Source organism: Nostoc sp. C96 (assembly GCF_059384975.1).
Genome location: NZ_CM182020.1, coordinates 5587501 through 5818186, shown reverse-complemented (window position 1 = coordinate 5818186; position 230686 = coordinate 5587501). Strand labels below are relative to the sequence as shown.

Annotated in this window: 200 protein-coding genes, 2 tRNA genes, 3 pseudogenes and 1 CRISPR repeat array (1 of these 206 cut by a window edge); of the genes and pseudogenes, 88 read left to right on the top strand and 117 right to left on the bottom strand. The window is 40.2% G+C overall.

From position 1 onward, the window contains the following. Positions 1 to 260: 260 nt before the first annotated feature. Positions 261 to 2927: a hypothetical protein gene (locus AC504W_RS24875; RefSeq protein ID WP_494874912.1), complete on the bottom strand. Its 2667-nt coding sequence runs from the start codon at positions 2925 to 2927 to the stop codon at positions 261 to 263. Positions 2928 to 3536: 609 nt separating this feature from the next. On the opposite strand from AC504W_RS24875, the gene AC504W_RS24870 reads away from it, so the two are divergent. After that, entirely contained in the window at positions 3537 to 3827 is a 291-nt protein-coding gene (locus AC504W_RS24870; protein ID WP_494874911.1) for a hypothetical protein, read from the top strand. A gap of 17 nt (positions 3828 to 3844) precedes the next feature. Here AC504W_RS24870 and AC504W_RS24865 read toward each other — a convergent pair whose 3' ends face one another. Together AC504W_RS24865 and AC504W_RS24860 are read right to left on the bottom strand one after the other, a co-directional pair. Next, positions 3845 to 4615 (bottom strand): SDR family NAD(P)-dependent oxidoreductase, encoded by a 771-nt coding sequence (locus tag AC504W_RS24865; RefSeq protein ID WP_494874910.1) that lies wholly within the window; start codon positions 4613 to 4615, stop codon positions 3845 to 3847. Positions 4616 to 4708: 93 nt separating this feature from the next. Further along, the gene (locus AC504W_RS24860; RefSeq protein WP_494879459.1) at positions 4709 to 5218 is read right to left on the bottom strand and encodes a GNAT family N-acetyltransferase; all 510 of its coding nucleotides are present in this window, start codon (positions 5216 to 5218) and stop codon (positions 4709 to 4711) included. Between the two features lie 192 nt (positions 5219 to 5410). Here AC504W_RS24860 and AC504W_RS24855 point away from each other — a divergent pair, with 192 nt between their 5' ends. Next, the gene (locus AC504W_RS24855) at positions 5411 to 6076 is read left to right on the top strand and encodes a class I SAM-dependent methyltransferase (protein ID WP_494874908.1); all 666 of its coding nucleotides are present in this window, start codon (positions 5411 to 5413) and stop codon (positions 6074 to 6076) included. 46 nt (positions 6077 to 6122) lie between these two features. On the opposite strand, the gene AC504W_RS24850 is transcribed toward AC504W_RS24855, so the two are convergent. Then, positions 6123 to 6668, bottom strand: coding sequence for a protein-tyrosine phosphatase family protein (locus tag AC504W_RS24850; RefSeq protein WP_494874907.1), 546 nt, complete (start codon positions 6666 to 6668; stop codon positions 6123 to 6125). 83 nt (positions 6669 to 6751) lie between these two features. After that, positions 6752 to 7111 (bottom strand): DOPA 4,5-dioxygenase family protein, encoded by a 360-nt coding sequence (locus AC504W_RS24845; protein WP_494874906.1) that lies wholly within the window; start codon positions 7109 to 7111, stop codon positions 6752 to 6754. 187 nt (positions 7112 to 7298) lie between these two features. Here AC504W_RS24845 and AC504W_RS24840 point away from each other — a divergent pair, with 187 nt between their 5' ends. Then, complete coding sequence (locus AC504W_RS24840) at positions 7299 to 7490, top strand: RNA-binding S4 domain-containing protein (RefSeq protein WP_494878756.1); 192 nt, start codon at positions 7299 to 7301, stop codon at positions 7488 to 7490. A gap of 332 nt (positions 7491 to 7822) precedes the next feature. Here AC504W_RS24840 and AC504W_RS24835 read toward each other — a convergent pair whose 3' ends face one another. The 7 genes from AC504W_RS24835 to AC504W_RS24805 form a co-directional block, all read right to left on the bottom strand. Further along, on the bottom strand, positions 7823 to 8074 hold the full coding sequence (locus AC504W_RS24835) for a TIGR03643 family protein (protein WP_494874905.1): 252 nt from the start codon (positions 8072 to 8074) through the stop codon (positions 7823 to 7825). Positions 8075 to 8289: 215 nt separating this feature from the next. Next, on the bottom strand, positions 8290 to 12003 hold the full coding sequence (locus AC504W_RS24830; RefSeq protein ID WP_494878755.1) for a HEAT repeat domain-containing protein: 3714 nt from the start codon (positions 12001 to 12003) through the stop codon (positions 8290 to 8292). Between the two features lie 1736 nt (positions 12004 to 13739). Next, a complete protein-coding gene (locus tag AC504W_RS24825) occupies positions 13740 to 14393 on the bottom strand; it encodes a hypothetical protein (RefSeq protein WP_245894823.1) in 654 nt (217 codons plus the stop codon). 144 nt (positions 14394 to 14537) lie between these two features. Then, entirely contained in the window at positions 14538 to 16250 is a 1713-nt protein-coding gene (locus AC504W_RS24820) for a putative bifunctional diguanylate cyclase/phosphodiesterase (protein ID WP_494874904.1), read from the bottom strand. Between the two features lie 964 nt (positions 16251 to 17214). Next, entirely contained in the window at positions 17215 to 17781 is a 567-nt protein-coding gene (locus tag AC504W_RS24815) for a 3'-5' exonuclease (protein ID WP_494874903.1), read from the bottom strand. Positions 17782 to 17911: 130 nt separating this feature from the next. Then, the gene (locus tag AC504W_RS24810) at positions 17912 to 18199 is read right to left on the bottom strand and encodes a Mo-dependent nitrogenase C-terminal domain-containing protein (RefSeq protein WP_494874902.1); all 288 of its coding nucleotides are present in this window, start codon (positions 18197 to 18199) and stop codon (positions 17912 to 17914) included. Between the two features lie 206 nt (positions 18200 to 18405). Then, positions 18406 to 18546, bottom strand: a complete 141-nt coding sequence (locus AC504W_RS24805; RefSeq protein ID WP_494874901.1) for a hypothetical protein — start codon at positions 18544 to 18546, stop codon at positions 18406 to 18408. Between the two features lie 83 nt (positions 18547 to 18629). Here AC504W_RS24805 and AC504W_RS24800 point away from each other — a divergent pair, with 83 nt between their 5' ends. After that, on the top strand, positions 18630 to 19514 hold the full coding sequence (locus AC504W_RS24800) for a pirin family protein (RefSeq protein ID WP_494874900.1): 885 nt from the start codon (positions 18630 to 18632) through the stop codon (positions 19512 to 19514). Between the two features lie 55 nt (positions 19515 to 19569). Here the strand turns inward: AC504W_RS24800 and AC504W_RS24795 are convergent, their stop codons facing one another. The 8 genes from AC504W_RS24795 to AC504W_RS24760 form a co-directional block, all read right to left on the bottom strand. Further along, positions 19570 to 20091: a hypothetical protein gene (locus AC504W_RS24795; protein WP_494874899.1), complete on the bottom strand. Its 522-nt coding sequence runs from the start codon at positions 20089 to 20091 to the stop codon at positions 19570 to 19572. Positions 20092 to 20162: 71 nt separating this feature from the next. After that, positions 20163 to 21062, bottom strand: a complete 900-nt coding sequence (locus tag AC504W_RS24790) for a hypothetical protein (protein WP_494874898.1) — start codon at positions 21060 to 21062, stop codon at positions 20163 to 20165. 355 nt (positions 21063 to 21417) lie between these two features. Beyond that, positions 21418 to 22134, bottom strand: coding sequence for a pirin family protein (locus AC504W_RS24785; protein WP_103123963.1), 717 nt, complete (start codon positions 22132 to 22134; stop codon positions 21418 to 21420). A 351-nt stretch (positions 22135 to 22485) separates the two neighbouring features. After that, a complete protein-coding gene (gene dps, locus AC504W_RS24780; RefSeq protein WP_494874897.1) occupies positions 22486 to 23046 on the bottom strand; it encodes a DNA starvation/stationary phase protection protein Dps in 561 nt (186 codons plus the stop codon). A gap of 179 nt (positions 23047 to 23225) precedes the next feature. Further along, positions 23226 to 24278, bottom strand: a complete 1053-nt coding sequence (locus AC504W_RS24775) for an aldo/keto reductase (protein ID WP_494874896.1) — start codon at positions 24276 to 24278, stop codon at positions 23226 to 23228. 89 nt (positions 24279 to 24367) lie between these two features. Then, the gene (locus AC504W_RS24770) at positions 24368 to 26206 is read right to left on the bottom strand and encodes an RluA family pseudouridine synthase (RefSeq protein WP_494874895.1); all 1839 of its coding nucleotides are present in this window, start codon (positions 26204 to 26206) and stop codon (positions 24368 to 24370) included. A 78-nt stretch (positions 26207 to 26284) separates the two neighbouring features. After that, on the bottom strand, positions 26285 to 27001 hold the full coding sequence (locus AC504W_RS24765) for an alternative oxidase (RefSeq protein WP_494874894.1): 717 nt from the start codon (positions 26999 to 27001) through the stop codon (positions 26285 to 26287). A gap of 388 nt (positions 27002 to 27389) precedes the next feature. Continuing rightward, positions 27390 to 28649: a glycoside hydrolase family 10-like protein gene (locus tag AC504W_RS24760; protein ID WP_494874893.1), complete on the bottom strand. Its 1260-nt coding sequence runs from the start codon at positions 28647 to 28649 to the stop codon at positions 27390 to 27392. Between the two features lie 485 nt (positions 28650 to 29134). On the opposite strand from AC504W_RS24760, the gene AC504W_RS24755 reads away from it, so the two are divergent. The 3 genes from AC504W_RS24755 to AC504W_RS24745 are packed head-to-tail and all read left to right on the top strand — an operon-like array spanning position 29135 to position 31165. Further along, positions 29135 to 30097, top strand: a complete 963-nt coding sequence (locus AC504W_RS24755; RefSeq protein ID WP_494874892.1) for a homogentisate phytyltransferase — start codon at positions 29135 to 29137, stop codon at positions 30095 to 30097. 4 nt (positions 30098 to 30101) lie between these two features. Next, complete coding sequence (locus tag AC504W_RS24750; RefSeq protein WP_494874891.1) at positions 30102 to 30566, top strand: tetratricopeptide repeat protein; 465 nt, start codon at positions 30102 to 30104, stop codon at positions 30564 to 30566. Positions 30567 to 30595: 29 nt separating this feature from the next. After that, a complete protein-coding gene (locus AC504W_RS24745; RefSeq protein ID WP_494874890.1) occupies positions 30596 to 31165 on the top strand; it encodes a Uma2 family endonuclease in 570 nt (189 codons plus the stop codon). A gap of 47 nt (positions 31166 to 31212) precedes the next feature. On the opposite strand, the gene AC504W_RS24740 is transcribed toward AC504W_RS24745, so the two are convergent. Continuing rightward, positions 31213 to 31809: a Uma2 family endonuclease gene (locus AC504W_RS24740; protein WP_494874889.1), complete on the bottom strand. Its 597-nt coding sequence runs from the start codon at positions 31807 to 31809 to the stop codon at positions 31213 to 31215. 209 nt (positions 31810 to 32018) lie between these two features. Between AC504W_RS24740 and cobA the strand changes: the two genes are divergently transcribed. The 3 genes from cobA to AC504W_RS24725 all read left to right on the top strand — a co-directional run bounded on the left by cobA (position 32019) and on the right by AC504W_RS24725 (position 35033). Further along, complete coding sequence (cobA, locus tag AC504W_RS24735; RefSeq protein ID WP_494874888.1) at positions 32019 to 33590, top strand: uroporphyrinogen-III C-methyltransferase; 1572 nt, start codon at positions 32019 to 32021, stop codon at positions 33588 to 33590. A gap of 56 nt (positions 33591 to 33646) precedes the next feature. Then, complete coding sequence (coaE, locus tag AC504W_RS24730; RefSeq protein WP_494874887.1) at positions 33647 to 34243, top strand: dephospho-CoA kinase; 597 nt, start codon at positions 33647 to 33649, stop codon at positions 34241 to 34243. A 481-nt stretch (positions 34244 to 34724) separates the two neighbouring features. After that, entirely contained in the window at positions 34725 to 35033 is a 309-nt protein-coding gene (locus AC504W_RS24725) for a hypothetical protein (RefSeq protein ID WP_494874886.1), read from the top strand. 157 nt (positions 35034 to 35190) lie between these two features. Here the strand turns inward: AC504W_RS24725 and AC504W_RS24720 are convergent, their stop codons facing one another. After that, positions 35191 to 36585, bottom strand: coding sequence for a TldD/PmbA family protein (locus AC504W_RS24720; RefSeq protein WP_494874885.1), 1395 nt, complete (start codon positions 36583 to 36585; stop codon positions 35191 to 35193). A 117-nt stretch (positions 36586 to 36702) separates the two neighbouring features. Then, positions 36703 to 37740: a GGDEF domain-containing response regulator gene (locus AC504W_RS24715; RefSeq protein WP_494874884.1), complete on the bottom strand. Its 1038-nt coding sequence runs from the start codon at positions 37738 to 37740 to the stop codon at positions 36703 to 36705. Positions 37741 to 38536: 796 nt separating this feature from the next. On the opposite strand from AC504W_RS24715, the gene nifJ reads away from it, so the two are divergent. The 3 genes from nifJ (at position 38537) to AC504W_RS24700 (ending at position 44412) form a co-directional block, all read left to right on the top strand. Continuing rightward, complete coding sequence (gene nifJ / locus AC504W_RS24710) at positions 38537 to 42085, top strand: pyruvate:ferredoxin (flavodoxin) oxidoreductase (RefSeq protein WP_494874883.1); 3549 nt, start codon at positions 38537 to 38539, stop codon at positions 42083 to 42085. Between the two features lie 143 nt (positions 42086 to 42228). Then, the gene (locus AC504W_RS24705) at positions 42229 to 43260 is read left to right on the top strand and encodes a dihydroorotate dehydrogenase-like protein (RefSeq protein WP_494874882.1); all 1032 of its coding nucleotides are present in this window, start codon (positions 42229 to 42231) and stop codon (positions 43258 to 43260) included. Positions 43261 to 43332: 72 nt separating this feature from the next. Continuing rightward, complete coding sequence (locus AC504W_RS24700) at positions 43333 to 44412, top strand: ATP-dependent 6-phosphofructokinase (protein ID WP_494874881.1); 1080 nt, start codon at positions 43333 to 43335, stop codon at positions 44410 to 44412. Positions 44413 to 44429: 17 nt separating this feature from the next. Here AC504W_RS24700 and AC504W_RS24695 read toward each other — a convergent pair whose 3' ends face one another. Together AC504W_RS24695 and AC504W_RS24690 are read right to left on the bottom strand one after the other, a co-directional pair. After that, positions 44430 to 44996 (bottom strand): hypothetical protein, encoded by a 567-nt coding sequence (locus AC504W_RS24695; protein WP_494874880.1) that lies wholly within the window; start codon positions 44994 to 44996, stop codon positions 44430 to 44432. 136 nt (positions 44997 to 45132) lie between these two features. Next, a complete protein-coding gene (locus AC504W_RS24690) occupies positions 45133 to 46257 on the bottom strand; it encodes a hypothetical protein (RefSeq protein ID WP_494874879.1) in 1125 nt (374 codons plus the stop codon). Positions 46258 to 46757: 500 nt separating this feature from the next. On the opposite strand from AC504W_RS24690, the gene AC504W_RS24685 reads away from it, so the two are divergent. Continuing rightward, the gene (locus AC504W_RS24685) at positions 46758 to 47387 is read left to right on the top strand and encodes an HAD-IB family phosphatase (protein ID WP_494874878.1); all 630 of its coding nucleotides are present in this window, start codon (positions 46758 to 46760) and stop codon (positions 47385 to 47387) included. A gap of 103 nt (positions 47388 to 47490) precedes the next feature. Here AC504W_RS24685 and AC504W_RS24680 read toward each other — a convergent pair whose 3' ends face one another. Together AC504W_RS24680 and glgA (AC504W_RS24675) are read right to left on the bottom strand one after the other, a co-directional pair. After that, positions 47491 to 47976, bottom strand: a complete 486-nt coding sequence (locus AC504W_RS24680) for a hypothetical protein (RefSeq protein ID WP_494874877.1) — start codon at positions 47974 to 47976, stop codon at positions 47491 to 47493. Between the two features lie 374 nt (positions 47977 to 48350). After that, positions 48351 to 49829, bottom strand: a complete 1479-nt coding sequence (glgA, locus tag AC504W_RS24675; protein WP_494874876.1) for a glycogen synthase GlgA — start codon at positions 49827 to 49829, stop codon at positions 48351 to 48353. Between the two features lie 390 nt (positions 49830 to 50219). Here glgA (AC504W_RS24675) and AC504W_RS24670 point away from each other — a divergent pair, with 390 nt between their 5' ends. From AC504W_RS24670 to pcrA, 3 genes are all read left to right on the top strand, one after another. Beyond that, complete coding sequence (locus tag AC504W_RS24670; protein WP_494874875.1) at positions 50220 to 50462, top strand: AbrB/MazE/SpoVT family DNA-binding domain-containing protein; 243 nt, start codon at positions 50220 to 50222, stop codon at positions 50460 to 50462. Further along, positions 50456 to 50803 (top strand): endoribonuclease MazF, encoded by a 348-nt coding sequence (gene mazF, locus AC504W_RS24665; RefSeq protein WP_494874874.1) that lies wholly within the window; start codon positions 50456 to 50458, stop codon positions 50801 to 50803. Before AC504W_RS24670 ends, mazF begins: the two co-directional genes overlap by 7 nt. Before the next feature lie 188 nt (positions 50804 to 50991). Beyond that, entirely contained in the window at positions 50992 to 53319 is a 2328-nt protein-coding gene (pcrA, locus tag AC504W_RS24660) for a DNA helicase PcrA (protein ID WP_494874873.1), read from the top strand. Between the two features lie 248 nt (positions 53320 to 53567). Here pcrA and AC504W_RS24655 read toward each other — a convergent pair whose 3' ends face one another. The 3 genes from AC504W_RS24655 to AC504W_RS24645 form a co-directional block, all read right to left on the bottom strand. Further along, positions 53568 to 55298: a diflavin flavoprotein gene (locus AC504W_RS24655; RefSeq protein ID WP_494874872.1), complete on the bottom strand. Its 1731-nt coding sequence runs from the start codon at positions 55296 to 55298 to the stop codon at positions 53568 to 53570. A gap of 163 nt (positions 55299 to 55461) precedes the next feature. Then, complete coding sequence (locus AC504W_RS24650; protein ID WP_096580811.1) at positions 55462 to 55953, bottom strand: phosphate-starvation-inducible PsiE family protein; 492 nt, start codon at positions 55951 to 55953, stop codon at positions 55462 to 55464. A 197-nt stretch (positions 55954 to 56150) separates the two neighbouring features. Further along, a complete protein-coding gene (locus tag AC504W_RS24645) occupies positions 56151 to 57881 on the bottom strand; it encodes a diflavin flavoprotein (protein ID WP_494874871.1) in 1731 nt (576 codons plus the stop codon). 237 nt (positions 57882 to 58118) lie between these two features. On the opposite strand from AC504W_RS24645, the gene AC504W_RS24640 reads away from it, so the two are divergent. Further along, positions 58119 to 59063: a 1-aminocyclopropane-1-carboxylate deaminase/D-cysteine desulfhydrase gene (locus AC504W_RS24640; protein WP_494874870.1), complete on the top strand. Its 945-nt coding sequence runs from the start codon at positions 58119 to 58121 to the stop codon at positions 59061 to 59063. A gap of 90 nt (positions 59064 to 59153) precedes the next feature. Here the strand turns inward: AC504W_RS24640 and AC504W_RS24635 are convergent, their stop codons facing one another. From AC504W_RS24635 to AC504W_RS24615, 5 genes are all read right to left on the bottom strand, one after another. After that, complete coding sequence (locus AC504W_RS24635) at positions 59154 to 59648, bottom strand: hypothetical protein (protein ID WP_096580805.1); 495 nt, start codon at positions 59646 to 59648, stop codon at positions 59154 to 59156. Between the two features lie 136 nt (positions 59649 to 59784). After that, positions 59785 to 60144 carry a hypothetical protein gene (locus AC504W_RS24630; RefSeq protein WP_494874869.1) on the bottom strand — a complete coding sequence of 120 codons (360 nt, stop codon included), beginning with the start codon at positions 60142 to 60144 and terminating at the stop codon, positions 59785 to 59787. A gap of 112 nt (positions 60145 to 60256) precedes the next feature. Next, on the bottom strand, positions 60257 to 60652 hold the full coding sequence (locus AC504W_RS24625) for a protein tyrosine phosphatase family protein (protein ID WP_494874868.1): 396 nt from the start codon (positions 60650 to 60652) through the stop codon (positions 60257 to 60259). A 50-nt stretch (positions 60653 to 60702) separates the two neighbouring features. After that, on the bottom strand, positions 60703 to 60870 hold the full coding sequence (locus AC504W_RS24620; RefSeq protein ID WP_187308058.1) for a hypothetical protein: 168 nt from the start codon (positions 60868 to 60870) through the stop codon (positions 60703 to 60705). Between the two features lie 178 nt (positions 60871 to 61048). Further along, complete coding sequence (locus AC504W_RS24615; RefSeq protein WP_494874867.1) at positions 61049 to 61666, bottom strand: metal-binding protein; 618 nt, start codon at positions 61664 to 61666, stop codon at positions 61049 to 61051. Between the two features lie 93 nt (positions 61667 to 61759). Between AC504W_RS24615 and AC504W_RS24610 the strand changes: the two genes are divergently transcribed. Then, a tRNA-Val gene (locus AC504W_RS24610) sits at positions 61760 to 61832 on the top strand. Positions 61833 to 61971: 139 nt separating this feature from the next. On the opposite strand, the gene AC504W_RS24605 is transcribed toward AC504W_RS24610, so the two are convergent. The 4 genes from AC504W_RS24605 to AC504W_RS24590 form a co-directional block, all read right to left on the bottom strand. Then, a complete protein-coding gene (locus AC504W_RS24605; RefSeq protein WP_494879456.1) occupies positions 61972 to 63360 on the bottom strand; it encodes a TniQ family protein in 1389 nt (462 codons plus the stop codon). Then, positions 63350 to 64501, bottom strand: coding sequence for an AAA family ATPase (locus AC504W_RS24600; protein ID WP_494874865.1), 1152 nt, complete (start codon positions 64499 to 64501; stop codon positions 63350 to 63352). The genes AC504W_RS24605 and AC504W_RS24600 overlap by 11 nt, the downstream gene beginning before the upstream one ends. Before the next feature lie 2 nt (positions 64502 to 64503). Beyond that, the gene (locus tag AC504W_RS24595) at positions 64504 to 65649 is read right to left on the bottom strand and encodes an integrase catalytic domain-containing protein (RefSeq protein ID WP_494879672.1); all 1146 of its coding nucleotides are present in this window, start codon (positions 65647 to 65649) and stop codon (positions 64504 to 64506) included. A 67-nt stretch (positions 65650 to 65716) separates the two neighbouring features. Then, complete coding sequence (locus AC504W_RS24590; protein WP_494879454.1) at positions 65717 to 67201, bottom strand: heteromeric transposase endonuclease subunit TnsA; 1485 nt, start codon at positions 67199 to 67201, stop codon at positions 65717 to 65719. 173 nt (positions 67202 to 67374) lie between these two features. On the opposite strand from AC504W_RS24590, the gene AC504W_RS24585 reads away from it, so the two are divergent. The 3 genes and pseudogenes from AC504W_RS24585 (at position 67375) to AC504W_RS24575 (ending at position 70191) form a co-directional block, all read left to right on the top strand. Continuing rightward, positions 67375 to 67620 (top strand): helix-turn-helix domain-containing protein, encoded by a 246-nt coding sequence (locus tag AC504W_RS24585; RefSeq protein ID WP_494874863.1) that lies wholly within the window; start codon positions 67375 to 67377, stop codon positions 67618 to 67620. A 65-nt stretch (positions 67621 to 67685) separates the two neighbouring features. After that, on the top strand, positions 67686 to 68675 hold the full coding sequence (locus AC504W_RS24580; RefSeq protein ID WP_494874862.1) for a TniQ family protein: 990 nt from the start codon (positions 67686 to 67688) through the stop codon (positions 68673 to 68675). Positions 68676 to 69057: 382 nt separating this feature from the next. Then, a pseudogene (locus tag AC504W_RS24575) lies at positions 69058 to 70191 on the top strand (ISAs1 family transposase). Positions 70192 to 70609: 418 nt separating this feature from the next. Here AC504W_RS24575 and AC504W_RS24570 read toward each other — a convergent pair. The 3 genes from AC504W_RS24570 to AC504W_RS24560 all read right to left on the bottom strand — a co-directional run bounded on the left by AC504W_RS24570 (position 70610) and on the right by AC504W_RS24560 (position 72631). Further along, a complete protein-coding gene (locus AC504W_RS24570; protein WP_494874861.1) occupies positions 70610 to 71035 on the bottom strand; it encodes a hypothetical protein in 426 nt (141 codons plus the stop codon). Continuing rightward, entirely contained in the window at positions 70989 to 71474 is a 486-nt protein-coding gene (locus AC504W_RS24565) for a hypothetical protein (protein WP_494874860.1), read from the bottom strand. The genes AC504W_RS24570 and AC504W_RS24565 overlap by 47 nt, the downstream gene beginning before the upstream one ends. A gap of 857 nt (positions 71475 to 72331) precedes the next feature. After that, a complete protein-coding gene (locus tag AC504W_RS24560) occupies positions 72332 to 72631 on the bottom strand; it encodes a TRADD-N-associated membrane domain-containing protein (protein WP_494879452.1) in 300 nt (99 codons plus the stop codon). Positions 72632 to 72738: 107 nt separating this feature from the next. Between AC504W_RS24560 and AC504W_RS24555 the strand changes: the two genes are divergently transcribed. Further along, positions 72739 to 75153: an NACHT domain-containing protein gene (locus tag AC504W_RS24555; protein WP_494874858.1), complete on the top strand. Its 2415-nt coding sequence runs from the start codon at positions 72739 to 72741 to the stop codon at positions 75151 to 75153. A 126-nt stretch (positions 75154 to 75279) separates the two neighbouring features. Here the strand turns inward: AC504W_RS24555 and AC504W_RS24550 are convergent, their stop codons facing one another. The 5 genes and pseudogenes from AC504W_RS24550 to AC504W_RS24530 all read right to left on the bottom strand — a co-directional run bounded on the left by AC504W_RS24550 (position 75280) and on the right by AC504W_RS24530 (position 78003). Beyond that, positions 75280 to 75720 (bottom strand): MAG6450 family protein, encoded by a 441-nt coding sequence (locus tag AC504W_RS24550; protein ID WP_494874857.1) that lies wholly within the window; start codon positions 75718 to 75720, stop codon positions 75280 to 75282. Further along, the gene (locus AC504W_RS24545; protein ID WP_494874856.1) at positions 75720 to 76181 is read right to left on the bottom strand and encodes a Panacea domain-containing protein; all 462 of its coding nucleotides are present in this window, start codon (positions 76179 to 76181) and stop codon (positions 75720 to 75722) included. Before AC504W_RS24545 ends, AC504W_RS24550 begins: the two co-directional genes overlap by 1 nt. Before the next feature lie 220 nt (positions 76182 to 76401). Beyond that, complete coding sequence (locus AC504W_RS24540) at positions 76402 to 77259, bottom strand: GIY-YIG nuclease family protein (RefSeq protein WP_494874855.1); 858 nt, start codon at positions 77257 to 77259, stop codon at positions 76402 to 76404. A gap of 201 nt (positions 77260 to 77460) precedes the next feature. Next, positions 77461 to 77559, bottom strand: a pseudogene (locus tag AC504W_RS24535) (DUF723 domain-containing protein); the annotation flags it as partial. Between the two features lie 90 nt (positions 77560 to 77649). Then, positions 77650 to 78003, bottom strand: coding sequence for a hypothetical protein (locus AC504W_RS24530; RefSeq protein ID WP_494874854.1), 354 nt, complete (start codon positions 78001 to 78003; stop codon positions 77650 to 77652). Positions 78004 to 78063: 60 nt separating this feature from the next. Between AC504W_RS24530 and AC504W_RS24525 the strand changes: the two genes are divergently transcribed. Further along, positions 78064 to 78717 (top strand): hypothetical protein, encoded by a 654-nt coding sequence (locus AC504W_RS24525; RefSeq protein WP_494874853.1) that lies wholly within the window; start codon positions 78064 to 78066, stop codon positions 78715 to 78717. A 122-nt stretch (positions 78718 to 78839) separates the two neighbouring features. Next, positions 78840 to 79133, top strand: a complete 294-nt coding sequence (locus AC504W_RS24520; protein WP_494874852.1) for a helix-turn-helix domain-containing protein — start codon at positions 78840 to 78842, stop codon at positions 79131 to 79133. 4 nt (positions 79134 to 79137) lie between these two features. On the opposite strand, the gene AC504W_RS24515 is transcribed toward AC504W_RS24520, so the two are convergent. Continuing rightward, entirely contained in the window at positions 79138 to 79263 is a 126-nt protein-coding gene (locus AC504W_RS24515; protein ID WP_494874851.1) for a hypothetical protein, read from the bottom strand. On the opposite strand from AC504W_RS24515, the gene AC504W_RS24510 reads away from it, so the two are divergent. Continuing rightward, positions 79262 to 79567 carry a hypothetical protein gene (locus AC504W_RS24510; protein ID WP_494874850.1) on the top strand — a complete coding sequence of 102 codons (306 nt, stop codon included), beginning with the start codon at positions 79262 to 79264 and terminating at the stop codon, positions 79565 to 79567. The genes AC504W_RS24515 and AC504W_RS24510 overlap by 2 nt on opposite strands. 111 nt (positions 79568 to 79678) lie before the next feature. Next, positions 79679 to 80073: direct repeats of the CRISPR family, unit length 36 nt; unit sequence GTGAGCAACGCCTAACGGCATTAAGCCACGAATCAC. A gap of 249 nt (positions 80074 to 80322) precedes the next feature. Here AC504W_RS24510 and cas5 read toward each other — a convergent pair. The 7 genes from cas5 to AC504W_RS24475 all read right to left on the bottom strand — a co-directional run bounded on the left by cas5 (position 80323) and on the right by AC504W_RS24475 (position 90229). Next, complete coding sequence (cas5, locus tag AC504W_RS24505) at positions 80323 to 80961, bottom strand: type I-MYXAN CRISPR-associated protein Cas5/Cmx5/DevS (protein WP_494874849.1); 639 nt, start codon at positions 80959 to 80961, stop codon at positions 80323 to 80325. Then, positions 80958 to 81929 carry a CRISPR-associated protein gene (locus tag AC504W_RS24500; protein ID WP_494874848.1) on the bottom strand — a complete coding sequence of 324 codons (972 nt, stop codon included), beginning with the start codon at positions 81927 to 81929 and terminating at the stop codon, positions 80958 to 80960. The genes cas5 and AC504W_RS24500 overlap by 4 nt, the downstream gene beginning before the upstream one ends. After that, positions 81907 to 83484, bottom strand: a complete 1578-nt coding sequence (gene cas8a1, locus AC504W_RS24495) for a type I-MYXAN CRISPR-associated Cas8a1/Cmx1 (RefSeq protein ID WP_494874847.1) — start codon at positions 83482 to 83484, stop codon at positions 81907 to 81909. Before cas8a1 ends, AC504W_RS24500 begins: the two co-directional genes overlap by 23 nt. Positions 83485 to 83486: 2 nt before the next feature. Further along, entirely contained in the window at positions 83487 to 84149 is a 663-nt protein-coding gene (cas6, locus tag AC504W_RS24490) for a type I-MYXAN CRISPR-associated protein Cas6/Cmx6 (RefSeq protein WP_494874846.1), read from the bottom strand. Positions 84150 to 84306: 157 nt separating this feature from the next. Further along, a complete protein-coding gene (locus AC504W_RS24485) occupies positions 84307 to 85680 on the bottom strand; it encodes a restriction endonuclease subunit S (protein WP_494874845.1) in 1374 nt (457 codons plus the stop codon). Position 85681: 1 nt separating this feature from the next. After that, positions 85682 to 87454, bottom strand: a complete 1773-nt coding sequence (locus AC504W_RS24480) for a type I restriction-modification system subunit M (protein WP_494874844.1) — start codon at positions 87452 to 87454, stop codon at positions 85682 to 85684. A gap of 42 nt (positions 87455 to 87496) precedes the next feature. Then, the gene (locus tag AC504W_RS24475; protein WP_494874843.1) at positions 87497 to 90229 is read right to left on the bottom strand and encodes a type I restriction endonuclease subunit R; all 2733 of its coding nucleotides are present in this window, start codon (positions 90227 to 90229) and stop codon (positions 87497 to 87499) included. 539 nt (positions 90230 to 90768) lie between these two features. On the opposite strand from AC504W_RS24475, the gene AC504W_RS24470 reads away from it, so the two are divergent. Continuing rightward, positions 90769 to 90918, top strand: coding sequence for a hypothetical protein (locus AC504W_RS24470; RefSeq protein ID WP_494879451.1), 150 nt, complete (start codon positions 90769 to 90771; stop codon positions 90916 to 90918). A 113-nt stretch (positions 90919 to 91031) separates the two neighbouring features. On the opposite strand, the gene AC504W_RS24465 is transcribed toward AC504W_RS24470, so the two are convergent. Then, positions 91032 to 91175, bottom strand: a complete 144-nt coding sequence (locus AC504W_RS24465; RefSeq protein WP_494874791.1) for a hypothetical protein — start codon at positions 91173 to 91175, stop codon at positions 91032 to 91034. Positions 91176 to 91228: 53 nt separating this feature from the next. Next, the gene (locus tag AC504W_RS24460; protein WP_494874790.1) at positions 91229 to 91852 is read right to left on the bottom strand and encodes a Uma2 family endonuclease; all 624 of its coding nucleotides are present in this window, start codon (positions 91850 to 91852) and stop codon (positions 91229 to 91231) included. Positions 91853 to 92136: 284 nt separating this feature from the next. Here AC504W_RS24460 and AC504W_RS24455 point away from each other — a divergent pair, with 284 nt between their 5' ends. From AC504W_RS24455 to AC504W_RS24445, 3 genes are all read left to right on the top strand, one after another. After that, positions 92137 to 93309: a sigma-70 family RNA polymerase sigma factor gene (locus tag AC504W_RS24455; protein WP_494874789.1), complete on the top strand. Its 1173-nt coding sequence runs from the start codon at positions 92137 to 92139 to the stop codon at positions 93307 to 93309. A 94-nt stretch (positions 93310 to 93403) separates the two neighbouring features. Next, positions 93404 to 94546, top strand: a complete 1143-nt coding sequence (locus AC504W_RS24450; RefSeq protein WP_494874788.1) for a DUF1822 family protein — start codon at positions 93404 to 93406, stop codon at positions 94544 to 94546. A gap of 74 nt (positions 94547 to 94620) precedes the next feature. Beyond that, complete coding sequence (locus AC504W_RS24445; RefSeq protein ID WP_494874787.1) at positions 94621 to 95088, top strand: DUF4870 domain-containing protein; 468 nt, start codon at positions 94621 to 94623, stop codon at positions 95086 to 95088. Positions 95089 to 95155: 67 nt separating this feature from the next. Here the strand turns inward: AC504W_RS24445 and AC504W_RS24440 are convergent, their stop codons facing one another. Then, on the bottom strand, positions 95156 to 96763 hold the full coding sequence (locus tag AC504W_RS24440) for a sensor histidine kinase (protein ID WP_494874786.1): 1608 nt from the start codon (positions 96761 to 96763) through the stop codon (positions 95156 to 95158). A gap of 525 nt (positions 96764 to 97288) precedes the next feature. Between AC504W_RS24440 and AC504W_RS24435 the strand changes: the two genes are divergently transcribed. The 4 genes from AC504W_RS24435 (at position 97289) to AC504W_RS24420 (ending at position 103730) form a co-directional block, all read left to right on the top strand. Continuing rightward, positions 97289 to 98398: a Gfo/Idh/MocA family protein gene (locus tag AC504W_RS24435; protein ID WP_494874785.1), complete on the top strand. Its 1110-nt coding sequence runs from the start codon at positions 97289 to 97291 to the stop codon at positions 98396 to 98398. Between the two features lie 197 nt (positions 98399 to 98595). Next, the gene (locus AC504W_RS24430; protein WP_494874784.1) at positions 98596 to 100542 is read left to right on the top strand and encodes a CHASE3 domain-containing protein; all 1947 of its coding nucleotides are present in this window, start codon (positions 98596 to 98598) and stop codon (positions 100540 to 100542) included. A 416-nt stretch (positions 100543 to 100958) separates the two neighbouring features. Further along, complete coding sequence (locus tag AC504W_RS24425; protein WP_494874783.1) at positions 100959 to 101417, top strand: response regulator; 459 nt, start codon at positions 100959 to 100961, stop codon at positions 101415 to 101417. Between the two features lie 21 nt (positions 101418 to 101438). After that, the gene (locus AC504W_RS24420) at positions 101439 to 103730 is read left to right on the top strand and encodes a PAS domain-containing hybrid sensor histidine kinase/response regulator (protein ID WP_494874782.1); all 2292 of its coding nucleotides are present in this window, start codon (positions 101439 to 101441) and stop codon (positions 103728 to 103730) included. A gap of 56 nt (positions 103731 to 103786) precedes the next feature. Here AC504W_RS24420 and AC504W_RS24415 read toward each other — a convergent pair whose 3' ends face one another. Continuing rightward, positions 103787 to 104356 (bottom strand): retropepsin-like aspartic protease family protein, encoded by a 570-nt coding sequence (locus tag AC504W_RS24415; protein WP_494874781.1) that lies wholly within the window; start codon positions 104354 to 104356, stop codon positions 103787 to 103789. 239 nt (positions 104357 to 104595) lie between these two features. Further along, positions 104596 to 105384 carry a nucleoside phosphorylase gene (locus AC504W_RS24410; RefSeq protein ID WP_494874780.1) on the bottom strand — a complete coding sequence of 263 codons (789 nt, stop codon included), beginning with the start codon at positions 105382 to 105384 and terminating at the stop codon, positions 104596 to 104598. A 44-nt stretch (positions 105385 to 105428) separates the two neighbouring features. Here AC504W_RS24410 and AC504W_RS24405 point away from each other — a divergent pair, with 44 nt between their 5' ends. The 3 genes from AC504W_RS24405 to AC504W_RS24395 all read left to right on the top strand — a co-directional run bounded on the left by AC504W_RS24405 (position 105429) and on the right by AC504W_RS24395 (position 109589). Then, positions 105429 to 105719, top strand: coding sequence for a nucleotidyltransferase family protein (locus tag AC504W_RS24405; protein WP_494874779.1), 291 nt, complete (start codon positions 105429 to 105431; stop codon positions 105717 to 105719). Continuing rightward, entirely contained in the window at positions 105716 to 106057 is a 342-nt protein-coding gene (locus AC504W_RS24400) for a HepT-like ribonuclease domain-containing protein (protein ID WP_494874778.1), read from the top strand. The genes AC504W_RS24405 and AC504W_RS24400 overlap by 4 nt, the downstream gene beginning before the upstream one ends. A gap of 325 nt (positions 106058 to 106382) precedes the next feature. Beyond that, positions 106383 to 109589 (top strand): two-partner secretion domain-containing protein, encoded by a 3207-nt coding sequence (locus AC504W_RS24395; protein WP_494874777.1) that lies wholly within the window; start codon positions 106383 to 106385, stop codon positions 109587 to 109589. 208 nt (positions 109590 to 109797) lie between these two features. Here the strand turns inward: AC504W_RS24395 and AC504W_RS24390 are convergent, their stop codons facing one another. The 11 genes from AC504W_RS24390 to AC504W_RS24340 all read right to left on the bottom strand — a co-directional run bounded on the left by AC504W_RS24390 (position 109798) and on the right by AC504W_RS24340 (position 119738). Then, the gene (locus AC504W_RS24390; RefSeq protein WP_096580773.1) at positions 109798 to 110718 is read right to left on the bottom strand and encodes an NAD(+) kinase; all 921 of its coding nucleotides are present in this window, start codon (positions 110716 to 110718) and stop codon (positions 109798 to 109800) included. Between the two features lie 6 nt (positions 110719 to 110724). Then, positions 110725 to 111030 (bottom strand): NADH-quinone oxidoreductase subunit NuoK, encoded by a 306-nt coding sequence (gene nuoK, locus AC504W_RS24385; protein WP_006199065.1) that lies wholly within the window; start codon positions 111028 to 111030, stop codon positions 110725 to 110727. Between the two features lie 217 nt (positions 111031 to 111247). Further along, complete coding sequence (locus tag AC504W_RS24380) at positions 111248 to 111847, bottom strand: NADH-quinone oxidoreductase subunit J (protein WP_494874776.1); 600 nt, start codon at positions 111845 to 111847, stop codon at positions 111248 to 111250. 112 nt (positions 111848 to 111959) lie between these two features. Then, complete coding sequence (gene ndhI, locus AC504W_RS24375) at positions 111960 to 112535, bottom strand: NAD(P)H-quinone oxidoreductase subunit I (protein WP_494874775.1); 576 nt, start codon at positions 112533 to 112535, stop codon at positions 111960 to 111962. A gap of 95 nt (positions 112536 to 112630) precedes the next feature. Continuing rightward, a complete protein-coding gene (nuoH, locus tag AC504W_RS24370; protein ID WP_096580766.1) occupies positions 112631 to 113749 on the bottom strand; it encodes an NADH-quinone oxidoreductase subunit NuoH in 1119 nt (372 codons plus the stop codon). A 441-nt stretch (positions 113750 to 114190) separates the two neighbouring features. Continuing rightward, positions 114191 to 115327 carry a citrate synthase gene (locus tag AC504W_RS24365; protein WP_494874774.1) on the bottom strand — a complete coding sequence of 379 codons (1137 nt, stop codon included), beginning with the start codon at positions 115325 to 115327 and terminating at the stop codon, positions 114191 to 114193. 112 nt (positions 115328 to 115439) lie between these two features. After that, positions 115440 to 115934 (bottom strand): phosphohistidine phosphatase SixA, encoded by a 495-nt coding sequence (gene sixA, locus AC504W_RS24360; RefSeq protein WP_494874773.1) that lies wholly within the window; start codon positions 115932 to 115934, stop codon positions 115440 to 115442. Between the two features lie 198 nt (positions 115935 to 116132). Continuing rightward, a complete protein-coding gene (locus tag AC504W_RS24355) occupies positions 116133 to 116810 on the bottom strand; it encodes a hypothetical protein (protein WP_494874772.1) in 678 nt (225 codons plus the stop codon). After that, positions 116807 to 117220 (bottom strand): RusA family crossover junction endodeoxyribonuclease, encoded by a 414-nt coding sequence (locus AC504W_RS24350; protein WP_494874771.1) that lies wholly within the window; start codon positions 117218 to 117220, stop codon positions 116807 to 116809. The genes AC504W_RS24355 and AC504W_RS24350 overlap by 4 nt, the downstream gene beginning before the upstream one ends. Positions 117221 to 117431: 211 nt before the next feature. Continuing rightward, entirely contained in the window at positions 117432 to 118718 is a 1287-nt protein-coding gene (locus AC504W_RS24345) for a DHH family phosphoesterase (RefSeq protein ID WP_494874770.1), read from the bottom strand. A 522-nt stretch (positions 118719 to 119240) separates the two neighbouring features. Beyond that, the gene (locus tag AC504W_RS24340; RefSeq protein WP_015115127.1) at positions 119241 to 119738 is read right to left on the bottom strand and encodes an HNH endonuclease; all 498 of its coding nucleotides are present in this window, start codon (positions 119736 to 119738) and stop codon (positions 119241 to 119243) included. A gap of 383 nt (positions 119739 to 120121) precedes the next feature. Between AC504W_RS24340 and alr the strand changes: the two genes are divergently transcribed. Next, positions 120122 to 121309: an alanine racemase gene (gene alr, locus AC504W_RS24335; RefSeq protein ID WP_494874769.1), complete on the top strand. Its 1188-nt coding sequence runs from the start codon at positions 120122 to 120124 to the stop codon at positions 121307 to 121309. Positions 121310 to 121419: 110 nt separating this feature from the next. After that, positions 121420 to 121501, top strand: a tRNA-Leu gene (locus tag AC504W_RS24330). Between the two features lie 237 nt (positions 121502 to 121738). Here AC504W_RS24330 and AC504W_RS24325 read toward each other — a convergent pair. After that, positions 121739 to 121876, bottom strand: coding sequence for a hypothetical protein (locus tag AC504W_RS24325; protein WP_494874768.1), 138 nt, complete (start codon positions 121874 to 121876; stop codon positions 121739 to 121741). Between the two features lie 232 nt (positions 121877 to 122108). On the opposite strand from AC504W_RS24325, the gene AC504W_RS24320 reads away from it, so the two are divergent. Continuing rightward, complete coding sequence (locus AC504W_RS24320) at positions 122109 to 125756, top strand: ATP-binding protein (protein ID WP_494874767.1); 3648 nt, start codon at positions 122109 to 122111, stop codon at positions 125754 to 125756. A gap of 53 nt (positions 125757 to 125809) precedes the next feature. Here the strand turns inward: AC504W_RS24320 and AC504W_RS24315 are convergent, their stop codons facing one another. Then, positions 125810 to 126100: a GAF domain-containing protein gene (locus tag AC504W_RS24315; protein WP_494878753.1), complete on the bottom strand. Its 291-nt coding sequence runs from the start codon at positions 126098 to 126100 to the stop codon at positions 125810 to 125812. 273 nt (positions 126101 to 126373) lie between these two features. Between AC504W_RS24315 and AC504W_RS24310 the strand changes: the two genes are divergently transcribed. Further along, on the top strand, positions 126374 to 127999 hold the full coding sequence (locus AC504W_RS24310) for a tetratricopeptide repeat protein (RefSeq protein ID WP_494874766.1): 1626 nt from the start codon (positions 126374 to 126376) through the stop codon (positions 127997 to 127999). A gap of 200 nt (positions 128000 to 128199) precedes the next feature. On the opposite strand, the gene AC504W_RS24305 is transcribed toward AC504W_RS24310, so the two are convergent. Continuing rightward, the gene (locus AC504W_RS24305) at positions 128200 to 129372 is read right to left on the bottom strand and encodes an FtsW/RodA/SpoVE family cell cycle protein (RefSeq protein ID WP_494874765.1); all 1173 of its coding nucleotides are present in this window, start codon (positions 129370 to 129372) and stop codon (positions 128200 to 128202) included. A gap of 271 nt (positions 129373 to 129643) precedes the next feature. Between AC504W_RS24305 and AC504W_RS24300 the strand changes: the two genes are divergently transcribed. Together AC504W_RS24300 and AC504W_RS24295 are read left to right on the top strand one after the other, a co-directional pair. Then, positions 129644 to 131656: a hypothetical protein gene (locus AC504W_RS24300; protein ID WP_494874764.1), complete on the top strand. Its 2013-nt coding sequence runs from the start codon at positions 129644 to 129646 to the stop codon at positions 131654 to 131656. Positions 131657 to 131749: 93 nt separating this feature from the next. Next, positions 131750 to 132490: a type I restriction enzyme HsdR N-terminal domain-containing protein gene (locus AC504W_RS24295; protein WP_494874763.1), complete on the top strand. Its 741-nt coding sequence runs from the start codon at positions 131750 to 131752 to the stop codon at positions 132488 to 132490. A 95-nt stretch (positions 132491 to 132585) separates the two neighbouring features. Here the strand turns inward: AC504W_RS24295 and AC504W_RS24290 are convergent, their stop codons facing one another. The 4 genes from AC504W_RS24290 to AC504W_RS24275 all read right to left on the bottom strand — a co-directional run bounded on the left by AC504W_RS24290 (position 132586) and on the right by AC504W_RS24275 (position 135923). After that, positions 132586 to 133551: a UDP-N-acetylglucosamine--LPS N-acetylglucosamine transferase gene (locus AC504W_RS24290; protein WP_494874762.1), complete on the bottom strand. Its 966-nt coding sequence runs from the start codon at positions 133549 to 133551 to the stop codon at positions 132586 to 132588. Positions 133552 to 133661: 110 nt separating this feature from the next. Further along, the gene (locus AC504W_RS24285; protein WP_494874761.1) at positions 133662 to 134267 is read right to left on the bottom strand and encodes an FHA domain-containing protein; all 606 of its coding nucleotides are present in this window, start codon (positions 134265 to 134267) and stop codon (positions 133662 to 133664) included. 3 nt (positions 134268 to 134270) lie between these two features. Continuing rightward, positions 134271 to 134945, bottom strand: coding sequence for a hypothetical protein (locus AC504W_RS24280; protein ID WP_494874760.1), 675 nt, complete (start codon positions 134943 to 134945; stop codon positions 134271 to 134273). Between the two features lie 75 nt (positions 134946 to 135020). Continuing rightward, positions 135021 to 135923: a hypothetical protein gene (locus AC504W_RS24275; protein WP_494874759.1), complete on the bottom strand. Its 903-nt coding sequence runs from the start codon at positions 135921 to 135923 to the stop codon at positions 135021 to 135023. Between the two features lie 245 nt (positions 135924 to 136168). On the opposite strand from AC504W_RS24275, the gene AC504W_RS24270 reads away from it, so the two are divergent. Next, positions 136169 to 137365 carry a glycosyltransferase family 4 protein gene (locus AC504W_RS24270; protein WP_494874758.1) on the top strand — a complete coding sequence of 399 codons (1197 nt, stop codon included), beginning with the start codon at positions 136169 to 136171 and terminating at the stop codon, positions 137363 to 137365. Here AC504W_RS24270 and AC504W_RS24265 read toward each other — a convergent pair. Then, a complete protein-coding gene (locus AC504W_RS24265; RefSeq protein ID WP_494874757.1) occupies positions 137326 to 138483 on the bottom strand; it encodes a glycosyltransferase family 4 protein in 1158 nt (385 codons plus the stop codon). The genes AC504W_RS24270 and AC504W_RS24265 overlap by 40 nt on opposite strands. Positions 138484 to 138655: 172 nt before the next feature. On the opposite strand from AC504W_RS24265, the gene AC504W_RS24260 reads away from it, so the two are divergent. The 3 genes from AC504W_RS24260 to AC504W_RS24250 all read left to right on the top strand — a co-directional run bounded on the left by AC504W_RS24260 (position 138656) and on the right by AC504W_RS24250 (position 142926). Continuing rightward, on the top strand, positions 138656 to 139624 hold the full coding sequence (locus tag AC504W_RS24260; protein WP_494874756.1) for a DUF1822 family protein: 969 nt from the start codon (positions 138656 to 138658) through the stop codon (positions 139622 to 139624). Between the two features lie 117 nt (positions 139625 to 139741). After that, complete coding sequence (locus AC504W_RS24255; protein WP_494874755.1) at positions 139742 to 142078, top strand: CHASE2 domain-containing protein; 2337 nt, start codon at positions 139742 to 139744, stop codon at positions 142076 to 142078. Positions 142079 to 142152: 74 nt separating this feature from the next. Next, on the top strand, positions 142153 to 142926 hold the full coding sequence (locus tag AC504W_RS24250) for a DUF928 domain-containing protein (RefSeq protein WP_494874754.1): 774 nt from the start codon (positions 142153 to 142155) through the stop codon (positions 142924 to 142926). A 120-nt stretch (positions 142927 to 143046) separates the two neighbouring features. Here AC504W_RS24250 and AC504W_RS24245 read toward each other — a convergent pair whose 3' ends face one another. After that, positions 143047 to 144018, bottom strand: a complete 972-nt coding sequence (locus AC504W_RS24245) for a CobW family GTP-binding protein (RefSeq protein ID WP_096580721.1) — start codon at positions 144016 to 144018, stop codon at positions 143047 to 143049. Between the two features lie 249 nt (positions 144019 to 144267). Between AC504W_RS24245 and AC504W_RS24240 the strand changes: the two genes are divergently transcribed. Further along, the gene (locus AC504W_RS24240; RefSeq protein ID WP_494874753.1) at positions 144268 to 145017 is read left to right on the top strand and encodes an SDR family oxidoreductase; all 750 of its coding nucleotides are present in this window, start codon (positions 144268 to 144270) and stop codon (positions 145015 to 145017) included. A 148-nt stretch (positions 145018 to 145165) separates the two neighbouring features. Here the strand turns inward: AC504W_RS24240 and AC504W_RS24235 are convergent, their stop codons facing one another. Then, the gene (locus AC504W_RS24235) at positions 145166 to 146074 is read right to left on the bottom strand and encodes an HNH endonuclease (RefSeq protein WP_494874752.1); all 909 of its coding nucleotides are present in this window, start codon (positions 146072 to 146074) and stop codon (positions 145166 to 145168) included. 125 nt (positions 146075 to 146199) lie between these two features. Here AC504W_RS24235 and AC504W_RS24230 point away from each other — a divergent pair, with 125 nt between their 5' ends. Further along, on the top strand, positions 146200 to 146820 hold the full coding sequence (locus AC504W_RS24230; protein ID WP_494874751.1) for a Uma2 family endonuclease: 621 nt from the start codon (positions 146200 to 146202) through the stop codon (positions 146818 to 146820). Positions 146821 to 146912: 92 nt separating this feature from the next. Here the strand turns inward: AC504W_RS24230 and AC504W_RS24225 are convergent, their stop codons facing one another. Beyond that, entirely contained in the window at positions 146913 to 148205 is a 1293-nt protein-coding gene (locus tag AC504W_RS24225) for an APC family permease (protein ID WP_494874750.1), read from the bottom strand. A gap of 344 nt (positions 148206 to 148549) precedes the next feature. Between AC504W_RS24225 and AC504W_RS24220 the strand changes: the two genes are divergently transcribed. Next, complete coding sequence (locus tag AC504W_RS24220) at positions 148550 to 150280, top strand: iron uptake porin (protein WP_494874749.1); 1731 nt, start codon at positions 148550 to 148552, stop codon at positions 150278 to 150280. A gap of 88 nt (positions 150281 to 150368) precedes the next feature. Here the strand turns inward: AC504W_RS24220 and AC504W_RS24215 are convergent, their stop codons facing one another. From AC504W_RS24215 to AC504W_RS24200, 4 genes are all read right to left on the bottom strand, one after another. After that, positions 150369 to 150962 carry a Uma2 family endonuclease gene (locus AC504W_RS24215; RefSeq protein ID WP_494874748.1) on the bottom strand — a complete coding sequence of 198 codons (594 nt, stop codon included), beginning with the start codon at positions 150960 to 150962 and terminating at the stop codon, positions 150369 to 150371. Between the two features lie 90 nt (positions 150963 to 151052). Continuing rightward, positions 151053 to 152822, bottom strand: a complete 1770-nt coding sequence (locus AC504W_RS24210) for a GTPase (protein ID WP_494874747.1) — start codon at positions 152820 to 152822, stop codon at positions 151053 to 151055. A gap of 10 nt (positions 152823 to 152832) precedes the next feature. Next, entirely contained in the window at positions 152833 to 155364 is a 2532-nt protein-coding gene (locus AC504W_RS24205; RefSeq protein ID WP_494879449.1) for a GTPase, read from the bottom strand. Between the two features lie 393 nt (positions 155365 to 155757). Further along, positions 155758 to 156351: a Uma2 family endonuclease gene (locus tag AC504W_RS24200; protein WP_494874745.1), complete on the bottom strand. Its 594-nt coding sequence runs from the start codon at positions 156349 to 156351 to the stop codon at positions 155758 to 155760. A gap of 101 nt (positions 156352 to 156452) precedes the next feature. On the opposite strand from AC504W_RS24200, the gene AC504W_RS24195 reads away from it, so the two are divergent. The 3 genes from AC504W_RS24195 to AC504W_RS24185 all read left to right on the top strand — a co-directional run bounded on the left by AC504W_RS24195 (position 156453) and on the right by AC504W_RS24185 (position 157812). Then, entirely contained in the window at positions 156453 to 156818 is a 366-nt protein-coding gene (locus AC504W_RS24195; protein ID WP_494874744.1) for a hypothetical protein, read from the top strand. A 95-nt stretch (positions 156819 to 156913) separates the two neighbouring features. Further along, positions 156914 to 157264, top strand: coding sequence for a YtxH domain-containing protein (locus AC504W_RS24190; protein WP_096585329.1), 351 nt, complete (start codon positions 156914 to 156916; stop codon positions 157262 to 157264). A gap of 11 nt (positions 157265 to 157275) precedes the next feature. Next, entirely contained in the window at positions 157276 to 157812 is a 537-nt protein-coding gene (locus AC504W_RS24185; protein ID WP_494874743.1) for a hypothetical protein, read from the top strand. Positions 157813 to 157976: 164 nt separating this feature from the next. Here the strand turns inward: AC504W_RS24185 and AC504W_RS24180 are convergent, their stop codons facing one another. Both AC504W_RS24180 and AC504W_RS24175 read right to left on the bottom strand, forming a co-directional pair. Further along, positions 157977 to 158324 (bottom strand): hypothetical protein, encoded by a 348-nt coding sequence (locus AC504W_RS24180; protein WP_103123904.1) that lies wholly within the window; start codon positions 158322 to 158324, stop codon positions 157977 to 157979. Positions 158325 to 158500: 176 nt separating this feature from the next. Next, on the bottom strand, positions 158501 to 159079 hold the full coding sequence (locus AC504W_RS24175; RefSeq protein ID WP_494874742.1) for a DUF3611 family protein: 579 nt from the start codon (positions 159077 to 159079) through the stop codon (positions 158501 to 158503). 461 nt (positions 159080 to 159540) lie between these two features. Here AC504W_RS24175 and AC504W_RS24170 point away from each other — a divergent pair, with 461 nt between their 5' ends. Together AC504W_RS24170 and AC504W_RS24165 are read left to right on the top strand one after the other, a co-directional pair. Then, positions 159541 to 159888, top strand: coding sequence for a PadR family transcriptional regulator (locus AC504W_RS24170; RefSeq protein WP_015115158.1), 348 nt, complete (start codon positions 159541 to 159543; stop codon positions 159886 to 159888). 52 nt (positions 159889 to 159940) lie between these two features. After that, the gene (locus AC504W_RS24165; protein ID WP_494874741.1) at positions 159941 to 160474 is read left to right on the top strand and encodes a cofactor assembly of complex C subunit B; all 534 of its coding nucleotides are present in this window, start codon (positions 159941 to 159943) and stop codon (positions 160472 to 160474) included. A gap of 409 nt (positions 160475 to 160883) precedes the next feature. Here AC504W_RS24165 and AC504W_RS24160 read toward each other — a convergent pair whose 3' ends face one another. Continuing rightward, positions 160884 to 161201 carry a DUF3155 domain-containing protein gene (locus tag AC504W_RS24160; protein ID WP_015115160.1) on the bottom strand — a complete coding sequence of 106 codons (318 nt, stop codon included), beginning with the start codon at positions 161199 to 161201 and terminating at the stop codon, positions 160884 to 160886. 283 nt (positions 161202 to 161484) lie between these two features. Between AC504W_RS24160 and AC504W_RS24155 the strand changes: the two genes are divergently transcribed. Continuing rightward, on the top strand, positions 161485 to 162837 hold the full coding sequence (locus AC504W_RS24155) for a sensor histidine kinase (protein WP_494874740.1): 1353 nt from the start codon (positions 161485 to 161487) through the stop codon (positions 162835 to 162837). A gap of 60 nt (positions 162838 to 162897) precedes the next feature. Here AC504W_RS24155 and AC504W_RS24150 read toward each other — a convergent pair whose 3' ends face one another. From AC504W_RS24150 to AC504W_RS24140, 3 genes are all read right to left on the bottom strand, one after another. Beyond that, a complete protein-coding gene (locus AC504W_RS24150) occupies positions 162898 to 164139 on the bottom strand; it encodes an S-layer homology domain-containing protein (RefSeq protein ID WP_494874739.1) in 1242 nt (413 codons plus the stop codon). A gap of 274 nt (positions 164140 to 164413) precedes the next feature. After that, positions 164414 to 165100 carry an Npun_F0296 family exosortase-dependent surface protein gene (locus AC504W_RS24145; RefSeq protein WP_494874738.1) on the bottom strand — a complete coding sequence of 229 codons (687 nt, stop codon included), beginning with the start codon at positions 165098 to 165100 and terminating at the stop codon, positions 164414 to 164416. A gap of 445 nt (positions 165101 to 165545) precedes the next feature. Then, entirely contained in the window at positions 165546 to 166253 is a 708-nt protein-coding gene (locus AC504W_RS24140) for a conjugal transfer protein TrbI (protein ID WP_494874737.1), read from the bottom strand. 425 nt (positions 166254 to 166678) lie between these two features. On the opposite strand from AC504W_RS24140, the gene AC504W_RS24135 reads away from it, so the two are divergent. The 9 genes from AC504W_RS24135 to AC504W_RS24095 all read left to right on the top strand — a co-directional run bounded on the left by AC504W_RS24135 (position 166679) and on the right by AC504W_RS24095 (position 178729). Then, complete coding sequence (locus tag AC504W_RS24135; protein WP_494874736.1) at positions 166679 to 167326, top strand: class I SAM-dependent methyltransferase; 648 nt, start codon at positions 166679 to 166681, stop codon at positions 167324 to 167326. Positions 167327 to 167792: 466 nt separating this feature from the next. Next, the gene (sbcC, locus tag AC504W_RS24130) at positions 167793 to 170819 is read left to right on the top strand and encodes an exonuclease subunit SbcC (RefSeq protein ID WP_494874735.1); all 3027 of its coding nucleotides are present in this window, start codon (positions 167793 to 167795) and stop codon (positions 170817 to 170819) included. Positions 170820 to 170833: 14 nt separating this feature from the next. Then, entirely contained in the window at positions 170834 to 171166 is a 333-nt protein-coding gene (locus AC504W_RS24125) for a DUF6883 domain-containing protein (protein ID WP_494874734.1), read from the top strand. Between the two features lie 17 nt (positions 171167 to 171183). Further along, positions 171184 to 171399, top strand: a complete 216-nt coding sequence (locus AC504W_RS24120) for a DUF4926 domain-containing protein (protein WP_494874733.1) — start codon at positions 171184 to 171186, stop codon at positions 171397 to 171399. Positions 171400 to 171772: 373 nt separating this feature from the next. Beyond that, positions 171773 to 174154: a phosphoketolase family protein gene (locus AC504W_RS24115; protein ID WP_494874732.1), complete on the top strand. Its 2382-nt coding sequence runs from the start codon at positions 171773 to 171775 to the stop codon at positions 174152 to 174154. 195 nt (positions 174155 to 174349) lie between these two features. Continuing rightward, the gene (gene gap, locus AC504W_RS24110) at positions 174350 to 175387 is read left to right on the top strand and encodes a type I glyceraldehyde-3-phosphate dehydrogenase (protein ID WP_494874730.1); all 1038 of its coding nucleotides are present in this window, start codon (positions 174350 to 174352) and stop codon (positions 175385 to 175387) included. Between the two features lie 177 nt (positions 175388 to 175564). After that, complete coding sequence (gene pyk / locus AC504W_RS24105) at positions 175565 to 176995, top strand: pyruvate kinase (protein ID WP_494874728.1); 1431 nt, start codon at positions 175565 to 175567, stop codon at positions 176993 to 176995. A gap of 149 nt (positions 176996 to 177144) precedes the next feature. After that, positions 177145 to 178137 (top strand): transaldolase, encoded by a 993-nt coding sequence (locus tag AC504W_RS24100; RefSeq protein ID WP_494874726.1) that lies wholly within the window; start codon positions 177145 to 177147, stop codon positions 178135 to 178137. Between the two features lie 463 nt (positions 178138 to 178600). Further along, a complete protein-coding gene (locus AC504W_RS24095; protein WP_494874725.1) occupies positions 178601 to 178729 on the top strand; it encodes a DUF4276 family protein in 129 nt (42 codons plus the stop codon). Between the two features lie 260 nt (positions 178730 to 178989). Here AC504W_RS24095 and AC504W_RS24090 read toward each other — a convergent pair whose 3' ends face one another. Then, on the bottom strand, positions 178990 to 180567 hold the full coding sequence (locus AC504W_RS24090; protein WP_494874724.1) for an adenosine deaminase: 1578 nt from the start codon (positions 180565 to 180567) through the stop codon (positions 178990 to 178992). A 307-nt stretch (positions 180568 to 180874) separates the two neighbouring features. On the opposite strand from AC504W_RS24090, the gene AC504W_RS24085 reads away from it, so the two are divergent. Next, positions 180875 to 182098 carry an acetate kinase gene (locus AC504W_RS24085; RefSeq protein WP_494878752.1) on the top strand — a complete coding sequence of 408 codons (1224 nt, stop codon included), beginning with the start codon at positions 180875 to 180877 and terminating at the stop codon, positions 182096 to 182098. 72 nt (positions 182099 to 182170) lie between these two features. After that, positions 182171 to 183823 carry a hypothetical protein gene (locus AC504W_RS24080; RefSeq protein ID WP_494874722.1) on the top strand — a complete coding sequence of 551 codons (1653 nt, stop codon included), beginning with the start codon at positions 182171 to 182173 and terminating at the stop codon, positions 183821 to 183823. 281 nt (positions 183824 to 184104) lie between these two features. Here the strand turns inward: AC504W_RS24080 and AC504W_RS24075 are convergent, their stop codons facing one another. The 5 genes and pseudogenes from AC504W_RS24075 to AC504W_RS24055 form a co-directional block, all read right to left on the bottom strand. Next, on the bottom strand, positions 184105 to 184779 hold the full coding sequence (locus AC504W_RS24075) for a Coq4 family protein (RefSeq protein WP_494874721.1): 675 nt from the start codon (positions 184777 to 184779) through the stop codon (positions 184105 to 184107). Positions 184780 to 185051: 272 nt separating this feature from the next. Then, positions 185052 to 187154 (bottom strand): SPFH domain-containing protein, encoded by a 2103-nt coding sequence (locus AC504W_RS24070; protein ID WP_494874720.1) that lies wholly within the window; start codon positions 187152 to 187154, stop codon positions 185052 to 185054. A gap of 162 nt (positions 187155 to 187316) precedes the next feature. Further along, a complete protein-coding gene (gene atpC, locus AC504W_RS24065; protein ID WP_103123889.1) occupies positions 187317 to 187730 on the bottom strand; it encodes an ATP synthase F1 subunit epsilon in 414 nt (137 codons plus the stop codon). Positions 187731 to 187820: 90 nt separating this feature from the next. Next, positions 187821 to 189270 (bottom strand): annotated as a pseudogene (gene atpD, locus AC504W_RS24060) (F0F1 ATP synthase subunit beta). 386 nt (positions 189271 to 189656) lie between these two features. After that, the gene (locus AC504W_RS24055; protein ID WP_494874717.1) at positions 189657 to 190721 is read right to left on the bottom strand and encodes a choice-of-anchor L domain-containing protein; all 1065 of its coding nucleotides are present in this window, start codon (positions 190719 to 190721) and stop codon (positions 189657 to 189659) included. Positions 190722 to 191522: 801 nt separating this feature from the next. Between AC504W_RS24055 and AC504W_RS24050 the strand changes: the two genes are divergently transcribed. From AC504W_RS24050 to AC504W_RS24040, 3 genes are all read left to right on the top strand, one after another. Further along, entirely contained in the window at positions 191523 to 192344 is an 822-nt protein-coding gene (locus tag AC504W_RS24050; RefSeq protein WP_494874715.1) for a SirB1 family protein, read from the top strand. Between the two features lie 217 nt (positions 192345 to 192561). Then, on the top strand, positions 192562 to 192780 hold the full coding sequence (locus AC504W_RS24045; RefSeq protein WP_494874714.1) for a hypothetical protein: 219 nt from the start codon (positions 192562 to 192564) through the stop codon (positions 192778 to 192780). A 171-nt stretch (positions 192781 to 192951) separates the two neighbouring features. Continuing rightward, positions 192952 to 193869, top strand: a complete 918-nt coding sequence (locus AC504W_RS24040; protein ID WP_494874713.1) for a histone deacetylase family protein — start codon at positions 192952 to 192954, stop codon at positions 193867 to 193869. A gap of 168 nt (positions 193870 to 194037) precedes the next feature. On the opposite strand, the gene pstB is transcribed toward AC504W_RS24040, so the two are convergent. The 7 genes from pstB to AC504W_RS24005 form a co-directional block, all read right to left on the bottom strand. Beyond that, a complete protein-coding gene (pstB, locus tag AC504W_RS24035) occupies positions 194038 to 194865 on the bottom strand; it encodes a phosphate ABC transporter ATP-binding protein PstB (protein WP_494874712.1) in 828 nt (275 codons plus the stop codon). A 67-nt stretch (positions 194866 to 194932) separates the two neighbouring features. Continuing rightward, positions 194933 to 195835, bottom strand: a complete 903-nt coding sequence (pstA, locus tag AC504W_RS24030; protein ID WP_096580651.1) for a phosphate ABC transporter permease PstA — start codon at positions 195833 to 195835, stop codon at positions 194933 to 194935. A 5-nt stretch (positions 195836 to 195840) separates the two neighbouring features. Further along, positions 195841 to 196782: a phosphate ABC transporter permease subunit PstC gene (pstC, locus tag AC504W_RS24025; RefSeq protein WP_494874711.1), complete on the bottom strand. Its 942-nt coding sequence runs from the start codon at positions 196780 to 196782 to the stop codon at positions 195841 to 195843. A gap of 11 nt (positions 196783 to 196793) precedes the next feature. Next, positions 196794 to 197795 (bottom strand): PstS family phosphate ABC transporter substrate-binding protein, encoded by a 1002-nt coding sequence (locus tag AC504W_RS24020; RefSeq protein ID WP_494874710.1) that lies wholly within the window; start codon positions 197793 to 197795, stop codon positions 196794 to 196796. A gap of 87 nt (positions 197796 to 197882) precedes the next feature. Next, the gene (locus tag AC504W_RS24015) at positions 197883 to 199040 is read right to left on the bottom strand and encodes a sulfate ABC transporter substrate-binding protein (protein ID WP_494874709.1); all 1158 of its coding nucleotides are present in this window, start codon (positions 199038 to 199040) and stop codon (positions 197883 to 197885) included. A 325-nt stretch (positions 199041 to 199365) separates the two neighbouring features. Then, positions 199366 to 200127: a circadian clock KaiB family protein gene (locus tag AC504W_RS24010; protein ID WP_494874708.1), complete on the bottom strand. Its 762-nt coding sequence runs from the start codon at positions 200125 to 200127 to the stop codon at positions 199366 to 199368. Positions 200128 to 200196: 69 nt separating this feature from the next. After that, complete coding sequence (locus tag AC504W_RS24005) at positions 200197 to 201471, bottom strand: type IV pilus twitching motility protein PilT (RefSeq protein WP_494874707.1); 1275 nt, start codon at positions 201469 to 201471, stop codon at positions 200197 to 200199. Between the two features lie 720 nt (positions 201472 to 202191). On the opposite strand from AC504W_RS24005, the gene AC504W_RS24000 reads away from it, so the two are divergent. Next, a complete protein-coding gene (locus tag AC504W_RS24000) occupies positions 202192 to 202566 on the top strand; it encodes a hypothetical protein (protein ID WP_494874706.1) in 375 nt (124 codons plus the stop codon). A 132-nt stretch (positions 202567 to 202698) separates the two neighbouring features. Next, on the top strand, positions 202699 to 203814 hold the full coding sequence (gene wecB, locus AC504W_RS23995; protein WP_494874704.1) for a non-hydrolyzing UDP-N-acetylglucosamine 2-epimerase: 1116 nt from the start codon (positions 202699 to 202701) through the stop codon (positions 203812 to 203814). An 80-nt stretch (positions 203815 to 203894) separates the two neighbouring features. On the opposite strand, the gene AC504W_RS23990 is transcribed toward wecB, so the two are convergent. The 4 genes from AC504W_RS23990 to AC504W_RS23975 all read right to left on the bottom strand — a co-directional run bounded on the left by AC504W_RS23990 (position 203895) and on the right by AC504W_RS23975 (position 208278). Further along, complete coding sequence (locus tag AC504W_RS23990) at positions 203895 to 204887, bottom strand: DUF4351 domain-containing protein (RefSeq protein WP_494874703.1); 993 nt, start codon at positions 204885 to 204887, stop codon at positions 203895 to 203897. 129 nt (positions 204888 to 205016) lie between these two features. Then, positions 205017 to 206438, bottom strand: coding sequence for a glycogen synthase GlgA (glgA, locus tag AC504W_RS23985; RefSeq protein WP_494874701.1), 1422 nt, complete (start codon positions 206436 to 206438; stop codon positions 205017 to 205019). Positions 206439 to 206667: 229 nt separating this feature from the next. After that, complete coding sequence (gene hemC, locus AC504W_RS23980; protein WP_494874700.1) at positions 206668 to 207639, bottom strand: hydroxymethylbilane synthase; 972 nt, start codon at positions 207637 to 207639, stop codon at positions 206668 to 206670. A 213-nt stretch (positions 207640 to 207852) separates the two neighbouring features. Continuing rightward, positions 207853 to 208278 carry a lysozyme inhibitor LprI family protein gene (locus tag AC504W_RS23975; RefSeq protein WP_494874698.1) on the bottom strand — a complete coding sequence of 142 codons (426 nt, stop codon included), beginning with the start codon at positions 208276 to 208278 and terminating at the stop codon, positions 207853 to 207855. Positions 208279 to 208798: 520 nt separating this feature from the next. Between AC504W_RS23975 and AC504W_RS23970 the strand changes: the two genes are divergently transcribed. The 4 genes from AC504W_RS23970 (at position 208799) to AC504W_RS23955 (ending at position 211961) form a co-directional block, all read left to right on the top strand. Then, positions 208799 to 209152, top strand: coding sequence for a hypothetical protein (locus AC504W_RS23970; RefSeq protein WP_494874697.1), 354 nt, complete (start codon positions 208799 to 208801; stop codon positions 209150 to 209152). A gap of 265 nt (positions 209153 to 209417) precedes the next feature. Further along, the gene (locus tag AC504W_RS23965) at positions 209418 to 210368 is read left to right on the top strand and encodes a class I SAM-dependent methyltransferase (RefSeq protein WP_494874696.1); all 951 of its coding nucleotides are present in this window, start codon (positions 209418 to 209420) and stop codon (positions 210366 to 210368) included. Positions 210369 to 210467: 99 nt separating this feature from the next. Next, positions 210468 to 210620 (top strand): hypothetical protein, encoded by a 153-nt coding sequence (locus AC504W_RS23960; RefSeq protein ID WP_494874695.1) that lies wholly within the window; start codon positions 210468 to 210470, stop codon positions 210618 to 210620. 171 nt (positions 210621 to 210791) lie between these two features. Continuing rightward, positions 210792 to 211961, top strand: coding sequence for a serine/threonine protein kinase (locus AC504W_RS23955; protein WP_494874694.1), 1170 nt, complete (start codon positions 210792 to 210794; stop codon positions 211959 to 211961). Between the two features lie 95 nt (positions 211962 to 212056). Here AC504W_RS23955 and msrA read toward each other — a convergent pair whose 3' ends face one another. Both msrA and AC504W_RS23945 read right to left on the bottom strand, forming a co-directional pair. Then, positions 212057 to 212734 carry a peptide-methionine (S)-S-oxide reductase MsrA gene (gene msrA / locus AC504W_RS23950; RefSeq protein WP_494879447.1) on the bottom strand — a complete coding sequence of 226 codons (678 nt, stop codon included), beginning with the start codon at positions 212732 to 212734 and terminating at the stop codon, positions 212057 to 212059. A gap of 147 nt (positions 212735 to 212881) precedes the next feature. Further along, positions 212882 to 214006, bottom strand: a complete 1125-nt coding sequence (locus tag AC504W_RS23945; protein ID WP_494874692.1) for a sensor histidine kinase — start codon at positions 214004 to 214006, stop codon at positions 212882 to 212884. 581 nt (positions 214007 to 214587) lie between these two features. Between AC504W_RS23945 and AC504W_RS23940 the strand changes: the two genes are divergently transcribed. Continuing rightward, positions 214588 to 215091 carry a hypothetical protein gene (locus AC504W_RS23940; protein WP_494874691.1) on the top strand — a complete coding sequence of 168 codons (504 nt, stop codon included), beginning with the start codon at positions 214588 to 214590 and terminating at the stop codon, positions 215089 to 215091. A 271-nt stretch (positions 215092 to 215362) separates the two neighbouring features. Here AC504W_RS23940 and AC504W_RS23935 read toward each other — a convergent pair whose 3' ends face one another. Continuing rightward, positions 215363 to 217345, bottom strand: a complete 1983-nt coding sequence (locus tag AC504W_RS23935; protein ID WP_494874690.1) for an amylo-alpha-1,6-glucosidase — start codon at positions 217343 to 217345, stop codon at positions 215363 to 215365. A 346-nt stretch (positions 217346 to 217691) separates the two neighbouring features. On the opposite strand from AC504W_RS23935, the gene AC504W_RS23930 reads away from it, so the two are divergent. Continuing rightward, positions 217692 to 217817, top strand: a complete 126-nt coding sequence (locus tag AC504W_RS23930; RefSeq protein ID WP_494874689.1) for a hypothetical protein — start codon at positions 217692 to 217694, stop codon at positions 217815 to 217817. Between the two features lie 334 nt (positions 217818 to 218151). Beyond that, positions 218152 to 218664, top strand: coding sequence for a hypothetical protein (locus AC504W_RS23925; RefSeq protein ID WP_494874688.1), 513 nt, complete (start codon positions 218152 to 218154; stop codon positions 218662 to 218664). A gap of 417 nt (positions 218665 to 219081) precedes the next feature. Here the strand turns inward: AC504W_RS23925 and AC504W_RS23920 are convergent, their stop codons facing one another. The 3 genes from AC504W_RS23920 to AC504W_RS23910 all read right to left on the bottom strand — a co-directional run bounded on the left by AC504W_RS23920 (position 219082) and on the right by AC504W_RS23910 (position 220738). Then, positions 219082 to 219453 carry a cupin domain-containing protein gene (locus AC504W_RS23920; RefSeq protein ID WP_494874687.1) on the bottom strand — a complete coding sequence of 124 codons (372 nt, stop codon included), beginning with the start codon at positions 219451 to 219453 and terminating at the stop codon, positions 219082 to 219084. A gap of 7 nt (positions 219454 to 219460) precedes the next feature. After that, positions 219461 to 219586 (bottom strand): hypothetical protein, encoded by a 126-nt coding sequence (locus AC504W_RS23915; RefSeq protein ID WP_494874686.1) that lies wholly within the window; start codon positions 219584 to 219586, stop codon positions 219461 to 219463. Between the two features lie 348 nt (positions 219587 to 219934). Further along, complete coding sequence (locus AC504W_RS23910) at positions 219935 to 220738, bottom strand: type 1 glutamine amidotransferase (RefSeq protein ID WP_494874685.1); 804 nt, start codon at positions 220736 to 220738, stop codon at positions 219935 to 219937. A 313-nt stretch (positions 220739 to 221051) separates the two neighbouring features. On the opposite strand from AC504W_RS23910, the gene AC504W_RS23905 reads away from it, so the two are divergent. Then, entirely contained in the window at positions 221052 to 221831 is a 780-nt protein-coding gene (locus tag AC504W_RS23905) for a hypothetical protein (RefSeq protein ID WP_494874684.1), read from the top strand. Between the two features lie 68 nt (positions 221832 to 221899). On the opposite strand, the gene AC504W_RS23900 is transcribed toward AC504W_RS23905, so the two are convergent. Then, on the bottom strand, positions 221900 to 223237 hold the full coding sequence (locus AC504W_RS23900) for a MurT ligase domain-containing protein (protein WP_494874683.1): 1338 nt from the start codon (positions 223235 to 223237) through the stop codon (positions 221900 to 221902). 211 nt (positions 223238 to 223448) lie between these two features. On the opposite strand from AC504W_RS23900, the gene AC504W_RS23895 reads away from it, so the two are divergent. The 4 genes from AC504W_RS23895 to AC504W_RS23880 all read left to right on the top strand — a co-directional run bounded on the left by AC504W_RS23895 (position 223449) and on the right by AC504W_RS23880 (position 225416). After that, positions 223449 to 224036: a thylakoid membrane photosystem I accumulation factor gene (locus AC504W_RS23895; RefSeq protein ID WP_494874682.1), complete on the top strand. Its 588-nt coding sequence runs from the start codon at positions 223449 to 223451 to the stop codon at positions 224034 to 224036. 174 nt (positions 224037 to 224210) lie between these two features. After that, positions 224211 to 224819, top strand: a complete 609-nt coding sequence (locus tag AC504W_RS23890) for a hypothetical protein (protein WP_494874681.1) — start codon at positions 224211 to 224213, stop codon at positions 224817 to 224819. Positions 224820 to 225012: 193 nt separating this feature from the next. Further along, positions 225013 to 225204, top strand: coding sequence for a type II toxin-antitoxin system HicA family toxin (locus tag AC504W_RS23885; RefSeq protein ID WP_494874680.1), 192 nt, complete (start codon positions 225013 to 225015; stop codon positions 225202 to 225204). Continuing rightward, entirely contained in the window at positions 225204 to 225416 is a 213-nt protein-coding gene (locus tag AC504W_RS23880) for a type II toxin-antitoxin system HicB family antitoxin (protein WP_494874679.1), read from the top strand. The genes AC504W_RS23885 and AC504W_RS23880 overlap by 1 nt, the downstream gene beginning before the upstream one ends. Before the next feature lie 157 nt (positions 225417 to 225573). On the opposite strand, the gene AC504W_RS23875 is transcribed toward AC504W_RS23880, so the two are convergent. Beyond that, complete coding sequence (locus AC504W_RS23875; protein WP_096585314.1) at positions 225574 to 225765, bottom strand: hypothetical protein; 192 nt, start codon at positions 225763 to 225765, stop codon at positions 225574 to 225576. A 514-nt stretch (positions 225766 to 226279) separates the two neighbouring features. On the opposite strand from AC504W_RS23875, the gene AC504W_RS23870 reads away from it, so the two are divergent. The 4 genes from AC504W_RS23870 to AC504W_RS23855 all read left to right on the top strand — a co-directional run. Continuing rightward, positions 226280 to 228808 carry a sugar phosphate nucleotidyltransferase gene (locus AC504W_RS23870; protein WP_494874678.1) on the top strand — a complete coding sequence of 843 codons (2529 nt, stop codon included), beginning with the start codon at positions 226280 to 226282 and terminating at the stop codon, positions 228806 to 228808. A gap of 204 nt (positions 228809 to 229012) precedes the next feature. Then, positions 229013 to 229222 carry a hypothetical protein gene (locus tag AC504W_RS23865; RefSeq protein WP_494874677.1) on the top strand — a complete coding sequence of 70 codons (210 nt, stop codon included), beginning with the start codon at positions 229013 to 229015 and terminating at the stop codon, positions 229220 to 229222. Positions 229223 to 229267: 45 nt separating this feature from the next. After that, positions 229268 to 230359: a redox-regulated ATPase YchF gene (ychF, locus tag AC504W_RS23860; protein ID WP_494874676.1), complete on the top strand. Its 1092-nt coding sequence runs from the start codon at positions 229268 to 229270 to the stop codon at positions 230357 to 230359. A 244-nt stretch (positions 230360 to 230603) separates the two neighbouring features. Continuing rightward, positions 230604 to 230686, top strand: the 5' end (the start) of a protein-coding gene (locus AC504W_RS23855; RefSeq protein WP_494874675.1) for a hypothetical protein. The gene runs 949 nt beyond the window's last position; the window shows 83 of its 1032 coding nt (coding positions 1-83); it begins with the start codon at positions 230604 to 230606; its stop codon lies off the right edge, out of view.

The following is a 230686-nucleotide window of genomic DNA, read 5'->3' as shown; positions in this document are numbered from 1 at the left end:
ACAGCGTGCGTTGGGGAGACAGTCCGATCTTCTCTCAAAGAGAGAGGCTAACGCCCGCGTAGGATGCCCAAAGGGCTGTAGGGGGTTTCCCCCAGCAAGAACTGTCGAGAGGGTTTCCTGACTTGAGGCGACTGTCGTCGGCTTTGTTGACTTGTACTCCTACGGGGAAGCAAGCTACGCGCAGCGTCTCCGATTAGGAGAAGCAACTGGCGTGCGACTTCAGTCGCTAAGTAGAAGATGTGAAATATTAGTAATCAGCTTTAAAACCGAAAACCCCCCTCAAAACGAGCTTCAAATGTACTCCCACTCATTCCTAAACGAGACTCCCAAAACATACCATTACTAGGAATCTCATGCTTAATTAATAATCCATAAGCAAAATCATTAATTCTACTTCTAATACCACGGCTAATATCTCGAAAATTTTGCACATAAGCTCCAAAATACCAATTAGAGTTTACTTTTTGAGTGCCTTCTAGAGTGTAGAAAAAATTTTCACTTATTTCTATACTAGTTTTCAACTCCAAACCTGTGCCAAGTTCCAATGCACCTTGAAAAAATCCGGCTTGTCTCAAACGACGGGTTTCGTCATAAAATACAATACCTGTAGCCAATGAATAGTTATTCCTATATTTATCTTGACGAATAAAGGAGTAACTCAAATTTATATAAGCAGGGTTTTGATAGTTAGCTCCACTATTCCAATGAAATCGTAAAACTGGAATATGGCTAGTAATAGCTTGAGTTTCCCCAGCAGCATTCAATTTTATATGAGTATTAATATAGTTTAATAAGCCATTAGTATAAACTCCAAATGTAGGCTCTGAGTTGCCAAGATTATTTACAATATTAAATCCATTATTTGCATTTAAGTTATACCAAATGCCTGAATTAATACTATAATTCCAATTGCCAGTAGAACCAGCCCATAAACCTTCTAAAGTAGGTAAAGATAAATATCCATTAAAAGTTTGCAAGTAAGTAATCAACCGCCCATTTTGACTTAATTCGATATTATCAAAAGCTAAATCAAAGGAACGGATATTTACCGGTACGCTTGTAGTATCAGATGAATTAAAATTCTGCACAAAATCTTGACCATCAGGGCCAATCAAAGTTACTTGTAAAGCTGATGAGCGATTATTTGGAAAAACAGATGTTTGTTTTCTAGGAATAGGCACATTAACAGATGACAAACGGCCAAAACTTCGATTTGAAACATGTATCTTAGAAAGATAAGTCTCACCTTCTTTCCAAGTACGTTGTCCATCTATAAATTGAACTGCTCGACGATAATTACCAGTGCGAATTTGTAAAATACTAGAACTATTTGGAGTAATCGTACTCGGCAAAGTGAAAGTTCCAGAAACTTGCTCTAAACTACTTGTTCGATTACCTAAAAAAAGTGTTCTATTGAGGATTTGATTAATTTTTCTTCTCTGTTCTGGTGTCGCTTTTGAGTTGATAGGTGCAAAATTTTCTTGCCGAGAAAATCTCTTTTGAGCTTCTTGCAAACTTTCTTCTAGTTCTGGAAGATGTATTAACTCAAAAAGTCCTCCTGCAAGCATTCCTAAAGAAGCATTAGCAGTTTGTATCTGATCTACATCTATTTGATCAGCAGAGAAAGATAAAGAAGCACCAGGGTTACTATAAATATTAGTATATGTTGCTTTGTTGACTAAAGAATCGTACTGCAATAAAGTCCGATTATGCGGACGACTGAAATAAAATCTCTGCCAGTTCTGATTTTCGGTTTTATCTCTAGTTCTGAGTATAGTTTGTCGTTGACCCAAAGTAACCCAAAATAATGAATTCAGGTAAGAAAAATTACGTTGTTTATCACTAATATCAGGATTTAGCAAAATGTTAAACAAATCAGAATTATCAAATTGTTTTTGATTCCCTAATTTAATTCCTGGTATAGATGTAGTTGGAGCTTGAAATCGCGTTTTTTCGCCAGTTAAAGGATTTCCCCAAATAAATCCAGCTTGTTTTAAATTATCTCTAGGGATGACCGTTCCTCGACGGAGGCTTACATCTCCTAATAATGGTTGTAAGTTATTAGTAGGGAAAGATTGTAAAATTAAAGGTGGGTTATTGGCATTCAATCTAGAAATATTAGGAATGAGCGCAGTTATATTTGAACTATTTGCTGTACTCGGATTATTAATCTGAACAGGAGGTGCAGGAATACCCTGTGGATTGACTAACTCGGCAGCAATTGATTGAATAGAAAATTGGCTTATATCAGTTCCTCCTACTAGTTCTTGAAAACCTTGAGGAAGGGAGGAAACGGCTTGCATTCCCCAGAGTCTTTGAGTTAATCGCACAACCTGTATACGTTCAAAGTCTGTGGTTTCTCCTTGATACAAAATCCCACTTTGCCATCCCTGAGTTTCTACTACAATTCGATTCCCCGGTAGTACCCAGTAGAATTGGTCTTCTTGAGGAAAGTGGGCAAAGTTAAATCGCTCAACGATGGGATCTTCTGCTGAAAATTTTATGGAAAAATCAATATAATTTGTACTTTGAAAGGGATTAAATGAAGATGTAGCAAAAGTTAAATTATCTCTGGGGTCAATTATCCAAGGATATCTGCTGGCGCTATTAGTCAGAGCATTCAATATAAATATTTGTAATTTTTTTTTATTTAAAATAGGATTTGGTTTGCTTACATCAGGCTCATGAGAATCAGCATCTGGTGCTAGAAATGGATTAAATATTTTTGGGATATTTGTATCATTAAAGTTAGGAAAAACTCTAACTGTTTCTGAGGTTAAAGTTTGTGATATATATATGTTTCTTAAATTATATACATTCTCCTTTGAGATATTTTTATTAGGCAATAATACTGGAGATTTATCGTCTAATTTATTAGAATTAATTAATTTTGGAAATTGAGTAGTTTTTGCTTCTGCTTTATCCATAATTAAATTAGTAAAAAATAATAATACAAGCAGCAATACATTACAATATTGCTGGACACAAAGTAATTGCTTCAACATGAGCAAACCCAATATATAGTTGGCATTAGTAAGACAAGTGAAATATTGGGAAAAGTACAAAAGAGTTAGTTACGAACTGACAGCCAGAAAAATATAAGTTTATATTTGAATATTTACTCAAATAAGCCAAGCATTACACACTTAATACCTGCGTCTTTAGTAATTAAACAGATTATGAGTTTTACAAATGTCTACACAGCCCTATACCTTGCTGAGAATTTTAAGGCAACTAAGTAATGAATTCTATTGAACCAGAGAATGAATTAAATATCGTGCTGAAAAGTTATATTGAATAGTTTTAGCGAGTTTTATCAATTAAATTGATTCAGGAATAATGTCTAAAAAAATATATTTTCTGCGAATAGTTAGGACTGAAATTTTGTACAATTAAATAAAATGATAGTATAAAGTTTTGTCTACTCTGTTGAGTATATAAGACATATTTAATTGAGTAAAAGTATATACGCATATATTGCGATCGCACTTATCTAGAATCCTTATCAAGGACATACGTATATAAGGCTCATAATTATGATATCTCATCAACAATTGTTCACTGAAATAACTCCACAAGTAGCAGCTAGTATATGCGGTGGTGATAATACTAAAGATGAACCTGATAAAAGGCTTACTAAAAGTCTGATTCGCAGAGGTCGTGCTAGAATCCGCTATTATGTTGGCGAAAAATTACCCGATCAAAATATCAGTACTGAAGATGGAGAATGTCGCCCATATTTTAATAATTTTACTGGTCAATTTACTTTTTCGTGCGTTTTACGCGACCCTGGTCTCTTTGGAGATAAAATGTTTCCTGACTTGTAAACCTATCTGAGATTCAGTTACCAAGGTAATTTGCTTCCATCCCAGGAAAAAAATTGCCCACTATCGTCTGCTTCCAGTTGTTCAATTACAGTTAATAATTGGGATACAGTACGCTCTACTGAAAATAATTTTTCTGGTGGTACACTGCGCTGAAATGGACGAGAAAGACGAGTATCAGTTGTTCCGGGATGTAAAGTTACAACCAAAGTCTGAGGACAACTTCTACCATACTCAATTGCGGCTGTTCGCATCAACATATTCAGCGCCGCTTTAGAAGCACGATAACCATACCATCCTCCCAGTTGGTTGTCGCCAATACTGCCCACTTTAGCAGAGATACTGGCAAACACGCTGGGTTCTTTATGGCGAAATAAAGGTAATAAATGTTTAGCTAGTAATACTGCACCAATACTGTTAATTTGAAAATAGCTTAGTAAATTTTCTGGGTTAATTTGTCTTAAGCTTTTTTCGGGTTGGAAATCATCTTGATGTAACAGTCCTACGCAGTTAATGACTAAGTGCAGTTTATTAATTTGTGTGCTGATATTTCTTACAGCTTCAATAATCTGTAACTCATCAGTAATATCCATTTCTATACAAGTTAGTTTATCAGCATATTCAGATGTTAAAGCTAATAACTCTGCTGCTGTTTGTTGCTGACGATATGTTGCGTAGATTTTGTTGATTCTGGTATCTTTAAGTAGTTGTTTAACAAAGCCGAAACCAATGCCTTGGCTGGCTCCGATAATCATAGCATTGGCATTTTTTAAATCTTGAATAAAAGACATTTAACTTAATTATTGAAATTCTAAATTAGATATTATCAGATTTTTTTACATTTAGAAAAAATCTCTATATCCCTAAAAATACTAATTTTACAATTAAACCTTTAATCGATAAAACAAATGAGGTAAGTTAGCATAAATAAGCTCACGCTCGTACTTAAAACCCAACTTTTCCATCACCCTTTGTGAAGATTTATTAGTCGTGAGAGTAAAACAAACTACTTCCCGCAACTTCAGGATTTCAAAACCTACCTGCAATATTTTTTCTCCCATTTCAGTCGCTAGTCCTTGACCCCAGAATTTAGCCATAAGAGCATAAGCTAATTCAACTTCATTCTTACCTTCTACATCAGTATGGCGAATACCAGCACGACCAACGAATTGATGATTAACTTTATCTCGAAATACCCATAAACCAAACCCATAACGCTGCCAATGATGCAAGTTATTGAAGATAAACAAACGGGTTGCCTCATCAGAACGCACACCACCTAAAGTTGCCATCACTTGTTGATTTTGGTGCATCCAATTTAATTCATTTAAATGTTGAAATTGTAGCCGTTCAGCTAACAGGCGATTGGTGGCAAAATTTTCAATTAATTGCATATTATTTTATAGCAGGAAACAGGTGACAAAGTAATGATTTTTCGTTTTTATGCGTAATTACTCAAGTATTGGAGCAATATATGTAACATTTAGACTATAAAGGAATTAAATACTACGATAAATCGAGCAATTTACCGTTATTTTGATAGAATATTCACACAAATAAGCAGTAAACGCAAGCTCCAAGAAATTATGTCTAATAGTAAAACACTGAACCTGACACAAAATTTGTACGAATATCTCTTGTCTGTATCTCTACGGGAACCAGAAGTACTTTTGCAGCTACGACAAGAGACTGCTCACCATCCCCGTGCAAATATGCAGGTGGCACCGGAACAAGGACAGTTTTTAGCACTGTTAGTCAAGTTGATTGGTGCAAAGAAAACTTTGGAAGTGGGAGTTTTTACTGGCTATAGTTCTTTGAGTGTTGCTTTGGCATTACCGACTGATGGTAAAATCATAGCTTGTGATGTTAGCGAAGAGTTTACATCTGTTGCTCGGCGCTATTGGGAGAAAGCAGGTGTGGCAGATAAAATTGACTTGCGAATTGCTCCAGCGACGGAAACTTTAGAGTATCTTTTAGCACAAAGTCAGGCGGAAACTTTTGACTTTGCCTTTATCGATGCAGATAAGGAAAACTACTATATTTATTACGAATTGGCGTTAAAGTTAGTGCGTCCTGGTGGTTTAATTGCGATTGATAATGTGCTGTGGTCTGGAAGAGTGACTCAATTAGAACTACAGGACTCATCTACCACAGCTATTCGTGAGTTCAACCGCAAGTTATCTCAAGACGATCGCATAGATCTAAGTTTAATTCCAGTTGCTGATGGACTAACGTTAGCACGCAAGCGTTAAGTTAGTTGATCAAAGCATTCATTCATGGTGTTTTAGGTGAAACAAACTAGAATGCTAGACGACAATCATCTAAAAGGATATTCAGTTCCTTCACAACTTTGAAGGGATTTCTTAGAGTTAACGCAGCTGCGATCGCTGCTTCATAAGGATTTCTACCTGTTCTTCTCACGGCGGCGATCGCATCTTGATTAGAGAATCCCCGAATACTCACTAACCATGCAGCTAGTACATGACCAGTGCGGCCAATCCCACCAGAGCAGTGTACAACTACTTTCTCACTTTCTTTGTCTGCTGCTAATAAAAAAGGAAGTATTTTTTGTGTGAGTGTTTCTAAATTAGCAAAATGGAAATCTTCAATAGGTGTCCAACAAACTTTTTGACTACCAAATTCTTGTTGATATATGCCTAAAAGATGAGGATAAAAAGCTAATTGTTCTTCGCTCAGAAGACAGCAAACTCGTTGGATATTTTGCTGTTTCATAAACTCAATCCAATTAAATACTTTTTGATGGGAGTAACCTGGTCTGGAAGCTCCAAATACAATTGGCTCATGCTCCCAAGCCGCAGCAAATTTGTATGTATTTTTAGTCATATATTATGCTGTCTAATTCCCGTTATCTCATCGCGGTTGCAGCAAATTCTTGCTGTTTTTCAGGCAAAGGTATGCGGAGGTTTTTAAGAGGCGTTAGGTCTAATTCGCTGTAGAACTTGGATATTCAATTCCAGCTTATTTCCTAGCCATAAAGCGTGTGCTGTATGGTCTGTGACATCATCACCAGTCTCAGGATGGACGAGAATATCTAATCCCTCACGGTTCAGCATTAACCAAGGTACGACTTGCGGAAATTGGTTTGGTGCAAAGGCAACTTGATACATTGATTGAGGATGTGGCCCAATTGGCTGATCATGCCAACGTCCCAGTTGCACTTCAAATCTTGCACCTAATCCTTCGCGGATTTGAGCCGCAACATCACGAGTTTCTAGATCATAGTAAACATGAGCATGAAAACCGATGATGATATTATTTTCTTTCATAGTTTTACCTAAATTATTTTCTATCATCTTAATAAATATTGGCTTAAAAAAGCTTTAACTTCATCGGCACATAAACCGGGATGAAGGGTCTTGTTGGCTTTTTGCATAATTTTTTTGGTAGCAGTGAGGCGATTATCCCTAAAATAAAGTTGATGTGCAGTATGAATTACATTCAACAAGCGGCAAAATGATTAAACTCGACCAGTTTTTAAAGTTGTTAGGTATTGCCGGAACTGGAGGACAAGCCAAACTGATGATTATTAATGGTGATGTTAAAGTCAATGGTACAGTTGAAACCCGTCGCGGACGAAAGTTAGTCTCCAGCGACCAAGTAACGGTAGCAGGACAAGTTTTTAAGGTTGAGGACGTAATTGAATAGGAGTGTTGCTTCTAGTTTATTGGAAAACTAGGCGATCGCTCACTTCTTACCAGGTAACTTTGTCCCCATCTCAGTTAACGCTGAGAAAATTAAATATATAATCAGCAGACCAGCACTCAGCAAAAAAATGATAATTTCGTGATTCATACAGCAATTTTATTTATAGCAGAAGGCAGGAGGAAAAGTCTCACTATTCCTGGCATTCAAGCTTTCAAGTTGTCCTAACATATCTGACTACCGCTATAATTTATAAACTTATTCGTGAAGCTAGGGAACAGGAAAAAGAGAAAAGATTTGTTTGAAATAGGAGTTCTTTCAGACTGTTCGATTCATTATTTTTGATTTTGTGATTTAAATCTGCCAGCTACAAATTCTCGTTTATTTAAATGTTTAGTTTTGCGTTTAGTAACTCTTTCTCGCCACATCCGAAAGCTGGATGGTTTCATTTGCTGACGCATTAAGGCAATTACTTGTTTTTCTGGCAGTCCAAACTGTGCCTCAATTGCCTCAAATGGGGTTCTATCTTCCCAGGCCATTTCAATAATCCGATCAATTGTTTGGGGTTCAAGATTTGATAGTTTCATTCCTTTGCTAATAAGTTATGACTACAAGTAGATAGATAACAGAGGCTAGAGGTATGTACCTTAATAGGATGAAAACCTCTGTAATTTGCTTTCATAATATAGTATAAGAGATTGTCTCTAAAGAAATGTAAACAGAGAAAAGTCAGGTGATTGGCACAAAAGAAAATTGAGTATTTTATGCAAGTTAAATGTGCAACAGCTGATCACCAAAATTTTTAACCTAATTCTGCTAACTTTTTCTTAGCCAATTCCCGCACTTGCTCATCTGGATCATTGGCGGCGCGATCGCGTAACAATGGTAATGTTTGCGGATAGTGGCGATATTGTTCGGTAATTGCTTCTAGTGCAACTTGGCGGGGGTTATCTTGAAAGCTATATTCCCGCGTAAAGGGGTCATTAATAGCACAGGTGTAAAACACTTCAAACAAATCAAGTTGGTCTTTGAAACCTCTGGCTAACTCTTGCACAGCAACTTGGCGCACATTAGATGATTTATCTACAGTGGCGCGTTTTTTGAGAATAACGAGAGTCTCAGGGTCATTTTTGAATCTTCTGGCTAATTCTTGCACAGCGGCTTGGCGGACATCTGCATATTTATCTGATGTCGCGTGTTTTTTCAGGATGGGAAGAATATCCGGGTCATTGGTGAAATTCTTCGCGAGTTCTTGCAATGCTGTGCGGCGAACATATTCATTATCATCTGTTGTGGCGCGTTGTTTTAAAATCAGCAAAGTATCAGGGTAATTTTTGAATCCCCTCGCTAATTCTTGCACGGCGGCGCGGCGCACATCAGAATATTGATCAGCGATCGCTCGTTGTTGCAAAATCAAGAGAGTATCAGGATCATCTTTAAATCCCCTAGCTAATTCTTGCATAGCAGCGCGACGCACATACTGATCATTATCAGCCGTAGTACGTTGTTTTAGCCAAGGCAAAATTTCTGGTTCTTCTTTGAAACCCCTCGCCAATTCCTCAACTGCGGTTTGTCGCACACCCGAATATTTATCAGATATGGCGCATTGTTGCAGAATGAAGAGAGTATCAGCATCGTCTTTGAAAACTCTGGCTAATTCTTGCACAGCGGCTTGGCGCACATATTCGTTCTCATCTGTGATAGCGCATTGTTTCAGGATAAAAAGAGTATCAAGATCATCTTTGAAACCCCTGGCTAATTCTTGCACTGCAACTTGGCGCACAGTCCAGTCATTATCAGTGGTGCGTTGTTTTAGCCAAACAAGAGTGTCTAAGTCATCTTTAAAGCCTCGCGCTAATTCTTGCACTGCAACTTGTCGCACTGTCCCAGAATTATCCGCAGTCACACGCTGTTTCAGCCAGTGTAAAATATCAAGTTTGTCTTTAAAACCTCTGGCTAATTCTTGCACAGCGGCTTGGCGCACATATTCATTCTCATCACTGGTAGCGCGTTGTTGCAGCATGGGGAGAATTTCTAGATCATCTTTGAAATTTCTCGCTAATTCTTGCAGTGCTACTTGGCGTACCGTCCAATCATTATCTGCGATCGCCCGTTGTTTTAGCCATACCAAAGTCTCAACATGATCTCGAAAGCTTCTCGCCAATTCTTGCACTGATGTCCGTCGCACATCTTCATGTTCATCAGCATTAGCCAGTTGTTTCAACCAAACTAAAGTATCAGCATCATCTTTCCAAGTCGTCGCCACAGATGTTACAGCTTTAGTCCGAATTTCTTGAACTAATTTAGTTTCTTCTTCATCTCGATAAGGTTGGTAATAATAACCAAGGTCATATTTTGTTAAATCTTTCAGCCGATGCAATAATTTATTCGCCGTTGTTGTTACTAACAACCGATTTCGCACTTCTGCCAGACACTTAGCAGCTAAAAAAAGATTAATAAACTTTTCTGCTTCCCCATTTTGTGCCATTAAATATTCCAGAATTTCACAAACAAACCGCGGCTCAATCATCCCCGTAATCAGGCGCAAAACTTCATGCCAAGTTTCATAACGCCAATGCTTTTCAAAAACTTCATTATTTAATTCTTTAATAGAAAGTGTTTGTGTTTCTTTAAATTGCCAAACAAACTCCCAAGCACAAAAATATTCTAAAAAAGTACGATGCACAAAAGCATAATAATCTGCGCCTAAAAAACATAACATAAAATTGCGAGTTCTCAATTGATTAATCATCACTCTCGCCACTTTAGTCGGGTATTCAAATTCAATATTTTTTAAATACCGAATCAAAATTTTTTCTAAATCATTAACACTAATTAAATTACCAGTCAAACCTTTAGCACTAGTTTGCATGTGATATGCAACTTGACGCAACATTGCTTGTTTATCTTTATAATCAATAGTTTTTGGATCGAGGCGGGAATCTTCTACCAAAGCGCGTTCTACATCCCATTGATGTAGCAGCACCCGTGATGCTTGTTCATAAAGTGTAGCTCTATCTCGTGGTAATTCTTGGTTACGATTGAGAATTGCCATCATCGTTAATAACAGCGGATTTCCTGCCAATTCTGCGATAGATTTTGAAGTATCAATTGCTCTGTGTAAACGCTCACGTTTGCGTAACTTATCTTCTTCATCATGAAACGTTAACTCATGCCAGCGAATGATAAAATCTTGAATCTGTTCTGCTTCTAAATCTTGCAGCATAAAATGGCGAAATTCTGCATCTCGCAAGCGTTGGGGTTTATAGCCAATCACGCGAGAAGTGACAATTACCCGCACATGAGGATAGACATTAGTAAAGCGATGAATGTCTGTAATGACATCTTCTCTTTTGCCTAATTCAAAAACTTCATCTAAACCATCAAACATCACTAACGCATTGCCAGTTTTTAAATGTTCATGCAGTTGATTTTGATTGAGATGATGAACTATACCACTACATTTATGAAAAAACTCTAAAAAATTACTGCACTCATTATTTTCTCTTCTTCTAATATAAGTGCGTAACTCGATTAACAAAGGGATAGGTTGATAAATTATGTTATTTAATGGTGTTTCTGCCCAATTTAGTGCTAAAAATTGCAATAACGTTGATTTTCCTGAACCTGGATCACCTAAAATAACGATATATTTATAAACTGGATTATTGATAATATCTAGAACCGAAACTATTGGTTGTTCAAAATAAACTCTGCGGTAGCCTTCTAACTCTTCTAATAAAATTTCTGCTTCTATTTGATTAGCATCTCTGAGCTTTTTGAAATGTTCTTTGGGTAATTCATGTACTTGGGGTAAAACTTGGTGAACTTCCCGGACATTTTGGGCAATAAACATCCGCCATAACTTCAATTCATTATAAGCATACCCAGTGGTATCTAAACTATCTAACTTGAGATTGCCGTAACGCTCATAAAGTCCTTCTTGATATCTATGTAAATCAAAATCTGTGGGAACTCCCGCTATTTTTTGCAGATTTTTACTTAGTTCCTCTAAAGTTTGACTATCTAATAGAGAGCGTAACTTATCTGATTCTCGAATAATTGCTTTTACTTTTTTTACATATCTTTTGGTGAGTCTTTCCCAATCAAACTTTTGGGGTAACATCGGCAAATTCATTTCATACCAAGTATGAGAAATTACTTGAGCATCTAAAAATTGACAGTCTGATTGGAAAGGATAGCCGAGAGTTTCTCTGATCAATGGATTGCTAATGAAATTCTTTAATATTTTCGTATATTGTTTGAGTTCTAGTTCTTCTATGTCTGCATCTTCTAATTCCTGCTGCATTAATTCTAAAAATTCTTTTAATGCTTTACCAGCAGCAATTTCAATATCTTCCTTTTTCAGTTGCTGCAAAATGTTCTTTGGTATACATTTTAATAAATCCTTAGCCCAGTCTTTTACTACGTCTTTTGCTAATTCCTCAAAAATCGGTTTAAAAGTAAACCCGACAGCTTGAGTTACGCCCCAAACAGCCAGCCAATCTATTATCATCATCGCGTTTACCCAGTTTAAACTTCGAGGATACTTAATCGCTTCAAGAATTTTTAATCACAAGGTAAAAGGCAAAATTTTATGAGCATTTTTATCTAATCAGCACCTTATATCTAATTCTATCTAACTACTTATATATTGTGTGGAAATTGCATAAAATTGATTTTTATTTATGTATTTGCAATGAAATTAAGTATAGTTTTTTATGTATAAATATTTTTGAAATTAGTAGTAATAACCGAATATGAAATAATTTTTGTTATATATAATTTTTATATTAATACCAGTATTTAAAAATATAGGTAATTGCATAAACTCAGAATTTACAGGAATTGAAAAAGCTGCCTCAAGGCATTGTCTCCATGTAAACAAAGACAAAAAACTTAAGTTAATCACATTGCAAGAACGTACAGAATACCAGATAAATTACATCACAGCTTGATCAAGTATCAAGCTAATCATATTTATGCACCAAGCGTTATTACTTTATCCGGATTGATTAGCATCTGCCGAGAAAACTTTATTGGTAGATGCACCTTGATCTTCAACTCCCCTAGCTGTTTAACATCGGCTGGGGGATTTTTTATGTGGAACAGCCATTATTTTGAGTATTTTATCCGGTTGAGGGCGATCGCATAAAGAACAATTAATTGGTAGATGCACCCTGATAACTAATTCCCCTAGCTGGTTTACACCGACTGGGGGATTTTTTTTGGCCTTGATTCTCAGAATAGGAAAATTTTATCCGGTTAGGGGCGATCGCACACAGAACAATTAATTGGTAGATGCACCCTGATAACTAATTCTCCTAGCTGGTTTACACCGACTGGGGGATTTTTTTTTGCCTTGATTCTCACAATAGGAAAATTTTATCCGGTTGAGGGCGATCGCATAAAGAACAATTAATTGGTAGATGCACCCTGATAACTAATTCCCCTAGCTGGTTTACACCGACTGGGGGATTTTTTTTTGCCTTGATTCTCACAATAGGAAAATTTTATCCGGTTGAGGGCGATCGCATAAAGAACAATTAATTGGTAGATGCACCCTGATAACTAATTCCCCTAGCTGGTTTACACCGACTGGGGGATTTTTTTTTGCCTTGATTCTCACAATAGGAAAATTTTATCCGGTTGAGGGCGATCGCACACAGAACAATTAATTGGTAGATGCACCCTGATAACTAATTCCCCTAGCTGGTTTACACCGACTGGGGGATTTTTTTTGGCTCCATTCTCACAATAGGAAAATTTTATCCGGTTGAGGGCGATCGCACACAGAACAATTAATTGGTAGATGCACCCTGATAACTAATTCCCCTAGCTGGTTTACACCGACTGGGGGATTTTTTTTGGCTCCATTCTCACAATAGGAAAATTTTATCCGGTTGAGGGCGATCGCACACAGAACAATTAATTGGTAGATGCACCCTGATAACTAATTCCCCTAGCTGGTTTACACCGACTGGGGGATTTTTTTTGGCTCCATTCTCACAATAGGAAAATTTTATCCGGTTGAGGGCGATCGCACACAGAACAATTAATTGGTAGATGCACCCTGATAACTAATTCCCCCGGCGGCTGCCACCACTGGGGGATTTTTTTATTGATTGCAAACATCATGGCCGCGAGTGTGATTTCCAAGGTGCAGATATGAAAACACTCCTCAATCATTTGTAATTAATAACCAAGAACAAATGATAGAGAACATCCAAAATTTTCACAACTCAAACAGGCTTATCTTTGCCAACTTACTAATCCCACCATTTCTAATGCTTCTGCTACTTGTGGATGCAACGTACAGTACCAGATATCCTCAAAACTCCACTCAACCAAGAGTGCCGTTGGAAATGGCGAACCATCAGCATGAGTTGGCAAAGAGCAATTTAAGTATTTTGCCAGCAAATAGCCAAGCCTTGCATATTGCAGGTTAACAGCACCGTAATGGTCATAACTAGCTGCTTTAGCTAATTCAGTGGTTGTCGTAGTCCGATTAGGAAAATGGTAATGAGCTACTAACATAGCTCGGTGTCCTACCGTCAGGCTGGCTTCAATCGCAGTCAAAGCTTCAGCATATTCCTCAGCCGAAGGGAGAAATTTATCAATGTGAGAGTCAGGAGTATCTATTACCTCCTCCATATCATCCAAAGCAGCCGCAATGAGTTCACTACAAAAGGCGCTTTTTGTGTAGCCCATCAATTGAGCCAGTTTTTCTAAACGGGAGTTATCAGTAGGTACGAGGGTCACGGCAAACCTGACCGATTCTTCCTGGCACTGCAACATCTTGTGTGCTAATCTTTGAACCTTAGTCATAATGGCAAAATGCACCGAAAATAATTCATCATTTTTAACACCAGGATTTACGGTGGTCAAATTCTGTAGAGTGTGCATGATGAATTGGGCATTAAACCGCTTAACCGGATGCAGGGTATGAGTTTTAGGCTGATTATTCTGCGAGGAGTATAGAAAAAATGGATTGATAGAACCTAGCCGCAGACAGCAATCATCAATCCAAAATTTCAACTGGTATGAGTTTTATGCAACTAGATGTTCTAGCTGCTGAGAATTAAGCTTGAGCAGTTCAGTAATTCTCTCAGCAGGTGCTGGGATACCAAAATAATATCCTTGACCTTCATGACATCCACGCTGTTCTAAATACTCCAGTTGTTCTTGCGTTTCTACCCCTTCGGCGGTAATTTTCAACTGGAGGCTTTTTGCTAAGGCAATAATGGCATCTGTGACGGCGGCGCTATCAGAATTAGATGTGACATTTTGGACAAATGATTGGTCTATTTTGAGCATATTTACAGGGAAGCGATTTAAGTAGTTCAAGGAAGAATAGCCAGTGCCGAAGTCATCTAGGGCTAACCATAAGCCTAGTTCCCGTAATTGCTTGAGGGTGGCGATAGAGCGCTGCACATCACTCATCAAGAAGCTTTCAGTTACTTCTAATTCTAAGTATGATGCTGGCAATTCTGTCTCTTCTAGGACTTGTTTGACAATCTCTACTAAGTCTGGTTTTTCAAACTGTCGGGCTGAGAGGTTGACTGACATCCGAATTGGTTCCATTCCAGCTAATTGCCAAGCACGATTTTGAGCGCAAGCAGTACGTAATACCCATTCCCCAATGGAGATGATTAAACCATTGTCTTCAGCAATGGGGATAAACTTGGCTGGAGAAATCAAGCCCCGTGTAGGATGCTGCCAACGTATTAGTGCTTCTACTGCCGTTATTTGTCTAGTGCGTAAATCAATGAGGGGTTGGTAATAAACTACCATTTCTCCACGTTCTAATGCCCCGCGTAACTCGTTTTCTATGGTTAATCTCTCTTGCAAGCGAGCGTTAATTTCTGGGGAATAGAAGCGATGTTGACTGCGGCCTTGTTGTTTTGCTTGGTATAGTGCGATATGAGCCTGTTGCAGTAGTTGATCGACATAATTACGATCGCCTAAATGATTAATTGTGATGCCAATACTGGCGGTAATATGAATCTGTTGCCCTTCGATAAAGAAAGGTTTGGAAATTGTACTCAAGAGTAACTGTGAGAGTTTGATGACACTCTCAAAGGAAAGCATCTCGGTGTGAGCGATCGCAAATTCATCTTGGCTCAAATGGGCGAGGATATCTGTTTGACCTATACAATTGGTTAAACGTTGGGCAACTGCTCTTAAAAGCAAATTCGCTTTTTCATGCTCTAACCCATGACTGATAACTGTAAAATCATCAATGCCTAGCAACAGCACAGCTACCAGCTGCTGCTGATTCTGCAATTGTGAGACGTTCTGATAAAGGCGATCGCTAAATAAATCCCGATTTGGTAATCCAGTTAAATTGTCATAATTACTAATCTGATGAATCAACTCATCTAATTTATGCAGAGTTTGTGAGGTATCTGCCATTAATGTACCTGCTTCATCTGCATATTCTGTAGGGAGTTCTGGTAACTTTTTAGTATGAAAATAATCTTGCAATGCAGCCGAAGTGACAATAACTGGAGCTAAAAGATAATGCAGTGCATAAAGTGTAGCGGCTGTACCAATGAGTGTTGCTAATAAGGCAATTAGCAATACTCGTATTGTCATCTCCCAAGAATAAGAATTAGATGTAACAAAACAAAATAGTAAAGTCAGCAAAGGTACATGAGTACCTAAAAAAGCCACCGACATGATTTTGGCTGTATAACTTTTCTTGAGCAAGCTCAATTTAGCTAGAGATGAGTACAGATAAAGGTTGTGATTTAGCTTCATAGATGCTGACCTTAGAGTAGATAGATGGCACATTAGTTACCAGAATTTTTCCGGCAGAAAGATTTTGGGAATTTGTTACCTTAATTTCAATAAAAATGCAGTGATTTAGGTTTGTAAGTCTTCCAAATCTCTCTACTTAGCTTATAGAATTACCTCTATAGTTTTGGTAAAGCTGAATTCATAGCCCATTTCCGTACTCAAAAATGATGAGTACAAATACTATTTAATATATGAATTTTGGATAAATTTTTATTGGGAGATAACTTTAGTTGGGGAAGGCAATACTAACAAATTAGCCTCTAAAATTTAGGTGCTAAGTAGTATATATTAGGCATAATCAATAACATCAGCAATAATTGATTAATCAATATAATGCTGATAATAATATCCAATATAAATTAGGATAAATAATATGATTTTAAATAGCTATAACTATCGAAAAATCAGGGTCTTTGACCTAAAATACCAAATATAAAACTAAAAATCTTTATAACTACTGCTTTACGAGCATTAGCCTAATATATAATCAAAAAATATAGTTCCTGATAACTTTAATGACACTTAACTAAACTGTATTGATTGAGTTAATATTATTCTTTATTAAAAATTTAAATTCACTATTCTAATTATATGCTTCACTTTGTGAGTAACAGAATTTTGGTATTGAGCTACCTAAGTATTAGCTGACTGAGCGCACATAAAAACTACTTTTTTCTTAACCAAATCATTAATTATTGATTATGGAGTCATCCAGTTTAATGATGAAATATATTTGCTTAAAAATTTAATTAAACAAAGCCAAAAAACAGCCTGTTACTCTGCATACAAGCTGTTTTTGATAAATGCTCAGTTTTATTTATTTTGGATATCTGCCAAATAAAAATAAGCATCTATCTAAAGATATATTTTTATCTTGCTCAACACTCTTCATTGAGGACAACCCATCACCAAAACGGTAAGTTGACTACAACTTTTGTCTGTTCAAAATCCAAGGCAAAAGTTTAGCAATATTTCTCGCATCATCAATGCCTCGATGATGTGTTCCTTGTAGTTCTATATTTACGAGTTGCAAAGCTTCTGCCATACCATATCGCTTAGATAAGCTTTGATTTTGACTAAACTGCTGTTTGAGATTTATATGAGGATAGGCAATGGGAAAGGGAAGATTGTGAAACTTACTGTCTTGTTTAAACTGGTTACGATCATAGTCTCCCCAGGAACCGAACACCGCATTGGGATAATGAGATAACCATTTTTGCAGTATTGCGATCGCTTCGGGATATCCTGGAGCCTGATCAACTTGTGTCTGCGTAATTGATGTCAATGATTTGCAGAAATCTGTGAGTATTGGATAACGAACCGGCTTGATAAACGTTTGAAACTCATCAATGATTGTTAAATCTTGTGCCTCAACCATAACGGCTCCAATTTCGATGATTTCCATCTCATGCCGTTTGACAGTTCCTTGATCGCAACAAGTGGCTTCTAAATCGAGTACTAATAAATAATCATATTGATTCCAGTTCATCATTTCACTGCAAACTTATATAATCCCCTACTTGACATCTGACATTTTTTTAGCAAGATTAAGGTTGATTTAAATCCTTTTTTGTTGATTGTGCAGAGGGAATAATTGCCATTGGTTTCATCGCCTTCTTGATCTAACAGTATTTTGTCACATCTTCACCACATTCATCGGCTAGATATATCAAACACTTAAAACGCAGACCAACTACTTGTTCATAAAGAGGATTTAACTTGCACAAAGGTGGAATGCGAAAAAGTGTCCGTCCTAAAATTGATATATTTCTCTCAAAGGGGCAATGAGAGGGAATGATTTTACATAATAATCTGGCAAGTTTATCGTCCCGTATTTCTAAAACATCAAGCTGATTCCGTAGCTGGTTTAATAAACTGTTATTGACTGGAGGTTTATTGGAGAAGTCCATAAATTCAATTTCCTTTCATCCATCTGTTACCCCTATAAAATTACAACTATATACTGAGAAAAACATAGTATAATTACCAGATTATTTTTTTGATTTTTAAAAGCCGATTGTTAATCCAGTAAAATTGCTGAGGAAGTAACACAGAGAGTAAGTTATGCCTCAGAATGGCAGTAATAGCAGTCTGTAAATATACTGAAAAATAATCGCTAGATAGCATCAATTTGGGTGCTTAATCGCAGAGATAAGTGCGATCGCAATTTTCCCATAACGAATCTAGCGGAAATATTTTGTTTAACCTTACCTGCAATTCCTAGTCTGAACAACGCTTCTGCTCTTTTGATTAACATAAGTTGCTAGATAAAGGGTAGCTTTTTGCCAAGCAAATCTACTTATAATAATTGCAGCATTTACCAATTACCCCCCATTACCTATGGCGATAGTTCAACTGATTGAACCTGAAGTTAAAGATTTGGGTGGGTTTATCGCCCGCCGTAGTTTGCCATATCCTCAACGCCAAATGGTCGGGCCGTTTATTTTTTTTGATCATCTTGGCCCTTCTGTTTTACCTGCTAACAAAGGTATTGATGTAAGACCACATCCTCATATCAATCTCGCAACCCTAACTTACTTATTTGATGGTGCAATTATGCACCGTGATAGTTTAGGTACTGTGCAAGAAATTCAACCGGGTGCAGTGAATTGGATGACGGCGGGAAAAGGAATTGCTCATTCAGAGCGATCGCCTGACTTTGATCGTCACAATGAAGTTACTATTCATGGGATTCAAACCTGGATTGCTTTACCTGTTGAGTACGAAGAAATTGATCCTTGGTTCATACACTATACTGCTGACATTATTCCTACTTGGGAAGAAAATGGTGCTGTCATCAAACTCATTGCTGGAGACGCATTCGGTCATATCTCGCCTGTGAAGGTTTTTTCTCCTATCCTCTATTTAGATGTGATCCTATCTGCCAATGCTCACTTTACTGTTCCCAATGGTTATTCTGAAAGGGCAGTATACAGTGTTACTGAGGGATTGAGTATTAATGATGAACGAATAGAACCTTATCGCCTGGCAATTCTAGAGCCAGGTTCTCAAGCCAATGTTTCTGCTACTGCCGCGGCTCGATGTATTGTGATTGGTGGTGAGCCTTTGGGTCAACGTTATAAATGGTGGAATTTTGTCTCTAGCCGACCAGAGCGCATAGAACAAGCAAAAGCCGAGTGGCGCGACAAGCGCTTTGCTAATGTGCTAGATGAAACAGAGTTTATTCCCCTACCTGAAGTGGTGACAGAGGCTAATCCCTTGTAGTGATGCGATCGCTCTCATCAAACCATTAACATATATCCTAGTGTGGTAAAACTTACTAGAGAAGACGACTCTCTAAATTAGCCAAGTAACCCTTGGGGTCTCGGCGAAATCGATATTGTTCAATTCTGGCTTTGTGGTGTTTTTGTAATTGAGAGCGTAATTCGAGCCAAGTAACGATATCAACTTGTGCTAAATCAGATGCGGTAAAAGAATGAAGTTTAGTAGCGATCGCACAGGCAAGTTTGACAGAGCCACGAATAACAAGGGATGAGGGGGCAACCTTACGACCAGTGCAACGACGTTGATGATGACGTAGCATACCAAAAGCGTGTTCTAAGTCATTATTAGTTCTAGGAAAATCTTCAATTTCATAACAATGAAAAAGTCCAGACCAGTAGCTATGAGTGGTTTTTATAAAGTTATCGATTGCAGTGTTCAGCGTACCAGCTTTCTGCTTTTGTTGGGACATTTCTGTTAATAGTTGCTGATAACTTTGTTTGACACCAGCAGCATTAAGACCTATTTTATTATTGAGAATATCACTAGCTTTATCAACCCACTGATATGCAACCCTCACAGGTGAAAATAAAGATGCAGTCGCAGATAAACCCTTAGCTATCAGGTGTTTTAGGTTGACTAAAGGTGGAGTTAAAGCACTTTTTTTTCCATCCGTTCTAAGCTTTGCTCTATCAATGTCAAATTTTCTTGTAACTTTAATCCTGATGCCTCTAATGGTGGATGACCATCATTAGTTATAGAACTACGTACTGCCGAGCAATAATCTTCGATAATAGTTGCCATTTCCTGAGTTTCATTGGTAACACTACGTTCAATTTCTCGTAATCCTCTAACTTTTTTCTTTAATTCCTTTTTTGCATGTCGATCAGCCTCATATATGGGTTTAATTGCTTCCTTCAGGTAATGGTAATGACATAAACCGTGAGCAATTCTAGGTAATGCTAACCTAACAGCTTTGCGAATTGATTGTTGCCCATCACTAACAACTCCATCAATTGGTACATCCAAAGTATTAGTTACTTCTAATAATAACGCCACTAAATCTTCATTTCTTGATGATAATAAGGTTTTAGCAAGTAAGATTTCTCCTGATAAGCAATCTCGAATTACCCATAAGACCTCATGTCCAATTTCTGGCTGCATCCCATCAATGGCTAATATCACCCGTCCTTGATTAGCCACTATTGCTTTTAATCTTTTATGGTCTTTTAGCCATAAAGAAAGTAACTCGTCATATCTATCAATTAAGTGCGTGACCGTTCGTTTACTTATACATATACCTTTTAATTCAAGGTGAGCGTGTATTTGGGGAACGCTTCTATGTTCCTGATAGCGTAATGCTCCTATATAAGCAATCACATCCAAACCAAATTCATTTTGTGGTAGAGCGAGTGACCCTTCTTGCTCTGGTCGATATGCTTTTTTGTACCGCAGACATGACTTATTGTGACATTGCCGAATTTTTAGCTGTAGTTCTACTACCCCATTTAATGTTCTTATATGTCGAGGATTATTGTATTCATTCCACATTGGTTGACCGCACGATGGGCATTTTTTTTGAACACAATCGAGTACTTCAAACGATGTTGCCTCTGGTTTTAGACTTTTTCTTGCCAAGTTTTTGCACCATTATTTCGCTACAAGGTCAAGATTACAGGAGTTCTACTCTTCTCTAGTAAGTTTTACCACACTAGCATATATCTTGCAATATTTTCTCGGACTTACGTATAAAAACGAAAAATCTCAGAACTGATGACACCTGAATATTGAGTTCCTAAAATATGCAGAAAGATTGTTTGATAAAACCGGGTGTAGGGGTTTTAAATATCTACGCCCCTACACCCAGCTCTAAAACTTAATTTTTCGTTTTCTTACATAAGTTCTATTAACCTAAATCAAACAGGAGAATTTCCGCACCAACATCGCTGCTAATTTCCAGTTGTTCTGCTCCGCTTATTTGTACGCCATCACCGGCTCTCAGTTCTTCACCGTTCAATGTTGCTACACCTTGAGCTATTTGTAACCAAGCATAGCGATCGCGTTTGAGGTGATAATTCACAACATCACCACTTTCCAAAACAGAAACGTATAAATCTACATCTTGATGAATTGTTACCGCACCATCACGGCCATCTTTAGCGGCGATTAAGCGTAATTTGCCTTGCTTTTCTTCTAGAGGAAATGTCTTTTGCTCATATCTGGGAGCCAAACCTTGTTCATCAGGTAAAATCCAGATTTGCAGTAGGTGTAGTGGTTCAGTGGGTGAGGGGTTAAACTCACTGTGCATGATACCTGTACCAGCACTCATAATTTGAGCATCACCAGGACGAATGACTGAACCTGTACCTAAACTATCTTTATGCTCGACTGCACCAGATAGCACATAAGTGAGAATTTCCATATCTCGGTGGCCGTGGGTAGGAAAACCCGCACCAGGCGCGACGCGATCGTCGTTAATCACTCTTAAAGAACGGAATCCCATCCGATTCGGATCGTAAAAATGACTGAAGGAAAAAGTATGGTAGCTATCGAGCCAACCAATTTGGCTCCGACCGCGATTATTTCTATCATGAATTAGATAGTTAATTGTATTTTGAGACATAAATTCACCTCAGTTAATTTGGTTTTGGGAATGTAAATAACTAATATTTTTTTGTGCAGCAATATGATAGCGATCGCAGGGCATAAATTACATAATTATCAAGTTGATGTGCTAGATTTTAATGGTCAATCAAACACTAACTAAAGCAGGAACTTTTATTTATCTAGCTTGCTTGCGACTTATTTAAATATTAGAATATCTACCTATAAAATGAAAAGTACGCACTAAAAAGTGGCGTACTTACTAAAAAGATACTAAAGTCTAAAGCTTAGATACCCGACTTCTCAAAGAAGTCGGGTATCTTGTTGTTCACAAACCATTTATAACTGCTATGGGAGATGGGAAAAGTATTTATCTCACAGTAGCGGGTGTTTTAGTAGCAACTGAGCCATTTTCGGCTTTGATTTCAGCTACTTGTAGATGAGCTTCTAAGAACCAAAGTCGTTTGTCAATGGTGCGAGAAATTTCGGTGTAAAGGTCAGCAGTATCAGCATCACCTAAGTCGTTGGTTTTAGCGATCGCTTCTCGGATATGTTTACCATAAAGCGCAAAACGGTCTGCTAATGCTGTTACATGGTTTTTGCCATCTAAGATATCGAGGGGATATTCTGGCAAGATGGAGTTACTAGCAGCGAGTCTAGCGGTTCCGAAAGCGTAGCCGCCTAAAGCAGTGACACGTTCAGCAACCATATCAACGTATTCTTCTAATTCGCCAGCAATCTCATCAAACAATTCATGCAACTGATAAAAGTCAGTACCTTTAACGTTCCAGTGCGCTTGCTTCGCCTGGGTTTTCAAATCTAAAGTAGCTGCTAATGTTTGATTGAGAATGGCTACGATTTGAGAACGGGCTTCGGCTGGAATATCAATCCGAGTAGGGTAAAGGCGGGATGTCTGCTTATTGTCGCTCATGGTTCCACGTTTTTTTTGATCGACACAATGAGTCTACAAAAGTCGCTGAGTTTACAAAACTTCCTGAAGACAGATGGTTTTTCGCCATAAATGAATTATTGTCTTGATTATTCTTGATAATGCTGACTCAGTAGTATTGAGAGGCGCATTTATGCCTAACTCAGCAGTTTTTTGGTGATTCACAGGTGATGATTGTCAATCGCAGAGAATGTACCACCAAAAAGGCGATCGCGGATCATATCATTCTGCAAGAAGTCATGAGGAAAACCAAGTTCAATTTGACTGACTTCATTCAGACGTTGCAGATGTTCTGGTGATAAGCTGAGATCTAAACAAGCCAAGTTATCTTGAAATTGACTGAGTTTGCGTGCGCCAACGATGGGGATAACTACACCACTTTGGGCGCGTAACCAAGCTAATGCAACTTGGGAAGGTGAACGACCGACTTCACCGGCAACTTGACTCACTACCTCAGCGATCGCTAAACTACGTTCTGATACTGTTCCCATACCTGTGTTTGTCAGTCTGCCTTGTTCTTCTCCTGGTTGCACAGGCTGATTATACTTACCTGTTAATACCCCACCAGCTAACGGCGACCACGGTGTGATAGCTAAATCAAAGGCTTTAGCCATTGGGAGCAAATCTCTTTCTGGTGTTCGTTGAATCAAGTTATACTCTATTTGCAAAGCAATAAACTTTGTCCAGCCTTGATATTGGGCGATAGTATTAGCTTGTGCCACAATCCAAGCAGGGGCATCAGAAATACCGATGTAAAGGACTTTACCTTGACGGACTACATCATCAAGCGATCGCATAACCTCCTCAATCGGAGTTGTGAAGTCCCAAGCATGTAACCAAAACAAATCAATATAGTCTGTATTCAGACGTTTGAGGCTACCTTCTAAAGATTGCACCAAATTCTTGCGATGGTTGCCACTACCATTAGGATTACCTGTTTTTTCGCCCATTCTCAATGGAAATGAATATTTAGTTGCAACTACAAAGCGTTCTCGGTCTTTGGCAATTAATTCACCGACAATTTTTTCACTACTACCATCAGTGTAACCATTAGCGGTGTCAATAAAATTCCCGCCGGCTTCTGTGAAAGTATCAAAGATTTTGCGACTTTCGTCAGCAGAAGCACCCCAACCCCAATCTTCACCAAAGGTCATTGTTCCCAAGCAGAGTTCAGAAACTCTCAACCCACTTTTGCCCAAGAGTTTGTATCTCATATCACTCGCAATTGGTAATTCGTAATTACCTTACCAATGAAAAATGATTAATAACAAACGACTAATGATAGATGACAAATAATACTCACTTAAAAAGGCGTTTTTGTTTGTAAACGAATAGTTTTTCCTAATTGGGGATGGTAAAAAGTTAGTTCCCTGGCGTGGAGATGTAGACGACTAGACTCAGCAGTACATCCATAAAGGCGATCGCCCAATATTACCACGCCTAATCCTACCGCCGCATGAACCCGCAACTGATGGGTGCGTCCGGTGAGGGGAATAAATTCGACACGGGTGTATTCGTCTTCTTTGGCGATTACCTGAAACTGAGTCACGCTGGGTTTACCATATTGCCAATTGACTTGTTGATAAGGACGATTTTGCGGATTTCCCCAAAGTGGTAATTCAATTACACCTTGATGTTTTGTCACTGCACCTGCCAGGATTGCTTCATAGACTTTATGCACTTGTCGCTGCTGGAATTGTTGACTGAGATGACGATGAATATGGCGATCGCGTGCTATCAACAAAATACCAGAAGTCTCTTGATCCAAGCGATGCACAGGTATAAGGTTCATCCCATCAGCGAATAAATTCCGTAAACGACTCAGCACACTATCTTGGGTATCTTGATAACGGCCAGGAACAGATAATAGTCCCGCAGGTTTATTCACAGCAATCAGCCATTCATCTTGATAAATGACCTCTTCCCAAACCCCTCCCCCACTAGTAGTCTGCCAAGAGAACTTTGCGTGGTGGCAGGCTTCGGGGCAGGGAGCAGGGAGCAGAGGGGAAAGATTCTCTCTCTTGCGCCCTGCCCCCTGCACCCCTGCTAAGTCTACACGGCAATGTTGGGTTGGTGAACTACTAGAGGAGGGGCTGACAACTCCCCCTTCCCTAGTAGGGAAGGGGGCTGGGGGGTTAGGTCTCATACCCGACAGCAAAAACCCCATCAACGGCTGACAACGTTCTGCACAAGCTTCATAAAATTCACCTTGAATTTTATCTCCTGAAGATTGACCCCACCAAAATTCAGCCATTGCTAAAGGTATAAGGTGATGAGTTGCGGCGTAATGCAATAGTTTTGGGGCGCAACAGTCTCCTGTACCCGTGGGTAAACCATCCGGTAGCAATTGTTGTAAAGTTAGAGACTCCCCAAAAAAATTCATTAAAGAGTAAGCCGCGTGCATCTGGGCTTGGAGTTGGCGAGATAATGCTTTACGCTGTTGTTTTAATTCTCGTATTCTTGAGTCTGTGGCTGCAATTAATTGCTGAAGGGGCTGCAAAACTGCATCTCGCTGACGTTTAAGTTGTCGTCGTTCAATTCCATCTCGACGACTGGCTGCGTCAAGTTCTGACAATGCTAAAGTGAGAACTTCGCCTGTGAGTGTTTCACCCAGTATTTGGCGTTTTGCTTGGCGTTGATGTCTGCAATCACGATGGCGATCGCTCATTACTTGTAATTTCTGCTCAAATTCTCCAGATAATATTTCATAATGCTGGCGTTCTGGTAATTGTTGTAAAGTAATAATTTCTTGTTTAATAGTGTCTAATTTTGCTAAAGTTTCGGCTTCTGTTAAAGCCACTGCTTCGCGTCCGGGAATTGGTGGAACCCAGCCATCCACAACACTTTGACCATTTAACAAACCTGAGAATGCTTTGATGACTTGTTGTTCACCCGTTGGTAATTCAACTAATAAAACGCCATACATTTTACCCTCGCTGGCAAAACGCTCATCCGTAGCCAGGTATTTCATTAAACCACGGGCAATTTCTTCTATCAAAGCAGTACGGGGTAAGCTGAAAAGTTCCCCCGTTTGCGGACAATAACCTTGATAGTAATAGTTGGGAGATAGAGATAGACTATTGACGGCAAAATTACAATCAATAAAATCGGAAATTGGAGAAAGTAGCGAAAAGTTCATCATTTATTTAGGCATGATTATTACCCTTGCCCAAATTTAGTATTGATTCTGGTAAAATTACCCTAATTATAGTTTGGTGGATCAATTTTCTGCTTTTTCAGGTATGTTACTCGAAAAATTAACCTCAGAATTAGTTAAATCCACAGGTTGAATTTCCCAGGTATGAGAACTATTAAATGAAAATTGAGTATTAGTGTTTTGGCAAGCCTGCATCGTCTTTACGTGTTCCATTTCATCGTCTCGAATTGCCACAAACACATCATAAAGATTTTCAATTTTAGGGCGGCGTTCGGTGGGTTTATGAGAAGTTTGAAACGCATCAAACAAATATAGGTCGCCATCACGATAATAACCGATTGCTACGACAGGAGCCGGTTGCAATTTCAATTCGGCTTCGTTTGCTGTCAAGAATTTGTGATAGCTGATGTATGCGTGTTGTTCTACCAATTCCATGAAATGATAAGCAGAACGCGGCGTAATAAAATACAACAAAACAATGATCCAGTAGTAGATTAATGCTGTGGTTTTCGCTAACAGTTGATCGCCCCAAAATGCGTCTCCCCCCAAGGATTCCATAATTAAGAGGTGATGCAATTCATTCCATGATTCGGCAAAATGAACCTTCAGCCAATCAACTTTGCGCCATAATCCCAAAGTTTCGTAGAGATGCAAAACCGAGAGATAAGAGAAGTAAGGCACACGCGCGACGGTTTCTAAAACATAAAAGCGAGGATAAGGGCGATCGCGATAAATAGTATTGATCACAAATACCAAAATACCAACAAGTAGGCGAATCATAGCAGTCTCCATTTACTATTGACAGGGTGAATCAAACTGTAATCAAGGTGTGGTTAATATACGTGAGTTGGTAACATCTCCTGTCAAACTTTTTATACAGCTAAAATTTGAGGAACTTGTGAGGAATACGGAAATTGAGACTGTGTTTTATGTTCTCACAATGCCAGATTTGAGTTCACAAATCATCAATAATAAGACTTACGCAAAAAGATGGAAAATAAAGGTTTTAGAGCAGGGTGTATGTATTCAAAACCCTTACACCCAATCCCTACAGACAATTTTGGTGCGTAAGTCTTGCAATAGTAAAGTGCGATCGCTCGATTGTAACAGTTCACCACATCAAGCGATCGCACTTATTTTTCTTAACTTACAGCAGATTTTAAATTTCTTATATTTTGGCGCGAACTACAGGATAAGGAAACAGTCGCTTAAATCCATCCTGACGTTCAGCTACTGTTTCAGGAGCCACATCCCACAAGCTTTCATAATAGAAAAAGGCTACACCTAAACCTCGTTCTTGGGCTGCGCGGACTTGGGACTTAATTTGTTGCATTGGTACCGGATTATTCCGCAACCCTGTCATAATCCCAATTCCTGTAGGAATTTTTTGTTGCGCTTCTTGAATTTCGCTGCGGCCGATATTGGCGATAAAACTTTGCAAATCAGGACGATAAACTTGCACAACTAGTTCATCCACAATATTTTGCCTTATCCAAGCCAGCCAATCTTGCAGGTGAAACTTGTAAGCAAAGTCATAATAATTTGGAGAAACAGAGAAAATAGCATTGGGTTTTCTGGCTTTCACTGCTTGGTTGAGTTGTGCCATGAAAGCGGTAATTTTATCTGCTCGCCACTTTACCCATGCTGGGTCATTAGGGTTTGCAGGGGGATTGTTTTTGGTTTCTTGAGTGTATAAAGCGACTGTGTATTTGTCATAACCAAATTCATGGGGCAAACTTGTATGGTCATCAAACTGAATACCATCTGCATCATATTGAGTGACAACTTCTAGCACCAAGTTGCTAATGAATTGTTGGACTTGGGGATGGAAAGGATTTAGCCAGACAACTTCACCCGCCGCACTCATGGAAGTTTCACTACCATTGCGCTTTTTGGTCAACCACTCTGGATGATTTAAGGCTAACTCGGATGTTGGCGGAGCCATGAACCCAAACTCAAACCAAGGTATGACTAACAGCCCTTGACGATGGGCTTGGTTAATTAGATCTGCGAGGATATCTTGTCCATCTGAACCACGGGTGATAAAAGGTTGAATACCTGCGCGTTGGGCGGTGGCGCTGGGATATAGAGCATAACCAGAGTTCCACACCACGGGATAGATAGTGTTGAAATTAAGGCGTTGTAGGTGTTTAACTGCTTCCTGCACTTTGGTGCGATCGCGCAGAACATTAAAATCATTATTGGTCATCCACACACCGCGGATTTCTTGGCGTGGTAGTTGAGCGATCGCAGGTTTTAGCCCATCAACTAACAATACTGCCATGAAAGACACTAACATCAAAATTGGCACCAGTCGCTGCAAACTGCGCCGCCAACCTTTCAAAGTCAAGAGTTTCATCGGGTTGAATGATTTTTCACCTACCCACACACGCCATCGCCTGTTTTTGTGATGGAATTGATTAGCCATATAGCCTTGAAGTATTCACGTTTACTAGAGGAATGGTTAATTGGTAGTTGTTCATTCAATGCTGCACATCGAATTTTCTGCACCGGAGAAACTCAAACAAAATTCATCCCGTCAATTATGGATGACGTAACCAGTATCTATTAGTGTCTAATATACATTGTGTCTAAAAGCTAGTTTACCAAGTCTTTACCTTAGCTGGCATTGCTGGCTTGATTACCAAAATTTACTGGTACGATGGTGTATTATTTACAACCATAAATAGCCAGCCAGTGAATCACTACTACCCCTAATTCCCATCGACCACAGTAATAATACACAGATTAGTATTTTATTAGAAAATGACTGTGATGAATTTTAATAGCGTACATTTATCTTCCCTCAAGATGTCCACCAAAACAATTGCATCTCAACCTTTGGCTGTTGTTAATGAGCCAATTCTGTAACAATGATTAACAGTAAGCCGGAATACTGAATCTAAGCTACTCATGAGTCAGAGTTCTCAAAACAGCCATTTATCACGCAAACCTTTGCCATTCAATTGGTTATATGCCTTTTGGAAGTTTTCGCGTCCGCACACAATTATTGGCACAAGTCTCAGTGTATTGGGTTTATATTTTATTGCCCTTGCCATTAGTCACCGTGTTGATTCTCTATTTCCCATTTCTAATTCCCTATTGCCAGTTTTAGGTGCATGGATTGCTTGCTTATGTGGCAATGTTTACATTGTTGGGTTAAATCAGCTAGAAGATGTGGAGATAGATAAGATTAACAAGCCACATTTACCACTAGCATCTGGAGAGTTTTCTCGAAGAGTAGGGCAATTTATTGTCATAACTACGGGGATTTTAGCACTAGTAATTGCCTGGTTAAATGGGCCATTTTTGTTGGGAATGGTAGCTTCAAGCTTGGCAATTGGTACAGCTTATTCTTTACCACCAATTCGCTTAAAACAGTTTCCATTTTGGGCAGCACTCTGCATTTTTTCTGTCCGGGGGACAATTGTCAATTTGGGTTTATTTTTGCATTTTAATTGGGTGTTGCAAAGTAAAGAATTAATTCCGCCAGCGGTGTGGATACTGACGATATTTATCTTAGTGTTTACCTTTGCGATCGCAATTTTTAAAGATATCCCTGATATAGAAGGCGATCGCTTGTACAACATCTCTACTTTTACAATTCAACTGGGAACTCATTCTGTATTTAACTTGGCGCTTTGGGTACTCACCCTCTGCTATTTAGGTATGATGTTGGCGGGGGTACTGCATCTCCAGTCAGTGAACTCAGCATTTTTGGTGATTACCCATTTAATATTGCTGTGTGTGATGTGGTTTCGCAGTTTAAGCGTAGACTTACAAGATAAACGAGCGATCGCGCGTTTCTATCAATTCATTTGGAAACTCTTTTTCTTAGAATATTTAATATTTCCCATCGCCTGTTTGTTGGCTTAAAATCATGCTAGACACTCTTCCAGTAAATGATATTCTTGCCACCTTGGTAGTAATTGCTAGTATTTTCTTGCTGATTTATTTTGCCTGGAAAACCTTAATCACCTCCAACTATTTTCAAAAAGGTATTAATCTTTATCAGCAAAAAGACTATGTAGGTGCAGAAGCAGAATTTCGTAAAGTTATTGCTATCAATTCTACTAATGATGTAGTTCGCTTATTTTTAGGTGATGTTTTATATCAACAAGATAAAGTTTCTGAAGCCACAGAATTATTCCAAGAAGTCATTCGTCGCAGTCCCAAAAACCCTGAAGCGTATTTGCGCCTAGCCAATGTTTTAATTCAGCAAAATCAACCAGAAGCAGCTAAAACTAATCTGCAAACAGCCCAAGCATTATTTCAAAAACGTCAACCAGAAAAAGCCCAAAAAGTTGCTCAGTTATTGGCAAAAATCAACGCCAAATCAACCTGAGATTGATTATCATTTTAAGTTGAGTCTCTATGGTACAAACACCAAATAAAACATTGACCATAGCAGAGTTTCTCGCACTACCAGAAACTCAACCAAGCTCAGAATACATCGACGGTCAAGTAATTCAAAAACCCATACCGCAAGGAAAGCATAGCACTATTCAAGGAGAAATATGTCCTAAAATTAATGCTGTTGTAAAAGTCCAAAAAATGGGTTGGGCTTTTCCCGAATTACGCTGTATATTTGGCGGAATTTCTATAGTTCCCGATGTCGCTGTATTTTCTTGGACAAGACTTCCTATTGATGAAAATGGTGATATTGCTAATACATTTACCATCGCACCCGATTGGATGATCGAAATTCTTTCCCCAGAACAAAGCCATACGAAAGTTACAAAGAAAATCTTACACGCTCTCAATCACGGCACTCAAATGGGTTGGTTAATTGACCCTGATGAGCGATTTATTGCTGTTTATCCTGCGGGAAAACAACCTTTAGCTTTTGAAGCACTTGATAGCCTTTTACCCGTACCAAATTTCTGCCAAGAGTTACAGTTGACAGTAGGTGAAATTTTTGGCTGGTTAAAGGTAAATTTGTAGTGAGAAAGTTGGGCATAATAAAAGGCTATCTATCACAATTGCAGTTTTCAAACTAGTTGATTGCGAATAGCCTGAATAAATTGCTGTACAGCATCATACTGGTCAGGTATGACAATATACTGTAGCAATATACTGGGATCTAAATTAGGAAAAAACTCACTACGCTCGACTTCTTCATACTCACCCTGTTCGCTCAGGCGGAATATTTTGATAGTATTAGATTTCCAAAACCAAACTTCTGGTACTTTTTTAGGTTTATATAACTCTTTTCTGTTAATGGTTCCACTGGTGATGATAACTTCAATTACTATGTCTGGAACTTCTTTTTTTGTGCCAATGCTATAGGATTCATCTGGTGTACCTGAAGCATAGCCTGGCTCTTCTAAAGTGTAGCCACCACGACCATAAAAACGGATACCCAACTCTCTCATATAAGCTTCTAATAAATAACCGAGAGTTCTTTCCACATATTCATGTTCTTCACCAATTGGAGACATAATTTCTAACATTCCTGATAAATAAGACAATCGGACATTGTGGTTATCCAATAGCTGGGCTTCAATTCCTTTGAATTGCTCCCAGGAAACATCTTTGAGAGTTATCAGTTTTTCTTCTGCGGACTGTTCTACAAGTGGGATACTCATATCAACACTTCCTTAAAAAACTAAATTAGAAGGGGCATACCTTAACAAAACCTTCTGTAAATAGTAAGGTTATTTCTTGACGGTTAAGGATTTCGTATTTGCCGAAGCAATTTATCTGTATATAGATTATTCTATGATCGCTAACTCATCGATAATCATCTTGCCTTCTGTGATCAAATTTTTCTGTCCGATCGCATTAATCTCAGATCATGACTAAAAAACATGGCAAAGTTTACCTCGTAGGTGCAGGGCCGGGAGATGTGGCGTACTTGACAGTCAAGGCTTATCATCTCTTGGCTGTGGCTGAGGTGTTGGTTTACGATGCTTTGGTAGATGAGCAATTATTGGAGTGTGTACCAGCGAATTGTCTGAAGTTAGATGTGGGTAAGCGTGGTGGTAAACCCAGTACACCCCAAGGGGAAATTAACAAATTATTAGTACAGCACTGTCAAGCTGGTCAACAAGTTGTCAGGTTAAAATCAGGCGACCCATTTATTTTTGGCCGCTGTACTGCCGAAATTGAAGCCTTGAAAGCTGCTGGTTGTGAGTTTGAAGTGATACCGGGAATTTCTTCGGCTTTAGCAGCGCCGTTGTTTGCGGGAATTCCGTTGACAGACCCGGTGATGAGTCGGTGTTTTGCTGTGTTGACCGCCCACGAACCAGATGCGTTGGACTGGGAGGCGCTGTCACGGTTAGAGACGCTAGTAATTTTGATGGGGGGACAAAATCTACCAGAGATTTTACATCAATTATTGCGGCGTAAGCGATCGCCCCTCACTCCCATTGCTATTATCCGTTGGGCAGGAACGCCAAATCAACAAATTTGGACTGGTCAACTCAACAATATTTTAGAAAAAACCGCAGGGTTATCACTTTCGCCAGTGGTAATTGTCATTGGTGAAGTTGTTGGACTGCGGCAGTACTTACAATCTGAGACAATAAATTCTGAAGATTCCACTACAGCAATTATTCCCAGTCGCGCCACTATGTCCAACCACCTTCCCCTCGCTGGAAAAACTATCTTAGTTACTCGTTCTGTGGGACAGTCGAGCGAATTTAGCGATCGCCTCCAGGCGGTTGGTGCTAAAGTCATTGAAATGCCCACGTTAGAAATCGGCCCGCCTTCTAGTTGGACAGATTTAGATCGTGCGATCGCTAGTTTATCGGACTTCGACTGGTTAATTCTCACTTCAACCAACGGTATTGAATACTTTTTTGCCAGATTAAAAGCATTGGGTCAAGATTCTCGCGCTTTGGCTAATGTGAAAATTGCAGTTGTTGGGGAAAAAACCGCCCAATGTCTCAGACAACAAGCCCTAAAACCAGATTTTATTCCCCCTAACTTTGTTGCAGATTCTTTAGTAGAAAACTTTCCCGAAGCTTTGTTAGGTAAAAAGATTTTATTCCCCAGGGTCGAAACTGGTGGTCGAGAAATTTTAGTCAAAGAATTAACAGCCAAGGGCGCAGAAGTCGTTGAAGTTGCAGCATATCAATCTTGCTGTCCCAGTAGTATCCCAGAATCAGCCAAATTAGCTTTACAAAATCATCAAGTAGATATTATTACCTTTGCGAGTTCTAAAACTGTACAATTTTTCTGTCAAATTATAGACAACACATTTGCTAATAACTCTGTTGTCAATTTACATGATGTTTGCATTGCTTCCATTGGCCCTCAAACTTCTAAAACTTGTCATGCTTTATTCGGACGGGTAGATGTTGAGGCTGAAGAATATACCTTAGATGGGCTAACTCAAGCCTTGGTGAAAAAGTATGAAGTGTGAAGTATGAAGTCCAGGGGAAGAATATACTACTACTCAGCACTTTTAACTATTGACCAATGACCAAACGCATCATCGGCTTAACTGGAGGAATTGCTACCGGTAAAACCACCGTTGCTAATTATTTAGCTAGTGCTTATCACCTGCCGATTTTTGATGCGGATATTTATGCTAGGGATGCAGTTTCTATTGGTTCACCTATTTTACAGGCGATCGCTCAACGTTACGGTGAACAAATATTACTTCCTAATGGTAATCTCAACCGTCAGCAACTAGGGGAAATTATCTTTCAAAATCAACAAGAACGCCAATGGGTTGAAGAGTTGATTCACCCTTATGTCAAAAACTGTTTTCTGCAAGCAATTACTACATCTACTACGGAAACTCTGGTGTTAGTTATTCCACTGTTGTTTGAAGCACAGATGACACATTTAGTTACAGAAATTTGGGTAGTAAGTTGTTCGGAAGCAGAACAGTTGCAAAGATTAATCCAGAGAAATCATCTTCATCCAGAACAAGCACAAGTACGAATTACCAGCCAATTACCTTTGGGAGAAAAAATAGATCTTGCAGATGTTGTTTTAGATAACTCTTCTACCCTAGAATCACTGCTACTTCAGGTAGATGTTGCTTTAAACAAGGCTAAAGTTGTTTAGGCATAAATGTATACAAGAATTCATATAAATTACACTCCAATGTAATTGGAAATTTTTATATTCATCAATAATTTAAAGTCAGGTAAACAAGACTTATCCCTTAATAATTCTACATTATTACTTTAGTAAATTTACTGTGGACACTACGGTTTATACTCCTGTACTTTATGTAGTAAATGCGTAGTTTAGGAGTTGAAAACAGGAAAGTCAATAGTTTAAGAATAATATGCTTGGCATCATCAGCAACACAGATAGAATCTTGAGATAAAAATTAAACAATCAAAATTCAGAATTAGGTCTACAAAAAACTTGGATCAATTCTGAATATCGCTTATAAAATTATTGTTGGGTATAGGGGTAAAGAGAGTTTTACGATTTTTGCACAGATGCCCGAAGCATAACTAATTAACTGTAAATGATATTATTGCTCTGTTTTATAGAAACAACCTTGACAAAATATTAAATTTGTATCAAAAAAGCCATGAATTTAAGTTTCAATTTTTTTAATTGGTTGCCGCTATTAATTATTTCCACAAATGAGCCTGCCCAAAAGTACAAAACACATGACTACAGTCAATTTGTTAAAGGCAGAGATTACGTATTTGAGTCGATAAATCAAGGTCTAGAAGGACAAATGACAGGGGTAGGCAAAGGCATTAAGCCTTGTGATTATATTATTTTGCGGCGTGGTGTTGAATTAACTCGATATCAAGTTGAAGAAATAGATTATTATGCCGATCCGCCAGATATGTGGATGGCTTTACTCAAAAAAGTGATAGATAATTCGTAATTGATAACTCGTAGTTGCTAATTACAAATTACAAATTACGAATTACAAATTACCTAGGGTCGGCGTAAATAAACAGACCATCTGGAATTGCGAAAAGGCTTGTGATATCACTATTATTTCCTTTTGCCTTTTGACTTTTGCCTTTTGCTTTGTTGTACTAGGTTTCTCCACCGACAACTACATCTCTAATTCGCAGACTGGGGCCACCGCAACCTACAGGTAAACCATTTTGTCCACCTTTACCGCAACCACCAGACTCATCCCAGTAGAAGTCATCACCAATTGCTTCAATATCAGCCAGGGTTTGAAAAACATTACCCGAAAGTGTCACATCTTTAACGGGTTCAGCAATTTTACCGTTTCTAATCATCCATGCTTCCCCGGCGCTAAAGGTAAACATTTCGCCATTAGTCATCCCGCCTAGCCAGTTACGAGCATAAACGCCTTCTTTGATACCTGTAAATAAATCTGCAACTGGGGTTTTTCCCGGTTCTATCCAGGTATTGGTCATGCGGACAATGGGGCTAAAGTGATAATTGAGACAACGGGCGTTACCAGTGGGGGCTTCGTCTAATTTACCTGCGGTTTCACGAGAATGTAACCGACCAACTAAAATTCCATCTTGGATGAGTTGGGTGGTAGTAGCGGGTGTCCCTTCATCATCATAAAAATAACTTCCGCGATGTCCTTCTGGGGCTGCACCATCAAAAATTTGCAGTTCTTTTGGCCCAAACCGCCGCCCGATGGTCATTACTTCTAGTAAGTCGGGATTTTCGTAAGCCATATCTGCTTCAGAAAGATGGCCAAAAGCTTCATGAACAAATAAACCTGTGAGGATTGGGTCAATAACTACGGTGTAGGTATTACCTTTAACTGATGGGAGAGATAAAGCCGCAACCGCCCTTTGAGCCGAACTTTTTACTTGTTCATCTAAATTAACTAAATCTTCGTAGGCTTTGCGAGAACCAGTAGTTTCCCTTCCAGTTTGGACAGTTTCGCCATTTCTTGCAGTCGCTGCAAAGCGCATTTCCATATCTACCCAAGATTGCTCAATCAGTGTACCTTCGGAGGTGGCAATAATGATTCTTTGGGCGCTGTCACCGTAACGGACAGAAGTTGTAGTAATTTGGGGGTCAACACTTTTTAATAGTTGAGTATAGCGATCGCACAATTCTTTTTTCTGCGATAAGCTAACTTTACGCGGATCTGTACCTGTTAGCGGTAGTTGACAGATGGCTTGCACTGGATCAATAGGAGCTAGTAAAGTTTCTTCATCACCCACCATCAAAGCAGCTGCGATCGCTTCTTCAATCCGTTCTTTAATAGTAGAAAGCTGGTTAAAACTGCTTAAACCCCAGCCACCTTTATAACAAGCACGAATATGTCCACCAATAGAAATACCTTCACTCAGGGTTTCTACCTTGTCGCCACGCAACAAGATATCAGTCCCTTCTGCTTCCTCTAGGCGAATCATCAAATAATCTACACGGGATGAGTAGCGGGAGATGAGGTCAGAAACTAAATTTTGCGCGTCTGCAAGTGTAGTTGGCATTTGTTGGTAGTCACCACAACGAACTACATTTATTGTGCAGTATATCGTAGAGTATATGTGACAGGTGACAGATGTAATGAGTGAATGCTTTGTATTAGCTGAATAATAACTGAAATTTTAAACCATCATTTTAATATTAGAAACAATGCGATTGCGCCCTGCCTCTTTTGCTTGGTAAAGTGCCTTATCTGCATCCACAATTAAATCTAGAGGCGAAGATTCCCACGTAGGAATAACAGTTGCTACTCCTAAGCTCAAACTAACATACTGACTAATTAAAGACCCGTCATGAATAATTTGTAAGTCTCTGACTTCAGATTGTATTAAATGGGCAATATGAACAGCCCCAGCCGCATGAGTATTTGGCATAATAACTGCGAATTCTTCTCCACCATAACGGGCTACTAAATCTTGATATTTTTGAACTGTAGAGTGTAACGCATTACCTACTTTCTGTAAACAAATATCTCCTACAGGATGGCCATATTTGTCGTTATAAAATTTAAAAAAGTCAATGTCACAGAGAATCAAAGATAAAGGAGACTCTTGTTGAGCTAAATTAATCCACTGAGTATTGAGGTAGTCATCAAAACAACGACGATTAGCCAAACCAGTTAAACTATCTACGTTCGCTAATTCCTGTAAAGCCTGATTGGCCGCCTCTAGTTGTTTGTAAACTTGGGCTTGTTTGAGTAATTGTCGCAACTGTCGACGTAATACTGTTAGTTGAATCGGCTTGCTAATAAAATTGATTACACCGACATCAAAAGCACGATTAATAGAATATTCATCATCTAAATTTGTAATCATCAAAATTGGAGTATGTTTCCAAAGTTTGGAAATTAAAATATCATGTATCTCCAAGTCATTGTTAAACGTTGTTAGCGCTGATTTCAACTTATTTTTGTTAATTTGCAATAGCTGTTGACAACATGTAAAACCATCCATCACAGGCATGATAGCATCTAGTAAAATGATATCTGGCTTAACAGTTTCATAAGCATCTAAACATTGCTTACCATTAGAAACTTCAACCACCTGATAGCCTTCATTTTCCATAATTCGTCGCAATGTCACTCGGATGACTGGATCATCATCAGCTACTAGAATGACTGGAGATTTTTGTGTCAGAGAAAGTGAACTTATACCTTTCATGAGCCGTGTTCTACAAGTTGTGCCTGGATAGTATTGCTATGTGAACAGTAAATAACGTTAACGATGCTTAAATTATTTCCAAAATTGGGAAAAGACTTTATGTCTATTCTTCTACCTAATTTCATATCCAGGGATGACGGGAGTGGAATTTTTGTCTACCATTTCTACTTACCTCGCAGTATAATTTAACGCTGTAAAGCTAGTATGCCCAAGAAGCGGCTTAATTGTCACACCCAGCTACAATCAGTAAATTGATGTAAAGTCGAGGAATTGAGAGCCTATCTCAAAAACAGGATGTTTAGAAGCAATTATAATATTTTTGTATAATCTATTACACTTAAGATTGTTAGGACGAAGCAAAAATTCTCATATCCAAGACGCATATTTTGAAGATATTGGTCAAAGCCTGACTCAATAGTGGTTCTCAAATGTGCAAATTAAGCCAGAAATCACTACATACTATCCCTTGTATATTGTCCTCACAAGTTCCTCAAATTTCTGTTCTAACTTCAAGTTAGAAACAGCAAAGTCTAGAAGAAAGACAGGCTAGTACAAAAAGGCGGAAGTTTGAAATGAATCAATGTTTTATTTTCGCCGATATGTACTAGAACACCAATTCAGTAATTCTGAAAGAACCTCTCCCTCTAACCCTCTCTGCATCGGAGACGGGTATTGAGCTACCCCCTTTCCTACTAGGAAAGGGGGCTGGGGGTTAGGTTTTTGATTAGTGAATCGATGCTCTAGGAACTAGTATTTTTACTCAGCACTTTCTTTTAACTCAGGGGAATGCAGAACGATGAACAAGAGAACCTTTGCAACCATAGATGGTAATGAGGCTGTCGCCCAAGTTGTCTATCGACTAAATGAAGTCATAGCAATTTATCCCATTACGCCTTCTTCGCCGATGGCTGAATGGGCGGATGCTTGGGCGAGTGAAAATAAACCCAATATTTGGGGAACTGTACCAACAGTAGTGCAGATGCAGAGTGAAGGCGGCGTGGCTGGTGCTGTACATGGGGCGTTGCAAACGGGTTCTCTGACAACCACATTCACCGCATCCCAGGGATTATTGTTGATGATCCCGAATATGTACAAAATAGCGGGAGAACTCACACCTACAGTATTTCATATTGCGGCGCGATCGCTCGCCGCCCAAGGTCTATCAATTTTTGGCGACCATAGTGATGTTATGGCAACCCGTGGTACTGGTTTTGCTATGTTATGCGCCGCCTCTGTGCAAGAAGCCCATGACTTTGCTTTAATTTCTACTAGAGCAAGTTTAGAATCACGCATCCCTTTTTTACATTTCTTTGATGGTTTTCGTACTTCCCACGAAGTTAATAAATTAGAACTGTTAAATGAGGATGATTTACGCGCCTTCATCCCCAATGAATTAGTTTTTGCCCATCGTTCCCGCGCCCTGACTCCCGATAAACCAGTGTTACGGGGTACAGCGCAAAACCCTGATGTTTATTTTCAAGCTAGGGAAACAGTTAATTCTTATTATGATGCTTGTCCAGAAATCACCCAAAAAGTGATGGATGAGTTCGCCCAAATGACAGAGCGACAATACCAATTATTTGAATATTATGGCGACTCCACCGCCGAAAGAATCATCGTTATTATGGGTTCTGGTTGCGAAGCCGTCCAAGAAACCGTAGATTATCTCAATGCCCGTGGTGAAAAAGTCGGCGTAGTTAAAGTACGACTGTATCGTCCCTTTGATAGTCAAAGATTTATCGCTGCATTACCCGCCACTACTCGCAGCATAGCAGTTTTAGACCGAACTAAAGAACCCGGCGCATCCGGTGAACCATTATATTTAGATGTTGTTACAGCTTTGCATGAAGTTTGGGGTGCAGGGGAGGAATTACCTCAAGTAGTGGGGGGAAGATATGGTTTATCTTCCAAAGAATTCACACCAGCGATGATAAAAGCTGTGTTTGATAATTTGGCAGAGACTAAACCCAAAAATCATTTCACCATCGGGATTAACGATGATGTCACTCACACCAGCTTAGATTATGACCCAGAATTTTACATCGAACCTGATAATATAGTCCGCGCAATTTTCTATGGTTTAGGTTCCGATGGAACTGTGGGTGCAAATAAAAACTCCATCAAAATTATTGGCGAGGAAACCGATAATTACGCCCAAGGTTATTTTGTCTATGACTCAAAAAAATCTGGTTCGGTGACGGTTTCTCATCTGCGTTTCGGTTCTCAACCTATTCACTCTACTTATTTAATTAGCCAAGCCAACTTTGTCGCCTGTCACCAATGGGGATTTTTAGAACAGTTTGATATGTTGGCGCATATTATCCCTGGTGGTACTTTCTTATTAAATAGTCCTTATAGCTTAGAGGATGTTTGGCAGAAATTACCGAGATTAGTACAAACACAAATTATCGAGAAACAACTCAAATTTTATGTAATTAACGCTTATAAAGTTGCCCGTGAAGCGGGGATGGGTGGCAGAATTAATACGGTAATGCAAGTATGCTTTTTTGCATTGTCTGGTGTGTTGCCACGAGAAGAAGCGATCGCTCATATTAAGCAATCAATTATTAAATCCTACGGTAAAAAAGGCAACGAAATCGTGCAAATGAACCTCAACGCCGTAGACCGCACCTTAGATAATCTCCACGAAATCCAAGTTCCTACAAGTGTAGATAGTCACATTGAACTACGCCAGCCTGTACCTGATACAGCACCAGCTTTTGTGCGAGAAGTTTTGGGGAAAATGATTGCTAAATGTGGTGATGATTTACCTGTGAGTGCGTTACCTGTGGATGGGACTTATCCCACTGGAACAGCAAAATGGGAAAAACGCAACATTACCCAAGAAATTCCTGTATGGGACACGGATGTCTGCGTGCAGTGTGGCAAATGTGTAATGGTATGTCCCCATAGCGTTATCCGCAGCAAGGTTTACGAACCGCAGCAACTAGAAAATGCACCGCCAACTTTTAAGAGTACCAATGCTAAAGACCATGATTGGCACGGTTTGAAATATACCATCCAAGTAGCAGCAGAAGATTGTACAGGTTGCGGTATTTGTGTTGATGTATGTCCGGCGAAGAATAAAACCGAAACGCGCAAAAAAGCCATCAATATGGAACCTCAGCGTCCATTGCGGGAAGCTGAACGGCAAAATTGGGAGTTCTTTTTGAATCTTCCCAACCCTGATAGACGCAACTTGAAGCTAAATCATATCAACCAACAGCAAATGCAAGAACCGCTATTTGAATTTTCTGGTGCTTGCGGCGGTTGCGGGGAAACTCCCTATATTAAATTAGCAACACAGTTGTTTGGCGATCGCATGATAGTTGCTAACGCCACAGGTTGTTCTTCGATTTATGGCGGGAACTTACCCACCACACCTTGGACACAAAACGCCGCAGGACGCGGCCCCGCTTGGTCTAACAGTTTATTTGAAGATAACGCCGAATTTGGTTTAGGTTTTCGCATTTCTATTGATAAACAAGCCCAATTCGCCACCGAATTGCTGACTTTACTCGCACCAGTAGTAGGCGAAGAACTTGCAAATAGTATTCTCAACGCGGTACAGAAAGATGAAGCTGATATTTGCGAACAACGCGATCGCATTGCTATTCTCAAGCAAAAGCTAGAAACACTTAATCATCCCCACGCCAAGCAACTGCTGAGTATTGCCGACTACCTCGTAAAAAAGAGTGTCTGGATTATTGGCGGTGATGGTTGGGCTTATGACATCGGCTTTGGAGGAATAGATCACGTTTTAGCCAGTGGTCAAAATGTGAATATTTTAGTTCTCGATACCGAAGTGTATTCCAACACGGGCGGGCAAATGTCTAAATCTACACCCAAAGCAGCCGTCGCCAAATTTGCTGCTGGTGGTAAACCTTCTGCGAAAAAAGACTTAGGTTTAATCGCCATGACATACGGTAATGTCTACGTTGCGAGTGTAGCGATGGGTGCAAGAGATGAACATACACTCAAAGCATTTTTAGAAGCTGAGGCTTATTCTGGGCCATCGTTGATTATCGCCTACAGTCATTGCATTGCCCACGGTATTGACTTGAGTACAGCTATGCAAAATCAAAAAGCCGCCGTAGATTCAGGCCGATGGCTACTGTATCGCTATAACCCCGAACTCCGCAACCTGGGCGAAAATCCCTTACAACTTGATTCGCGTACACCAAAACTACCGCTAGAACAATCAATGTATCTCGAAAACCGCTTCAAAATGTTGACCAAAATTAACCCAGAAGCAGCCAAACAATTACTCCAAGAAGCACAAGCCGATGTAAATACCAGATGGCAAACCTATCAATACTTAGCAGCAGAAAAGTATGAAGTGTGAAGTCTGAAGTCTGAAAGTTCGTTCATCTTTTAACCTTTTGCCTTTTGCCTTTTGCCTTTTGCCTTTTGCCTTTTGCCTTCTGCCTTCTGCCTCCTGCCTTCTGCCCCCTGCCTTCTTACTCAGCTATCTAGGAATAAAGTGATATGGATCTAACTACAACATACATGGGGATGAAATTGCGATCGCCTCTTGTCCCCTCATCATCGCCATTAACTGAAGAGATTGATAATCTTCAACGGATGGAAGATGCTGGCGCGGGTGCAGTAGTTATGCACTCACTGTTTGAAGAACAGTTAAGTATGGAAAGCTATGAACTGCATCATCACTTAACTTATGGCACAGAAAGCTTTGCTGAATCTTTGACTTATTTTCCCGAACCAGATAGATTTCGCATCGGCCCAGAAGAATATTTAGAACTAATTCGCCACGCCAAGGAAAGGGTAGATATCCCCATTATTGCCAGCTTGAATGGTTCTTCATTGAGTGGATGGACTGACTACGCCAGACTTGTAGAACAAGCAGGTGCATCAGCACTAGAATTAAATACTTATTACGTTCAAACTGACACAAAAGTAACAGCCGAAGAAATAGAGCAAGGTTATGCAAACATGGTGCATAAAGTCAAATCTTCTGTAAATATTCCTATTGCAGTCAAATTGAGTCCATATTTTACCAATATGGCAAATATGGCCAAGCGTATAGATCAGGCTGGGGCTGATGCTTTGGTGTTGTTCAACCGATTTTATCAACCAGATATCAACCTCGAAACCTTAGAAGTACAACCAAATGTACTGTTAAGCACTCCCCAAGATATTCGCTTACCTCTGCGCTGGATTGCTATTCTCTACGATCGCATCAATGCTGACTTAGCCGCAACTAGTGGGATTCATAACGCCCTTGATGTCTTAAAAATGCTGATGGTTGGGGCAAATATTACCATGTTGTGTTCTGTACTGCTGCGTCAAGGCATTAATCACATCCGCTGTATTGAAGAAGAAATGCGCGAATGGATGGAAAAACACGAATATGAATCCGTCCAGCAATTGCAAGGAAGTATGAGCCAGAAAAATTGTCCTAATCCTAACGCCTTTGAACGCGCTCAATATATGAAGGCTTTGCAGACTTACAAACCAGAATGGGGGCGAATTTATGAGCCGTCTTATTATCACGGATGAGATGAAGTATGAAATTTCATTCTTCTGCCCCCTGCCTTCTGCCTTTTGACCAATGACCAATGACCATTGACTATGAAAAAACGTATTGGTATTTTGACTAGTGGCGGCGACTGTCCGGGGTTGAACTGTGTAATTCGTGCGGTTGTGAGCCATGCCACACTCACATACAATTGGGAAGTTGTTGGTATTCCTTATGCTACACAAGGTTTATTAGAGCGACAAGCGATCGCACTCAGTGTTCACGGTTGGGATTTACGCGGTATCGATCCCCTGCTGAATATGGGTGGTACTATCCTCGGCACAATCAATAAAGGCGATACCCTAGCCCGTGCTAGTGAGATGATTGCTAGTTATGCAGAATTAAAATTAGATGCCTTGATTGCCATTGGTGGTGATGGCAGTATGAACATCATCCATCAACTAGCTACTCTGGGCAATTGGAATTTAATCACCATCCCCAAAACCATAGATAATGACGTTGCTTTAACAGAAAGAGCGATCGGATTTGATTCGGCTGTGAATACAATTGTCGATGCTCTCAATCGTCTCACATTTACCGCCGCCAGCCACGATCGCGTGATGATTGTCGAAGTTATGGGGCGCACAGCTGGACATTTGGCTTTATACGCAGGTATCGCAGGCGGCGCAGATGTAATTTTAATCCCGGAATTAACATACACAATTCCTGATTTATGTCAACATCTTGACGAACTGCGAAATATTTGGCGACGAAAATTTGCCATTGTGGTGGTTGCGGAAGGCATTTCTCCAATGACAGCAGATTTTGGTAATAGTTGTAGTTTAGACGTAAATGGTAAATACCCATCATTAAAATGTGGGATGGGACAATATATTGCTGACCAAATTACGCAATGTACTAGCCATCAAGTTGATACGCGAGTTTCGGTTTTAGGTCACATTCAGCGAGGTGGAATTCCTTCGGCTTTAGACAGATTAACAGCTACAGTCTTTGGCAAAGCTGCTGTCGATTTAATCGCGCAAGAAAAATATGACCAGATGGTAGCTTGGCAAAATGGTCAAGTTGTCGCTGTTCCCATTGCAGATGTAGTGGCTAAAAGTCCCTCACCCGTAGACCCTGGCGGTTATTTGGTGCAAAGCGCTCGCGCTTTAGGCACTTATGTGGGTGAATAATCACTAAGTGCTGAGTATCAATCAGGCAAATATTTAGCTCCTACCACTTTGCCATCTTGGAAATAAACAGTCACTATTTCCGCATTGTAATCACCATTGTTTGGGTCAAGAATGTAATTTAAATTCTGGTCAGGTATAGCGACAAAGCCTTTTTCTTGAGGGTCACGATTTTCCCAGACACCATCATTATGTTCATCATTTAATGCCCATTCCGGTTGCGGAAATCTTCCCCCTTGGGGAAAACGCTGGTTAAATAAGCTTTGAACCTCCTGAATTGTCATCCCATTTTTAGCGTCGAGATAAAACTTTGTGAAAGGTTTTACAGGATTGAGAGTCAAAAAATGTAGAGTTAATAGACTAATATTGAAACCAATGAACAGCCACAATTCTTGTTTACGCCGAGATTTTAAGTATATTGGCAAGAGTAAGATTAGGGCTAAAACAGCCATAAATAAGTAAAATTGCCAGAACAAGGAAGCAGCAAATTCATATTCTAGGAAGAGTCCTAGTAGAAATAATACTATTAAAAAAATAACTTCGACAATGAGTTCAATCCATTTAACGTGACGCTTAATATATTTCATTTCACTGTATCTGGCGTGTTCTTTTTCAGAAAGAAAATCCCACTATAACCTGAGTTATACGGCGATCGCAGAACTAGACACTTCTCTACCATGACACAGTGAACTATTGAGAATCCTTATATGTTTAGACCAAGAATTATGTCAAAAAACTAAATGTTTGTGTTGGTAAGTTCCAACTACCAAATACACCATTTCCCAAGGGTAAACCATCAGGGTGGAATCGGAGAGCATATCCTGGTGCGTTGGGGTTTTCTACCACAGCTAGGGAAGATTTACCTTGGCCTGTCCAGTAGATTTTGCCGTCAGGTGCTAACCTCGGCCCAGAATAGCCAGTTACATCACCAATAGCTAGGGTATCAATTTCGGTTTCTATCTCGGTGACTAAATCCATTTGATGTGGAGTCGCATTCCAACCTTCTAAGGTATGTTTACTCCACTGGCCAAACTCCCAATCACCTTTAGCGTAATACAACTTTGTACTGTCAGGTGAGAAGGCGCAGGAATAACCAGCGGAACCACGAATTAAAAAATCACTGTGGCTGATTTTACCTGTAGTCCGGTCAATTTTGGCGATCGCAATTCCTAATCCGGCTACACCCAAGGCGACTTTGTTCCAATTGGGGCTGAAAATAATTGAACCTTTATGAACTCTTTTACCAACTAAGGGGTTCAGCCGATTTTCTGGAAACACAATTGATGAGGAAACATATTTGCTATTGATACCACTTTTATCTACTAAGTAAGCCCTGATCTCGGTTCTGCCGTTGAAAATCAATAACCAGAAAGCCTTACCATTACTATGCGGCGCAACACCAAGGGCTTCTCCTGGGTTATCGAGTTTCCCTGTGAGTTTTCGGTTCAAAAGAATAACTGAGCCGTTGATACCTTTAGATAAATCTGCAATAGAGTAGAATATCGCCTGGTTGTTGTTGGTAAAGATGTAAAATCTGTCAGGATTACCATCAGGAGTCGGTACAATTGTCACTGCTTGTGTTGCTGACCAACTTTTTGCACCCCAAACGCCATCTTCTAAAATTTGATGAGTTTGCCCGTTGAAGATTAGTTGACCATCGCTATATAACCGAAGTCTACCTGTTATGGGATCAGTATAGCTGGCAGTTGCTTCAAATCCTGAACTATATCCAGCTTTTGGCAGAATTTTCGGGCGATCGCCACCAAACTCAATTAAGACTTTTTTTCCAACGCCTGTGTACCAAAATCTATCTGGGACAGCAAGCTTTGTAATAGATAGTACATTCATGGTAAGTTTTGTTGAGCATTAATTTTGTAATTTAGTTGTCAAAACTACTTGAGATAGCACTTGCTAACGTTTATGTTTGCAATTGTTTGAAACTAAATCTGAGTATCGTATTTATATTTGGTTACAAAATTTACAAGTATTTATTATCAGCCCTTGATAGCTCATAAAATCTGGATTTTAGCAACTTACTTAGTATACATATATGAGTACTTGATTTATCTTTGATTAAAGCATAATAGTATCCCAACCAGTTAAGAGCTTGATTTTTGCTACATCAGTATTAAACTTAACATACGATATTGTGTTTTTTTGTAAATCTCTATACAAAATTTTTATTTGAATTTCCTAATGTTTAGTACTTGTATTCTTTTAATGGAAAATCTGTATTTATTAATCGATCTCAAGTCATAAGCTAATAGGATGACTTGTGACAAATACAGATCTAAATATATCTATCGATATGTATAGAGAAGTTCATACTTTAGATAGAGGCTCAAGCTGTGAAGCGAATTGTTTTTTGTGATTTTGATGGCACAATCACAGTTGAAGAAACCTTTGTGGCGGTGCTAAAAAAGTTTGCACCAGAAGTTGCTGCACAATTACTACCAGAAATGTATGCACAGCGCGTAACACTAAGAGAGGGAGTCAAGAAAATTTTAGAATCAATTCCCTCTGCACAGTATGGAGAAATTTTAGAATATACCCGATCGCAACTCATCCGTCCAGGCTTTAGCGAACTGCTAGATTTTCTGGATTTTCAAGGTGTCCCTTTGGTGGTGGTGTCTGGCGGATTACGGGGAATGGTAGAAGTTGTTTTAGGTGAGATAGTCCCAAGAGTAGCAGCGATTCACGCCGTTGATCTAGATAGTAGTGGTGCTTACTTCAAGGTGAATTCTGATTATGAAGGTGGTACAGAATTAGTCGCCAAAGTGCAAGTGATGGCTGAATATCCCGCTGATGAGACAATTGCCATTGGGGACTCCCTCACAGACTTAAATATAGGCTTACAAGCTTCTATTGTATTTGCCCGCGATCGCCTGGCGCACTATTTAGACCAACACAAAAAGCCCTATATTCTCTGGAATAATTTCTCAGATATTCAGGCGTATCTACAGCAATTTTGGAAATGACTTCACCTCCTATCCAAGCAACAATAGCCAAACTAAAAGGTTTAGTATCTGCTGCAACAAATATTAGATGTTACCCTCTTTTAGGGGGTAACAGCTTAAAAGTTTATCTACGCATATTAACACCCGCAACAGAATTAGCTCTTTGTTCTAATCTCTCTGGGTTTGTTACTTCCAAATACTTTGCTGTCATCTCCGGTGTCAGGAGTTCCAACATCAAACGGTTTTCCAGCCAAAATTCCACCACATCAAAAGCACCATCACGGCTACAAGGAAGCACTCGCCAGCCTTCCCGTGCGCCAATGCGTTCGATTTCCTCTATGTTGAGGGGAACAGAAATTGCTGCATGAACTGATGTGTAATTTGCGGGATGTTCATTCAGCTGAAATCCGGCTTGTCCTTCCCATCTATCGGGAATAAGCTCACTACCCAATGGATAAAACTCAATTCCTGTGCCAAATTCATCTCCTACAAGCAGCATATATCCACCAGGATTAGGTGAAAATGGCATTACTTTACCGTGCATAATTTCTGCCATTACATTAGCTACGTGCTGAGGATTTTTTACAGAAATAGAAATGTGGTGGAGCATAGTTACCTCTTAAAACATGATGAAAATATCAAGCTATGAGAACGTTTATATTTTGATCTATAGCTTGTTTTACAAGATTGAACTCTATCTTGAGATATTCAATTAGTCAGAGAATTATATTGACCTTTCACTAGATGTGAAAAATTATTAACGCAACCAGCTACAGTCTTGGTTAACTTCAAGCTGCATCGTGAGACTTTCCCGACAATTAAGAGAATAAGAAACAAATCTTTAACTAGTAAAAATTATTTGAAGATTTATAAATTAGTAAAGGTGCGATCGCCATAACGAAACGCACCCTACAGTATCGAATTTATATTAAATTAACCCAAGATAAATCCGCTTCTCAGAGAAAGTTATTTAATGATGCTGGCTTACCAACGGTGTCTAATCCACTCATAAATCTTGAGATACTCTGCTCCCGGAATGTTCCATGAGTAGTCATATTTCATTCCCTGAATCGCTAGTTGCTGGAACTCATCAGGAGATTCATACCACAAATCAATTGCTCGATTCATCGCAGACTCAAGCGCATAATTATCTGTGTCATAAAATACGTAACCATTACGTTTTTCCGGTGGTAAATTTTGGTCGTAATCTCGATCAAATACCGTATTTACTAACCCACCAACACCACGAACAATGGGTACTGTGCCGTATTTTAAACCAATCATCTGGGTTAAACCGCAGGGTTCGTAATTGCTGGGAACAACAATCATATCCGCCCCTGCATAAATGAGGTGAGATAATTCCTCATTAAAGCCCAATTCTAAATGCACATCGGGGTTATTATTTAAAAATTCTTTTTCGTGGTGGAAATGAGTATTAATTGCGGCTTCTGTAGCTGAACCAAGTAAGACAAACTGTGCGCCTTTACTGAGTGCATGATAAATAGCATGATGTACTAAATGCACACCTTTTTGATTATCTAACCGACCGATATAAGCAACGATTGGTTTATCCGCAGCGTCCAGCAAGAGTCGCTCTCGCAAAGCTTTTTTGTTATATATTTTTTGTTCAAAATCTTCGTAGCTATAGTTCGTGGGGATGTATCGGTCAATTTCAGGATTCCAAAAATCGTAATCGATACCGTTAAGCACCCCAGTGAATTTATCTTGGTGTAAATGCAGTGTATGTCCTAAACCACAACCAACTTCGGTATAACGAGCTTCCTCAGCATGGTTTGGCGACACTGTAGTGACTGCATTGGCGTAAACGATACCCCCTTTCATGTAGTTCAACGCAAAAGGGTTGAAGTTGTCGCGTAGCTTATCGTATTGGAAATAATAAGCCTCTCGATTTAAACCTGTAGCTGCAAGCGTTTCTCCACCACCTATTCCCTGATGCTTAAAGTTGTGGATGGTGTAGCAAGTCCGCTGATATTCCATCCCATTGTATTTGTAAATCTCAGCCAGCAATACGGGAATTAAGCCTGTTTGCCAGTCATGACAATGGATAATATCAGGTCGCTTGTTGCTTTGATTTAAGAATTCTAAAGCGGCTTTGCTGAAAAAGGCAAAGCGCATATTGTCATCATCACAACCGTAATAACAGCCGCGATTAAAGAAATTATCTTCAGAGTGGGGTTGAATAAAGAAGCACAGCCTTCCATGCACCCATCCGCAGTATACAGAACAGTGAATTGCTGCACCGTACCAGGGTACCCACAAGTCTTTGTAAGCATCATGCAGACCCCAAATATGGTCGTAGCGCATACAATCATACATGGGCAAAATGATTTCAACGCAATTTCCCCTGCCCTCTAATTCTCTACTCAGTCCGTAGACAACATCCCCTAAACCGCCTGCTTTAATTACAGGAGCGCATTCCGAGGCAATCTGTACTATGTACATTCCTAGTCCTCGCTATACAAAACTTTATAATCACTATACTGTTCAGTATATGCAATATGTACTCATTGACAAGTACGTAAGCCAATGTTAATCACCAAAGCTTAATACAAGTGGGAGATAGTCGGGGTGTTCCATCTGCTGCAAGACTTATACTGAGGAGATTTGAGGGGTATTTAGTTTAGTAAAGTTTATGTTCCAAACAATCAAATAAGTTTAATTATATGTATATACTATGTATATACGTAGTTAATTCCCAGATTGCTTAAAGTTGTTTTATACCAATTCTCTAAATCCAGACTATCGATAATTCTCCCCCTGCTCCCTGCCCCTCTGCTGCCTATGTGTAGCAATATTTTGGGGAATTAGTATTACTCATTTTAGTGGTGTCTTATGATTGCAACTATTACAAAGTGGGGAAACAGTCTTGCTATTCGTATTCCCCAAAATTTAGCTAAAGAAATTCAAATAGCTGAAGGTTCTGAAGTGGAAATTGCCGTGGTAGATGGAAATTTAGTAGTGAAACCCAAAATTCGCAAGCGATACTCACTTGAAGAATTGGTACAAGAAATCACTCCAGATAATCTCCATACTGAAGTTGATACTGGAATCAATGTAGGAAATGAAGTTTGGTAACACAAGTGAATCCTTACGTTCCTAATCGGGGAGATATTGTTTATTTAGACTTTGAACCCACAAGAGGACATGAGCAAAAAGGTGTGAGGCCGGATTTTGTGATTTCTCCCTATACTTATAATGAGAAAACTTCCTTAGCATTATTGATGCCTATCACCAAGCAACAAAAGGGCTATCCTTTGGAGGTAATTATCCCATCAGGGTTCAAGACTTACGGAGTTATTCTTGTAGATCAAATTAAGTGTTTAGACTGGAAAGCTCGTAATGTTAAGTTTGTTGAGTCTTTACCAGAGACAGTGATTGAAGAAGTGCAAGCCAAGATTGCAGCGTTGTTATTGTAGTGAATGATATTCAAGTTTGATAACAGCACATTAGCAAGACTTATTTCCGTTTTTGGGTTAGTCTTTATGATCAACAAGAATACTCTGGCTTGATATTTGTGCGATCGCACTCTTCTAGTTAAAACCACAGGGTTGACACTGGTAAAATACCATAGAACAAGCAGCGACTCACCCGCATCCCTCACGCCATGACTACAACTATTGACTTTCTCAGTCACCTTAACCCTAGCCAACGTCAAGCCGTAGAACACTATTGTGGCCCGTTGTTAGTTGTGGCTGGCGCTGGTTCTGGTAAAACACGCGCACTAACTTATCGCATCGCTAACTTGATTCTCAAACACCGTGTCAATCCGGAAAATATCTTGGCGGTGACTTTTACCAACAAAGCCGCACGAGAAATGAAGGAACGTATTCAAAAGCTATTCGCCGAACAATTGGCGATGACGCAACACGGGACAAAATTTGATTTATTACCAGAACACGAACAAACAAAACTGCGATCGCAAGTTTACCGCACAACTATCAAAGATTTGTGGTGCGGCACATTCCACAGTTTATTTTCGCGGATTTTGCGGTTTGATATTGAGAAATATCAAGATGAAAAGGGGCGCAAATGGAATCGGAATTTTTCTATTTTCGATGAATCTGATGCTCAATCTTTAGTTAAAGAAATCGTCACTAAACAATTAAACCTCGACGATAAAAAGTTTGAACCGCGTTCTGTACGCTACGCTATTAGTAACGCCAAAAACCAAGGTTTGTCACCCCAAGAATTTGAAAAAGACCAGCCGAATTATCGCGGACGGGTAATAGCTCAAGTTTACAGTTCCTATCAAGATAAATTAGCAGAAAACAATGCCCTCGATTTTGATGATTTAATTCTTGTCCCTACTAAGCTATTTCAACAAAACGAGCAAGTATTAGGTTATTGGCATCGCAAATTTGGTCATATTTTGGTAGATGAATATCAAGATACCAACCGCACTCAATATGACTTGATTCGGTTGTTAGTGACCAATGGTGAAGAGAGAAAAAGCGAATGGAATTGGCAGAATCGCTCGGTATTTGTAGTAGGCGATGCTGACCAATCAATTTATAGTTTCCGTATGGCAGACTTTACCATTTTACTAGAATTTCAGAACGATTTCGGCGATGGTTTGCCAGATGAAGATACCCGCACAATGGTGAAGTTAGAAGAAAACTATCGCTCTTGTGAAAATATTTTACAAGCGGCGAACGAATTAATTGAAAATAATACCCAACGCATTGATAAAGTTCTCAAGCCAACGCGGGGAAGTGGTGAACAAATTTATTGTCATAAAGCCGATGATGAACTGGCGGAAGCAGATTTTGTCATTCGCCAAATTCGCACCTTAGAACATCAACATCCCGAATTAAATTGGGGTAGTTTTGCAATTTTGTATCGCACTAACGCTCAATCTCGCCCCTTTGAAGAATTGTTGGTGAGGAATCAAATTCCTTATACAGTGGTGGGGGGGATGAAATTTTATGACCGCAAAGAAATTAAAGATGTGATAGCTTATCTCAGAGCGATCGCCAACCCATCTGACACAGTCAGTTTATTGCGCGTCATCAATACTCCGCGGCGGGGAATTGGTAAAGCCACCATTGATAACTTAATTAACGCCTCGCAGCAATTAGGTGTTAGCTTGTGGGAAATTCTCAGTGATGAAACATCTGTGAATACATTAGCTGGGCGTTCAGCAAAAGCGGTGAATAATTTTGGCCAAATGATTGGCCGCTATCAAGAACAAGTCGCCACAGTTCCAGTTTCCGAAATCGTCATGGGTTTGTTAGAAGAATCTGGTTACGTCCAAGACTTACAAAGCCAAGGTACAGATGAAGCAGAAGACAGAATTCAAAACGTTCAAGAACTTTATAACGCCGTTCTGCAATTTCAAGAAGAAAATGAGGATGTTTCCTTAACAGCATTTTTGCAAAGTACAGCCTTGAGTTCTGATTTAGATAATTTAAAAGAAGGACAAACAGCAGTTTCTTTGATGACTCTACATGCTTCTAAGGGGCTGGAATTTCCCGTAGTCTTTTTGGTGGGTTTAGAACAGGGATTATTCCCCAACTACCGTTCCATGAACGACCCCGCATCCTTAGAAGAAGAACGCCGCTTGTGTTATGTAGGAATTACCCGCGCCCAAGAAAGGTTACATTTATCCTTCGCCCGCGAACGCCGTTTATATGGTTCACGGGAACCTGCATTGCGATCGCAATTTCTAGACGAATTACCCCCAGAATTATTAACTAGCCAAAGTAAAATTCGTCAAAATTATCCTAGTAGAACTGCTACAACAAACAACGGACAGCAAGACGGCTCTCACAATTGGCAAGTTGGTGATCAAGTACTACACAAAACCTTTGGAATTGGGGAAATAACTCACATTTTCGGTTCAGGAAATAAAATATCGGTAGCAATTAAATTTGCTAGTTTAGGTCAAAAAATTATTGACCCCAGAGTAGCTCAATTGCAAAAAGTAGATTGAATATTCTCAAAAACCTAAACCCTCAGCCCCCTTCCCTGCGAGGGAAGGAGGTAGTTCAACTCCCCTCTCCGCGTCGGAGCGAAAAGTTGAGCCAGTACGTTGGACGGGTTCCCCGGCATAAAGCAACTGGCGTTGCGCGTCCGGGTTTCCCGGCGCAAAACTTTTCAAGACAGAGAGGTTAGGGGAGAGGTTATTTTATGATTACTGAATTGGTGTTTTAAAAAACGCTATAAATCGAGATCACAAGATTAATAAAAACTCCCTGATTTCCGATGTTCAATAGCAGTCATACCATCATTTGTTAACATTTCTCCTTTATCGACAACCGCATAAATCAACCATCTGTCTCCAGATTCCAATTGATTCTGCACTGTACATTCTAAATAGGCTAATGCGTCATCAAGAATGAGACAACCATTAGCCGCAGTTTGGGTGGAAAGATTAGCAAATGAATTGTCTCCTGAAGTGCTATGACGGGAAAAATAGCGGCGGACATTTCTACCTTCTTTGAGAATATTCAACACAAATTTATCACCAGGATGACGCATCAAATCAGCGTTTTGCTCTTGAGAAATTGCAATCATAATTCCTGGTGGATTAAAAGTTGCCTGTGATACCCAAGAAGTTAAAATACCTTTGTGGCTATTTTGGTCACGAGTTGTCACAACACACAAAGAACCAACAACTCGTCCGACAGCTTGTTCTGTACGGTCTACTTGTGCTTCTGTAACTACTTGACGAGGGACACGAAGTTTTTTATTTTTTTTCAAAGTTTGGGCAAAGGTAGCACCCGCAGTTGTACACTGTTGGAGAATCTCCTCAGTTGGACTAAAGCGTACGCGGATGGTTTCAAACCCTAAACGATAATTGGCATCTGTGAGTTTGCTTTCTAATAAATCAATGGCTTCGCCACTCCAACCGTAGGAACCAAAAACACCGGCTAACTTAGTTTTTGTAGCTGTTGACAGGACTATTCCTAAAGCTGTTTGCACTTGTGTAGGTGCGTGACCGCCTAAAGTGGGTGAACCAATAATAAATCCATCACAGGCTTCTATGAGGCGAGTAATTTCTGCTGTGTCTGCTAGTTCGCAGTTGATTGACTCTACATTAATACCATTTTGAATTAATCCTTGAGCGATCGCATTCGCTAAAATTGCCGTATTCCCATAAGCTGAAGCATACAGTAAAGCTACGCTAAACTCTGGCGATTTTTGCCCTTGACACCATTGGCGGTAATCGTAAGTAAAACGACTCAAGCTATAACGCACAACTGGGCCATGCGCCGGAGCATAATATCTCGCGCCTAAGCTTGTCAATTTATCTAAGGCTACTTCGACTTGTTTGGCTTGGGGTGCATGAAGACACTCAAAATAATAACGGCGTTCCGCATCTAATTTTTTCCAGTCTTCGTCAAATAGAGTGTCTTCGCAGATATGAGCGCCAAAAAATTTGTCTGTATACAAAATCTTGCTACCAGAATCATAAGTACAGAGTCCATCTGCCCATCGAGGAGTTGGTACAGTGATAAATGATAGAAAATGACCTTGTCCTAAATCTAAAGTATCTTCGGAACGTACCGCTTGAATGTGTGTTTCCCATTCGGGAAAGGAGGATTTCAAAGCATTAGCCGCCGGACGAGAGCAAATTACCGTTGCTTGCGGTGCATGAGATAGTAATACTTGAAGTGTGGTGCGGCGGTTGGGGTTAACATGATTGAGAATAATGTAATCTAGAGTGGCTAAATCGAGATGTTGCCCTAGTTCCTGGATGTAGATGTCGGTAAAAGATTCACCAGGCGGGTCAATTAAAGCTGTTTTATCAGCCTTAATTAAATAAGAATTGGCGGTGGTTCCTTTTTGGCGGGAATATTCCACCTCAAATTTTAGTCTTTCCCAAGTCCGCGATCGCAAAATTATTGTATCCTGTCCAATTTCTGCAACCTGAACATCTCTAGGACGACTGGGTGTGATAGTAGTCATGGATATATTAACCTCTAAAAAAGTTTGAAGTATGAAATATGAAGTATGAAAATTTTTTGGGCTTCATGATAGAGGCTTGAATTTTCCAAGTTACTCATAGGTGAAACCATGAATTTTTATCAAGCTGGATATACTAATTTATCCATTTCATACTTCGTATTTACTAATGATTTATGCGATGGCTTTTGTAGCGTTGAGATACTTGTTGTTCTGGATCAATACCTTCAAATGTAGGCGGTAGCCAAACTCGTAAAACTAAGAGAATTCCTAGGACTAATAAGAAGGCACAAGTTGCTAAAACTTGAGTCCAATTAGTTTCTAATACACCTTTAACAATCACTTCGCGCAATGCGGAAACAATTGAAACTTCGACGGCCACCCCAATAGATATACGTTGTTCTTGTAAGTAAATAATCAGCAACCGGAACAACTCAACTAAAATTAACAAGAAAAGAATATCGGCAGTGACAACTTGAAAGTTCAGAGGAGGTAACAGCGAGAGAAACATATCTCTCACCTGAATCACCATGAAGCTAAATAAGCCAATACATAAAGAAATGACAATCACATCTTGAATCATTTCTAAGCTGCGAACAACACGAACTCTATTGAGTTCATAGCCATTAATTGAGTTATCATCAACAGGTTTATACATGGTTTGTTATAAAGAATGATGGATTATTAACTAAGTAAAAAGGTAATAAATATTCTCTTTTTACTTTTACCTTCTTACAAAGTTAGGCGGGGCGGAAACCGACACCGCCACGCCAGTTCACTCAACGGGGGAAACCCCCGCACGTGACTGGCTCAACTTTGCGCTTTTTACTTTTGCCTTTTTACTTTTGCCTTTATTTAGTAGTGATTACCAACTTTGCGGTGATGAACAGCAGTGAGTGCATTGATGTTGGCTACTCGTCCGGTTTTCACGGTGCTATAAATCACCCAATGATCACCACAATCCATGCGGCTGGTGATTTCACATTCCATGTAAGCTAAAGCGTCAGCGAGAATGGGGGAACCATTCGCCGCAGGATAGGTTTTCACGCCAGCAAAGCGATCGCTACCAGGAGGGAAACGCTTGAGGAAGTGTTTCATATAACCTTGGTAGTTCCCTTCTTCCAGGACATTTAAGACAAAGCGATCGCCTACGTGCATCAAGGATTCAATGGCGCGTTCTTTAGCCACAGCAATTGCTACTCCTAAAGGATTGGCGCTGGCTTGTGTTACCCAAGACGCAAACATGGCGCTGTGAATTTCGGCTTTTTTGGCGGTGATGATGTATAAGCCTGTGCTAATGCGTCCCAGAGCCTTTTCTAAATCAGTGTTGATGGACTTGATTTGTTTAATGGCGCGATCGCGGTTTAACCATAATCCAATATCTGTCCCCGCTTCATCACACAATTGTTCTGTGGCTCTGGTGGGAGTTTCTTTAATTAAAATTGGTGGAAAAGCTTCAGTTAATCCAATTTCTTGAAACTTGTTGCGTAAAGGATAAACTGGTTCATCTTCTCCTCCTCCCGACTCAAATAAACCCACAGCTTGTTTATGATGAGCCGCCGCCAATATTGTGCTTAATGCTGTTTGAGCAACTATAGCAGATTGGGGTGGCATTCCAATGACTAAACCAGCAGCTTGTGAGACTAATTCCCGAATTTCTTGAGGTTCAGTGTTATTCAGCGGTACTAATTCAACTACTACTCCAGTTCTAGTAATGCCATGTGCAATATAACGGGCAATACCTTCACTATAACCGTAATCTTCTGTGTAAAATAACGCTACAAATGACTCAGTTTTTGTTTGTTCTAAACTCCAAGTTTGATAGCGGTTTATCCATTCAGAAGTATTATGTTTTAGCAATGGCCCATGACCTGTTGCTACTGTTAATATCTCTAATTTTTCAATGCGTTTTAAAGCTGCCAAAACTGAACGCGCATTTGGCCCCATCAGACAGTCATAATAATAATGAAAATCTTCTTCAATAATGGCTAAATTTTCATCGAATGTATGATCATCGCAGTAGTGCATCCCAAACACATCACAGGTGTAGAGAATGCCTGTTTTGTAGTCATAAGTAAAGATTGTGTCCGGCCAGTGCAGGTTAGGAGCCGAGATAAACTCTAATTCATGACCATTGCCTAAATCTAAGCGATCGCCATTTTTCACAATTATAGATTTAAATGGCTGGTGAACCATATTTTCTAAAAATTGGATCGCTACTTTTGCACCCACAACAGTAATATTCGGCGCTAATCGCAAAATATCTTTAACTAGTCCACTATGGTCTGGTTCTGTGTGACTAATAATCAAATAATCTATTTTTGTCGGCTCAATTAATCCTGTTAATATTTCTAAGTACAATTGCTCAAATTTACGGTGTGAAGTGTCAACTAAAGCAATCTTTTCACCTTGAATTAAAAAAGAATTATATGTTGTACCATTACGTAAACCAAACTCAATATCAAAACGCTCTCTATCCCAATCAAGGCAACGAATTGCGGTAGTTTGAGTGGCAATTTCAATAGTTTGGATAGTTAAACGTGATGGATGAGAAAAAATTGGAGTAGTTTCTGTGAGTGCTACCATTGGGTTTCTCCAAAAGAAATTTATCTGGAGTGAATCTGCTTACTCTTATATTGAACTGTTATTTTGATTTGGTAAAATGCCAATTTCTAAAGTTACTCATCAGGAAGTTTTATTTATGATTAAAATTGGTTTAGCATTGTAATTAATCAATGTTTATCATTAGTTTTTGAATGAGCAGATACCCGACTTCTTCAAGAAGTCGGGTATCTGAAGGCCATTAGAAGTGCAATAGTCTCCATGTCCTCAATCTTTCTTCCTCCGCCTACTCAACAGATTCATTGCGACATAACCCAACATGCTGGGATAAAACTATCGGTGCTGCGTCTCGACTTAATGCACCCGTGGGTAAATGGGAATAAGTGGTTTAAGTTGAAATACAATCTTTTAGAGGCTGAGGAGAAGAATTTTTCAACGCTGCTGACCTTTGGCGGTGCTTATTCTAACCATATTTTTGCAACCGCAGCCGCAGGGAAATTATTTGGATTGCAGACAATTGGTGTTATCCGTGGTGAGGAAAGATTACCACTGAATCCTACTTTAAGTTTTGCTGTACAACAGGGTATGCAGCTTGTATATTGCGATCGCACTACTTACAGACAACGCCACACCACAGAATTACACGCACAGCTAAGAGAACGCTACGGTGAAGTATTTATCATTCCTGAAGGTGGAAGTAACTTAAACGGTGTGCGCGGTTGTACAGAAATACTCCCAGAAGTTGGAGACTTTGATGTTGTTTGCGTTGCTTGTGGTACAGGTACGACTTTTGCAGGGATTTTACTTTCACTAACTCACAAGCAAAGAGGAATCGCTTTTCCCATCCTCAAAAATGGTTCATTTCTGCAATCAGAAATTGACAGCTTATTACAGAGTTATCTTGCTTCTGGTTTACCAACACCAAATAACTCTGTGTGTGCGGGGGAATTAATCTGTGATTACCACTTTGGCGGTTATGCCAAAATCAACGATGAATTAATCAAGTTTAGCCAGCAATTTCACCAAACCCACGGTATACTTTTAGACTACGTCTACACCGCCAAGATGTTTTATGGGGTGATGGATTTATTACAACAAGGATTTTTTAGTAAAGGCGATCGCCTACTACTTGTTCACACTGGTGGTTTACAAGGGAATTTAGCTAGAGATCAATCAGCCTTGAGGATTGAACAACGTCTCCAGTAAAGGTAGAACCTGAATCTACATCAATTCAGGTAGTCAATATGCTGCTGACAGTTGAGAATATACCTATGTGAAGTGCTGATATCTTTTGAACTATTTCACTTCCGTAATCTTCAAGGTGTAAGGGTAATATTGACCTTCTTTGTATGAACCTACCCAAATTTGATAATTTCCTGGTAGCCATTCACCACTCATACCAGGATTTTTGCCCTCGAAATCGTCATTACACCATGTACCGCCAGGCCCTTTAACAATCATAGTTACATCCTGGGGACTCTGCACTTGTAATTTGAGATAATCAAATTTGGTTGTGAGTGCTAAGGTATGGTCTGGTGCCTCATCCACAAATCCATCACAAGGCCCAGTGAGTGTTTCTCTCCTACCAGCAATTTTACTTCCAGAGAATGAACCGCCACTCATTCCCCGAACAGTTAGAGGATCTGGGGAAAATGGATGGTTGACAGTCACATCTCCAAATATCGGTGGTGCTTCTTGAGCATTAGTGATGGTATTAGTTGTTGATGTGACGCAGAAAGCCAATATCGTCAAAGATAATCGTATCCCTCTATTTAAAGATGTTTTCGACATTGCGATTACATAAGTTTCTCAGTGCTTTGAAAGACACGAATTTTACACACTAAGTTCCCAATATGAGAGGAATTGACTATTTATCTTTTTTGTAGCACTCATTGGCGATCGCCAACAGTCTCATTCAATTGTCCTCTTAGCCAAACCAATGAGATGCAACTAAATTCGGATCGACTGCTTCGGGGATGTAGCGATGAATATCCTCCACTGCTTCACCTAAAACTTTTTCAATTCCTTGGCGAATAACGGATTCTAGGTGCAATGAACGTTCTAAAGAACGACACATAGATTCGGAACAATTAAATTCTGGTTTTTCTGCTACATCAACTGTGATGTACTGATTGGGAATTCTGCTTAAAATATAAGCAACTAGAGTTTGCCTAATATCTGGATTGGCAAAAGCTTCCTGATAGGGATGATGAGGGTAAGTGTCTAAAATACTCTCAAGCTCTTGAACAACTATGGATATTGTCAGATTAATCAAAGTTTTAGTCATTTTAAATCGCCTCTTTTAATGTGGATTTTTGATATGAGGCACCAATCATGGTGTTTTTATCAAAAAAATAAAAATAATTCGCTCACAAATATTGATGAGTACTGAATATTTTTTAGCAATGAGAAGATATTAAGCCTAAATTGATAGTTTGTTGGAGTGCATTTTCAAAAGTCACACCTTGTTTATTAGCAATATATAAAAATACTATAGCGGCTGAACGAATAGCATCATCACAATGAATCAACGTAGGTTTTGATGATTGATTGATAACTCGAAAAATTTCGAGTGCGGCTTGATGATTAATTTCTCTCAAATTTGTCGGAAAATTAATATACTGTAATCCTAACAACTCCACTTTTGCTTGTTCGTTATCTAATGAGCTTGTTTCATCTGGCGATCGCAGATTGAGTATCGACTTGTAACCCTCATTAGCCAATTCCTGTAATTGGTCTAATGTAATTTGTCCGGCGATCGCTAACTCATCGTTAATTTTCCTAACAGTAATCATATTTGCCGCCTTACTTGATTGGGGCGACTTACTTGGTCGCCCATATCACCTTAATGTCTACGTTTATCTTCAGAAATATCACCTTCAAATGGTTGAACGCCCGTTTCTGGGTAATTATCATCTCTAGGACTAAAAATTCTCTTGGCTGCACCTAAAATATAAGTGAAAACTTGCGTCGTACCATCTGTAATTGATTGTATTATTTTGGCAATGGACATAAATTCTTCTCCTAATTGATTTTTGAAAAACTTTAGTTGTTTCTTGATATAAATAGAATTCAGGAGTCAGAATGCACAGATGAATCAGCACAAAAACGCCTAAGTAAATAAAGCTTGTCTTACCTACACTGTTAATTTAGAAGAACAATTTGAGGAACTTGTGAGGATAGCAACAGGATTACAATTTTGGTTTCTTATTATTAGGTTTAAGTTTAGGTTTAGGTTTAGGCTGACTAATGCGACTTGATACTTTACGTTTCTTGACTTTGTGAGGAATTAAACCGCGAATTCCCTGCTTTTGCATTCGCTTATATGCCGAACCGCCCCAATCGCTAAGAGAATGACTCATCGCGCCGAGTTCCAAACCAAGAAATAGGGCAAGATATTCTGTACTATAGCCAACAAGCGATCGCTCGACATTTTTACCTAAAGCTTGCCAATTAAATGCGGTGCTTCCCAGTTTTTCGATAATTATCGACACGATTAACGCGGCGATCGCCAGCAATACCGAAAGGTAAATTACCCGCAGTGTCGTGCCAATAATCGGCCCGTGTGATAAGAAAGAACGATGACGCAAGCTTTTTTGATAAGGTAGCCAAATCCAGCGCAAGTATCCCCAGCGTTGATATTGCCGAGAGTAAATATCTAAATCGGGGCCAAACATCAGACCGCCAAACATAAACCCGCCAGCCACCAGCAGAGTCACGCTGCTACTGCGAGTCTGCCAAAAAGACACGCCCGCCACCAACGGCAAAGCCCATAAAGTAATGCGATCGTGCGTTTGACCAGAGGGCATTTACAGGTTCTCAAAAAGAAGGAAAAAATTTTTTCTCAAAAATACTAGCGCGATTCAAAATATTTTGCTATATTGATTGTTAGTGAAATGAACGGGCGGTTAGCTCAGTTGGTAGAGCGCCTGCCTTACAAGCAGGATGTCATCAGTTCGAGTCTGGTACTGCCCATATACCTAAAAGCCGCTATTACTGCGGCTTTTTGTGACTTTACCCATAACTTTGCCGCAACGGCAAGCTTATGCTTCCAATAAAAGGCGGCAAAGTTATGGTTCCAGTTTTTAAAGCGTATAGGTAAAACTATAACAGCTTATAAACCAAACTCACGTCGTGCATTATTAAAAGCAGCGCGGATTTGTTTATATCTAAAACATCCTGGATTTGTAATTAATTCACAAACGCGAGCTTCTGTTGGATAGATACCCTGAGCATTAAGGCTAAGGACAATCTCTCTAACGTCATTGCATAATTTTTCTATGCTTTTGAGACGACAAGCTTTGTTGTAATCATGACATTTAGCAGAAATAGCACTACACAAATCTGGAAAGTGTCTAGAAATAGTTCTATTGTGATGACCTAACCGCTTTGCAACTTCTTCCATTGTTGGTGGTGGTTCTTCATTAGCTGCAAGTATTGCTAATAAAGCATCTCTTACTTTATGTTGGTCGAAAACTTTTGGAGATACCCTTGGTGTGTGAGAAAGTTGGAGGTACTTCTGCGAGATTTTTGTAAAAGATTTAGTGACTAGATTTTTTGGAGCAAGAAATTCTACCAACGATATCTCTAATTCGTAACAAATCTTCAGAAGTATATTTAGCTCTGGCAAAGTTTTAGTAGATTGCCACATCCACAAACTATTTCTTGGTACTCCAATAAGACGAGAAAATGCAGCTGCATTATTTTCTGCAACTTTATCAATAACTAAATTTAATGATTTTGTAATATTTTCCTTGGATGGGGGAGATTCAAAGCTTTGAGTAGCTAAAATTAACTCTCCTACAACATTGGCAGTCCAAGACTGCCACTCCAACTGTAAATTTATTGATACTTCATCATCTGTAAATGTTTTAAGGCATTGATTTATGCCTAACCACTCTCCACACTTTGAACAGTAACCAGGTTTTGAGTACCAGCTTAATAAAAGTGATTGATGATTGCAGTGAGGGCAAACCTCAATTAAGGGTTTTTGATGCTGAGGGCAAATTGTAATTAGTTTGATTGTCCAAAGCAATTGCTCATAAACTACTTGCCCGTTTTGGTATTGCTCTTGGTAACAAATTGGACACCAAGCTTTTTTAGTGCGAAATAAATTGCGTGGAGTCAAAATGTCTGACCAAAACAGCATGGTTAAAAAACGCAAGTCATCTCTAAGCGTCAGTTTTTGTAACACTTGAACTAAATCTGCTGCCATCTCTCCCATGCCATTTAAAGCTTGACTACGATTGAAGATTTCACGAAAACCTCGATTAGCTCCATTTTGGAAATACAGTTTATTGACCAGTGGAGCAATTTCTCTAGTCATCAAGATACCTGGAAGAACTCTATGCAACTCTGCTATCCGTGCGATATAACCTGTTAAACTCTCTATGTAAGGTGTACCAAGACCTATAGGTTGAGGTTGATAGAGACGACTACGTTGTGGAATTAATGGCTTTTTTAAATCCCAAGATTCGTATGTTGTTAGTTCATTAGCTAACATCTTGCTGCACTCCGATGGGATCTCTTTTAGGTTTGCGTTTGCCAACCTTTCCTGACGGACGAGTAGTTTTTGGGTTTTCTTCTGGTAGTGCGATTGGTTTTGCGCCAAGTCCTAATGCAGAGCGTAAGTCTTGAACATCTTTTTCTGTTTCAGATAATTGTCGTTCGCCTTCTTGAATGTCTTTGAACATTTTCTGACACTGAGAAACCGACAAAGCACGTTTTTGTAAATCTTTAACAGTGATTGTTGTTGCTTCTCGATCCAGGGCATCTTTCAGAACACGCTTCAGCCAATCTTTCAGTGTGCCAATACATCCTAAAGTACGTTCGTAAAAATATTCCCACTGATCGACTAAATTTGGAGTTTCTGCTAGTGGCAGATGCTGTTGAAAAGTTAACAACACACTCTTAAAAGCCTGTACATCTTCTGGGCTATCAGCACAATAACGGCGGAAATGAATATCAACACTACGACGTGAGAGTTGACCGCTCAAATTACGGAATGTCAGTAGTTCGTATGTTCCTAATAGACAGTGCAAGATGCCTGTCATGTTTGCTAAAGATTTGAGACTGTCTAATTGATCTTGTAGCTTGTATCCGCTTGCCACCTTACCAAAATGTTGTGCTTCATCTACAAAAAACACTTCTGGATGACGATGGATGAGAGCATTTTCTAAAGCTCTGCGTAGAGCAGGTGCAACTACTTTCGACTCAACATTAATTTTGCCAAAATTATCGCGAGAGATACCACGCACACCGTAATCAAACTTGTGATCGATTAATGGTTCTTCCAAGGTAATTAAGGCGCGTGTATAGTATTCTTTCCAGTTGAAGTATCTCGATTCTGGGGCTAGAGCTTCAATACCAACAACAGGAACACGACCGCGATCGCTTTCCAGTTGAGGTAATACTAGTTCCTTTAATTTCTGCTCAACGCGGAGCCACAAAGTTGTTTTACCGATACCGCTAGGGCCATAAACAAAAATGAATGATGCCCCTGCGGGTTCAGCAATTGTTCGCATGAGAATTTCATAGACTTCTTTAAGTCGAGGATGCGCTACGGTGTAATCCTTAAAATAAGCAAGCCTTTCTGTAGTAGGCCGTGTGAGGAGTTCAAGGGGAAATCCAGTAGATTTTGTCATAATTAAAACTCTTCATACATTACAAGTATTTCTGGGACGATCGCTTCATCTTCAGCTACTTGAGTATCAGTATTTTCAAAAGTAACTGGAATAAGTTGTGGTTGTTCGTTACGGATTGTTGTCGCTTTTCCGCCCTCAATTACTCGGAATACTTCCTTAACTTCTACATCATAGGAACGCTGTTGTAATAGAGCTTCTTGAGCTTCTACTGATGTTAAAAATTCTGCTAGATTCTTAGCTGAAACTTGAGATTGTCGTCCATAATTTGAGGAGCGTTTGCGTAACTCAGCGCTAGCTAACTTCAGTTCTTTTTCTGAACGACCTTGGAGTTCTGTATAATATTGAGAAATACACTGTACCCACTGTCCGCGAACAAAGGCGTAAGCGATACCAATATTAAACGGGTCATATCTGATTGGAACAGAGGTATTTTCAATTTGCGGGTCGCGAAAACTATTAGACCAATAGTAGATGTAGTTAATTTTTACGCCGCGTGCAACCTGAACTTTAGCTTTTCCCTCTGAAGTTGTAGGTAAGGTAAGAATCTGAAAGTTTTCATCGTAAGGAATCATGCGGTGAACCCGACTGCCACCAATTGCCATACCCGCAGCAAAGGCATCCCTGGGACTTTGGAAAAGTGCTGGATGTTCGTCTGTATCGTAAACTTCGTAGGCCCAAGCACAAAGATATTCATAAAGCAAACCAAGTGTCCATACAGCTTGATTTTTAGGGTTAACTGACTTGGTGACTTGGCGCACATTACGCGTTATTTGCGTATTACCGAGTAAGTTATGGACAAATTGAGTGTTTGAAGTTCCAAATAGACGTTCGCAGACCGACCCAAAACGAGCCTTAGCTGGGGGTCTTTGCTTTTTTGTACATTCAAAAGTAGCTAGTAGTGTTTCAAAGTAAACGCTATGAAATTCAGTACCGTTATCTACGACTACAAATTGGGGAAGTCTACCGTGACGCTTGACACAAATTCTTAGCACCATTAAGCAAGAACGATATGAAGGTGAATCAAACGTTAGGTAAACTGCCAGCAATCGCCGTGAGTAAGCATCTACGAGAAATGTTGCCCAAGGTCTGCCAAGATTGCGACCTGTACGAGAGCAAACTAGTTCTACATCTAGCTGAGTATGATCTATGTGTCCAATTTCAAAGGGGCGATCGCCGTGTCTTGGGGTAGTTTGGGTAAGCTCCCAATAGAAGGATTCACGATGATAGGCGGCACGATGATCCTTGGCGTTTTTTAGTCTGTTCGTAACCAGTGCGGCGTTTTACTTCTTTGGTAAATGCTTTATAGCTCGGAGCAATTACACTAGATTGTTCGCAAGCTCGAACTAAAGCCCCGTAAACCTCCAACATTCTTTTTTGTTTCAGAGTTTCATAGTCTTCTAAAATAAATTTCTCCATAATTGCTAAGGTGTCTTCGGGCAACTTGCGCTGACGATTACCTTTGACACTGCGATGGGACAAAAGTCCAATGTAGCCACAACTGTATTTTTGAAGTGCCGTTAGATATTTAGCTTTCCAGTCACGAATGGTACGGGCTGGTATTGTTTCGTTTTCTGGGGGATAACCGTTTAAGTAAGGTTCGATAGCTTTGTAGCGTTCAACGGCTTTTGCTTGGTCTTCAGGACTAGCTTGATAAAATTGCTGCCAATATTCTGTGCTAATAGCTGTATTTTCTGGTGTTTGGAGACTTGTAATTTTTCCTTGACGAACCAGATTCTCAAATACAACTTTTTTGAGTTCAATTAACTGATTATTTTCTGCGCCAAGTATCACCTCTGTTTCTCCAACATGGATGATATTTAAACCTTTGCCGTCCCAACTAACAGGCGTTCCAGTGGTAAGATTGATTACATGAGAGATAGCCAGAACATTTATACTTGGTTGCTCAAGCATTAATCTATAACCACTAGCAGTTTGTTCGTCACGGAAGACGAGACATCTTTCTGGTTCAGCAAGTGGTGCAGCATTTAAATCAAAATGGATTTGCTCTTGAACAATTAAGGTGTAAATATCGTCAGATTTAGCTCCTGTTGGCTGATGGATTAGTTCTGCTAAAGTGATTCCTGGTTGAGATGACACAATTGCAAGTAATGATTGAGCGATCGCTTCTTCCACTGCTAGGGATTCGGCTCGGTAATAATCTTCTAAAAATTGCAAATTACGTTGCAGAATCCAATTGATTTCCTTATCTGAACGAATGCGGTAATAAAGCCCAAATTGGTCAGCATAGACTTCCCCAGGCGGGCAATGCCATTGATTATCTTCTTGAGAGTAAAAGTAACGATTGGGGTTTTTCTCTGATAATTTTTTTAAATCCTGCTCAGTTTTACACTCTTCCCAACCAGCCGAATTGGTTCGGATGACAAAGAAATCTGGGGTGTGTAAAACGCCTAATCTACGTCCGTTACTTGCTTGATAGTCAAGTTTAATTTGTGGTGGTTGATCGTAAAATTCTAGAACATCATCATCGTGTTCTAACTGATAGATAATTGGCAGTTCAACCCGATGAGATTCAAATTGAATCGTGACTCCCATCTTGCAACTAGGGTAGCGTCCCGAAACATTCTTGCTACCTCCACCAACCCGACGGGATGGTTCAGATGCGCGGACTTTCTCAATAATTTTTTGCCCTGCCTCGGATATTTGAAGGCGAGCAACCCATTGTTCAAATTGCTCTTTCATATAGTCCTTACTAAGCGCTTTGCGCTTAATTTTCTGAATCTATCAAAATCAGACCATAAAGTTAGGAACTTGTTTACTTGATACTATACTACTTAACTTTATAACACTTATAGTGTGCAAAAATCTACTGATAGTAGGTAGATTTAACAGCGATACTGGTTCAGTATTGTTTCGTGACACAGAAACACTTCAGTATTGAGTACCGCTTTGGCAAAGCAATTAGGCGGCGAAGGCGAGAGCTAGATTTATCCCAAGAAGAACTGGCTGAAAAGTCAGGGCTTCATCGCAACTACATCTCAGGTATCGAAAACGGGGAGCGTAACCCTTCGTTAAAAAATATTGTTAAGTTAGCGATAGCTTTGGAGATATCTGTCTCCGATCTCTTCGTTAATTACGGTATTGAGGTTAAAAGTGACTAGGAAACTAATTCCTGAAATTTGACTTTTAAAACTAAAGTACCAGAATTTAGGTTAATCCAAGAAGGATGACTATTGACTTAGAACATTGGAGCCTAAAACCTCCAGAAATCCCGCAACGGAGTCGGTTATTTTCTCTTGAACCTGCGGCGGTGGGAACTCCCTACACAGAAAGTCTTAGTAGCTATCTTCATCGTTTGGCACAGGCACATTGTTTAACCACTCAAAAGCTCGTTATGGGAGAGATTGCGCCACTTATCCTTAAGGATGAGGATAAATCTGAGCTATTGGCAAAAAATCTGAGTCACTTATTAGGAAATAGCGACGCGAAACCGGCTATCAATGGAATGCGAGAAATGACAGGAAAGTTAGTCACTGTCTTAGAAGAGTTAACAATGCGTCAGGATTTGCGGTTTTTGACCCTTTTAAGTTGGAAAGGAATGATTTATGACAAGGGGTTATTTCGGAACTACCGCGCTTGGTGTCCTTATTGTTGGGAAGAGTGGATGCAGGAGAACAAAACTATCTATGAACCATTATTATGGTCATTTAAGGATGTAGAATTTTGTTTGATTCACAAACAGCGATTGGTAGAAGAATGTCCTCATTGTGGTTCGCGTTTACCTGTAATCGCTAAGTTTTCACCTGCGGGATTTTGTTCTCGTTGTTACGGGTGGTTAGGACAGGAAGCTAAAGGCGAAGAGGATATGGAGAAATATCGAGTTAATATTCAAGGAATTAGCGAGTTAATTGCACTGACTCCCCAATTAGGATATAAACCCATTCCAATCGAGTTAACCCGAAAATTACAATTAATTTTGTTTGTATTTGAACAAGCAATTGGAAAGGATGTGAAGTTATTGGGAGATTTAGGGAGAGTCATGGAATCTTTGAGGATAGCCTCAACAACAAACCAAAGTCAACCTTATCATTTGGTGAAGTTGATTATTCCTGTGTGCGAAAAGGCGAAGATTAGTGTATCCCAGTTGTTTGGGTTAGATTTTCAGGAATTGAGCAAGATATTGTTTGGGAATTTTAGTCTGGAATTAAAGTTGTAGCAATTTAGTATTTGATGCCAAGACTATCAAAAAGCTGGGTTAGAACTTTAAAATCAAAGTTTAGAGCGCACTGGCAAGCTTGAAGAAAGTGGCTACAACTTAATTTAAAGCGTTGTCTGATGCAGTGATCACACCTTTGGAAACCCGCCGCCATAATAGGAGACACGCTACCAAGGTTGTGCCAACCGTCAGCTAAATCGCTGATTCGCTAAAAACAGCAAACCAAGGCATTGAGCAGAGGTTGGATCAGGGCGAACGCATCTAAATATAGTACAAAGATACTAAAGTCAGAAGAAAGTATTGATCGCGGGTGACAGATAAGTAAGCATTCAAGCTTTGATGGTAGAGTCATTGTAAAAGTAGTAAGATTGGCCTAATTCGTGTGAAACTCAAGCCCAAAATCACCATTGCTGACCACTTCGCACAAATGTCAGACCCACGAATAGATCGTACAAAACTGCACAAGTTAATTGACATTTTAACGATTGCCATCTGTGCAGTGATATGTGGAGCAGATAGTTGGGTGGCGATAGAGTTGTATGGCTGCACAAAGTATGAGTGGTTAAAAACATTTTTAGAGCTACCAAATGGCATCCCATCGCATGATACATTTGCAAGAGTATTTGCACAATTGAATCCGCAGCAATTTCAGGAATGTTTCTTAAACTGGATAAAAACAGTTCAGAAAATAACTGCAAGTGAAGTTGTAGCAATTGACGGAAAAACGTTATGCGGCTCTCATGACAAGAGTATTGAGCAAAGTGCAATTCAAATGGTGAGCGCATGGGCAACCACAAATAAATTGGTGCTGGGACAGGTAAAAGTAGACTCTAAATCAAATGAGATTACAGCAATACCAGAATTAATCAAAGTTTTAGAGCTTAACGGTTGTATCGTAACGATTGATGCTATCGGTTGTCAGAAAGAAATAGTGAGGTTAATTACGCAACAAAACGCAGATTATGTAATTACTCTAAAAAAGAACCAAGGTAATCTGTATGAGTCAGTAGAAAACCTATTTTTATCAGGCATAAGTAAAGGTTTTGAAGGGTTTCAACATAGCACATATAAAACAGAAGAAACTGGGCATGGTCGTCATGAAATTCGTAATTATGTGATGTTATCAGGAATTTAATCTCAACTTGACCCTGATTCAGTTTGGTCAAACCTTAATAGTATTGGAATGGTAGAATCCGTCCGGCAAGTGAATGGTAAAACAACAGTAGAGACTCGTTATTTTATTAGTAGTCTTGAAGATAATGTCAAACAACTTGCTAATGCTGTTCGCAGCCACTGGGGGATAGAAAACTCATTGCATTGGGTATTAGATGTAGCTTTAAAAGAAGATGATTGTAGGATTAGGAAAGATAATGCTCCACAAAATTTTGCAGTAATGCGGCAGATAGCAGTAAATCTTTTAGGTAAAGAGAAGCGTGTAAAACGCGGAATCAAAAATAAACAGTTTCTGGCAGCAATGGATAATAATTATTTAGAAAGAGTTTTAGATTTAGCGTAAAATAACTTGTCAACAATTTAGTTAAAATTATTGTTTATTTTCAGAACTAAGCTTACTTATTCATGGCTAAATAGTTAGCTAGTTTATCTTTACACAAGAGTTATTTCCTTAGAGATAAGCTAATTTATGTGTTAGTAGAATAATCGATTTGTTCTGTTTATGTTTTTGTCAGATTTTGCACTTATATAGATGATTTTGAAATCCGTATTAGTTTTTGTTAGGAAATAAGGTGCGTTTTCCCTGGAGGTTGGATACTTTGAGCGATCGAATCCTCCAACTTGCCAACACACCCAGAAGCTTGAGTGTATCAACTCCGAACCCTGTGGATGATGCGGCTAAAATCATGAACGATGTATCAAGGTAGGCAGTGAAGGGAGCGGGGTTGTAAGATTGTGAAAAACTTTTCAGGAAGGTGGGTTTAATTTTGACTTTGTTCGGCTTCTTCTTGCTGAATAGCCACAAGTTCTGCTCTCAATTCGTCATCAGATGGTCTTTTGCGAAATTCTTCATGGGTGTATATCCAGACCAGATAAACAATGCGCTTTACTTCATTAACTGCATACATGAAGCGACATTGCCCAGCAGATCCGTCTAACTCTGGTGTTCTAAATTTGATTTTTCTGAATTTAAAGTCTGCTCTATACGTTCCTTTGGGAAAACCTTCATCCTCTGAAAATGAATTAGAGCTAGGATTCTCACGGAGTTTTTTGATGTAATCCTCTACTAACTCCAAAAAAGAATCTCTAGCTCTTTCGTTTTTGCGGTAATGACTTTTAATCAGCTTCTTGAGGCTAATCTCAAACCTCTCCAATGGCACTATCTGATAAGCTTCGCAACCAGTCACGGGTTTCCTCCGCCTTCAAAACTTTACCCTGCTCTGGGTATGAATACAATTGTTCTAGAGTATCAGATAAAACCGCTTGATAGCTAGGGTCGTGACGTGTTGCTGTATCTAAAATTGTCTCAGACAGAGTGTTTAAAGCTCTCATGCAAGAACGGAAAGCTTCTGTCTGATTAGTTACGCGCAAAAATAAATAGTAAATTATTGCTCGAACTGTAAGCTTCAAGCTAGATACGCCTTGTGTAGCTGGTTCCAGCCAATAGTATGCAAAGTCTTTTAGTTCTTCGCGGTCTTCAGTAGAAAGGTTGTTCCATTCTTGGTTAACCTGGTGGGTCAACCTACGAGCTTTAGCAGTTAATTTCTCAAATTTTGTTGATGAACTTATCTTTCTTTTCCGAATCTGCTCAAACTCATGAGTAAAAATCACGATTGCAGTGGACACCGCTACACTCTCCTACTACTCTGCTCTTGGACAACATCAATGGTAAAAACTACTTGAGCTTGATAAATTAATTAGTTTTTTAAGTTGTCTTATTGTATGTTTAGTTGTCTCATTTATTCTAAAACACCAGTTGCTGGCTGTCTTCCGCAATAAAGCAGAGGCATAAGCAATGATGATACCTGTCACTATAATTATCAAAACTCCATTACAGGCTCAATATATCAGCCTATTAAGGCATTTTTGAAAAACTTTTCACAAACTTCAAAGTATCATAATGGCATTACAGTGGTTCGATAAACGCATTATAGTGGCACTACACTAGTTGAATAACCTTATCATAGTGGCACTACAGTAAACCAATAACTCGATCATAGTGGCACTACACTAGTTGAATAACCGTATCATAGTGGCACTATTGTAGAGCAATAACGACGTTACTAAGTTGAAAAACATGATCATAATTAGCTTGATGATCACATTAATCAATTATTGATCATGTTTTGCTAAATTACCTCTCTACAGCAATCGCTTGTGTTTTACAATTGCATAACTAGTTATGCAATCAAGCAAAGCCGCGAAACTTACACGAACTCCATGATTATTTGCTTCGCTTGGGTTGTTGAGCCATACCTCAGTTCATGAATGGCTTGGTGCAATCCTGTATGAGCATTACTGATTACTGGCTGCTGTTATGGCTGTCTCTAATACCTGTGGATCTGGCTTGTCTGTCATAGCTGTGCTTTCAACTACTATCAGCATTTTCGATGAAAGCAAGTGAAAAGGGAAGAGGGCTGAGGCGATCGCTCCAATTCTAGAGTTATGTCTAAGCGATCGCTCTTGGGTAATGCAACACTTCTCTAAGGAGCGTCGTTAAGCTCGACTAGAATTTTGTCAAGTCTATCGTTGGCTTCCTTGGCAAGTTTAGTGCATTGCACACTAGCAACTATTCCTCCAGCAGTGGTGACAGTTCCCTCTGTAGCTTTGCCTGACAGTAACAACCCAGCACCCACTAAGCTTACAAACAAAGACATGGCAGTGGCAAATAGAGTCAGGTTGAAACTGTAACGAGCTTGGCGCAGACGTTCCATCAAAACTTCCTGGTTGAAATTGGGTTCACCTTCTTGAGATACCGTTAACTTAGTCATTAATTTATCCATCGCTCAACTGCTTTAAGTCTCGCAGTTAGGCAATTTGAGTTCAGCCAAAGTTCTGCTTTACACCGCATGACTTTTGCATGAGTTTGGCTTTTATCATAAAATTTGGGGTGGCTGATCCGAATGAAGTTATGCCACAAAATTCGCTCATAGCTTGCCCAGCAGGTATTGAAAAAGCAAAAACCGCTCTAGATTATAAAGGTTGGAGCCGGCAGATGTTAGCAAAAAAATTGGACATAAGCCGCCAACCTGTTGATAATTTTTTTGCTGGTAAAGCAGTAAGAAACGACAATTTCAGCGCTATTTGCCGAGAACTAGAACTTGACTTGGAGGAGGTAACTGGCAGCGTTCAGGCAGAGGAACCAGTAGTCCAAATCCCAAGCATTGATGAACTGGTACAACAGGTACGGGAAAAGATAAAACCATACATCCAAGAGCTTTGCGGCAAAATGCAAGTGCTGGAAATGACTCAGCCCATTGGGTTAAATGACATTTACACTGATGTCAATATTTTGGAAAAAATTACAGCATTCCAACAGCATGAAATATCTCAACTTTTAGAAAACATTAATCTGGAAGACTTTGATCGCATTGGTTTCGGTCGGGTAGTACAAGAGCGAGTATCTGGATTGACAGCTGTTAACCAATACTCCAAACTGATGATTTTAGGAAAGCCGGGAGCGGGTAAGACCACCTTTTTAAAGCGAATAGCTATGCAGTGTAACTTAGGCTGCTTTTTAGGCGATCGCGTCCCTATTTTCATCACACTCAAAGCCTTTGCGGAAGAATCTCAGCAACCGAGTTTATTGCAATATATCAATGACCAATTTGCTCTCAACGATATTTCCGACGAGAAGATAACTGAAACGCTATTGCGTCAAGGTCGAGCAATTATTTTACTTGATGGGTTAGACGAAGTTAGACAAGCAGACAACGATAGAGTTATCAGAGAAGTTGAAAAAGTCTCTACTCATTATTATGGCAACTGTTTTTTGATCACCTGCCGGATTGCTGCCAATGAACATAAATTTAAAAACTTTACTGAGGTCGAGGTTGCTGACTTTGATGAAAAACAGATTGCCGAGTTTGCTGCCAAATGGTTTCAGGCTAAAAAGAACCCCATAAAAGCCCAAAAATTTATTGAAAAGCTTGAACAAAATCCAAGGATTAAACAACTAGCAACCAATCCCTTGCTCTTGACGCTGCTGTGTTTGTTGTTTGAGGGAGCAACAGATTTCCCATCCAGTCGTTCTGAGCTTTACCAAGAAGGAGTAGAAGTATTACTGAAAAAATGGGATGGTACGCGCAGCATTGAACGCGATCAGGTATATCAAAAACTCTCTCTTAGACGCAAACAAGACCTACTAAGCATGATTGCCTTGGAAACCTTTGAGAAAGGAGATTACTTTTTCAAGGAAGGGAAAGCAGAAAAATACATTACTGATTACATTGAAAACTTACCTGACGCACAAACCGACTCAGAAGCACTACTGTTAGAAAGTAAAGCAGTACTGAAATCGATTGAAGCACAGCATGGATTACTGGTAGAACGGGCAAGAAGAATTTATTCATTTTCTCATTTAACCTTTCATGAGTTTTTCACTGCTAAACAAATAACCTTAAATTCTAATTCTCAACAGGTGTTTAAAAAATTAGAGAGTCATATCACCAACAAACGTTGGCGAGAAGTTTTCTTGTTGAGTGTGGGGATGTTGGCTAATGCTGATGACCTTTTAAAGTTAATGAAAGATCGCATTGATGAACTCGTAGTAAATGATGATGAATTAAAGCAGTTTCTCACTTGGGTTGATTTAAAATCCAGTTCTGTGGAAGCGTCCTATAAAAGAGCAGCTATTCGAGTTTTCTATTTCGACTGCGCCCTCGACCGTGCCTCCGTCCTCAACCGCGCCCTCAACCGCGCCCTCGGACTCGACCGCGACCTCGAACTCGACCTCGTCCTCAACCGCGCCCTCAACCGCTCCCGCGTCCGCGCCCTCGAACTCGACCGCGAACTCGACCGCGACCGCGAACTCGACCTCGACCTCGAACTCGACCTCGACCGCGAACTCGACCGCGAACTCGACCGCGTCCGCGCCCTCGACCGCGCCCTCGAACTCGACCGCGAACTCGGCCGCGACCGCGTCCGCGCCCTCGACCTCAACCGCGCCCTCAACCGCGCCCGCGTCCTCGCCCTCAAACTCGACCGCGACCACGCCCGCGACTTGCAGCGTCAGATACAAGAACTACTAGATTTAAAACCAAAAAACTTAGTAGAACTGAAACAGTGGTGGCAGACAAATGGTCAAGCTTGGATTAAAAAACTCAGAGCAGTAATGATTGAGCATCGTAATATCGGTCATGATTGGCAATTTAACGTCGAACAAGAAGAACTGTTACAGCAGTACTATGACGCTAATAAGCTACTAGTTGATTGTCTTAACAGCGAGTGTTACGTAAGCCGAAATGTGCGACAGGAGATTGAAGATACATTGCTGTTGCCAGTAGCTAAAACTAGCTCATCTTGAAAAATTTTTCAGGTATGAGGGCGATCGCTCGAATGCGATAATAAAAATTCCATAGTGAGTGAAGAATGCGCTTCAAAAAAACGAGGCGCTTTCTTTTTGTTGGCTTTGGGGAAGTGCGATCGCTTCTTACTCTGGGCAAATACTATGTTCTCTATCAAACCAAACAATATAGTAAATTGAATCTACCCTAAAACCAAAAATCCGCTTCTTCTCACAAACGCGCATTTCTGTGATAGTAACGTCGTCGCTAACACTATCTGGAAGTAGTGGATGCTGCTTAATAATCTTAAATCCACAACCAACTGACTCGCCTCTAGTTTTAGAACCCTGGCTTTTTATCTGATGCCAAGTATGTTTTTCAATTTTTTTTAACGCACGCATTAAATCCTTAATTTCATCTGCCTTCCATTCTGACAAGCAGTATCGATTTGTATCTGCGTGCGTAAATCTAAAGCTTGGATTTAAGTGATCGCTCGGCTCTCCCTGAGTGGCTTTAGCTGTAGCCGCTTCAGGGATTTTTCTAGATTTGTTTTCAGTCTTTTGTTTTGGGAGATGCTTTTTCCCCATTAAGCTACAACAACTAAGTATTTCTCGTAATAAGATTTCATTGTCTCATGAGAAATAATTTGTTGTGATTTTTCACCGGGGTCTAAGCCTTCACGGGCTTCTTTCCACGGCTGTTCATCGTGAGTTAACTTTTCAAGCTGCCTAGCACTTAACTCACCGTAAGCATCCCAAACTTCTTCTAATATTTCAATCTCGTCTTCCGAAAAATCTAGTTCGCACGCTTCTGGTTCAGGGATAGCAGTATGTTTATAATCTCTGTAATGATTCCATACTTCGTATACCACAGGCCCGTGAGGCCATGCTTGAATTTTTTCAGGAAACAGAGGCTCGTTTCGCAACACTAAGCTCCAAGCTTGAGCATAATACACAAGCTTTTGAAGCTTCAATGGGGATATTGTGTCGCCAGCTTCTCTGTCAACACGACAAAGAAAATATTTGGCAACATCAAGGGCGCTTCGCATACCAGTTTACTGCTCAAGTAGTACAAGTGTTCTGACAATTCTATTTTCGCATAATCAAAGGCGAAGTGCGCGACTTAGAAGAAAATTTAAGAATTGCGTGCTACACAGTTGGCTTCACTTTTTAAGCAAATGAAGCCAACTGTGTAGCACCTAACCTTGTTATGACTTCCACTTGTTGGAAAATTTTTCAGGTTTTAAAGGAAGTGATTGCCATCGCCTTTCAACGCTTCTCCCACGCACAATTTTCAGCTGAATAAGGAAGCTCAGGATTAATCAACTTGAGGCGATCGTCATCTTTGTAAGTCGCTCCCATGTCCTGGTAAAAATCTGTGAAATTCTTCCATCGCTCACAGACTATTGAGCCATCGTAGTGTTTTGGCTTGGGATTGCTTAGTTGATAAATTAACCGATCCCAATATCTATACAGCCGCGTTTTTGACATTCCATGCGGCTTTTTAACCTCAATTCTACCTGTGTAAATTCGCTTCTCAGCAGCAGCTACACTAATCCCCTCTCGCTTGGCTAAAGCTTCTGCCGCAGCTTTAACAGACAAATAAACAGTAGAATCTCCAGGTAGCTTTGTTGGTTTACCAGGCGCGCCCCCCATTTCTCCACCATTGCTGACGTTGTAGCCGTTAGGAGCTAAAGTCTTGAGTTGTTTAATCCATTGACGTTCTTTAACTCTAAGCTCTTCAATGCTAGAAGCAGAATCAATGATTTCAAGCGTGAAGTTTTCTTCCCCAAAGAGAGCGATCGCTTTATGAATTAGCGAAGCTTCCTTTGTAGAAACTTGATCTAAATGTCTTTCCCAGCGTTCTTCTAAAGATGTTGTAGTTAAGCCAACATACTGTTTACCATTGATGAGATTAGTGGCTAAATAAACAACGCCATTGTCATAACCAAACTTGGGAGGGGCAAACAAGGCTTCCTCTGGCTTCATGCCTTCCGCCAACCGTCTCCTTACAGTTGCAGAACTGACAGGAGAATTTAATTGCCGAACAGCATCTTCTACACCGTTATAAACAATGCCATTTACCTCGAAAGGATGTCGGGGGTTATGAGGTGCATCATCAAACACTTGCTCTGAAGTCCAGCCAGCATCTAATCGCTTGAGGACAACCCAGTAGTCTTTACCTAATTTTTGGCAAGCGTGTTTAATACTTCGATACTGAACTCCTTTGTACTCAAAACTATGCTTCGTCTCGGTTATATTTTCCCTTGAGCATTCAGGACATTCGTTTCCCCGAAGATGATTGTAAGGAAGTTGATCAAAGCTGCCATGTTCAGAACAAATGACAGTTATTTTGGTTTCTGCATTAACATACCTTACTAGGCTGTAGTCGTATTTATCGCCATGTTTAGCACGAGCTTTTTGGATGAATTCTTCTGTTGTTAGTGCTTGCGAACGCCAGTTCGCTCAAGTCGGCAGAGCCGCCCACGCGACTGGCTCAAATTTTTCATCTTTGTTTTATCTGGAAGTGGGAACTGGGGGGCGATCGCCAAAAATAGCCCCTTGTTGCTCTAGGTCACGCTTGGCATCCTCTGTAAGTCCTGTGCTGTCTCCAAAAAAGGCATTTTCAACAGGATCGCATCCTGAATGGACAGATAAACCGTTTTCCAGTAATCCCCCATCAAGCTTTGACCCAGCAAATTCACAGGCTCCCAAATGCTGATTAATATTTTCCCTGTGCGTTTGCCCGCCGTAGTTTGCATCTGCACGGTTGATTGAGCAGGGATTTGCCCAGATGACGAGGCTGACTGGGAAGGTGGAGGGTTTTGCGGTTGAGTCATCCTGAGATAACGTGAATGCGGATGCGCTCAAATTCTACCATTCTGCTTACTCAAGCAAAGCTCATAATTTGCAAAACTATTGGGAATTCTGGTGGCGACAATATATCGCGTGATGCGTATGCCTTCTGAATTAGAAGATTCATCAACACCAGTAAAACAATATAGTGACGACGAAGTTACTAAAATCCTCAACACAGCCAAAGCCAACCGCACGGAGCGAGACGAGGCCGCTAAAAGAGCCAAAGATTTAGAAACCAAAGTTGCTGAACTTTCGGGACAGCTTGAAAAAATCCAAGGAATTGACCCGAAGCGATTCCAGGAACTTGAGCAATTAGCCCAAACCTACGAAGAGCGCAAACTGGAAGAACAGCGCAATTTCCAAGAACTCAAAGAACGCTGGAGTGGCGAAAAGACCACATTGCAACAGGAAATTGGGCAGTTAAAAGAAAATCTTAAGCAGAATCAAATCATTAATGCTTTAGAGAAATCCTTCTATGCTACTGGTGGTAAAGCTGGCAAGGATGAAGATGGCTATAGTTATTTTGACCTGATACGCGATTGCGCCATCAATTATGTTGTGCTAGATGAACATGGCAAGTTTATAGTCATTGACCCGCGAAACAAAACGCCGCTAAAGATACTAATGGCTTACCAGGAATCAAAATCTCAACATTGCGATCGCATTTTTATCCATAGCAAGGCAAATCTGCATGTTTGGGCTTCTGTTGATAAGAATGAAAACTAAATGACTTTTGGTGGTTCAGCGTCAGTTTTTCTAAAGGAGGCTCACTTTTACTCTAGATCGTTATAGTTTGTAAACTGTAGTAGCTCAGAAATTTATATTTTGTTTACTGCTGTAGCTATTATATGTCCAACAAGGGTGAAAAAGAAACCAGAATTTATATTTATATTGAAGACGTTGTATCTGTAGCCTGGAATAAAGATAGAGGAACAGTTTTAAAGCGACTACGTGGAAAAAAATCACGCCAGAAACTGGCTGATGAAATTGCTGCCAGAGGTGGTGAGTGTTCGCATCAAAACTTAAAGAAATTAGAGTATGGTGAGTCTGAAAGCGTTTCTTTAAAAGTATTAGAGGCTATTTGTACTGCATTAGGAATCTCGGTAAACAATTTTTTAAGCACAGTCGAAGTGACAAATTAAAGTTTTAAATAGGCTCGTTGATTTTAGCTACTAAAGTTACTAATATATTGATGTACTCAAAAAGGCGATCGCCCTCGGCCAAGAGAAATGCGATCGCCTTTTGTTCAACCCCATTAATGAGGTCACTCATGATGATTGTACAAGATGAATTTGATAACCCAGCCTTGGCTGAATCAGAGTTTGAGGAATATCTTGACCAGCTTGCCGACCCAGTAGCACCAGAAATTGAAATTGACTCAGTACCAGATGACTTAGGTGAACTGTATCGAGTCTGGAATGCTTCTCAACTACTTGGCACTTTCTACCAAAATCTAGAGGGGAAATGGGTAGCACAACCCTGTAATAGCGACGATAGATTACGTTGTGACACTCCTTTAGCAGCACAAATCATCATCATCGCTGTGAATGGCTTACTGGTAGACGACGCAGCCTAACACACAAAGCATTTATCCCATCACTTGGAGACGTGATTCAGTTCACGTCTCTTTACTTCTAAAGCTACGAATCACTTCTGCGATAGCAGTCAATAATTTGATCTCATATCTGTGAGCAACGCCTAACGGCATCAAGCCACGAATCACGTATACAGTAGCTGCGTGCCGGATAGGCTAATTCTGTGAGCAACGCCTAACGGCATCAAGCCACGAATCACAGTAATCCGACTCCAGTATGTATCTAACTCTTGGCGGTGAGCAACGCCTAACGGCATTAAGCCACGAATCACGCTATATTTCGGCTTCAATATGCTAACGGGGACAAGTGAGCAACGCCTAACGGCATTAAGCCACGAATCACTTTGTGATGCTTCGCGTGACGATATTCTAAGCAGTAAAGTGAGCAACGCCTAACGGCATTAAGCCACGAATCACCTGCGCTGGACATTGGAGGGGAGGCGATCGCATTAGTGAGCAACGCCTAACGGCATTAAGCCACGAATCACAGCAAGGGTGAAAACCTTTAACTGAGGAAGGCTCATTTACAATCTTACAAGTACCTTCCAGATCGAGAAACCAAAAACACAAAACTTACCAAAGTTTCCCTTACTTTCAGCCCCTCAAACCCAGTGCTGATAAACTTTTCCAAAAATGGCAAGCACCTTTTTCCTTACCTTAATTACCATATCCCTTAGCGTGTAAACCTTCCCGCCATTCTTCTACCTTAAATTCCCTTTCCTATATAGAGATACTTGTCAAATTGGAGATTGAATCATTGTCCACGCTAAATCAGGAGGTGGTGAGCTTGGCATTTCCTCAATCCCACACCTCAAAAATCGGGTATTTCTTGACCCCACATGGTCAACCCAATAAGGTAAGGTTAACCTGCCTCGATTATCCCTTATCACCCACTGTCTCACCCCTTCTAAATAATCTTGGGTCACAAGTTTAATCGTTTTAATCAACTGGTCACTTTCTCCCAAAAATAAACAACCAAACCGTCTTACTAGCTCAGGATGGTCAAAGGCTAACTGTATCCTCTCACTTAAACTTGGTTGTATCTTCTCCCCGTCAGAACGAACCCAAATCAAACACTTCACATTAGACAAAATTTCTTGATAACCGGGAATAACATTCTCTGGATGGCTAAAATCAGCATTCTTAAACCGTCTCATTTGACGCAAAATTCGGGACTTTTTAGGGATAGATAACATTGCGATCGCCAATTCTACCCCACAGTGGCGATAGACATCCGTTTCCCCTACCAAAGACAACAACATCCCATACACTGTTGCTGGAGGAGGGACAGGATAGGTTTTTCCCATTTCCCTTGCATGGGACTCCCGAAAAGTCGCAAATGGAACATCCAAATAGAGAATTAATGGTGCAGTCATTTTGATTCTTTTAACCTCAAATCTCTTTTAATGACTGTTTTTAACTCTTCAATCAGTTCATTTCGATTACGATAGATATGCGCCTTGTTAAAAGGAGAATTATCAAAATCATCCAATTGCTGTAACTCCTTAACAATTGTTCCCCCAATCCATAATTTACTAGGGTCAATCTGCCCGCATTCCACCTCATCTATAAACTCTTGTGTAAGTTTTACGTCCTTACTCTTAGGATCACAATATTCAAAGCAATAGGAAATATATGAAGGCAAATTATTTGTCCATTGAAATACAAAACTATCAGGACAAAAAGGATAATTAAAAATATTACTACTTCCTCCTACCTTGGGAAGATTCATAATCCCATCTATCAGAGGTAAAATCCGCGAAAAATCTCTGAGATGAGTGGCATTAATTCCAAAATAATATTGATATCGAGTTGCATGATATTCTGTAAAATGAAGCGATGTACTATCCTTATCTCTGCCACTTTTCGCGCCTAACTTAACTGCACCATCATAAGGCGTTAGTGAAACAGCGTGATTCATTCCTAAAGCACCCATTCGCTGATTAGGAGTGCTGGTTTTTGTTTGTTTCTTTGTTCTCTTGGTTTTTGAAGTTTCTTCCTCTGTTTCAGCAGACTCTAATAAAGCAAACCCAAAAATATCATCATCATAAAATTTTTCCGGGTCGAAATCTTCACTTGTTAACCGATTAATATGTTCGTCTTCATCCCAAACTCGATTAACTAAATAACCTTGCTTTTGCAGATAAAAACGTAACGCCCAACGAATTGCACTCGAACCTACAATAGAATAAATCTTCCCATCATTCCAATAGCCTTTTTGCAGAGTAGTCTTATTTCCTCGCCTCATGTCATGATTTAAGGAAGCTAAACCATAACGAGTGAGGACTGTTCCATAAAGATAATAATTGGGGATATTACTGTCACTCTTCTTCTGACTCATCATTCACTTCTTCTGGGTTTTGATTGTTTGGCAATGAATTATCATCTCTATTGGTGAGTTTATCTTTGGGTTTATAACTGGCGATCGCTAACAATGCCCAAATTCTTATTTCTTGCCAAGGTGATTTTTTAATTAATAGTGAAATTTCTTCTTGATGCTCATTAAAGTACTTATTTAATCCTCCTCTTACTAAAAAGTCGGACAAATACTCCTTAAACGACAATTCATCATAACAATAGTTTAGCTCTGCCCTTAACCGTTCAACTTTCTTCTTAATCGGAGGGTCTTTTCCTTTCTGGGCTTTGGCATACATTTTAGCAAAATTGCCCTTCATCGCTTGCTGAAATACCTTGATGAAAATCAGATACTGCTTGTCTTCTTCACTATTTTCTGCCATTCTTATGAATCCTTCGCGGTTGAAAAATAGCTGGTTAAATAAATATCCTTTTGAATCATCTATCACCAATTTTTCCCAAAAATTAGACCACCAATGGATTCTTTTTACTAAATTATCAGCAATCAAAGAACGAATCGGATTCACTTTAATAAAAATTTGCTTAGGTTTAATTTGCTGATAGTTAGTTTGAAAGTATTTTTGAACCTGTTGATAAGTGATTAAAGTATTCTTATCAATTTCAATTTCGTCTATACTCATCAATGTTCTTTGACGAGAATCTTTATTCATTTTTTCATATAACCAAACTTGACAAGCTTGATAGTAGTCGCCTTGGGGCTGAGTATCGTCTAAGCTGTAGTAAAGTAATCCTGCTTCACCAACGCTACTAACATGAAGCTGTTTGGTTTTTAATTGCTGTAATCGCCATCTTCTTTGAGAAGCATCTTCAAAATCCTTGATTTCTGGAATCACCACTAGGTAGCGATGGGGTTTCTTTTCCTTCAAGTCTTCTGATGGAATATGAAGTAAGCAATAATGACAAACTACTGGTACAAATAATAATGCTAAGGCATATTTAGGTTTTTCTTCCAGTTTTGTAGCGTTCTGCGTTCTAGCATGGCGAACAATTCCTCCTAAATACAACCAACTGGTTATTTGAACATAATCCTGTCTGAGTTGTTGGGTATTTGTATCGCATAACTTCTCTGTAAAGATTTGATGTGCGTACCAAGTTAGGGATTTATATTGATACTCGACTTTTTGTTCTTCAACCGTCAGTTCAGTGTTAACTATCTCTCCTGCTTGATAAAACTGATTATGACGAAGAAAAACAACACACATTCCCTCATGAATGTGGATTTTCTGGCTTAAATCTATTGCATCATTTTCTAATCCTGTTAAATGAATTAAACCTGTATCATCTAGTTGAAAAGACTCCTTAATTAACCAAGATAGGGCGACATAATCACTTCCTTGCCAGAATAATTCAATAGTATCAGCAGTCAAATACCATGATATATTTCCTCCCCGTTGACGAGATGAGGGATATTGCTTTTCTAATCGCTTTAAAGTCATATAAAGTCCCGTCATTCCGACACGGTGCATTATTGTCGTATCCGCAGCATCGAGAGATAGGAAAATTTTGGGTTGGGTAGCAACCATGATCAGGTTTCCTGTTCTTCCTTGGTGCGAGTCGCTGGGACAAATATTCCACACATCATCTTTCGTCTCCCACTTATTCCTTGTTCTTGCAGGATTAAGGAATCTTCTGGGTTGAGTTGGCTGATTTTTACGCCAAATCCTCTGACTTTAAACTGTCTCCCTTGTTTATTGATGGTTAATTGTCTTTTTTGAGGTGTTCCATCTTGTCGGGTAAGTAGTTCAATTTTTCCTTGTATTCCTTTATTATCCAGTTTCCGTTGCACAGCTTCAATAAAAGTAGTAGCTTCTTGAAAGCCTGTAATTATCACTAATCTGGAATAGACACTTTCTGAAGAAATTAACGGTTTGTAGTCGGGAATATCTAGTTGATAAGAATTGTGACCGATATGAAAAGCTTGACCTGCTAAATAAGGATAAATTAAAGGAATCTGTTGATGATGAATCCGAATTTTGAGACGAGATTGAGCAGTGAGTTCAAGCAAATTGTTTCTGGTGGGTATTCCAGCAATCGGGTGAATCCCAATATTGTTTAGTTCATGTAGTGGAGGACAAATACGGGATAAAGCAGCGTAGGTAAGATAACCGTTGTCAAGAGGAATAGGTGCGCCTCTAAGTTTAAATGTTAAGTCTACATATTCCTCACTTTGAAGTAATATGGCAGCCATAAATGGAAATTTTGAGAAAACTTTAGTAGCTACTCACAACAGACGGATAGCAGAAAGTTTCTATTCTAGATCAGGGTAAACGCTTCTGCTTCATTCACTAGACTGAAAAGTTTTGTAATCGCTATTTGTTCGCAGAGGGATAAGTTGCGATCGCACTTCATTCCTCTATCCATTCCAATCCTGGCAAGGTTAGCTGAACTGCTTCTGTTTCTTGTTGACTGATTTTGGTATGGATATATTCAGAAACGTCACCTGTAGATTTTGGTTTTGCCTGTTTTACGCCAATCTCTTTAGATAAGGCTGATACTGCTTCATCATCGAAATCAGAAGATATGAGTTCACCCCGAAAGGCACGATGCAGCAGGGTTTGAAATAAGTGTTCTGCTTGGCGTTCGGCTTCCCGTTGTTGGGTGCGGAAGCGTTCAAATTTTTGGACGATTTGGGCGAATTTTTCTTGAAGGGGGAGAGGAGGAACTGGAACCACAATATTTGATATACCTGTGCGATTAATTGTGAATTGTCCAGCAGTAGTAATAATACAACCTTTAAATTGATGTCTTCCGTATGGAGAATTCAACAAATGTACAACATAAAGGGGGTTGACAACTTTATGATTTAGTCGGGTGCGAATAATATGATCATTAAATGCAACTGGTTCGTCTATATTTTTAAATACAGCACATCTGCCAACTAAATCAGGGTTGCCATTAACTCGCACTAATAATAGGTCATTATCATAAAGGCAGTAGTTTTTATTTTCTTCTTCACTTAAATCTATCCGATTAGGTTCGGAATAATCAATTACTCCCCAACCAACATCTTTAATTCTTAAAACTATAGTACCAACATTATCAAAAGTTTTTCTTCGTCTACTAATACCGTTTTTTGTATCAAGAATGAAATCATCTAGACTTTGAATATCCCAACCTATTGGATTAGTAACTGGATCACCAAACATTTGCAAGAAGACGGATTGCAGGAAGGTGTCGCTGAGTTGTAGGGCGTAGCGGCGTGTGCGGCGCAGGCGATCGCATTTTTCCAAGACTGCTGCAATCCGCTTTTGTTCTGCTAAAGGGAAATATGGAAGTTTAACTTGCAGTAACTCACTCTGCTTTATTCCTAATACAGTTGTACTTGCTGAGCGTTCATACAGTTGCTTTTGTACAAATGCTGTTTTAAGAACATAAAGTAAATATTCTTGTGATATTACATTTTGCTTTCCTCGTAAAAGGATAACTCGCTGGGCAAGTGCTACTTTTTCAGAGGTTCTTAATTGAGCTACTTCTCCTAAAGGGGCTTCAGTTGTGATTAGAACATCTCCTTTTTTTGGAAAACCACGAGTCATCCATGATTTATACGTATCTTCAGCAATATATTCATGATTACCCTCTACTATCCAACCATCCTTAATTACTTTTGCCGTAATAAGCTTAATACCATCTTTTGTTTTTGGAGGTGTTTTACCTCGGTAATCTATGACTTTTTCTATGACTTCCTCAATAGTTCTGGTTTCAAAAGTGGCAGTTTCCATATTAGAATGATGCTAAATAATCCATTATTTCTTTCACTTCCGCCGTCATCACTGCCTCTAACTTCAAAGTTCGTTCAAGAGTCACCTGTGGCGAATCATAAAATGCTTCATCCTGCTCAATTTGACGATAACGACTTGCTGACAAATCATATTTATTTCCCTTCACCTGCGCCTTACTCACCCAAAACTGACGATTTAATTGATTAATCTCCGCTTGCAAAGGTGACATTTGCTCATGAAGTTGTGCCAGTTTTTGCCTATCTGCTTCCAACGCCAGACGGGTATCCTCATCATCGGCGGGTGCAATGGCATTTTCAAAAGTCAGGCGGTTAATTTCCTTGTGCAGTCGCAACCGTTCCGTCTTCAAAGGTGCAATTTGCTCTTTCAACTCGGCTAAACGCTCCTCCCTTTGCTTAGTGAAATCAGCATTAAACCGATTCCGCCAACAATTAAGAATATCAGGAATATCGTTCTCAGCTACAGGTTGGCGCTTATCATCCAGAGAAAAGCCATCATGCTCCATATCGTAGAACCAAATCCGGTCAGTGGTTCCCCCACGAGTAAACAGCAGCACGGCTGTAGACACCCCCGCATAAGGTTTAAACACGCCGCTAGGCATTGATACCACCCCATCAAGGCGATTTTCTTCTATAATCTTTTTGCGAATCTCGACGTGCGCCTTACTGGAACCAAACAGCACCCCATCCGGGACAATTACCGCACATCTACCACCCATATCCAAGACGCGCAGAATTAGGTGCAGAAATAGCAATTCTGATTTTTTGCTTTTACCCGCCAGAGTGGAATGAGCATCACCAGGATCGACTGCTCCCTTAAAAGGCGGATTCATCAATACTAAATCCAGAGTTTTTTCATCATTAAAAGATTTAGAAAGGGTATCCATATAAAAGAACCGGGGATGCTCAATACCATGCAGCATCAAATTCATGGAACCGATGCGTAACATCGTCATTCCAGAATCATTATCGTATGCAGTCAAAGCTTGAGTTTGCAGAAACTCCGCCTCCTCAGCAGAGAGCAGATCCCCAACTAGGTGCTTTTGCCCTTTGTCGTCATACAATATTTCTGGATTGGTGTGTTTTTCTAAAATATATTGATAGGCATTGACAGGAAACCCACAAGTACCCGCAGCTAAATCGCCAATTCTGTCAGTGGGTTTAGGCTCCACCATTTCCACCATCATCTGGATAATATGGCGGGGTGTCCTGAACTGTCCATTTCTCCCAGCAATACTCAGCTTTGATAATAAATACTCATACAAATCCCCCTGCACATCCTGATTCTGTTCCGAGATTTTCATCTCATCAATGGCTTTGCAGGCTTCAATTAGCAGACTTGGTTTATTAATTTTAAATTCCGCAGTTTGCATATACTGACTGAAGGAATTTTTAATTTCATTAGGTTCTTCCTGAGTTTCAGGATTATCTATTTCATTGGATTCTTCCTGAGTTTTAGGATTACCGATTTCTTTCAGCCAGGGGAAGACCTTAATTTTAATATGACTTAAAGCATCATCAGCCTTCATCTGTGTCCAATGTCGCCACCGCATTTCTAACGGTAATTTTGGCTGATAATTCTCTTGTTTACGTCGCTTGGCTTGTCGTTCCCTTAAATCTTCAGCCTCGTCTAAGCGTTTAAGAAAGAGCAAGAAAGAGAACTGCTCGATCGCATCCATTGGATTAGATAAGCCACCAGTCCATAGCTTATCCCAAAGTTGATCAACTTTTGATTTTAGGTTAGTGTCAGTGAGCATAATTAAATATCTATTATTTTTAACTTATTGAAACTAATAAATCTAAGCTGCTAACTGCTCTGTAAACCCTAACAGTTCATCCACCTCATCCTCAGAAAACAACCTATCCACCGCATTCTTCCCAAACCTTGCTAATGCACCCTCATATAAATCAGCCACCTCTAACCTGCGCTTCTGCAAAAATACACTTTGCACTGCCCGCAAAAAATTAATCTGAGTTGCATTATACTGATGTTGAGCAATATATTCCTCAAACTGACGCTTCACCACCTCCTCATAATCAGGAATCGCATCCAGTTCTAGAAGATATCGCAGAAACGCCAACAAACTCCCTACCTTCAACCCGTAAGCCTTGCGAATATTTGACTCCGAAAGCTGCGTATTACCACCCCCCAAACCTTGCCGCAAAGTTCGTTCTAACTCTACTAATTGCCAATCTGTCACTACTTCCCCTTGGCGAATTGCTGCAACTGTGGGGTGATTTTCCACGATTTCTGTAATCTTGCCTTCCACACGTTTTTTGTACTCTTCCACATACACCTGTTCAGCACCCTCACCCAGAGTAATGAAGCCACGGGTTTCCACAAAATCAGGCAAGTCTAACTCTAAAAACACACTGGGGCGTTGTCGTCGATTCTTCATCTGATTGGCTAAAGCAGCAATCACCTGATTTAATTCAGCCACAGTTGCATTTTTCAACCGAGACGACAAACACAACTTTACTGCGCCTTGCTTTTGGGTGTCCTGATGCACAAAGTCTGGTAAGCGGCTTACATCATCAGCAACAGATTGTAATGTATCAGGCTTTGCCGCCTCAGTCTTAATTTCCAATTTCAATCGCTCAACTTTGCTAGTAAAGGTAGCTTCGGCTACATCTACTCCTGGAACAAAGCGCAGCAGTGGGGCAATTTTTAGTCGCAGAAATTTCAATTTATTTTGAGTAATGTAAGCCCAAAATGAATCCGTCCAAGCTTCCTCGATTTCATTTAGCTGCTTCTTGACAGTAAAAGCATCCATAGGAATTTCGGCAATTTGTTGGCGCAAACTGGCAATTACCGCTTGACACTCTGGCGACTCCTGCTCACTCAAATACAACTCCAGCAAATCCAAGCGTGTGTTAAAAATTCGCTGAAGTACAGGAATAGTTTGCGCCACTGCTGCTTGTGGCTGCGCCTCAAATTCGTTTTCCCAAAAATCAATAATCAAAAACTCTTGCTTGGTACGATTTGGCAATAACTCCAAACGTCTACAAGCCTCTTGGTTGCGGGTTCCCCGCCCAATCATCTGCCAGAGTTTTATTTGCGAGTGTACTGGCTTCATAAATACCAGATTCATGATCTCTGGTACGTCTACCCCGGTGTCCAGCATATCAACGGAAATCGCAATCCGAGGCATATCCTCATTTTTGAATTTGCCTGTCAACTTTCCCTTGTATTCGGTTTCATGAGTAATCACCCGCACCAAATCCGAATACTGGGGATACATTTCCTCAAATACTTGACAAAGCCGTAGAGCATGAGGCTGAGTCAGAGCAAATACAATTGTTTTCGCTGGTAGTTGTCCAGACTCGTCTTTATGGCATTTATCTAATATTTCTTCCCATTGCTTTCGCAAAGTGTCTCTATTACTGACAGTTTTCTCTAACTCTGTCCCGGAATAATCCAGTTCATCCGGGTCAAGACCTTGTTCTATCAAAGCATTGCGGTCTTCCTCACTGAGATTTGCTCCTTGAATTCCCTGGCGTTGAAATCTCGTCTGTGCGCGATAAAGGCTAAAGTTGACTAAATATTTTTCATTAACTGCTGTGGTGAAATCGTAGAGAAAGGTAGGGGTTCCATCAAAGCAGTGAAAGGTGTTAAAAGTATTACGGTCAACAAAAGTTGCTGGAGTAGCTGTTAGCCCAATCATTCGGCCATCAAAGTACTCCATCACCTCCTGAAAGCGGTTAAAAATTGACCGATGTGCCTCATCAAAAATAATCAGGTCAAAAAATGCCGGGGTGAATTGTTGATAGCAACGCGCCAAAGTTTGCAGAGTGACTGTATACAGGCGTTTTGTCTTGTCGATATTGTGGGTAAAAATGCGATCGCATGGTTCATTAGGGATATGCGGCTTAAAACCATCCGTCAAAGCTTGATCTACCAAATTATCGCGATCGGCTACAAACAAGACTTTACGGGTTTGGTTTGCCCTCAGAAACAAGTCAATAATCGCCATTGTCGTGCGCGTCTTCCCCGTACCCGTCGCCATAATCAACAAAGCACGACGCTTCCCTTGATCAAACGCCTCACAAACCCGCCGAATCGCCTCTTGCTGATACGCCCTCCCCGCAATTTGGCTATTAATCGGTACTTCAATCAGGGGTATTTTATTTTGGCGGAGGTAAAGCAAATTTTCTAAATCTGCTGGTGAGAAAAATCCGGCAACTTGCCGTTTGGCAAAGTTACCCACATCCCAGAAATAGACTTCTACACCATTTGTTAGGAAAGCAAAAGGACGAAAACTTTGATGTTTTTCAATTTCCGTAACGTAATGTTCTACCTGTGCTTGTGCTATCAGGGGATCACGGCTTTGTTTTTTCGCTTCGACAACAGCGATAACTTCCCCATTAGGCTGATATAAGCAGTAGTCTGTTACTCCATTCCAAGGTGCTGCATCGTAGCCATCTACCGGAATCTCAATTTTCACCTGATCGGGATTTGTGAGGTTCCATCCTGCTTTTTCTAACGCCGGATCAACTAACTTCTCTCTGGTATTGGCTTCACTTAAAGACATTACAGCATCCTAGAACAGTGACTTAGCAAGAAGAGTCAGAGTTTTGTCTCCTATTAGTGTTCCCTCAAAACCCTGTGTAAATCACATCTAAGTATATCAACAAGTTCAGGGTTTTCTTGTAAATGTAAGTGCTGTTCGGCATTGAGTTGAGCGGGGTTGATGTAAGCGAGAGTTTGCCAGCGATGACACTGCGATCGCTAACTACTTTGGTTAGACTGGCAATACAGTTTAGGTTATTGTTCGCAATGTTCTCACTGGTTAAGAGGATCTTCTAATACTCCAGTAGTTACTTAGAAAAGATGGATAGCCGAAAGTTTCTATCCTATACCAGCATTAACCGCTTCTGCTCCATTCTCAAAAATCCTCTGCTTTCCTGCTTTCTATGCTTGTTTGGACTCACGGCAAGCTTATACTTCCAATTTGTACTAGCGGCAAAGTTATGGTTCCAAACTGTCAATTTCATCCAAAATTAGCTGACGCAAGAATGAGCCTTCTAGCGTTGTTGACGGCAAAGTTATGCTTCCAGTAGCGGCAAAGTTATGGGTAAAGTCACAGCTTTTGTGATTTTACCCATAACTTTGCCGCAATGGCAAGCTGATGCTTCCAAAATAAAATGCGGTAAGTGGTGGTTCCAGCTTTTGAAATTCCGTAAAAAGCCTAGGCGATCACATTTAGCAATTCGTAATTAAAAAACTTAGATGCAGCAGGACTTTTGTGATTTATATCTGTTACCTGATTTTGGTGAATTGGTATAGACCAAATATCAATACTGATTTAACGATCACCTGCTTTGAGAATTGTTTTATTCTTCTTCCCCAAGCTCACCAAAAGCGTCATCAAATTTGTTGATGATGTCGAGTAATTTTGATACAACTCGCGCAAAGATTTTTTTACGATCTAATAATTTGGGTTTTTCGTTACAAGCACTCAGTAAAGTTTCTCTCAATGGCTCTTTCCCTGTAAATTTATAGATCCCAAATGGGTTCTATCAAATACTACCTATTGCCGAATGATGTCTGTTGGGGTTTCTGGTTCAAGGGTTAAACCGCGATAGACTTGTTCAATGGGGAAATTGAGGTTAATGCTTTTGAGTTCGATTGTGTCGCCTGCTTTGTAGTTGATAATCAACCAATCGCCTGCGTTGTTTTTGTGATATAGATCGATTTCGATGCTAGTAGAACTGACTAGTAGGTAATCTATTAAGGCTGGGTTTTGGCGATACATTCGGAATTTGCTACCTCTGTCGTAGGCTTCGGTACTGGTGGAGAGGACTTCGACGATTAAGCAGGGGTAGGTAATATATTGGGTTGTAGTTTTATCGCGATTCGGCAAAGCCGACGCTTCGCGAACGTCGCAGGTGACGCTGGCATCTGGGTAGGTGTAGTTATTTGTACCAACAATATTAATTCTCAGGTCTGAAGTCGCGGTGTCGCAGCCACTCCCTTCTAAATGATTGGTACACAAAGTGATAAATCTAGCGGCAAGTAAACTATGGTTTTTACTACCGCCACTCATGGCGTAAACTTGACCGTTGATCAGTTCGTGTTTTTCTAGTTGCTGTTCTTCCCAAGTGAAATATTCTTCAGGGGTTAGGGTGGGGAAATTTTCTTTGGCTGCGATCATGGTTCGTTACGTCCTGAGTTTGTAGTTGCTTGGGATCAGTTTGGTTCTAGATTGTTGGTTTGATTTTAACAAGCTACACAATCTACACCTGTCAGGAACCACAGGTGGGGTCGTACACCGACTTACTTATAAGCTGTTAAGCATTGAGTTTGCACATTGAGGCCGCAAGGGAGAGGTTTTGCGGCTTTTATTACCATGAAAATGATGCAATTTAAATGACTATTAGCTTACTCAGCACTTAGCACTCAGTTTCGTTATCCTATAAGTCAGATTGTAATTTTTTTATGCAACCTCGACAAAGCATTATTGAAATTTTTTCAACTTTCGTGCAGTTTGATGCCGATCACTTCAGTCGTTGGGCGACGGAATCGCGCTTGCGTCGCAGCATCCAAGGTTGTCTTCAGCAAATACCCAAAGAAAATTCGGAATATTTTTGGGTACTGTATTGGTATAAATTTTGCCAATATTCAGCCACCGCATCCTTAGCGAAACAGCATCTCACGGCGTATTTACAAGAACCTTGTTATTGGACATCGCAAAAAACTTGTGCGGGTTTTGCTAGTAGCCAATTTAAATTATCTGATTGTTTTCAAATTGCGATCGCTCAAGTTGAACGTGTTCTCAAAGGTTTCAATCCTTCCCAAAGTAGTACTTTAAAAAACTACGCTAGTCTGATTTTTAGTACCGCTATTCGCGAAACTTTGCGTCAGCGTCAAGAAGTGGATATCTGTAGTGATTGGGGTTTGTTACGTAAAACTAGTCAAAAGCGATTAGAAGAATCTTTGCAAAATGCTGGTTTATCCCCTGAGACAGTCCGCGCTTACATTTTGGCTGGGAATGCTTTCAAAACTTTGTATGTTCCTACCAAAGCGAGTAACTCTCGGCAATTATCTCGCCCTGATGATACCACTTGGGCAGCGATCGCTAAATTCTACAATTCCCAAAGTAGCCAACCAGCTAATCCCGAAACTCTGGAAAAGTGGCTACTCAGTGCGGCGAAAGCTGTCCGCAAGTATCTTTATCCCACGCCAGATTCTCTGAATGTCTCTAAAGGTGGTGATGATGGATTTGAGTTGCTGGATAATTTACCAGGGACGCAAGAATCTTTAATTAACGAAATTGTCGCCCAAGAAGAAGCACAAGCGAGAATTCAACAGCAAGGTGAGATTAATCAGATATTAACAACTGCGATCGCCCAACTAGAAGCGCAACTTCAAGAAATATTGCAACTATACTATGCACAGCAACTTAATCAAGATGCGATCGCTAAACAACTAGATATGAAACAATATACTGTTTCGCGGCGACTAACCAAAGCTAAGGAGGTTTTGTTGCGGTCTTTGGCTAACTGGTGCAAAGATAGTCTGCATATTTCTGTGACATCAGACTTACTAAAAAGTATGAGTGCTGTGATGGAAGAATGGCTACAAAATTACTACAGTGCATCTTCTCACTAACTTATACCCAAATTCATTTTGTAGCCTGTGCGGGGAAGAGATTGTTTCCCTGGTAGCGCCAAAACTAGCCAAACCATTCCCCGGAGACACCGCCATGACTTTTACTTTAACCAATTCCACAGACTTAATTTTAGAGATTCCCGAATTCAGCCAACGCAGTCAAGCTTTTTCTCATCCTAGTGCTGATTATCAAGCCTATTTAAATGAACTTTGCCTGAATGCTGTCTTACCTTGGTTACAGGAGGACTTTACACCACAGGCAAAGGTTTGGCCAAATACCACTGCATTATCCAGTTTTTGGGAACTGGTGAATGGAACTGCTATTACAGTAGATGCAATGAGATTTATCTTAGTTCCCAGTGAAAGTATCGATTTGAGTGAGTTGCGCGTACCACAAGAATGGGTAGATTTACCCAGTTGGTTGGGTGATTATTATTTAGCTGTGCAAGTAGAAGCAGATGCAGGCTATGTCAGAGTTTGGGGTTATTGCACTCATACCCAACTCCAGCATAAAAGAAATTATGATCCAGGCGATCGCACCTACTCTTTAGATGCGACAGAAATAATTACTGATATTAGTGTCTTAGCGGTGGCGCGAGAATTTTGTCCAGCAGAACCTACACGCAGCACTGTTACAGCAATTCCCACCCTACCACAAGCCCAAGCGCACAACTTAATTGACCGCCTCGCTAACGCCGAAGTCATCACCCCGCGGTTAGCAATTCCTTTTCAACTCTGGGGTGGGTTAATTGAACATAGCGGTTGGCGACAAAATCTTTATGAAAAACGCATCGGATTACCAGAACAGCGTTCAGTTTTACAATGGTTGCAAAGTGGCGTATCGCAACTTGCAGAAACTATTGGTTGGGAACGCTGGAATTTAGAATTGAGTGCAGCGTCGCGGAGTGTAGGCGATAGACAAACTGAGGTGAATATATCACGTCGGCTGGCGATCGCTGGACAATTCTACGAACTGACAATTACACCCCAAGGCGAACCAGACTCACCCTACTGGCGGTTTGAATTGCGTAACGCCATAGTTGGCGCAGCCATTCCCGGCGGTTTTAAACTCCGACTCCTCACAGAAGACTTACAACCTTTCGCCAACAACGAAGATATCGCCACAACTGCTGTTGAACAACTCTATGTAGAAGTCGCCTTAGAACCAGGTGAAGGTATCGTTTGGGAAGTAGAACCTTTACCCGAAAATTATGAGCGAGAAATACTCAAATTTTAAACTTTTGTCCTGCTAGTTTAAAGGTAGTGTGGTAGATATCAATTTTATTTATCCACAGCCTTAATTAACAAGCCATGAGAAAACAAGTCCAAAAACAAATGCGTACATGGGCGATGTTATGTCATATTTCGGCTTTAGTAGCATGGCTATTGTTATTTGGATTAGTCTTTCTGGGTATTCCTTTGTATTTACCGCTGAATATTTTATTACCCTTAGTAATTTGGCGGCTAAAAAAATCTCAATATCCTTGGATTGACTTTCAAGGTAGAGAATCTTTAAACTTTCAAATCTCATTAACTTTGTATACTTTAATTGTAATTATTTTTTCTTTGTTACTCGTCCTGGGTAGCTGTGGTATTGCCATCACAACCAATGGTGCAGTTAACGAAATTAAATCTGTTTTAGATGGGTTACTTTTGGTCTGGACATTTTTAGTTTTTGGGTTACTTTTCTTACAATCTTTTCTCGTCACTTTTGCTGCTATCAAAGCTTATCATGGAGAACATTATCGTTATCCTTTGACAATGCGAATTTTGCGCTGAGAGTTAGTTGATAGGACTGGACTTACACAGTAAATCTAAAATCCAAAATCTAAAATTGATTGACTACTTATTTTATTTGCTTTATCGGAATTTCAATCAAAAATTCTGTCCCTTCTCCTGGGGATGAAATACAGTTGATTTTGCCTTGATGCTTATCTACTATAATTTGATAACTAATAGATAACCCTAGACCTGTACCTTTGCCTACAGGTTTAGTAGTAAAAAATGGGTCAAATAATTTATTTTTAAATTTCTCACTTATACCTAAACCGTTATCTTTAATGCTAATTATTAAATATTCTGCATTTTTCACTTGAGTCTGAATTCTAATGCAACTAGGATTTCGTTCTTTTGCTTGTTTTAAATCTTCTAATTCCTTCTCGCGTAAAGCATCGATAGCATTACTAATAATATTCATAAATACCTGATTTAATCCTCCTGCATAACATTCAACAAGAGGTGAATTATTACAATAGTCTTTAACGATTTTGATTTCCTTCTGTTCCTGCTTACCTTTTAGCTGATGTTGCAAAATTAGCAAAGTACTGTCAATTCCTTCATGAATATCAACAGCTTTCATCTCAGCTTCATCAAGACGGGAAAAGTTACGCAAAATAATTATAATCTCACGGATACGATCAGCACCGAGTGTCATTGAAGATACGATTTTAGGCAGATCATCAAGAATGAATTCTAAATCTATTTCCTTAATTACAGTAGTTATTTTTGAGTTATTATTAGAATACTCTTGTTGATATAATTTAATTAAATCTACTAATTTCTGAGTATACTCCTTTGCATATATTAAATTGCCAGAAATAAAATTAACAGGATTATTAATTTCATGAGCAACACCAGCTACTAGCTGACCAAGTGAAGACATTTTTTCAGTTTGAATCAATTGTACCTGAGTATTTTTTAGTTCTTGTAATGTCTGTTCTAATTGAATATTTTGCTGATTTAATGTTTCTGTTCTTGCTGCAACTTTTGTTTCTAAAATCCAATTAGTTTCTTCTAAAGCAACTTGAGCATTTTTTTTCACTTTTAAGTATTCTCGCAATAAATTCAGTACCAAAAGCCATGCCGGAATCAGCAACAATAAACTTATAATAGAAGCTAAAATTGCCCAAAATATTTTTTGGCGATATTTGGCAACTTGTTGTTGTAACTCAAGTGATATATTCTGCTTTCTTTTGATCACGCCATCAGCATAAATCTGTTTTTGCGTCTCATATTCACGACTAGACAATAGTTGTTGTGCTGCTTGTTGTTTATTCTCTTTGACTAAATCAAAAGATTGATATTCCATTTTAACTAACTGCTGATTAGCAATATCAATTTTTTCAGCATCCTTGCTGTTATATGCTTGAGGTGCTAGTTTAATCGATTCTTGAATAGCATTATCAAGTTTTACTTCAAATTGACGATAGCGTTTTTCCCACATCAAGTTACCTGTAGCAGCATTCATCCGTGCTGACATGGTTAATACTTCATCTAGATAAATAATTTCATCGCTCAATTTCTGTAATCTAAATTCATTTTGAGTCAGATTATTGAAATTATAATACGCTTGCCAATTAAGCCAAATTTGAGGAATAAATAAGAGTAATGTTAATAGTACTGTGATAGCTACTAGTTGCGAAGGCGTAACTCTTAGTTTTTGAGGTGTATACATTAGTTTACCTACAATATTTTAACCTAGAATTTTCTTAGTATTTAATTACTTAAAACTAGTAATATTATTACTATCTAATAGTTTAACTATATCAATATTTATTATCCAGAAGTTTTAAAAATTTTTCTAATTTTTATATATAAAAATAGAAATCTTACTTTTTATAAAGTTTCAGCAATATTACCAACATTAGAAAATCAACTACTATCTAAAAACAGACTTTAATTTATGAAAAGCTAATATATCCCTATTTATATTCCCCTGATAAATATTTTATTACCTTTGTTTATTTGAAAAAGGTAAAAAAGCCGATATTCTTGGGTAGACACTTAAGGCAAAGAATTATTGAATTTTCAAACATCTCTGACTCTATATATAGTTATTTACATAATTATTATTTTACTAATAGCTCTCAGTTATGGAATTAATTTCAGCCAAATTCCAGCAGTCAGGACTATAGCCAGATGGAAATTTAGTAGATAATAGATCTATTGTTAAATTTAATTTCTCTGGGCAAAATTAACCATGAATCAGAATGTAGTTGGTGTGGCTGTAGTCGGTACTGGATTTGGTCAAAAAGTGCATATTCCTGGGTTTACTGCCCACCCCAGAACTGAGGTAGTTGCTGTTTATCATCGGGATATTCATCAAGCTCAAGCCATTGCCAATGCTCATAATATTCCTCATGCTTGTAATAGTGTTGCAGATATTGTCAAACTCCCAAAAGTACAAGCAGTTAGTATATCAACACCACCATTTCTACACTATGAAATGGCAAAAGCTGTACTACAAGCAGGCAAACATTTATTATTAGAAAAACCGACAACTTTAAATGCAGGCGAAGCCAAAGAGTTATATAATTTAGCAACAGAAAATAAGGTAACGGCGGTTGTTGATTTTGAATTTCGCTTTGTCCCAGGATGGCAATTCTTTGCAGAATTATTAGCATCAGGTTATGTCGGCAACAAACGCTTAATTAAAATTGATTGGTTTGCTTCTTCTCGCGCTGATACTTCCCGCCCTTGGAATTGGTATTCTTCTCAAGAAAAAGGCGGTGGTGCATTAGGTTCGTTGGGTTCCCACGCCTTTGATTATATTTATTGGTTATTTGGGTCAGTCCGCCGATTAAGCGCTTATTTAAGTACAGCTATCCCCAATCGGATTGACCCTAGCAGTGGTCAACTCAAGCCAGTGGAGACTGATGACAACTGTTTGCTATCCCTGGAATTAGCTGATGGAACACCTTGTCAACTGAATATTAGTGCGGTGGTTCATGCACCGAGAACCCATTGGGTTGAAGTGTATGGCGATCGCGGTACTTTAGTATTAGGCAGCGAAAATCAAAAAGACTACATCCACGGTTTTCGCGTTTGGGGTTCTCAAGTAGGACAACCTTTAGCAGAAATTGAAATCCCACAGCAGTTAATGTTTACCCAAAACTTCACTGATGGCCGCATTTCTGCATTCATCAGGGTAGTAGACCAATGGTTGCAAGGAATTGACCAACAGCAGTCCATAGTTCCATCCTTACGAGAAGGTGTTTATTCGCAATTGTTGATGGATTTATCTCATCAATCTCATCAAACAAGCAGTTGGGTTGATGTTCCTAGTTTGGATACTTATTTGGAAAATTAAGACTAGGGAAGTAAGCTGTTAAGCATTTAATTTGCACATTGAGGCCGCAGGGGGGCAGGGAGCAGGGGAGAGGGTTTGCAGCTTTTATTACCATGAACATGGTGCAACTTAAATGACGATTAGCTTAACACTTTTAGGTAGATCGCACCTACGCCCACACTATGCTAATTTTCAGACAAAGCTATTAGCATAGTGTTATGCTGCTGCAAATTGCTAAGTCTATTTTCCGTCGTCGGCTAACAAGTGCGATCGCTCTCCCCAGCGTTCTGTTATTGTCATTTTCTGGGGTTTCCTTGTGGCAAGTCAACCGCCTACTCTCAGCGCTGCAATGGGTAGATCATACAGATCAGGTCATTGCTCAGGCTTACCGCACCCATAAACTACTATTAGATGAGCAGACAGGCTCTCGCGGTTATATCCTCACAGGAAAGCCAGAATTTCTCGAACCTTATCAAGAAGCCAGGCCTATCACTGGCGCTGCTTTTCTGGAATTAAAACATTTAGTTGTAGATAATCCTCTCCAAGTTCAACGTGTGCAGCGACTAGAGGCGCAGTATCAAGAATGGAATCGTCTCATCTCGCAAGCAGTAAAACGTCGTCAGCAAGGAAATGTTGAACCTTTAATAGCTTTTGAGGTGCGTCAGCAGCAGATGGATGCAATGCGCCAGCAAATCGCGGCTTTTATTGCAACAGAAGAACAATTACGTAACAAACGCAGCCGGACTGCTCGTCATACAGCGCAACAAGTCAGTGCAACTAGCATTATTTTGGCATTGTTAATTGGGCTAATTCTTGCTTATTACATCCGACAACAAATTTTCAAGGTATCGCAAACTTATGAACAGGCCTTGAAAACTGCGATTGAGCAAACTAAAAATGCTCAACTTTCGGCTCAACGCTTGGCTGATTTGCATCAAATTGACCGCGCCATTTTATCGGCTCAACCCGATGTGACCATTATTAGGGATGGTTTGTCAAGGTTGCGTCAACTGATAAATTGCCAACAAGCATTTTCTATTTTGTTTAATTTTGAGGACAATACAGCCGAGGTGCTGGCAGCTAATGGTGATGGCGAATTAGAACTAGTTGAAGGTAGTATATGGCCAATTACCGATTTTACGCCTGTAGAAGTTCTTCAGACTACCCACATTTTTTCAGTACAGAACCAGCATCCACCAATTGTCAAACAATTACTGGCTACTGGGTTAAATAGTTGCTTAATTATCCCCATGCAGGTGGAAGATAGTGTGATTGGTGAAATCATTTTAGCTAAAGCTGACGCAACAACCTTTAGTAGTGAAATTGTCGAAATTGCCAGTGAAGTTTCCGCACAGTTAGCGATCGCCATTCAACAATCTCAACTCCGCCAACAACTCCAAAATTATGCCACAGAATTAGAGCAGCGAGTATCACAACGTACTGCCCAACTCCAAGAAGTTAATCAGGATTTAGAAGCTTTTAACTACTCCGTTTCTCACGATTTACGCGCTCCTCTACGGACTATGCAAGGTTTTGCTCAAGCTTTGCTAGAAGATTACAGCAATCAACTAGATTCTTTGGGTCAAAGCTATCTCAACTATATTGCTGAGGGAGCGCTACAAATGGATACCTTAATTACTGACTTGCTCAGTTACAGTCGTTTAGGTCGTATCCAAATTCCCATTCAACCTGTCGACTTAAATACTGTGGTTAGAGAAGCGCTGAAACAATTAGACGCGCAAATCAAGGAACACCAAGCTCAAATTATCATTGACCATTCTTTACCACAGGTCATGGCACATCGCTCTACCCTTGTGCAAGTCCTAACCAATTTATTGAACAACGCCATCAAGTTTGTCAAACCTGATGATTTACCTATCGTGCATATCTGCTTTGAGGAATATATTCAGGAAAATACTACTTGGATCAAATTGTCTGTTGTTGATCATGGCATTGGGATTGCACCAGAACATCAAGAGCGAATTTTTCGAGTGTTTGAACGACTCCACGGTGTAGAAATCTATCCCGGTACAGGTATTGGATTGGCGATCGTGCGGAAAGCCTTAGAACGCATGAGTGGCTTGTGTGGAGTTCAATCCCAACTGGGTACAGGTAGCCGCTTCTGGATTGCTCTACCGAAAGCTGATAATACCGTTTCACTTTAAGTTTGATACAAATAGACCGCAGGGGAGCAGAGGAGCAGGGAGCAGGGAGCAGGGGGAAAGAATGAAAAACCCATAAATCTGTATCATTTTTTCGTGAAATGGTATGACAAGCTCCCAGATCTACCTGTAGAGTCAATCTAAAATCCAAAATTGTTTGACCGCCAACACACCAAAGATAGTTAATGACTATCTCAGTAGAGGATTTTTTTGATGTAACTTCGATAACCCCTGCGGTAGAAGACAAAAACTCAAAAATTGCTCAGGATGATAATAGGTAGTTTTTGGATGTTCTATCAACACACACAGCAGTTGATGAAGTTAAGGAGGAGTTATATGAGAAATCAACTAACAGTAAAGTTTAAATTAATACAGATAAATGACTTTAGGGTTAATTTGTCAAAAGCTACAACATCCCCATGAATACTTTATTTGTAGGGGAAACAATCTTATTAGTAGAAGACAATCCCCATGATATTTTGCTGATGCAAAGAGCATTTCGCAAAGCTGGCATTACTAACCCACTACAAGTAGTCAACAATGGCGATGCAGCTGTATTTTACCTTGCGGGAGAAGCAGCTTATTGCGATCGCAGTCTTTATCCATTACCTGCCTTAATTATGCTTGATTTAAAACTGCCGCGTCGTTCTGGCGCTGAGGTTTTGATGTGGTTAAGGCAACAACCAGGTCTCAAACGTTTGCCAGTTGTCGTTTTGACTGCTTCTCAAGAATATACAGATGTGAATCATCTGTATGATTTAGGTGCAAATGCTTACATGGTTAAACCTGTGGCTTTTGATGATTTAGTTGAAATTGTCAGGATTATTAACCAACATTGGATGGTTTTTAACCAAAAACCAGAACTTGGTACTTCTTAAATAAATTAATTATTAAGTTCGATGTTACGCATTCTCCTAATTGATGATAATCCCCACGATCGCTTGCTGGCAATTCATGCCTTAGAGCGAGAGTTTGTTAACTTGAAAATCCAGCAAATTGCTCGTCCGCAAGAGCTTGAGCAAGCATTGTCAGTGGGAGACTTTGACTTAGTAATTACTGACTACGAATTGCGCTGGAGTAACGGTATAGAAGTACTTCGCAATATTAAAAGTCGCTATCCCGAAATCCCTGTGGTGATGTTTACTAACAGTGGCTCACAAGAAATTGCTGTGGAGGCGATGAAATCTGGTTTAGATGATTATGTCATCAAGTCTCCAAGTCATTATATGCGTTTACCTGTGGCGGTGCGTTTGGCACTCAAGCAAGCCGCAACACAAAATCAAATCACAGGGTTAGAAACGCGGTTTCAAACTTTACTTAATCAACTGAAAGTGGGAGTTTATCGCATTACTGCCGATGGTATTGTCTTAGATGCTAACACTGCATTTTTACAACTGTTGGGTCTAGATTCTTTAACAGAAATTCCCCTAAATCAAACCTGGGAGTCTTATTTTGCATCAGAAGATGATGCGCGACTTTGGCAACAACTACGAACAGATGCAGGAATGCGGGAGCGTGAATTACTCTTGCATCGCCTTGATGGTAGGGAAATTTGGGTACGGATTAGTCAAACTTTTACGAATAACGGCGATACAACAATTATTGATGGTATTATTGAAGACATTACTGAGCGCAAATATGCCGAAAAAGCACTCCAGGAAAGTGAAGCCAGATTCAGATGGATATTTGAATCAAATGTCATTGGGATTTGTTTTTGGGATAGTGACGGCAATATTACAGCCGCTAATGATGCTTATTTACAGCTAGTAGGTTACACACGCGCAGACATGAAAACAAGAGGTTTGCGTTGGACAGATATCTCCGAGTCTGAATACAACGAGCAAGATTTACGGATTATTGAAGAATTGAAACAGTGTGGGATTTCAACTCCTGTAGAAAAGTATTACATTCACAAAGCAGGTTATCGTGTTCCTATTCTCATCGGTTGTGCTTTTCGAGAAGGTTCTCAAACTGATGGTTTTACCTTTGTCGTTGACTTAACAGAACGTAAGCAAGCAGAACAAGAGCGAGAACAACTTTTGCAACGAGAACAGACAGCACGCCAAACAGCCGAAGCGGCGAACCGCATCAAAGATGAATTTCTCGCTATTTTATCTCATGAGTTGCGATCGCCACTGAATCCGATTTTAGGTTGGTCTAAGTTACTCACCACCCACAAATTAAGCGAAGCCAAAATATCGGAAGCTTTGGCAACTATTGAGCGCAATGCTAAGTTACAAGCACAACTGATAGAAGACTTATTAGATATATCCCAAATTCTCCGGGGTAAACTCAGCCTCAATATTGCCTCTGTAAATTTGCAATCGGTCATTTCGGCGGCGTTGGAAACTGTACAGTTAGCAGCCCAAGCTAAAGCAATTGAAATTCAAACTACCTTATCACCAGATGTTGGTGCGGTTTTGGGAGATCCTGTGCGTTTGCAACAAGTAGTGTGGAATTTGCTGTCTAATGCCGTGAAGTTTACCTCTTCTGGTGGTCGTGTAGAAGTCCGCCTAGAGGAAGTTGGCAGACAAGCGCAAATTCAAGTTATCGATACAGGACAAGGAATTAGCCCAGAATTTTTACCCTTTGTATTTGAATATTTCCGCCAAGCCGATAGTCAAACTACCAGACGATTTGGTGGTTTGGGATTGGGGCTGGCAATTGTCAAACATCTGGTAGAGTTACATGGTGGTGCAGTTTGGGCAGCCAGTCCAGGCGAAGGGCAAGGAGCTATTTTTACTGTGAGGATACCGTTAATTAAAAGTCAGACTCAACTATCTCAAAGTACTGAACAGTCTGATATTTACCAAGAGTTAACAGGTATTCGCATCTTAGTTGTAGATGATGAAGTAGATTCGCGGGAAGTGGTGGCTTTTATGCTCAAAGAATGTGGTGCAGAAGTCATCGCTGTCCCATCGGCGGCGGAAGCACTCTCAGCTTTTACCCAATTACAACCAGATGTCCTCGTCTTTGATATTGGAATGCCTGATGTTGATGGTTATATGCTCATACGGCAAATTAGAAGTCTGCCACCAGAAAAAGGCGGGCAAATTCCGGCGATCGCTCTCACAGCTTATGCAGGAGAATTAAACAAGCAACAAGCTCTATTAGCTGGTTTTCAACTGCACTCATCCAAGCCGATTGAACCAACTGAGTTAGTGAAGCTGATTACTCAACTTGTTAAATAATCTCTAATTCAACAAGCTTACTGAGCGTAGTCGAAGTACGCCTCCTTACCTAATGTTTAGCGTGTATGAAATTCTACGGCTGTTTGTAAAATTTTAATGTCATAATTGCCGAAGAAATCGTGACCAAGTAAGCCAATACCCGCTTTAGATGCGATCGCTACTTCTACATTATTGGCGACAATGCCACCCGCAGCCATAGACTTTATTTTGCCTGTAGGAAATTGTACTTGGTTACCATCGGCCGTTTGAGCATTCAGCGTACCTGTAGGTTTGATTTGCAATGAATTCGCCATTGCTTGAGTAATCAAAGTTCCATTCGCACCTGTATCGACAACCATCTCAAAGGTTTTTTGGTTATTAAAGGTGACATCAATTACTGGAGTTCTCCCAAAGTGGCGTTTAATCGGTACGCGAAAAACTCTGCCTTCAGAAGTTGTCTTAGCTCTATTTGTCTCCTTGCAAAGCTTTGTTAACTCTACAGTCATCCCGGAAGAAGTCACCATAAAACACGCGCTCGTATCTTCAGCTATTACTCGGTGTGCGAATGCTAAAAATATCAGCGCTGGCATTACTGCAATCAACGCTAAGTTAATATGAGTAATTCCCCGCTGCCACGCACAGTTCATTTAATGCCGTTCTCCGATTTTTTATAAATACGAAAAATAAATTTTTTATGAAAAAATTAATATTAATTTAATTGTTTCCTTGATTCCACTTAATTTATGAATTTTTTTCGCCAAACAAGTTGTTTTTCAGGATTTATTCATCTGGAAAACACGAAATTTGCACCTCATAAATCTATATTATCTAGATTAAGGAAATGCTAATTTAAAGATTAAGTAAAGAGTCGATGAAACTACTGAGGCTAGATTGAAAGCGAGTGAAAATAATTCATTAAGGCATGGATGGCAGTAGCGATCGCATTTTTCACAGCAACTTCTTTCTGTTCTAAAACTACCTTCTCATCCACAGTACGTTGCGCCACCACACCGCAAACAGCCGCCGCCGCAAATTTATACACTCCTGCCATTTTGAACAGTGTGCCGCATTCCATTTCATAGTTCAAAATATTCAACCGCCGATATTCTTCCGTGATACCACGGAGCGATCGCATTAAATCTGGATTTGCCGAATCAGTGCGTTCCTGTCCTTCATAAAAAGTATCTACAGAAGCGGTAATACCTAAATAATGCTCAAATTTCAATTCTTGTGCAGCCTGGACTAAAGCTACAGTCAAAAACGGATCAGCCGCCGCCGGATATTCTATAGGTGCAATGTCATTAGCTGCACCTTGACGACACAAAGCGGCACTACTAATTACAATACTACCGACAGGTATGTGCGGTTGAATTGAGCCACAAGTCCCGATACGAATAATTTGCCGGATACCAACTTGTACCAATTCATTCACCACAATACTTACAGAAGGCGCACCCATCCCACTAGTTGCAGATAAGATGGGGTGATTATTGGGTAAGTATCCGAGATAACTATCAAGTCCGCGATTTTGCGACAACAAACGCACATCTTGTAAATAATTTTGGGCAATGAAATGAGCGCGATCGCGATCGCCTGATAATAAAGCAATCGTAGGAGGCGATGCACCTAAATCGTTTTGCCCAAAACCAATGTGATAAAAGCGTTTATTTGTCATACTAATTTCAAAAGTAAGTTATTACAATCATTTGGACTTAGGCGATGGGCATTGATGAAATTCTGAAAGCTTACCGAGAGGAAATTCTGCAAATTGCCGCTAAGTATGGAGCATATAATGTGCGGGTGTTTGGTTCAGTTGCTAGGGGGGAGGCCAAAGCAGATAGTGATGTAGATTTTTTAGTAGAACTAGAACCCCAACGAACCTTATTAGACCAAATTGCTTTGATGCAATCTCTTGAAGAATTACTAGGGCGTAAAGTAGATGTAACTGAAACTGAAACTCTACATGAATTGATTAAAGATAAAGTGTTGCGAGAAGCTGTGGTTTTATGAGAGATGACAAGCTTTACTTGAGCAATATCTTTGAATGTATCCAGCGCATAGAATCTTATACCCAGGATGGGAAAGAGACATTTTTGCAAACCACGATCATTCAAGATGCGGTAATTAGAAATTTTGAAATAATTGGGGAAGCAACCAAGCGGTTATCTCCCGAAATCAGAGCAGCTTATCCTGATGTACCTTGGCAGCAAGTAGCTGGTTTTAGAGATGTATTGATTCATGATTATTTAAAAGTCAACTTAAACCGCGTGTGGGGAGTGATTGAACAAAATTTACCCCAACTTAAAATAACTGTTGAGGCGATTTTACAGGAATTAAGAGAGTTGTAATTACGGGCGAGAAACAGAAAATCTCTTTTTGACCATGATACTGGCTAACGTGATGCTTCTTTTATGCGATCGCGTGAGTTGAGCGCACTTAAAAATTTTAGTTAACTATATTGTGTAAAATACATTTCTCATTTTATCCTGAATATTACTGTTAAAACATCAAAAATTTGTCATTAATTGCCAATTTGATGTGGAAAACACGTAAAAAATCTAGCAATTAACTGTTTACTGAACAAAAAGATACCCGACTTCTCAAAGAAGTCGGGTATCTGAACCTCTCGACAATTAAGAATTTATTCAGGGTATGGAAGAGAAAACTATCAAGATGACTCAAAGTTATTACTTATCAAAACTCAAGTTGATTTTAGCTTTGAGTAGCGCCATAATTACCACCTCTGCAAACAATGTTCTAGCGCAAAACATCACCATAGATGGTACTCTCAGCCCTGTACAAACCCTAAATGGCCCAACATATACAATTCCGCAGTCAGTTGGGCAAACAGTAGGTAGCAATTTATTCCACAGCTTTGGTCAGTTCAGCTTAATTGAAAGAGAGAGCGCGACTTTTCAAAGCAATGCCAACATTAGAAACATCTTTTCGCGTGTTACAGGTGGCTCTCCTTCTAACATTAATGGTCTCATTTTTACCCAAAGTGGGAATGTCAATTTATATTTAATCAATCCCAGTGGAATTGTGTTTGGCCCCAACGCCCGTTTAGATATAGGTAGTAGCACTAGAGGCTCATTTATTGTCACCACAGCCGATGCTTTAGTGTGGTCTAATGGCAGTCAATTCAGCGCGACAAATCCTGGTGGGACAACTAGTTTGTTAACCATTGTCGGCGACCCCAGTGGATTTTCATTTAACCACAGACCACCACAACCTATCAGGGTGTCTGGTAGTTCACTAGGAGTATTTGAAGGTCAAAGCTTACTCTTATTGGGAGGTGATGTCAGCCTGGACAATAGCTTCTTATTTGTCAATTTTACAGAAGGTGGCAGAATTGAACTCGGAGCAGTGGCAGACCCAGGAACAGTAGGCTTAACTACTAACGGCAATATTTTGAGTTTGAATTTTCCTGAGAATTTAGCAAGGGCAGATGTGTCACTTATCAATAGAAGTATTTTAGATGTTACTGCTGAAAATGGAGGTAGTATTGCTATCAATGCTCGGAATATAGATTTTCTATCCAGTAGTGTAGTATTTGCTGGAATTGCTTTAGGATTAGGAAATTTTAACAGCCAAGCAGGAGATATAACTATTAATGCTACAGATGCAATTACAATACATCAATCAAGTCGCATTCAAAATACTTTAGCTCCTTATGCGACAGGTAATGCAGGTAACATTAACATCACTACAAATGTACTTAGTCTCTCCAATGGTGCTAGATTACTTGCATTAAGCCGTGGTCAAGGAAATGCAGGCAGTGTAATTATTGCTGCTAACAATGTCTCATTTAACGATGGAGATGTCTTTAGTATTGTCGAACCAGGAGCCGTAGGTAACAGTGGCAATATACGCATTAACACAAATTTATTTACGCTAACCAATGGCGCTCAGATTGCTGCTTCAACCCGTGGGCAGGGAAATGCAGGTAGTTTGATTATAAATGCTCAAAAAGTATTGTTTGATGGTAAGAGTAGTAGCAACTTTGCCACCGCCGCTCTTAGCACAGTAGAGCCGGGAGCCGTAGGTAACAGTGGCAATATCCATATCAACACAAACTCACTTACCATTACCAACGGTGCTTATATCAGTGCATCAACTTTTGGACAGGGGAAGGCAGGCAATTTAATTATTAATGCTCGTGAAGTCTTATTCGATAGAGGTTTTGCTTTCAGTACTGTGGGGCAGGGTGCGTTACAAGATGGCGGTAGTATCCGCATCAATACAGACTTACTTACTCTCAAAAATAACGCTCAACTCCAAGCTTCAACGTTTGGGCAAGGAAATGCAGGTAGTGTGATTATTGATGCTCGTGAAGTCGTTTTAGGTGATACAAGACGTAATAGCAACTTTCCTAGTGTTGTTGCCAGCACAGTAGAACAAGGCGCAGTAGGAAACGGCGGTAGCATCCGCATCTCTACTGATTTACTCACGCTCAACAATGGCAGTCAGCTGCTTACCTTAACCCGTGGGCAAGGAAATGCAGGCAATGTAATCATTGCTGCTAATAATGTCTCATTTGATAATGGAAATGTATTCAGCACAGTAGAACAAGGCGCAGTAGGAAATGGCGGCAGTGTCCATATCACTACAAATTTACTTACACTAACCAATGGCGCTCAAATTGCTGCTTCAACTCGTGGGCAAGGAAATGCAAGCAACATTCACATTACCGCTTCTGAGGCTGTTAATATTTCTGGAACTATTTCTGTAACTGGATTTTCTAGTGGGTTATTTACCTCAACATTCAGCACAGGCAAAGGTGGTGATATCACTGTCAATACTAATTTATTCCGCCTCTCAGATAGTGCTGTGGTAAATGCACAAACAGCAAATAATGATAATGCTGGCAATATTACAGTGAATGCAAATACTGTTGAAGTTCTCAATGGAGGTCAACTGCTGAGTACTACATCTGGTAGGGGAAGCGCAGGTACAATCACAGTCAATGCTACAGAAAGAGCCATTATTGGTGGTAGTGATACAACCTTTAATGACCGAGTTGCACGATTTGGTAGCAATGTTGCCAATGTTGATGCTGCTAGTGGTTTGTTTGTCCGGTCTGATGGTTTAGGCAGTGCAGGGGATATTGAAGTTAACTCGCCTTTTGTACTGTTAGATAATGGTGGCAGATTCATTGCTGAATCTAGATCTGTGAATGGTGGTAATATTTCCGTGAACGCGGGAGACGCACTATTACTACGTCGTGGTAGTCAAATTTCTACGACTGCTGGTACAGCACAAGCTGGCGGTAATGGAGGCAATATAAACATTAATGCAGGTTTTGTCATTGCTTTGCCACAAGAGAACAGCAATATTACAGCCAATGCTTTTTCAGGCACAGGTGGGCAAGTCCAGATTAATACTCAAGGTATTTTTGGTATTGAACCTCGCTTGAATGAAAGCATTAATAGCAGTGATATTACTGCCAGTGCTACAACGGGAATCAATGGCGAAATTATTATCAATACTCCCAATGTTGACCCAACTCAGGGTTTAACTAACTTACCAGGAGATATAGTCAACACAGCTAGTTTGGTTGATTCTGGCTGTACTGCTTTTGGTGATAAAACAGGCTCTCAATTTACTGTGACTGGCCGTGGTGGTTTACCTGCAAGTCCTGACGACGTTCTAAATGGTGATGCAGTGTGGTCTGATACACGCTTAATTGTGGCAGCAAAACCACAAAATGGTTCAACAAGTCGTGTGACTACACCACAAAAGTCTTCTAATGCTATTTCTATTGTCCCTGCTACTGGTTGGGTGTTCAATAAAAAAGGAGAAGTGACGCTGGTTAGTCAAGTTGCTAAAGCAGATGTTTACAACGTTGGTTATAATCATGTTGCTTGTGTTAAACCTTAGTCTTGATGATGTTGGGTTTCGTTTCTCCACCCAACGACTAAAAGTCGCGGCTATATGAACAAAGTCTGCCTCCGCAGACTTCACAACCAATCAACACAAAAAACCCCCGAATTTATTCAGGGGCTAAAAGTTACAAAAATTACTAACTCAATGCAATTACCTGTGATCAAACTCTGAGAGTTACACCCAGACTATTTGGGAGTGTCAATCAATTACGATGATTGTTACTGTAGCGAACCCTTGTACCTGCCCAGAGTAACTTCTCGCGCAGTGTTTGATAATAGGAATTGTTTTCGCGTAAAACAATAAACTTAGCTCGACAGTCAGCCATCCGCACATCAACGCGATGTCCCGGCCAAATTGAAGTAGATAATACACCATCCATCCACAGTTTGGTACTCAAATCGTAATCGCCCAAAGGCCAAATACTCACCACAACCCCAGGCGGTAAAACCAAAGGACGGCTAGAAAGGCTCATGGGACAAATGGGAGTAATGGTGACGGCTTCCATACCATCGTGCATGATGGGGCCACTTGCCGAAACTGTGTAACCAGTGGAACCTGTAGGAGTAGAAATAATCAACCCATCTCCCACATATTGATCGACTACTTCACCATCAATTTCCATTTCTAGAATAGAGGTGATCATGCGATCGGCAGAAGCGGGTTTAACACAAAATTCATTTAATGAAAGGTAACGTTCGGTTACTGGTTCTAAATTTGTGCGATGACCTTCATACACTGCTGCTTGTAGCATCATCCGCCGTTGGATAGCATAGCGATCCTCAAACAGCCGATCCCAAACCTTTTCCGTATCTTGAAATTCATCTACAGACTCGGTTAAAAAGCCCAGATGACCGCCCACATTCACACCAAGAATAGGGATACCAGCTGGGGCTAAATGTCTGGCACTGGTTAAAACAGTACCATCACCACCGAGTACCAAAGCCATATCAATTGGTTGACCAGAAGATGCCAAAAATACCGGGTAAGGGTTATCTTTTGGCCCGCTAGGCCCCATCAGTACATGGCAATCGCGATTTTCTAGTTGCTTGGCACAAATTTCTGCCCAGCGTTTACTTTGAGAATCTCGCGCCTTATAAGCAATGATTACCTGCTTGAGTTGCACGCAAAATTACCACTTCAGGAGATTAAACTGCTCCATATCGACGGTATCGCGGTTGCGATAAATGGCCAAAACGATCGCCAAACCTACCGCCGCTTCAGCAGCAGCCACAGTAATGACAAATACGGTAAACACTTGGCCTTTAATTAATGTTGAGTCAAGAAAGTTGGAAAATGCCATTAAATTCAAATTAACAGCATTTAGTAGTAACTCAATTGACATCAGCACTCGTACAGCATTACGACTGGTAATTAAACCATAAATGCCGATACAAAACAAAGCGGCTGCCAGTAATAAAAAGTACTGAAGTTGCATGAATCTTAGTATTCCTTCTCTAATATGCTGAACAAAGCAAAAGGTAAAAGGCAAAAGTAAAAAGTGAGGCAGTGCGGTGGACGGCTTCCCCGGCAAGCAACTGGCGAACTCGCAAGAGTAAAAAAGCAAAATCAAGAAAAAGAAAATGGTTTATTCGCACGAGTTTATCGCAGTCTCACCCATATCTTTTTACTTTTCACTTTTTACTTTTTACTTTCTAGTCTTGGGTTTCTCGACCTGCTGACACCAATTCTCTGGGACGTTCTGGCAAAGTTAGAACAGTTGTAGGTGAAACTTGATCGGGCAGATACTCACGACGTGCCAAAATAATTGCTCCTACCATTGCCATCAGCAACAAAATAGAAGCTAGTTCAAAAGGTAATAGAAAGTCGGTGAAGAAATGCTCACCAATCAAAATTATTGAACTTTCGCCAGCCACAGGAGTAGTTGAGTATGCCCAAGGTGTTGCCAAAACCATTGCGCTCAAAAGTCCAAACAGCCCAATGCTGACTAAACCTGTGAGTACTTTTCGCACTCCAGCACTAGGAAATGGTGCAAAATCTTGGCGCTTGTTGACCAACATAATGGCAAACAAAATCAACACGTTAACCGCGCCAACATAAATCAGCACTTGAGCTGCGGCTACAAAGTCAGCATTCAGTAGCAAATACATTCCCGCTATGCTGATAAATACGCCTCCCAGCATAAAAGCAGAATAAACAATGCTGGAAGACAACACTACGCTCAGTGCTGCCCCAATCATCATTACAGCTAATATGCCAAACGAAACAATCTGTACACCTTCCGCTAGATTCACTTTTTTTGTCCTCGGTCAATGGTCAATGGTCAATGGCAATGGTCAATGGTCAATGGTCAAGGGTCAAAGTAATACAGACAATTGACTCTGGACTTTTGACTATTGACTAATCTCATTTTTCTACAAGGTCTTCAGGACGTGCGCCAGCACGAGGTGCATCTGCTGGTAAATCGTGGGGTTCAAGTACGCCTTTAGGTAGATAAACTAGTTCGCGTAGCGGTGTCACCATTGGATCATTAGTGACTTTGTAAGGTAGACGACCTAGAGCCACGCTGTCATAATTCAAGTCATGGCGATCGTAGGTGGAAAGTTCGTATTCTTCTGTCATGGATAGACAGTTGGTGGGGCAGTATTCCACGCAGTTACCACAGAAGATACAAACCCCAAAGTCGATACTGTAGTGTTTGAGCTTTTTCTTTTTGCTACCTTTGTCAAATTCCCAATCAACTACAGGTAAGTTAATGGGACATACACGCACACACACTTCGCAGGCGATACATTTATCAAATTCATAGTGAATCCTACCGCGAAACCGTTCTCCAGGAATCAGTTTTTCGTAAGGGTACTGTACGGTAATTGGTCGCCGGCGCATGTGATCGAAGGTGACAGATAGCCCTTCACCGATGTAACGACCGGCTTGTATTGCTTCTTTGCCGTAATCAACAACTTGCTTCAGGAACTTTAGCATTGTGTTTCACTCTCTCTTTCAATTTTGGATTTTGGATTTTGGATTTTAGATTTTAGACTCAATCGAAAATCTAAAATCGTAAATCTAAAATTGGACTATCCACCAAAGGCGACGGGAAAAGCTAATTTCAGGGCGGCGGTTAATAAGAGATTAACCAAACCCACTGGTAACAAAAACTTCCATCCCAAATCTAAGAGTTGGTCAATGCGTACCCGTGGTACTGTCCAGCGCAACAGGATGGCGATAAACACTAGTAAGTAGGCTTTGATTACGGTCATTGTAATTCCCAAACCCGCTGTGACTACTTGTAATACGGGATTAGCTTCACTAATGCCTAGTAAACTAGCGATGGTGTTCAGGGGAATAGGAAAATCCCAACCGCCTAAATATAAAACTGATACCAATAAGGCAGAAAGCACTAAGTTAACGTAAGAACTGAGATAGAACAGAGCAAATTTCATGCCTGAGTACTCAGTTTGATAACCTGCTACTAGTTCTTCTTCCGCTTCGGGTAAGTCGAAGGGTAAGCGTTCGCATTCTGCTAAAGCGGCAATCCAAAAGATGAGAAAGCCGACTGGTTGTCGCCAGATATTCCAACCAAGGATGCCGTAACCAGATTGCTGATTAACGATGTCAATTGTGCTGAGGCTGTTAGACATCATAGCGATCGCCAGTACACTCAAAGCCAGGGGAATTTCATAGCTAATTGACTGCGCTGCTGCCCGTAACCCTCCTAAGAGAGAGTATTTGTTATTGGATGCGTAGCCAGCCATTAACAAGCCTATTGGCTGAATGCTGGACAAGGCAATCCACAAAAAGACCCCCATACTCACGTCTGTAATGACAAGATTCTGTCCAAAAGGCACAATTAAATAAGACAGAAATACTGGCAATACAACAATGATTGGGCCAAGAGTAAACAACCAAGGGTCAGCTTTACCTGGTACAATGTCTTCCTTAAACACCAGCTTTAAACCATCTGCGACCGGAGCCAGTAAGCCAAAAGCCCCAATAAATTCAGGGCCGATCCGCTGTTGTGCTGCTGCTGAAATCTTCCGTTCCAGCCATACACACACCAATACACCTACTGTTGCCCCAATCAGCATCAGGATCATTGGCAGCGGCATCCAAAGTGCTTTGGCCGTGCCTGCTGGTAGTCCTAAATCCATCACGGATTTAATAAACGTTCCTTGAAGGTCAATTCCTGAGTTCATGTTTCCGCTCTTTAAGTCAGTTGAAGTGTGAAGTGTGAAGTGTGAAGTATGAAGTATGAAGTATTTTATACTTCAATCTTTAGCCTTCAGCCTTCAGCCTTTCTGAGATGACTCCTGATTGAAGATTTGTTGCTATATTCCCATGCCTAGTATATCGTTGCATGGTTTTCAGTCCCTGTAGCTATACAAGAACTTCTGCTTATAGGTAGGATTGAGATTCGCTATGGGGTTAGTAATAAGCAAGGGGGCTGGGAGCAGGGGGCAAGAGGGAATTTCACCTTGTTTTCCCAGTCCCCCAGCACAAGCAAGCATCAAAAAACTGCCGCTTCCATGCTGGCAACGGTTATTTGCTGCTTATAGGATTTCTGATTCCCTGAATTGGGGGTTGATGCTGATATTTTTAGTTGCAGGTAGGTGCTATTTTAACGGTTAAGCTGCCAGTTAACGTTGTTCAAGCGGTGTATAAGGAGCTTCGTGTTTACCGTTGTAGACTTGGGTGGGACGGAAAATCCGGTTTTCTGCTAGTTGTTCTTTCCAGTGAGCTAACCAACCAGCCACGCGGGCGATCGCAAATATTGGTGTAAACAAGTCTGTGGGAATACCCATCTTTCTATACACCAAACCAGAGTAAAAGTCAACATTGGGATAAATCCCTTTATGACCAAGTTTTTCTTCAACTACCCGTTCCATTTCTTGGGCAATGTCGTAGTATTTATCCCCGCCAAACTTGTCAAATAGTTGCTCTGCAAGGTCTTGTAAAATGATGGCGCGTGGGTCTTTAACTTTGTAGACGCGATGCCCAAAGCCCATCAATTTTTGTTTGTTTTGCAGGCGCTCTTCAACATAGGGACGAACGTTTTCTACCGAGCCGATTTCTTCCAACATCTGAATTACTTCTTCGTTGGCTCCACCGTGCAGCGGGCCGCCCAAAGTTCCCACAGCACTAGCAACTACAGCATAAGGGTCAGTTAAGGTAGAGGCTGTTACTCTAGCACTAAAAGTCGAAGCATTCATTGTATGCTCAACGTGCAGAATTAAGCAGATGTCAAAGATTTTTGCCGCCAAAGCATCCGGTTCTTTCTCGTTGAGCATGTAGAGAAAATTGGCGGAATAATCTAGGTCATCACGCGGCTTTACGGGGTCATTACCCTTACGCATCAACTGGAATGCTGCCACCATTGTGGGGATAGTTGCTATCAAGCGCACAACTGAATCCCGAATGTAGGCGGGGTTATGTAAATCTCGCAGAGAATAAAATAAGCCTAAAGCTGCCGCCGAGGCTTGCAAAGCATCCATTGGATGACCACTTTCCGGGAAGCATTTCATCATGTCCCGAATGCGGTATTTAATCCGCCTGTGGAAGCGAACTTCTTCCTCAAATGCTTTGAGTTCTTCTTGACTGGGCAATTCACCCCAGATGAGGAGATAAGCAGTTTCTAGAAAGGTACTTTTGGCTGCTAATTCCTCAATCCGGATGCCACGATATTCTAGTATTCCTTTCTGCCCATCTACGTAGCTGATACTCGATTGGGCTGCGGGAATGCCTTCTAAACCAGGCTTGTATTCACACACCATCATGGCAACACCATTTACTTTGTGAAATATTCGATCACGCTAACTTACCAGAAATTATTTTTGCCATAACAGTAGTCGTTATCACAACAATTCTTCGAGAAGAGTTGAAAAACTGTTATAGCAAGTACTTGGGTGGTGTCAACCAGAACATTTGACTACGACCCACAACAGAGCCTGTTTCTGGCAGTTTTACTCCGATCATACCTGCTTTTTTCAGAACTAAGCAGCCTTTGCCTTCTCCCCAAAGGAGAATTTCTGCCCAATTACTTAAATCAGGTTCATGTCCAACCAAGGCAAGTTGGGTATTTGGGGCATAATTTTTGGGTTCTAACCAGTAAACTAACCAACTGGAAAAATGACCCCCAGGCGCGAGATGAGGAGATTCTTCTAATTGAGAACTGAGTCCGGTAGCGATGAGAATTTCTGCCGTTTGACGGGCGCGGGTTAAAGGGCTGGTGACAATCAAATCAAATTTAAAATTCAGGTTAAGGAGACACTGGGCAACTTTCTCGGTTTTTTGCCTTCCTTCTTTGGTAAGTTCGCGCTCTTCATCTTTGATACCAGCTTGCTTTTCTTGCGCGATGCCATGTCGAATCAGATACAGTTCCACAATAATAGCCCTGAGTGCTGAGTTAGGATTTACGCCTGATGTTATTTAACATATCCTAATTATTCTCGAATGCTACGCACCCAAGCAGTACTGTCAGCTAAATCTTGGAGATCGCGCCATATTACAATAAAACGATATTTAGACAAGTCAAAATCTGCTGCTTGTGTTGTAGGTTAAACTAATAAACAATTTTTGGTTTCAACTTTTCTCGCTTTCAGTTCTCCATTCCGCAAATAATTCTCTAACCAAACCATCAAAATCATGAACAACTTGTAAATTTAAATTTTTTGTACCTAAATGCACTAGACGATTTCTTACTTCAAAACAAGCTTGCACAAAGTCAAATTGAGAAATCGATAACTCTCCTAAAGAATACATTTGCTTTAGTAATCCTCTGATTGGAAAATGCTCCACAGGGATTGATACATCAACTGCTCGTTTTCGTAAAGCTACTTCAAAAATTATCCACATAAAAAGAAATGCTGGTTCAATTTCATTATTTTCAATCAGCCTATGAGCTTGGACGTAGCGCTCAGTTAGCTCTTGCCATGAAGGAAGTTGCTCCGATGTTCCAAGTAATGATTCGGCTTCTTTGTCCTCAAGTGTTACTAAAAGAAAACGCCACCCAGGATGCTTATTAACTTCCTCTGCTAAATCCTTTAAATTGTCAACAGAAATTCGGCTGATGCTGGTTTTTATTTCGATTATAAAACCTGAGTTATCTTTAGTCACAATCATATCTGGACAGTAATTACCTAAATCAAAAGGTAACTGTTCCGGCTTAGGCTCAATAAAAACCTGAAATCCTTCGCTCACATATTTATCTGCTAAAGATTTGATTTTATCATCATGTAAATTTTTAGTATTGTTAGTCATAAGTATTTTTCCAATGTTTGAGATTCACTCACTTTTACATAAACACACTCTTGCCCAATAAGGACACCCTGCTGTAGCAGTAAAGGTAAATTTATAAAGTCAATAGGGTCAGATATAAACCGACGATGACTATCTACATCTGATACTAAATTATCATCTTCAAAAACTAAGCCTACAAGTGCATCCTGAATCGGCTTGATAATATTATCGGTGTCAGGTGGGTAATCACTACAAAGATACACGAGTGTTAACTGTAGATTAGTGTTTTGAATGGGACTGCTACCTTGCCAAACCTTTTGAGCTTCAAAGCGTACAAAATTTTTCCATTCTTGAAGTCCTTTTCGCTTTGCTTGTAATGAGACAGGCCTTCTGGGAATGAGAAATTCAAAAGGTAGATATATTATTGACATTCCAAGTTTGTATTTTGCTCAGTAATAAAAAAACTTACGGCATTTGCAAAAACTGATTTTTAATTCATAAGAATACAATAGTTTATCTCAAATTTATACTTGCTTACGTTAATTTGCGCTATACATAACGACAGCCAAGAATTTTATTTCTTGGCTCTCATTGCAATTTACTGTCTTGTCATCATCAATTCTTTGTGTTTGAATACAAGATTTACTCTGACTGAATTGGGTTATCTTTAGGATTAACTAACCTCAGTAATTTCTGTTTAATCTGAGCATCAAAAACTTCCCATTTCATCTTGGCATAAGCAGGATTTTCGTTACTACCTGAGAGGAAACCCATTGGAATTTCAAAACCACCAGCGCTGGTTCTACCACCGCCAAAAAAGCGTCCGGTGCTGTCTTGACCAAAGGCTTCTTTGATGAATTCATCGGGGTCGAGGGTGAGTTTGGTGGTTCTAAGAGAACCGATAACTACTTCTAGTTCGTCGTCTTCATCGTGAACGATACCGTAAACTACTGCGGTGTGAACGTTTTCTTCTGTGACTAAGAAATCAGCTGCTTGGGGAATAGCATCGCGGTCATCGTAGCGCAGATAACCAACTCCAGCGATGGAAAAGTTATTCTGGACGATGCGGTTTTTGAGCGATCGCTCAATTACATCCATCACCCGCTTAGAACGGTTCGCTTGGAGAATCGCGTTTAATAATTGAGCATCATAAAATCGACTCAGATAAGCAGCAGCCATAAAATCTTCTTCTTGCGCTTGCATCAGTCGATTTGTATCCGATCGCAAGCCGTGCATCAAGGCTGTGGCACATTTAACGTGGTGGCTAATGCTGCTGTCTAAAGCCAGTAACCCAGATTGAAGATACTGAGTAAAAATCGTTGCTGTTGCTCGTACATAAGGACGGACATCGACAAACTCTGATTTGAGTTCTGTCTGTAAGCTGTGATGGTCAACCACTGCTATTAAGGGCATTCCAGCCTGTTGTACTGCGGTTAATAACTGACTGGTGGTTCCTTGATTGTCAATTAATACAAAGCCTTGATAACAAGACAAATCTTTGGATTTAACATTTTGTGGTGTCCAACGCTGGGCTGGTAAATTTGTCAGCTTGACTAAGGCGATATTCTCTTGATGGCTCAAAGTCCCAGCGTAAACAATTTCACATTTAATGTCGTATTGTTGAGCGATTAGCTGGTAAGCCCAAGCACATGAAAGCGCATCAGGGTCAGGAAAATCTTGCAAAATGATTAGCTGGCGCTCATGTCTATGGGCTAATAGGGTCTTTTGTAGTTCCTCTGCTTTTTGAAAAGTTAAGGAATTGTTACGTTGACCGAGATAAACGCTCACTCCATCACTTGTAGAGACTGGCAAGGATGGCCGATTCAGTGGTAGTTCAACGACTTCTTGGTCTACCTCAGCATCCTCTGGACTCGGCTCTGTGGTCAATGAAAAACTCTCTGACTGCTTCAAGGAAGAATTTAGTTGCATAGAAAACATCTTTGTTAAGTGTGAGGCTGATTGATTGAGAAAGTTACAATCAGGGTTTTACTGATTTAGCCACACACATTGATCTTCGCAAAAATATAGAATCCTGGGGATACGTATCTTGGTGTATTTTTTGTCAAGATAACTAGGCAAAATTTTCTCAACTTCTACCAAATTACATATAGCCGCAGAAAATCAATGTTTCGGGTTTATGGTCAAACTTTAATTTTTATCCTCGCTAGACCATTCTCTGAGTTAGAGAGAATTTTTTGAGCAAGTCTAGATTTTTTAAGTTTATGGGTATATAATAAGAGACTGTTGAATTATTTAGGTAGATGCCAGCACACTACTTTTACAGCTACTATTGGGCTATCCCCAGACGCAGCTGAAATTCTTTCTTAGAATGCAACACCAGTGGTAGTAGTATGTTAGCACCTAACCTATCATTGTCCCTAATCAAACAAAACCGCCGCACTCGACAACAGGTTGTTGTGGCTATGTCAAACTAGGGTGAAATTATTAGTGTCAAAGACCTATCACATATTTTTGCCACTCTTGATGCAGTCCACTTTTAAGATGCTTGCTAACCTCAAAATAGAGGCTACTGTACGGTTGGCGGGGTAAATGACGTAGGAGCATGTGTGCTTCTTGAGGTGTGCGATTGCCTTTTTTCACATTGCAACGGACACAAGCCGTAACAATGTTTTCCCAGCTATCGCCGCCACCACGCGATCGCGGTATGACATGATCTAATGTCAATTCGTCCCCTGTATAGCCACAATATTGACAAGTGTGTCCGTCGCGGTGCAGAAGGTTTCGACGAGTCAAAGGCATTTCTTTATAGGGAACACGCACATAATGACGTAAGCGAATCACCGTTGGTAACGGAAAACCCGCGTAAAGTAACCTGCCATTGTGTTCGACTCGTTCTGCCTTGCCTTTGATTAACAAAACCGCAGCGCGTCGCCAGCTAGTAATATTGAGCGGTTCGTAAGAGGCGTTTAAGACTAAAACCTTACCCATTGATTAACGCTCAAGGTATTAGTTTTACATATATTAACACGATTCTCTTCTCCTTGGGAGATGAGAATAAATTATACTTCCGGAATAATTAAATAATTGTTGTATTCAATCAGAAATTTTTGACTAAACATCTTAATAGTTAGTTCTCACTGCACAATTACGATGAGATAAAGCCAGGGATACCTTAATTTGGCGCTAAATCTGAAGTAGAAAAAAATACTTGTAAATTTTTATTAAGTGTAGTTGAAAGTATTTTTCAATACTCAATTCTTTTTGAGAAAAAGTTTTCAATCAACACGGAAGTAGCTTAAATGAGTATGAATATCTAAAAATGAATACATAATTGTGAAAGTTTATTGGTGGTGTGATAGGAGAACAGAAATATGCTAAGTCGTGATCAAGTGACTAGTGTTACATCTCATCAACAGTGCGACACTTATGCGTGGTTTTCCCAGCGTGCTTGGGTAGAAATTGATTTAGATGCGTTGTCGCACAATGTACAGCAACTAAAGCAGTTGTTATCACCACGTACTCAGTTGATGGCGGTAGTCAAAGCTGATGCTTATGGACACGGAGCAGTCACAGTCGCGCAAACGGCATTACAATCAGGAGCGAGTTGGTTAGGAGTCGCCACTGTTCCAGAGGGGATTCAATTACGGGAAGCGGGAATACAAGCGCCAATATTGATTTTAGGCGCAACCCAAACACCAGAGCAAATTCATGCGATCGCCCATTGGAAACTCCAGCCAACATTGTGCAGTCCCAAACAAGCTTTAATTTTTTCCAATATTTTAGAAGCAATTAACTACGGTTCTCCTGTACCTGTACATATTAAATTGGATACGGGAATGTCGCGATTAGGCACTAATTGGCAAGAAGCGGCCGAGTTTGTGCAGTTAGTCGAACGCTTACCGCATTTGACAATTGCGAGTGTTTATTCCCACTTAGCTACTGCTGATAGTCCTGATCCAGCAATTATGGCAGAACAGCATAGCAGATTTAAAACTGCGATCGCCCAAATTCAAAAAATCGGCATCAAAATTCCTAGCTTGCACTTAGCAAACACAGCCGCCACTCTCGCAGATTCCCAACTGCACTACGACATGGTAAGAGTGGGTTTAGGCGTTTACGGTCTTGCTCCTGCACCCCATTTAAAACAAAAAATGCACTTAAAACCTGTGTTACAGGTAAAAGCGCGAATCACTCAAGTCAAAACTATCGCCGCTGGTACTGGTGTTAGCTATGGTCATCAATTTGTAGCTGACAGAGAAATGCGTATTGCTGTTGTGGCTATTGGCTACGCTGATGGTATCCCACGCAACCTTTCTAATAAGATGCAGGTATTGTTGCGCGGTCAGCGAGTACCTCAAATTGGCGCAATTACAATGGATCAATTAATGATTGATGTCAGTATGATTCCTGAGATTCAAGAAGGGGAAATTGTTACTTTATTAGGCGACCAAGGAAAAGAACAAATCACTGCTGATGATTGGGCAGAACAATTAAATACGATTTCTTGGGAAATTTTGTGTGGGTTCAAGCATCGCCTACCGCGTGTGGGAGTTATCTAGTAGTCTTGGAAATGTATGAGGGTGAAGTGTACATAATTAATTATTTAAACTTCATCCTTTTAGTGTTTATATTCCTGGAAGAATATGCTACGCTAGGATAGTTGACTGATGCGGATGTGGCGGAATTGGCAGACGCGCTAGATTTAGGTTCTAGTTCCGAGAGGAGTGAAGGTTCAAGTCCTTTCATCCGCACTAAGTGTAAAAAAGCTATAAATTAAAGGTTTCAGAGTTCTCATGTACAGTGACACATTGTTTGTCATAGGTGACAGATTGTTGTTGTGATAGAGAATTAATCTGCCGTAGATCCATGAATGGAGATTGATTATATACTGTTTGGCGTATTTTTGCTGGATTTATGTTCATCCAGGACTGTTTGTTTCAGCGGAGAATTTCGTAAGTTGGCGCGATCGCTACAATTTCTTTCGCCAACTATCTGTCTACGGATTGTCCTAAATTCAGATGTGCCGAACTGATGGGGAGAAAAAATTTTTTGGGCTTTATGGCGTTCGTGGAATAGCGATCGCTGTTGTCTACAGTGGACAGTAGCGGCAAAGATTGTAATACCATTTCACGAAAAAAATGAGACAAATTTATGGGTTTTTCATTCTTTCCCCCTGCCCCCTGCGGTCTATTTGTATCAAACTTAAAGTGAAACGGTATAAGCGCATCAACTTGAGAAATTATACAAAGGTACAATTGAAGCAACCAGTGGCAAAGTTGAAAAAGGTGCAAAATTATAGAATACAAACTTTCAAAAGAAAGCTTCCATGCTCTGCTCTCGAATCTGCCTGGTGGAGCAGTGTTTGTCGTTGACCAAAATCTGCGCTATCTATTTGCCGAAGGTGAAGCATTAGCTAACGCTGGATTCAAAAGCGAAGAATTCGTGGGGCGTACCATTTTTGAGGTACTGCCCTCGGAATTAGCCACCTCTTACGAGCCAAGGTACCGTCAAGCCCTAGCAGGAGAGCCGTTTGAGCATGAACACAATGCCCACAATCTCAGCTATATCTCGCGGGGAACACCACTCCGGGGTGAAAATGGGGAAATCTATGGGGTGCTGGTGGTTTCTTATGACATTACTGATCGCAAACAAACCGAAGCCGCGATCGCTCAAGACTTGAGAGACACGCAACTGTTGCACGAACTCAGCACCCGACTGGTGACTGAAGATGACATTCAAACGCTGTATCAAGAGATTATGGCAGCAGCGATCGCCCTCACACAAGCTGATGCCGGAACGGTGCAAATTCTTGATGAAGCAACACAGGATTTACTACTGCTGGCGACTCAGGGCTTTGAGCGCGATATGACCGAGCATTTCTACCGCGTTAACGCCCGTTCAAATACACCCTGCGGGATTGCATTGGCAACGGGCGATCTCACCTTTGTTGATTTCGATGTCCCCGAAAGCGAAGACCCCGACGGGTCGATGCGAATACACGTTGAAGTAGGCTTGCTTTCAGCACAGTCCGCGCCACTGATCGCCCGTTCTGGCAAAGCAATCGGCATGGTTTCCACCCATTGGCGCGAACACCATCGACCGAGCGATCGCGAACTGCGATTTCTCGATTTACTCGCCCGCCAAGCCGCTGATTGGATTGAGCAGCGACAAACCCAACAGGCGATCCAAGAATCGGAAGCGCTGCGGCAAAAGGCGTTTTCTATCGAAACTGTTGGTGTGCTTTTCTTTAGCCTCGACGGGCGAATGACCGAAGCAAACGAGGCGTTTGTGCAGATGAGCGGATATAGCCGCGACGAACTTCTCAAGGTAGATTGGCAGGTACTGACCCCACATGAATTTAGCGATGTGACTGCCCGTGCCGCCAGGGAGCTTGCTGTCCAAGGAGAAACTACTCCTTATGAGAAGCAAATGATCCGCAAAGATGGCTCGCGCTGGTGGGGACTTTTTGCACCCACAAGGCTTACAGGCAGCGGCAGCGAATCTAAATGCGTCGAGTTCATCATCGATATCACCGATCGCAAACAGGCAGAAGAGAAATTGCGTCGCACGGCGGAAATGGATGCCTTTAGGGTCACGTTGTCGGATGCCCTGCGATCGCTCTCGGATGCGCTTGAAATTCAGGCAACCGTGACGCGCACCACCATGAACTTCTTTGAAGCGGACAGATGTTACTACTGCGAAATTATTGACGGCAGCGCCATCATTCGGCGGGATGCCGCACAAGCAGATTTACCTTCGGTGGTGGGGGCGTACCCTCTAGAAAACTCCCCCATCTTCAGCAACGTCTCGCATAAGTTCCGCACACCGTTAACACTGTCACTGGCTCCGATGCAAGATGCGTTGAGCGATTCTGCCAATACCCTACCTCCAGCACAGCGAGAAAGGTTGGAACTTGCCCACCGTAACAGTTTGCGTTTGCTGAAACTGGTTAATACTCTGCTCGACTTCTCCCGCATTGAAGCCGGACGTATGGAAGCAGTTTATGAACCAACCGACTTGGCACTGTACACCACTGAGTTAGCCAGTGTATTTCGTTCCGCCATTGAACGGGCTGGGTTACAGTTAATTGTCGATTGCCCACCGATCAGTGAGCCTGTATACGTAGACCGGGAAATGTGGGAGAAAATTGTCCTGAATTTGCTTTCCAACGCCTTTAAATTCACCTTTCTTGGCGAAATCACTGTCAGGCTGCATCTTGCTGATGAGCATCATGTAAAACTACAAGTAGAAGATACAGGCACAGGGATTGAGCCAGAAGAACTGCCTCATTTGTTCGAGCGATTCTACCAAGTGCGCGGAGCAAAAGCTAAAACTCATGAAGGTTCGGGAATTGGTTTAGCTTTAGTGCATGAATTAATTAAACTGCATGGTGGAACTATAGATGTCAGCAGTACTGTAGGAGTCGGAAGTTGCTTCACCGTCACAATTCCATTAGGGACAGCACACCTGCAAAGTGATCGCCTACGACGAGTCGTAGGCGATCGCACTCAAGCTACACGCACCCTGACATCAACTGCATTAGGTGCTGCACCTTATGTGCAGGAGGCAGAACGGTGGTTTCCCCAAGAAAGCGTAGAGAGAAGAAAAGCAGGAAAAATTGGGGAGGCAGACTCAGAAATCAATTTGGAGAACCCAAAAACCATTTCGGGGAACTCCAAAACCAGTTTAGGGAACTCCGAAATCAATTTGAGGAACTCCGAAATCAATTTGGGGAACTCCGAAACCAATTTGGGGAACTCCGAAACCAATTTGGGGAACTCCGAAACCAATTTAGGGAACTCCGAAACCAATTTAGGGAACTCCGAAACCAATTTAGGGAACTCCGAAATCAATTTAGGGAACTCCGAAATCAATTTGGGGAACTCCGAAACCAATTTGGGGAACTCCGAAACTAAAACTTCTCTCCCCTTTCTATCCCGTGTTCTCATCGTCGATGACAACGCCGATATGCGCGATTACCTCACAAGGATATTAAGCAAACATGTTGAGGTGGAAGCCGTAGCTAATGGAGTGGCTGCACTAGCGGCGGTGAATGAACAAGTGCCGGCTCTGGTTCTTTCTGATGTGATGATGCCAGAATTAGACGGCTTCGGGTTGTTAAAAACATTGCGCGCTAATGCGCGAACAAAAGAAATACCCGTAATTCTACTTTCTGCCCGTGCAGGAGAAGAATCTATAGTTGAAGGACTTCTGGCTGGGGCTGACGATTACCTAATTAAACCCTTTTCTGCCAATGAACTTGTGACTCGTGTTAATGCCTATTTGCAAATGGCAAATAGGCATTCGCAGGCACTCCAGCAAGAAAGAACAATTAACCGCCGCAAAGATGAGGTATTATCAACAGTTTCTCATGAACTCAATACCCCATTAGTTGCCATCCTTGGTTGGACGCGATTACTGCAAAGCAACCCGCCCAACCCAGCTATGCTCTTTAAAGCTTTAGAGATAATTGAGCGCAATGCCACTTTGCAAGCGAAACTCGTTGAAGATTTACTCGACATCTCGCGCATCACTGCGGGGAAAATCCACCTCAATTTAGAGCCAGTCCAACTGCAAGGAATCATTGACAATGCGATCGCTTCAGTACGGCAATCGTTAGAAACCAAAGAAATTCACTGGGAATGTACACTTGAAAGTTTACCAATGACAGTCTCTGGCGACCCCCACCGTTTACAACAAGTTATCTTAAATTTACTGACTAATGCTGTCAAATTTACTCCCAATGGTGGCAGGATTGAACTTTCTCTAGCAAGAGATGAAAACTTTGCCCAGCTGAGAATCAGTGACACTGGCTGCGGCATAGATGCGGAGTTTCTCCCATACATTTTTGACACATTTCGTCAAGCCCCAAGCATAAAAAAAGGGTTAGGGTTAGGACTAGCGATCGCCCGTAGCTTAGTTCAACTCCACGGTGGTACAATTGCGGCTCACAGTCCTGGTATTGGGCAGGGTACGACTTTTATTGTGAAGTTACCGTTGATATAGCCAGTCCCTAAATCCCCGACTTCTTGAAGAAGTCGGGGATCTGAAATACCATTTCAAACCTTTTGAGTTTGAAATATTTCGATCAGATTGCCAGTATGACGAGCGTGCATATCAAGCAGCTTCATCTCCCACGGCAAAAATCGGCGAGGTTGACGAAAATAAGTAGACAAAACACCGAGCAAATTGCCACTATTACTAGTTAGTGGTGTAGATTGGACAGCACGATATCCCATAGCTTTGGCGATCGCGCGGTGAGAACTGAACATAGGATTGATATCGATATCTTCAACAATTATCGACTCTCCGGCACGCACAACACTCATACAGGGCGAATTATCACTAATGTTAACTGTTCTACACTCAGAGAATGAACTTGGTTGAAAGCCGCGTTGAACTGCCAGTTTGAGTGTGCAGGATTGCCGCTCAAACGAGCCAAATTGTCACGACGACATTTAATTAGTTACTTTACAATTCTAAAACCAGGAGGCAGAAGGCAGAAGGCAGGAGGCAGAAGGCAGGAGGAAAAGTCTGACTATTCCTGGCATTTAAGCTTTCAAGTTGTCATAACATATCTGACTACTGCTATATCAATAATTGAGCAACATAGGAATATTGCTATGAGGTACTTATTTATAGTTTGGCTACTCATACTAACTTTTATCTTTCCCAGTGAGGTACTTGCTGAAGCAAAACCCTCATATAACCTAATTCCTGGCTTGGGGACTTATCATCATCCAGTTTCCACTCACAATCTTGAAGCACAAAAGTTTTTTGACCAGGGATTAAATTTAGTTTACGGCTTTAATCATGATGAAGCGGTGCTTTCTTTTCAACACGCGGCGGAATTTGACCCAAAAATGGCGATGGCTTACTGGGGTATTGCTTTAGCTTTAGGGCCGAATATTAACGCAGTCATCACTACAGAAAAAGAACAAACTGCATATTACGCAATACAACAAGCTTTGACACTGGCAGAAAAAGCGCCAGTTCTAGAACAAGATTATATTGCGGCTTTAGCAAAGCGTTATTCTGCCAATCCTGATGCAGATTTGCCGCAATTACAAGTGAACTATGCCCAAGCGATGGCAAACCTCACCCAAAAATATCCTGATGATTTGGATGCAGCCACTTTGTTTGCGGAAAGTTTGATGGATTTGCATCCCTGGCAACTTTGGACACATGATGGTCAACCGCAAGCAGATACAAAAGAAATTGTCGCTGTTTTAGAATCGGTCTTGCAACAAAATCCCAATCATCCGGGGGCAAATCATTACTATATTCATGCGGTGGAAGCTTCACTACATCCAGAACTTGCCCTCGCCAGTGCGAAACGTTTGGAAAATCTTGTTCCCGCCGCTGGACATTTGGTACACATGCCTAGCCATATTTATTTTCGTGTGGGAGATTATCAAGGGGCAATGCGGTCAAATGCACAAGCGATCGCTGAGGATACTGCCTATATCAGTAAAAATAAAATTCAGGGGTTTTATGCCCAAATGTACTTTAGCCACAATGTACATTTTCTCATGGTGGCTAGTAGTATGGCGGGTAGATATCAAGATGCACTCCAAGCTGCTGATACGTTAATGGCCCACGCCAATTCTCTCGGTTCTCATATACCTATGGTCGAGGGATTTTTGGGCAGTAAAATGCTGATACAAGCCAGGTTTAATGATTGGGAGGCCATTTTACACACTCCGCCACCAGACGCGACTTTACCAACAACCACAGCACTTTGGCATTTTACCCAAGGTTTAGCTTATACAGCTACAGGTAATCTGCAAAGTGCGGCTGATCAAAGCAGCGCCTTACAAGTTGCAATCCAAAAACTTCCGCCTGGGGTGACTATTGGGTTTACTCCGGCTAATCGTATTCTTTATATCGCGCAAAAAGTTTTGGAAGGCAAAATTGCCAAAGCTAACCATAACTACGACTCGGCAATTAGATACTTAGAACAAGCAGTAGTAGGGGAAGATGCCCTTGATTATGTAGAACCCCCAGATTGGTATTTTCCTACAAGAGAAGCATTAGGGGGTGTGCTGTTAGCCAAGGGTGATTATGCTACAGCCGAGAAAGTGTTTCGTGCTGATTTAGAAAAGTATCCTCATAATGGAAGGTCTTTATTTGGTTTGCAAGCAAGTTTACAAGCCCAAGGTAAAGATGATGCAGCCAAATTGACGCAGACTGAATTTATCACCGCATGGCAAAACACAGACACGCAGTTAAAAATAGAGAATTTGTAAAAAAGAAGTGGGTGCGATCGCACCCACTCTGAGATATTCAATGAATAATGATGGCGAATCTTGACAAGAACCTGTCACCTGTCACCTGTTATGTATAGCGGTAGTCAGATATGTTAGGACAGTTTGAAAGCTTGAATGCAAGGTATAGTAAAACTTTTCCTCCTGCCTTCTGCCTTCTGCCTCCTGCCTTCTGCCTTCTGCTATAACTTTCGCCGCGACGGAGTTCTGCGTAAAGGTACAACTTCAGCTTCGTTACTTTCTCTGGCTACTCGAATCAACAATGCAGCAGCAACTAAACTGGCAATCATCGAATTACCACCGTAACTAAACATTGGTAAAGGTAAGCCTGTAGTTGGCAAAGCACCTGTCGCAACGGCGATATGCAATAAAGATTGTCCAATCATGACAATTGTGACACCGATCGCCACTAAGCGATTAGTAGGATTTTTGGCTTTCATCGCCACAATTAATCCTAAAGTGGTAAACACAGCTAACATCAGCAGCAGTGCAATACTCCCCACAAAACCAAACTCTTCCGCGAAGACAGCAAAAATAAAGTCGGTATCTTGAATGGGTAAGAAAAATTGTTTTTGCTGCGAAAATCCATAGCCAGCGCCCCAAGTTTGACCAGAACCAACAGCCAGTAAACTTTGAACTAACTGATAGCCATCGCCTGTCGCATCTGCCCAGGGGTTGAGAAAAGACATTACCCGCTTGCGCTGATATTCTTTAATACTAATACTGAGTACAGCTAATAATACTCCGCCTATTGCTGTTCCGCCCAGATATTTATAAGGTAGTCCAGCGGCTAAAGCAATTAACCAAATTGTCATACCGCAAAGTGCAGTTGTACTCAGGTTAGGCTGGGCAAGAATGCCTAGGAGGACTAAACCAAAAATCCCTATCCAAGTCAAGCGCACTCGCCAAGGTAATTGTTCCCACTGTCCAAAAAGTTTGGCACTTTGCAACACTAAAAACGGCTTAATTAATTCTGAGGGTTGAATGGGAATGGGGCCGATGGCTATCCAACGCGCTGCATCAAAAGCTTTTTTACCCAACCCAGGGACGAGGGTAACGAAAATTAACAGTAAAAACAGTCCTAAAAACCAATGGGATACCCGCAAAATTTTGCGTAACGGCAGATTCACAATAAAGTTGAAGGCTATTAGCGAAACTAACACCCAGATAATCTGACGTTTGAAGTAATATAATCCGTCACCTTGACGTGCATCGGCAACTGGGTAAGATGCTGAATACAGGACAATTAACCCAAAAAATAACCAAATTAAGGTTAACCAGCGCAACAGTCGCGCCTCTACAGCCCAGCTAGTAACAGAATTATCAAAAATGGGAATCAGTCGAGTTAGATTCACGATTTAGTACAGGTAAAGCTTAAAAGTTAAGGTATAAACTCATAACTTATAACTTATAACTCAAATTTGTCTTGAGAGTACCGCAAGTCTGGAAGTCGCTGCTATGTAAACGAAGTTCGTTTGCACAAAGCCGAATAAAATCAGGCTTTTCATAGTCTAGAATGCAAACTTTGGTTGTTCTGTTCTGACTTATTGAGGTTTTGTTAGATATTCATCCCAATAGTGGGCATATTAGATATCAAGCAATTAGTCTCACAACAGGGTAAACCGTATGTTAACGATACAGTGGCAGGACGAAATTACATCATTGCAGCAAAGCTTGAGACGTGAAATTAATAAAATATCAGATAGCTCGGAAATTAATATCATCAAGCATATTTGCATTAATAACCTAAAATCAAAGTTGGAAAGATTGGAAGAAATAGAGAAAATTCTTAATATTAAAAAATATAAAATTGTTTTTATTGGGACTATCGGACAAGGCAAAACAACAGCTATCTGTCATCTTTTTAACTTAATAAGTGAATTTAAAGTTTCCAAAGAAATTAATGGTAAAAGAAGGGAGGTAATGGAAACTAAAGAGTTATTATCAACAGGCGCAGGAAAAACTACTATATGTGAGGTGGTCATCAAGGCATCTGACAATACTTACATAGAAATAGAACCATATTCTGTTGATGAAATGGAAAGTTTAATTTTTGATTTTTGTGATTATATTACAAATAAAAATACTCCGGACTCAGAGCATAAAATAATTATATCTGAGGAAGTTGAGAGAGCCATTAGAAACATCATTGAACTCAATAAAGTTTCTAAATCAGTTCCTGATGGTGATAAAAATAAAGTTATTAGAATTGATCAAGCAAAGGAATTATTTGAGTCATCAGGGGAAGAAGTACTGAAAAAGACTGCACTGAACAATGCAAATCTTGAATCAAGAACCACTACTAAAATTGAATTTGATTATCAAAGCAAAGAACAAGATTGGCTCAGAAATACTTTCGCCGCCATCAATAATGTCCAATTAAAAGAATTTGCAATACCGAAAAAAATATATCTTTACGTGAGTTATGATGTTTTATCTGGCTCAAATTTGTCTCAGTTCGAGTCCGTTGTTGACACTAAAGGGCTAGACGAGAACCCCATTCGTAAAGACTTACAGAAATACATTGATAGTCAAGATACCATTTGCCTATTTGTAACTCCCTTTAGTGCTGCGCCTGAAGCTAATATTACCAAGCTAATAGGTTATCACTTAACATCTAAATCCAAAGAATTTCATCATAGATTTGTGACCTTGGTATTACCACGTAAAGGTGAGCCTGAAAAAGTACATGGTGCTGATGGAGATAGAAATATTGGAATTATCATCAGACAAGAAGAAGTTCAAGCCACATTCAAACATTTGAACTTAGAGTTTTTACCAGATAATATCTTGTTTTATGATTCATTACGATATTATCGTGATGATATTGTCAAATTAAATGATATCTACGATGAAGAAGATGTACAGTCTGATAAAAATGAATTTATTAAAGCCATTGCAGACGTAGTAGAACGTAGACGCAATATCTTATTAGACGAAATCAAGAGTATTAAAGACAGTTTTGGAAAAATAAAAAATGGTGATACTTTGACAGGTGCAGAAACTCAAGCAATTGAAAATGCAGTTCAAAATATCAAGAGTTTGCGAGAATTAGGTAAAAGAGTTCCTCGTTTTGTTTATCAAGATTTTGTTGATAAATACCTTGAATATTACCGTACCACTTATAAAGCATGGAACACAAAACACGCTATTCACAGAAATTTTGGTTATTATGAACCAAGAGATATAGACATTTATTATGATGCAAAAGTCTTTGCTGAAGGAATAGATGAAGATGAAATGTTGAAGAAATTTACTAAAGAAGCAAAGCTGGAAATAGAAAATGTTTTATATGAGCTTATATCTGCACATGAATCTTTAAGAACACTTATTCCTGAACTAGTAAAAGAGTTTTACATATTATATGATGACTTTATATATGAGGTGGGGACAGCAATAGAAGAGGAACTAACAAGACAGTTATTACCTCGCAGTGAAGATTCACCATTTTGGAAAGCTTTAATTTCGGAAAAAGGGAAAGAAAAGAAAAAAGGGGAGACGTTTGCCGGAAATGTATGTGAGATATTTAAACGAGAGCTTGAATTTGAAGCCAACTTAAATAAGTTTTTCCAGCATAAATCTGAAGAATATTGGAAAGAACTAATTAACAAAGTACTAGCGTTCTTTGGACAAAAATAGAAAATTGCAGTAACCGATTAATGTCTAGTTTGGGACACAGCTATATTGTGTCCCATAAACATATTTTATTTACATAAATAGTTCTTCCAGATTATGAATAATTTGCATCAAGAAATACAGAAAAAGCTAGATATATACTGTAAAAAATATAGACAACAATATACAAAATGTTTAATTAGAGGAATAGAAATATCAGTTGATGGCAGACCAGAAGAGTTGGTCAGACAGATATTTATTCATTTTCTGATTAATGAAAGTGAGTTGTTAAATAACAAAATAAGTATCAAAGTTGAATCAAATCATCATGATATAGAAATATATAAAACTCCGATAAATAATAACTTCAGACCACATCAAAATCCTGTGATGATTGTAGAAGTAAAACGAGAAGATGTAAACCTACAGAATCATTACAGTCAGATACAAAGATATTTAACGAAAGCTGGTTGCGATATAGGAATTTTGTATAACTATCATGAAATTATTGCTGTAAACAGGAAGAATAATGGTTTTGAATTTAATCATATTAATAGCTTGCAAGAAATTCAGAAATTGATTTTGCAGAAAATCAATCAAACTGATGATGGTTTATTAGAATTTGTCGAAGCCCAAAATGGAAATTTTCAAAGCTTTACTTACCTAATCAATAAGTATGGCAGATATACAACTAATACAGTCACCTTTAAACTCAAAAGCCAACCGACCGAAATAGAGGGATATTTATTCAGTATCCAAAACAATAAGATTTACTATAAGATATGTGGTCAATATTCTAAAACACAGCAGAGTTTTGATTGTCAAGACTTTGAAAAACTAATTTCTATCATTTATTAATAAGTTTAGTGTATAACGGCTAAGACTTTGCTAAACACGCTAATAGTTTCTCTAAAACGGCTACAAAAACGCTAGTTTTAATATGAATTTACAACTTAGATGTAATATACTGCTTGTACAGCACCGTTAATATAACTTGGTACAGACAAATTGTTATCTAGAAGTTGTCTAACGGTAATTATCGCTTCTTCTGTATTTTTGACGGTGTAAGCTTTTTTGGCGCGTTTTGCTTGGCGATCGTATAAGCGCTCAAAAGCAAATGCTACCAAAGGTACACCAACAGCAGCACATTCGTAAACTGTATTGTATCCTCCACCCCCAACGACAACATCAGCAGCGGCTAGACATTCCATCCCTGGATGATGACTTATCCATAAAGCTTCGGGTACATCTGCGGGACAGTTTGCAGCTAAAATTCTCACTGCACACTCTGGGAAATTTTGCTGTAAGTGCAGGGTAAGTTGCGTAAACAAAGATAATTCTGATGCTTTCCCCGCTGCACAAACAAGAATGGTTTTGATATCTGGCGCAACTTTTAAGATACGCGATCGCACACTAATTCTATCCGGTAATTCCCCAGCATTACGAATCAACCAAGGCGCTGTATGCTGGACATTCGCTAAGTCAGCCAAAGGTAAATCTTCTCCTTCGCCGGGAACAATCACTGTATCGTAATTCTGGGCGACAAAAGACCGCAAATTTTTGGCAGACACATAGTCTGGGTTAATATCTCGATGAATTAAAATCCGGGGTATGGGTTGTAACTGGGGTAATATATCTGCTAACTCACCACCCAAACCTCTAGGAAAAGTATCAACAATTAAGCGATCGTAGCGAGTTTTGAGGATAATTTCGCGTACTTGCTGACAAGTTGCAGAAACACCAGCTTTATCAGGAATCCAATGAACTGTGCAACCTTCGTTATTGATTTGTAATGCGTAGGGACTGTTAGTAATAATTCTAACTTTTCTTTCTTTGGCTGCAATTCTCCCCAAGGACAAAGCACGATTTAGATGTCCCCAACCACCCCCAAGGGCATAAATTAACCAAGTGTTAGTCAAGTCTCAAGTATGAAGTGTGAAGTATGAAGTATGAAATTATCCCAGCCGTTATGGTGATGGGGGACGTTTTAAACAATTCTTAACTTTATGCTTTATAGTTTTGTCGTTTCTCAACTTGCTCCCATATTAGTTTCAAAATCACTATCTCTTTCGTTTTCTAAACTTACGGCATCAGCTTCGGTAAAGTCTACATTACCTGTTTCGGGGTCGTAGGAATAGTTATCGCGGTCATGATAATAACTACTACCCCAATAACGGTAACTACCATATTCGGGATAATAAGCATAATCATCATCATAAAACGCATTACAATCAGGGCAATTTGTGTTGTCGGTGCGTCCACAACGGCGTTTAAACAAAAAGCCTACCATGCGATCGCATTCCCAAGCGGGACTGTCAAAGTTGACGACAATTTCACAACTGCCAATTTGGATGCGATCGCCACTTTGCAAGATACTATTAGTTAACTGCACACCGTTAACTTTAATTGCATTACTGGGATTTTGAGCAATAATTGTTAACACTTGATTTTGCCAATCAATTAAAGCATGATAATCTGCAATTAAGTCATCAGCGATGACAATGATAGAAACACTTTGCTCATCAATTTGTTGTGGCATTGTGGAAAACTGTCTGCCAATAGCCACTGGTGTTGCTAACAATTTTTCTGTGCGATCGCCTGTATTTGGATCTCTCCAAGTTAGCTGTATTTGCAAAGTCTATTGTCCTCCTGTTAAATTTACAGCATAAGCCAAAGCCGCCTGCTGTTCGCGGTTGAGAACATCAAAACCAAAGCAAGCAAATGCAATAGGTGCAATACTCGATTTTGTATAGAAAACTGTTTTGCCTGATGAATTTTTTAAAGCGGTTTTACCTTCTTTAACTTTTACTTGATAAACTAGCTGGTTATTGGGTTTTAAGATTTCCCAGCCATTATCGTCAGACTTAATTTGATAAACAACTTTTTTACCAGCATTTTCTAGGTTTAAACCACCGTTATTCTGCTTTTTCAGGACATATAACTCTTTATTTTGTTCTGAATTTTCTAACTTCCAGTAACCTTTGGCTGTCACTACATAACCCAAAGTTTTATCAGCAGCATTCTTAAATTTAACTTTCCCTGATTTATCAGCTTTAATTCTAACTAATTCTTTTTCTTTCCCATCAACTAACTTAGCTCCATCCGCTTGCTGTTTAAGAGAAAATAAATCTGTACCTCCTTCCGTTTTAAACTTAATTTTTTCACTTGGAGTTGCAACATTAGTTGTATTTTCAGCAACAGGAGAACTGTTAACCTGATTTGGCTCTACACTACTTTTATTTGTATTGCTACATCCTAAAAGAGCAGTAATCACAAAAAATAAAACTGAAATTTTTAAAACTGTGTTTTTCATTTATTTAACTTGTGATAATATATGTAATTTTCTGCATCGCTTTCAGTAAAATTAACTAGTCTTTTTTGCATCTAGCTATTTAGACAACGATTTAGCTAAATTTAATACATGATAAAGACTTAAAAACATTGCTGTAACTGTTTGATAAATTTCTTCTTGATTGTCAGCTACATTAGGGGCAATTCTTACAGCAAGCTGCATAGATTTATCTGTTAATCTTAAGTTTCGTAGATTAGATAATTTTGGTAATTTTAATGCGCCGTCAATTTCAGATTGCAGAATTTTTATTGCTCCATAACGACGCTGAGAATAGGTAAGATTTAAGTGAATATCTAAGCCTCCAGATTTAATTTTTGATTTGTATTTGCTTTTTCCACTACTACCGCGCTTCCAGCCATACTGTTTTTTAGATAAAGACGTTGCAGATAATTCAAAGCGAGTTTTATCTAAAAATGCTCCTTGGATACTGATCCATTCATGTTGATAATTATCTATCTTCCAACCAGATTTATGAGGATGTGGTGTTGTAGTTGTTTTATATTCATTTTTATGAATTGGTTGAAAAGACAAATTTAACTTAACATTAGTGTTAGCATCCATATCTCTAGACAGCATTTGCAAAATTCTTTGTGCTGTTTGATAGCGATAATTGATGACATTAATTCTGCCAAATTTCGCCCTATTTATCAATGCCACAATAAAAGCGATCGCCAAACCCAAAATTGCTACAATCAATAAAAGAGCTAGACCTCCCAATAATTGGGTATTAGTCAGAGTGATAGAAATAATAATTATCAATCCAATTGCAACAACTATTCCTAAAAAATAATATAATGCCTTTTTTCCATATTCCTTTTGTTTGAGTTCTGCTAGGCGATCAATTTCTGCGATTTCTTGCAAGTCAGATATGATTTGAGCAACTGGAGCTTGCGCTCTATAAGTCAAGTTTTCTCGGAATTGTTTTAAATCAATAGGCATATTCTTGTCACTCCATCCAATTTAATTAAATTTTGTTAAAAATTATGAAATATAAAATAATTTCAATACTTTGAAATATATTTTAATAAATTTAAATTTGGAATTTGCTGCCTGCGAGTATAGCCAAGCATCAAAATATAGCGATTATATCTGATGTTTTAAGTGTTTGTCAGGTGGGATTCACTACTATATTCTCGGATAGTTAAAAGGTTAACTAAAAATGCCCAGATGCCATCTATATATTTATGAATCAATCAAAAATAGCATATATCTGCTTTGATACTGTACCAGCGCCAAAGGGAGCCGCAATTCATATTACAGCTTTTTCTAGAGCATTGGCAGCAGCTTTTGATGGCATCCAGTTAGTCACAGTTTCACCAATATTAGAATGTATAAATGAACAAGAAATTTATCCGCAAGTGATGCAAACAACGTTATCAGCTTGCGGTGATAATTTAATTCAGCGAATTTTGCATTTTCGTCATGTATTAAGGTTATGGTTGCAAAACAAGCAATTTGAAGTCATACATATCCGTTCAATTTATGAAGGGTTTGTTATTGCCCAGAATAAACATAAATATTGTCAAAAGTTAATTTTTGAAGTTAATGGCTTACCTTCTATAGAGTTAAAATATCGTTACCCAAATGTTGTTGAGGATCGAGAACTTTTACATAAGTTATATACTCAAGAGCAAATTTGTCTAGCAGCCGCAGATTTAATTGTCACACCTAGTGAGGTGACTTCTCAATATTTACAAAATCGTGGTGTACCAGTTAAGAAAATTTGTGTGATTCCTAATGGTGTGGATTTAGATGTGTTTACCTACTATGAAAAAATAGAAAAATCCCACAATAATGTTCTACAACTTATATATTTTGGTACACTTTCACCGTGGCAAGGTGTAAATTTAGCAATTGAAGCTTTAGGGTTAATCAACCGAGATATTCCAGCTTATTTAACTGTAATTGGACAAGCAAGGAATGACCAAATCAAAATTTTCAAACAACTGGCTGTCAAATTAGGAGTTGCCAATAAACTCAACATATTAGAACCACTATCACAGCAAGAATTAGTTAAATATATCCACACTGCTGATGCCATTTTGGCACCTTTAACATCTAACGATCGCAACTTAGTTCAAGGTTGCTGTCCCCTAAAAATTTTAGAAGGGATGGCGACAGGAACACCTGTAATTGCTAGTGATTTATCAGTAGTCAGAGAACTAGGCGAAGATGGTGTACATTTTTTGTTAGTTAAACCAAGTTCAGCTAAAGCCATTAAAGATGCCGTATTACGTTTGCAAAGTCAACCAGAATTAATCAGCCAAATAGCTACCAATGCCAGAAATAGAATAGAAAAACATTACACTTGGAAGCGTGCAGGTGAAACCTTAATTGCGGCTTATACAGAATTAGGCATTAAACGCTCAATTACAGCTTGAAGTCGCTGCTGTTCTTGAGCGATAGAATATTCTTTGAGAATGCGATCGCGTGCAGCTTGAGTAATTTGAGATTTTATTGTGCTGGGCATTGCCAAACATTCTAAGACAGCTTCACCTAACTTATGCAGTTGCGATCGCGGCATCATAAAACCATTCTCACCATGTATAATCACTTCAGGAATACCCCCCGCATCACTAGCAATACAGCAACAACCACAAGCCATTGCTTCTAATAGTGCATTTGGCATTCCCTCCCACAGTGAAGGCTGAAGATAAACATCACACAACCGCAAATGTGCCGCAACTGCTGGAGTATCAGGTAAATGTCCCGTCACAATAATCCGTTGGGCATTTTCTGGCTGCTGCGTGGCATAAAATTGCAGTACAGATTCCTGATTAGCCCGCACTTCACCGATAATCAATAAACAAGCAGAACGCTGATTTCTGATTGTTGTCAAAGCATTCAACAAAAACTGCTGTCCTTTCTTCTCCCGTAATTCTCCACAAAACCCCAGTACTACCTCCTCTGGCGCAATTCCTAAAGATTCCCTGCTAATTTCACCTATTGCAGGCGCAAAAATTTCTGTGTCTACCGCGTTTTTCAATACCAATACATCATCTCTTCCACTTAATAACCTAATTTTGCCAGCCATATCCGCACTCACAGCCGTAATTACCTGAGTGTGTTGTAGCGTCCATTGCAGGCGGGAAAAATCTCCAGGGGGAAACATTTCTTTATCAATATCATTACCACGGGCGCTGACAGTGCTGGCTATTCCTTGCAGCCCCGCAAACCAAGTAGCCAAAAAACCGCTAGGAAACAAATAATGTCCCCATACTGCATCATACTGATGAGAAGAGTGCAACCATTCCAGTACATTCAAAGTATGGGGCATAGTCATATCCCAGTGACGGTATAGCCCAATTCGATAAACACGCAACTTAGTATCTACAGTTTCCGGTGGTAAAACTTCTCCTGGTTGTAGATAACGACTCCATGTCACCACATCAACTTCTACACCCAACTGACAAAGTGTAGCTACTAGCCGTGTCGCACTCCGCGCCAAACCCCCCAAATCTGGGGTAAATCTTTCTGTAATAAACAGCAACCGTTTCATAAAAATTCTGCGTATCTTCTGCGTTTTAATAGTCCAAATCTCTCACAGCACAAAAACGTGCATAAATTTCTAATGTGCATAAATTTCTTTAATTTTCTGATTTTGTGGCATAAATTTATTGAATGTGGGCGATAGATATTACAACATCGTCCTGAACACTAGGTAGGAAATTATGGCTCAAACCACCCATAGAGTAGATGATTTAGGTATCAAATTACCCATTACTCAAGCAGCTTGTAAATTTGCCCAACAATTTGCCAATCAACAACCTAACCCCACCAAAGCAGAACAAGTGCGATTAAATACATTAGCTATATGGGTGGTAAATGACTATTTACAAATGATGGAAATTCCCACTAACCTTAGTGTTGGCGATAGTTGGAATCCAGTTATGCAGTTGTGTAGCAACGTAGCTGACCTAGAAATTACCTCAATTGGTCGTCTGGAGTGTCGCCCGATAAAACAAGACGAACAGACATGTTTAATGCCCCCAGAAACTTGGGAAGACCGAGTAGGTTATGTGGTAGTACAAGTAAATGAATCATTGCAAGAAGCAAATTTATTAGGTTTTATTCAAAGCGTAAATAGTGAATTTCTACCTTTGCATCAACTGCAACCGCTAGAAAAATTAATTGACCGTATTGCACATTTAAAAACTTCTCCAGTTCAAACGCTAGTAAATTTAAGCCAGTGGTTAGTCGGTCAAGTAGATGCTGCCTGGCAAACAGTGGAATCCTTACGAGAATTGTTAGAATCTAGACCTAATTATGCTTTTCGTGGTAGTGTAACTACGGAAGAATCATCAACTCATCAGCCGCCAGCACCCACCAAACGAGCAAAACTGATTGATTTGGGTATCCAAATAGCTAATCAACCCTTGATGCTAATTGTGGAAATCAGCCCAGAACCAGAGATGAAAACTAGTATTCGTTTGCAATTACATCCCACAGGTAATCAAGTATATTTACCAGAAGGAGTCAAACTCACAGTATTGGATGAGTCAGGTGAGATATTTTTGGAAGCCCAAGCCAGAAGTGCAGATAATTACATTCAATTGCAATTTCGAGGTGAAATCCAAGAAAAATTTATTGTGGCAATTTCTTTAGATGATATGAGTATTAGAGAACATTTTATTATTTGAAAATTGCTCACCAACCAGGCAGAAGACAAAAATCAAAAGCCTTGATGTCTGACTCTGGTGTTATCTATAAAATCCATCTAAGATTCAAAATCTCAAATCTAAAATTTTTTGTCGGTCATGGCTAAGTTAGTGGTTTTGAAATTCGGAGACGCTAGTTTCAACCAAGGGTTTGCTGTTACACTTCAGATTGGTGAAGAAAGCGATCGCCCAACAACAGAAATCACTGGTAGATTACCACCATGCCCAGAAATGCCGCTTTACTACACCCGCTGGCAATCAAGTTATCGCCAAATTGGTAATAGTTATCGGTTGGATGCTGAGAAAATTCAAGTCACGAATGTTTCCATCACCCAAAGTTGTCAAGATTTAGCACACGTTTTACAGGCACGTTTTAATACTTGGTTACGCACCGAAGAGTTTCGCCCTTTAAGAGAAAAATGGTTAGAGAAACTACTACCAACAGATGAAGTAAGAGTAATTTTGCAAACAGATAATAGTCAATTGCAGAGATTACCTTGGCATCTGTGGGAATTACTCGATCGCTATCCCAAAGCAGAAATTGCGATCGCCTCACATACCTATGAACACAGACTTCAGCCCCGTACCCATAAATCAAAAGTCAAAATTTTAGCTGTTGTTGGTGATAGTCAAGGAATTGATACCCAGGCTGATTTAGCTATTTTGCAACAATGTCAGAATGCTGATATCACCTTTTTAGTAGAACCACAGCGTCAACAACTAACCGATTATCTCTGGGGAGAAAATTGGCATATTTTATTTTTTGCTGGACACAGTTCTAGTCAGGAAAATGATGTCAGCGGGAGGATTTATTTAAACAAAACTGATAGCCTCAGCATGAGCGAGTTAAGATATGCCCTCAAGCAAGCCATTGAACGTGGTTTGCATCTGGCAATTTTTAACTCCTGTGATGGTTTGGGACTGGCGCGAGAATTAGCCGATCTCCAGATTCCCCAAATGGTAATTATGCGCGAACCTGTACCCGACCAGGTAGCCCAAGAATTTTTAAAATATTTTTTAACTAGTTATGCTGAGGGAGAAACTTTATATCAAGCAGTCCGCCAAGCACGGGAACGCTTACAAGGCTTAGAAGATAAATTTCCCTGTGCGACATGGCTACCAGTAATTTGCCAAAATCTGGCCCAGATACCCCTGACTTGGCAAGAACTTACACCTCCTCTTACGCCAGCCGTTGAGATTTTACCCGCACACCCCCAATTGAAATGGAAATTAGGTTTATTTTCGAGTTTGGTGATGACAGGTGTAATTTTGGGACTGCGGTTTTTGGGAGTCTTCCAAGGTGCAGAACTGCAAGCATTCGACTCTATGATGCGATCGCGTCTTGATGAAGGCCCTGATCAGCGACTATTAATTATCACCATTGACGATACTGATTTAGTTCACCAACGCCGTAACGGTGAAGTTTTAAAAGGAACTTCTTTGTCTGATAAATCACTCAATGCCTTACTGATAAAATTACAAGAATACAAACCGCGAGCGATCGGTTTAGATATTTATCGTGATTTTTCTGCCGAACTGCCAGACTTGGCTAAAAGGCTGCAAAAAACTGATAATTTGATAGGTGTGTGTAAAGGTAGTGATTCAACAGTCATGACCAAAGGCATTGAACCACCACCAGAAATTCCCAAAGAACGGCAAGGTTTCAGCGACTTCCTTCACGATACTGATGGAGTTGTGCGTCGTCATCTGATGTTTTTCACCCCAGAAACAGCATCTTTATGTTCCGCTGACTATGCTTTTAGTACACAATTAGCCTTTCGTTATCTTTTACCCTTGGGAATTTCACCAAAATTTACCCCTCAAGGGAACTTACAGTTAGGTAAGACTGTTTTTCCTCGGCTATCATCTCGCAGTGGCGGTTATCAAGGTATTGATGCCAATAGTGGGCAAACCTTACTCAACTACCGCGCTTCTCAGAAGATTGCAGAAACAGTCACACTCACCCAAATTTTATCTAGTCCGATGAACCCTAATGCCATCAAAGACCGGATTATTTTGATTGGAGTGACAGCTAGAGGTGATTTTCCTGACTATTGGGCGACACCATTCGGTAGCAGATTAGAAGTGCAAATGCCAGGAGTCATGGTACAAGCACAAATGATCAGCCAAATTATTAGTGCCGTTTTGGATAAACGACCTTTGCTGACAGTTTGGCCTTTTGGGTGGGAAATATTGTGGATTTGGGGTTGGTCTATGGTAGGAGGATTGTTAGTTTGGCAGTGGCGACGGCTCCCCTTGTTGGCATTAGCATTGGGTATCACTTCTGGCATACTTTATTTACTGTGTCTTAGTCTATTAATCTGCGGTATATGGGTGCCTTTTGTCCCTTCAGCTTTATTGCTAATAGGGACAGCAAGTGCGATTTCTATACAAAACTGCACATCAGACTTTTGGCAAAAATTGAACCATAAATAATTAATTGTCAGAAACATCAGTTTAAGCAGATAAAATTAACTGTTTCAGCCACACACAACTGGAGTTTACAACTGATGAGACTATTATTCGGATTAACTCTAGGCTACTTAGGTTTTTTAACTAGTCAAACCCTGGTACTAGCAGCACCAGTGCCAATAGCTAGTCATAATCTGAAAACTTTATCCCAACAAGTAAATTTTAATCCACCTAAACCACCCGCAGATCCACCACCTGGGGGTAGAGTTTTGGGTGGTGCAAAACGCGGTTCTTGTCCCCCAGTCAAACAAGATTTGACTGCTTTAGTACCCTTTACTCAAGAACCACCGTCAGTTACAAATGTTTGGTCATTAACTACATCAGCACATCCCACATTTTGGTTTTATGTGCCATATTCCCAAACAGCAAATCTTCCGGCTATGTTTGTGCTGCAAGATCAACAATCCAAGGACTTCTATAAACAACCTATAGCTTTGCCAAATCATCCAGGAATCATCAGTGTTTCTCTACCTGCTAATGCTCCTGGGTTAGCTGTTAATCAACAATACCGTTGGTTTTTGACTTTTGCTTGCGAGACACAAGAAGACTCACCTCCTATTTACGTTGAAGGAGTAATCCAACGAGTTAAACTCAGTCGAGAAATTACCCAAGAACTACAAACAGCTACACCTTTACAACAGTTTGCCATCTATGCCCAAAATGGTATTTGGCACGAAGCAATCACAACACTAGCCAAACTCAGACAAGAACATCCTCAAGATCCAGCCCTGAAAACACAATGGCAAAATTTGTTAGCCAGCATCCGTTTAGGTAATGTTGCAACAGAACCAATCTTGTCAGATAAACATTAAAACAAGGGTGTGAGTGCTGAGTGTAGAGAAGCAGAGAAAATATTTAAGTACTCCCCACTCAGCGAGAAGTTGCGTGCGCGGATTCCCCGCGTTGAGCAAACTTCGGTGACTCTGCACTTTTTACGCCAGACAAGCCAAAAAATCTTGCTTGAGTTTGGCTTCATCTAAATTCCGCCCAATAAAAACTAATTCGTTTTTGCGGGTTTCGCTTGGTTTCCAAGGGCGATCTGGTCTACCATCAAATATCATGTGTACCCCTTGAAAAACAAAGCGATTGTCTTCTCCAGCAATATTTAAAATCCCTTTCATCCGAAAAATATCGGTGCCTTGAGTACGCAATAATTCACTCATCCAAGCGTGTAATTTTTCCCCATCCAGCGCTCCTTGGGCGACTAAAGCCACAGAATAAACGCTTTCATCATGTACGTGAGCATCTTCGCCTAAAAAATTGGGATCAATTTCTAAAGCGCGATTAAGGTCGAAGGCTTGCACACCCAATAACGCATCCATTGATAATTCTGAGTTGCGGGTGCGATAAATTTTGGCGATCGCATTCATTCCCCGAATCCGCTTTTCTAATTCTGCTAGTTCTTCTGGTGCAACTAAATCAGTTTTATTAAGTAAAATAACGTCGGCAAACGCAATTTGTTCTTGAGCTTCATCTGCTTCCCAGTGTTGCCAAATATGCTTGGCATCAACCACCGTCACCACTGCATCTAGCGACAATTGATTTTGCATATCTTCATCGACAAAGAATGTCTGAATGACTGGTGCAGGATCAGCTAAACCCGTAGTTTCAATTACTAAATGGTCAAACTTATCACGTCGCTTCATCAAATTACCGATGATGCGAATTAAGTCGCCACGGACTGTACAACAAATACAGCCGTTATTCATTTCAAATATTTCTTCATCGGCATCAATAACCAATTGATTATCAATGCCTACTTCCCCAAATTCATTCACAATCACTGCAACTTTTTTGCCGTGTTCGTAAGTGAGAATGTGATTGAGTAAAGTTGTTTTACCTGCTCCCAAATAGCCAGTTAAAACAGTCACAGGAACTGAATTTGTCATTACATCAGCCACCATATCACCAAAACCTCTGTTCTCGTCTGAATGATAATCTCACCCATGATAAGCGGTTTTAGATTTTTGTGTGAATTTGCAGATAATTCATATTTTTTTGAAATTAACAACTATCCTAAGTAATACTTTTTATAAATTTAAACTTTAAGTTTACAAGCATTAAAAACTAGCCAATTGTCTAGATTCAGGCATTTTAATCTCATGGTATATTCGCTCTGACCGATGTAAGTATCTGCCTGAAACGAGGAATCTATGGTTAACAAAGAATCGAATGGCAAGATTGCATTGATTACTGGCGCAAACAAAGGTCTGGGATTTGAAATGAGTCGCCAACTTGCCCAGCATGGATTAACAGTTTTGATCGCAGGTCGTAATCTCCAAGCGGCGCAAACAGCAGCAACAACTCTCCAAAATGAAGGATTATTGGCTGAAGCGATCGCACTTGATGTTAACAACAGTAGCCAAATTCAGACCGCCGTTCAAGAAATTAGCGATCGATTTGGCAAACTTGATGTTCTGCTCAACAATGCAGGGGTAATGTTGGATGGTGAATGGATAATCAGCAACGCGAGTTCCGTTTCTTTAGACATTATCCGCAAGACCTTCGAGACTAACTTTTTTGCCTTAGTCGAAGTGACTCAAGCGTTATTGCCTTTGATTTTAAAAAGCCCAAGCGGTCGGATTGTCAATATGACCAGCATTGAAGCTTCACTTACACTTCACGCCGATCCAAACTCGTTTATTTATGATGCCAAACCCTTTGCTTATAATGCTTCCAAAGCAGCAGTCAATTCTTTCACCGTTCACTTAGCGCATGAGCTACGCAATACACCAGTGAAAATCAATAGCGCCCATCCCGGTTGGGTAAAAACAGAATTAGGTGGTGAAGGCGCAATGATGGACATTACTGAAGGCGCAAAAACAGGTGTTCAGTTAGCAACTCTGCCTGATGATGGGCCAAGTGGCGGCTTTTTCCATTTGGGTGAGCCTGTGCCTTGGTAGTTTTGTTGCTAAGATGCGTAGACACTCTGTGGCTTGTCGTAAGACATCGCTTCTTGAAATTCTTTTTGATCCTTGTAACTGGTGTAGTGCTGTACTATTGTTAGCGATCGCATTTTTTAATATAGAGGTTGGCAATCTTCTAGTTCGATCAATCCGCTGTACCTGAATTGTGAGGTTGCTGAAGGTTCTTGTGTGAACACTTTTGCATAAATAACTCATAATGTTTTGCCAAAGCAACTGGGTCTGGTTGTATGATTTTCTGTTTTGGGAAAGATAAACTTTGACCCAGATATTCTATGTAAGAAGTTGCCAACAATTCAGGAGAAAGCAGAATTTTATGTGTTTCAGGATGAATAGATAACAAATACAAATCAAAAAGAGTATGTATATCTGATCTTAATGGCAAACCATTAGCTATGTGATTAGTTTCAGTACCCTTGTATGGAATGATATGTGCTGCTTCGAGAGCAGGTTCAGCATTACATCCCGTTATTGGACATTGATAATTATAAGCTTCTAACAGTTTACGACGAAACTCTGCTTGCCCTTGCCGCTGGACAATAGAAGTATTTACTCGCTGCCTTGCATCTTCAATATTTTCAGCATTGAAATAACCTTCAGCTTCAACTAATTGACGCTGCTCATATAGTTCAGGCTGTTCTTTTTTAAATATTGATGAAGTAGATTTAAAGGAAAGCGGGTAAGCCTCCTTGAGGAGAAACTTAGAAATTTCTTCTAAATTATCAGATGGTGAAAGTTCAAAAAAATAAGGAAAATTTCTCTCCCAAGCATTATTAATTTTTGTTCGTTTCTGGAGATTTATGGTAAGTGGGATTTGATGTAATTTTGAATAAGGTTCAGCACGAAAATAAATTCTTAAATTTGGGCTATTTTTTCGGTGGTACAGGAATAAAAACCGATTACCTGTTTGATGAAAGATTGCACAAGTATTCTTTGCTTCTTTGCGCTCAATATCCGAAATTTGCTTTTGCATTAAGCTAAGGAGCGCATCACAGGTTATTTGTGACTCAATATGACTATCTTCGTGGCTGGTCACGATTTAAATAGATACTTAAATTTTGGCACTTCAATTATCTTGCTTTATTTTGAGATTGCCAAGATAAAGCAATCCACTAGATTAGAGATAATATTTCTAGTGTAGTAATTCTCTAGTATTTAGTTATGACTCAATCCATACCCAAGTTAGTAACCTTTGAGGAATTCATTGATCGCCTATCTGACAATTCCGGGGTACGCTACGAATTACATAATGGAAGTATTGTTGAAATGGCACAACCAGTAGGAGACCATGAGGAAGTCAAGGGTTTTTTGACAATCAAGATTAGTGCTGCAATTGACCGATTAGAACTTCCCTATCTTGTCCCCAACCAAGCCATCGTTAGACCTCTGGAAAAAGATTCTGGTTATTTTCCCGATGTTTTGGTGCTAAATCGGGCAAATTTGGCAAATGAACCATTATGGAAAAAAGCATCTACCATCAGTTTAGGTGCTTCGATACCTTTGGTAATTGAGGTTGTATCAACCAACTGGCGAGACGATTACTATTTAAAATACGCTGATTACGAAGAGATGGGTATTCCCGAATATTGGATTATCGATTATGCAGCTTTGGGTGGACGCAATTTTATCGGGAATCCTAAACAACCAACCATCTCGGTTTGTAATTTAGTTGATGGAGAATATCAAATTAGTAAGTTTCGAGATAGAGAACGCATTATCTCCCAAATTTTTCCTGAATTAAATATTACCCCAAATCAGATTTTTCAAGCTGGTTTGGTATAGAAACTCTACTAAACCATTGAGTATAAACTGTTGCTTGTAAACTGTCATAGTTCGGCTGACGCTTACGACCCAAGCCTATAACTCATAACCTCTCACCTCTCACCTACTATACGTCGGATTTTGTGCCAAATTAATCCAGCCACAATTAATCCTAAACCAACTTGCCAGATAGCAGACTCTACCCAAAAAGCTAGAAATAAACAAGATAACAGACCCATCCAGCCTACCCATACTGGATATAATCTCTCTGATGCAGTCAGTTTGAGAGAAGCTAAGTTGGTAATTGCGTAATAAATTAAAACACTAAAGGCGCTAAACGACCAAGTAGTTTTGACATTACCTAAAAATACTAAAAGTGCGATCGCAATTCCCACTACAATCACAGCCCAGTATGGGGAATTCTGTTCGCGGTTGAGTCTAGCTAAAAATTTGGGCGCGTCGGCACGGCGACCCATCGCTAATAAAACGCGCGACAAGCCCAAAATCAAGTTCAACAGCACACCCAACATTGCGGTCATTGCACCAACCGCCAACACCACAGCCACACCAGAACCCGCCACATTACGGGCGACAACTTCTAACGGTGCTGCGTTGCTTTGTCCTGTAGCATCACTTAAAAAATCTGCGCCTACAGCCCCAATACCAACAGTTGCGACAACTATATATAACAGCATTGTCAGCAGCAAACAGAGAATTATCGCTTTGGGAATTGTTTCCCTCGGAGAATGGGCTTCTTCTCCCATTGTGGCAATACGCCCGTAACCAGTGTAAGCCACAAACATCAAGGCGCTGGCGTGAAGTATCGCCCCTGGAGAATTAGTGAAAAAGGGTGTCAAGTTTGCCATACCCACTGTTGCTACACGCGGTAGACAAACCAGTACAAATAAACCTAATGACACCAATGTTACTGAAACAATGACTGTATTGGCAGCATTAGACCGTCTAATCCCGCTTAATACAATTCCTGTCATCACAACTACTGCTAACACAGCCACAGGTACAAGCCAACTGTTATTCCACCCTAAAATATTTAGGAAGTAACCAGCAAAACCTAAAGCAGCTGTAGCAGCAGAAGCAGTTTTTGCTACCAAAAACATCCAACCTGCGGTAAAGCCAAAAGCCGGAGTCAAATATTTATAACCATATTCATAAGTTCCACCACTAACTGCATGATTAGCAGCTAACTGGGCGCTATTCAGACCATTACAAGTGGCAACAATTGCCCCAATTACCACCGCCAGAATTACCGCTGGGCCAGCTATCCCCGCCGCAATTCCAATACTGACAAATACACCCGTTCCGACAATCGAACCCAGCCCCATCAGGGTTGCACCAAAAACGCCTAACTCGCGTTTGAGTTGGGTTGGTGAATTGCTAACGGACATCTTTTAGATCTCCTGATTTAGAAAATTAGAGATGTAGCACTCATTGCTGAGGATACCACTACAGAAATACAGTAGAGACAAGAAATTTCGCCATGTTTTGATACGTAAAAAAGTCTATTTTGTAAAAAATACATAAAAATAATGCGTTTTTGTAATTAGTATTATTGTCCGAATGTATTTGTCTTGATACACTCAAAAACTTACCAAGGAAATGCTTATGGGCTTTTCAACTATTTTTATCCAATCAAAAATAATCAACTTTATTGTATAAAATGATACTATAAACTATAGTATTTAGACTTACAGTAATTTTACTAAAGTAAAATTACTGTAAGTCTAAATAAATGTCTGATACTCTGCGTAATTCATTGGGGATAGCATCAATAGTTATAGGGTTGAATGCGATCGCGGCAACAACTGTATCTGCTAATCCGACAATCCAAAGCAATGTAATTTCTGAGACCAATAGTGCAGACTCGGAAAACGAGATTCAAGGTCAAGTAACATCCGTATCGCAACTGACAGATGTGCAACCTACAGATTGGGCATTCCAGGCTTTGCAATCATTGGTTGAGCGCTATGGCTGTATTGCAGGCTATCCCAATAGCACTTATCGCGGAAATCGCGCCCTAACTCGTTATGAGTTTGCCGCAGGTTTGAATGCTTGTCTGAATCGAATTAATGAACTGATTGCAACCAGTACAGCAGACTTAGTAACAAAAGAAGACTTAGCAACTTTACAAAAACTCCAAACAGATTTTGCTGAGACTTTGACAGAAGTGAGAGGCAGAGTTGATGCCTTAGAAAATCGCACCGCTATTTTAGAAAGTCAGCAATTTTCCACCACCACTAAATTCAATGGAGAGGTAATTTTTAGTGTAGGTGGTGTGTTTGGCGAGGATAGAGCCATAGATTCTGACCGTTGGCGCAGAATTGAAGGGGGAGCGAGTACCAGAGAAGCTGAATATGCCGCTTCAGGTGGTCGACGGTTGCAAGATAACATAATATTTAGCGATCGCATCCGGCTTAACTTTGTTACGAGCTTTACTGGTAAAGACCAACTGTTGACGCGTTTAGAAGCAAACAACACCATACTTTTTAATAACCCAGTTTCGGGTACAAGCATGACCCGCCTTTCTTGGGATGGAGACACTAATAACGAAGTCTTAGTTGGAAAATTATTTTATCGCTTTCCAGTTGGTGACAAAATCAACGTCACTTTAGATGCAATTGGAGGCGAATTTTACGACAACTTCAACAACTTTAACCCTTTGTTAGCATCAATTCCCTTGGGTGCTATTTCCCGCGCTAGTCGTTTTTCCCCTATTTATCGTGCTAGTAACAGTGGCTCTGGCGTGAATTTTGGTACAGGAGTTAGTGCAAACTTTAAACTCAGTGATGCAATTACCTTATCTGGAGGTTATCTTGCTAGAAGAGCCAATGACCCAACAGAAGGAAGAGGCCTATTTGATGGTAGTTACGGCGCAATAGCACAATTAGCCTTCAAGCCTAACAAAGACCTTTCCTTAGGATTGACCTACGCTCATTCATACTTTAGTGGCGCTAATAATGATGTAGCAGTTTCCGGACTGTACGGTGGTGCCTTTGCTGACCAACCATTTGGTGCAGGACTGGCCACTTCTGCCAATCATTACAGTTTCCAAACCAGCTATCGTGTCAACCCAAAATTTGTCTTGTCTGGCTGGGTGGGTTATACTCAGGCGATCGCAGAAACTACACTCTTGCCTAACGTTAATCGTGGTAATCAAGCAGACATCTGGAATTGGGCAGTAACTCTTGCTTTCCCTGACTTGGGTAAAAAAGGTAACTTAGGCGGTATCATCTTCAGTCAACCACCTAAAGTAACAGACAATGACTTTGGCGGTGTGCGTACTGCTACTAGCCCTCGCCGTGAAGATTCTGATACATCCTATCGTCTAGAAGCATTGTATCGCTACCAAGTGAATGACAGTATCTCAATTACACCCGGATTACTTGTGATATTCAACCCCGAACATAACAGCAACAACGATACAATCTACACTGGTATCATTCGGACTACATTCTTGTTCTAGTTCTTGAGAAAAAATTTAACTTCTTACATATTCAATCCCTCCAAATGAGGAGGGATTGAATATTTTGTTATTGCATTTCTCTAAAATTTCAAGGATTAAGTATTTGATTTAAAGACAAGATAAATCCTGGCAATATATCTTCACCAGATAGTGTAGGTGGTTGTTCAACAGCGAAATTGATAACTTCAACCTCAACATTAGGGCGATAAATTTCAACTAAAGGTGTGAAAGGATCAATCAACCAACCTAAACGCGCACCGTTATCTTGATACTCTTGCATTTTGGCACGCAACTTTTTGAGAGAATCAGTTTGAGAGCGCAGTTCAATCACAAAATCGGGACATAGAGGTGGGAAGCGTCTCCGTTGGTCAGTGGTTAGTGCATCCCAGCGTTCTTGCTTCACCCAAGCAACATCCGGCGAACGATAAGCACCATTTGGTAAGCGAAATTCTGTAGAGGAATCAAATACTTTGCCTAGCTTGGCTTGTTCATTCCAAATATAAACTTTAGCTGTCAAGCCTGAATTTTGGATGCCACTTTCGCCGCCAGTTGGAGGCATAATTATCAGTTCTCCATCTGCGGTAAGTTCTATACGCCATTCATCATTGGCTAGACATATTTGATAAAACTGTTCATCAGTTAAACCTACGGCAGGTGGTATGTTGAGGGTGAGAGCTTCCATAGGTATTTTGCCAATAAGATTAATTTTATTATCAGCGATCGCCTATCTCCAAAGTCTCATGTAATGCGATCGCTTGATATCAGATTTTCGTTAAGTTACAGGTTTTTCTGTTGCCTTCGTTATATAGCGAAGCATTAATTCAAAATCTTGGCGGATTTCTAAAACTTTTTTAACCCAAGTATTGGAAGCTGCGATCGCATTTTCTTCCTGTTGACGAGCATTGATAATTTGTTGTTCAATCTCTCCATAAACCTGTTGCTCAAATTCACGTAATTGCAATTCCATTTGATTTTCTAAGTTTTTAGCAATTGCTTGAAACTGGCTGGTAATATCACTACGAATATCTGCCATTTGTTTTTCTCGCTGCTGTTCTTGTTGGGCTGTATAAGCATCTGACGCTAATGACAAAAGTGCCAGGCCAGGCCCAATAACCATAGCTAAATTACCGATATTTTTAGCAATTCCGACTGCTTGCCAAGGTTTAAAATCAAAGCCAACAAATTTTCCTACTGCTAAAACAGTCTGATGTAAACCACTACCTGCTACATCCATAGAACGTAGAAAACCACCACTACTACTAGCCGTAGATAAGACATCTCTCTTGGCAAACTTGGCAAAATTGCTTAACTCGACTCCTGCTTTCTCGCCGATATCTTTTAACCAGTTAATTTGACCTTTGATTCGGTCTACATCCATATCAGCATTGACATTACTAGCAGAAATATTTTGATTTTTTTCTAAGCAAGTTATGAAAGTTTGTACTAGATTACCTTGCAGTACTTCTTCAACTTCTTGCCGGATATCTTCTACTGCTGTGTTAATAGCATCTTGCAATTTTTTTTCTGCTTTTTCATAGTGCTGTTGCACATTCATCTCAGTCTGCTGGTTCAAGATAGCAAAATCCTGATCGCTTCCTACAGCAGTAGCAAGGTTTGTCCCTTCCTTGGCGACTCCTGCTGACATTTGTAGAGCTATATTCTTAACTGTAATTCGCAGGCGATCACGTTCTTTACGTACTGTGCGAGATAAACGTGTTAATACTTCTAAAAAAGCCGAGTCTTGGTTGGAGTTGCGTGTAAAACTTAACTGAGCTTCATCAACACAACTGAGTACAATTCGGATAGGTGTATCAAAACGAGCTAAGACTGAACGGCTTTTAACAAATTTATTCAGTTCATCCAAAAAAGTTTGGAAGCGACTGATATCAATTAAAAATTCGTCATTTTGATCTACACCCTCACAATAATCTTTGGCATCAATAAAACATACAGGAAATTCATCAAGTCTATGAAGTTTAATCGCTTCTTCTAGACTATGACGATAATTAGCAATCTTTTGTGCTTCTTCTCCTGCTTCATCAGACATTTTATTGACAACAAGCATCATTTTCCAACGGTAGCCTTTTTCGTATGCTAATTTTTTAAAATTTGCTACTGTGACAGAATCAAAGAGCATATATGTCAAGCAAAATACTAACAAATCAGCTTTATTGATAGCGTTATAGGTAATCGCATCATGGTCTTTACGGTCTGTAAAAAGTCCGGGTGTATCTATAATTTTGATACCGTTACAGTCATAACTAGCAGTTGTATCTGTAGCAATATCAGAATCAATGCGAATATCACGTTTTCCAGTCAGAGCAGAGATTGTGGTAGATTTACCCGCATTATATTGACCAACAAAAGCTACTGACAAAATTCCTTCTTGGTGATGAGATTTTAATTCCTCCCGCAGCTTTTTACGAATAGCTGAAATTTCAGGATGTTTACCTTCAGATAGAATTTTATCAAATTTTACTAAAGTTTTTTTAAACTTCTCATTAATAAGAGCAGCGTTAAAACATTGTGTTTGATGGCTCATATTTTATCTCCTATTTAGTTGCGACTGTAGATTGAATAGATACTTCTTCTTGTAGAATTATTGCAATCTCTTTTGAAGATTTGCGTAGCCGTAATTCAACTTTTGTTGAAATTAGCATACTCTTTCCAAAATCACGGTTTACTTTGCTTATCGTATTGATAATTACTTCATCATTTAGAGGTTCGTATTTATCAGTACACCAATCGATTATGCGTTTGGCATAGGCACGATTAAGATAATTAGATTTTTCGTTTAATTTATTTTTGGCTGTTTCAAGCTGATTAGAAATAATTTCTAATCCTTGGATCATTTCTTCAAAATAAACACTAATACTGGTAGATACAGCATCAGTATATTTATTGAAGTCTGTCTTCGCTTGCTGGATAGTGTTTTGTTGCTGATTAATCAGTTGATTAGATAGTGATTGACAAATATTTTGTACAGCTTCGCGGCGCTTTTGTTCTTTAGATTTTGCCCAGCCAGACATCTGGTTAATAGCAAAACCTATAATTCCTATAACTGCTACTATTGGAGCAATAGCAGGGACTAATAAACCTATAATAGGTGCTGCTATAGTAAGGATATTTCCACCTATTTTCATGAAGTCATGAAATAAGGAATTAGAATCCTGCTCTTTTAATTTAAAATTATTATTAACCAATTTAGTAACAATTTGTAGCTCATTACCTACTTCCTCTAGAAGTTCTTGAATTTCTTTATTAAAGTTATGACTACTTTCTTCATAAGCAGTTTTTAAACGTTGCTCAAATCTAATTGCTTTTAATTTTTGCTCCCATCCCTGATTTAACCGACTATCATTTGCATCCCAAAATTCTTCAGCAAAAGAAGGAATAGAATTAGATGTATCTTGGAAAATAGCTTCAATTTGCTGTAGCAAATACTGTTGATTATCTCTTACAGCTTTTTGGATATCTTTGCGGACAGTTTTATGCTTATCTTTGAGGGTAGTTACTAACTGTTGGTAAACTTGCTCTTGTTGTATTACCCATTGATTAGGTTTGTCAATTGAGCCTACCGTAGAACCTAATAAAGTTTGCGATCGCCTGATTTTTCCATACTCAACTAAAGACAAGCGAATCGAGTCTAAAAATTTTTGCATCTGACTTGCTTGGAACAGCTGGTCTTTAATCTCCTCATGCTCTTCTTCACGGGACATTTGAGCCGCCAGAAGCATGACAGGAATAATCTCAAAATAGTCATTAGCATAATGTTGTTTAGCATAGCGGCGAATACGCTCAATATGACCACCCAGATTACTTTGACCATCCACAGCAAATAGTTTTTCTGGATTTGCTAAAAAATGTTCCAAACGTCGAGAATCACGCAAGTTATTTTTGACATTCAGCAATATAATTAGCGGCTTGACTTTTTCTTTTAACAGTTGCAAAAACTTAAATTCTGTTTCTTGAATACTGTCATTTGTGACCACATAACAAATTACATCAGATTCTTCAATTACATTTTCAGCAATTTCTTCATCTGTTTTACCCCCAGGCGCACCAATTCCAGGCGTATCAATAATCCGAATATTTTTCCACTCATAAACTCGATTAAAACGAGTAGTGCGTTGTTTACCTACACCAATAGCTTCCCATCCATCCCCTGTAATAATGGCGTGGAGAGTGCTTTTTCCAGCTTTGGTTTTACCCATAAACGCAATGCTGAAATGATTTAAAGCGCGTTCCTTAGCTGAAAGTGACTGACGCACACTTTCAATTTCTTTAATGATTTCTACAGTGAGAGCTTTTCTAGTGGCTTCCAGCTGCTTTGCTACCTCTGCTGCGGTTTTGGCTTGTCCTTTACTAGTTGCTTGACGTTGAATTACTGCAAGTTGCTCTTGAATACTCTTTCCTAAATTGTGAAGCGTTTCTCTAGTTCCGTTCAGAGCTAATGCTGCATATTTGTAATCTTCAGAAGCGATCGCTGCACATTGCTGAATGGCACTATCATATTCTTTACCTGATAATAAAAGTTCCTGACGTGATTGCTTAATTTGCCGTCCAATATTTTCTGGTATGATGTTAGCTAAATTATCTACTAGTGCGCGTGACAAGATAGAATCGGCTCCTTTTAAAAGACGCGCTCCAAAAGATAGTTTTGTATCCTCTTTGTTCTCAGAATATTTGTTAACAGTGCTAAAACCTTGTGCTTGTTCAATTAAGGTTTCTACTTCTCCATTTGTCCAATTCCAAATCTGTGCTATCTGCTCCACCATTGCTCGCTCTACAGGAGAAAAGAAACCATCAATATAGGCTACTGCCAGTATTTGCCGTATTGCTTCATTTTGCTCACCTGGACGCACTTGACAAGCTACATCATATACAGTTAAATGATTTTCTTCTTGAGCTAGAATTTTTTCCATTTCTTCGATAGTGCGCCCTCCCATTTTGGTATTTTTTGCTAGTATCTGTAGAGCTTTCGCTTCTTCGCTGTGAATTTGTTGATCAGCACATACTATATGTGTAATAAGTAAAAATGCAAAGTTTAATCGCTCTACTGCCACTGCTATTTGCTCAGTCATATTTTTAACGCGAATTATTAATTTAGACTAAGCAATAATCGCTAAAATGCTGTCAGAAAATATACTTAATTATAAGTACTGCTTCTATAGGTACTCCGTGACCATTACATCATTTTTAACTTAATAAAAATTCAAAATATTAATTAAAATAAAAAACAAAAAAGTTATCCAACGTTGTTCTTTGGATAATTTTCCAATACTGTAATAGAACTTACGCATTTAAATTCTCAAGCTTTCTTAAAAAGGAAAGGCGAAATAAGAGCTAAATTTCCAGCTTCAGTGCGTAAGTACGACGTAAGTTATGTGTAAATAGGATTCAGTTAAGAGAACAGTTGCTACGGCTACATCAAAGCTAGTCAAAAATGGCGGTTATACAAAAACAAAAAGCCTAATTTATGGGTTTAGGATGAGACTTAAATCTAAAACAAACCCTGGTAAGACATCTTCTCCAGAAAGCTTTGGCGGTTGGGCAGTAGAAAAGTTCAGCGTTTCGACCGCAATACCAGGACGATAAATTTCTACTAAAGGTGTGATAGGGTCAATTAACCAACCCAAACGCGCCCCATTATCTCGATATTCTTGCATTTTGGCACGCAGTTTTTTGAGAGAATCAGTTTGAGAGCGCAGTTCAATCACAAAATCGGGACATATAGGTGGAAAGCGTCGCCTTTGGTCAGGTGTCAGTGCATCCCATCGTTCTTGCTTTATCCAAGTAGCATCCGGCGAACGATAAGCACCGTTGGGTAAGCGAAATTCTGTAGAGGAATCAAAAACCTTTCCTAGCTTGCTTTGACGATTCCATAAACCAAGTTCTATGTTGATATCCGAATTTTGGATGCCACTTTCGCCGCCAGTTGGAGGCATAATGATCAGTTCTCCTTCGGCGGTAAGTTCTATGCGCCACTCATCATTGGCTAGACAAATTTGATAAAACTGCTCATCAGTAAGACCTACAGCGGGTGGTATGTTGAGGGTGAGAGCTTCCATAGGTGTTTTGCCAATAAGATTAATTTTATTATGAGCGATCGCATCTTTCCCAAGTGTAGTGTCAGGCGATCACAAATCATCTAACTCACATAAATCAAACAATGGTTACATTAGTTGTCATCATTAACACCCTTATTTCCCTACTGCTGTTCTACATAGCTTGGCAAATCTGGAAACTGAAGCAACGAATAGCATTCATCACCGATAGGTTAACTTTCTATGAAAAATGTAGCCAGACTCTGCTGTCTCAAACACCCCAAAATATTGATATTAGCCAGCAAAGTCTCCGCAACCTCCGCCTCAATAACCAATCTCTACAATTTAAAATTCAGCAAGTGCGCCAAATTGTGAGTCTGCTACTTTTAGGACAGCGACTAGGTAAACGCTATATTCGTCAATCCAATTCTTTCTGGCTAAGAAAAACAGTCACCAAAACTGGAATAAACAATAGCAACATTTCTAGTTGATAAATTGTCACGATAAATTAACTCGATAAAATCATTCTGGTTATACAAGGGGAAACAACCCACCTAAAATGGGTGTAAGGAGAGAAACAATTCAAATGTCTAATAACCGTTCTGGAGTCTTTATTGGCGGTATGATGCTAGGAGCAACTATCGGTGCTTTAACTGGTTTGCTCATTGCTCCTCGCACAGGACGCGAAACGCGTAAACTTTTGAAAAAATCTGCTGATGCCATCCCAGAATTAGCAGAAGATTTATCAACAAGTGTGCAAATTCAGGCAGATCGTCTTTCTGCCAACGCATTACGTAATTGGGATGAAACTTTAGATAGACTAAAGGAAGCGATCGCCGCTGGCATAGATGCTAGTCAGCGCGAAAGTCAAGTCTTGCATCGGCAAACCACTGAAGAAGACTCAGATTCGCTTCCCCAGCCTTTGGAACGCTCGTAGATAGCATAACCGTGATTGACCCCCTATTTTGGTTGGGACTGTCCCTACTCTTAGTCGCCGCCAGTCTAACTGCTGTTTTAGTGGCGGCTATACCCGCTTTACAAGAAGTAGCACGCGCCGCCCGCAGTGCGGAAAAGTTTTTTGACACCCTTTCGCGGGAGTTACCACCTACCTTAACTTCCATCCGCACCACTGGTATCGAAATCACTGACTTAACCAATGATGTTAGTGAAGGTGTCAAAAGCGCTGGTCAAGTCGTTAAACAAGTTGACCAAGGCATTGATGGTGCAAAAAAACAAGCCCAAAATCTTCAAGTCGGTACTCGTAGCTTAGTTGTTGGGATGAAAACTGCTTGGAAGACATTTACTCGTCAAAAATCATCTAAACGTACAGTAGAACGGTTGCCCATTAATGACAAGCAACAGCTAACATTACGAGAACGAGAAGCCATCCGGCAGGAAAATCGCCGCACTAAAGCCGAAGCTTACCGTTCTAATCATGCTTCTAGTTGGGATAGCAATTCTGAAGATGAAGACTATATTTCTTAAGTTTATCAGTCAGAATTTAGTATGAATTGAAGTCTGAACTAGCTGACAAATAAATGGGTTGAAGACACAACACTACATATTTGATTTAGTTGTCTAAAATTGGTGGTGTGCCTAAATCTCAGAATAACTTATTGATTCTGAATTCTTAATTTATAGACTATTCATTAGTTTTGAGCGTCTGTTGTCACTGTTGTGGAATTACTTTGAGCCAAGATGTGATCGTTTTGGCCTTGTCCATTAGTTTCAGTAGCGGTAAATGTTCTGGTATTAATTGTCATTGGCTCTTTGTCTTCCCTATTTTGTCCTGGAGAAGGCAACCAATATGCTAATACGCTAGTCACCCCGCCCCAGTAAAGTGCAGTATTTTGATCGTTACTTGGTTTGGAAACCAACTGCACAATACATAGCCCTAATACAACAGCACTAAAGACCACTTGTACACCAAATCTCCAAGCATTTTGATCAAAATTTTGTCTTAGTTGATTTCTGCTTGTATTAGATGAATCTGCCATGATATGAGATCCTCAAAAGATAAATTTCACCTTTGGTAAGCTTTAACACTACTTATTAGTAGGAAGTTTTTTTAACAACTATATTTGTTTCTTACAAGTCTGTGTAAGTGGGTTTCGGAAAAGTTAAAGATCAACTTTTGCTTACCGTCAGGAAAAGATGAAATTAGCCTAGGAGATTATTGGCGGTTGATACGATTCATTAGCCAAAGTGACCCAACCAATCCAGCAAAGTGGGCTGAAACAGTATTAGTGTTTGCCTGAACTACAAGCATATCAAGACCGCTAATAATCCGAGTTGGGTCAAAAAATTGCGTAGTGATGGCTTGCGGGGATATTGACCTGGCAACGAGTGTACCAACGATCGCCTGCGCCCCTAAAAGTGTGACTAATGTGCCAATTAAATTGATCCACAAGCCTAAACGTAATACCTGTAAGGTTTCGCTTTTACGCGGGCGGTTGCTAGGGTTGGAAGATTGCAGTTGTCTACCAATTCTGGTGTAACGGAAAGCTAAATAGATACCCGCACCCAAAATAATGAGTCCACAAACCGCTAGAAAGACTCCAAAGCCAGTTCCCGGATTATTACTAGGGCTACCTGTTCTTTGGGAAAAAATCGCAAATAGCAGGACAATTATGCTGGAAACCACACCTAATACTAACTGAATCCAAAAGCTAATCCAACCTGTGAGCCGGAATGTTTGGGCGATCGCCCGAAGAGTAGCAGAAGATGATGGAGCATCGGAATTTTGTGACATACTAATCACCAATGAGCTAGGTGCTTGCTAGATTTACTATCACACTTACCAGATGACCTATGAGTATCTCAAGTAGAACTGAGAAACAAAGTGTTTAATAAGCTTTACAGACAAAATGGCATTTTACTTGTAAAATTTCTTCGATGGCATTTTATGCTTATGCAGTTCTAATCGGCTCGGCATCATTTGACACCGATACAGGGGCTATGCCTCTGTCTTTATTGCTCCTCACCACACTGCCTAGAGCTTAAATTAGGAGGGTAAGTCTTACGCTCCTTAGAATTTCGCTTGTATCCCATGACTTTATCTGCGTGGGGCATATTTGTTTGGCATTTTTACGTTGACGCTTTGACCATCCTGCCTCAGTGTCTCTGTACTTTTTATTACGTAAGTAATAGTGCATACTGAACACAAGGATTATAAATCCCACCCTAAGGCATTTTTTTAGCCATTCACCAACCATGAAACTTGAGGATATATATCAATTCTTTGAAAATCCTCCGCCAACTTACCTCTGTCAGGAACTAGCTATTTGTTACATACTGTCTGTTTTACGGCAAGGTGAATCCTACGGAACCGAGTTAATTCAACGTTTAGAAACTGAATATCCAACCTATCGGCTTTCAGATACCGTACTGTATAGTGCGATTAAGTTTCTAGAAGACGAAAGGGCTATTAATGGGTATTGGAAGAAACTCGAAGGACGAGGAAGACCTAGGCGAATGTACCAAGTTTCTCCAGAATGGCAAGTTCAAGCGCAGGATTTAACGCGTCTTTGGCAAGAGTATATTAACGGGAGGACAAATTAACTAATAATTAATAATGAATAAATCTCCTCCATTCACACAGTAACAATCAGTTATGGATACTGCTATTCTGCCATCTACGTTGCTGCTCACCTTATTGTTATCAGTTGGGCTATTTTTCTTTATTCGTGCTGCAACTAAAGACCGCACAAAAACTGCACAACTGGTATCTGAGCAAGACGAAGCTGTATTAATGCCTCAATTACAGGATTATTTCCGTTCGCGGTCTTACCGAGTGGCAGCGGTAGACCGAGATAAAAATCAAGTTATTTTTGAGGGTTTTGTCCAACCCAGCTTATTTTTAGCAATTTTTTTGACGCTACTGGCAACAGTAGGTTTAATTTGTTTATCCTTTGTTCTATCACTGCTGTTTCCTAACATCAGCAGTTTTTTTCTAGGAATAGTGCTGTTATCACCGTTGAGTGGTGTGTTCTATTGGAAAAAAGCAGGAAGAACTGAGAAGGTGTTGCTTCATCTGCAAAAAGCTAATCAAGATGAACCAAGCTCCCCAGCCAAGATTACTGTAACTGCCCATCGAGATGAACTGATTGAGTTACAGAAAGCACTCAACTTAAAGCTGAGTGATTAAATTTGAGTTTTTTTACATTTCCTCCAGTGATGAGCGAGAGGAAATAAACAATAGGGAGTAGGAAAGAGGATTGTTGTGATGTAAATTTTCTCTATAACGAACTGCTGTAGAGAAAAAGGTATCTTGTAACCTAGCCTGCAAAAGAAAGGCGCAATGCGACTCTCACTTTTGAACGCTCTGTATCACTCTTTCTAACTCCCTGATGAATATTACATTGATAATTCAACTCACACAAACCTATACGGCTTGATGAGAGTTGTTTGTCCAACCGCCTGGACTACCCTTTACCCTCTACTGGCAAATCAGACCCAAATTTAAAAAAAATTGAAAATTTTGCATAAACTGATCAACTTTGCCAGTTAAATGAATATTCAGAACACCTTCAACACGTAAGATAGCCACTTAAAGTTCAGCGAGCAGCTAATGCCACAGGTTCCGAACCAGCCGGAGCTTCTAATGTTCGTAGGCTGGGGAACAAGAAATGGTTTTCTTCTACGTATTGAGCGCCAAACAGACCCTTTTCTGCCCAGAAATATCTGTCTGTTGTGTGTTCATTTCGCTTTACGAGTAGCAGAGCTGGTGGCAAGATCCCTTCAGCTTGAATGAATTTTCTTGCTGCTGTCACAGGTTTTTCTTCGCCGCTTTCGATGCTATATTGAGGCACATGCTCTAAAATCCGCCGTCCTTCCTGGCGACGACGACTCTTCCTTTTCCGTCTCCTTGCCAACCTATTTTCCTCCTCTTTCAAGCTATTAGATTGTAGTGATAGCTACAAAATCCGTCGTAATTATAAAAGTTCTAGTTCAAAAAATCAATAGTTTATAAACTTTTGATACAACAAAAATAATTTTTTTGAAGACAAATAAATCACAAAACTAGTAAAGTACAGGATTTCTTTATCTATACCATTATTTAAACAGCTTTAGTCAAGCTTGATGAAAACAGAGTTAGAATCAAGCTGATTCTTGAAAATTCCCTCAAAACCTGTGATCCTAAGCAAGAAATGAAAAATGTTAATGTCTGCTAGTTCAGATTTTGTGGCTTTATGCCGAGAACAAATTGCATTGTTAGCCCAAGGGTTGGGAGCCTCTTTAAGTGTGGTTTATTTAACACAAGAATTGGTAGAAGCTCCAACAACTGAGGCGAAACTGATTCCTGTGGTGGTTTATCCAGAAACAGCAGGATTACCACCAGGAGAAGAGAATACTGAGGTAAAAGCACGCAAACAATTACAAATTAGTAATATTTTGCTACTGCCCAAACAACAAAAACGGTTATTGACAGCAGCTACAGAATCTCCGGCTGCATCACCAGAGGTCGAAACCACGGATACTGAACAGCCAGATTTTCAAGAAGAGTATTTGCTGAGTGGACACCAAATTGTTCGACCCCTGGTTCATGAGGGTGTCATGATGGGATTACTGGTGACTTGTAGAGAAGACCGGGCTTGGAATCAACAAGAACAAAGTACTATTAAAAAGATAGTTCAGACTTTGGCGATCGCTTGTGTTTTAGATCAGCGTCGAGCATGGTTGCAACAACAGTTACACCAACAACAAGTTCTGCAAGAACAGCAGCGAGATTTATTAGATAATTTATTACACCAATTTCGCAATCCTTTGACCGCATTGCGGACTTTTGGCAAATTGCTATTTAAAAGACTGCGTCCAGGTGATCCTAACCGAGACGTGGGAGCGAATATTGTGAGAGAAAGCGATCGCCTGCAAGAATTATTGCAACAATTTGAGCAAGTTATTGACTGGACAGAATTAGATTTAGCACCACTGGCATTACCCCAAAATGAAGTATTTGTGGAAGCTACTGTCCAAACAGAACCCAAACCGATTTTATTATTACCAGGCACAGGAGAAAAAGCAACTGATTGCTCTTTAGCTGATTTATTAGCACCATTATTACTATCAGCAAAAGCGATCGCTCAAGAACGCCATCTCAAATTAAAAACAGAAATTCCCAAAAACTTACCCTTGGTGCGTGCCAATATTAAAGCTTTACAAGAAGTCTTAAGCAATATCATTGATAATGCTTTGAAATACACCCCCAAAGGCGGCAAAATTTTCATCCAAGTAGGGCAAGAAAGAGAAAATTTTATCGGTATTGCTATTAGTGATACTGGGCCGGGAATTCCCCAAGAAGACATAACACATTTGGGCGAAAGACATTACCGAGGTGTACAAGCACAAACAGAAATTCCCGGTACAGGATTAGGATTAGCGATCGCTAAACAATTAATCGAGCAAATGCAGGGTGAAATTGAAATTTTCAGCCCAGCAATTAATTCTGCGATCTCATCCCCCGATACACCGGGAACTACGTTTATTATTTGGTTGCCAATTAGTCAATAGTCAATGGTCAATGGTCAAAAAGTTCATTTTTACTATTGACTATGGACTCTTGACTAACAACTATCTAACTGAGACCAACAAATTTTGATTGACGGTCATTTGTAAATCGGTGTCGGGGTTAATAGCAATTAAGTCAACACTGTTGCGACCGAAGAATAAACCAATTAAGCCACCAATGGCCGCACCACCGAGAACTTCTTCTGTAGCGATCGCGCGATCGCCTGTGACTGCAGATACCGCCGCCGCAGCCCCAGCACCTAATACAGTATTCGTAATAATGGCTCTAGTACTAGTGCCTTTTTTCACTGTTTCCGTTTTTGTAATTACATCAGAGGTCGCTGCAATTTGATACTCTTGACCTGTCGTTAACACCAGTTTTTGAGCAACAAATTGGGAACCACCCTTTGCCGGTTTGAGTTGACCAACAACTTGACTACCAGCAGGAATTACTACAGTACCATCTTGGGTGACAACATTTTGCTCAACAGTCAGGGTTAAAGGAGCCGTTTCATCCTTAGTCACCAGAATTTTTTCAGCCTGATCATACTTCACAGGGATAACAGTTCCTTGCGGAATTGTGATTGATACAGGTGTTGGTGTAGTGGTTTGAGTAGCCACTATATAAGGTGAATTAATTGCCGAAGCTTGATTGGAACTAACTAACGCTTGGTAAATAAAAGCTGCTACCTGTGCGCGTGTTGCAGTTGCAGTGGGATTGAGGAACTTAACATTAGGATAGTTCACCACAATTTGCTTTTCAGTTGCCGCTGCGATCGGACTACGGGCATAACTAGCAATTCCAGAAGCATCGTTGAAGTATTGCAGAGTGCTTTCAACATTGCCATTAGCAGTATATTCCAGACCATTGGCCAGGGAAACTAAAACCTGTTGACGAGGAATAGCTTGGTTAGGCTCAAAGCGGTTTCCAGGATATCCAGAGAGAAAACCAATGGTATAAGCTTGCTGAATGGCGCTAGATGCCCAGAAATTGCTGGGTACATCCACAAAGCTGATTGACTGACGTTGCGGTGCTTTTTGGAAAGCTTTGTTAACCATCGCTGCAAATTGAGCGCGTGTTACTGCTTCTTCTGGACGGAAACTGCCATCAGGAAACCCGGCAATTACACCCCGCTGTGATAATTCTTGAATAAACTGTGCAGCCCAGTAGTTAGATGAAACATCAGTAAAAGTAGTTTGAGCAAAAGAAGGTGTAGCTGTCATAAAGGGGGCTACAGCACCAGCAGTGATGCTCAAAGCCATAAGTGCAGCAGTTTTAGATTGCCAACCAGTTAAAGTAAACATTAATTTTATGCCTCTAAATTTATTTTGTTTCTGTTAGTTACTTAGACAAAAACTGATATAAAAAGTTTCTGGCAATTTCTATTTTTCGGAGAAATTTTTACTTTTTTTTTACGAGAAATTATTTTCACCAAAATAGGTAATAAGTCATAGACAAACACACTATGACTTATTACCTATTTCCCATGACATATTAAAAATGAAATAAAATCTAATTAAAAAACTGCTATGCCATTTTGTACACATAGCAGTTATCAAATTAAACTTGAAAGTAAATTTATCCTTTCACTGCTACTTTCTTTTGTTGACGCTTTAAAAGTGAAGTAGTTCCGAAAGCACCTATTGCTAATACACCTAACATAGCACTGGGTTCTGGAACACTCTGCGCTAGTCTATAGGCGTGGTTATCTGTTTCAAAAGCAATACCATTTGAACGCATCACAACACGATCAAATTTTTCGCCTGCTTCACCTACAAGATTGACAAACATATTAGCTTGACCGCTAGTCCAGCTACCATCAGCTACTGCACCTGGTACATCTGAGCCACTAAAAGTCTTTAACAACTGATTACCGCTATAGATGTCAATGTAGTTGTAGCTATCTAATGAACCTGCATAAAAACCGAAGTAATCAACAGCTTCTTTGAAATTAATATTGACAAAACCACTATCACCTGCAACACCACTACCTGATGGAGCAATTGTGAGAAACTTAGTAGTATCTCCATAGGGTGAAGCATATTGACCACTTACACTACCCTGAACAATGTTAGTAGTGACATTAGAGTAAGTAGCAAATCCATTTGGGTCATTTGCTGTACCATCATCAAAGGTGACAGTTTTAGCATCAGAGTAGCTAGAGAACATCCCACCACTTACTACCATAGTTACGGCACTAGCTGGGTTAGCACTCGCTACAATAACAGTTGTTCCTAGTAAAGCAAGAGATAAATTTTTCAGCATTTTCGTTAAATTATTGAAGATATATGGAAATTAGCAATCATGAGTGATTTCCAACCAACTGATTACAGTTAGCTGTTTCTACATCCGCACTTATACAGGAGATAGAAAGATAAATTATTAAGTCCTGTCTGTGAATCTTATCTGTCACAGTAGGAAGGAAGATGCAAGTTTCTCTCGATGCCTGATAGTTTTATCTTGATTTTTTTTACTAGATATAGACACCGTAGATACACTAAATTTGCTTTAAAGAATGAATGAAGCGGATTTTCGACTTTAACAAGCAGCAAATATTCAGCATGTACCTTGAATATTAAATAAGACGAGATATAGATCAAATAGTTGCATTAATATTAAATTTTGTATCTATAAAAATGAAGCGATCGCACACTATATTGAAAGAGGCGATCGCTGATTAAGCTGATTGAGTTCACGACGGAAATATCAGTTAATAATTAGTAGTGTTTCGGGATATTACTAAATTGCTTGTCAGTGTGATGTCTAAATCTTGTTCTGGTCTGAGAACAAAGACATCAGCTTGTTTTTTCCGCAACAGTACACTGGCACCAGCACCCACAGCACCACCAATCACAGGTTCTAATACTTCTATCTTTCTGTTACCAGTCAGCAGTGAAATTACAGTAGCAGCACCAGCACCAATAGCTGCATCTGTTAAAATTTGACCAGTATCAGCGCCTTTGGTAATTTTTTCAGTTTCGGTGATTGTCCGAGAATTAGCATTAATTGGTAGTCTCCGACCAGAGGGGAAGACTAATTCTGACGCGACAAACCTTACACCCTTGCTATTGTCATTATTTCTGTTGCTGGGGGAATTTCTGCCATATAAATCGACAGGTTCTAATCTACCAACCACTTCAGTTCTAGCAGGAATTAAGACATTTCTATTTCTATCGATAATGTCATTAGCTATTCTTAGCTTCAGAGACATACTTTCGCCTGGGGTGACAACGACTTTTTCTTTTTCGTAAGTCACAGGCAAAGTTACATTAGCAGGAATTGTAGTTGAGCGTGATTGACCAAGATTATATTGTGCTTGGGCAGGAGCTACAGCAATTATAGGAGCGATCGCACCTGTAGTTAGTGCCATTGCCATGAATGCAGCTGCGCCTGATTTGATGCGATAAAGGTGTGTCATAACAAAATTTACTTTGATGTGTGTGACTTATGTGATGACGAGTGGTTACTGAGATTGTTTCTGACTAGCTAGAGAACTATCTCTAGGCATATACCGTAGTCAGGCTGATTGGATGACGCGGAGTATCTGCTATTGTTCCACAAAATATTACACTGCTGAAATGCTTCGCTAAATCAAGAGTTAGATACCTTTGATTGACGCAAATTTACAGCCTTTGTTCCACCAGAATTTTGTTTTATGAAAATAGGATATAAAATCCAGAATTTAATTCATAATTTTGCTTACTGACTCATAATTTTTTTGTCTAAATAATCTATGTATTTACACTAACTATAGAATGTAAAACAATAGGCATTATTTCATTGCCAAATTCTTGTGAAAACAGTTAAAACAAAATAGCTACTTCTATATTTATGGGGCAGTATATGCAAGTAACAAAAATAATTGATACCTACGATCAGGGCGCAGTAGATTATGAGAAGATTATGTTGCGTTACTGGCATATTGATCGTCAACCACTGATTGATTCTTTACAGCTTAAACCTGGACAAACTGTGCTTGATGCTGCTGTTGGCACAGGACTTAATCTTCCCGCATATCCTGAAGGAGTCAGTGTTGTAGGTGTAGATTTATCTGAGAAAATGATGGATGAAGCCCAGAAAAAGCGTGTATCCGCAGATATCACTTTTAAAGTATCTGATTTGCTAAATTTGGATTTTCCTGATAATAATTTTGATGCTGCTGCATCAGGATTTACTCTTTGTGTTGTTACCGATCCTGTACGCGCTCTGGATGAGATTTTACGCGTTACTAAACCTGGTGCATATATCGCCATTTTGGATTACTGTAAATCACGAGACCCAGAGATTCAGAAGTGGCAAGAATTAATATTTGATGCAGCTTTAGAAATGGGGTTTCCTACTGGCAAAATTAAGTGGAATGCATTGATGGATTACGATAAATTAATCTACAACAGTCAGTTGGCAATTGAAGTGCTACGGGACGAACGCATAGAAAGTCAAAACCCATTTTTATGCGGTTGCCAATTATTACTACGAAATTTGAAGGGTTAAGGGAAGCTTTTTTTTTGAGCCACAGAGCAACAAAGGCACAGAGAAATTCACAAAAGTAGGTTGGGTGGAGCAGCGGCGAAACCCAACAAAGTGTTTGCAGATGTTGGATTTTCTTCCTCAAATCAATATATATATATAGCGCCTAATACCAATTTAATGTGAAGCTGAACCCGATAACTCATGTAGAGGCTTTGTACATAACAACTGATAAATTGCATCTTTATCAAGAAACGGTATAAGCCATAGATGTAACAAGTAGAACCTAGAAATAACTGTCCACAGTTTAATTTTTCTCCGAAGATGAGCAAAATAATTTGCCCAGCGGGAAAAACTTGCTCATAATATTGTTAATTTTCGTAAAATTACTGACTTTAGGACTAGAATCCTGATATCTACCTAGCTAAACTATCTAGAGTGCATCTGTACTGCTCGTTCATCAAATCCTAGATGTGGCGCTATTGCCTTAATGATTCCAGTACAACTTATCCTCAAAAACTTCCTTAGTTACCGTGATGCTACTTTAGATTTTCGTGGTTTGCATACGGCTTGTATTTGTGGTTCTAATGGCGCAGGTAAATCGTCTCTGCTCGAAGCGATTACATGGGCAATTTGGGGTGAAAGTCGAGCTTCAACGGAAGATGATGTCATCCATGCTGGGGCGAAAGAAGTCCGCGTTGATTTCACATTCCACATTAACCAGCAAAAGTATCGAGTGATTCGCACACGAATTCGCGGTGCAACTAGTGTTTTAGAATTTCAAATTGAAACACCTTCTGGGTTTCGCCCACTCACGGGTAAAGGAGTACGGGCAACCCAGGATTTGATTTTAGAACATATCAAGCTCGATTACGATACTTTTATTAATTCCGCTTATTTGCGTCAAGGCCGTGCTGATGAATTCATGCTGAAGCGCCCGACAGAACGCAAGGAAATTTTAGCGGAGTTGTTAAAACTGACGCAGTATGATGACTTAGAAGAACGAGCCAAAGAATCTTCTCGCCAATTTAAAGCCAGAGCAGAAGAATTAGAACGTTCGTTGGAATCGATTAAAACGCAACTGCAACAGCGAGAATTTACAGCAGCACAAAGAGCAGAATTAGAAGCCGAACTGAATCAGCTGCAACAGGTACAAGCATTTGACAATATTCAACTACAAAGTTTGCAAGTTGTCCAACACCAGCGGCAAAATTGGGAACAACAACTCAGCTTTGTGAGGCAACAATACCAAAATTTAACTCAAGATTGCGATCGCCTCCACCAAGAACAATCATCCGTTAAAACCCAGCTGGCAGATTTGACGGCTACTTTAAATCAAGAAGCAGAAATTAAAAACGGTTACGCCCATTACCAAAGCCTACAATCTCAAGAAGAAGCTTTTGCAGCTAAGTTTGAGCAACACACCCGCGCCACAACACTCCGCCAACAAAAGCAGCAACAACTAACTGGGCAAATTCATGATCTTGAAAGAAAACTGCAACAAGCACAAGCGCAAATTGAGGCGTTAGCACAGCAAGAACAAGAAATTCAGCAAACTCTGAGTAAATCAGGCGAAGTTGAGGCGGCTTTAGGACAACTCAGCGCCGCGCGTCGCCGGGTGGTTCAGTTGGATGAATTGCAAATGCAAGTTTCGCCTTTATTACAACAGCGCCAAAGTTTGCAAAGTCACTTAGATAGAATTCAAGCTAGTTTAATCGCCAGGTTAGAACAAATACAAGCCACAGAAAATCAACTGCAACGCTCCTCACAACGCTACCCCGAACTGCAACAAGCCGTCATGGCTGTAGCAATGCAGATTGAACAAATGGAGAAAGATAAAGTTTATTTGCAACGCATCCAAGAAAAAGGCCAGGAAAGAAGACACTTTATTGAAAGACTGCAAGCACAGCAACGCGAATATGAAAGGTTATTGGGTGAATTAGACCAAAAACTCCAAATGTTGCGTAATCCCGACGCAATTTGTCCTTTGTGCGAACGTCCTTTAGATGAACATCACTGGAATCGAGTCGCAGATAAAACCAAAGCTGAATACAAAGACACCGAAGAACAATTGTGGGTATTTCGGGAACAGATGGCTTGTACAGATCGAGAAATTCAAGTACTCAGGCAGAAATATCGAGAAGTATCCCAAAATCTATCACCTTATGACTCTTTGCGAGAACAGCGCGGACAATTAGCCGCCCAACTGGAATCAACAAGCGATGCTGAAGAACAGTTAAACCAACTAACACAAGAAAGACAACATTTAGAGCGATCGCTCCAAGTTGGTGATTATGCCCACGATAAACAACAAGAACTACGACAATTAGACGAATATCTGCAACAATTAAATTACAATGAGCAAGACCATGCCTTAGCGCGGAGTGAAGTTGAAAGATGGCGCTGGGCGGAAATTAAACAAGGGCAAATTAAGGATGCGCTAAAACGCCAAACACACCTAGCCGCCCGCAAACCAGAATTACAAGCGGCGATCGCCCAATTACAAACTAAAATACAGCAAGAGCAAACTGATTCTGAGTGCGCCCAACAAATTGCCGCCCTTGAACGTCAAATTGCTGAAATTGGTTACAGTTCAGAGCAACATAATAATTTACGTCAAGCAGTCCGCCAAAGCCAAGCTTGGCAGTTACGCTATCAACAATTATTATCTGCCCAACAGCAATATCCTCAACTGCAAGGAAGATTACAAGAACTAGACGCGGCGAAAACTACTCGGTTGAACGAGCGACAAAAACTCGCCAGCCAAATTGATGAAATTGTTCAACAACTAGCCCAGTCAGCCAACCCGATTGAGCAAATTCAAGCTTTAGAACAACAGTTAGCTATCCGCAGGCGACAACTCGATGAACAAATAGCCAAGTTAGGGCGTTTGGAACAACTCGCCCATCAACTAGAAACTTTGCAAGTGCAGTACGAACAACAACAACAACAACTGCAAGCTTGCAAGAAACAATACCGGGTTTACCATGAGTTAGCCCTGGCATTTGGTAAAAATGGTATCCAAGCTTTAATGATTGAAAACGTCTTACCGCAGCTTGAAGCAGAGACAAATCAATTGTTATCCCGATTGAGTGCAAATCAGTTACATGTGCAATTTATTACTCAAAAAGCAGGTAGAAGCGGTAAATCTACCAAGAAGAATGCCAAGCTGATAGATACCTTAGACATTTTAATTGCCGATGCTAAGGGAACACGGGCTTATGAGACTTACTCTGGTGGCGAAGCCTTTAGAATTAACTTTGCCATCCGGTTAGCAATGGCGAAATTGTTAGCACAACGGGCGGGGGCGGCGTTGCAATTGTTAATTATTGACGAAGGCTTTGGTACACAAGATGCAGAGGGATGCGATCGCCTGATTGCAGCTATAAATGCGATCGCCTCTGATTTTGCCTGTATCCTTACAGTAACTCACATGCCCCACCTCAAAGAAGCCTTTCAAGCCAGAATTGAAGTGCATAAAACTCAACAAGGTTCACAGGTGCAGTTGTCGGTTTAGGAAAATAACGTGTTATGAAACTACCTAACCCAGAACGCGCTATCGTTGAAACAGAAAAAATCGCAGCTTATTGTCTCAACTTAGAACATCCAGAAGGAAAGCACAAAGCTCGTGTCTTCAAATCTGCCTTAGACTTAGATTTAAACGATGCAGAAGAACTACAAACCATCCTTTTACAAGCAGTAGTTGACTATGATGCCGTTCCGGGTAAAAGCAATCTATACGGTCAAAAATATATTATTGATTTTCCCCTGAGTCGTTCAGGTAAACAAGCAATTATTCAGAGCGTTTGGATAGTGCGAAATGATGAAAACTTTCCTCGCCTAGTTACCTGTTATGTACTCTAAGCAGTGAGGTAATGCCAATGAAATTATTTGATGTTGTTGCTCTAACAGAAGACTTACTGGAATTAAAATTGTATCGCGGTCAAGTAGGAACGATTGTAGATGAATATGAACCTGGTGTTTTTGAAGTAGAATTTAGCAACTTAACAGGGCAGGCTTATGCAATAGAAACCTTAAATGCTAATCAGCTAATGATTTTATATCATCAACCTATTGGTGAAAGGACATTAGTATAAATGTAGTAACCTGCTAGGCTAATTACTCAAGCCTTTACTACCCAACATTTTAGGAAAAATCTATCAAAAGTAATATTTCTCAATCAATTGATACAGGTAATTTTCTTTTTTGCAATAAATAATTTGGTTTAAAAAAACCTTAAAACTAGCGAGTCATCTTGGTTACATCTGCTACTGTCTCAAGCAGGAGATAGTCGGGAATTATTCATCACTCACTAAAAATTTCATACAAGCGATCGCAACAACAAAGCACAATTTTTTCCTAGATTGGCGCTAGGAATGATTTGTCATGAGTAGGATGGCCGTTATTGCATAGACAACTAAACTAGCTTACTGAACAAAGGCAAAATCCTGTTGTATACGGAAATTTGATATGACTTTAGCAATCTCCCCACAAACAAAGCCTTTAACAGACGAAGAATTGCATAAAATCAACGCCTACTGGCGGGCGGCGAATTATTTGTCAGTAGGGCAAATATATTTACTCGACAATCCACTGCTAAAAGAACCCCTGAAAATAGAACACGTTAAACCCCGACTTTTAGGTCACTGGGGAACTACACCAGGGCTGAATTTTATCTATGTTCACCTCAACCGCATCATCAAAAAATATGATACGGACATGATTTATATTGCCGGGCCTGGTCATGGTGGCCCTGGTTTAGTCGCTAATACCTACCTAGAAGGAACTTACAGCGAATATTACCCCAACATTTCCCAAGATGCTGAGGGAATGCAGCAGCTTTTTAAACAATTCTCTTTTCCTGGTGGGATTCCTAGCCACGTCGCCCCAGAAACCCCTGGTTCAATTCACGAAGGTGGCGAGTTGGGTTATGCCCTAGTTCACGCTTACGGTGCAGCTTTTGACAATCCTGATTTGATTGTGGCGGCGGTTGTGGGTGATGGTGAAGCTGAAACTGGGGCTTTAGCAGCAAGTTGGCACTCGAATAAGTTTCTCAACCCAGCTAATGATGGGGCAGTTTTACCGATTTTGCACCTCAACGGGTATAAAATTGCTAACCCGACACTGCTATCACGGTTAAGTGATGAAGAATTAGAAAGCTTATTTGTGGGCTATGGTTATAAACCTTACTTCGTCGAAGGTTCTGATCCCACCCAAGTTCATCAGCAGATGGCGGCTACATTAGATACAGTCATTTCGGAAATTCAAAACATCCAAAGAGAAGCCCGCATACATGGTTTTACAGAACGTCCACGCTGGCCGATGATTGTGTTGCGAACCCCCAAAGGTTGGACAGGGCCAAAAGAAGTTGATGGGAAGAAAACCGAAGATTTTTGGCGATCGCATCAAGTTCCCTTTGGAGCGATCGCTCAACAGCCAGAACATCTAAAATTATTAGAAGACTGGATGAAGAGTTACAAACCCGAAGAACTCTTCGACACTAACGGCAAACTCATCCCCGAACTCGCCCAATTAGCCCCCACAGATCTGCGGCGGATGGGCGACAATCCCCACGCTAACGGCGGTATCTTGTTGCGTGACTTGAAAATGCCCAATTTCCAAGATTATGCTGTAAATGTCACCCAACCCGGCAAAATCGAAGCAGAAGCCACCAGAGTCATGGGGCAATTTCTGCGGGATGTGATGAAACTCAACATGGAAAGCCGAAACTTCCGCGTTTTTGGCCCTGATGAAACAGCATCCAATCGCTTAGATGCTGTGTTTGAAGTCACAGATAGAACTTGGGTTTCCCAAATCCTGCCCGAAGACGAACACCTATCCCCCAACGGTCGGGTGATGGAAATCCTCAGCGAAACCAGCTGTCAAGGTTGGTTAGAAGGTTATCTTCTCACAGGTCGTCACGGGTTCTTCTCTTGCTACGAAGCATTCATCCACATCATTGACTCCATGTTCAACCAGCACGCCAAATGGTTGAAAACCACCCGTCATATTTCCTGGCGTAGACCGATCGCTTCTCTAAATTATTTACTCACCTCTCATGTTTGGCGGCAAGACCACAACGGCTTCTCGCACCAAGACCCTGGTTTTATCGACCATGTAGTCAACAAAAAATCAGAAGTCATTCGCGTCTATCTTCCCCCCGATGCCAACACCTTACTGTCCGTCACCGACCACTGCTTAAGAAGCCGTAACTACGTCAACGTCATCATCGCCGGGAAACAACCCGCTTTGCAGTATCTTGATATGGATGCAGCCATTAAACACTGCACCAAAGGCATTGGTATTTGGGAATGGGCGAGTAGCGACCAAGGAAGTGAACCAGATGTAGTCATGGCTTGTGCGGGTGATGTGCCTACCTTAGAAACTTTGGCTGCGGTGGATATGCTGCGTCAGTACTTCCCCGACTTAAAAGTTAGGGTGGTTAACGTCGTAGATTTGATGACATTACAGCCAAAAAGTGAGCATCCTCACGGTTTGAGTCCCAAAGACTTCGATACAATTTTCACAACTGATAAACCAGTTATCTTCGCTTTTCATGGCTATCCCTGGTTAATCCATCGGTTGACCTATCGCCATACCAATCATCACAACCTCCATGTGCGTGGCTATAAAGAAGAAGGAACGACCACAACTCCCTTTGACATGGTGGTTCTCAATGACCTCGATCGCTATCATTTAGTTATGGATGTCATCGATCGCGTGCCACAACTAGGTTCCAAAGCAGCATACATCAAACAACGCCTACAAGATAAGCTGATCGAACACAAGCACTACATTTCCCAACACGGCGAAGACCTACCCGAAGTTCGCCACTGGCAATGGCCGTATTAAATTCTGAAGTATGAAGTATGAAGTATGAAATTTCATACTTCATACTTTCCTGAAACCTTAAAAGATGTCTAGCAAAATCAATTTAGGTGTCTAAGACTGTCACGATCAACTCAGTCAGACCAAAATTAACCCAGCTAAATGCAGCGTTGAAACTAAGAACAGACCTGGGTTGTTCTCAAATTAGGAGGTTGAACTTTGACGAAGTTGAAAGTTGGTATTAATGGATTTGGTCGTATTGGTCGGCTAGTGCTGCGTGCTGGCATTTATAACCCTAACATTGAGTTTGTCGGCATTAACGACTTAGTACCACCAGATAACCTGGCTTATCTGTTGAAATACGATTCCACTCACGGTCAGTTTAAAGGCAAGGTGGAAGCCAAGGAAGACGGCATTGTCATTGATGAACATTTTATTCCTTGCGTGTCTGTGAGAAATCCTGCCGAATTACCTTGGGGTAAATTAGGCGTAGACTATGTAGTAGAATCTACCGGACTCTTCACTGATTATGAAGGTGCCAGCAAACACCTGACAGCAGGTGCAAAGCGGGTTATTATCTCTGCCCCAACAAAAGATCCAGACAGAGTTCCAACTTTGTTGATGGGTGTAAATCATGACTTATTCGACCCCAGCAAGCATCTGATCGTTTCCAATGCCAGCTGCACTACAAATTGTCTGGCTCCCATTGCTAAGGTCATCAATGATAACTTCGGTTTAACCGAAGGGTTGATGACTACAGTTCATGCGATGACTGCTACTCAGCCCACCGTAGACGGCCCCAGTAAAAAAGACTGGCGGGGTGGTCGAGGCGCAGCCCAAAATATTATTCCCTCATCCACGGGTGCAGCTAAAGCTGTGGCTTTAGTATTACCAGAGTTAAAGGGTAAGTTAACAGGGATGGCATTGCGTGTTCCTACCCCTGATGTTTCGGTAGTTGACCTCACTTTCAAGACTGCGAAAGCTACCAGTTACAAAGAAATCTGTGCAGCGATGCAGCAAGCTGCGTCAGGTCAATTAGCTGGTATTTTAGGCTACACAGATGAAGAAGTAGTATCTACAGATTTCCAGGGTGATACTCGTTCCAGTATTTTCGATGCAGGTGCTGGAATTGAGCTAAACTCCAACTTCTTCAAAGTTGTTTCTTGGTATGACAACGAATGGGGCTACTCCAATCGGGTAGTAGATCAACTGTTGTCTATGGCACAGAAAGAACAACTATTGGCTGTAGCTGCTTAAAAAGTTTGAAGTGTGAAGTATGAAGTATGAAATTGATACTTCAACTTTTACACTTCAGACTGTATAAAAAAGTGTTTTTACATACAAAAGGAGTGATATGAAGCACAAGTGATATGGATGCAATAGGCAATCGCTCAAGGCATTTGTATCGCAATTTATACCTGAACCCTAATCCCTATGCGTCGAACCAAAATTATTTGCACTGTTGGCCCTGCTAGTTCTGCACCAGAAAAACTGCAAGCGCTTGTCGAAGCTGGAATGAATGTAGCAAGGTTGAATTTTTCACACGGCGCTCATGAATTTCACGGGCAAACGGCTAAGTATTTACGGCAAATTAGTGCCGATCGCCAAAAGCCAGTGGCAATTATGCAAGACCTTTGTGGCCCGAAAATTCGTTTAGGAGTTTTACCACCAGAAGGACTAAATGTCGAAGCTGGTGAAGAAGTCACATTTGTCTTGCAGGACAAAGGCAATAGTATCGACGAACTGCCTTTACCATTGCCCACTTTGTTCGCAATGGTGAGACCGGGGGAACCGATTTTAATTAATGATGGACGCGTCAAATTAATTGTTACTGATCGCGATGCCGATAAAATTCGGGCGTTGGTAAAAATTGGCGGGTTAATTTCCACTCACAAGGGAGTTAATCTGCCAGAAACACCGCTACCCGTGAGTTCAATCACCGAAAAAGACTTGATGGATTTACGCTTTGGCATTCAGATAGGTGTAGATTTTGCGGCGGTTTCCTTTGTGCGATCGCCCCAAGATTTAGAACCAGCCCAGCGTATGATCGAAGCCGCCGGTGCTGCTATACGTTTAATTGCCAAAATCGAAAGACCAGAGGCAGTTGAGCGTTTTGACTCAATCTTACAAGTCGCTGACGGTATTATGATTGCCCGTGGCGATTTAGGGGTAGAAGTGCCAATTCACGAAGTCCCCCTGATTCAAAAGGATATTATTCGCCGTTGTAATCAGGCAGGTAAACCAGTGATTACCGCTACCCAAATGCTAGAGTCGATGATTAGTTCACCAGACCCCACCCGCGCCGAAGCCACCGACGTGGCTAACTCCATTTTGGATGGTACTGATGCCGTCATGCTATCTGGAGAAACAGCCGTCGGACAGTATCCTGAAGCGGCAGTGCAAATTATGCACAACATCGCTGTACGGACAGAACAAGCTTTGCAAGAAGGTGGTAAACATTCCTGGTGTCACGAAGCAGGCAGCCTCAGCGTTACAGAATCGGTGGCAGAAGCAGTATGTCGCATCGCTTATGAAACAGGCGCAAAGGCAATTCTTTGTAATACTACATCTGGCAGTACAGCCAAATTAGTCTCCAAATATCGTCCTTCCGCGCCGATTATTGCCCTCACCCCTGATGAAAATGCCTATCGCCAATTAGCACTTTCTTGGGGAGTTGAACCTATATTCATTCCCCCAGTTCACAATGCGGAGGAAATGTTTATCAACGTCGTCAACACAGTGGCAGATACGGGTTTGGTGAATGAAGGCGATAAAGTGGTGATTACTTCCGGCGTACCAATTGGTAAATCAGGCACAACTAGTTTAATCAAAGTGCATTCTATTGGACAGCCAATTCTAGCCTGACGCAACTAGAATAAGGCTGAGGCTTTGGTCAGCAAATAAGGCAATGATTAAGAAAAATTGCCAAAATCAGAATTTTAGCAACCGTAGAGAGTGTAAATACATAGGGGAATTAGGTAAATCCTACACAGATAATCTTCAAGGAGTTTTTTATGTCTAAAAATTTACTAGAACAATTGCGTGAAGTTACAGTAGTAGTTGCTGATACTGGCGATATTAAAGCCATTGAAAAATTCACACCGCGAGATGCAACCACCAATCCTTCACTGATTACTGCTGCGGCACAAATGCCAGAGTATCAGGATATTGTTGATCAAACATTGCTGCAAGCTAAAAAAGATGCTGGTACTGGTGCTAGTCAAGCAGAAATTGTTTCTTTAGCATTTGATCGCTTGGCGGTATCCTTTGGTTTGAAGATTTTGCAAATCATCCCCGGTCGCGTTTCTACCGAAGTAGATGCCCGCTTGTCTTACGATACAGAAGCCACTGTTGCCAAAGGTAGAGAAATAATTGCCCAGTATAAAAAAGCTGGCATTGGCCCCGAACGCATTTTGATTAAAATTGCTAGTACCTGGGAAGGAATTAAAGCAGCAGAAATTCTAGAAAAAGAAGGCATTCACTGTAACTTAACTCTGTTGTTCGGTTTACATCAAGCGATCGCTTGTGCAGAAGCAGGCGTTACCTTAATTTCTCCCTTCGTCGGTCGGATTCTTGACTGGTACAAGAAATCAACCGGACGCGACAGCTACCCCTCTGCTGAAGATCCAGGCGTAGTATCTGTCACCACAATTTATAACTACTATAAGAAGTTCGGTCATAAAACCGAAGTTATGGGCGCAAGCTTCCGCAATGTTGGCGAAATTACCGAGTTAGCTGGTTGCGACTTACTCACCATTTCTCCCTCTTTGTTAGGTGAATTGCAAGCCACCATCGGCGAACTACCCCGCAAACTCGACCCTTCCAAAGCTACCAGCATGGATATTGCCAAAATCTCCATTGACAAAGCCACCTTCGACAAAATGCACGCCGAAGACCAAATGGCTTACGACAAGTTAGATGAAGGTATCAAAGGATTTACCAAAGCGTTGGAAGACCTAGAAAAACTATTGGCAGAGAGACTATCTAGTTTAGAAGTACCTGCCTAGCCATTAGACTCCTTTTTTTCGCGCATAAGAAGGAGTAACTTAACAAAAAGAATTCTGAATTAAAAATTCAGAATTCTTTTTTTATCTATCTGGCTACAGCTATAAATCTAATTTGCGACTCGTAAATTTAATTTAGAACTCGTAAATCTAATTTGTAACTCGTAAATCTAATTTGTGACTCGTAAATTTAATTTGTAACTCGTAAATCTAATTTGCGACTCGTAAATTTAATTTGTGACTCGTAAATTTAATTTGTGACTCATACATTAGCTTCACAACTGATCAAGCTGCTAATCTGAATAAATTTCACAGCATACACCCGCAATTAACATGATTGCTACTCTAAATACTATAAAACTTATTGTGGCTTGCATTTACTGTTTACTTTTTCCCCTTCTGCCTTCTGGCTCCTGCTGTAAAATGAAACCTGTATAGACCAAGCCTGTTTATCTGGAGACTGTTCATGACAGAGTGTCAAGAATATGACAAAGTACTGCATGGTTCATTGCTGGCTATTGAGATTGGACTAGATACAATCCGCCAACAATGCCAGCATTTTCACCAATGGTTACTAAATCTAGAAAACATATAGCGGTAGTCAGAGATGTTAGGACAATTTCAAAGCCTGAATACTAGTGATCTGCCAAGAGAACTTTGCGTGATGGCAGGCTGCGGGGAACAAGGGGGGAGAAGATTTCCCAAATTCCCCTGCACCCTTACTAGGTCTACATAGCAATATTGGGTTGGTAAACTACTAGAATTTAGATTCCATGATCAAATCCCACATTCTGCATCTCCAATTAACAAAGGAGAAGGCGGAATGTGGGATTAAAGCATTTTTCGGGAAGTCCATCAAAGCCAGTTTTGCAAAGACTCAAACCGAGTAAATTCTGACTCTAGTTGCCATTGAATCCGTGCGCGATCGCTCTTTTGCAAAAAAGTACTGCATCCGGTAGAAACAGAGGTATCACCAGGGGTATCACTGGCACAAGCGGGAACCATTGCCTTAAACTCAGGCGACTTCCAAAGACTATTTCCGGGAGCGAAACTATATTCTAAGCTATTGCGAACCAGTCGCTTGAGGTCTTTATATGCCAGCCCATATCTGGTTGCTGCTAACAGATACTCATGACTCAAATCGATGCGGGAAATGCCTTCATCATCGGAAGCAAGGGTCATTGGTACTCCAGCTTTCCAATACTCCATAAAAGGATGCTGATTTCCCTGGACATTCAAAATGACTTCATTGCTGGTTAGGCAAATTTCAACTAACACGCCGCGTTGTTGCATTTGCTTCATCAACTCAAAAGGACGCTCTTCAAACAGAATATCCACACCATGTCCAACGCGAGATGCCTGTGCTACTTCTACAGCTTGCCGAATATGAAAACGTAAATGCTCAGTTGGAACTAACCCCAAGGTTAACTCTCCAGCATGAAGTGAAACTTTAACATTGGGATATTGGCGTTTGAGAAATTGTAGCATCTGCATTTGCAAGGTGTAGTCACGCAGTGCGATCGGGTGATCCTCTGGAGCGACGAGATTGATCCCAACTACCTGCTTGGATGATGAAGCCAGTGCAAAAGCATAAGCTAACTGAGCAAATACTTCCACCGGTGATTTTGTTCTGGTAGTTTGCTGCAAATAGCGCACCGTGACTGTACATCCAGGCTGTGGCGATGGAGTGCCGCAACCAAGTGTTTTCGCCACTTCACTCTCCAGCTGTGTTAATTGCTGAGAGCCGAGTGTCACTAGCTGAGTTAATCCTCGTTTGAGCAATTGCTCGTGCATCTCTTTGAAGTCTTGATTCCAACCCACTTCACGCCCTAGCTGTCGAACCTCACTCCCCTGAACAGTCAGCATTAACTCTAAATAGGTAATATGCTGCGAAGCTGCCCGATTTGCTACTGACGCGACCATATCATCCCGACGGCTCATAGAGTCTGATATTGTCCCAAAACCACTAAAAGCCTCAAAAAATTGGTCGTGTCCAGATTTGCCAGCAAATTGCAGGTTACGGGTAGACCAACGATTGATTAGGGAGTCATAAACAGAAGTTCGGTTGAACAATTCTGAGGCGGGAAAATAGCTACTGTCCTGATTACAAGCCTTGGGTTCAACTACAGTCCCCACTTTTGGATTCACACAATATCCATCAGTTGCAGCCCACTCTAGATAATGTTCTGCGTACACAGCCCCGCTTAGATGGCTGTGAATATCTCCTCCCTTCGGCATTCGCTGTACAAATGCTCGTAAAGCGGCTGGCTGAGAGCGATGGGCTTCAAACCAACTAGCAGCTTGAGCTTCACTTCGAGTTGAGGACTGCTGCGAATTAGATGTAGATGGGACTTGGGCTGCTACACTGAAGATGAAACAGCTAGAACTCGTTAATACTCCTAAAAAAAAATATAAGGGCGCTCGTCTAAGCATATAGATTTATTTTTTTGTAAAACGATGCTTAGAATAAAGCAAAAAACATCTCGATTAACATTAGATGAAAGTCTATTGCATTTCTCAAAAAACTTTGCTTTTGCGGCTAAATTTGACTCAATTTGGTTGATCAATAGCTCAAAATGGCGCAATTTTCTAGTTCGCCAGTACTTTCAGTAGGTTGAAGAATTCTCAAGGCGATCGCAATCAACGCAATCAATTTCCTTCACCAGAACACATCAACGATCATCCTTTAACAGCACCCTCAAAAAGAATTCTCCAGTGTTGTCAAGAAAGGGTCAAATTTATGAAAATCCTAGTACTAAATGCTGGTTCTAGCAGCCAAAAAAGCTGTTTGTATGAAATAGCCGATGATGCTTTACCCCAAGAAGCACCCAAACCACTTTGGGAAGGCAAAGTTAACTGGACTCAAGACCGAGGTGTGGCAGAAATTGAGGTAAAAACAGCTTCCGGCGCAACTCTGCATGAATCCATATATGGGGATTCACGCCAAGCACACGTTGCTTATATGCTTTATACCCTCAGCCGTGGTGCAACTAAAGTCATTGGACAACTGTCAGAAATTGATGTAGTGGGACATCGTGTGGTTCATGGGGGGCAAGATTACCGCCATAGTGTGGTGATTACAGAAGAAGTTAAAAAGGCGATCGCTCGTCTCTCTAATCTTGCCCCAGCCCACAACCCCGCAGCTTTAGAAGGCATCGAAGCCATTGAAAAAAGTTTGGGCGATGTTACTCAAGTAGCAGTATTTGATACTGGATTTCATTCCACTCTCCCGGATGCTGCTGCAATTTATCCCGGCCCTTATGAATGGGTAGAACAAGGTATTCGCCGCTATGGCTTTCATGGTGTCAGTCATCAATATTGCGCTGGGCGGGCGGCGCAAGTTCTTGGTCGAGATTTAACATCGTTGCGAATCATTAGTTGTCACTTAGGTAATGGTTGTTCGTTAGCCGCAATTAAAGATGGTCGCAGCATTGATACAACAATGGGTTTCACGCCTTTAGACGGGTTAATGATGGGTAGTCGCTGCGGTTCTATCGACCCAGGAATTTTAATTTACCTCATGCGCCAATCTAATTACTCAGCAGAAAGTTTAGATTATGTATTAAATAAAGCATCTGGCTTAAGAGGAATTTCGGGCGTATCGAGCGATTTACCCAAAGTAATTGAAGCGATCGCCCAAGGTAACGACCGCGCCCAACTCGCTTGGGATATTTATGTCCATCGTTTACGCTCTGGGATTGGGGCGATGCTGGCTAGTCTGGGCGGATTAGATGTATTGTTATTTACCGCAGGTATAGGTGAAAAATCTGCGGGAATTCGCCAAGCTGTCTGCGAAGCCTTTGGATTTTTAGGTTTAAAAATTGACCAGGAGAAAAATCAAAATCAACCTGTTGATCAAGATATTGCTACACCTGATTCTACAGTGCGGGTGTTAGTGATACATACCCAAGAAGATTGGGCGATCGCGCAACAATCTTGGCAAATTATGAAAAAGAATGTTTAATAGGTAAAATTAAAATTCATCTCAGCAAAAATAGGCTGTTAATTGAAATTAAAGCATCAGAAAATTTTGTTCATGTCTCTATCTAAGTTTTTTACAGCCTCAATTAATCAGCCTAAAAAACAACGCCCTTGGGGATGGATATCACTACACTTAACACTAAGCTTAGGATTTGCCGTATTCTATAGCATCTTGGGACTACAAAGAGCCTTCAAAACTGAATATGTTGCTCAAGATGATGCCAGAGAATATGTATTTTGGATGCAGCAATTTATCGATCCAGAATTATTTCAACATGATTTAATCGCAGATTATTTCCAATCAATTACGCCATTGGGATATGCCACTTTATATAAACTGATGGCGAATTTCGGCATTAATCCACTTTTGTGCAGTAAAATTATCCCAGTTTTTTTGTGCTTGATTACTACTATCTACTGTTTTAATCTAAGCTTAGAAATTTTTCCCGTACCAGGCTCGGCATTTATTACAACCTTATTATTAAACCAAAGTCTTTGGTTTCAATCTGACTTGGTTTCTGCCACACCCAGGTCTTTTATCTATCCATTGCTGTTGGCTTTTTTATACTATCTAATTAGATGTAATTGGCGAATAAACTGTCTGATAATTATGTTGGCAGGATTATTTTATCCTCCTCTAGTATTTATCTGTATAGGCATTTTATTAATTCGATTACCTAATAATTATTTTTGGCTAGTTACTATCTTGGGATTAGCATTTATCGTGATGTTACCCTATCTTTTAGCTTCATCTAAGTTTGCACCAGTTGTTACAGCAAATCAAGCTTGGATCATGCCAGAACTATGGACAGAAGGCAGACATCCTTTTTTTGACAATAATCTGGCGAGATTTTGGCTAATCGGCCAACATAGTGGCATCTTACCACCGTTAATGCCTCCTCTGATTTGGATGGGTTTGTTTTTCCCACTGGTGCGAGGAAAACTGGAAAAGTTGACAATTCAAGTCAAAATATTGCCACAAATTATCATCGTATCGTTGACATTGTTTTTTGCGGCTCATGCCTTGCTATTGAAGTTATTTTTCCCTACTCGCTACACAGTACATACTTTTAGAATAGTCATGGCGATCGCCGCAGGTATTACCTTAACTTTAATATTGGATCGGTTATTCCAGGCTTATCAGCAAAAACGTAGACTTTGGCAAATTACATTAGCAGTTAGTTTAATCACTTTTTTGTTGCTGTATCCTAACTTTTCTGGACGTTTTCCTACTACTGATTATCGGCAATCTACAGCATCAGCATTGTACAATTTTTTGCAGCAGCAACCTAAAGACAGTTTAGTGGCGACACTCTCAGACGAAGCAGATAACATCCCCACTTTTGCCCAAAGACCTATTTTAGTAGGTAGAGAATATGCCTTGCCTTTTCATTTAGGTTACTATTCCCAGATTCGCCAACGGATTATTGATTTGCTTCATGCTCAATATAACCAAGATTTAACACCAGTAAAACAACTAATTCAAAAATACGGAGTTGATTTCTGGCTGATAGAAAATACATCCTTTCAAGTTGATTATCTCATCAGTAAACCCTGGCTAAAAAGTTTTCAACCAGGGTTTAATGAAGCCATTAGCAATTTGTCTCAGAATAAGATTCCAGCATTAGCAACATTAACAAAACACTGTTCGGTTTTAGAAACAGAAAACTTTATTTTGTTAAAGGCAGACTGTATTCTGGAAGAATAATTTATCAGGACTCACGCAAAAATAAGGTAACTTCGTCATTACGACCGATAGGGAAGTAATCTCCCCTAACGCTGGGATTGCTTCCCTACACTTCATTCCAGTCGCAATGACATTATCGGCGTTGAGTAAGTCCTATTTATTATGTTGTAAAAACCAGAAGTTATACCATTTCACTAAAATCCTGATACAAATTCTTTCCCCTCTGCTCCCCTGCTCCTCTGCTTGCCTAAATGTATCAACCTTAAAGTGAAACGGTATTAGGCGATGGAATTTTTGAGTCTTTAAGGAATATACTGATCAACAACGATAATATCTAGTTCCTTTCTCCACAAACTTAAAGGCTTGTCCCAATTATCTTCCCACTTCTGCGCTAAAAAGGGTTTTGCTTTAGCTCCCATTCGGTAGCCGATCGCAATATTTTCTAAAAGATTCCCTAACTCGTCTGGGGCAGTAAATAGAGTGCGGAGTAACCCACCAGCAATGAGTAAAATAGGCAAAGGAATGCGAATTTGGGCTAGGCAAAATGCTTGCAAGCCTAACTCTCCGTTAACATTACTGCCTAATCCTGTCACTAAATGCCAGATATCGTGAGTTTGACGTAAGCGAGTCAGCACATAGCTGGTGTCATCAGTGATTGGCAATGGACGGTAGTAATTTGGGTCAAAGCCAGTTTTCTGAATATACTCAGCAAAGCATCGCCCCAGAGATTCTGAAGGGAGTTGGGCTAAGGCTGTCAAATCTGGAGGGGGAGCTAAATATCGCTCTTGGACAATTTCCACAACTTCCGGTAAAGTTTTCACATAATCAATGGCTAATTGAGTAGCTTTAAGTTTGATCATGCCATCTTCAATATCTGGCGTAGCGTCTGCCCGGCCTGGATCAAGTGCTAAAGTAACGGCTCCTTTTAAAGTCCTCAAAAAATCTAGTTGTATAGCACTATTTTTACCACGCAGCATAGTATTAACTCCCACAAGTATTTATAAAAAATACGAGTATAGCTGAGATTATGACTGAGAGGCTAAGGTAATACCATTTTGGATTTTAGATTTTGGATTTTGGATTGAGAAAAGGTTTACTGGTAAGCTTTTCAGAAATCCATTTGTCGCAATCATTTTTCAAATTGGTGTAAATTTACGTTTTCTCCGTAGAAGAGTGTTGCAAAGATAGCAATTCAAATGTGGGAAAAAGTCTCAGTAGGGGCGGAGACTTTTCCTTCCCACAATGATATCTACTTATCTGTTGGGAACTCTGCAACTATCGGCGAGTGATTATTTGGGGAAACGGCTGGGTTATTCACAACTATGGGATGTGGATGTAAAGGTGTTGCTGTCCCTTCACCTTGCTTACCAGCTTGATTCCACAAAATCATTGAGAGTAAACCATCTACCAAGCCATTGTTATTACCGTTACCACTGACTAAAACTTCTGGTATCAGACGGACGTTGCGATCGCCAATAATTTGCATCAGCTGCATGGCTGTATAACCTTGAGAACCCAAGGCTTCCACACCAGCGCGGTAGGTTTCGGCTTTGGCGTTACCTGTGGCGCGAATCCCTTCGGCTTCGGCAATGGCGCGTAATTTTATCCCTTCGGCTTCCCCAGTGGCGTGTTGAATCTGGGCTTGGGCTTTTAATTCCGCAATTTGGACGCTTTTTTCTGATTTCACCATTTCTTGTTGGATATCAGCCAATGCTGTTTCCCTAACTAGTAGCTGGCGTTGGGTTTGGGCTACCTGCTGCACTTCGTAAGTTTTGCGTTGTTCTTCAGCAATTTTCCTGTCAGTTTGGGTTTGCATCAACGATGCTGGCGGCTGGATATCCCCAATTAAGGTATCAATTGCTTGTACATCATAAGCACGTAATGCGGCTCGAATATACTCAGCCGCTTCCGCTTGGCGATCGCTCCGGGCGGTGAGAAAATCTAGTACGGTGTAGTCTTGGGCAGAGTTGCGGAAATAGTTGCCAATTGTCGGTTCTAATACATGGTCAACTAAATTTTGCATGGAACCCACACGAGAAATTACTTTTGGTGCATCTAAAGCACCGACATGAATAATTTGAGCTACTTCTAAATCAAAGGCGAAACCATCCCGCGATCGCACCGTTAAGGAAGCTAGATTAGCATCATAGCTGTGGCGTTCGGTACGACTTGACCAATTCAACACTATGTTAGTTGTGGGAACCAACTCAATTTTCATTATTCGAGAGTTGATGGGATGCTTACCTGGATACAACGGTTCTATCCATACACCTTTATGTCCCGAATTAACTAAGTTACCGTGAGTAAAGGCGGCACCACTGACATCTTCTTGAGATTGACCGACAAAAGAAATTACCACACCTACATAACCAATGGGAATTTCTGTCATTGGTACTTGTTCAACTTGCACAAACCAAGGATTCAAGTTCCAAGAACCAGACAGTAAGATTTGCTCTTGCAAACCCCTTCTTCCACCAGCATCCAAAAATTTTTGACCATTCTGGAAGTTGTCATGTCCCGAAATCATTGGCCCAGCAATTTCCCCAGATGGAATTGGCAAACCATCTAGAGTCGTGACAATGCCGACTTTATCAGATGCGACGCTATACACTCGCATCTGTTCTGCTTGCATATCATTATTTTTGGCATTCGCCGCCATAATTACCCGAAACAGCGCGGTGTTAATTCGGTAAGTACCAGCGGTGAGAAAACCCATTTGCCGGCCTTTTTCACCGCCGTTGCTCAGGAATTTTCGCGCATCTTGGAAATTATCACAATCGACGATTTTACCTAAAATTCGTTCTGGTGGGTTGGATGCGCCGTCTGCTGCGACAATCAAGGCAATTTCACCTTGGGGAACAACCACTACAGATTCTTTACGCACTGAATATTGCCAAGGCCAGTAACCCCAATGCCAACCAGGTGCGAGGGTATCGGCTTGCAAACCTGCTTCACCGTTGAGGGCGATTAACCGTCCGGGTGGTAATCCGCGTCCAGAAAGGGCAAATTTTTTCACCACTACGCCAACTTCACGTTCACCAATTACCACCAATCCGCCAAAAAACAGCGGGACAAATATCACAATCCCACCAAGTACAACGATGGGAATCAGTGGTGCTACCTGCATTGCTTGATAGGGAGGCTGACTATTTACTGATTGGGTAGTGACAGGTTGTGTTTGACTTAGTAGTACTTTTGTTGAGGCGATTTCTGTGGAATTTTGTGTTTTTACGAAAGCAGCATTGGCGGAATTCATACCGCTTGTTAAGGCTAAGGCCGCTAATGCCGACAATCCTAAACGAACTAATTTATTTTGTTGACTCTTACCAAGGGAAGATGGAAAAGTTTTCATATTATGCGCCCTGCTGGGCAACTAATCATCTAAGTTAACACTTCACTTGGTGAGGCCTAATTTTCTTAAACTTGGTGTAATTTTTGTGAGAAATATAAATAAAAAAAATTTGTAGAGCAAGCAGATAACCTACCCTACAAAATTGAAAATTACGAACAATGTTTATATCAAACCGCCAGCAGCTTGAAAACGAGCGCGGGCGCGTTTGAAGGCTTGTGTTGCTTGAATTTGAGCTTGGCGATCGCCTGCTGGTACTTGAGCTAGGCGAGTTTGGGCTTCGTTGTATGCTGTGCGTGCAGCATCTAAGTCGATGGTGTCGCCACGTTCCGCACCATTGACTAAGATTGTCACTTCACCAGCTTCAACTTCTGCGAAACCACCCAAAAGAGCGATCGCTTGCCAGTTAGCATTTTTGCTGGGACGGACGCGCATCACACCTGTATCTAAGGCTGTCAACAGAGGTGCGTGTCCACTCAGGATACCTAGCTGACCAGTTGTACTGGGTAAAATCACTTCTTCAGCTTCAGCATCCCACACTGTTTTGTCTGGGGAAATTACACGAACGGTTAATGTCATAACTTGTCAATAGTCAATAGTCAATGGTTAATAGTTAAGGTCAATAGTCAAATTGCTTTGGACTATTGACTTTGGACTTTTGACTAATTTCTAGCCTTTAAGCTTTTGGGCTTTGGCGATCGCTTCGTTGATATCGCCTACTAAGTAGAAGGCTTGTTCTGGCAGATCATCTAATTCACCAGACAGAATCTTCTGGAAGCCTTTGATGGTATCTTCCAATTTTACGTATTTACCAGGAGAACCGGTGAATACTTCTGCTACGAAGAAGGGCTGAGACAAGAAGCGCTCAACTTTCCGGGCGCGGGCTACAATCAGACGGTCGTCTTCAGACAATTCATCCAGACCGAGAATGGCGATGATGTCTTGTAGTTCTTTGTAGCGTTGTAAGGTTGCTTGAACGGCGCGAGCAGTATTGTAGTGTTCGTCACCGACAATGTTGGGCTGCAACATTGTCGAGGTAGAACCTAACGGATCAACCGCTGGATAGATACCTTTAGATGCCAAACCACGAGACAGTACAGTTGTACCGTCCAAGTGAGCGAAGGTAGTTGCAGGTGCGGGGTCGGTTAAGTCGTCCGCAGGTACGTATACCGCTTGAATAGAGGTAATAGAACCTTCTGTTGTCGAAGTAATCCGTTCTTGCAGCGCACCTACGTCAGTACCCAGAGTAGGTTGATATCCTACCGCTGATGGCATCCGACCTAACAAAGCTGATACTTCCGAACCTGCTTGTACAAAGCGGAAGATGTTGTCAATAAACAGCAGTACGTCTTGTTTGTTGACATCACGGAAGTACTCAGCCATTGTCAAACCAGACAAACCAACCCGCATTCTTGCTCCGGGTGGTTCGTTCATCTGACCGTAAACCAGGGCGATTTTTGATTCGTTGAGGTTCTCGTTGTTGATAACCCCAGATTCAATCATTTCGTTGTAGAGGTCATTCCCTTCACGGGTACGCTCACCTACACCCGCAAATACGGATACGCCGCCGTGCTGGGTAGCAATGTTGTTAATCAACTCCATCATGATCACGGTCTTGCCGACACCTGCACCGCCGAACAGACCAATCTTACCGCCACGTCGATAGGGAGTTAGCAGGTCAACAACCTTAATCCCAGTCTCAAAAACGGAAGGTTTGGTTTCCAGGATCAGTTAGTTTAGGAGCGTCGCGGTGGATAGGTAAGGTTGCCTCCGCATTTACTGGCCCTCTGTTGTCAACAGGTTCGCCAAGGACGTTGAAAATTCGACCTAGGGTAGCTTTACCCACTGGTACACTGATGGCAGCGCCTGTATCGACAACTTCCAAACCGCGTACTAGACCATCGGTGGAACTCATCGCCACAGTTCGCACTTGGTTGTCGCCCAGCAATTGCTGTACTTCAACGGTGAGGTTGATTTCCTGTCCAGCTTCGTTAGAGCCTTTGATGGTCAAAGCGTTGTAGATTCGCGGTAATTTACCGCCTGGGAATTTAACGTCTACAACCGGACCAATGATTTGGGTAATGTAGCCTATATTTGTTTTTTCTGCGGTGGTGACCATGCTGAGCCTAATGATTGAAGCTATATTTCAGATGAGGTCTTAGATGACAAAAGATTAAGCAATGTCATCTTTCACTCTAGCACCGGAAGGGGACATAACTCCGTTAGTAATTCCTTAAGACCAGTGTTTTGTTTTGGAAATGAGGCTAAAAACAAAAAACACCGCGTCAGCAGTATTGTGACACGGTAGCTACAAAATCCAGGGAAAATTTATTTATGCTTTAGCTTTCGCGCCGTGGTGAGACAGTCCGAATCTTCTCCCTTTGGCAGAAGATAACGCAAAGGGAGTTTTCCCCACGATTAACTGTCGCGCATGGTTTCCTTACTTGAGACGACTGGCGTGAGAGGAATAGAAGTGGGGTTTCAAAAATAAGTCGCACATCGCGTTTAGTTAAGTATTTTTTGTTGCTTACACTTGCGGAGGGATGTAACACCAAAGGCCGCACTAGCTAACAAACCGATAACTGTGGTAGGCTCAGGAACTTTTTGTATGGGAGGCGTTGGCTCAGGAATTTCTGGTTGAGTAACAGGTGTTGGTTCAGGAATTTCTGGTTGAGTAACAGGCGTTGGCTCAGGAATTTCTGGTAGGGTAACAGGCGTTGGCTCAGGAATTTCTGGTGGGGTAACAGGCGTTGGCTCAGGAATTTCTGGTTGTAGGGGGAGACTAGAAAAAGTACCTGCTTGAATAAACACCGCAGAATCATAACGATAATCTCCCACATCTGCAATTGCGATTTTCAGGCGATGTGTACCTTCACTTAATCCTTTGAATTGAGCCGAAAATACATTGGTAAAACCATCATATTGAAGATTATAAATTGCTCCACCATCAGCTAAAGAATTATTATTAAATAGTTGAGGGTTTGTTGCATTGTTCCCGAATGGATTACCACCATTAACAGTATTAATAGAAACTGGGGTATCAGTTCCAGGTATTAAGGCAATATTTTTTCCATCTAAGAAAAATCCAAATACATCGTTATACTTAGAATTCACATATTCGTTATATTCTTCTGATGCAAAAACATAATTAAAAAAAAGATTGCCGGTTGTTGATATAAACTCAAATTCTAGGACACTAGCATCAAAAGTTTTGACTCCAGAAATTAAAGCACTTAAATCTGCATCTCCAGCAAGGTTATTCCTCCTGGATGCACTCTCACTAGTATTTGGCCCAACTGCCAAGTTAGCATTACCAGTAGTGAGAATAATACCGCTTTCTATGCCAATACCTGAAGCTAAACCACCTGTAAAGGTTCCAGATGCTATTGATGCACCTTGGTAGGTAGCATTAGATATTGTAATTCCTGAACCTAAAATGTTGTTAACTAAAACATTCGGGTCGATTTCGCTGCTAGTAGTGATATTGACGGCTTGAGCAGGTGCAGTGACTAATCCTAAACCTAATAAAGAAAATGCACCAGTTTTTAGAAAACTCTTCAGAGATTTCATGTATTTCTACCAATTGAACGTGAATAGTGTCAATATTTTTTGATGAAATTGGGGAAATTCCAGCAAATTTTATGCCATAAAGCCCCTAGTGCTATGGTCACAAAATTACTTATTCTCTAGCCGCGATCGCCGATAATCGAAATGGGTACTATAACTACACCTTGAAAATACATTTCTGCATTCAAGATATTATTGAGGTGAACTTTATTCTTCTATTTGTCTATGTAATTACATTAATAGTTAACCACCTTTTTGGATAGTATAAATACGGTGGTTCACATAATAATTAAATTTCAAAATATGTATATTTACCCTAAAAAGTTGATTCAATAATGCTTGTATGCAAAAACCTTGCTAAATTTCACAATAAAACTTTGTAAATAAATTCAATTTCTTCAAAATATTTTTATATACAAATATAAAAAACTGGTAAATATAATATAAGGCTTATTTGAAGTTAAAATGAATCCAACTTTATATATTATTCTAGTAAATAAAAATTTTACAAAAACTAATTCAAAGCATAATTGATCACAATTTGATTGATAAAATTTATTGTTATTTTGTCTAATTTTGGTAAAGATATTAAGTGAGGAATCTTACATTACACTCCAAACGCAAAAGTAAATAATCAATTTATCGGTGATTAATGACGCAGGCGTTTACGTCTAAATGAAATGGTCGGTTCTCAATTCTGCGTTTTTACTTTCATGCTCTTAACTTAAGATAAAGATAAGTGCAAAAATCGCTCAGTCCCTATTTGCTCTAGCTTCATCTATATATTTACAGCAGAATTTGCTTATGAATTTCTCGTCAGCAAGACAATATTTTTACCAAGAGATTCAGCAACCTGACGAGTATATCAACTTGGCCAAGGCAGCACTGTACATTGCCCAAGAAGAATATCCTAACCTTGACCTGGAAGAATATCTCAATGCCCTCAATACAATGGCACAAGAGGTTCAAGAACGTTTACCAACTTCACGTTATCCACTGCGGTTGATTCAAAGTTTGAATCAGTATTTGTATGATGATTTAGGATTTACGGGCAATCATAGCAACTATTATGACCCCCGTAACAGCTTTTTAAATGATGTGATCGACCGTCGTATGGGAATTCCGATCACTTTAGCGCTGGTTTACCTAGAGATTGCCCAAAGAATTGATTTCCCGATGGTGGGTATAGGATTGCCTGGTCATTTTCTCATACGTCCAGATATTCCAGATATGGAAATTTTTGTTGATGCGTTCAATCGTGGTGAGGTGATGTTTGCAGAAGACTGTCAGGAAAGACTGACTCAGATGTTTCAGCAACCTGTCAGCCTCAAACCCGAATTTTTAGCCACTGTCAGCAATCGGCAATTTTTAGCCAGGATGCTGACAAATTTAAAGTACATATATCTCAAGCAGCAAGATTTGGCCAAAACGCTGGCTGCGGTAGAACGAATTTTATTGCTATTTCCGATGGCGATGTTAGAAATCCGCGATCGCGGTTTGCTTTACTATCAACTAGGACATCATCCACAAGCAGTTGAAGACTTACAAAATTACCTATCCAAAGTTCCTAATGCTGAAGATGCAGTGGTAATTAAGCGGTTACTTGCTGAACTGGGTAAAGAGTAAATCTATGATTGTTTTCTCTCATACCATTTCACGAAAAAATTATACAGATTTATGGGTTTTTCATTCTTTCCCCCTGCTCCCTGCTCCCTGCGGTCTATTTGTATCAAACTTAAGGTGAAACGGTATTAGTAGTCAGATGGCAAATTAAGCCTCAAGATAGTGTGTGCTTGGTAACTGCATTGCTTAAGCTGAGTCTAGAAAATTGGAGACAATATTCATGGATAAGCAAACAGTTCCTAGCCAAGCCGAAAAAATGAATCCCGAAGGCGACGCAACGCAATTAAGCCCAGAAACACAAGATAAAATCAAGCATCCCGCCAAAATGGATGATGTGATTCGAGAACAATCAGCCGAAGAACGCAAAAGTAACCCAGCATTAGTTCCAGACATGTTGGATGAACCAACTGATGAATTGATAGGATTTACAAAAGACTAGAAAGACTAAGCTAATCGTCATTTAAGTTGCACCATATTCATGGTAATAAAAGCTGCAAACCCTCTCCCCTGCTCCCTGCTCCCTGCCCCCCTGCGGCCTCAATGTGCAAATTAAATGCTTAACAGCTTACTGAAGCTACAATGGCATTCAGTAACTTGATGATTGCCTTCTATGCTCCCAGTCATCTATTCTGATGAGTTTTTGAATCACAAGACTGGAAATTATCATCCAGAAAAACCAGAACGTCTGACGGCGATCGTCAACGCTTTAAAAGAAGCTGTGTTTGCTGAAAAGATTGCTTGGCGCGAGCCTACTCCAGTCGCCGACAAACCATCTCTAATGTCTTTGTTATTACAAGCTCACAGCCCAGCTTACGTTAAAAAACTTGGGGAAATTTCTGCTAGTGGTGGTGGCTATCTCGATGGTGATACCCCAGTTTCTCCCCATAGCTATGATGTAGCCTTATTGGCGGTGAGTGCTTGGCTGGATGGTGTTGATATTGTCTTAGCTGAAGAAAATCCCGCTTTTGTGTTGGCGCGTCCACCAGGACATCATGCAGAAAGTGATGCAGGGATGGGTTTTTGTTTATTTTCTAATGCGGCGATCGCTGCTTTTTATGCTTTAGAACAAGCAGAAATTAAGCGTGTTGCTATTCTCGATTGGGATGTACATCATGGTAATGGAACTCAGGCGATCGTGGAAACTCACCCACAGATTGCCTACTGTTCTCTCCATCAGTATCCTTGCTATCCCGGTACTGGCAAAGCTTCTGAACATGGTTATCATAATAATGTTTTAAATGCACCGCTGCCGCCTGGTAGCAATATCTCTGCCTATCGCCCACTTTTAGAAAATAAGTTACTCCCATTCTTACAAAACTTTCAGCCTGATTTATTAATTGTCAGCGCCGGTTATGATGCTAACGCCGCAGATCCTTTGGCAAGTATGAATTTACTGCCAGAAGATTATGGTTTATTTACTGAATATTGTTTGGGTATAACGCGGAAAATTCTCTTTGGTTTGGAAGGCGGCTACGATTTTTCTAGTCTTTCTCAGTCTGTGTTAGCTACAATTGAACGCTGTTTATGAGATTGAATAGAGACTAGGGGCTAGAAAATAGATTTTTAAAATATGACTTATATCATGTCTAATTAACCAGACTTGATATTTGCACTTTTGCAATTCAGCTATTTATGAGAAACACTCACAACCAAACATAAAAATTTTTTTATCTTGTATCTAGCCCCTTTTTTTCATCTAACCAAAACGACCACTAATATATTCTTCCGCTTCTCTTGTATTAGGAGAAGAGAAAAGTTGAACTGTCGGATTAAATTCAACTAATTTGCCACGGCGTTTGCCATGTTCATCAATTTCAGTATTGAAAAATGCTGTCCAATCTGCAACTCTGGAAGCTTGCTGCATGTTATGCGTCACCATAATAATGGTGTATTGCTGCTTGAGTTCTAGGCAGAGTTCTTCTACTTGACGGGTAGAAATAGGATCAAGGGCAGAACAAGGTTCATCCATTAATAATACATCTGGTTTCATGGCGATCGCCCTGGCAATACATAGCCGTTGTTGTTGTCCACCAGATAATGCTGTACCTTTGCCTTTGAGCTTATCTTTGACTTCATCCCAAATGGCGGCACGTCTGAGAGAATCTTCAACTAATTCATCCAAGTTCCCTTTATAACCGTTAGAACGGGGGCCAAAAGCAATATTTTCATATATAGATTTGGGAAAAGGATTTGGTCTTTGAAACACCATCCCGACTTGGCGACGTAGTTTGACTGAGTTAATTTTAGGATCATAAATGTTGCGATCGCGGTAATTTAATCTACCCTCAACCTTTGCTCCCGGTATTAAATCATTCATCCGGTTGAAACACCGCAAGAGTGTACTTTTACCACAACCACTAGGGCCAATAAAAGCCACAATTTGTTGTTCGGGAATTTTTATGTAAACATCCAGCAAGGCCAAAAAACCACTGTAATAAACTTTCAAACCCTCAACATCAAACACAGTTCTTGCTTGAGTGAGTGTGCCATTATTTGGCTTACTTTTATTATCATTTTGAGTCATAATAGTTATACCCAATCTAAAATTTTTATTGGAAATTTGAAAATTTTTCTGTTACCTAAATAGATATTTACCTATTTATCGAAAAGCGTTGTCGCACATAAATAGCTATTCCATTCAACACTAAAATTAAAAGCATCATCACAATAATTGTTGCGGCTGATGAATTAGCAAACCCCGGTTCTGGGCGACTCAGATAACTAAAAATTTGAATCGGTAAAGCCATAAATCTCTGGAATAAACCAGGGTTAAAAGTCAAAAAACTGACAGCCCCGACAACAAGTAAACAAGCTGCATCACCAACAGCACGCGATACAGAAATAATCACCCCTGTTAATATCCCAGGAATTGCATAAGGTATAACGTGATGGTAAATAGTTTGCCATTTTGTCACACCCAAACCATAAGAAGCATGTCGTAAAGAATCTGGAACTGCACGAATCGCTTCTCTAGATGTAACGATAATTACTGGTAAGGATAACAAAGATAACGTTAAGGCTCCAGAAATTAATGCCGGGCCAAAACCAAGCAAATAATTAAATACTCCTAAACCCAGCAACCCATAAACAATAGAAGGTACACCTGCGAGATTACTAATATTAATTTCAATAATCGCAGTCCACCAAGCTTTAGGTGCATATTCTTCTAAATATAAAGCTGCACCCACTCCAATTGGCACTGCGACTAACATCACAATAATTGCCAAAAGGATACTCCCTACAATTGCTGGGCGAATACCTCCCTCATCCGGGAAACGAGATGGAGTTTCTGTTAAAAAACCTGGTGTTAAAAATCTGGCTAATCCATCTTGACCAATATCAAAAACTAGCAATGCCAAGATAAATAAACCAATCAATAAACCTATTAAAAAAAGTATTTCAAATACTTTCCCTAATGACTCTCTTTTTTCAATATTATCAGTAAATTCTGAACTCGAATCGAAAAAATCATTACCTTGATAACTTGTAGCCATATTGATTAATCGTATTTTTCTTTAAAACGATGAGAAACCCAGTAGCTGACAATATTTAAAGCCAACGTTAGCAAAAATAAAACAGCCCCTACCGCATATAAAGTTTTAAAATTGAGACTTCCACGAGGGCTATCTCCACCAGAAATTTGTGCCATATAAGCTGTCATTGTCTCTACTGACTCCATCAGATTCACTGTCAGTTTTGGCTGTTGTCCAGCGGCGATAACAACAGTCATAGTTTCACCAACAGCACGAGAAACACCTAAAATAATCGAAGCTGTAATTCCTGAAAGTGCGGCTGGTAATAACACTTTAAAAATGGATTCTAATTTCGTGATTCCTAAAGCATAAGCACCTTCTCTTAAAGAATTCGGCACTGCTTGGATAGCATCTAAACTAATAGAACCGACTGTAGGAGTAATCATTACTCCCATCATTAACCCTGCACTCATGGCATTAAATATTTCTAGAGGCAGAAAATTTCTTAGGAATGGAGTAACAAATAACAGGGCAAAGTAGCCATAAACAACTGTTGGTATCCCTGCTAAAAGTTCCATTGCGGGACGCAAAATTGCAGCTACTTTAGGTTGGGCATATTCACTTAAATAAATTGCTGAAGATAAACCCAAAGGAATAGCTACAGCCATAGCTGTGATAGTGGTTAAAAAAGTCCCACTAATTAAAGGCCAAATACCAAAATGTCTTTCAGCAAATAAAGGTGTCCATTTCGTATCCAGAAAAAAGTCAGAGAGTGGGACTTCTTGGAAGAACTCAAATGTTACCTGAAAGATAATAATGACAATGCCAAATGTAGTTAGTACAGAAACTAAACCACAACAAAATAAGATTGCGGCAATAATCTTTTCGGTAATATCTTCTGATGGTTTTTTTTCTAGCGATCGCCTAGAATCTTCCTGAAATCCATTTTGATTATTTATGGCGCTCATAAATCAATAACTTAAATAAAATTAGTAATTGGTTGACCTGGTTTAGCTTTTTTGAATTTTGTACCAGTTTCCACCTTAATGAATTTCTGCTTTACTTTCACGTAGGCTTCATCAGGTAAGGCAACATAACCAGCACTGTCTACCCATTTCCACGAATTTTCTAAATAAAAATCGACAAATTCTCTCACTGTTTGCTTTGTATCTAAGGATTTTTTACTCACATAAATAAACAAAGGACGAGATAAAGGTGTGTAAATATTTCTGACTACATTGTCTATTGGTACAGGTTTTTCACATTTGCCATTAGGATTTTCCACAGCCACTAAATTTAGCTTATCTTGATTTTGAATGTAGTAAGAAATCCCAACGTAACCTAAAGAATATTTATCACCTGCAATTCCTTGTACCAAAGTATTTTGATTGTGGCTGGGAGTATAGTCTGTACGACCATTTTTCGCTTTACCTGTTACCGCTTGAGTAAAATAATCAAATGTACCTGTATCAGATGCAGGTGCATAAAGTTTCATTTTCTCATTGGGAAACTTAGGATTAACTTGATTCCAAGTTAAAATTTTCCCATCTGATTTGGCACTCCAGATGGTTTTTAATTCATCAACTGTCAGACATTTCACAAAATCGTTCTGACTATTGACAATAACTGCTATGCCATCTAAAGCAATAGGAATTTCCAAAAATTCAATATTTTTACTTTTACATTTGGCAATTTCTTCATCTCGAATGGTACGAGAAGCACCCACAATATCAATTTCACCTGCACAAAATTTACTAATTCCGCCTCCAGTTCCACTAGAAGCAACGCTAACTACAGCATCAGCATTCACATTATGATACTCTTCCGCCACTGCTAAAGAAATCGGAAAACCTACAGCCGCACCATCAATACTTACTTGTTTCTGCTTTTCTTCATTACTACTACAAGCTGTAATGCTGTAGCTAGTCACAAGCAAAAAGATCAAGCATAGATTATTTTTAAATTGCGAAATAAAATTCATACAATTAGTAATTTACTAAATAAATCAAAAGCTAACAACTATGTCCTCAATCTGGGTAGCAAAATCTCTAATCATCTGATTTATGCTTTACGTTTTACTGTTAGCTTTAACTTGGTCAAAAATTGCCCCGTTTTCCAAAAATTTTGTTTTAATCATATCCCAACCCCCTAAATCTTGGGCTGTAAATAAAGTTTGAATTGGGGGATATTGTGATGCTACTTCTTGGGTAACTGTGGGATTCACTGGACGATATTGTAATTTCGCAAATTCCCGTTGAGCTTCTGAAGAATAAAGGAAATCTACAAATGCTTCTGCAACTTTTCTTGTTTTGTGTTTATCAACATTTTGATCAACTACAGCTACAGGATTATCTATCGAAATATTTATTTCTGGGATAATATAAGGTAGTTTCAAGGCTGTTTTTTCAGCTAAACTTACCTCATTTTCATAGGTAATTAAAACATCACCTTGGGCTTGTTGGAAAAATAAATCACTAGCTTCACGAGCATCTTTTGTGAGCGCAGCAGTATTTTGATAGACCTTTGTAATATATTTTAAAGCTGTCGCTTCATCTCCACCATTTTGAGTGACTGAACCCCAAAAAGCTAATAATTCCCAAATACCAATCCCAGAAGTTTGAGGGTTAGCTGCAATTAATTTCACGTCGGTTTTAGCTAAGTCTGCCCAAGTTTTAATCCCTTTCGGATTGCCTTCGCGGGTAACAATTGCTGCAACTGATCTACTAACAATACCATTTCTGGGGGTTCTAATTTGCCAACTAGATTTAATTAACCCAGCTTGTTGAATTCTAATAACATCTAAAGGCAGGGCTAAGTGTACTATATCAGCTTCTTGCTTACCAGCAATCACATCAGCAGCTTGAGCAACAGAACCTGCATAACTTTGATCAAAAATTACTTTTTGATTGTGTTCTTTCTGCCACTTTTCGACAAATTTCGGAATTATTTGGTCATGGGCGGCTTTTGTGACAGAGAAAGAAACTAACCTCAACTTTATTTCTGGTTCCGCAGCAGAATAACTTCCAGAACAGGCGGTAATCGCTACACTTAAAAGTGTACCTAAAAAGAATAAATAGGTGAACCTTTTAACAGCGTGTTGATTTAACCAGATTCCTATAATTTGCTGAGACAAAACTTGCATTACCTGTCCAGTTTTTTCAATGCAAGTATATATATGCTCAATTTGAAAAATTCCCCATCGAGCCGGATGCTGCGACTTATTCATCAAATATTTACCCCATTATCTACAGTATCTCCATCGAGTTACTGTAATTATTTAATTATAAAGCATGAAAATCTGATACCTGTCAAGACAGTATGTGATTAAACTATAAAAATTAAAGTTGATTTTTGATCTAAGTAGAAAGTAGGGGTTTTCTAACTACAAAGCTTAGTTTTTTACGCAGATTACTCCCCAAATTACCGAGGAATATACAGAGTTTATTGAATGGAAAAGCTAAATAAAAAATTAAATTTAATAGCTACAGGCGCTTCGGTAAAACTAATTGAAGCTTTTTTTGTGAGCCTCAATATCAAATCTGATGAATTTTTTATAACTTTTCTGTAGCGCCTAACATCTGGAAGATTTTCTCAGCGTTATCTAAATCGCCAACGATGCGGCGAATCGGTTGAGGCCAAACTTTTACGAGAGTAGGAGTTGCAGACACCTGATCAATTTCTGCTTGTTCTGGATGAGTTAGAACATCAATCACTTTTAATGTGTAGGGATATTTGAGCGATCGCTCTAACATTTCGTGTAAATTATGCAGAATCCGTTCTGTATTGGCACTATGACCGGCAATAAATAAACGCAAAACGTAACATTGAGTTTTTTGCTGTACGTTTTGTGTGGCTTTCACTGGTGGATAATATTTGGGAGCCTTTTCTGATAAGTCTAAGTTAATAATTAAGTCGTGGTCTTCCCACAGTTGGGGAAATGTGGAACGATAAGTCGCCAACACCATGCGATCGCATAAACCATCTTGCCAAGGTGCGGCTTGCCAGATTAAATCACCTGTGCCAAAAATTACATTTAATAAAGCTTGATGTTGCAGCACCGCTGGATATGCTTCTGCAAAAGTCCGAATTTGCTGAGTATGCGGATCTAACCAGTGGTCAACGGTGGCCGTATAACAAGGAACTAAAAAATGCGGCGGTTCTGGTAAATCGAGAATTTCTTGTAAAGCAGCGCACAAATGCAAATGCCATCGACCCTGTTTATTCGGGTCGATGCAATAAATTAAGTCGCCTCCGGGTGTAAATAAGGCAATGCCTTTGAAAACTTTCGGTAAAAAGAGTTTAGGTGTAGTCAAGTTAGTTACAGGGGTTGGGGAACTTGGAGGTAAAAAGTAGAGGCGGATTACTTTTTACCTTTACTGTAATTAAACTCGTCCTCGGAGAAACTGAGCCATTTCGTTAGGAGTCGGTGACATTTCTAAAGCTGTTTCTTCTGTAATGCGACCTTCTTGGTAAAGATTGAGTAGCGACTGATTCATCGTAATCATACCGTCGAAACCGGCTTGTTTCATCAGTTCACCAATTTCATCATACTTACCGTCTTTGACCCATTCTTTAACCGCCTCAGTGTTAATTAAGATATCGTGGAATGCAGCTCGTTTACCATCGGTCGTGCGACATAATCCTTGGGCGATGATGGCTACTAAAGATTCTGCCAAGGCTACCCGCATAGCATCCTGTTCTTCACCAGAGTATAAATTGAGAATCCGTTCAATCGTTTTTACTGCACTGTTGGTGTGCAAGGTTCCCATTACCAAGTGACCTGTTTGGGCAGCTTTCAAGGCGGTATTGACTGTTTCTTTATCCCGCATTTCCCCCACCAGAATCAAATCTGGATCTTCCCGTAAAGCAGCTTTTAAAGCATTATCAAATTTGCGGGTGTGCATTCCCACTTCCCGTTGTTTGACCAACGACTTGCGGCTTTGGTGAACAAATTCCACAGGATCTTCAATGGTGATGATGTGCTTGGCCATTTCTCGATTAATATAGTCAATCATCGCCGCCATAGTTGTTGATTTACCCGAACCAGTTGGCCCAGTGACTAAGATTAAGCCTTTATGAGAGTGGCAGATATCGCGGAAAACTGGCGGTAATCTCAACTGTTCCATCGATAAGATTTTCAGGGGAATTAACCGTAGCACCAGTGCATGGCCTTTCATGGAGCCAAAAACATTAATCCGTACACGGGCGAATTCATACTGAGTTGCACCATCAAATTCTAGGTGTTCTTCAAATCGCTGAATTTCTGCTTCCGTCATTACCTCTCGCAACCAAGCCATGAAAGTTTCATGATCTGTTTCTGGATACTCGGTTGGTTGAATTTCGCCACGGTTGCGGAAACGCGGAACTTCACCTACACCCAAGTGAACATCGGAATAACCATTATCAAAAGCTTCTTTGATAATTTGCGCCAAACTTAATCCAGTAGGATTGCTTTTAGCCGCTGGTGGAGGAGTTCCCGGACGATGACCTGCGGCTGGTGGCGGTGGTGCAGGTTGGGTTGTATTTCGATGAGTTGACATATCCAACGTTTGTGTATGCTGCCGCTGTGTCATTAATGATGGTGGTGGCGGTGGCATGGGTGGCACATTCCGAGAAGCAACAGGATTGGAATTGGCTGGTGGCGATGTTTCTGTCATATATCTTCAAAATTAAGCAGTTATCAAGTTGAATCTGCAAAAAAGCTATCTTGGTGGTTCTAAGGACGGCAGACAGCAGGTTTGTTGCTGTTCCTTACCTGAGAACTTTAAAGCAACATTTCGTTACATTTGGCATAGCTGCTAGTATACTTTTTTATATGACATGCAAGTTTTGCCATTATGTTAGAAACACATTAAGTCCATATACACCTGTTTAGCACACTATATCCTGAGATATCCTTCAGTAATAACCCTGTTAAATTCAAGATACAATTAATACTTTAATTAAATCTTGAAAATCTCTTGCTTTTAGATGAGAAAATTTTCCCTAAAATCACGGCAATTTACTAGCAATTAAAAGCCAAATCAGCAGCAGGTATTTTTTTCAGACGGATAAATGAATTATGAGAGACAATCCTATTTTTTATAAGAAATATTAAGGGGATCAATTTGAGGCGGGGAAAATATCTTGGGCAAGCTCATCTTATATGGCTTCTACTCCTTGAGGTAGATGGCAGGAACTAGTGATCTAGCAAGAAAGCAACTGAACTTTACATTCATAATTACAAAAAATTAACTGTAAAGTTAAGTTACTAAATGCTCATTTTTCCTAGTCCTGTTTATATACTGGAATTCACTGAAGGAATCAGTTGATTCGCAAACAGCGGTATCTAACTGAAAATTTACGTTTATTGCTGTGTACCTGTAGGAGGAAAAGTCATGGTTTCGGCTCAAAGCTCTAATCTCGGAAAGACCTACTCCTTAATGATGATTAAAAGCTTTTTGATATGGACTTTCACGTTGGCAGTATGTTTGTTAGTTGTCGGTTTTCCATTAGTTGTTTTGATGGCTACGGTCGGATGTCTGTTGTCGATTGTTTTACAATCTGTCATGCCTGTTAGTGCAGTTTTACTAGTAGGTGGTGGGTTAATTTTGTTCAATATTTTGGCAGTGGCGATCGCTGCTGCTGTCCTCACCATCAAAGGTGTACATCCAAGCCAAATCAAGTGGTTAAGTTGGTTGCATGGAGAATCTGAAGAAATGCAACAGACTTCTGTATATGCCGCTTGTCCTTTAACCTGTGAAATCAAATAACTATCTCGTTAAACACGACAAACAGTACATCTGCCCGGTTCAGCCGGGTTTTTTCATTTTTAGTCCTTAGTCATTTGTCATTTGTCGGGATTGAGTATTTACTATTGACTATTGACTCTTGACTATTGACCCATGACTAATCAAAAACGAGTTGCCATTATCTTAGGTACACGTCCAGAGGCGATTAAATTAGCGCCTGTGATTCAGGTTTTTCAAAAATCTCCCAGTTTTGCCTTGCAAGTAATTTTAACTGGACAGCATCGAGAGATGGTTGAACAAGTAATGCAACTGTTTAACCTCAAAGCCGATGAAGACCTAGAGATTATGCAGCCTCAACAATCTTTAAATGATATTACCTGCCGCAGTTTGCGAGGATTAGAAGAGTTATTTCAAAAAAATAAACCAGATTTAGTTATCGTCCAAGGAGATACGACAACAGCTTTTGCGGCGGCTTTGGCAGCTTTTTATCAAAAAATTCCTGTGGGACATGTAGAAGCAGGGTTAAGAACAGATAATATTTATAATCCTTATCCAGAAGAAGCGAATCGACGGTTAATTTCGCAAATTACGCAACTGCATTTTGCGCCAACAACTTTGGCTGTGGAGAATTTACAACGTTCTGGGGTGTTGGGCGAAATTCACTTGACGGGGAATACAGTGATTGATGCACTGTTGAATGTGGCGGCGAGTCAACCAGCTTGTAATGTACCGGGGTTGAACTGGAATGAATATCGCGTGTTGTTGTCTACAGTTCATCGCCGGGAAAATTGGGGAGAACCATTACAAGCGATCGCTCACGGTTTTCTGCAAATATTAGATAAGTTTCCCGATACTGCTTTAGTGTTACCTCTTCACCGCAACCCGACAGTTAGGGAACCATTGCAAGCATTATTAGGGCAACATCCGCGAGTATTTTTGACCGAACCTTTAGATTATGCCGAATTAGTGGGGGCAATTGGGCGATCGCATTTTCTCTTAACTGACTCTGGTGGTTTGCAAGAAGAAGCACCAAGTTTAGGTAAACCAGTTTTAGTTTTGCGAGAAACTACAGAACGTCCTGAAGCGGTGACGGCGGGTACAGCAAAACTAGTAGGAACGGAAAGCGAGAGTATTTTGGCGGTGGCGGCGGAGTTGTTGAGTAACCCTACTGCGTATGACGCAATGGCTAATGCGATTAATCCTTTCGGTGATGGTCATGCAGCCGAGAGAATTTTGCAAATTGTAAAGAATTATTTGGGAGTGGGTTAATCAACCTAGATATTTTTGAGTTTTTTATTGTTCTGGGAGAGGTAAAAGCCTTTCCCAATAATTAATTTTGCTTACACAAATTAAACTGTTTGATTTGCTTGTAACCAGTTGAGTAAATCAGCGATCGCACTAAAATCTAATAAAGCCTCACTCAGTGCTTCCAATTGTTCTAAAGAAAGACTTTGAATTTGTTGACGAACTTCGTCAGGTAAATTGCCCACCCTTCTTTGCAGTAACCTAAAAACAAGTGTTTGTGTTTGTTCTTGTTTGCCTTCTTCTTTTCCTCGCTCGTAGCCAATGCGCTCGCCTGTAGTTATGTAAGGCATAGTAAGCTCCTGCTCGAATAACTTAAAGTCTTGCCAAAATTCTGCTTCTAATGCTTTTGGTAAAATCATAACCCAATCGATAAAACGATAGAGGTTACGAATATCTCTTTCTGCCAACCCTTGTTCATAAAGTCGCCGAATTAAACTGAATTTCCAATTTTTCCGTTCTCCTGGCTGTTTGCTGGTTTGCTGCGTTTTTAAATGCGCCATAACAACTGTCGCAAAAGGATTATCGCTGGTTTCTAATTCTGTCCAATGATTTTGATAGTCCAGTAATTTGACAGTGCCGAATTGAAAAACCAGACTGCAATCAGGATAATTGTAACTGTATTGATTACGCCTCCAAATGGAGTCAGCATCACATAAAATGGCTAGGCTGATGGCTGGTTTGGCAAATTTATCAAAAATTCGCAGGTTGTACAAAAACATCCTTTCGGCGAAATTGTCTTCTGGTTTCGCCTGGATTTCGACATGAATTAACAGCCAAACTTCTTCCCCGTCCATTTGCCAAACTTTGACTAATTTATCTGCGTATCTTCTACCAAGTTCGGCTTCACGGGCGATTTGTTGAAATTCCTTGTCGAGAAATTCGTGGGGACGTTCCCAATTAATGAGTGCGGCTGTTTGGGGGAAGAAAAATTGCATCTCTTGGGGAAAGTATGCTTCTAAAATTTCCTTCCACGGTGAGTCCACTTGGCGGTGTCGGTTTCCGTCCCGCCAAAGTGGCGAACCCGGAGGGCGAATCATTATCGGCTCTTTGGATTTCCTCAGTCATTGCATTTAGAGAATAATTAAACGCAGATAAACGCAGAAGCAAAACAAAAACTCTCTGTGTTCCTCTGCGTTTAACTCTGCGCTACTTTGCGTTTAAAAAACCTATTGATTCAAAACTAACTCTGGCTGTGGTGCTGCTTCCTCTGGTTCTGGTAAACCAAACATTGAACGATACAGCTTATCGTACTGCTTGGCTGAACGATACCAACTAAAGTCTTGATTCATACCGCGTTTTTGCAGTTCGCCCCACTGAGGTTTGAAACGAAAACCCTCCCAAGCGCGGATCATGCAGGTGAACAAATCTAATGGTTCGTAGCGGTCGAAGCAATAACCTGTACCAGCTTCGTTGATGGGGTCGTGGTGGGTTACGGTGTCAACTAATCCCCCGGTGCGGCGGACGATGGGAACCGAACCGTAGCGCATGGCCATCATTTGGCTAATTCCACAAGGTTCGAAACGGCTAGGCATTAAGAAGGTATCAGTTCCAGCATATATCCGCCGGGATAGGGCATCGTTATACAGCAAATAAGTCGCCATACGTCCGGGGTAGCGCGATGCTAATTGCCACATTTGAGTTTCATAATAGCGATCGCCTGTCCCTAACAACACAAATTGGGCATCTGTGTATGCCATGAACCGGTCTAAAATTTGGATGACCAAATCCAAGCCTTTTTGTTCTACTAATCGGCTAACCATACCAATTAAAAAGGCTTGAGAGTTGACCTCTAAACCCATTTCTTCTTGTAAAGCAACTTTGTTTTTCTTACGTTGATCTAAAGTGTCGGTAGTGAAGGTCTGAGTAATATATTTATCGTCAGCCGGGTTGTAAATCTCAGTATCTATCCCATTCACAATTCCTGATAACTTACCACTAATAAATGACAGTAAACCTTCGATGGTTTCGCCGTAAGCAGGTGTTTTAATTTGTTCGGCATAGGTTGGGGAAACAGTATTCACCCTGTCAGCAAATTGTACCGCAGCTGCCATTGTATTGTGTCCCTGCATATACCAAGGACACCAAGTAATTTTATCTAGATACCAACGCCACGGCCCTTGATAAGCCAAGTTATGAATCGTAAACACTGTGGTGATATCTGGGTCTTGGTGCATCCATACGGGTATCATCCCTGTATGCCAATCATGACAGTGGATGATATCTGGCTTCCAGTAATTCCAGCAGAACTCAGCCGCACCATTCGCAAAAAAGGTAAACCGCCAATCTTCGTCTTCTCCCGAATAGATGCGGCGGGGATTGAATACAGGATGTCCAAATAAATACAAGGGAACATCAGTACCAGGCAGTACACTTTCGTAAACTGCGAAGTCCTGAAACATGGCATATCCCCACCAAATTGGGTCTTTGGGAATTTCCATTTTATCTGGTAAAAACCCGTAATAAGGCAGGAATATGCGGACATCATGCCCCATTTCTCTTAAGACTTTAGGTAATGCTCCCACAACATCACCCATTCCTCCTACTTTCGCAACGGGAGCTGCTTCTGCTGCAACGAATAGAATCCGCATGGTCTTTGTTGTTTCCCCGGTTCTGCCTAATATTTATGAAAATTCTGAAGTTGGAAGTCTGAAGTATAAAGGTACTGCTCCGATGCAAGAATGGGGCAGGAATCTCGGAAACAACGCATCTTTGCCGCGCTAATTACGGGTGAGTCATGTACCGATTTTTTATCCTGTATCCTTTACACTTCATCCTTTTGGCTCAATTCTTATCTAACCACATCTGTTTGCCAGTATTTTAAGAACCCCGTTGGATTTCGGCGAAGATTTGCTCAAGAATTTCTTGTGCGCCTTGTTCCCGCAGAAGTTTGGCTAATTCTGCACCCAACGCTTCAGCATTAGAGGCTGTTCCTGTTACGGTATCTTTGACGATGTTTTGGCCATCGACACTGGCGACTACACCTGTGAGGGTTAAATTGCCATCATGAATTTCTGTATTTACACCGATGGGTACTTGACAACCACCTTCAAGAATCCGTAAAAATGCTCTCTCTGCTAAACAGCGATCGCGTGTCTGGGGATGTTCAATAGCTTTGAGTAAGGATATCAAATCTTTGTCATCAGCACGACATTCTATCCCCAAGGCACCTTGTCCCACAGCGTGGAGAGAAATTTCTTTAGGGAGAATTTGATGCACGCGATCGCCCATCCCCAAACGTTGTAAACCTGCGGCTGCTAAAATCAAAGCATCGTATTCACCAGCATCCAGTTTTGCCAACCGGGTATTTAAGTTACCGCGCACATCTTTAAAGGTAAAGTGAGGAAAACGATGGCGTAATTGCGCTAACCGTCGTAGTGATGATGTCCCAATCACTGCACCTGCTGGCAAAGTTTCAATTTGCTTGTCTTTGTGTTTTTCATGCACAACTAGAGCATCAGCGGGGTTTTCCCGTTCTGTAATTGCCGCTAGTGTTAAACCTTCTGGTAAATTAGTTGGCAGATCCTTGAGGGAATGAACCGCAAAGTCAATTTCCTTGTTGATCATTCCCAGTTCGAGTTCTTTAGTAAAAAGTCCTTTATCGCCAATCTTCGCCAACGCTACATCTAAGATTTTGTCGCCTTGGGTAGACATGGTGTGGACTTCAAAAGTGATATCTGGGAAGCTGCTTTGTAGTTGCTCTCTTACCCAGTATGTTTGAACTAGAGCAAGTTGACTTTTACGAGAACCAATACGAATAGTGCGGGTTGCACTGGAAACAACTGAAGTCATAATAACGTTATGTCAAACCAGGCGATACATTCACTTTCATCTAGACTACCGCAGTGAGTGACTTAACGGATTGCGATCGCTTAATTAAAAGCAATTTTATTTTGAATTCACTTTACATTTTTTTACAAAAAAACAGTTATCAGTTTAGGTAAAACACCAAACCAAAAAAACTGCTTCATCAAATACTTTTCCCTTTTCCCTCCTATCTTCTTGTTAATAATCGTCACGTTGGAGATACTCACGTAATTGTTGAGTACGCTGTTTTGTAGCTTCTTCCAAGCAGCCAGCATAAATATTAGGTGCAATACTTCCCCCTTCGTATGCACTGCGTTCAAACTCACAACTAGCGTCACGAAACTTAATCCAGGCTAACTGTGCAGCAATTAATTTTTTTTGTCTAGTCTTTGACAATTTTGGTAACAGTTGTTTATAAACTTGGTTTAATTTTTTATCGGCATTTTGATATGACAACTGAGAGCAGATATTCATTTCTGATTGAGTTTGCGGATCGTTACAGTTGAGTTTTTGGGCTAAATATGTTTTGCCAAGCTGAGATTGTGTATTTGCCAGCGTCACAGTATTAGCACTCAAACCGGCAACAGTTATGATACTTACGAATAAAGGTAATATCTGACGCATTATATAACTCCTATCTCAGTATTAGCAATTATGCAGACAACACTATAGCTTATATATCAAGTAATTTAGGACTTGATGGCAAAGAACTTTTCGTAAAATGCAATACGAAAAATTAAAAAACAACAGGGAATGGGGAAGACTTCGATCAGCTACTTTGGCTGCACTCTTAGACTACGTTGAGTACAAGTGAGTGTATCGCCAAAAACAAGGAAATCCCCATGATTAAGATTAGGGGTTTTAGATGCGGTACAAAATGTAAGATTTAAAATCAGAAAATTAAAAATATATTAAAACTAATTCACTTTTCTCAAAAGATGCCTGAAACTCTTTTATAGGACAGCAATTAAATATGATTTAAATTAGCACTCTAAGCTGAGGAGTGCTAATAAATAAAGAAGTTTATTTCCTGAGATATAAAGCAAAAATAGGCTGTTTTACAGAGATAAAATTAGACATTCACAAGCCATAATTATCACAAGCCAAATCTCTTTGTAAGTAATAACCTGTTGGGAGGAACCAAATGAAATACACTTTTGATATTGTCGGGGTATCTCCAGTTTTGCAGTTTTTCAACCATCAACAACAGAGTATGCAAAAACCACTGTATCTAGGCGTGGAATATCTTGGAACTCATATATGTACACTAGATGCGTTTATAGAAACGGTGGAACCTGTACCTGCAAAATGGGGCTGGGATTTAGACCAAGTAGTAGACACAGTTGTTCGGTTTTGGGTGAATCATTCCGAGAGTATTCAATATTGGAAAGCGCGTTTAAGTGACGCAGGACAAAATAATTTAGTTGTAGCCAGACTTGCAGATATTAGGGCTTTGCAAGCAGAATTTGAAACTCTCTTAGATAAAAATAGTCATTAGCTGAAACGACAGTAAATCTTACAGCAGTTTGCATATTCATGAAATACTGTAGAGGCGTTACATTTTACGTCTCTACATAGTTTTGGGTTTTACACTTATACCTCATTTACTTAAAATAGGCTGTATTAGCCCACGAGTGTTAAAAAACACAAGAGTCTTGAATGGGAAAAGTTAGAAATAAGAATAGAAAAAACGATGCTTTTGAAAGCAGCGATCAAACCTAAAATAGAGGTATAGGCAATTATCGCTTCATTTCCTCAAACTGATGAAAAATAAAATCAAACCTGATTGGGCTGGTGAAAGCATACTCTCCAAGTTCGTTAATCTGCTGATCCATACCAAACCTGTTTACAATGTGATGAAATACCAAGCTAGACAAGTATTAATCACAACAGCAGAAAAAAACGGAATTCCCTGGCGCAAAAACGCTGAAGCACTGCAAGGACTGATGACCAAACAACTCCTAGGTGCAGTTACGAACCCGGAAGTTGTGTATCCAGAATATTACAAAGTACCATTCCACGCTTACGCTGAGGGTAATCTTTGCTGGGAAGCGGCTTTTGAAGCGGAGTCAGCCACTTACGCTATGTCTTTGCGTGTTTGGCCGCAAGAAAATCTGACTTGGGAAGCGGCTCATGGCAGACTCAGAGGCACTTTTCATGATGTTTTGGCAGCTTACGGCCCTTTGCAGGTGAGAGAAATTCTGGACATTGGCTGCTCGATAGGTTTATCGACGATGGCACTGCATCGTTATTATCAAGAGAAACAAGAACAGCCAATTCGGACTGTTGGTTTAGATTTATCGCCCTATATGCTGGCTGTGGCTAAGGCGAGAGATGTGAATAATGAAATTTCTCAGTGGGTTCATAGTAGAGCCGAAAAGACAGGCTTACCAGATAATTCCTTTGACTTGGTGACACTCCAGTTTGTATGTCATGAATTGCCAAGCTATGCCAGCAAAGAGATTTTCCTAGAAGCTAAACGACTTCTCAGGCCTGGTGGTTATATTGCCTTGGTAGATAATAACCCGCGATCGCCTGTAATTCAAAATCTCCCACCTGCCCTGTTTACTTTAATGAAAAGTACGGAACCTTGGAGTGATGATTACTATGGTTTCGATATTCAAGCAGCTTTGGAAGAAATAGGTTTTTCACCCACAATTGAAGTCGCCAGTGACCCCCGTCACCGGACTATTATCGGGAAAAAGCCTGTATAAGTGTTGAGTGCTGATTCGATAAAGAATGTAGAGACAGAAATTTGTCTCTACATCACACATCAACATCTATTACAAATTTGAGGAGTAATAATTAGCGTAATGCAGCTGGCGGCAGAGCGATCGCAACCTGAGCTAATCGCCGCACAACTTAAACCACCGACACCGCTACCGATAACGACAACATCTGTTTGTCTCACCACTTTTCCCAAAACCACACCCAAACTTTTATCAGCTAATTACCGAAGTTTATGAATCGAAACATAAAGGAGATTTTTGGTTAGAAGCCAAGTTTGGCTGACTAAATCAGCCTGATTCCGATTCTTAGTTGAGTTTTGGTAAACATCTGCCCCCAAATTATCTGTGTAATGTCTATCCTGGAATAGTAGGGGAATCACCTTAGCGTAAACTGCCAACAGGTGTTAGATGCTGCAAATAGAACAGATATTACACCACCGTTATCAAATCCAACGGCAACTCGGTAATAATGGCATTCGCCAAACTTGGCTGGCCAAAGATTTACAAGCTGCTGAAGGGGAAGAATCATTAGTTGTGGTCAAACTTTTGGCTTTCGGCGGAACTGTCCAGTGGGATGACTTGAAGTTGTTTGAGAGGGAAGCACAAGTTCTCAAACAGCTAAAACATCCGCGCATTCCGCAATACATTGATTATTTTTGTGTTGATGACCACACATTGTGGTTTGGCTTAGTCCAAGAATATATTCCTGGGGAATCGCTCAAAGAAAAACTTGCAGTTGGTAAACGCTGTACAGAAAAGCACGCCAGGAAAATTGCGACTGAGGTTTTAAAAATTCTGATATATCTGCATGAATTGAATCCTGGTGTGTTACACCGGGATATCAAGCCCAGTAATTTAATTTGGGGTGAAGATAATCAGGTATATTTGGTAGATTTCGGTGCAGTTCAAGATAAAGCTGCTAAAGAAGGTGTGACCTTTACGGTGGTTGGAACTTATGGTTATGCGCCAATCGAACAATTTGGCGGTCGGGCTGTTCCTGCATCTGACTTGTATGCGTTGGGTGCATCGTTAATTCATTTATTAACTGGTGTTCCCCCTGGTGATTTACCACAACAAGATTTACGGATACAATTCGCTGACCGAGTGACCGCAAGTTCTAGTTTTGTGCGCTGGTTGCAAAAGATGACTGAACCTGCGCCGGAACAACGCTTTAGTAATGCCCGCCAAGCACTTGATACTTTAAAATCTAATTTGGTTGTTAAACCTGTCAGCCATAAAATAATTAATAATTCTGGTTGTGGGATTAATTCTACGGAACCTGTACCAGAAGAGATTTTGGGATGGAATTGGGGGGCGTTTTTATTACCTTGGTTTTGGTTATGGACTAATCAGGTATGGTGCGGATTGTTTTGTTTTGTACCACAAATTGGTTGGTTTATGGCGATCGCTATGGGGGCAAAAGGCAATGAATGGGCTTGGAGAAGTAGACAATGGCGCAGTATTGAACATTTTAAAGAACATCAACGCGGTTGGGCGATCGCCGGAGTTCTCATCGGCGCACCTATGAGTTTGATTTTATGGGTTAGTGCATTTCTAGTTCTGAAGTCAATCTTTTAAGGCTGTCTGAGTTGTTGTAGAAAGGTTATAGCTCCCCGACTTTTTGAAAAAGTCGGGGAGATGAACACCCGCACAAATAACTTTTTCAGCAAATTCTATTTAGTATAAATTTCTGGAAACGTGGTTTCAAGTTTAGCTAATTTTGGCAAGTCATTTGCTACGACATAGCGACTATCAGGATTACGCACAATATAGTTTTGATGATATTCTTCAGCTTGATAAAAACCTTGTAATGGACTTATTTCGGTGACAATTTGCTTGTTAAAGATTTTCTGTTGATTGAGTTGATCAATATATTTTTGTGCTTCTTGTTTTTGCTCATTGTTAGCAAAAAATATCACTGAACGATATTGTCTACCAGAATCAGGCCCTTGGCGATTCAATTGTGTTGGGTCATGGGCTACTAAAAAGTAAACTTTTAATAGTTGATCGTAGGAAATTTTTGATGGATCATAAGTGATTTTTACTGATTCCGCGTGATTAGTAAATCCAGAACTCACAAGGGTATAGTCTGCGGTGGTTGCATCGCCACCAGAAAAGCCAGAAACAACATCAGAAACACCGTTGAGATGCTCAAAAACTGCTTCCATTCCCCAAAAGCAACCACCAGCGAAAACAGCTACCTGTTTATTCTGAGGTGTCGTAGTTGAGATATCACTGGCGGGAGTGGGAAACATGACACGGGATGCGCCATACAGAAGTAGAAAACTCAAGGATATGATCGATAAGTTGCGTACTAGGTTACGAGAAAGTGTAAAGTTATTATTTGACATAGGTGCGTAAACTCCTTTGATGATTGATTTAGGCGTTTGGTTATGAAATAGCGATCGCTATCTTGAAATTCAACTCTGTAATAAAATATTTATAAAACTAAGACAGCACAAGACTTTTAACTCTGTCACATATTACCTGTTCCTTCCTCATAATGTAGGTAATTTCAAAATAAAAATACTGCCATTCCCCAGTTCTGAACAAAGTTCGATTGTACCGCCAATGCACTCTACAAGGCGTTTGACGATACATAAACCCATACCAGTGCCGCCTGTGGAACGGGTACGAGACGCATCTACTCGATAAAATGGTTCAAAAATGCGGGACTGTTCTAATAAAGGGATACCACATCCTTTGTCGCTGACTTGAATCATTGCCCAACCATTAACTTGAGTTAGCTGCAAGGTAATTGGCTCACCCACATCTGAGTATTTAACTGCATTGCCAATCAAATGGCTTAATATCTGCATTAGCTGGTGACGTTCTGCCTTGACTTCAATCGGAAAAGGTGGGATTTCTAGCTGAATTAACCGATGATGAAATTTTTCGGTCATCTCAGCTATAGCTGTAAGCAAATCATTGAGTAATAAAGGTTCAGTTTCCCAGGGACAAGGAATTGTGCTGTTGTCTGCCCGTGCTAAATATAGTAAGTCTTGCAAAATATAATTCATTCTTTCCGCATCAGAAACAGCCATTTCGAGAGTTTCTTTCTGGGAAGCGGCTAAATTATGACTGCGTTGTAAACTTCTTTGCAGATATCCATAAACCATGCTCAGAGGTGTGCGTAATTCATGGGCTAAATCGCTGAACAACTGGCGCTGCTGTTCTTTGGCTTCGGAAAGCCTGGTTAAAAATTCCATCCATGTCTGGGCTAACTCCTGAATTTCGCTTGGTGTTTGGTTTAAGCCTAGCTGGTGGGGAATCAATTCATTGGTGCAGGTTTCTGCCCATTGATTCATCTGTTGTAATGGTAAAAGCGATCGCTTAATAAACAACGCTGTCAAAACAATTGTAGTAGTAAGTGAGCAAACGCCCATTATTCCCAAACTTTGAATCATCGTCAACAGTTGAGCATCATCAGCCATACCATAATTTTGATGAGCAATCATCAGAAACTGTCTGATTTCCCAACCTGCCCAGATCGTAAAGCTACTTAGTCCGAACGTCACAATCATAACGATACCAACAGTCAACCGGAAATGAAGTGAAGCAGGGTCAATTCTGACTACAAAAAACTCGACTAATTTTCTGGGAAAATTTCCGGCAAAATTCATGGGAATATCTCATATATATAGGATTCGTATTTGCATTTATAGCTGCCGTCTTTGCTTTTCTCTGTTACCTGTTGCTTATTCACCCCTACATAATTATGTTCAGTAATCAAACTAGATTTTTATAGCAACTAATTTCCTCAAATTGCCCTACATAAGTTGTTGCTTTAAAAAATATCCAAGCACCGCTTTACATAATTTAACTTTAATCGCACAACGCTTGAGAAAAATGAGTTTTTCCTGAATATAATTAAAGCTTTTGCTGAAAAAATCTTTAATTTATTACTAACAAAATATTTTTAAAGTATCAATTTCTATTGTATTCCCCATTCCCAATGAGGGATTTGCTTTTAAAACACCCATACCATGAGGGTGTTTTATATCTGCTAAAAATTATATTTGATTATGAAAATTTTTTGGCTTTTTTCCTTGATATGCAAGGATTGTAAGCCTTAAAATTTATTATTTTACAAGAGTGTTTAATGAGTAATTTTACAAAGTTTTAATGTTGTTCTCAGCATTTTTTAATATCAATAAATTACTGTATTAAGTTAGACAGATTTAGCGACATCAAGGCTTGAATTATGAAAAGTTTAATTTATGGTAGTTTGTCTGCGTTAATACTCTCTACAGCCTCTACAGCTATAGCTACGCCGACCAACTCTCAACAGCTAGATTCATCGTTATCATCTCAAGTTGCATATACAATTAATGTTCCCAGTATCACCAACTCTGGTGTCCGAAATGATACGCATTTTATTAAGGTGTCAGTACTGGGCATGTCTGTACAAGACTTAATGATTTCTCTACCCAATCAAATGGAACGTTTTAGTAATGTCCGGGTTGTAGATGAATCGGGTAAAGAGATTGGGGCTAAAACAGAAATTACTAAAGAACGTTTATCAATTACTTTTGACCAACCAGTTGCTTCTGGTAGTTCTTTAGAAGTGCAATTAACAGGTGTACAAACAAAGATTTTAGATGGGAGAATATTGCTCTATGGAGTGACAGCTAAACGAACTGGTTTACAAGGAGAAATTCCTGTAGGTACTGCTAGAATCGATCTTCCTTATAAAAATTCCAATTGATCATTGTCAAAACACCAACAATCTCATCTCAATTCCAGTAGTAGGTACGAGAAAGCTTCGTGTCTACCACTGGCATTCTGAAACCTCATTTCTCTAAAATTAATGACTAAAAACGACCTTTAGGGGTGATTCTGTAATTTATCCCATTTCACGAAAAAATGAAACAAATTTATGGGTCTTTCATTCTTTCCCCCTGCTCCCTGCTCCCTGCTCCCTGCGGTCTATTTGTATCAAACTTAAAGTGAAACGGTATTAGACGTGTTTTAGCTGATCAACTCTCAGTCGCTAACCAAGCGCGTAAAACTTCTGCTACTGTCCAAGCTTGTGCAGTACATCCGCGTGGAGTCATCGGCGCATCCCCATCAAAAATTTCGCTGAGACTACCAACCCCATGTACTGTGAGATGATTAGCCATTGGTTCGAGAAATTGCCGCGCCTGTTGTGGATTTTTGTAGACGCGCAGATGAGCGAGGACAAATGACCCCAACAACCAACCCCACACTGTTCCTTGATGGTATGCTCCATCGCGTTGATACTGATTCCCACCGTATATTCCCTGGTATTGGGGATGGTCAGGAGAAAGTGATCGCAATCCATGAGAAGTCAGCAGCATTCGTCCACAAACTTCTACGACGCTTTTTTGTTGGGCTGGTGTGAGGGAGCTTTCTGGTAAAGACACAGCAAAAATTTGATTTGGACGCAACGCCGCATCATCACCATCAGGACTATCGATTACGTCATAGCAGTAACCTCGCTCCTCATTCCAAAAGCGCGAAAATCTAGCTAAAGTGCGGTCTGCCATTGCCTCATACTCTTGATGTGGTTTACCCAGTTGACGGGCAAACTTGGCCATTGTGCGTAAGGCATTATACCAAAGGGCATTAACTTCAATTGGTTTGCCAATTCGCGGTGTTACTACCCAATCTCCAACTTTGGCATCCATCCAAGTTAGTTGTGTGCCTGTCACACCTGCATAAAGTAAGCCATCTGTAGGATCAAGGTGGATACCATAGCGTGTGCCGCGACAGTGCCAATAAATGATATCTACAAGCACAGGAAACAATTCACTCAGGAAATTATCGTCGTTTGTGGCGTTGTCATAAGCGCGAATTGCTTCAAAGAACCAAAGTGTCGCATCGACTGTATTGTATTCTGGTTGCTCACCCGCATCAGGAAAGCGATTGGGTAGCATTCCCTGGTTTACATACTTAGCAAAAGTTCGGAGAATTGCCCGTGCAACCTCTGGACGGCCAGTGGTAATTGTCAACCCAGGTAAACTAATCATTGTGTCTCGTCCCCAATCACTAAACCAGGGATAACCAGCAATGATAGTTTTGCCGTGACCTTCTTCTGTTACTGGGCGGTCAACAATAAACTGGTCAGCAGCTAGTACCAGATGGTTAATCCAGGCGGGAGACTCCTGAGCATCCAGGGGGCGATTACTTTGCCAAAGTTCTGTTAGTTTCTGCTCTTGAGTGCGGCATAATTTGAGTGCGGTTTCACCATGCAAATCTGCTAGTTTTTCTGTACTGGCGACAAAGGTGACTGCTTCTCCAGGATTGAGTTTCACGGCAAAAGTGCCAGCATGGAGATGATCTTCTCTGTCGTTCAAGCCCCGATAACGCTCAACTGCCAAATCAAAGTTATAGTACCAATTGTGAACGGGTAAAGCGTTGCCCTGATCGCTCAACAAATAAAATGGTGTAGCACTTGAATCAGCCGTTATGCGAATCCCTTGTTCTACCTGCTCAATAGACATTTGCCAGCCGTTGCTGTGGGTGTCACTGTGATAATCGCGGTAGTTGACCATTGCTTTAAGTGTCAGGTGCAAAGGTTGGGTAGCACGCCGCAGAACATATTGGATATATGTTGTGTTTGCGCCTTGCTGCATCCAGATGCGCTTTTCTAACAAAGCATCCGCCACAGCAAAACGCCAGAGGGGAATTGCACCTTCTAAAGCAAAAGATTCAATGTGTCGATAACCGTGGGGGCTAACGATTTGATCTGCCCAACGATTTGTATGTAGGGGATAATAGCGATCGCCATACAAAACGGTTTCATCTAGTTTTGCCAGCAGTAAAGTACGACCTAATGGTGGCTGTAATGCTGCTACAAGTAAGCCGTGATAGCGACGGGTTAGCAAACCAGCCACAGTCCCAGAAGCGTAACCACCTATACCATTGGTGACTAACCATTCTCGTGTCTCTGCGGTGTCGAGATTGCCACAGATTTCCCGCCCAAATTCCATATACATAAGGCAAATCAAGTGATTTTTTAGGTTATCACTAAAATCTACTCACTACAAAGCGCTGTATACGCTGTGCTGTACTAGTACAACAAGGCAAAAGTCAAAAGGAAAAAGAAAGAATAGTCATATCACAAGCCTTTTAGCAATTCTAGATGGTCACTGAGCGCAGCCAAAGTAGTCGAAATGTGGTCTGTTTATTTCCGCCGACCTAATACTAGTATCCTATCGTTATTTTGTCATATTAAATTTACTTAGACACTTGCATAATAAATTTCAATATTTATTTATGGCAAGTTGGCTTTTTAGGAGATATACAAACTATGTCTGGTATTTTTTTGGACTCAAAGTAACAGTGTTCAAACTTTTAGATTGGCAATTGCTGTCTTTGTCTAACTACTATCATCCATCTATTGACATGATTTCGGCAATTGATATTTATCTGTTCTCGATTCGGCGAATCCGTTCTTACCCAGGCTAGGGAGTTTCCACGTAACTATAATCTGGACAAGACAGTAAATTTGCTGTTGTAAAAATGACTGTCTTATTTCAACTGTTTGCTACAAAATATAAATTTCACAAAACTATAAGTATTTATTCACGGTATTTAAAGTTACCTTTCTAGAAAAAAATGTTGTTTTCAATATTTAAATTTAGATTTAACTTATTTTTATGTTTAGATATTTAGCTTACCAAATCAGCATATTCAGTTAAGATTAAGCATGTTTTACTATTTAGTTGCTGGTTCTGGACTGCTAGACTCCCTAGATTAATTTCATTTTGTTATTCAATAGCTGTTAGCCCATATCGCTCCCATGCTGACCTATCATCGCAAGCCTGTGTGCTTATCACTAATTTCCACCGACCTGCCGTTCTGGTCAGTGGTAGAAACCGCCGGAACACTGTATCAAAAAGATACTGAACGATTTCATTTACTGTTAACTGCACCGCCTCTGATTACCTGTGAAGTCGAAACTTCTCCCAGTACAGAGGCAACTTTGCCCCACAGAACAAACACTGCCTATGTTCCCAGCAGCCCAAGAATTTTGTGGCTGGAAATTTCTCCATATCGGGTAATTATGACTATGCAAGGTAATGGTCAAGTAAGTTACCGCCACTTCTGGGAACAAGGCGTATACGGTGTTAGCCGTTATTGGTTGCCAACGGAATCATTACAACCACATAATCCAATTCGCTTACGCAATTTTACGAAAACATTAACACTCGCTGGCAAACAATTTCCCGAACACTTGCGGCTAGAATATGAATTGTGGGCAGAAAAAGTCCAACTGGGATGTTACATCCTCAATTTAGAAATTGAACACTGAATAATTCCAACTTTTTAATCATGCCTTTCCCAAATAAAAATTGGGGAAGGCATAATATTTATGTTTTTTAGCAAAATTTAATATGCAGTTCAGCCTGTAGGGTGAATCAATCTGGAATATAGGAATTAAGTCCTATCTGACAGATAGTCAGTTTTTTCTCAAATCAAATATGATTCCTATTACAAATGACACAAGCAGCGCAATTTCTAAACTTTACCCGTATATTTTTGGTTAGGTTCATTACAGATTGATCCGCATATCTTATTTGAATCCTTAGCTTATGCGATCGCCTTTCGTTTATTATGGTGCAATATTCGCAAAGATACGATCGCTCCTAGTCAACGCAGTTCTGTTGAGTTTTAGTACAGCAACCTATGGCATAAGGACTTAAAGCGTTTTGAAAACTGCTAGATTTACTCAGGCTGTTGACGATTTGATGGTTACAGGTTCATATCCAGCCTCATAAGGCGTTACGACAGAGATAAATATCAAAGGTTCATCGCCATGATTGAACACACCATGAACACATTTGACTGGTGCTACAACTACATCTCCGGTGGTAATTATTTTGCGAGTACCTTTTATATCTAAATAATATTCACCACTACCGGATAATATTGTCCAAGTATCCTGACCATGAGGATGAATGTGCGCTCCAATTTCTTGTCTGGGTTTGACATACCAAGCAACTACAACTGCATCTGGTGATTCCGTCACAACTGAACGAATTGGTTCACCATCTGTAGGTTGAAAAAAATCAGTACTTTTGAAAATTCTCTCTATATTCATTTTCTGATTAATCTATAAATATTATCCCGACAGCCAGACAAATCCAAAAAAACCATTGGGAATTTTGTTCGCCTAAAAACTTAGCGATCGCCACTCTCGAAAACCAAGCGAGAATAATAGTAGCCAGAATCAAAGAAATCAGTATAGCGGTATTTACGTAAGGGAATCAACGAGAAAAAGTCCCGCCTCGGAATAAATTCCGACTAGGGGCGAACGGCCGTACCCTGCGGGAACGCTAAGAGCGAACGCCCCTACACTTGAATGTTTTCGATAAACGTCCTGTCGTTTTCAAGAAACGTTGTGACGATTTCAAGAAACGCCGTGACGATATCAACAAACGTCGTGACGATATCAACAAACGCCCTGTCGTTTTCAAGAAACGTCGTGACGATATCAACAAACGTTGCTCTGTTTATAGTAAACGTCGTGACGATATCAAGAAACGTCTGGATGTTCTCTATGAATGTCGTAACATTTTCAATCAAGAAGATGGTACTGCAACTTTCAAGCGCTTCAGCATAGCTTCTCGTGCTTGCATTGCGAGGTCATCATCTAATGGTTTGAGTGTAATAGGTTGTTGATATTTCAGCCGCAACGCTGTTTGAATTAACCAGTCAGCGACAAAAGGATTTTTGGGTAATAAGGGGCCGTGAGAATAAGTTGCGATCGCATTCTGATAAAATGCGCCTTCGGTACCATCTTCGCCATTATTGCCTAAGCCATACACCACACGCCCCAAGGCTTCCACTTTGCCTAACTTGGTGCGTCCACCGTGATTTTCAAACCCGACGAGATAGGGTTTACCACCTGTCATTTCTGCTAAATCATTTGCTAGGCGCGAAGCTGTGACTTCAATTACTAAGTTACCGATGCAACGTTTGGTATTTTCCCCAGGATGGATAGAAACTAAATCGAGTATTCCTAAACCTTCAATCCGCTGTCCTAGTCCTGGTTCATAATAATGTCCTAGCAGTTGGGGTGAACCGCAGGTAAAAACTCCTGGTGTGCCATTTTCGATTTTCTCGCGCATTGCGTCGGCTTTCGCGCCTTGCAAATCACGCATGACAATTTCTTGCTGACGGTCTTGTGCGCCACCGCCCACAATTACATCTACAAATTTAATATCTTCGGCGGTGGAGTTTTGGTCTAGAGGTAATATTTTAACCGTGTATCCCCGCCATTGGGCGCGGCGTTCTATTGTAATTACATTACCGCGATCGCCATAAGTACTCATCAAAGTTGGATATAGCCAACCAATAGTTAATTCTAATTGTTCAGAACTCATAACTTTTTACTCATAACTGATAATTTATAACTTGTTTCTTTCTATGGTTGCACAATCCGTAAAAGACTTTTTACTCTGTTACCTCTCACCTGTTCCCTGTCCCCTGCTATATTTTTGGACAGACATATAGTAATTATCGCCAGACTTCAGTATTTTAGGTCACAGTTTTGTGATTGTCAGACAGTCATAATCTCCACAGATCACTGTAAGTTTACTAAATACTGAGTAAACAATTACACTGTTTTTTAAGATTCCAAAAAAGTTAACTTTGTTAACTAAGCGACAAATTGTGAATATCTAAAATGGAGATTATATGCAAGCAATTGAAGCTCCCAATTTGACGGTAATTGCGTTTGAAAATGCAGTTCCTGTTTCTCAACTACCTTCTGTATGGCAAGATATTGCTAAAGGATTGGCAAATGTGGGAATCTCTGATCCACAAAGTTATGTTGAGATGGCACAGTTATTTCAATATAAGTTAGAACAGGGTGATGTTGACTTATTTAACGAACGTCCAGAGCTAGACTATCTCAAATCGTCATTCTCCCAGCTATTTGGCAAGTTAGCTTGGGAAACCCTAGAATTTTACGGTTATGACTTTCTAAAAACTAGCTATCCAGATTTTGCTACACTGCTTCAAGATTTAGAATCTCAGGGAGAAGAGTTTGCAAATGAATTAAAAGTAGCTCGGATAGGAATAGAACTTTTTCAAGAGTTTGGCTATGAACTACCAGCTAGTTTTTATCATGTGCATCTAGCGCCCATTTACCGCGATCATGTATTTGAAGAACGCGCTTTAAGATTTGATAAACGAGATATCAAACATAAGCGTTCTTGGGATGCGATATTACACGCAGGTAAGGTTTTTGCAATGCAAATGAAGGTGCAAAGTATCGCCTCTAAATATGGCTTTACTTATCAACATGGTTGTGGTTGCAATTCTCACCTATCTTCTATTGATACATCTTGCGGCGTATTTGAATATGAATTCACTCCCGAAAAGCGTCAACGCTGGTTAAGAAGTTTTATCTGGACGGCTTGGTATGAATATGCTTTCTTTCCTATTGTCCCGAATACCAGTTATTTAGTTTAAAAAGTGATAAAGATGAGGGAGATGAGAAAGATTATAAAAAATTTTCTCAATTCCCTATTTCCCATTCCCTAAAGAATTTTCCTGCCGGTGAGAACTTCACGTACTTCTAGCATGGCGGAATATGTAGGTAGAATGTGCAAAGTTTCATCTTCTGGTGTATTTTCTAGGGCAGTTGCGATCGCTTGGCGTAAATCTTCTTCTACAATTAAGTTTAAATTACTCTCCAGAGACTTTTCGCTGTAGCGTAGACGTAAAGCCATATCATAAACGCGATCGCCACTCACTACAATAGTTCCGCCGCGTTCGACTAATTTTTCTGTATCCACGTCCCAAATCCAGGATACATCAGTGCCATCGGGTGTGCGATCGTTCAAAACCATCAATGTAGTTTTATCAGTACTTTGATTCACTACCCGAATAGTTTCGTTTGTCCCCACAGGATTTTTTGATAATAAAATTCTGACCTTTTTACCATCAATTACTAAATCTTCTGCGCGACCAAATGCAGCTTGGAAATTATTAATAGTATCTCTAATTGTTGCTTCATCAACGCCCAATTCAATCGCAGCCGTAGCAGCAGCTAAAGTATTGTATTTGTTATACAAACCAACCAAAATTTGTCCCCACTCGCTACTTTCTAGGGTTGGTTTACTCTTACTAAAACCGCAACTCGGACAAGTAAAATCTCCCAAATGAGATAAATAAACGCCTTTGTAATCTAAAGAATGTCCACAATTAGGACAGTAAATAGAATCTACCGCGTGCTGAATTGATTCCAGATACTGTTCTGGTTCATTCAAACCAAAGAATAACACTCGTTGCGGTAACTGCTGACCGAGGTGCGATAAAGTTGGGTCATCAGCATTAGGAATTACCACCGTTTCTTTTGGCAGAGTCGAAATTACCTTTGTCCAGCGTTTACTGATGGTATCGACTTCGCCGTACCTGTCGAGTTGGTCGCGGAACAAGTTTAAACACAGAATAATGCGTGGCTGGAGTGGTGTTAAAACCTTCGGGACAATATTCTCGTCTACTTCAAGAATGGCGTAGTCAGCGGCCAGTGAACCTACCAAGTTAGTGTTTTCTAGTAAGGCTGTCATCAAACCATTTTCCAGGTTTGCACCTGTGGAATTATGGGCGACGCGATAGCCTTTGCGTTCCAGAATTGTTTTTAACAGCAGCGACGTGGTAGTTTTGCCATTAGTCCCAGCGATGATAATTACGCCATTTTTTACCTGCTGACTCAATAATTGCAAAAGTCGAGGTTCAATGCGCCGCGCAATTGAACCTGGTAATACACTAGCAGCACCTAGACGCAGCGATCGCACCGCAAATGTTACAGTTTTCGCCGCAGATACCGCAAAACCTAGTCGCACTCTATCTATTAGTTTGATTTTCTTGCCCACATCCGTACCCTAATCTTCTGGTAGTCAATAGTCAATGGTCAATAGTCAATAGTCAATAGCAATTTATTATTTCCCCCGTCTCCCCCACTTCATACTTCACCCTTAAGACGTTATCTTAAAAAATAGTGCGCGAGTGTAATTACTTATCCAGCCCAGATTGCCGAATTCAGCACAAACTTACGACAAATCGTAGCTTGCAAGGTTCCTTTTGATGAATATTACAAAGTTGATTTTTTTACAAGAATGTATGGCTGACTGGCGACGGTTGGTATCAAAATGCCTGTTATTGCTTGTTTGTCTACTGATGTTCAGTATCAAACCTGCTTTTGCTGGTATTAATGATGATCTTTACGATGGCAATATGTTTGTCGTTTATGCTGGCAATGGTTCCTTAGTTCCACCAAGACAGACACTAGCACAGACTTTAGCAGAACATAAACCTGCATTTTTAGCATTTTATGTTGATGATAGTAGCGATTGCAAAAAATATGCCATTGTCATTTCTCGCGTCCAGGAATTTTACGGACGAGTAGCAGAGATTATCCCCATTGATGTTGATACAATCCCAGTCAAAGCAAAATATGATCCCACGGAACCTGGATATTACTATTCTGGGGGTGTGCCTCAAGTTGTCGTGTTTAATCAATCAGGGAAAGTATTGTTAAATAAAAAAGGTCAAGTACCTTTTGAGGAAATAGACGATAAATTCCGCGAAGTGTTTGATTTATTACCACGCTCTGAATCAGTGGAATTAAAACGGCGATCGTTTAATGAATTTAGTAGTGAGTTAGCTAAATAACTGCCAGGGTAGACTGAGATGGTCTACCCTAATTTTTAGTACTGTTGGCTACTGCATTCCCATTCATCCAAAGGATAATGTTTAAATAACCTGTTGTCACAACTGCGGGAATTAATTAATAGTCTCAAGTTCAAAACTATTGACTATTGACCCTTGACCCTTGACTAATAACTGATGTCAAAAGTTTACACTACCGAAGAGCTAATCCAAATTTTGGCAGCCGAACGCCAAGCTTGTCTAAAGGGAGAGCGTCTGAAGTTAGAAGTAACAGTCTCTGGCAATCCTGTAATAGACCAGTTTATCAGAACCGAGGGGTTCCAAAAGTTCACTGCTTATCAAGATTTTAAGACGGCTATTCACGATTATCAAAGAGAACATCATATTTCTGGCATTGTCTGGCGCGAAATGACAGTCAAAGGCAAAACCTTGCGCTATCCAGAAGTAGATACGGAATTAGTAGGGTTGACTAGTGACATTGCCATATTACAATCTGCCAAAATTTCAATATTGAATTTTTGGTATGAAGTCACTATAGATATGGATTTATATTTAAGTTTTAATAACAGTAAGCAATATCAACAAATTAGCACAGATGATGTCCAAAGAATTGCTCACAGAACTGAATGGGCAAGTTTATGGAAGTGGCAAAATCCTAACTTTTTAGAAATGATTTTACAGCTAGGATGGGGTAATCCCGAAGAAGCCAGATATAAACGCGGTAGACCACATTCTGGTAGTGAATATATTCATGCAGTTAATCCAGGTAATTTACCTATTGGTTAAGTAACTTTTTGAAAGCAATCAATGAATATTGAGACATACGAAAAACTATGGAAATAAGAAAATTAACCTAAATTATTAAACTTCACTAAATTAGTAAAAGTTGCCCGAAAAGCCGGAAATTTATTCAAAATAATTGACTTTATACCTGTCAAGTAGGCACTCTATCTGTATCTAACATTTAGAAATACAGATTATGAAAGTCCGCGAAGTTATTAAAATTCTAGAAGCTGATGGTTGGTATCTGACAAGAACTAAAGGTAGCCATCGTCAATTTAAACATCCTGATAAAGCTGGTACAGTAACAGTGTCTGGTAAGTCGAGTGTTGACGTACCAATTGGTACTCTAAAAAGTATCTGGAGACAGGCTCAATTGGAGGCAGACTGATGCGTTATACAGTAGTAATTGAGAAGGGAGACACTAGCTACGGTGCTTATGTACCAGATTTACCCGGTTGTGTAGCTGTGGGTGACACTTTAGAAGAAGTTAAAACACTGATTGCAGAAGCTATTGAATTTCATCTAGAAGGAATACTGGAAGATGGTTTACCTATTCCTCAGCCTACAAGCATTGCCCATGAGGTTGAAGTATTAAATTAAGTTTTATTAAACGAAAAGTAGCTGCACTGGCAAAAATAAATTTTAAATTTATGAAAGTTAAAAGGTAGGCTTTTTATCCTACCCCAACTACTCACTAAACTATTTTAAGATGTAGGCGATCGCCAGCATTCGATACTTGCAAACTTAAAATTAACCCCTACCCCTTCAGCGCTTTTCTAAAGTTGCGCCGATAGGATTGATTGGCGATAAATAAAGCAGGCCATAAAACAGATAAAGCAATGCGATTGAGTAAGGATGGTGTAAAGTTAGTCCTTGTAAATCCAGTCCAAAACTTCCAACCTAAACCGACATAACCTACTATCAAAACAAATACAATTAAGTTGCTCACTTGAATTAACTCCATTCGCTAATGACTAAATTGAAGTTAAGAATTGTCAAAATATATCAGCAATTCTTAATTTATACTAACAAAGTAGATTTTAGCCCTAATGTTATAACCGCTGAAGGATGAATTAGTACATTCTCTAACTCCAGTGTAAAGTAGCATCTGGCATTGTAGCTAGTTCACCTAGTATCCTATTACCAAAACCGAAATTAAGCTCAATTATCAAGTTAAAAAGAAATATATTATTTTAGATTTCTATGTTCTTTTTTCTACTTCCTGACTACCTCAAAAGCCTTTGAAACTGGCATAATAAATGAACTCGATTACCAGAAACATTTCTTAATTTTTTTCCAGACAAATCAGCGACTGTGTTGAGTAAATATGCTTAACATTTATTAGATGCCTCTTGTGGAAGTTCCTGAAATCAGAACATCTATAGGACACTAATGAAAGATAAAACCAACATATTTTCATGGGTTTGTAAGCAGCTAAGGTTGCAAATAGTTTAGGAGGACTTATGCGTGCAGTACTGATGGCAGGCGGTTCAGGGACAAGGCTTCGTCCGTTAACTTGCGATTTACCCAAACCGATGGTGCCGATTCTCAATCGTCCCATTGCCGAACACATTATTAATCTTCTCAAAAGACATCAAATCACTGAAGTGATTGCAACATTACATTACTTACCTGATGTCTTGCGAGATTATTTTCAAGACGGTAGCGATTTTGGCGTACAAATGACCTACGCTGTGGAAGAAGACCAGCCGCTGGGGACAGCCGGCTGTGTCAAAAATATTGCCGAACTTCTTGATGAAACTTTTTTAGTAATTAGCGGTGATAGCATCACAGATTTTGATTTAACAGCAGCAATCGAATTTCATAAACAAAAACAATCAAAAGCCACTTTGATTTTAACTAGGGTTCCCAATCCCATTGAGTTTGGGGTGGTAATTACCGATGAAGAAGGAAAAATTAAGCGATTTTTAGAAAAACCTTCTACCAGTGAAATTTTCTCAGATACAGTCAACACTGGTATTTATATTCTGGAACCAGAAGCTTTAGATTATTTACCAGATAACACTGAATCTGACTTTTCTAAAGATTTATTTCCCTTACTTTTGGCAAAAAATGAACCAATGTATGGTTACATTGCCCAAGGTTACTGGTGCGATGTTGGTCATCTAGATGCTTATCGAGAAGCTCAATATGATGCTTTAGATCGGAAGGTAAAACTCGATTTTGCTTATGAAGAAATTTCCCCTGGGATCTGGATAGGACAAAATACTTTTGTTGACACGACGGCTCATATTGAAACTCCCACAATTATTGGGGACAATTGCCGAATTGGGGCGAGAGTGCAAATTGAAGCTGGGACTGTAATTGGTGATAACGTTACCGTTGGGGCTGATGCCAATCTCAAGCGTCCGATTGTGTGGAATGGGGCATTTGTTGGCGAAGAAGCACATTTAAGTGCCTGTGTGATTTCCCGTGGTAGCCGGGTAGACCGTCGCGCCCATGTATTAGAAGCGGCTGTGGTAGGTTCGTTATCTACGGTGGGAGAAGAAGCACAAATTAGTACTGGGGTACGTGTTTGGCCGAGTAAAAAAATTGAATCTGGTGCAATTTTAAACATCAATTTGATTTGGGGTAATACTGCTCAACGAAATTTATTTGGGCAACGTGGTGTGCAAGGATTGGCGAATATCGACATTACGCCAGAGTTTGCTGTGCGGTTGGGTTCAGCTTACGGTTCGACTTTAAAACCTGGTTCTAAAGTCACAGTGTCGAGAGACCAAAGGAACATTTCTCGGATGGTGACGCGATCGCTCATTGCCGGTTTAATGTCTGTAGGGGTTGATATTCAAAACCTCGATGCTACCGCTATTCCCATCGCTCGCACAGTTATTCCTACTATGTCCGTGGCTGGTGGTATCCATGTCAGGGTACATCCCGACCGCCCCGACTACACCTTAATTGAATTCATGGATGCCAAAGGCATTAACATTTCTAAAGCCCAAGAAAAGAAAATTGAAGGGGCTTACTTTAAAGAAGATATGCGGCGGGCGTTGATTCATGAAGTTGGCGATGTTGCTTATCCCAGCCAAGTCATTGACCGTTACTGCACCGCTTTTGAGAAATTACTGCATGTTTCTACCCTCACCAACAGTCGCGCCAAAATCGTCATAGATTATGTTTATGCTGTGTCGGGGGCAGTTTTACCCCAAATGCTAGATAAATTTGGTGCAGATGCAGTGGTGCTAAATGCCAGCTTAAATAAACACGCTGTTACTACCGCAGACCGAGAAGCACTATTGACTCAGCTAGGCCATGTAGTGGAAGCACTAAAAGCTAATTTTGGTGTGCAAGTCTCAGCTAATGGCGAACAGCTAATTTTAGTAGATGAATCTGGCTTTCCAATTCGTGGCGAAATGTTAACCGCCCTGATGGTGGACATGATATTAACCTCGAACCCCAGAGGTACAGTAGTTGTCCCAGTTCACGCCTCCAGTGCAGTGGAACAAGTCGCCCGTCGCCACGATGGTAGAGTAATTCGGACTAAGGCTAACCCGACAGCTTTAATGGAAGCTTGTCAAAGAAATTCTAATGTCGTGTTGGGAGGTAGTGGCGATACTGGTTTCATTTTCCCGCAGCTACATCCAGGGTTTGATTCCATGTTTTGCATTGCCAAAATTATTGAAATGCTGACAATTCAGGAGCGATCGCTCGCTACTGCGCGTTCCGAATTACCCCGCGTAATTCACAGAACCCAGACAATTCGCTGTCCTTGGACTGCTAAGGGTGCATTAATGCGTTACTTGGTAGAAACTCACCCAGCCCAAAACCTCGAACTCATCGATGGCGTGAAAATTGGTCAACCTTTTGATGACAATTGGCTATTAGTTTTACCTGATGCTAGTGAGCCATTAGTACATTTATATGCAAACAGTGGCGATCGCGATTGGGTAGACGACACCATTAGAAACTACCGCCACCGCGTACAAACTTTTGTGGAAAGACAACAAGAATATCACCCAGCCGAAGTTTGATTTTGCTGGACAGGGGTGTAAGGGAGTTGAAAATCTATATCCTTACACTTCCGCCTCTAATAACTTAAAACCTTTAACTTTGTAACCTACTACATTTCATACTTCAGACTTCATACTTCAGGCTTTTTCCATTTTCTAGGCAGATGTCAGCATCTAAGGTAATCATCTAGCTTGAGAAAGTCAGCTAATTTAACTAGACTACCCATGATTGATCTTCAAGCTATTTCGATTCCTGAACCACAAATTCCAACTCCGCAACCAAATCCCCTACCCAGCCCGGAACCGACACCGAATCCAGGAATTCCCGAACCTCTACCGGAACCTGTACCTGCACCAATTCCTCAGACAGTCCCAGCCCCAATTCCCCAAACAGTTCCCGGCACAATTCCCCAAACCATACCTGAACCTGTTTGAATTATCTTAGTAGTTTGAGCCAAAATCAAAAATCTAAAATCCAAAATGCTAAGAGCCGGAATTGTCGGACTTCCCAACGTCGGAAAATCTACTTTATTTAATGCCGTAGTAGCCAATGCCAAAGCGGAGGCTGCTAACTTTCCCTTCTGCACGATTGAACCGAATGTCGGCGTTGTCGCAGTACCGGATGAACGGTTAAACGTGCTTTCGCAAATTGCTGGTTCTGCACAAATTATCCCAGCCCGTGTGGAGTTTGTGGATATTGCCGGTTTGGTGAAAGGTGCAAGTCAGGGTGAAGGACTGGGTAATCAGTTTTTATCTCATATTCGAGAAGTTGATGCGATCGTTCATGTGGTACGTTGTTTCGAGAATGATGATATTATCCATGTTGCCGGTTCTGTTGATCCAGCACGAGATATTGAAATCATTAATTTGGAACTTGGTTTAGCCGACTTAGCTCAAATCGAGCGCCGCATTGAACGCACCCGCAAACAAGCCCGCACCAGTAAAGACGCTCAGTTTGAAATTACAGTTCTCGAAAAATTAATTGCCGCTTTAAATGAAGGTAAATCTGTACGTCAAGTCAGTTTAAATGAAGAAGAATCTGCAATTATTCAAGGGCTAGGATTGCTCACTAGTAAACCAATCATCTACGCTGCCAATGTTTCCGAAGATGACTTAGCAACAGGTAATGAATTTGTTGAAAAAGTTCGGCCAATTGCCGCGCAAGAAAATGCTCAAGTCGTGATTGTATCTGCTCAAGTAGAAGCAGAATTAGTCGAATTAGCTGAAGAAGACAAAGCTGATTTTTTAGAATCTTTAGGTGTCAAAGAAGGCGGCTTGAAATCTTTGATTCGCGCTACTTATGCCCTATTAGGTTTACGGACATATTTCACCAGTGGCCCTAAAGAAACCCGCGCTTGGACAATTCACGCAGGTATGTCTGCACCCCAAGCCGCAGGTGTCATTCACTCTGATTTTGAACGGGGATTTATTCGCGCTGAAACCGTTGCTTATGATGATTTGGTAGCACATGGCTCGATGAAAGGTGCAAAAGAAAAAGGCTTAGTCAGAAGTGAAGGCAAAGAGTACATCGTCCAAGAAGGAGATGTCCTGTTATTCCTATTTAACGTGTAGTTTAATTAGGGATATAAGGGTGTAGGAGTGAATGGGTTTAGGTGAAAATCAAACACGTTTACCCTATACCCTTAACACCTGCTTTAATTACTTCCACCTACCATACATATAGGAACCAAAATTTTTATCATCAGTACCCACACTCAAACCGCCTGCTGCACCAGGTACTAATTCCATAATCTTGCTTTATCACACGCAGATTATGTCATAATAAGCCGACGCATACCCTAGTCAGTTTTCCACCGTGCAAGATACCGACGCTATTAATGACCTTGCTGCTGCCTTACAACAGCCAACTGATCTTAGTTTTGAATTGCCAGATCCAGA

Excerpts from the sequence above, each read along its gene's own strand:
- AC504W_RS24135 (WP_494874736.1), top strand. The coding sequence starts at position 166,679 with ATGCAAGTAACAAAAATAATTGATACCTACGATCAGGGCGCAGTAGAT.
- AC504W_RS23990 (WP_494874703.1), bottom strand. The coding sequence starts at position 204,887 with ATGATTCGCCCTCCGGGTTCGCCACTTTGGCGGGACGGAAACCGACAC.
- AC504W_RS24740 (WP_494874889.1), bottom strand. The coding sequence starts at position 31,809 with ATGAGTATCCCACTTGTAGAACAGTCCGCAGAAGAAAAACTGATAACT.
- AC504W_RS24650 (WP_096580811.1), bottom strand. The coding sequence starts at position 55,953 with ATGTATAAACCTGTTGATGATAACTCAATTAATGGCTATGAACTCAAT.
- dps (WP_494874897.1), bottom strand. The coding sequence starts at position 23,046 with ATGAGCGACAATAAGCAGACATCCCGCCTTTACCCTACTCGGATTGAT.
- AC504W_RS24395 (WP_494874777.1), top strand. The coding sequence starts at position 106,383 with ATGACTCAAAGTTATTACTTATCAAAACTCAAGTTGATTTTAGCTTTG.
- coaE (WP_494874887.1), top strand. The coding sequence starts at position 33,647 with ATGACCAAACGCATCATCGGCTTAACTGGAGGAATTGCTACCGGTAAA.
- AC504W_RS24310 (WP_494874766.1), top strand. The coding sequence starts at position 126,374 with ATGAGGTACTTATTTATAGTTTGGCTACTCATACTAACTTTTATCTTT.
- AC504W_RS24405 (WP_494874779.1), top strand. The coding sequence starts at position 105,429 with ATGGGCATTGATGAAATTCTGAAAGCTTACCGAGAGGAAATTCTGCAA.
- AC504W_RS23890 (WP_494874681.1), top strand. The coding sequence starts at position 224,211 with ATGTCAAAAGTTTACACTACCGAAGAGCTAATCCAAATTTTGGCAGCC.
- AC504W_RS24700 (WP_494874881.1), top strand. The coding sequence starts at position 43,333 with ATGAAAAAACGTATTGGTATTTTGACTAGTGGCGGCGACTGTCCGGGG.
- AC504W_RS24820 (WP_494874904.1), bottom strand. The coding sequence starts at position 16,250 with ATGAAGCTAAATCACAACCTTTATCTGTACTCATCTCTAGCTAAATTG.
- AC504W_RS24765 (WP_494874894.1), bottom strand. The coding sequence starts at position 27,001 with ATGATTCGCCTACTTGTTGGTATTTTGGTATTTGTGATCAATACTATT.
- AC504W_RS24430 (WP_494874784.1), top strand. The coding sequence starts at position 98,596 with ATGCTGCTGCAAATTGCTAAGTCTATTTTCCGTCGTCGGCTAACAAGT.
- AC504W_RS24790 (WP_494874898.1), bottom strand. The coding sequence starts at position 21,062 with ATGTGGAATGAATACAATAATCCTCGACATATAAGAACATTAAATGGG.
- AC504W_RS24840 (WP_494878756.1), top strand. The coding sequence starts at position 7,299 with ATGATTAAACTCGACCAGTTTTTAAAGTTGTTAGGTATTGCCGGAACT.
- AC504W_RS24860 (WP_494879459.1), bottom strand. The coding sequence starts at position 5,218 with ATGCAATTAATTGAAAATTTTGCCACCAATCGCCTGTTAGCTGAACGG.
- AC504W_RS24080 (WP_494874722.1), top strand. The coding sequence starts at position 182,171 with ATGTCTCTATCTAAGTTTTTTACAGCCTCAATTAATCAGCCTAAAAAA.
- AC504W_RS24255 (WP_494874755.1), top strand. The coding sequence starts at position 139,742 with ATGGCTAAGTTAGTGGTTTTGAAATTCGGAGACGCTAGTTTCAACCAA.
- AC504W_RS24050 (WP_494874715.1), top strand. The coding sequence starts at position 191,523 with ATGAATTTCTCGTCAGCAAGACAATATTTTTACCAAGAGATTCAGCAA.
- AC504W_RS24640 (WP_494874870.1), top strand. The coding sequence starts at position 58,119 with ATGTCCTCAATCTTTCTTCCTCCGCCTACTCAACAGATTCATTGCGAC.
- AC504W_RS24215 (WP_494874748.1), bottom strand. The coding sequence starts at position 150,962 with ATGGAAGCTCTCACCCTCAACATACCACCTGCCGTAGGTTTAACTGAT.
- AC504W_RS24425 (WP_494874783.1), top strand. The coding sequence starts at position 100,959 with ATGAATACTTTATTTGTAGGGGAAACAATCTTATTAGTAGAAGACAAT.
- AC504W_RS24475 (WP_494874843.1), bottom strand. The coding sequence starts at position 90,229 with ATGTCTTTAAGTGAAGCCAATACCAGAGAGAAGTTAGTTGATCCGGCG.
- ychF (WP_494874676.1), top strand. The coding sequence starts at position 229,268 with ATGCTAAGAGCCGGAATTGTCGGACTTCCCAACGTCGGAAAATCTACT.
- AC504W_RS24245 (WP_096580721.1), bottom strand. The coding sequence starts at position 144,018 with ATGGTGGCTGATGTAATGACAAATTCAGTTCCTGTGACTGTTTTAACT.
- AC504W_RS24205 (WP_494879449.1), bottom strand. The coding sequence starts at position 155,364 with ATGACTGAGCAAATAGCAGTGGCAGTAGAGCGATTAAACTTTGCATTT.
- AC504W_RS23960 (WP_494874695.1), top strand. The coding sequence starts at position 210,468 with ATGCAGCTGGCGGCAGAGCGATCGCAACCTGAGCTAATCGCCGCACAA.
- pcrA (WP_494874873.1), top strand. The coding sequence starts at position 50,992 with ATGACTACAACTATTGACTTTCTCAGTCACCTTAACCCTAGCCAACGT.
- glgA (WP_494874701.1), bottom strand. The coding sequence starts at position 206,438 with ATGCGGATTCTATTCGTTGCAGCAGAAGCAGCTCCCGTTGCGAAAGTA.
- AC504W_RS24645 (WP_494874871.1), bottom strand. The coding sequence starts at position 57,881 with ATGGTAGCACTCACAGAAACTACTCCAATTTTTTCTCATCCATCACGT.
- AC504W_RS24630 (WP_494874869.1), bottom strand. The coding sequence starts at position 60,144 with ATGACTAAAACTTTGATTAATCTGACAATATCCATAGTTGTTCAAGAG.
- AC504W_RS24520 (WP_494874852.1), top strand. The coding sequence starts at position 78,840 with ATGTCCAACAAGGGTGAAAAAGAAACCAGAATTTATATTTATATTGAA.
- AC504W_RS24165 (WP_494874741.1), top strand. The coding sequence starts at position 159,941 with ATGGATACTGCTATTCTGCCATCTACGTTGCTGCTCACCTTATTGTTA.
- AC504W_RS24620 (WP_187308058.1), bottom strand. The coding sequence starts at position 60,870 with ATGTCCATTGCCAAAATAATACAATCAATTACAGATGGTACGACGCAA.
- AC504W_RS24400 (WP_494874778.1), top strand. The coding sequence starts at position 105,716 with ATGAGAGATGACAAGCTTTACTTGAGCAATATCTTTGAATGTATCCAG.
- cas6 (WP_494874846.1), bottom strand. The coding sequence starts at position 84,149 with ATGGCTGCCATATTACTTCAAAGTGAGGAATATGTAGACTTAACATTT.
- AC504W_RS24785 (WP_103123963.1), bottom strand. The coding sequence starts at position 22,134 with ATGTCTCAAAATACAATTAACTATCTAATTCATGATAGAAATAATCGC.
- AC504W_RS24220 (WP_494874749.1), top strand. The coding sequence starts at position 148,550 with ATGTCTGATACTCTGCGTAATTCATTGGGGATAGCATCAATAGTTATA.
- AC504W_RS24625 (WP_494874868.1), bottom strand. The coding sequence starts at position 60,652 with ATGATTACTGTTAGGAAAATTAACGATGAGTTAGCGATCGCCGGACAA.
- AC504W_RS23865 (WP_494874677.1), top strand. The coding sequence starts at position 229,013 with ATGATTGATCTTCAAGCTATTTCGATTCCTGAACCACAAATTCCAACT.
- atpC (WP_103123889.1), bottom strand. The coding sequence starts at position 187,730 with ATGACATTAACCGTTCGTGTAATTTCCCCAGACAAAACAGTGTGGGAT.
- AC504W_RS24480 (WP_494874844.1), bottom strand. The coding sequence starts at position 87,454 with ATGCTCACTGACACTAACCTAAAATCAAAAGTTGATCAACTTTGGGAT.
- AC504W_RS24850 (WP_494874907.1), bottom strand. The coding sequence starts at position 6,668 with ATGACTAAAAATACATACAAATTTGCTGCGGCTTGGGAGCATGAGCCA.
- AC504W_RS24420 (WP_494874782.1), top strand. The coding sequence starts at position 101,439 with ATGTTACGCATTCTCCTAATTGATGATAATCCCCACGATCGCTTGCTG.
- glgA (WP_494874876.1), bottom strand. The coding sequence starts at position 49,829 with ATGTACATAGTACAGATTGCCTCGGAATGCGCTCCTGTAATTAAAGCA.
- AC504W_RS24150 (WP_494874739.1), bottom strand. The coding sequence starts at position 164,139 with ATGTTTACTTTAACTGGTTGGCAATCTAAAACTGCTGCACTTATGGCT.
- AC504W_RS24545 (WP_494874856.1), bottom strand. The coding sequence starts at position 76,181 with ATGCGAAGCGCCCTTGATGTTGCCAAATATTTTCTTTGTCGTGTTGAC.
- pyk (WP_494874728.1), top strand. The coding sequence starts at position 175,565 with ATGCGTCGAACCAAAATTATTTGCACTGTTGGCCCTGCTAGTTCTGCA.
- AC504W_RS24340 (WP_015115127.1), bottom strand. The coding sequence starts at position 119,738 with ATGGGTAAGGTTTTAGTCTTAAACGCCTCTTACGAACCGCTCAATATT.
- AC504W_RS24830 (WP_494878755.1), bottom strand. The coding sequence starts at position 12,003 with ATGATAATAGATTGGCTGGCTGTTTGGGGCGTAACTCAAGCTGTCGGG.
- AC504W_RS24085 (WP_494878752.1), top strand. The coding sequence starts at position 180,875 with ATGAAAATCCTAGTACTAAATGCTGGTTCTAGCAGCCAAAAAAGCTGT.
- AC504W_RS24225 (WP_494874750.1), bottom strand. The coding sequence starts at position 148,205 with ATGTCCGTTAGCAATTCACCAACCCAACTCAAACGCGAGTTAGGCGTT.
- AC504W_RS23870 (WP_494874678.1), top strand. The coding sequence starts at position 226,280 with ATGCGTGCAGTACTGATGGCAGGCGGTTCAGGGACAAGGCTTCGTCCG.
- AC504W_RS24155 (WP_494874740.1), top strand. The coding sequence starts at position 161,485 with ATGTTAATGTCTGCTAGTTCAGATTTTGTGGCTTTATGCCGAGAACAA.
- pstB (WP_494874712.1), bottom strand. The coding sequence starts at position 194,865 with ATGACTCAAAATGATAATAAAAGTAAGCCAAATAATGGCACACTCACT.
- AC504W_RS24745 (WP_494874890.1), top strand. The coding sequence starts at position 30,596 with ATGGTACAAACACCAAATAAAACATTGACCATAGCAGAGTTTCTCGCA.
- AC504W_RS24470 (WP_494879451.1), top strand. The coding sequence starts at position 90,769 with ATGGGTAAAGTCACAGCTTTTGTGATTTTACCCATAACTTTGCCGCAA.
- AC504W_RS23965 (WP_494874696.1), top strand. The coding sequence starts at position 209,418 with ATGAAAAATAAAATCAAACCTGATTGGGCTGGTGAAAGCATACTCTCC.
- nuoH (WP_096580766.1), bottom strand. The coding sequence starts at position 113,749 with ATGAACTCAGGAATTGACCTTCAAGGAACGTTTATTAAATCCGTGATG.
- AC504W_RS24695 (WP_494874880.1), bottom strand. The coding sequence starts at position 44,996 with ATGAAATATATTAAGCGTCACGTTAAATGGATTGAACTCATTGTCGAA.
- AC504W_RS24835 (WP_494874905.1), bottom strand. The coding sequence starts at position 8,074 with ATGAAACTATCAAATCTTGAACCCCAAACAATTGATCGGATTATTGAA.
- AC504W_RS24000 (WP_494874706.1), top strand. The coding sequence starts at position 202,192 with ATGGTTTCGGCTCAAAGCTCTAATCTCGGAAAGACCTACTCCTTAATG.
- AC504W_RS24280 (WP_494874760.1), bottom strand. The coding sequence starts at position 134,945 with ATGAAAAACACAGTTTTAAAAATTTCAGTTTTATTTTTTGTGATTACT.
- AC504W_RS24680 (WP_494874877.1), bottom strand. The coding sequence starts at position 47,976 with ATGCTCCACCACATTTCTATTTCTGTAAAAAATCCTCAGCACGTAGCT.
- AC504W_RS24615 (WP_494874867.1), bottom strand. The coding sequence starts at position 61,666 with ATGCCCTCTGGTCAAACGCACGATCGCATTACTTTATGGGCTTTGCCG.
- AC504W_RS23925 (WP_494874688.1), top strand. The coding sequence starts at position 218,152 with ATGCTGACCTATCATCGCAAGCCTGTGTGCTTATCACTAATTTCCACC.
- nifJ (WP_494874883.1), top strand. The coding sequence starts at position 38,537 with ATGAACAAGAGAACCTTTGCAACCATAGATGGTAATGAGGCTGTCGCC.
- AC504W_RS24125 (WP_494874734.1), top strand. The coding sequence starts at position 170,834 with ATGAAACTACCTAACCCAGAACGCGCTATCGTTGAAACAGAAAAAATC.
- nuoK (WP_006199065.1), bottom strand. The coding sequence starts at position 111,030 with ATGCAACTTCAGTACTTTTTATTACTGGCAGCCGCTTTGTTTTGTATC.
- AC504W_RS24510 (WP_494874850.1), top strand. The coding sequence starts at position 79,262 with ATGATGATTGTACAAGATGAATTTGATAACCCAGCCTTGGCTGAATCA.
- AC504W_RS24350 (WP_494874771.1), bottom strand. The coding sequence starts at position 117,220 with ATGTCAATAATATATCTACCTTTTGAATTTCTCATTCCCAGAAGGCCT.
- AC504W_RS24655 (WP_494874872.1), bottom strand. The coding sequence starts at position 55,298 with ATGACTACTATCACACCCAGTCGTCCTAGAGATGTTCAGGTTGCAGAA.
- AC504W_RS24115 (WP_494874732.1), top strand. The coding sequence starts at position 171,773 with ATGACTTTAGCAATCTCCCCACAAACAAAGCCTTTAACAGACGAAGAA.
- AC504W_RS23975 (WP_494874698.1), bottom strand. The coding sequence starts at position 208,278 with ATGCGTCAGATATTACCTTTATTCGTAAGTATCATAACTGTTGCCGGT.
- hemC (WP_494874700.1), bottom strand. The coding sequence starts at position 207,639 with ATGACTTCAGTTGTTTCCAGTGCAACCCGCACTATTCGTATTGGTTCT.
- AC504W_RS24515 (WP_494874851.1), bottom strand. The coding sequence starts at position 79,263 with ATGAGTGACCTCATTAATGGGGTTGAACAAAAGGCGATCGCATTTCTC.
- AC504W_RS24070 (WP_494874720.1), bottom strand. The coding sequence starts at position 187,154 with ATGAAAACTTTTCCATCTTCCCTTGGTAAGAGTCAACAAAATAAATTA.
- AC504W_RS24550 (WP_494874857.1), bottom strand. The coding sequence starts at position 75,720 with ATGGGGAAAAAGCATCTCCCAAAACAAAAGACTGAAAACAAATCTAGA.
- pstA (WP_096580651.1), bottom strand. The coding sequence starts at position 195,835 with ATGGCTACAAGTTATCAAGGTAATGATTTTTTCGATTCGAGTTCAGAA.
- AC504W_RS24775 (WP_494874896.1), bottom strand. The coding sequence starts at position 24,278 with ATGAGATACAAACTCTTGGGCAAAAGTGGGTTGAGAGTTTCTGAACTC.
- AC504W_RS24805 (WP_494874901.1), bottom strand. The coding sequence starts at position 18,546 with ATGTTAATCAAAAGAGCAGAAGCGTTGTTCAGACTAGGAATTGCAGGT.
- AC504W_RS24015 (WP_494874709.1), bottom strand. The coding sequence starts at position 199,040 with ATGAATAAGTCGCAGCATCCGGCTCGATGGGGAATTTTTCAAATTGAG.
- AC504W_RS24715 (WP_494874884.1), bottom strand. The coding sequence starts at position 37,740 with ATGAAAGGTATAAGTTCACTTTCTCTGACACAAAAATCTCCAGTCATT.
- cas5 (WP_494874849.1), bottom strand. The coding sequence starts at position 80,961 with ATGACTGCACCATTAATTCTCTATTTGGATGTTCCATTTGCGACTTTT.
- AC504W_RS24460 (WP_494874790.1), bottom strand. The coding sequence starts at position 91,852 with ATGATCGCAGCCAAAGAAAATTTCCCCACCCTAACCCCTGAAGAATAT.
- AC504W_RS24810 (WP_494874902.1), bottom strand. The coding sequence starts at position 18,199 with ATGGACTTCTCCAATAAACCTCCAGTCAATAACAGTTTATTAAACCAG.
- AC504W_RS23905 (WP_494874684.1), top strand. The coding sequence starts at position 221,052 with ATGCAAGCAATTGAAGCTCCCAATTTGACGGTAATTGCGTTTGAAAAT.
- AC504W_RS24750 (WP_494874891.1), top strand. The coding sequence starts at position 30,102 with ATGCTAGACACTCTTCCAGTAAATGATATTCTTGCCACCTTGGTAGTA.
- ndhI (WP_494874775.1), bottom strand. The coding sequence starts at position 112,535 with ATGCTAAAGTTCCTGAAGCAAGTTGTTGATTACGGCAAAGAAGCAATA.
- AC504W_RS24770 (WP_494874895.1), bottom strand. The coding sequence starts at position 26,206 with ATGATGAACTTTTCGCTACTTTCTCCAATTTCCGATTTTATTGATTGT.
- AC504W_RS24355 (WP_494874772.1), bottom strand. The coding sequence starts at position 116,810 with ATGACTAACAATACTAAAAATTTACATGATGATAAAATCAAATCTTTA.
- AC504W_RS24800 (WP_494874900.1), top strand. The coding sequence starts at position 18,630 with ATGGCGATAGTTCAACTGATTGAACCTGAAGTTAAAGATTTGGGTGGG.
- AC504W_RS24600 (WP_494874865.1), bottom strand. The coding sequence starts at position 64,501 with ATGACAAAATCTACTGGATTTCCCCTTGAACTCCTCACACGGCCTACT.
- AC504W_RS24760 (WP_494874893.1), bottom strand. The coding sequence starts at position 28,649 with ATGGCTAATCAATTCCATCACAAAAACAGGCGATGGCGTGTGTGGGTA.
- AC504W_RS24720 (WP_494874885.1), bottom strand. The coding sequence starts at position 36,585 with ATGCCAACTACACTTGCAGACGCGCAAAATTTAGTTTCTGACCTCATC.
- AC504W_RS24005 (WP_494874707.1), bottom strand. The coding sequence starts at position 201,471 with ATGACAGAAACATCGCCACCAGCCAATTCCAATCCTGTTGCTTCTCGG.
- AC504W_RS23955 (WP_494874694.1), top strand. The coding sequence starts at position 210,792 with ATGCTGCAAATAGAACAGATATTACACCACCGTTATCAAATCCAACGG.
- AC504W_RS24690 (WP_494874879.1), bottom strand. The coding sequence starts at position 46,257 with ATGAATGTACTATCTATTACAAAGCTTGCTGTCCCAGATAGATTTTGG.
- AC504W_RS23940 (WP_494874691.1), top strand. The coding sequence starts at position 214,588 with ATGAAAAGTTTAATTTATGGTAGTTTGTCTGCGTTAATACTCTCTACA.
- AC504W_RS24855 (WP_494874908.1), top strand. The coding sequence starts at position 5,411 with ATGTCTAATAGTAAAACACTGAACCTGACACAAAATTTGTACGAATAT.
- AC504W_RS24140 (WP_494874737.1), bottom strand. The coding sequence starts at position 166,253 with ATGACACACCTTTATCGCATCAAATCAGGCGCAGCTGCATTCATGGCA.
- AC504W_RS24580 (WP_494874862.1), top strand. The coding sequence starts at position 67,686 with ATGACTATTGACTTAGAACATTGGAGCCTAAAACCTCCAGAAATCCCG.
- AC504W_RS24325 (WP_494874768.1), bottom strand. The coding sequence starts at position 121,876 with ATGGTATTACAATCTTTGCCGCTACTGTCCACTGTAGACAACAGCGAT.
- sbcC (WP_494874735.1), top strand. The coding sequence starts at position 167,793 with ATGATTCCAGTACAACTTATCCTCAAAAACTTCCTTAGTTACCGTGAT.
- AC504W_RS23935 (WP_494874690.1), bottom strand. The coding sequence starts at position 217,345 with ATGTATATGGAATTTGGGCGGGAAATCTGTGGCAATCTCGACACCGCA.
- AC504W_RS24295 (WP_494874763.1), top strand. The coding sequence starts at position 131,750 with ATGAATAATTTGCATCAAGAAATACAGAAAAAGCTAGATATATACTGT.
- AC504W_RS24040 (WP_494874713.1), top strand. The coding sequence starts at position 192,952 with ATGCTCCCAGTCATCTATTCTGATGAGTTTTTGAATCACAAGACTGGA.
- AC504W_RS24485 (WP_494874845.1), bottom strand. The coding sequence starts at position 85,680 with ATGGAAACTGCCACTTTTGAAACCAGAACTATTGAGGAAGTCATAGAA.
- AC504W_RS24605 (WP_494879456.1), bottom strand. The coding sequence starts at position 63,360 with ATGTTAGCTAATGAACTAACAACATACGAATCTTGGGATTTAAAAAAG.
- AC504W_RS24410 (WP_494874780.1), bottom strand. The coding sequence starts at position 105,384 with ATGACAAATAAACGCTTTTATCACATTGGTTTTGGGCAAAACGATTTA.
- AC504W_RS24345 (WP_494874770.1), bottom strand. The coding sequence starts at position 118,718 with ATGCAACTAAATTCTTCCTTGAAGCAGTCAGAGAGTTTTTCATTGACC.
- AC504W_RS24440 (WP_494874786.1), bottom strand. The coding sequence starts at position 96,763 with ATGTATACACCTCAAAAACTAAGAGTTACGCCTTCGCAACTAGTAGCT.
- AC504W_RS24045 (WP_494874714.1), top strand. The coding sequence starts at position 192,562 with ATGGATAAGCAAACAGTTCCTAGCCAAGCCGAAAAAATGAATCCCGAA.
- cas8a1 (WP_494874847.1), bottom strand. The coding sequence starts at position 83,484 with ATGGTTGCTACCCAACCCAAAATTTTCCTATCTCTCGATGCTGCGGAT.
- AC504W_RS24250 (WP_494874754.1), top strand. The coding sequence starts at position 142,153 with ATGAGACTATTATTCGGATTAACTCTAGGCTACTTAGGTTTTTTAACT.
- AC504W_RS24815 (WP_494874903.1), bottom strand. The coding sequence starts at position 17,781 with ATGATGAACTGGAATCAATATGATTATTTATTAGTACTCGATTTAGAA.
- AC504W_RS24180 (WP_103123904.1), bottom strand. The coding sequence starts at position 158,324 with ATGGCAGATTCATCTAATACAAGCAGAAATCAACTAAGACAAAATTTT.
- AC504W_RS24725 (WP_494874886.1), top strand. The coding sequence starts at position 34,725 with ATGAATTTAAGTTTCAATTTTTTTAATTGGTTGCCGCTATTAATTATT.
- cobA (WP_494874888.1), top strand. The coding sequence starts at position 32,019 with ATGACTAAAAAACATGGCAAAGTTTACCTCGTAGGTGCAGGGCCGGGA.
- AC504W_RS24190 (WP_096585329.1), top strand. The coding sequence starts at position 156,914 with ATGTCTAATAACCGTTCTGGAGTCTTTATTGGCGGTATGATGCTAGGA.
- AC504W_RS24240 (WP_494874753.1), top strand. The coding sequence starts at position 144,268 with ATGGTTAACAAAGAATCGAATGGCAAGATTGCATTGATTACTGGCGCA.
- AC504W_RS23945 (WP_494874692.1), bottom strand. The coding sequence starts at position 214,006 with ATGAATTTTGCCGGAAATTTTCCCAGAAAATTAGTCGAGTTTTTTGTA.
- AC504W_RS24875 (WP_494874912.1), bottom strand. The coding sequence starts at position 2,927 with ATGGATAAAGCAGAAGCAAAAACTACTCAATTTCCAAAATTAATTAAT.
- AC504W_RS24090 (WP_494874724.1), bottom strand. The coding sequence starts at position 180,567 with ATGCTTAGACGAGCGCCCTTATATTTTTTTTTAGGAGTATTAACGAGT.
- AC504W_RS24210 (WP_494874747.1), bottom strand. The coding sequence starts at position 152,822 with ATGAGCCATCAAACACAATGTTTTAACGCTGCTCTTATTAATGAGAAG.
- AC504W_RS24845 (WP_494874906.1), bottom strand. The coding sequence starts at position 7,111 with ATGAAAGAAAATAATATCATCATCGGTTTTCATGCTCATGTTTACTAT.
- AC504W_RS24755 (WP_494874892.1), top strand. The coding sequence starts at position 29,135 with ATGAGTCAGAGTTCTCAAAACAGCCATTTATCACGCAAACCTTTGCCA.
- msrA (WP_494879447.1), bottom strand. The coding sequence starts at position 212,734 with ATGTCAAATAATAACTTTACACTTTCTCGTAACCTAGTACGCAACTTA.
- AC504W_RS24055 (WP_494874717.1), bottom strand. The coding sequence starts at position 190,721 with ATGAAATCTCTGAAGAGTTTTCTAAAAACTGGTGCATTTTCTTTATTA.
- AC504W_RS23970 (WP_494874697.1), top strand. The coding sequence starts at position 208,799 with ATGAAATACACTTTTGATATTGTCGGGGTATCTCCAGTTTTGCAGTTT.
- AC504W_RS24120 (WP_494874733.1), top strand. The coding sequence starts at position 171,184 with ATGAAATTATTTGATGTTGTTGCTCTAACAGAAGACTTACTGGAATTA.
- AC504W_RS24145 (WP_494874738.1), bottom strand. The coding sequence starts at position 165,100 with ATGCTGAAAAATTTATCTCTTGCTTTACTAGGAACAACTGTTATTGTA.
- wecB (WP_494874704.1), top strand. The coding sequence starts at position 202,699 with ATGACTAATCAAAAACGAGTTGCCATTATCTTAGGTACACGTCCAGAG.
- AC504W_RS24450 (WP_494874788.1), top strand. The coding sequence starts at position 93,404 with ATGACTTTTACTTTAACCAATTCCACAGACTTAATTTTAGAGATTCCC.
- AC504W_RS23880 (WP_494874679.1), top strand. The coding sequence starts at position 225,204 with ATGCGTTATACAGTAGTAATTGAGAAGGGAGACACTAGCTACGGTGCT.
- AC504W_RS24170 (WP_015115158.1), top strand. The coding sequence starts at position 159,541 with ATGAAACTTGAGGATATATATCAATTCTTTGAAAATCCTCCGCCAACT.
- AC504W_RS24560 (WP_494879452.1), bottom strand. The coding sequence starts at position 72,631 with ATGGATAAATTAATGACTAAGTTAACGGTATCTCAAGAAGGTGAACCC.
- AC504W_RS24455 (WP_494874789.1), top strand. The coding sequence starts at position 92,137 with ATGCAACCTCGACAAAGCATTATTGAAATTTTTTCAACTTTCGTGCAG.
- AC504W_RS24200 (WP_494874745.1), bottom strand. The coding sequence starts at position 156,351 with ATGGAAGCTCTCACCCTCAACATACCACCCGCTGTAGGTCTTACTGAT.
- AC504W_RS24100 (WP_494874726.1), top strand. The coding sequence starts at position 177,145 with ATGTCTAAAAATTTACTAGAACAATTGCGTGAAGTTACAGTAGTAGTT.
- AC504W_RS24500 (WP_494874848.1), bottom strand. The coding sequence starts at position 81,929 with ATGATGAGTCAGAAGAAGAGTGACAGTAATATCCCCAATTATTATCTT.
- AC504W_RS24590 (WP_494879454.1), bottom strand. The coding sequence starts at position 67,201 with ATGAAAGAGCAATTTGAACAATGGGTTGCTCGCCTTCAAATATCCGAG.
- AC504W_RS24095 (WP_494874725.1), top strand. The coding sequence starts at position 178,601 with ATGACAGAGTGTCAAGAATATGACAAAGTACTGCATGGTTCATTGCTG.
- AC504W_RS24865 (WP_494874910.1), bottom strand. The coding sequence starts at position 4,615 with ATGTCTTTTATTCAAGATTTAAAAAATGCCAATGCTATGATTATCGGA.
- AC504W_RS23895 (WP_494874682.1), top strand. The coding sequence starts at position 223,449 with ATGAATATTACAAAGTTGATTTTTTTACAAGAATGTATGGCTGACTGG.
- AC504W_RS24870 (WP_494874911.1), top strand. The coding sequence starts at position 3,537 with ATGATATCTCATCAACAATTGTTCACTGAAATAACTCCACAAGTAGCA.
- AC504W_RS24270 (WP_494874758.1), top strand. The coding sequence starts at position 136,169 with ATGAATCAATCAAAAATAGCATATATCTGCTTTGATACTGTACCAGCG.
- AC504W_RS24365 (WP_494874774.1), bottom strand. The coding sequence starts at position 115,327 with ATGATGGTGTGTGAATACAAGCCTGGTTTAGAAGGCATTCCCGCAGCC.
- AC504W_RS24635 (WP_096580805.1), bottom strand. The coding sequence starts at position 59,648 with ATGTCGAAAACATCTTTAAATAGAGGGATACGATTATCTTTGACGATA.
- AC504W_RS23920 (WP_494874687.1), bottom strand. The coding sequence starts at position 219,453 with ATGAATATAGAGAGAATTTTCAAAAGTACTGATTTTTTTCAACCTACA.
- pstC (WP_494874711.1), bottom strand. The coding sequence starts at position 196,782 with ATGAGCGCCATAAATAATCAAAATGGATTTCAGGAAGATTCTAGGCGA.
- AC504W_RS24275 (WP_494874759.1), bottom strand. The coding sequence starts at position 135,923 with ATGCCTATTGATTTAAAACAATTCCGAGAAAACTTGACTTATAGAGCG.
- AC504W_RS24300 (WP_494874764.1), top strand. The coding sequence starts at position 129,644 with ATGTTAACGATACAGTGGCAGGACGAAATTACATCATTGCAGCAAAGC.
- AC504W_RS24175 (WP_494874742.1), bottom strand. The coding sequence starts at position 159,079 with ATGTCACAAAATTCCGATGCTCCATCATCTTCTGCTACTCTTCGGGCG.
- alr (WP_494874769.1), top strand. The coding sequence starts at position 120,122 with ATGCTAAGTCGTGATCAAGTGACTAGTGTTACATCTCATCAACAGTGC.
- AC504W_RS24195 (WP_494874744.1), top strand. The coding sequence starts at position 156,453 with ATGGTTACATTAGTTGTCATCATTAACACCCTTATTTCCCTACTGCTG.
- AC504W_RS23910 (WP_494874685.1), bottom strand. The coding sequence starts at position 220,738 with ATGAGTTCTGAACAATTAGAATTAACTATTGGTTGGCTATATCCAACT.
- AC504W_RS24265 (WP_494874757.1), bottom strand. The coding sequence starts at position 138,483 with ATGAAACGGTTGCTGTTTATTACAGAAAGATTTACCCCAGATTTGGGG.
- AC504W_RS24445 (WP_494874787.1), top strand. The coding sequence starts at position 94,621 with ATGAGAAAACAAGTCCAAAAACAAATGCGTACATGGGCGATGTTATGT.
- AC504W_RS24020 (WP_494874710.1), bottom strand. The coding sequence starts at position 197,795 with ATGAATTTTATTTCGCAATTTAAAAATAATCTATGCTTGATCTTTTTG.
- AC504W_RS23885 (WP_494874680.1), top strand. The coding sequence starts at position 225,013 with ATGAAAGTCCGCGAAGTTATTAAAATTCTAGAAGCTGATGGTTGGTAT.
- AC504W_RS24705 (WP_494874882.1), top strand. The coding sequence starts at position 42,229 with ATGGATCTAACTACAACATACATGGGGATGAAATTGCGATCGCCTCTT.
- AC504W_RS24415 (WP_494874781.1), bottom strand. The coding sequence starts at position 104,356 with ATGAACTGTGCGTGGCAGCGGGGAATTACTCATATTAACTTAGCGTTG.
- AC504W_RS24075 (WP_494874721.1), bottom strand. The coding sequence starts at position 184,779 with ATGCTGCGTGGTAAAAATAGTGCTATACAACTAGATTTTTTGAGGACT.
- AC504W_RS24435 (WP_494874785.1), top strand. The coding sequence starts at position 97,289 with ATGAATCAGAATGTAGTTGGTGTGGCTGTAGTCGGTACTGGATTTGGT.
- AC504W_RS24825 (WP_245894823.1), bottom strand. The coding sequence starts at position 14,393 with ATGCACACTCTACAGAATTTGACCACCGTAAATCCTGGTGTTAAAAAT.
- AC504W_RS24230 (WP_494874751.1), top strand. The coding sequence starts at position 146,200 with ATGACTCAATCCATACCCAAGTTAGTAACCTTTGAGGAATTCATTGAT.
- AC504W_RS24670 (WP_494874875.1), top strand. The coding sequence starts at position 50,220 with ATGATTGCAACTATTACAAAGTGGGGAAACAGTCTTGCTATTCGTATT.
- AC504W_RS24260 (WP_494874756.1), top strand. The coding sequence starts at position 138,656 with ATGGCTCAAACCACCCATAGAGTAGATGATTTAGGTATCAAATTACCC.